The following is a 228,585-nucleotide window of genomic DNA, read 5'->3' as shown; positions in this document are numbered from 1 at the left end:
CTGATCCAGGACGAACTCAAGGACCTGCTTACCGCGGGCTGAGAAGTCAGCGCAAGTACTTAAGGAAGTACGACGGCGGGCGGTCACCTTTAGAACAAAAGGTGACCGCCCGCCGTCGTAAGGTGGTTGAGCGTTCCGGTGGTTAGACCTTCGCGAGCCCTGTGCGGGCCATGGCGTCGGTGTAGACGACGCGCATTTCCTCGAGGTACTGTTCCTGCCGCGCGGGAGTCCCGGCGAAGGCGCGGCCGCTGAGGGAGCGGACCTTGTAGGTCTTCAGCCCGCGGCGCCAGAGCAGCGGAACTTCGGTCTTCAGCAGCAGGTTGGCCAGGCGGTTGGCTTCGGTGCCGTGGGCCACGATCACCGAGGCGCGGGGGACCACGGCGAGGAACTTCAGCAGCGGCTTGAGGCCGGCGGAAATCTGGTCCGGCGTGAACTTGCCGTTGACCTCGCCGGGGGTGTGCCACGGGTGCACGTTCCACGGCATCACGAACTCCGGGCGCAGGCCCAGCTTCCACTGGATGCCGAGCATGCGGGTGGCGGCGTCTTCGTCGCCGGCGGTGATGAAGCCGGACGGGTCAGCCTCGCCGATGTTGGAGTAGAGGCTGATGATGCGGCACTCGTCCACGTCGTGCATGGGGTCGACGTAGGGGACTTCGGTGTGGGGCTTGACGCTCTGCAGGGAATCGCACAGCTCGTTGACGGCGGCAACGTTGGGCTCGTAGCGGCGGCTCAGGAGCTGTTCACGGAGGGATTCGGGGGCCAGGGCTGTCATATAGTGCAATGTCTCCTGCGGGGCTCGGCGATGCTGCCAATCCGGAAAATGGGCGCGTGATGGGCGCGCCCGTCCGGCGTGGTTTGAAATGTGGTGTGGACCGATTCCTGGTCGATCTCTATCAGTTTAGCAAGCCCCGCGAAATGCGGGGCCCGGCCCTAACCTCCCGTGATGGACGGCACAGGGCGATCAGTCTTTGTCAAGTTAATTGACAGCTTTCGTTTAGCTTGATTGGCTTCTGTGACAGCCCGCAATAAGGACGTTGCGGCTTGTCGCACCCTCCATGCAGTCGAAAGAGGTAACGTACCGTGAACAAAACCCTGGCAACCTTAAGGACCGCGGCCGTATCCGGAGCCCTGGTTCTGGCGGCACTCGCCGCGCCGGCACCGTTGGCCCATGATGCTCCTATAGGCGTCAAATTGAACATTGCTGTTTGATTCAGGGATGGTGTAACGGATTGGACCAAGACCACCATAAGTAGATCGGTCGTTTCGCAGATCGGCATTGATAGGGGCACCCGGTAGAGGTGGATGAGTCACGGACGCCGTTGGCCTCGTCGGCGATGTGGGCTCCGGAGGGAGTTCAACTGTCGAGCTACGGAGGGGGCGGCGGCGGGTCCGCAGACCTCTCGGCGCGCCATGGCGTGCGCCACTCGGCAGCATCCCAGCCATCCATGATGTAGATACGCTCGTGCGCAACCCGGTCGCCCCGGAACTCCAGCAAGCTGACGGTGTACATCCATGGCGCGCCGTCGTAACTGATCAGGTTCTCCACAACGACCAGGTCTTCACGATTAGTGATTCGTCGAGTGTGGAACTTGAGCCTCGCTGGATACTGCCGCCGCCATTCGCGGAAGTTCTCCACGCCTTCGAACCGTTCGCCAGACTGAGGGAACTCAAGCACCGCGTCGTCGTGGTAAATCTCGTGGGAGATGTCCTCGTCCTTGCCAGAGTACTCCCAGTGACGCCGCAGAGCCTGCAGGAGGTCTGTATCGTTGAGCATCGCTCACCTCCTTGGGCCGGAACTAAACGCTAACTTCAGGCTTCGAGCATGTCAATGGGTTGGGGGCCGGACTCTAAGTGACTTCGTTCCGATACTCCTATATGCGTCAAATTGAACGATGTCGTTTGATTCAGGGGCTGACCTGTTGGGAGTAAGCCCCCGTCCGCGCTCCCGGGTCGTGACGCTTTTGTGGCTGGCCTGGCGCAACTCAGGGTGACTTTTAGCTGTCCACGGCTGGGGTCAATTCGGGTTATCCACGGCTGATTTTTTTGGGAGCCATGGCGGAGCTCCCTCGGCAGCGGTAGCGGTGGATAACCCATGTGAATTGTCCCCGGTTGTGGACAGCGGAGAACAAGCAGCTACTGAGAGCGTCGAGCACGTCATTCTTGGAGCTATTTCACATGCTTGGGGAGAGTTTCTGTTGGGTGAGCCATTGCCGGTACTTTTGGGCGACATGGTCGTTTCTGGCGATCCCTCGTTCTATGCGGGACAGGTTGGAGGGCCACTGGCTGAGTTGTTCGGCAGCTTGCTGCAACGTGACGCCGAGCTGCTGTCTGAGGGGCCGGAGGTCAGCGATGTCAGGAGCTGCAATAGGGGTAAATATCTGACGAAAGATTTCACGGGCGACGTAGCGTTTGAGGCAGCGCATGGTTTCTCGTTTGCTCTTGCCGTCGGCGGTACGTTTGGCGACGTAGTCCTTGGTTCGGTGGTCCGATTGCATGCGGGAGAGTACGACGTGGTGGAGGGCGCTGTTGGCCTGGCGGTCACCGCCTCTGCTGAGTCTGTGACGGTTGGTCTTGCCTGATGATGCGGGCACGGGAGCGGTGCCGGTGAGGGCTGCGAACTGCGCTTCATTGTTGATCCGTTCGGGGTTGTCCCCGACTGTGACAAGGAGTTGGCTGGCGACTTCAACGCCAACGCCTGCCAGTTCGGTCAGCAATGGCGCGTACGAATCAAGGATTTCCTGCAGGAGCGCATCAGTCGAAGCGATTTCGGATCGGAGAGATTGATATCGGACGGCCAGCGTTTTCAACGTCAACGCCGTGATGTACTCCGTGTCCGCGGGGTGCCCTGAGGGCCTCGAACGGACAAGAGTCGTGATCATCGCCGATGTGTGGAGGCCGCGGTATTTGGATCGGATCGTTTCTGGTGCGGAAACAAGCAGGCTCCGGATTTGGTTGATGGCGATTGTGCGCGCCTTGATCGCCGAAGCCCGCGCTGTCCGGAGGACGCGAAGGCATTCCACGGGTCCATCTTTGGTTTTGGGGGTCGAGATGCCTCTTTCGGCGAGTACCGATTGGGCTGCCTGGTAGGCGTCCAGGGGATCCGACTTTCCCCGGATCCTGCGGTGTTGACGATTTGGCCGGTTAACCTCAAAGACCTTAAGTTCTTCTTTGGCTAACACCCGGGACAGTTCGGCTCCGTAGGAGCCTGTCCCTTCCACTCCCACCGCGGTCACGATGCCGTGGCTGGTGATGAAATCAAGCATTTCGCTGTAGCCGGCAGCTGTTGCTGCGAACTTCTGATCAGCGATGGGTTTGCCGTATTCCGTGACAACAGCGACGTGGTGAGTGTCGGCGTGGGTATCAACGCCGACAATGACTTGGGGTAGTTCCTTGGTCAATATGGCGACAGCCCTGCTCTTCCTGGTCATAGTGTGTTGCACGTTGGCCAGGCCGGCAGACAGCACGGCAACGGGACTGTGGTGATTCAGGCTCCTATTAGGTCATGTCCGCCTGGCTCAACGAGCTTGGTGCTGGTCCTGAACTGGTGGACGAATCATGGGAAAGACAGCGTTCACACGCGTCAGGTGGGCGACGGGTCACGCCAGTTCAGGACCTTTACCATCATTACCGTGGGCGAAGGCCCCAACTATGACGGCAACGGCCAGATCACCACCTCGAAACTGGCAACCTATGACGAGTTGGTCTCCTTCCTGAAGGATCAGGACACCCGCCAGCCAGCCATGGATCTGGAGGTGATCGGCCAGACTGTCAAGGGCCGGGACATCCACCTGGTGAAGTACATTTCGGACCCGGCCAAGCCCACCATCCTGTACCTGACCCAGCAGCACGGAAATGAGCAGCTGACCACCGAGGGTGCCATGGCATTCGTGAAACACCTGGGAACCGGGAAATCGGGGGACATTCTGGACGGAGTGAACATCCTCATCGTTCCCATGCTCAACGCCGACGGCGCGATGGGAGATGTGAACTTCCCGCTGGATGACTACCTGGCCAAGGGCGACCGCCACATGACGCGGTACAACGCCGAGGAGGTGGACCTGAACCGCGACCACGTCGCCAAAATCCAGCCCGAAACCCAGGCGCTCCACACCAACGTCATGCGCAAGTACAGCATTGACTACATGATCGACCTGCACCACCAGGGCACCCGGAGCGAACGCGATGGAAAGCTGGTCTCCGGGTCCATCCTGTACCCCACCACGCCCAATGCCGATCCGGCTGTTGTGGAAATGTCCAAGCAGTTGGGCGCCGTGGTCTTCAACAACGTCGACTCCACCGGTTGGGGCCACTTGGGCAAGTATGTGGGCGGCAGCGCCGAGACCATCAGCCGCAACGGCATCACAGTGGAGTACGGGATTGCTACGCTGCTCTTCGAAATGCGTGGCATGTCTGATCACTATCTGGACGGCTACGCCCTCGGGCTCCGCAGCAACGGTTACCTGATCCAGCAAACAGTGACCACACTGACGGCCACTGCGGCGGCCATCGCTGACGGTTCGATTGCCGACGCCGACACGTCCTTCTGGGACAGCCTGGACACCCAGACGTCCCGTCCCGGCGAGGAAGCTGACGACGAGTAGTAGACCGCGGGAAGTCTGCCCGTGGTTCTTTGCCGCGCGCGAAGGGCCACGGGCACCCTATTGAGTGGACAAAGTCCGTGATCGGCTAAACTTGGGTGGTAAGAGCCCCGGACTCTTGTGTGGTTGGCCGCCGTAGCGGTCCGGCCAGGCTATGGCCTTCGGGGCATTCTCATGAACGGCGCTACGCAGGCCTGCCATTTCGGTGGATGGACCTGTGCGGCCCGAACGAATGGGGGAGGATCCCATGCCAGCAATCGTGATCGTAGGAGCCCAGTGGGGCGACGAAGGAAAAGGCAAGGCCACCGATCTTCTGGGCGGCCGCGTTGACTACGTCGTAAAGCCCAACGGCGGCAACAATGCCGGGCACACCGTCGTCGTAGGCGGTGAGAAGTATGAGCTCAAACTCCTTCCGGCCGGCATTTTGAGCCCCAACGCGATTCCGATCATCGGCAACGGCTGCGTGGTGAACCTCGAGGCCCTGTTCCAGGAGATCGAAGGCCTGCAAGCCCGTGGCGCGGACACGTCCAAGCTGCGCATCTCCGCCAACGCGCACCTCGTGGCGCCCTACCACCAGGTCCTGGACAAGGTCACCGAGCGTTTCCTCGGCAGCCGCGCCATCGGCACCACCGGCCGCGGCATCGGCCCCGCCTACATGGACAAGGTGGCCCGCCTGGGCATCCGCGTCCAGGACGTCTTCGACGAGTCCATCCTCCGCCAGAAGGTGGAAGGATCCCTGCGCCAGAAGAACGAACTCCTGGTCAAGGTCTACAACCGCCGCGACATTGTGGTGGACGAGATCGTGGACTACTTCCTGGCCTTCGCCGAGCGCCTGCGCCCGCTGGTCATCGACAGCACCCTGGTCCTCAACAACGCCCTGGACGAGGGCAAGGTTGTGCTGATGGAAGGCGGCCAGGCCACGTTCCTGGACGTGGACCATGGCACCTACCCGTTCGTGACCTCCTCCAACCCGACCGCCGGCGGCGCGTCCGTTGGCTCGGGCATCGGCCCCACCCGGATCTCCCGCTCCATCGGCATCATCAAGGCCTACACCACCCGTGTTGGCGCCGGACCGTTCCCCACCGAACTGTTCGACGAGATGGGCATGTACCTGCAGAAGACCGGTGGCGAGTTCGGCGTAAACACGGGCCGCCCGCGCCGCTGCGGCTGGTACGACGCCGTCCTGGCCCGCCACGCTTCCCGCGTGAACGGCTTCACGGACTACTTCGTCACCAAGCTGGACGTCCTCACGGGCATCGAGCAGATCCCGGTCTGCGTTGCCTACGACGTTGACGGTGTACGGCACGACGAAATGCCCATGACACAGACCGAGTTCCACCACGCAGTGCCCATCTTTGAGTACTTCGAGGGCTGGACCGAGGACATCACCGGCGCCCGCACGCTGGAGGACCTCCCGGAGAACGCCCGCAACTACGTGCTGGCCCTCGAAAAGCTCTCCGGCACGCGCTTCTCCGCGATCGGCGTCGGCCCGGACCGCGACCAGACCATCGTGGTTCACGATCTGATCAACGACTGACAGCCCGTAAGGCACGACGGCGGCGGGTCACCCTGGTGGGTGGCCCGCCTTTGTCGTCTGCTGGCCCAAGTCAATCGCAGTTACCGTTCTCAAAAGCGGTTTTCGCGACGTTAACTGCCAGTCACTTGGGAATTTACGCAGGGTTTACGCGGCCGGTCTTGTGAGGCTATACGCGAGCCGGACAGACTCTTAAGCACACCCTGAACTGATCAGCAGATCATTCCACCAGACCCGTAGGTACCGGACGCAGCGATGCTTCCCGGACCGCCCGTGGCGAAGATGCCGCCCGGACGGGACCCGCAGACCGGAAGGATTTACCATGGCCGGGAAGTTTGAAGTTTTTTTGGACTCGGATTCACGGTTCAGGTTCCGCCTCAAGGCGCCGGATGGCACTGTGGTGGCCGTGTCCGGGGCCTTCGAGGATAAGTCCGCAGTGGCTGCAGGGATCGCCGCCGTCCGTGAGTGCGCCGGGACAGGGTTGGTCACCGACCTCTGCCCCGCCGCCAAGGCTGCAGCGCCGGCCCCAGCGCCCGCTGTGGTGGTCGCCGCCCAACTCCAGCCGGACTGTGGGGACCAGCGCGTTCCCGCCGCCAGGGCTCACACGTTTGTTATTGCCAAGACACCGCGCGGGAGGGTGACCGCGCAGAGCTGGGCGTGAGCCGCGCCGGACGTAGGCGGCGCAAGAATCCCCCGACGTCACGGTCCCGGAAAGTTTTTTGTCCGACCGAGTAACCCCTGCGGTGCCTGGAGCGATTACCCCTGTGAAGCGCCGGTCTGGAACTTGTCCCCCATCATGTTCCAGGCCGGCTCTTTTGTTACCGGAGGGTAAAGTTAGCTGGCGAGGGCATTCCGCGGATGACGTGCGGGCCCTACGCGAGCAAGCCCAGTCCCCTCCACCGAAGGCCCTGTGTCCGTGACCGATGCACTGACAGACGACGTTCTGCGTGCGCGCGCCCGCGATCCGGAGCTCTTCAGCATCGTGTACCGAACCTACGCGTCACAGGTCCTGGGCTACCTCACAGCCCGCGGGGTAGAAGATCCGGAGGCGGTTATGCAGGAAGTCTTCATCGCCGTCCTGCCACGGCTGCAGAAGGTTACCGGCGGCGTGGCCGGGCTGCGCACGTTTGTCTTCTCCGTGGCGCACGCCAGGATGGTGGACGATCACCGGAGACAGCAGCGCACCCCCAGTAAACTCCCGTTCGAACCGGACCTTGACGGACGCGAGGAGTCCTCGGCCGAGGCTGAAGTGCTGCAGCGGATTTCCCCGCAGGAGGTCGCGGATCTCCTCAACGAATTGCCGGACGAACAGCGGGAAGTGCTGTCGTTACGCCTAGTCGCGGGCCTCAGTGTGGACCAGGTGGCCGCTGTGATGGGCAAGAGTGCCGGCGCCGTCAAACAGCTCCAGCGCCGTGCATTGATCCGGCTGCGCGAGCAGTCCGCAGTGACGGAGTACGTGGCGCCATGACCTCCAATGCCAGCTCCCTGATCCGGACCATTGATGAAATGCTCCTTGACGCCGGTGTGGACGATGCCGCCGGCCTCCGCGAAACCCTTCTCGCGGTGGGCTCCCTAGGCTCCCTGCCTGCACCCGAGCCCGGCCATGAACTGGCGGCACTCCTGTCTGGCCAGACCCACCAGCTCGCCCGGCACCGGCTCCTCCGGAAGCACCGGACCACTGTTGTGGGCCTTGCCGTCATCGCGGGGATGGGGCTGGGCGTCACCGGGGTGGCCGCCACCGGCACCGCGCCGGACGCGGAGGCCAGCAGGTCCATCCAGCAGTTGTTGCAGGACTGGGCTCCTGGCTGGTCCATCGCAGGGACTCCCGCCGCCAGCGGGACAGCCGCAAATCCGGCGGAGGCGCAGTTGCCCGCGGAGCCGGCAACCCGCGACGACGCAGCGCCGGCACAGCCCCAAACTGTTGAACGGGAAACTGCCCCGCCGGCGAACGGTCCGGAAAACGCAGGCCAGAACCGGGGCGCGGAGCCGGCCGGCCGCGGAAACGGTACGCCGTCCGGCAAGTCAAGGACGGACGACGGCGGCGCGCCGGGGAACGCTGCGGGCGTCACCCGTGACGCCGCTGCCGAACTCGACAAGGCCGGAAAGCTGGTTGCCGGTACCCTGGCCGAAGCCGCCGCGGCGGGGGAGTCCCTGACGTCAGCCATCGTCCCTCCGGCACTGACAGAAAAAACCGGGGCCGGCAATGCCGGACCCGGTTCAATCTGGCTGAAGAAGTTCACCCGCTAATCAGGTTTGCTTCAGGAAGCACCTTCCGTCAGGAAAGCAGCTGCCGCCTGGAGGAGATCACGCCGGTGTCGAAGCCGGCCAGGTGCAGCCCGCCGTGAAACCGGGCATGCTCGATCTTCACGCAGCGGTCCATCACCACGTTGAGCCCGGCGGCTTCCGCGTCCGTGGCCACGTCCTCATGCCAGGAGCCGAGCTGCAGCCAGAGGGTTTTGGCGCCGGCCGCGATGGCTTCGTCCAGGACACCCGGGAGGTCATCGTGCTTGCGGAACACATCCACGATGTCCGGGCTTTCGGGAAGATCGGCCAGTGAGGCGTAGGTCGGTTCACCAAGGATCTCCTTGACCACGGGGTTCACGAAGTACACCTTGTACCGCGTGGACGACTGCAGGTACGTCGCCACAAAATAGCTGGCCCGGGACGGCTTGTCCGAGGCGCCCACGATCGCAATCGAGGTGGCTGCGCGCAGCAGGTTCAGGCGCTCCGGAGCGGAAGGTCCGGTCCAGGTACGTCCGCTGGTGCTCATACGTTCGCTCCAACCGTGCAGGAATCCGCTTCGGTGGTTGAGCTCGCCTCGGTGGTTGAGCCCGTCGAAACCGAGGCCGCGTCCAGAGCCTGGTCCAGGTCCCACAGGATGTCCTCGATGTCCTCCAGGCCCACGGAAATGCGGACCAGGTCCTCGGGAACGCCCGCCGACTCCAGCTGGACCGGGCTCAGCTGCTGGTGCGTGGTGGAACCCGGGTGTATCACCAGGGTGCGGGAATCGCCAACATTGGCCAGGTGCGAGGCCAGCTGCAGGGATTCGATGAACTTCTGCCCGGCCGTGCGGCCGCCCTTCACCCCGAAGGAGAACACAGAGCCGGGGCCCAGCGGCAGATACTTCTTCGCGCGCTCAAAATGCGGGTGCGAGGGAAGCCCGGAGAAGTTGACGTAGGCCACGCGGGGATCGGCCTCGAGCCATTCGGCCACGGCCTGGGCGTTTTTCAGGTGCTCGTCCAGGCGCTGCGGCAGGGTTTCCACGCCCTGTAACAGCTGGAACGCCGAGAGCGGGGAAAGTGCCGGGCCGATGTCCCGCAGCTGTTCGCAGCGCAGCTTGGTGAGGAAGCCGTACTCGCCGAAGTTGCCCCACCAGGAGACATTTCCGTAGGACGCCACCGGCTCGGTCATGGTGGGGAACTTGCCGTTGCCCCAATCAAACCGGCCGCTTTCCACAATCACGCCACCCAGGGTGGTGCCGTGCCCGCCCAGGAACTTGGTGGCGGAGTGGATGACGATGTCGGCGCCGTGTTCGATCGGGCGCACCAGGTACGGCGTGCTCAAGGTGGCGTCGACCACGAGGGGGACGCCGGCGTCGTGCGCTACCTTCGCGAGGGCCGCCAGGTCCTGGACTTCCGACGACGGGTTGGCCACCACCTCGACAAAGATCGCCTTGGTGTTTTCCTGGACCGCCGCGGCATAGTCCGCGGGGTCGGTGCCGGGGACGAACGTGGTGTCCACGCCGAAGCGGCGGAGAGTCACGTCCAGCTGGGTGACGGTGCCGCCGTAGAGCTGGGAGGCCGCCACGATGTGGTCGCCGGACTGCGTCAGTGCGGCGAAGGTGATGAACTCCGCGGCCATGCCCGACGACGTCGCCACCGCACCGATGCCGCCTTCCAGCGAGGCGATGCGCTCTTCGAACGCTGCCACGGTGGGGTTGCCAATGCGGGAGTAGATGTTGCCGTACTTCTGCAGCGCGAAGAGGTTGGCGGCATCCTGGGTGTCCTTGAACACGAAGGACGTGGTCTGGTAGATGGGCACAGCGCGGGCGCCGTGCTCGGCGTCGGGCGTGCCGCCGGCGTGCAGCGCGCGGGTGCGGAAACCGAATTTGCGGTCAGCCATCAGACAGCCACCGACTCGGCGACTGGCGTTCCTGACAAGTCCAGTTCGGTGCCGTTTTTGCGGGCCAGGTCGGCTTCGAGTTCGCGGACGATCGGCAGGATGTCCTGGCCGAAGGCGGCCACTTCCTCCTGGAAGTGCAGGTAGCCGGTGAGGAAGAGGTTCACGCCGATCTTCTTGTAAGCCACGATCCGTTCGGCGATCTGCTCCGGCGTGCCGATCAGCTGGGTCTTGAAGCCGTCGTTGTACTGGACCAGATCCTCGAAGCTGGAGTCGGCCCACATGCCCTTGCCGTCCTTGGTGGACGCGCCGGCTTCCTGCACGGCGTCGCGGAAGCCCTGGACTGCCGGCTTGTGTGCCTTCTCAACGATTTCGCGCAGCGTATCGCGGGCTTCCTTCTCGGAATCACGGGCGATCACAAAGCCGTTGAGGCCGAACCGGGGAGCGGCCAGGGCGCCGTCGGTGCCTCGGCCGGTTTCGCCGGACGCTGCCACCACGCCGGAGATGTTCTCCTTGAAGCCTTCCAGGTCCTTGCCGTTGGAGAAGTACCAGTCGGCCACGCGGCCGGCGGTGGCCTGGGCCGCCGTCGAGTTGCCGCCGAAGAAGACCTCGGGGTGGGCGCGGCCGGGAACGTCCACGGGGGCCGGGTTCAGGGTGAAATCGGTGATGTTGTAGTACTTGCCGGCCTGGCTGTACTCCTGCTCGGTCCACAGCCCGCGCAGCACCCGGATGAACTCCTCGGTGCGGACGTAGCGTTCGTCGTGCTCCAGCCAGTCAAGACCGAAGTTCGTGAACTCGTTCTTGAGCCACCCGGAGACGATGTTGACCGCGGCGCGGCCGTTGGAGATGTGGTCCGCGGTGATGATGAATTTGGCCAGTACGCCGGGGTGCCACATGCCCGGGTGGACGGCGGCGATGACTTTGAGGCGCTCGGTGGCGGCAAGCAGGGCCAGGCTGAAGGACGTGGCCTCGTGCTGCTTGTCGGCACCGTAGGAGGCGGCGTACCGGGTCTGCGTTAGGGCGTATTCGAAGCCGGAGTTCTCGGCGATCTGCGCGAGCTTCTTGTTGTAGTCAAAGTCCCAGCCGGTGCGCTGTTCGATGGTGGAGACCACCAGGCCGCCGGAGACGTTCGGCACCCAGTACGCAAACTTGAGCGGCTCTGAAAGGCGGGCAACGTTGCTGATGTCTGTCATGAGTTTTCCTTTACTAGGGCCCGCTCGCGCAGGACGTCCTGGATTCCGGCGATCGCCGGTTCGTTTTGGAGTGAGGTGGTGTCGCCCAGGGCGGTCCCCTCGAATAATTGGGTGAGCAGCCGGCGCATGATCTTGCCGCTGCGGGTCTTCGGTACGTCAGGAACGACGACGACGTCGCGCGGCTTCGCGATCGGGCCGATCGCCTTCGCGACGTGGTTGCGCAGCTCGGTGGCAACTTCTCGGGAAACGCCGCGCTTTAGTACAACAAACGCGACGATCGCGTGCCCGGTCGTCGGGTCAGCCACCGGACATACGCCGGCCTCCACCACATCGGCGTGGGATACGAGAGCGGACTCGATCTCGATAGTGGACAGCAGGTGGCCGGAGACGTTGAGGGTGTCGTCCACCCGGCCCAGGATCCAGATGTCGCCGTCGGCGTCGTACTTGGCGCCGTCGCCGGCCAGGAACCAGCCCTGCTCCACGTACTTGCTCCAGTAGGCGTCGTAGTAGCGGCGGGGGTTGCCCCAGACGGTGCGCGCAATGGCGGGCCCGGGGGTGTCCACCACAATGAAACCCTGGACGCCCGGCGGCACTGTATTGCCGGCGTCGTCCACGATCCTGGTACTGACGCCCGGCAGCGGGCGGGCGGCGCAGCCCGGCTTGAACTCGGTATCCGTGGGGGCGGGGGAGAGGATGGTGGCGCCGGTTTCGGACTGCCACCACGTGTCCACCACGGGTGCGGTGCCGGCGCCGACGTTCTGGCGCAGCCAGCGCCAGGCCTCGGGGTTCACGGCTTCGCCCACGGTGCCGAGCAGCCGGATGGAGGAGAGGTCGTAGCTGTCCGGCACGCCGTCCGGGAACCAGCCCATGAGGGAGCGGACCAGGGTGGGCGCGGTGTAGTACTGCGTGACGCCGTAGCGTTCGATGATTTCGAAGTGGCGGCCCGGGTGCGGGGTGTTGGGCGTGCCCTCGAAGATCACCTGGGTGGCGCCGTTGGAGAGCGGGCCGTAGATCTCGTAGGTGTGCGCCGTGACCCAGGCGAGGTCCGCCGTGCACCAGTGCACGTCCTGGTCACGGAGTGCGGGATCGGGGTTGCTGAAGAGGTGCTCGAAGCTCCAGGATGCCTGGGTCAGGTACCCGCCGGAGGTGTGGACCAGGCCCTTGGGCTTACCGGTGGTCCCGGAGGTGTACATGATGAACAGGGGCGTTTCGGCGTCGAACGCCTCCGGTTCGTGGACGTCCGCGGCGCTCCCGACGGCGTCATGCCACCACACGTCGCGGCCTTCAGTCATGGGGACGGCGGCCAGGTCCTCCGGCGCCGTGGTGCGGTTGACGACGAGCACGTGCTCGATCGCGTTGTCCCCGGCGACGGCAGCGTCCGCGTTGTCCTTGACGGGCACGGCGACACCGCGGCGGAACTGGCCGTCCGTGGTCACCAGGAGTTTGGCCCCCGTGTCCTCGACGCGGAACTTCAGGGCGTCAGCGGAGAAGCCACCGAAAACGAGCGAGTGGATGGCGCCGATGCGGGCCACGGCGAGGGTGATGATGACGGTTTCGGGGATGACCGGCAGGTAGATGACCACGCGGTCGCCCTTGGTGATGCCCAGGGCCAGCAGGGCGTTGGCCGCCTTGGAGACTTCGCGCTGCAGCTCCGCGTACGTGACGGTGCGGCGGTCGCCGGGCTCGCCTTCGAAGTGGAAGGCCACGTTGTCGCCGCGGCCATTGGCGACGTGGCGGTCCACACAGTTGTAGGCGACATTGAGCTTGCCGCCCTCAAACCAGGTGATTTCCGGGCCTTTTCCGGCCGCGGCGTCGGCCGGGACCCGGCGGTGGGCCGTGTGCCACGGCTTGCCGCCGGAGATTCCTGCGGGCTGGGCCCAGTCCAGGCGGAGGGCCTGCTGTTCCCAAAATGCCACATTGTCCGGCTGGGCTGCTTCGTGCTCCGCCGTGTGCTGCGCGGCGGTGGTGCTGCTGGTTGTGCTGCCGTGACGGGCCGGCCCGCCGGACGGTGCGCCGTGCACGGCGACGTCCTGCAGCCCGGTCGAGGACCATCCCGATGGGCTGTTGGTGGGGCCGGCCGCGTCACGCAGCCCTGCTTCGATCGCCGTCGCGTTCGAAGTGGATTGGAGAGAGTCCGTTGTGGCGGCCGCTGCTGCGGCGCTGACGGGACTCAGGGTGGATAAAGGCGTGGCAGAGGATAAATCTGATGTCATAGATGTGCTCCATCGATCCTGGCGGTAGCACCCTTCGCTGTGTGCCGAGGATGGTCGCCTCAACGCGTACAGCGTTTGGTCAGGGATGCTGCGGCTTCATCGATCCAGGTCTCTCGGCCGCTCGGGATGGTCATTACCACTACAGCCGAACCGCACGCCATGCGCCAAACCAGGGTCCGTGGAACGTAATATTCGTTCACGCCTGGCATTGGTGCCCACCCGTCAGTCAAATATTCGATCAGGGGCCACTCCGGGGACGATGTACGCTTGCATCATGGGCCACGTCAACGATCCTGCCGTTATTGAGCGCCTGATGCGAAACAAAGGGCGGTGGGCCATCGTGGGCCTGACCACCAACGAGTGGCGCGCAGCCTACGACACCTCGCTGTTTATCCGCGACCGGCTCGGGATGGAGATCATCCCCGTCAACCTTCCCGGCGACCCCGTCCACGGCGAAACCGGGTACCGTACCCTGGGTGAAATTCCCTCTGAAAAGCAACCCCTCGACGTCGTCGACTGCTTTGTGAACTCGCAGAAGGTCGGGGCGGTGGTGGACCAGGCAATTGCGGTGGGCGCCAAAGCCGTGTGGCTGCAGCTGGGCGTTATCGACGAAGAGGCAGTGGACCGTGCCAAGGCCGCCGGCCTGGACGTGGTGATGAACGTTTGCCCCGCGCAGCAGGCGTGGAAGTACAACCTCTGATTAGCGCTGCATCAGCTCCGGGTAGTGGCGTTCGGTCACATCGGGGTGCGCGCGCATGCGGCCCTTGAGCATGTTCAGGCCAAAGGACGCGAGCATGGGGTTGGACGGATCGTCGGAGATGCCACGGGCTTGGGCTTTGAGCTCGGGAGGCAGGGGCACCGGATCGATGACGGCATCCAGCCGCGGGGACCAGAAGAACGGGACTGAGTAGCGGTCCACGCCGGGTGGCGGCGCCTTGACCCGGTGGATCGTGGCGGCAAGGAAGCCTTCCGTGGCCACCTCCAGCATTTCGCCCAGGTTCACCACGAGTGCCCCGGGAACAGGCTCAACCGGCGCCCATTCAGTTGTCCCGGGCGGTAGCACTTCGAGGCCGCCCACCTCGTCCTGGAGGAGCAGGGTGACAAAACCGTAGTCGGCGTGGGAGCCCACGCCCTGGTTGCCGGCTGCCTCCACCACACCGCCGACGTAGTGCACCAGCTTGCCCATCCAGGCCGGTTCGTTGCCGAAGGGCTCGTCGAAGTGGTCCTCCGGCAGTTCCAGGGAAACCGAGATGCCTCGCAGCAGCTCCATGCCCACACTGGACATCACCTCGGCCCAGGCCATGGCCGCGGGCTTGAGCTCCGGCAATGCCTCGTCGGGCCACATGTTGTGCCCCTGGAGCAGCCAGTACGGCTGATCGGCCGGATAGTTGTGGACGGGCTCGCGTTCCGGGGAGTAGTCGATCTGCTCGCGGGCGTCGGCCCGTCCCTGCGTGACTTCGGTGCCCATCCGGGTGTAGCCGCGGAAGTGCGGGGAAATCCTGTTGTCCAGCTTCATCCGCTCCTCGAGGGGCAGATCGAAGAAGCGTTTGATGAGGGCCAGCAGCTCCTCGGCCTGGCCGGGGGCGGCGCCGTAACCGGTGATTTGGAAGAAACCCACGTTGTGGGCGGCGTCCCGCAGCTGGTCAATGAATTCGGGGCTGAAGGAGCCGTACGGCTGGCGTGCAGCGCTCATGTCCAGAACGGGGATCGTGGCCTGATCAGGTGACATCTTCGCAGACTAGCACCGCCGGGTAGGGCTTTGTAGGCTCGGTCCATGGACGCAGCGCAACTCAAGGCAATCTGCCTGTCATTTCCCGGTTCCTTCGAGGATTTTCCCTTCGGTCCCGAGACCTCCGTTTTCAAGGTCAGGGCTGCGGTGGCGGGTGGCGCGCGGCATGAAGCCAAGATGTTTGCCGCGTCCGCCATGAACCCCGACGACTGGTCCGTGAGCCTGAAATGTGAACCCGCCCTGGCTGAACAGCTGCGGGCCGCCCACCCGGAAATCAACGGCGCGTGGCACATGAACAAGACCCATTGGAACGGCGTGCGGCTGGACGGAAACCTGCCCGATGCCATGGTCCGGGACATGGTGGAGGATTCCTACGATCTGGTGGTGGCCTCCCTGAGCCGCAAGCAACAGGAGCAGCTGGGGTGGGCGCGGCTGTCCGGTTCTTCTGGCGGGCCCCGTTGACCGGGAAGCGACTGGCTGCCGGCGGCCTCAACTACGCGGGCATCGGCCTCACCGAACACGGCCGGGCGCCGGAAGGCTACCACTGCCTCGAATCGCGGGAGCACCTCGGTGAGGGTTTGGCGCTGTACCGCCGGGTGGCGCACGGAATCCTTACGTGGGAACTGCAGCGGCGGTCGGGCCTGCGCGTCCGGACCGAGTCCGACGTCGTGATCCCCGGCGCGCGGGTGGTGAGCGGGTTCGGCGTCGGGCCTTTCCGTATTAATGCCCCGTGCGAGGTGGTCTGGGTGCGGCGGCTGGTGCCGGGAGACGGCCCCCAGTCAGCCGGCTTCGGCTACGGCACGCTGCCCGGCCATCCTGAACGCGGTGAGGAAGCCTTCGAAGTCGAGATCGGCGCTGACGGGCGGGTGTTCCTGAAGATCACCGCCTTCAGCAGGCACGCGAACTGGTTCTACCAGGCAGGTGGCCTGCTGGCGCGGGCGGCGCAACGGCACATCACTTCGCGATACGTTGGAGGGGCACGCCAACTCGCCGCAGGTGAAAGCTGATCAGGAGAAGGTACATGCTGGACCAATCGACCCTTGACCGCCTATGGAATTTTGGGGATCCCGAGCTGTCCGAACAGCGCTTCCGGGACGCCCTTGCTGACCCGACCTACGACACCTACGAAAAGGCCGAACTCGCCACGCAGCTTGGCCGGGCCATTGGGCTGCAGGGCCGCTACGAGGAGGCGGATGCCTTGCTGGACTCCGTGGACGGCGAGGAAGAACCCACCGTCGGAGTGCGCATCCTGCTGGAACGCGGACGCGTCCTGAACTCCAGCGGCCATGCCGCCATGGCCGTACCCCTGTTCGAACAGGCAGCCGAGCTCGGCGACCACCTCGGCGAGGAGTTCCTCGCCGCCGACGCGCTGCACATGCTGGCCCTGGCAGACTCCGCCCATGCTGAGCTGTGGACCCGGAGCGCCCTCGAATACGCGTCTACCGCCCACGATCCGCACACACGGCGCTGGATGGTGGCGTTGCACAACAACCTCGGCTGGACCTTCCACGGCGCCGGCCAGTTCGCCGAAGCGCTGGTGGAGTTCCAACTGGCCGAACAGTGGGCGGAACGGGCAGGAACCCCGGCGCAGCAGCAGGCTGCACGTGAGGCCATCCAGGCCTGTGACCCTGCCCTGGCCGCAGGCTGATCAACCCACACCCCTGCAACGGAAGGAAACCGCATGATCTTCATCGTCGTGAAATTCAAGGTCAAACCCGATTGGTCCGAGCGCTGGCTCGGCCTCGTTGACGCGTTTACCCAAGCCACACGCGCGGAGCCCGGCAACCTGTGGTTCGACTGGTCCCGCAGTGTGGATGACCCCAACGAGTTTGTCCTGGTGGAAGCCTTCAAGGACGACGCCGCCGGGGACCACGTCAACAGCACACACTTCAAGCAGGCCATGGCGGACATGCCGCAGGCGCTGGCCGAGACGCCGCGCATCATCAGCCGCCAGCTCGACGGCGACGGCTGGGACCGGATGGGCGAACTGACCATCTGACCCCGTCGGAGCAGTCGATACGATTACTGCATGTGGATCGGCTGGATTGAATTCGACATCCTCCTGGGCGATGTCCAGAGCCTGAAGGAGAAGCGCTCCGTTATCAGGCCGCTGCTGGCCGAGCTCAAGCGCCGCTTCGATGTGTCCGTCGCGGAGGTGGGGGACCACGACCAGTACCGGCGCTCGCAGGTGGGCGCCGGCCTGGTGGCAGCAGACCGGGCGCACCTCGTGGAGGTGCTCACCGCCGTCGAACGCTTTGTGGCCGCCCGGCCGGAGATTGACCTGCTCAGCTCAAGGCAGCGGGAGCTCCGCAGCGACGATTAAACCAACGCGGGGTCACTTCTCGCCCATCCCAAGGGGATTATTGGGCGGAAAGTGACCCCGCGTTGCATTTAGGAAAGACTAGCCGAAGTACTTCGGCAGGGTCGCCTCGTGGGCTGCGCGGAGGGCGGCCAGGGACATGGTGTCCACGCCGTTGATCTCCAGGTTGCCGCTGGCTGCGTCCACCACGCCGATGCGGGTGTGGGCAAAGCCGCGGGCCGTGCACATGTCCTTGAACCGGACCTCTTCCGAGCGGGGCACGCCGACAACCGCGCGGCCCTGGGACTCCGAGAACAGCGCCGTGAACAGGTCCACGCCGTCGCGGTCCAGAACGTCCTGCAGGGCGATCCGGGCACCCACGCCGTAGCGCAGTGCGGACTCCACCAGGGCTGCCGCGAGGCCGCCTTCGGAGAGGTCGTGCGCGGAGTCCACCATGCCGTCGCGGGATGCGTTGATCAGGATTTCGCCCAGCTCGCGTTCGGCGGCGAGGTCAACCTTGGGCGGCAGTCCACCGAGGTGACCGCGCATGTTGGCCCATTCGGAACCGTCCAGTTCTGCCGCCGTCGTACCCAGCAGGTAGATGGCCTGACCGTCCTCGCGCCAGCCCGACGGCGTGCGGCGGGCGACGTCGTCGAGCTTGCCCAGCACTGCCACCACGGGGGAGGGGTGGATGGGTGTGGTGCCCGTCTGGTTGTAGAGCGAGACGTTGCCGCCGGTGACAGGGATGCCCAGCACCATGCAGGCGTCGGACAGGCCGCGGATGGCCTCCGCGAGCTGCCACATGACGTCCGGGTCCTCGGGGGAACCGAAGTTCAGGCAGTCGCTGACGGCCATGGGCACGGCGCCGGAGGTGGCCACGTTGCGGTAGGCCTCGGCCAGCGCCAGCTGTGCGCCGTGGTACGGATCGAGGTAGGTGTAGCGGCCGTTGGCGTCGGTGGCCAGGGCAACGCCCAGGCCGGTTTCCTCGTCCACCCGGACCACGCCGGCGTCGTCCGGGAACGCCAGGGCGGTGTTGCCGCCCACGTACCGGTCGTACTGGTTGGTGATCCAGTCCTTGCTGCACATGTTCGGCGAGGCCACGAGCTCGGTGACGGCGGCAGCCAGTTCCGCGGGGGCGGAGGGGCGGCCGGTGTCCTGCACTGAGCCGGTGAAGGAATCGGCCTGTACGGAATCCTGCCATGAGGGGCGGGCGTACGGGCGGTCATACACGGGGCCGTCGTGGGCCACGGTGCGCGGGTCGACGTCCACGATGACCACGCCGTCCCAGGTGATGATCAGGCGGCCGGTGTCGGTGACCTCGCCGAGCCAGGAGTACTCCACGGCCCACTTGTCCATGACAGCTTCGAAGGCAGCGATGTTCTCCGGGGTGACCACGGCCATCATGCGTTCCTGCGACTCGGACATCAGGATTTCGCCCGGGGTCAGCGTGGGGTCGCGCAGCAGGACGGAGGTCAGCTCAACTTCCATGCCTCCGTCGCCGTTGGAGGCGAGCTCGGACGTGGCGCAGGAGATGCCAGCGGCGCCGAGGTCCTGGATACCTTCAACCAGCGAGCCCTTGAAGAGCTCCAGGCAGCACTCGATCAGGACCTTCTCGGCGAAGGGGTCGCCCACCTGGACGGCGGGGCGCTTGGACGGCTTGGTGTCGTCGAAGGACTCCGAGGCCAGCACCGAGGCGCCGCCGATGCCGTCGCCGCCGGTGCGTGCACCGAACAGGACCACCTTGTTGCCCTTGCCGGACGCGTTGGCCAGGCGGATGTCCTCGTGGCGCATCACGCCAACAGCCAGCGCGTTAACGAGCGGGTTGCCCTGGTAAACAGAATCGAAGACCATTTCGCCGCCGATGTTCGGCAGGCCCAGCGAGTTGCCGTAGCCGCCGATGCCGGCAACGGCACCGTGCATGACGCGGGCTGTGTCCGGGTGGTCGATGGCGCCGAAGCGCAGCGGATCCATCACGGCCACCGGGCGGGCGCCCATGGAGATGATGTCGCGGACAATGCCGCCGATGCCGGTGGCAGCACCCTGGTAGGGCTCCACGAACGACGGCGAGTTGTGGGACTCGATCTTGAACGTCACGGCCCAGCCGTCGCCCAGGTTGGTGACGCCGGCGTTCTCGCCGATGCCCACCAGCATGTCCTTCTTCATCTCGTCGGTCACCTTTTCGCCGAACTGGCGCAGGTGGTTCTTCGAGGACTTGTAGGAGCAGTGCTCGCTCCACATCACGGAGTACATGGCCAGCTCGGCGCCGGTGGGGCGGCGGCCCAGGACCTTGACTACCTCATCGAACTCGTTCTGCTTCAGGCCCAGTTCGGCCCACGGCAGTTCGGTGTCCGGCGTTTTGGCAGCGTTCTCGACGGTGTCGATATTGAACTTCTTGGTCTCGACAGGCTCGACCACCGAATTGATCTCGGTCATTTGTTGCCTCCCACAATCTTGTTCAGTACGGAGGTGAAGAAACCCAGGCCGTCGGTGTCGGAGCCGCCGATCCCGTCCAGGGATTCGGGGCCGAAGCCGACCTCCACCGCGTGCTCCGGGTGCGGCATGAGTCCCACCACGTTGCCAGCGGCGTTGGAGATGCCGGCGATGTCGCGGCGGGAGCCGTTGGGGTTGAAGCCCACGTAGCGGAACACCACGCGGCCTTCAGCCTCGAGCGCGTCCAGGACCTTTTCGTCGGCGATGTACTGGCCGTCCTGGTTCTTCAGCGGAACCGTGATTTCCTGGCCGGCCTCGTAGTCCAGCGTCCAGGCGGTGTTGCTGTTTTCCACCCGCAGGACCTGGTCGCGGCACATGAACTTCAGGTGGTCGTTCTTGATCATGGAGCCGGGCAGCAGGTGCGATTCGGTCAGGATCTGGAAGCCGTTGCAGATGCCCAGCACGGGCAGCTTGGCATCGGAGTTGGCGGCGTCGATGATTTTGGACATCAGCGGCGCGAAGCGGGCAATTGCGCCGGCGCGGAGGTAGTCGCCGTACGAGAAACCGCCGGGGATTACGACGGCGTCCACGTCACCCAGGGTGGTGTCCGCGTGCCAGAGCGGCACTGCGGTGCCGCCGGCGAGCCGGACTGCACGGGCGGCGTCGCGGTCGTCAAGGGTGCCTGGGAAAGTAACAACGCCGATCCGGGCACCGGCGAGCCGGGGCTCGGCGGCGACGGCAATTGCCTCGCCGATCAAGGGAAGTTCAGTCATCTCAGGCCTCGACGACCTCGACGTTGACGACGTCTTCGATCACGGGGTTGGACAGCAGGGTCTCGGCGGCTTCGCGGGCCTGGGCCAGGATTGCGTCGGTCACCTCGCCCTCAACCGTCAGTTCGAAGCGCTTGCCCTGGCGGACAGAGCTAAAGCTGGTGAAGCCCAGACGGGGGAGTGCACCCACGATGGCCTTCCCCTGCGGGTCCAGAATCTCGGGCTTGGGCATGACGTCAACAACGATCCGGGGCATCCGGCAACTCCTGTGCGTGAGCATTGGGTAAGGGCGCAGCGGAGTCACGCCGTCTTACGCCGTTCCGGGATGCTGGGGACGTTCTTTTTCGAACAGTGTGGACGGGCGCTCCGCGAGCTTGCTAGGCCATTCTACCGGGCCGAGCGCCGCACCCTGTATTCGGTGGGATCGGCCACAGTCATCGCGGCGGGGCGGGCTTTCGGGAGGTGGAGGACGACGGCGGCTATGGCCTCGCGGAGCAAGCGTCACTAGGATTGCGGCATGGCTGAAAAATCGAAATCTCTGCTGTTGCCGATGATGGCCGTGGCCGTTTTTGCCGGGTTGGGCCGGATGGTTGTGCAGAAGATCAAGGCGGACCGGGCTGCCCGGGAAACGCGCGTGGCCGGCCCCGTGGACGAAAAGACCCGCCAGTGGATCAGCGACGTGGTTCGGACGCCCAGGCAGTAGGAGCCCACTCCTTATCCAGGCCTCAAGTCTTTGCCCAAACCTCAACCGGGCGTCCCTGAACGGGGGCGCCCGTTTTTGTGCCCCGCTCCACGCCTCTCCCAAACAACGTCCGGAAAGTCCTAGCCATGTGACGTTCTAAACACTAGGGTCGTAGGACGTCGTATGTGGCAGGTGGTATCCCCTTGGGTGCCAAGACCGCCCCTCACGGCCGAATTCTCCCGATCCGCCGCCCCGCGGCGCCTTGAAAGGATATGGATTTGCGAATTTCTACTAAGCGGAACAGGCACCGAAGTATTGGCCGGACCGCAGGAGCCGGGCTGGTAGCGCTGGCGCTGCTCGCCGGATCCGGGATCGCCGCGCAGGCGGCACCGATCCCCCCGAACAACCTCACCGCTCCTCCCGGCTCATTCGCGGAGGCCAATAACGGCGCCGACCGGACTGCGGCGAACTTCTTCTACCGGATCCCGGCCCTGACCTACCTGGGCAACAACGTGGTGCTCGCCTCGTGGGACGGCCGCCCCGGCAGCGCTGCAGACGCTCCGAACCCCAACTCGATCGTGCAGCGCCGCAGCACCGACGGCGGCCAGACCTGGGGCCCCGTGCAGGTCATCGCCGCCGGCCACGTGGGCGACGCCACGGGCCCCAAATACGGCTACAGTGATCCGTCCTACATCTACGACGCCGAGGCCGGGAAGGTCTTCGCGCTGTTCGTGTACTCCAAGGACCAGGGCTTCTTCGGCAGCCAGTTCGGCAACGACGACGCCGACCGCAGCGTGATCTCCTCCGCCGTGATCGAATCCTCCGACGGCGGCGTCACGTGGACGCAGCCAAGGCTCATCACCAACGTCACCAAGCCGGGCACCAGCAAGACCAGTCCGGTGGCCGGCGATATCCGCTCCAACTTCGCGTCCTCCGGCGAAGGCATCCAGCTCAAGTACGGCCAATACAAGGGCCGCCTGGTCCAGCAGTACGCCGGCGATGTGCGCCAGGCCGACGGCACCAACAAGATCCAGGCCTACAGCGTCTACTCGGACGATCACGGCGTGACCTGGCACAAGGGCGCCAACGTGGGCGACCGCATGGACGAGAACAAAACCGTGGAACTTTCCGACGGCCGCGTAATGCTGAACTCGCGCGACAACGCCAACCAGGGCTACCGCAAGGTGGCCATCTCCACTGACGGCGGCGCCACCTATGGTCCGGTCACCCAGGACACCGAACTGCCGGACCCGGCAAACAACGGTTCCATCGCCCGGATGTTCCCGGCCGCGGCCCAGGGCTCAGCGGACGCCAAGAAGCTCATCTTCACCAACTCCAATTCCAAGACCGGCCGCGAGAATGTCTCTGCCCGTATCTCCTGCGACGACGGCGCCACCTGGCCTGGTGTGCGCACCGTCCGCTCCGGTTTCTCCGCCTACTCCACCGTGTCCCGGCTCGGGGACGGCAAGTTCGGTGTCCTGTATGAAGGCAACTACACGGACAACATCCAGTTCGCGAAGTTCGACGACGCCTGGCTGAACTACGCCTGCGCCCCGCTGTCCGTACCGGCACTCACCACCACCGCCGGCGCCACCAAGCAGGTAGCGGTCACCGTGACCAACCAGGAGGCCACCACACTTTCCGGCGCCAACGCCACGGTCTACACTCCCACCGGCTGGACCGCCACCACGGTGCCCGTGCCCGACGTCGCGCCCGGCGCCTCGGCCACCGTCAATGTTGACCTGACCGCACCAGCGAACGCCAGCGGTCCGCAGAACCTGAACGCTGCCTTTACGACGGCGGATGGCCGGGTTTCGCAGTTCACCTTCACCGCCACCGTCCCGGCAGCTCCGCAAGTGGGCCTCACCATCACCGGAACGGCTCCGGCCCGCGACGTCATCGCCAGCCCCTACCAGGCGGGTGACGTCCTGGGCTACACGTTCAACGTCAAGAGCACCGCCAACGTCACGGCGAATTCAGAGCCCACATCCGGCAACTTTGAGACAGGCTTCCTGCCGCCGGCCCCCGGCGCACCCAGTGTTCCGAACTGCCGGTTCAACAGCCTGGCCGCGGGTGCAAACTACAACTGCACCACGGCCAAGCACACGCTGACGGCCGAGGACATCGCCCGCGGCTACTTCGTCCCCGAGGCGAGTTTCACGGTCACGGCCAGCGCGACGCCGTCGCTCACCAAGACGGTTCCGTTCACCGGCGCCGCGGTGGCACTGCGTGACGGTCTGGTTTCCGCCAGCATCACCGGTGCCCGGGGCGACGAGGGGCGCGATCTTGCCACTCAGCCGTACGCTACCGGCGATGCCTTCCCGTACACGTTCAGTGTGAGCAACACGAGCCCGCTCGTGGAAAAAGTGGTCCCCACCGCCGGTAACTTCAGCCCGTTCGTTCCCGAAGGCCCGGGCAACTGCCGCTACGGCGTGCTGCCGGCCGGCCAGGGCTACACCTGCGCCACGCCGCGCCACACCGTGACCGGTGCCGAGGCGGAGCAGGGCTACTTCGTTCCGAAGACCACGTGGGAAGTCAGTTCCGCAGGCCAGAGCAGCAAGGTCTACACGGTCGACGGTGGCGAACTGGACCTGAAGGTCCGCGACGCCAAACTGGAAGGCACCGTTTCGGCTGAGTGGAGCGACGCCGACGGTGACCGTTTCGCCAGCGAAGGCGATACCGTCTCATACGCCTACACCGTAGGCAACGCCGGCAACGTCGCCCTGACCGGGCTCAGTGCCCCGGACGCCTCCATCAGCCAGGACGCCCTGGCCGTTGGCGGGACCGTGACGGCAACGCGCGAGCACGTCCTGACCGCAGCCGACATCGCGGCAGGCCGGCTCGACGCGGTCTCGTTCGCGGCAACTGCCACCAACGGCGCCAAGGAAGTCACCGCCACGGTGACCGGCGGCGCGCTGGTGCTGGCTCTCCTGCCGTCGCAGCCCGAGACGGTCCCCGTCCTCGCCGTCCAGGACCTTGAGGAACAGACGGCTCCGTTCGACCTCGGCACGCAGGACAAGTACCGCAACGGCCAGAAGGTGACCCTGAAGGGTCTCGACTACGGCCAGTGGTACTACGTGTACCTGAACAAGAAGAGCTACCGGATCGGCTGGATTTTCCCCACCACCGACAACACCGTGGAGTTCATCCTGCCCTCAGGTGTGCAGAGCGGCCGCGACGACGTGGTGGTGCTGGACAAGGACGGCAAGCAGGTCTCCTTCGACCGGCTGCAGGTGACGCCCAAGGGCTGAGCCGTCGTCTTTTCCTAACACCAACGAAGACCTCCGCGCCGAGCTGGACTACCCAAAGTCCGGCCCGCGTGGGGGTCTTTCTTTTGTGCCTTCCCGGCCCCGCATTGTAGCTGCATGATTGACGTATACGCCCGATGTGTCCTATGTCATATTCAGCTCTCAGTCTGTACTGTTTGTAACGGCTGGTCACAGTATTACAAAACCTGTAATACCGTGTGCCGTTCCCAGCTGCTCCAGACCGGCAACGTGGCCGGCCGTTCCTCGTGAAAGGTGTAGTCGCTCGTGAAATCAACTGGAAAAAGCCTCATTCGGGGCGGAGGACTCCGGAAGGCGGCGGCATTGGCTGTGGGCTTGCCGTTGCTCCTGTCTTCGATAGCGATGAGCCCCGCTACCGCGGCGCCCGCTGAAGCCAACACGGCAGTGGCAGCAAAGAAGATCAACCCCGGCGACTACCCCGCCGGCCGTTACATTGTGGTGCTTGCAGAGAAGCCGGCGGCCACCTACGACGGCGGGTCTCCCGGACTCGCGGCGACGAAGCCCCAGAACGGCCGAAAGCTTGACGCCGACCGGCCCGAAGTCCAGCAGTACCAGGCGCACCTTGAGGGCAGGCAGAACGCTGTGGCCGGGTCCGAAAGCGTCCGGATCAAGCGCCAGTACACCGCTGCGATCAACGGGTTCTCGGCCGATCTGACCGCCGACCAGGCCGTTAAGCTCGCCAAGGACCCGGCCGTCCTGGTGGTGGCACCGGACACGGAGAACGCGCCGGATTACTCCAGCACGGATTTCCTTGGGCTTAGCGGAGAAAACGGCCTCTGGAAGACTGCCTTCGGCGGGCAGGAAAATGCCGGCAAAGGCGTCGTAGTGGGCGTTATCGACTCCGGCTACACGCCCTCCAACCCGTTCTTCGCCGGGGACGACGTGCAACCCCTCGCCGGCCAGGCCCAGGTGGGCGCCCCGTACCGCACCGCGGACGGCAACATCGCCATGCTCAAGTCCGACGGCGATACGTTCGTCGGTGAGTGCCAGAAGGGCCAGGGGACCGGGGCTTCGTTTGACGGCAGCGCCTGCAACTCCAAAGTCCTGAGTGCCCGCTACTTCGCTGACGACTACTTGGCGTACGTGGCGCCGGAGAACCGTGCGCCCGAAGAGCTGATTTCGCCTGTGGATGTGGGAAGCCACGGGACGCACACTGCCAGCACAGCCGCAGGCAACGCGAACGTCCGGGCCAACCTTGGTGCAACCGATATGGGCATCACCGGCGGTGTGGCACCGGCGGCAAAGATCTCCGTCTACAAGGTCTGCTGGGAGGACGACAACCCGGCCACGGGCGGCTGCTACAGCTCCGCGTCCGTGGCCGCGATCAATCAAGCCATCCTGGACGGTGTGGATGTGCTGAACTACTCCATCTCCGGCAGCACCTCAACCACCACGGACCCGGTTTCCCTGGCTTTCCTTTCCGCGGCGTCCGCCGGAATCTTTGTTGCCGCATCCGCCGGAAACTCGGGACCCACGGCAAGCACCGTGAACCACGGCGCTCCGTGGCTGACCACAGTGGCCGCAAGCTCCTTCTCCACGGAGTTGCAGGGAACCGTCGAATTTGAGGACGGCAGCAAGTACCGCGGCGCCAGTCTTATGTCCGCTCCCGTTCCTGCGAGCAACGTTGTGCTGGCGGCAAGTGCCGCAGCCGCCGGCGCAGCAAACCCGGAACTGTGCGCACCCAATGCGCTGGATCCCGCCAAGGTGACAGGGAAGATTGTTGTCTGCGACCGCGGGGTGGTGGACCGGGTAGCCAAGAGCGCCGAGGTGCAGCGCGCCGGCGGCATCGGCATGATTCTGGTCAACGTAACCACCTCCTCCGAGGACCTTGACCGCCACGCAGTCCCCACAGTGCACGTGAACCCGCCGGCCACGCAGCAGATCAAGGACAAGATCATCGCCAACCCCGGCATCAAGGTCTCCCTGGTGAACACGGACACCACCGGCCTTCCGGCCGCGCCGCAGCCGCAGATCGCCGGCTTCTCTTCCCGGGGCCCGCTGCTCGCTACCGGCTCGGATCTGCTCAAGCCTGACGTGGCGGCCCCGGGTGTGGCAGTGCTGGCAGGTGTGTCGCCCATCGGTTCCGGCGGCGACCAGTTCGGCATGATGTCCGGGACGTCGATGGCCGCGCCGCACGTGGCCGGATTTGGCGCCTTGATTCTGGCCAAGAACCCCACATGGTCTCCGGCCACCGTCAAGTCAGCCATGATGACCACGGCAGCTGATATCAAGAACGCAGACGGCAGCCGGAACGGTGACGTGTTCGCCACCGGCGCTGGCCAGGTGGACATTGCGCGGGTCCTGGATCCCGGCCTGGTCTACGACAATTCCGAGGACGACTACCTGAAGTTCATTCAGGGAACGGGCCTGGACCTGGGAATCCCGGATCTCGGAACAACCGCACCGCGGGATATGAATGTTGCCTCGTTCGCGCTGGGGGCACTCACCGGCAAGACAGAGGTCACGCGGACTGTCACCGCGCTGACCCCGGGCGTTTACCGGGCCAAGGCCAGCGTTCCTGGCGTCAAGGTGACGGTCACGCCGTCGATCCTTAGCTTCAATGCTGCCGGCGAGAAGCGCACCTTCAAGGTCAAGTTCGAGAACACCAGCGCTGCCCTGGGGCAGTTTGCCATGGGCAACCTCATCTGGCAGGGTGCCGGCAAGAATGTGGCATCGCCGGTGGCCATCCGTCCGCAGTCGGTGGTGGCACCGGCAAACCTGGCGTTTACCTCGGAAGGAGGCCAGGGGCAGGGCGACATTCCGGTGGTTTCGGGCACCAACGCGCCCGTGAACATCACCTTGGACGGCCTGTCCAAGGCTGACTCCTCGGCCATCGAACTGGTGCCAGGGCCGCTGGCCCTGGATACGGACGCGTCCAACTTCGCCAAGGAGGTCACCGTTCCGGCAGGATCGCCGCTGGCAAAGTTCTCCGTCTTTTCCTCGGACGAGGCCGCCGACTTCGACCTGGTGGTCTTCAACCCGGCGGGACAGGCCCTGCTGGCCCAGACGGCCTCTGCCAGTGAATCAATTTCGGTTCCGAACCCGGCTCCGGGCGTGTACACGATTTTTGTGAACCTCTACGCAAGCCCCAATGGGCAGCCCACGAAGGCGTCCGTGGACGCTGCGGTGCTGGGAGCGAACGTGGGAAATGCCACGGTGACCCCCAATCCGCTGCGGCTCGGGAACGGCCAGTCGGGGATTCTGAAGCTCCAGTGGAAGGATCTCGCTGAAGGCTCGTATATCGGCCGGGTGACGTTCGCCGGTTCGAGCGCGCCCACCTTCGTCTCTGTGGTTGTCACACCAGGCAGTGCTTTGGTGGTCCCTGCTGATGAAACTGCCGGTGACCCTGCCAACGACAAGAAGGACAAGGTCAAAAAGGAAAAGAAGAAGCAGGAGGTTCCGGAGTTCTCCGGAAACCGCAACATGGATCTCTAGCCCTTCAGCAATGGCATGGGAACGCCGCCGGACCGCTTGGTTCCGGCGGCGTTCCCGTTTTGCGGTGACTGCCGCCGATGGTCAGATTTCGCCGCGGGAACCAGTTGTCCCGCCGAACAGGGGAGCCATGGCGCGCCAGCGGGAGATTTCACAGCCATCGGTTCGCCGGAAAGTCACACTGACGGGACGGCCGTTGATGGAGCCGGTCACAACGGCCACCTGCGGCCCGCCGTATTGCTGCGTGCAGAGTTTCGGGGGGCCCGGTTTGGGAAAGAAGATGTCCTCACCGAAGCGTTCCATCGCTGACAACGCTGCTGCGGGATCGGGCACGGTGCAACCGTCGGCAGGGCGGCCATCGCGGACTATCAGCCGGAACTCGTACTCGGGGGAGTCGGGGTCTTCCGTGACCCTTATGGTCAGCTCGAGGTCCCTCATACCGTCCCCGCAGTTCTAAGCGGTGCCAAGGCCTGCGCCAGGCGCCCTCGGAGCGCAGCAGCCTCACCGGCGAAGGCGCGCTGATGCTCAACGTAGGCCGCTTTGCCTTCCGCGGTTTCGATTCGAATGGGCGGGTAACCCCACTCCGCGAGGTCGTAGGGGGAGGCCTGCATGTCCATGGCCCGGATCCGCCAGGACAGTTCGAAGCAATCCATGACCAGTTCGCTGGGCAGCGCGGGCAGCAGTTTGTACGCCCACTTGTAGAGGTCCATGTTGGCGTGCAGGCAGCCCGGCTGTTCCATGTGCCGCTGGTTTTCGCGGCTGGGCGCCAGTTCGTTCAGTGCAATCGCGTCGGGCGTGTAAAAGCGGAAGGCGTCGAAGTGTGAGCACCGGATCCGGTTGTCCTCCACCACTTTGTCCGTGCCGGCCGAACCCAGCCTCAGCTGCAGGTATTCATGGCGCAGGTCGAATTTGTCCTGGCGGTAGACCATGGCCCATTCGTGCAGCCCGAAGCAGCCGAACTGCGCGGGCCGGGCAGCGGTGCCGCGAAGAATGATGTCCGCGAAGGCCACAGCCTCGTGCCGGTCGGCCAGGAACCGGGCGCGGTCAAAGGTCACGGCAGGGGTTCCTGGCGGCAGCCCAAGGGAGGCGAGTTCGCCGTCGTCGAGCGTTTTGTAGTGCTTCCAGCCCATGCGGGCGGACGCCGCTTCAGCGGTCAGTACGACGCCGGTTCCCGGATGCCAGCGCAGCAGCTGGCCAGGCTTCTGGGTGTAGTAAGTGAAAAGAAAGTCCTCCACCGGGTGCTTCCGACCTGCCGAGCGGCGGGCAAGGTAGGGATCCGAGTAACGGCGGACGCGTTGGGCGTGCGCTTCTTCGCGGGCACGCCAGGCATCGGCCGTCAGCAGGCTAAACTGCTCCACCGCTGGCACCCAGGACGTCCTGGGCTGCGTCCCAGGCGCCGATTTCGCAGCCGTTGGTGCGCGCGAACGCGGCATCCACCGGAGTGTCGTCCACAATCCCGGTGACCGTGGCGGTCTGCGGGCCGCCGTATTGTTCGGTGCAGGCCACGTCTTTGCTTCTGGGAGCCGGGCTGAGGAGGGCCGCGTTGTTCTTGAGGGCAGCGCAGGCAGCCTCCGGCCTGGGGTGTTTGCTCTCAGCGGTGGGGAGGCCGTCGCGGCAGACCAGCGTGTAGTTCACCGCGGTTTCGGTGGGAGAGGGCTTGACCATAATGGCAAGTTCGGCGTTGCCGGCGCCGGGGCCCGCCGTCGGGGCCGGGGGTGCGGAAGGGGACGGCGCAGGGACGGTGGTCTCGGTGTCCGGAGCGGGGGACCCGGAGGTGCCCGGGCTGGCGGAGGAGCTGGTTGTGGGGCTGGCTGTGGGGCTGGCGGATGAAGTCCCGTTCCCGTCAGGCGTGCCCGTACAGGCAGCGAGCCCGGCAATGGCGAGGACCGCCAGCAATGGCCGTACTGTTCGCAAACGCATGGACCCTCCTAGGTTGCTGCCATTTTACGCCTTGCCGCATTTACTCCCCGACGGGTTGCCCGCTGGATCCGGCGGTGGCGGCGATGAGCCCCATCATGGATTTGTGCAGCGCGCCCACCTGCTCACGGGTCAGCCCCAGGCGTTCCATCATGGTGCCCGGGACGGAAATGGCCTGCTGACGCAGCGCGGCGCCGGCCGAGGTCAGGCCCACGGCAAGAGTCCGTTCGTTTCCGTCCACCCGTTGGCGGGTGACAAAGCCGGCCTCCTCCAGCCGCCGAAGAAGAGGTGAGATGGTGGCCGGGGCCTGCGCCAGGGCTTCACTGATGCTGCGCAGGGTGCGGGGTGCTGATTCCCACAGGCACAGCATCACAAGGTACTGCGGGTGGGTGAGTCCGAGCTTTTCGAGGACGGGCTTGTAGGCGCCCACCACGCTTCTGGATGCCACGGTGAGGGCAAAACAGAGCTGTTGCTCCAAGAGGAGGTCATCGTCCTGCTGCCGCGCAGCGCCGGCCCGTACCGTCATAACATTCCTCCAATAGTTAGTGCACTAATTGTTAGCGTACACTGGAGCGGGTAATCGGGTTCTATCGAAGGGGTCACTTTCATGGGCAAAGGCAAGTCAGCCGACAAGGGCAACGCATCCCAGCGGTTCATGCGCGCAACCGGCAAGCTCAGGGCGATTTTCGGCCCGGCCAACCGCAGTTCCCTGGTGCATGACATGACCGAAGAGAACCGGGCACTCCTGGTTCAGCGCGAGCGGGAAACCCAGCAATGGGAAACGGTCACCCGCCCGGACGGCAGCACCTATGTTGTGCCCAGGAACCCGGACGACCAGTCCCTCCGCTGACCCTCCCCGGCCTCCCCACCATGCCCAACCTCACCAGACCCTTTTTCGGGAGGCGGGCGTAAAATAGGGGCACTGACTCCACAAGGAGGTAGCGGCTCTTTCGCCCGCAACGCGGGAAGGGGGTGGAAACAATGGGACATGCGCTCACCGGTTTTATGCACGCGACTGACAGGCTCCGTTTTGTCTTCGGGCCGGCAACGCGCCTGGACGCGGATTCGCCCGTGCTCCACAAGCATGATCAGTTCGAGCAGGCCTCTGATGAGGACCTTTCCCACTTCGTAGTGGAAACCGATTCCGAAGGTCATCACTACGCCGTGCGCCGCGAAGAATTGGACAAACAGGGCTGAAACAAAAGCAACGCGTTGCTTTTTTAGAGGGTGACTTGGGCTAGCGCCCGGTGCCGCCGTAGACGGTTGCCTCGTCCTCGCTGTCCAGGTCGAAGGCCTTGTGGATGGCACGGACGGCGTCATCGAGGAGATCGGCGTGTGTCACCACGGAGATCCGGATTTCCGAGGTGGAGATCATGTTGATGTTGATCCCGGCATCGGACAAGGCCTTGAAGAACGTCGCGGAGACGCCCGGGTGTGACCGCATGCCGGCCCCGATCAGGGACAGTTTGCCGATCTGTTCGTTGTATTCGATGTTCTCGAACCCGATGTCCGGCTGCGCGGCCTTGAGCGCTTCCAGGGCCTCCGCGCCTTCGACGATGGGGAGCGTGAAGGAAATATCCGTCCGGCCCGTGCCGTGCGTGGAAACGTTCTGCACGATCATGTCGATGTTCGAGTGGGCGTCGGCAATGACCTGGAAGATCGCGGCCGCCTTGCCGGGAATGTCCGGTACACCCACCACAGTGACCTTGGCTTCGGAACGGTCGTGTGCAACGCCGGAGATGATTGGCTGCTCCAAGGCAACTCCCTCTTGAGTGGTGATCTTGTCTTCGGCGCTGGGGATGACCCAGGTGCCTTCGTTCTGGCTGAATGAGGACCGGACATGCAACGGCACACCGAACCGGCGCGCATATTCAACGCAGCGCAGGTGCAGGATCTTCGCACCGGACGCCGCGAGTTCCAGCATTTCCTCGCTGGAGATGGTGTCGATTTTCTGGGCGGAAGGCACCACCCGGGGGTCCGCGGTATAGATGCCGTCAACGTCTGTGTAGATCTCGCAGACATCGGCGTCGAGTGCGGCCGCTAGCGCGACGGCGGTGGTGTCCGAGCCGCCGCGGCCCAGGGTGGTGATCTCGTTGGTGCTACGGCTCATGCCCTGGAAGCCGGCGACGATCGCGATGTGCCCCTTGTCCAGGGCCGTGCGGATGCGGTGCGGATCGACGTCGATAATGCGCGCCTTGCCATGGATGCCGTCCGTGATCATGCCGGCCTGGGAGCCGGTGAAGGACTGTGCTGAGGCGCCGAACTTGTTGATGGCCATGGCCAGCAGGGCCATGGAGATGCGCTCACCGGCGGAGAGGAGCATGTCCATCTCGCGGGCGGGGGCGGAGTCGGTCACCTGGGCGGCGAGGTCCAGCAGTTCGTCGGTGGTGTCGCCCATGGCCGAAACGACCACCACCACTTCGTTGCCGGCCCGCTGCGCGTCGACCACGCGCTTGGCGACGCGCTTGACGCCCTCGGCATCCGACACGGAGGAGCCGCCGAACTTCTGCACAATCAGCTGTTTGGTCACGGCAGTGCCTTCGGGCAGCTCCTGTGGCTGCGTTGCTGTGTGCACTTCGGAAGTGGGCGTACTCATGCGCGTACCTTCACTGGATCAATCGGAGTTCTGGAGGTCAGGCACGGCCTTGCGGCTGGACGGCGTGACGTGTCAGCCCAGTTTATCGCCGCCTGTGGCCGGACGCGGAATTGTGTCCAAATCTCAGCCTTCCGACGGATACTGCGCCCGTCGGCTCAGGCGTAGGCTCATATAGTCAGTATGCATGAACGGCTTTGGGGGACAGGTGCTCGGGAAATGACAGAAAACTGGGACAGAATCGGCATTCCGGCCCAGCCGGAAAGCCCGCGCCAGGACGGCATCAGCGCCACCGCGGTGAGCCGCAGCTTCGGGCAGGTGCACGCCGTCGAGCACATGGATTTCCATGCTCCGTCGGGAAAAGTCACCGCGCTGATCGGCCCCAACGGTGCCGGTAAAACCACGCTGTTGCTCATGCTGGCTTCACTGCTGGCGCCGGATTCCGGCACTGTCACGGTGGATGGGCTGGATCCGCAGCACCACCGCGCGGAAGTGCGGAAAAGGATTGGCTGGATGCCGGACACCCTGGGCGTGTGGGAGTCCCTGACCGCCCGTGAGATCCTCACCCAGATAGCCCGTTTCTACCGGCTGCCCAAGGCCGGCATCCCGCAGCGCGTCACCGAGATGCTGGACCGCGTCCGCCTGAGCGACCTTGCAGACCAGCCGGCCCGTGTCCTGTCCCGGGGTCAGCAGCAGCGCCTCAGCCTGGCCCGCGCACTGATCCACGATCCGTCCGTGCTGCTGCTCGATGAGCCGGCGTCAGGCCTGGACCCGGGATCGCGGGTGGAGCTGCGGGTGATGCTGCGGCAGCTTGCGGCGGAGGGGAAGTCCATTGTGGTCTCCTCCCACGTGCTCAGCGAGCTGGACGAAATTGCCGACGCAGCGGTGTTCGTCAACCGAGGGAAGACGGTCCGGCACCAGACCACGGACGCAGCTGCCGCCTCCGGAAGGCGCTACGCCATCTCGGCAACGGACGGCGCAGCGCTCGCCGCCAAACTCACGGACTTGGGCCTGGCGTTCCGGGTTGAGGACGGCCGCCGGCCGGCCGTCAGCCTGGTGTTGCTGAACGACGACGACGCCGCCCGCCTCCTGCGCGACCTGGTGCTGGCCGGCGTCGGGGTCAGCTCCTTTGCCCCGGCCTCGGGTGCCCTGGAAGAGACTTACATGAACCTTGAGGGGGAGCGGCGATGAGCCAGCAGACAGAACCAACGCAGCGCCCGCCGGCTTCCGGCTTTGGTGCCGGCTACCTTGCCGGCATCCGGGATGTGGTGGTCCTGGAACTCAAGCAGCGGCTCCGGTCCCGCGGCTGGTACATCATGCTGGCCATCTGGTTCATCCTGACGGGCCTGGTGACCTGGCTGACGTGGGCCAGCTGGAACGCCCAGCGCGAAGCCCAGCGCGCCTACTCCAACTTCATGCCGCCCGACCAGGGACCGGGGTCCATGATCTTCGAAGTGGTCCTGGCCTTTGTCCTCCTCTTCGCATTGCTGGTGGCGCCCGCACTGTCTGCCAATGCCGTCAACGGCGACCGCGCCGGCGGGACCCTGGCCATCCTTCAGGTGACCCTGCTCCGTCCCGGACAGATCCTGTGGGGCAAGTTCTTCGCGGCGTGGGCCGCCGCCCTTGCCTTCCTGGTTGCCAGCACGCCGTTCCTGGTCATCGGAGTGTCCCTCGGCGGCATGACGCCCGGCCATGTCATCGTGGCCCTGCTGATGCTCGCGGTTGAGGTGGGTGTGGTCTGTGCCATCGGCGTCGGAATTTCCGCGCTGGCGGGGCGCCCGCTGTTCTCGATTGTCGTCACGTACCTTGCCGTGGCCGGGCTGGTTTTCGGTTCCCTGATTGCCTTCGGCCTGGGCACCGGGCTCTCGCAGGGCACCATCATGGCCAACCAAGCGCAGTACCGCAACTACGAACCGCTGCAGCCGGTACCCGACGAAACAGCGCCGCAGGAACCGCAGTACACCTGCTCCGGACCGCTGCGCGCCCAGCCAGCAGTTCGCACCGAAAGGGTGGCGTGGATGCTGGCCATGAACCCTTACGTGGTCGTGGCCGATGCCATCCCCTACACGGTCCGCGTCAACAGTGGCCTCGGAATGTCGTCACCGGTGGGGGCCATCGAATCCATCAGCCAGGGTGCACGCTACGCCATGGCCGGTCCGGAGGGCACCTACCCCTGCGCCAACGGGGAGGCCAAGCCGCAGTACCTGGCACAGTCCACTCCCTTGTGGCCGCTGGGGCTCGGCCTGCAGCTGCTGCTTGCCGGGCTGCTGATGTGGCTGGGCTGGCGCTCGCTGCGCACCCCGGCACACAGGCTGGCACGCGGAACCCGCATCGCCTAAGCCGGTGTGCCTCCACGGGCAGTCCTCGCAGCGACTGCAGGGGCTCTGGACAGGCCCGCTTCAGCGGATCACGATTGGATTAGCCGGCCGAAATGGCCGGTGACTGTCGGGGCTGGGCCTGTCCACAGGGATGGAGGCGGCACGTGGCTGATCAGAAGGTGGCTGATCAGAACGTGGCGGATGAGGGCCATGGCTGACGAGAAGGACCCGACCGCCGATGAACCCGTGTACGAACCCATTGGCGCCGGAAAAATCCAGGACGACGATGAAAACGACGCCGGGGACACCTCTTCCACGGGCGGCGACCAGGTTCGGTTGCTCGTCCGTAGTGCGCTGGCAACAGCGCTTCAGACTGTCCGCGCTGCCCGCTTCTGGTGGGAGAGCGCCGCCATTCTCGGTGTCTGCTGGGGCACCGGCACGCTGTTGGTGATCGCCTTGGTCACGGGCGGTGACCTGCCGCCGGAATCCCACGCCTGGGTGTACATGCTCACGGCCGCAATGCTGGTGCTGGTGAGCTGTGTGCTCGCTGTCCGGTGGGGGGACGCGCGGCGCGGAGCTGGGCTGGATCCCGCGGATGGTGGTGTGGACGGCCCGCTGCTGGACTGGGCGCGCTCCACTGCCAAAGGATTGATCTTCGCCACTGTGTCTGTCGTTTTCCTGCTGCTGCTCGCGTTCTGGTCGGATTCCTCGCCAGCAGTTGCCGGGGTGTCCTTTGTCATGATGATCCTTGAAATCATCGTCTTTGGCGGCATCGGCGCGGGTGCTGCGCGGTGGTTCGAGGGTCAGGGAGGAAGGGTTCTGGCCTGGGGCGTCGCAGCTTTGCTTCTGGTCGGCAACGTCGTGGCGGTGATAGCGCTGCTGCCCAGCGTCAGGGCGTATGAGCCGGTGTTGGTGGCCATCAACATTCAACGGGACGAGTTGGGCAGGGTTGTCTCCTATCGGTGTTCGCCGGAGTTCCGTGGAATCGCCGAGATTTACCACACCGAGCGGATCTTCTGGATGGCGACGAGCAACCCGATGGTGATCCTGGCGCTGATTGCCGGTGAGGCCGAACCCAAGGAGAACGCCTTGGATTGGCTCCCCGGGCAGCTGCAGAACGCAGCGGAAGGCACTCAGGTTCCTTGTGTGGAGGGGCAGGAACAGGAGAAGACAGGCGCCGAGATGCCACTGGCACTGATTGGCGTTGGCACGCAGTCCGGGGCGGCAGGCATTCTGTTGGCCGGCGGTCACCGGGCTGCCCGGCGACGGCTCAACCCTCACGCCTGAACATCAGCCTGAGCACCGTCAGTCAGATCAGGTCAGGGCGTTGCGGCGGCCTTCGAATGCACGGCCGAGGGTGACTTCGTCTGCGTACTCAAGATCGCCGCCCACCGGCAGGCCGGAGGCCAGCCGGGTCACCACGATGCCGATTGTCTTCAGCATCCTCGCCAGGTACGTGGCCGTTGCTTCGCCTTCGAGGTTGGGGTCGGTGGCGATAATGACTTCCTGGATGGCGCCGTCGTTCAGCCGGGTCAGGAGTTCCCGGATCCGCAGCTGTTCGGGACCGACGCCGGCAATGGGATTGATGGCTCCGCCCAGCACGTGATAGCGGCCGCGGAAGGATCGGGTGCGCTCCACCGCGAGGACGTCCTTGGACTCCTCCACCACACAAATGACTGACGGGTCCCGGCGCGGATCGCGGCAGATGTTGCATAATTCCTGCTCGGTGACGTTGCCGCATACGGTGCAGAACTTCACGCGTTCCTTCACCATGGTGATGGCTTCCACGAGTCGCTTCATGTCCTGGGGGTCCGCTTCGAGGATGTGGAAGGCAAGCCGCTGGGCGGATTTGGGACCGACACCGGGAAGCCGTCCGAGCTCGTCAATCAGCTCCTGGACTGCACCTTCGTACACGTTTTCCTCTTTTGGTTTGGCTTGGCTGGTGAATGGTGTTGCGGGAGCACATGCTGCAGTCGTCTAGAACCTTGAAACGATGGGGCTTCCGTCCGGGGATCGCTCCTCGATCAGCTTTCCGCCCAGAATACGCTCGACGGCGGCGCGTCCAAAGACGCCGGATTCCTCGATGGTTTCATCGTCCGCGCTCGGAATGTCCTGGACATAGGTGGCGGCGGCAGCCCTGGCCGGAGCCTTGGCACGTCCGGCTTCGGCCTCGGGGCTGTTGGACAGGCGCTGGTAAAGACTTTGACGGGCGGCAGCAGCGGACTCGGAGGTTGCCGGTGCCGGCTGCAGGGGTGCGGCAGCCGGAGCAGTCGATGCCATGGCGTACTCGCGGACCTCAGCACGTTCGGGAACCACTGCTTCCACCGGCGGGACTGCCGGGGATCCTGGGGTTTGGCTAGCTGGGGCTTGGCCGGCTGGTGCCTGACTGACTGGCGCGGCGCTCTGGGGCACCGCAGGTTCTGATGCGTCGCTTTCTGGAGCGTGGCTTGGCGGTGCGGCTGGATGTTGTGCGGCGACGTCCGAGGTTGCGGCAGAAGCTACGGGAGGCAAGCCCCAACTGGCGTCGGCTTCAGACTGGCTAACGACAGACGACGCCTGGGGGACCTGGGCAGTAGCCGGCTCGTAGGTGGGCGCAGGAGCCGTCTCCTTGGCTTCCTCCGGGACGGACGTGCTCGGGTTTTTGCCAACATTGGGCTCGGTGCCAACAACCCATACGCCAGGGGCCTGCTCGACGGCCCTGCCCCACGGATCCAGTGCTGTGTCTGCCTGTGACGGAGCGGCCGATGCAGAAGCGGAGGACCTGCTTGCTGGGGAGGCCTTTGCTGCAGCAGCCTTTGGAGCACCTCGAGCGGGCCGCTTGGCGGGTGCGGCCGCTGAAGGCTCAGGCTGTGAAGGCGATAGGCGTGGGGTAGCCGCCGAGGGATCCCAGTCCATGGGGGGTTCCTCGTCCAGAGGCGGTGCATCTTCGTCGCGGGGAGGACCCCAATCGTCATCGGAGTAGGCGTACGAACCGGCAGTGTCATCAGGCTCAGCTGGTACCGACTGTCCCCGGGCGGCTGGTACCCGGGCGGCCTCAATGGCTGGCGACGCGCTGACGTCGCCGGTGTGCTGGACTGTTTCTTCAGGAGCTGCCGCGCCTGCAGTCGGTGCAGGTGCAGCAGTGGCAGGAGGCACGGCCGGTTCGGGAGCACTCGTCGCGGGGGAGGGGGCTGGCGAAGGTGCCGGCGCGGTGGCCAGGACCTCATGCGTGGAAACGGCGCTGGCAGGGGCCAGGCCCCACGCGACATCGGCTGAACTGGCCGGAGCTTCCGGGCTGGCTTCCGGACTAGCGGGAGCTTTTGGGTTTGGCTCAGCGCTCGCTGCCCTGTTGGCGCCACCGGCGACTGCGGTGATCTGGCAGTCGATGCCCACCGTTTTGTGGATCGCCTGCCGCAGGTTTTCAGCGTGATCAGCCCGGCCGAAAGCGCCAGCCAACCCGGCAGTGCTGAACGACAGTGTCAGGACCTGGCCGTCAAATGCACCCACCTGGGCGTTCGGCTCAACCAGGGCCCACGTGCTGCGTTTGATCTTGGAGAGTGTCTGCAGAACTTCCGGCCAGGCGCGGCGCAGGACTTCGACGTCGCCTGTCCCGGCGGCCCCGGTGCTTGCCGGCGGGGTGGCCGGGGAAACTGCGCGGGGGGCGTCTGCCCCGGTCTCCCGGGTGGGCTGACCGGATGCCTGCGGTGTGGGAGCGGGCCGCCTGCCTGTGGACTCGTCAACCGGCCAGTCGTTGGTGCTGACCCGGGGCGGCGTCAGCGACGGCCTGGTCTGTTCGGCTCCGGATACCGGTGGCCGGGCCGACCCGGGACCGGCAGCCGCTGGCCCTGAAGGCTGCTGCGCAGCAACCGGCGCCGGAGGCTGCTGCGCAGCAACCGGCGCCGCAGCAACTTGCGGTGCCGCGGCCGGAACCGCAGCAACCGGAAGTGCCGCAGCGGGCGCCTCAGAAACGGCTGCCGCAGAAACTGGTTGTACGGAAACGGGTGCAGCAGGAGCCGGCGTTGCCGCTGTCGGCACCGCGGAAACCGCAGCGGGTCCAGCCGAAACCGCAGCACCAGCCGGAGCGGGAGCGCCGACGTCGTTCCCGGCGTAATTCAGGCGCCGCTCCACGCGGTCGATCCGCGCAGCGATGCCGCGTTCCGTCTGTTCCGAACTGGGGAGCAGGATGCGGGCGCAGAGAAGCTCAAGGTGCAGGCGCGGAGACGTGGCGCCGGTCATCTCGGTCAGCGCAGTGTTGGTGACATCGGCGGCGCGGGAGAGTTCGGAAGCCCCGAGGTTGTGCGCCTGGTTCTGGAGCCGGGCGATCTGGTCCGCAGGCATGCCGCGGAGGATGACCTGGGCGCTTTCGGGCATGGCCTGGACGATGATGAGGTCGCGGAAGCGCTCCAGCAGGTCCTCGACGAAGCGGCGGGGATCGTGGCCGGTCTGCACCACGCGGTCCACAGCCCGGAAAACAGTGGCGGCATCTGAGGCGGCCACAGCTTCCACCACGTCATCCAGCAACGATGCGTGGGTGTAGCCGAGGAGGGCTACGGCAAGTTCGTAGTCGAGGCCGTTGGGTCCGGCTCCGGCCATCAGCTGGTCCAGCACGGACAGGGAATCGCGGACGGAGCCGCCGCCGGCCCGGACCACCAGCGACAGAACGCCGGGAGCCACGGGAACGTTTTCCTGGTTGCAGAGCAGCTCCAGGTACGCCATCAGCGGCTCCGGCGGGACAAGCCGGAAAGGGTAGTGGTGCGTGCGGGAGCGGATGGTGCCGATGACCTTGTCCGGCTCCGTGGTGGCGAAGATGAACTTGATGTGCTCCGGCGGCTCTTCAACGATCTTCAGCAGGGCGTTGAACCCGGCCGAGGTGACCATGTGGGCCTCATCGATGATGAAGATCTTGTAGCGGTCGCGGACCGGAGCGTACGTTGCGCGCTCGCGGAGGTCGCGGGCGTCATCGACGCCGCCATGGCTGGCGGCGTCGATCTCGATGACGTCCAGGGAGCCTGAACCGCCGCGGGCCAGTTCAATGCAGCTAGGGCACGTACCGCAGGGAGTATCTGTGGGGCCTTGGGCGCAGTTGAGGCAGCGGGCCAGGATGCGGGCGGAGGTGGTCTTTCCGCAACCGCGTGGGCCGGAGAAGAGATAGGCGTGGTTGACACGGTTTTTCCGCAGTGCCGTCATCAGCGGCTCGGTGACATGTTCCTGCCCGATAACGTCAGCGAAGGAGTCCGGGCGGTATCTGCGGTAAAGGGCGGTGGTAGTAACAGTCACGAGAAAACCCTACCAATCCGGGCAGACAATCAGGATCCCTCGCGGACGGCCGCCCTGTGGGGGAATAGTAAAGACCCCCCATGCACCCGCCAGAGCCCGTTTACCCTTGCTACCTTCCGGTCCTGGGGGAGTTCAACAGGATGACGCCACATGAGGGGCCGCAGACAAGTTTACCCGAAGATTCAGGAAGGTCCGGACGGCCCGTTCCGGGGCCTGCCGTGGCCCGGCCGGGTGCCCTCGCGTGGCCCGGAATTTCCTGTTGAGCTGCCCGGACCCGCTTGAGCGGTGCTGGCCCGCACCGCTCAAGCGGGTCACGGCCGCGAAAGCTGGCGCAAATGCCCAGGCGCCAGCTCAGCGTCGCCAGCCATCCACCGGCCAGCTCATAAAGGCGGGCTCCTCGTAAGGGTGCGCCGCGCGCAGGGCCAGCACAACGGCGTCGAGCATCTCTTCCTCCACAACGCACTCCACCCGGGTTTCCGGCACGCGTTCGACCGCCCCCAGGGCCCCGATGAACGGCTCGGAACCAGGCAACGGAGTGAAGCGCCCGGTGCCGGGGGAGGTGAATGTGCAGTGCGAATAGTTCCCGATCCTGCCCGCTCCGGCGTCCCCGATTGCCGCGAGCAGCGGCTCCGTGTGTGTCTCCGGAACGTAAACCACCAGGGCGTGCAGCTGTGTCATGGCCTCATCCTGCCAAGAAGGCAGGGTAATGGGCAGCGATTTTCATTGCTTATCCGGCGGGTAGGGCCGATCATGGATATGTACACCGATTGGGGCAATCTCAAGGTTGTGAGCTGCGGGGCCTGGCTGGAGGGCCGGACCCGGCAGCTCAACGGTGTATCGAAGGAATGGACGCATTGGGGGCGTCCATTTTTACGTTAACGGGCCAGCTCGAGCCCGGATTGCCGCGTGCGGTAACAGTCCGCCGGCCCAATTGGGCGATGCCGGAATGTTCAGGTAGTCTAGTATCTGCTTTTGATTCGAAAGCAGCTGGAGAATTCGCCTAGCGGCCTATGGCGCACGCCTGGAACGCGTGTTGGGTTAACGCCCTCGGGGGTTCAAATCCCCCATTCTCCGCCAGCCAAAAACCCGGTTCTGACCTCGTCAGGGCCGGGTTTTGCTGTCCTCCAGCCAAGCGTTGACCCATGGCTGGAGCCCAGCTGCCCACCCCAACTGCCCAGGTCACGTGCCCGCGTAGCCCAAGCGGTGGAGGCGCTCCCGAGCCGCTTGTTCGCTGGGTCCAGGCCCACGTCCAAGGGCAAGATGTACGACGCCGAGAGTCACCTTCGTTGCCAGCCTCACGGGGAGCGGGAACGGCCCCAGCCGAGGGATCTGGAGCCCCAGCATGCGGCGGTACTTCGGCTCAAGGCTATAGACGGCGCCGGCGAAGATGATCCGGTAGCCGGGGCGCAGCAGCGGATGCAGTGGCGGGTTGCGGATGAACTCAACGGTCTCGGCAACCCTGCCGTCCGCCACCAGCTCACCGTTGTTATACCAGCGGTCCAGTTGCTCCCGCATTTCGGCCTCGCTCAGGGGCGGATCCTCTACGCCCATCAGCCGTCCGGCCTGGGCCCACTCGCGGACATAGGCGTCGGGGCCGCCAGGGATCCCGGCACCCCAGATTTTGTGGGCCGAGAGGAAGGCGTCCACGAACGCGATGTGGACCCAGCGGGCGAGTTCCGGATTGTTGGCCGAGTAGCTCCGCTCGCCGCCTTGCCCGTCACCGTACGTACCCTGTACAGGCTCGTGCAGCCGACGGACTCGGGCGGAAGCCTCGTCGGCGGCGGCCTGTGGGCCATAGGTGACGGTGAAGATCCAGCGGATGGTCCGGGCCAGCCGGCTGAGCGGATCTGCGCGGAAGTCGGAGTGCTCGTGGATTCCCGCCAGCGCCCCGGGGTGCAAGGCCTGCATCAGGAGCGCGCGGACCCCAGCCACAATGGTGGTCATGGAGCCGTGCACCGCCCAGACGGCCGAGCCGGGAAGGTGATAGCCGGCGTCGTCCCCTTCGGCCAGCCGCGGAACCCAAGCGGGTTGACCGTCAGTGCTACCGGTGAATACCCGTTTGATTTCGCCCTGCCATTCCCTGAGGAAATTTCGCATGGCACTATTCTCGCCCAGAAGCCGCGGGCACGGTTCTGAGGGCTGATCCACATAATGTCCGCAGCGGTACCGGCGCGGGGGTTCACAGGCCCGGGTCTTTGTGGTCCCATGAGATGGTAAGTCCGTCTGGATCCGGGGTCTGGCGGGCCAACCCGGGAGTAACGAGTGGGCAATCATTGGGGATCCGGCCGGGAGAAGGAGCCCGCGGGCGGCTGTGCCATAGCTGTGCGCGTGCTCGCCGCCAGCGCCGTTGTTGCCGCGTCACTCTTCGCCGTCGGCCTCCCTGGATCGTCCCCCATTGAACCCCGCCCGGCAGCTTCGCCGGCGGGTGCCGGACATGTTGGCCTGCCTGGGCTGGCCGGTGCTTTCCTGACGGACAGCCGGGCCTTGGTTCCGTTTAACCGCACAGTGGTCAGGACGATCGCCAAGGGCGGGAGCGCTCCGCTCAACGTTGCCGCCACCGGGCTCACCCGCCCCCCGGAGGGGTCCCTCATGGCGCCCCTTGAGCTCCTCACTTCAAGCTCTCCATTCGGGTACAGGGTCAGCCCGATCACCGGTGCGGGCGGCGATTTCCACCTCGGCCAGGACTTCGCTGCAGGCTGCGGCACCAGGGTTTATTCGGCCGACGCAGGCGTGGTCCGGGCCGCCGGGTGGCACCCCTGGGGCGGCGGCAACCGCGTGGAACTAGACCACGGCAACGGGCTGATCACCACGTACAACCACTTGGAGGCTGTGGCGGTCCGGACGGGGGACTCTGTGCAGGTGGGCCAGGTCATTGCCCGTGTGGGCACCACGGGATGGTCCACCGGATGCCATCTGCATTTCGAAACCATCCTTAACGGCAAGCACACCAGCCCGCTGAACTGGACACTTCTGCGTATTCGTCAGTTGGACGAGCTCGAGGACATAGCCATGGTCAGCTATCAGGCCAAACCCGTGGACGTCGGCGCGCAACGCTGGGCCATCCCGGTCGCCGAGGACAACAGCCACACGGTTCTGGGCGGCGAAGAGGAACTGTCCGAACCGCCGCCGGTGGAGGGATCAGCGTCGGAACCGCCGGACGAGGCACCCACGGACAAGCCGTCGTCGGACGCTACCTCGCCTGAATCCGCATCGCCGGACCCGACTGCTACAGAAACGGCGACAGAATCTGCGACAGGGACGGCGACGGAAACAGCCACTTCGACGGCATCGCCCTCCCCAACGCCTTCCACGCCCCGGGCAACGCGGACGCCGACGGGAACCTCAAGCGCCACGCCGACGACGACGTCACCCACCCCCACGGGCACCTCACCTGCCCCCACGGACACTTCGCCTGCGCCGACGACGAGCGCGTCGCCGTCTCCGACGCCCACTGTCTCCAGGTCGTGGCCGTTCAGGCCTACCTCGCGCCTGACGCCGACGCCGGCGCCAACGGTGGAGCCAACAGCAACAACGAGTAGCGGGTCCTCAGCCGAAACAGCGTCGCCTTCGCCTTCGTCTTCTACGACAGCTACAACCACCGCCACGCCTACCGACACCGCAACATGGTCCGAGTCGGCGGGACCTTGACAGCGAACTCCCAGACTGCGCCCGTACCCTTGATGGTTGGCAACGAATCACCTGCATGACCAACCTTTCAAGGACGGCGCTGTGACAGACCTGTACACCATTCCCCTCACTCTCAACGACGGCACCGAAACCGACTTTGGCCGGTTCAAGGGCAACGTGGTGGTGGTGGTGAACGTGGCGTCAAAGTGCGGTTTCACTCCGCAGTACGCGGGCCTGGAGACGCTATACGAGAAGTTCCGCGACCGCGGCTTCGATGTGCTCGGAGTTCCGTGCAACCAGTTCGCCGGCCAGGAGCCAGGCAACGACAGTGAGATCGCCGAGTTCTGCGAGCGGAATTTCGGTGTCACTTTCCCGCTGACGGCCAAGGCCAACGTGCGTGGCAAGGACCAGCATCCGCTCTATGCCGAGCTGACCAGGTTCAAAACCAGTGTGCTGCCAGGCCTGGTGAAATGGAACTTCGAGAAGTTCCTGGTCAACCGCGAGGGCGAGGTGGTGGCACGCTTCGCGCCCACCGTCGAACCGGACTCCGCCGAGGTCATCGACGCAATTGAAATGGCACTGGCAGAATTTGACGGACCGGCGGCCACAATCGAACTTTCCAAGGCTTAATTCTTTAGTTTTTTCCAACTTGGCCGCAACAATTTACCCACAGTTTGCCAATTGTCTGATTGGATAATAGTTACTGAAGGGTAGAAGGGAAACGCCGTTTCCCACCAACCACAGAGGCAGCAATGAAGCACATCGAGGCCGAACACCCCCGGCCACGCCACTTCCTTCTCCACCTGAGCGACCCCCACCTGTTGGGGGGTCCGGATCCCCTTTACGGCGCAGTTGACAGCGAAGCCAAGCTCATTCAGCTTTTCGACGAGGTCAGGGCTTCCGGCGCCCGGCCCGAGGCCGTGATCTTCACGGGTGACCTCGCCGACCAAGGCGACCCTCAAGCCTACGCAAAGCTCCGGGCAATTGTTGATCCCGCCTGCGAAGACATGGGCGCCCAAGTCATCTGGGCCATGGGCAACCACGACAACCGCGCCAACTTCCGGACCGGGCTGCTGGACGAGCCTGCCAGTGACGCACCGGTGGACCGCAGCTACTTCATCAACGGCCTGCGCATCATCACCATGGACACGTCGGTCCCGGGTTACCACCACGGCGAGCTAAGCCCGGCCCAGCTGGGGTGGCTTACCCGCCAACTGGATACCCCGGCCCCCGACGGCACCATCCTGGCGCTCCACCATCCGCCGGTCCCGTCGGTCCTGGACCTTGCCGTGCTCGTGGAACTGCGGGACCAGGCGAGCCTGGCCTCCGTGGTCCGCAACTCCGACGTCCGGACCATTCTGGCTGGGCATCTGCACTACTCGACCACCGCCACCTTTGCGGGGATTCCTGTCTCCGTCGCCTCGGCCACGTGCTACACCCAGGACCTCAACGTCGCCGTCGGCGGTACCCGCGGCCGGGACGGCGGGCAGGCCTTCAACCTGGTGCATGTCTACGAGCACACCATTGTCCACTCCGTGGTTCCGCTGGGGAACGCGGCCACCGTAGGGGAGCATGTCACCTCGGAAATGACTGCCGAGCGACTGGCCGCCGCGGGCGTCAGCATCCCTGACAACGCCAAAACAGGAGGCGTCAGGAAGGTAGCCCTTCCGAACTACGCTATCTAGCCGCGCAAAGCCCGGAGGGTCGGAAGCCCTGACGTGGGCGTGACCAGCGTCAGGGCTGCGAGCGTCAGAGCTCCCAGGGCGCCTTGATGGGGTAGTACTTCTCCAGGAAGTCGGTCACGATCTCGGCGCGCTCGTCCGCGGGGACTTCGGGGAAACTGCCGTCGTTGAGGCAGAAGAAGTCCATGTTCCGCTTGGCCAGCAGCTTGGGCAGGGAGTTCAGCCCGGCGCGGGCGGTGGTGTCCACGTAACGCACCTTGGCTGCGGTCTGCGTGACCGCACGGCCTGTCAGCAGCGCGTAGTAGTGGTAGAAGGAATTGGTGACCGAGATGTTGTCCGCGGCGCGGAACCTGCTCGCCGCCGTCTTCTGGAACTCCTCCGGGAACTCACGCTCCATCCTGGCCACAACGCTGCGTCGCAGCGGGGCGGCGGTGTGCTCCAGGTGCCGCGTGGTGATCCGACCGAACCGGTTCCAGAGCAGCTTGCGGTTCACACGGGCGGCGTTCTCGAAGCCACTGCGCTCGGCATCGTTGTCGCCCAGCCCGATCCGGGTCTCGGCCTCGATGAACTTCGTGACGCCACCCGGTGTGAAGAACATGTCCGGGCCCACCGAGCGGCCGAAGAACATGTCGTCATTCGAGTAGAGGAAGTGCTCGGAGAGGCCCTCGATGTGGTGGAGCTGGCATTCCACTGCCTGCGAGTTGTGCGTGGGCAGCACTGCGGGATCGGCGAAAAACTCATCGCTGCGGACAATGGTCACCGACGGGTGCTCCGCGAGCCACTTCGGGGCGGGGGAGTCTGTGGCGATAAAGATGCGGCGGATCCAGGGCGCGAACATGTAGACGGAGCGCAGGGCGTATTTGAGTTCGTCGATCTGCCGGAAGCGGGCTTCGTGGTCGTCGCCTTCGCCGAGAACCACACCCTGCTGCTGGGCACGGCGGGCCGCGATGTATTCGGGAGAGCTGCCGTCAACCCACGAAAACACCAGGTCGATGTCGAAGCTGATGTCGCTGGCATGGTCGGCGAACATGTTCTCGATGGTGGGCCAGGTGTGGCCGTACCGTTCAACCGTCCCGCGGACAGCGTCCTGGGACTGCATGGTGCGGCGGGTCAGGGAGTTTTCGATCGGGAGGATCAGCTGGTCGCCCTCAAAGCTCCAGAGCTCAATCTGGACGCCAGCGGAGGAACCGAACTCGAAACCGCCGTCGGGTTCAACCCGCGGTCGGTAGAGGCGGAAGATGCGGGCCTGACGGTTGGGGGAGAGATCTCCGTCGGCAACCAGCACGGAGGACTTCTTTTTCGCGTCCACGGTCATGGAGTACACAGGCTCGTTGCGGCAGGCCTCCACCAAGGCCGCCCGCAGCTTCTTGCGGTCGTTCCAGTCCAGGGCGATGACCGGACGGTCGTTGTTGCCGCGCACCAAAAGGTAGTCCAGCCCGGCCTCCGCGAGCACATTGCGCAGGAACAGCAGATCCTCAACCATGGCCTGGTACGGCGTTCGGTTGTGGTTGATCAGGGCATACCGGCCCTTGTGCCGGACGACGTCCGGCCGGTGTTTGAGTCGAGCTTCGGCAGCCGGAGACGTCACCTCCGTGTGGGTGCGCGGTTCTACGGACGCCTGGCCGCCGTAGTAGATCTCGTCCTGGACAGGTGCTTCTGTAATGGTTGTCTCCGTCGCGTGTAAATGGTAAGCGTTCTTATCTGAATAATAGCGCGACGCCCAAAATGGCAGGCCTCAAACAGGTGACTGCCGGCCGGGACGGGCTCAGCCGACCATGGCCTCCCGCCAGCTGCGCAGGTAAGCTCCGCCGGCGTCGTCGTGAATGACATCTTCCCCAAGCCCCAGATCGGTGGCGGTCAACACGTCATAGGGCTTGACCGGAACGCCGTCCGCCGGACGGACATCAACGTGTTTTACGGGGTGGTCATTGTGGTGGAGCCAGTCCGCCATGGCGTAGTCCGTGCGGGAATCACCTACCGTCCGCCACGCCAGCGGCGTGATGCCCTGTGCCGCCAGCAACTCCACGGCGCGGCTGGCGCCGAGGTCTTTGCCGAGCCGCACTGACTCAATATCGGTGGAAATAATGGTGGGATCGACGCGGTAGTCCACCTCGTCGTCGGAATTCGGTGCGTGGTGCTCCAGGCGAACCACGCCCATGCCGTGGCGGGTCATGAGGTCCATGGCGTCGGAGTCGAAAAGCTTCTGTTCGGCCAGGTAGTCGGCCGAGGGCACCTCGATGTGCTGCTCAACGGACACCATGGCACGTTTCGTCTCGTCAAAAAACATGTGCCTGGAGTAGTCCTCGGCCACGAGCCGGCGCACGTCATCGCCGTAGGCCTTGGGCACGGCCAGTTCGTGATCAACGTGGATGGGGCCGGGCCCGGCGGCGGTGTAGCTGAACCACACGGCGCCCTTCTCGCAAATGGCGTGGATGACTGTCCCGGCGGGAATGCCGGCGGCGATCATCGGCTCCATGACCTGCTCCCGGATGAAGGCATCGGAGCGGCCGGTATTGAAAACGACCGGAATTCCGGCAGTCGCCAGCGCCACCAGATCGGCAATGATGCCGGGTTTCACGTCACGGGTCACGGGGCTGGCCACGGGTCCGTCAACGTCGAGCAGGAGGGCGAGGGGCGGCGTGGACGGCAGGCGGACGCCGGGCGTGGTGCTGGCAGGGAATTCGGGTGCAGTCATGGCTCCATTGTGTCAGCCACGGGCCTCTGATCCTGCGCCGGCGGCGCGATGTCCACGGCATGTGACAGATGGTCACTGTTTGGCTACAACCTTAGGATGCTGCGGGCCGGACACTTCTCTTGGGCCCCCAAGCTGCCTAGGGTGGCATAGTGATCTTCAAAGCTGTGGGCGAGGGACGCCCGTATCCCGACCATGGTTTCAACACGCCCAAACAGTGGGCGTCGCTGCCGCCGCGCCCTGTCCGCCTGGACGAACTGGTGACCACCAAACGGACGCTCGACCTTGAAGCGCTCCTGGCCGAAGACTCCACCTTTTTCGGAGACCTCTTCCCCCACGTGGTGCAGTACCAGGGAACCCTGTACCTGGAGGACGGGCTGCACCGCGCCGTCCGGACAGCGCTGCACCAGCGGACCGCCATCCACGCCCGCGTGCTGGTCATAGATGGCTAGGAAACCCAAGGACGCCAGCGTCCTGCATGGCCACCGCGTTGTCACCGGCCCCGAACTGCGGGCGACGTTTGAGGCTGCCGGCGACCCCGACAACCCGGTGCGGGTGCGCCGCCGCGTGGTGCATGGAGTGGTCCTGGTATTGCTGCTGGGCCTCATTGCCGGCGCCATCATCGTTGCGTTGGCCATCATGAGCGGACAACTGAAGCTTCCGACGACGGCGGGCAGCGATGAGCCCCGGACCACCTGTCCCGGGGCCACCTTTGACTACACCCCCAACGACAAAATCAACCTCAACGTCTACAACTCCACCAGCCGCCCCGGTCTGGCCCGCTCCGTGGCGGATGAGTTGCTGGTCCGGAAGTTTGTGGTGGGTGCGGTGGCCAACACGGAGGCCGGCTACCGCGGCGTGGCCGCGGTAGTTTCCGGGGCTGCCGGGCAGTCTGCGGCCTTCAGCGTCCAACGGAACCTGCCCGGCTCCGACTACTTCCAGGACGGCCGGACGGACGCCAGCGTTGATGTGATTCTTTCCAACGATTACAAAGAGCTGGCCGCCGCGGACCGTGTGGACCAGACGCCAGGGACGCTCAGCTGCCCGCGTGAAAGCCGGCGGATCGCTGACGATGCCAAGTGGCCGGTGATTCCGACGGCCGGCGCCACACCCTAGGCCCGGCACCCCAGGCCCTAGGCACCCACGCCCCTAGCTGACGCGCAGGGCTGCGCCGTCGTCGTCGAACCTTGCTCCGGCGCCGAGCTGGATGAACCGCACGGTCCGGGCGATCCGGGCCTCAAGTTCGGCGGGCTCGTTGCTGCCGCGTGCGGCGCTGGAGGAGAGCGTGCCATGGATGAGCTGCGCCTGCTGGCCAATGTCCGCGTGCGGTAGGTATCCCTGTGCCATGCCGTCCCGGAGTATGCCCTGCAGCAGGACGCTGAGTTCACCCACGTGGTCGGCCAGTTTCGCAAAGGACGACGGCGACAGCACCGCCGCCATCGCCGGTCCGGGCGGGAGGTGGCGTCGGCTGAGGTCCTCCACCTGCGTGCGCACGTACAGGGCCAGCCGTTCGACGGGGTTATCGAGCGCGCTCAGTGAGTCCCGGAGTTCGGCGAGGAAGCGCTCGGTCTCATCCAGGGCGTAGGAGATCAGCAGTTCTTCGATGTCGGCGTAGTAGTTGTACACCGCGGTCCGCCCCACCCCGGCATGCCGGGCGACGTCAGTCATGGTCAGTCCAGGCAGGCCGTGGGTGAACAGGAGCTCCCCGAACGCTGTCAGGACCCGGCGTTGCGTCTCGGCGCGTTGCGCGGCGTTGTTGGCCGCCGAAATCCTGGGCATGCAGACACTTTACCGCGATGTGTCAGTAAAGTTGTTCCCCGCCACGGCGCGAACGGTCACTTGAGGGCCCCGCAGAGCCCCGGCGGCGTCAGACCGCGCAGTCGGGTCAGACTGGACAGCCGTCGGGGCCGCAGGCCTCGCCGTCGGCCGTGTTGACCAGAACCAGGGGGTTGGTCTCCTGCCAGGCCTGGTTGAGCGCCGCCGTGAACGTTTCGGCAGGCTGGGCACCGGAGAGCCCGAACTTCCGGTCGATCACGAAGAACGGGACGCCGCTGATGCCCAGGGCGCGGGCTTCCTCGAAATCGAAGCGGACGTCGTCGGCGTATTTGTCCGTGGTGAAGAGCTCGGCGACTTCTTCAGCGTTGAGGCCCAAGTCGTGGCCCAGCGCTGTGAGGTACTCGGCGCTGCCAATGTCCTTGCCGTGCTCGAAATGGTCGCTCAGCAGGCGTTCCTTCGCGGCATCCTGCTGTCCGTGCTGGGCCGCGAGATGGATCAGGCGGTGGGCGGTGAAGCTGTTGGCCACCACCACCTGGTCGAACCGGTAGTCCAGGCCCTCGCCCTTGGCCTGCTCGGTGACGTGGTCAAACATCTGCGAGACCTGTGCCGGGGCCATACCCTTGCGCGTGCTCAGATACTCCAGCTCGGTGCCGTCATAGTGCTCGGGAAGGGTGGGGTCCAGCTGGTAGCTGCGCCACTTCACCTCCACAGCGTCGCGGTGTGGGAACTCGGCCAGGGCAGCCTCGAACCGGCGCTTGCCGATGTAGCACCACGGACACGCGACGTCTGACCAGATCTCAATCTTCATGCTTGCCACAACCCCGACTGCCCCGGGGCCATTCCGCGGCGGGGTGTCAGATTGGTCACCATTTAGCGCGAACGGTCACTTGAGGCCCTAAGCCGCGGGGCCCAAGTGTCCCTTCGCGCTGGGTGTGGGCGGTGGGTGTGTCGCGTTGGGTGGGGTCAGACGGCGCGTTCGAGGACGAAGTCGTGCTCCACAGTGGTTCCCAGCCGGAAGGATTTGCTGCCCACCTTGCGGAAACCGGACTTTTCGTAGAACCGGAGGGCCCGCGCGTTCTGGCTGTTGACACCAAGCCACAACCCGGCCGCGCCCGCTTCTGCGGCAGCCTGGAGGCTGGCGTGCATCAGTTCGCCGGCCGCGCCCAGGCCGTGGTGTTCGGGGTGGACGTAGCATTTGCTGAGCTCCATGGAGGGCAGGACTTTCAGCGCCGACGCGACATCCGGATCCTCTGCTGGCCGGTTCACGAGCAGGCTGTAGCCGCGGAGGGCCCCGTCCGCGTCAATGACCAGGATGGTGACATCAAGATCCGCCAGGTACTCCCGGAAGTGCCGTTCGCTGAGCGTGTTGGCCACGTGCGCGGCAATGTCCTCCGGTGACGACGACGGCGGGCACGCCAGCGGGAAGGTGACGGCCGCCAGTTCGGCGAGCGGGCCGGCGTCGTCCGTTGTTGCCTTTCGAATCGTGTGGGTCATGCAGGGATTCTACGTGCGCTTCCTTAGGGCTTCGTGCTGAAAGCGGCGTCGAAGCTGGTCTGGGAGGCGGGGAAGTCGAACTTCTTCAGCGCTGCCAGGGCTTCGGGCGCGCCGTGGAGCCGGTCCATGCCGGCGTCTTCCCATTCGACCGAGATGGGCCCGGTGTAGCCGATCGCTGTAAGGGCGCGGAAGGACGATTCCCAGGGGACGTCGCCGCGGCCGGCGGAGACGAAGTCCCAGCCCCGCCGCGGGTCACCCCACGGCAGGTGCGAACCCATCACAGTGTTCCGGCCGGTGGGGCGGAGCTTCGTGTCCTTGCAGTCCACGTGGTAGATCCGGTCCTTGAAGTCCCAGATGAACGAGACGGGATCGATGCCCTGCCACATAAAGTGCGAGGGGTCCCAGTTCAGGCCGAACGCTTTCCGGTGGCCGATCGCTTCGAGGGTGCGGACGGTGGTCCAGTAGTCGTAGGCGATCTCGGAGGGGTGGACCTCGTGGGCGAACCGGACACCGCATTCGTCGAAGACGTCCAGGATGGGGTTCCAGCGGTCCGCGAAGTCCTGGTAGCCGGCCTCGATCACGGCGGCGGGGACGGGCGGGAACATGGCCACGTACTGCCAGATGGAGGAGCCGGTGAATCCGACGACGGTGTCCACGCCGAGGGCTTTGGCCAGGCGGGCGGTGTGCTTCATTTCCTCTGCGGCGCGTTGGCGGACGCCTTCGGGATCCCCGTCGCCCCAGACCTTCGCGCCCACGATCGCTTCGTGGCGGAAGTCGATGGGGTCATCGCACACGGCCTGGCCCTTCAGGTGGTTGGAGATGGCCCAGACCTTCAGGTTGTACTTCTCCAGCACGGCGAGTTTGGACTCGACGTACCCGGGTTCGTCCCAGCGCCAGGCGTCCAGATGGTCGCCGGAGACGGCGATTTCCAGGCCGTCGTAGCCCCAGCCGGAGGCCAGGCGTGCGACTTCCTCGAACGGGAGGTCGGCCCACTGGCCGGTGAACAGGGTATAGGGGCGGGGCATGTCAGGCTCCTTCAGAAGCGGTGGTGCGGGCCAGCGGGATGGTGGAGCTTTTCGCTGCGGCGGACTCTTCGATGGCGTTCAGGATCCGCTGCACCTCGAGGCCGTCCTCGAACGACGGCGACGGCGGGGTTCCGGTGCCGATGGCGGTGAGGAGGTCGCGGATTTCGTGGGTAAAGGTGTGTTCCCAGCCGATGATGTGCCCTTGCGGCCACCAGGCTTTAAGATACGGGTGCCCGGGCTCGCCGACCAGGATCCGGCGGAACCCCTGCTCGCGGGCGGGTGCGGTGGCATCGAGGAAGTGAAGTTCGTTGAGGTTTTCCAAGTCGAACCGGATGGCGCCCTTATCCCCATAGATCTCCAGCTTCAGCGAGTTCTTCTGGCCGGTAGCGACCCGCGAAACGTCAACTGAGGCGACTGCTCCGGAGGCGAGGGACAGCGTGGCCCAGGCGGCGTCGTCGACCGTTACGTCCTCCAAGCCGTCCACGCCGGGGCGGCGCTCCACGAAGGTGTGCAGGCGGCCGGAAACCTCGGTGACCCGGTCCCCGAGCAGGAACAGGACCTGGTCGATGGCGTGGGAGGCGATATCCCCGAGTGCCCCGGAACCGGCGGTTTCCTTGTTCAGCCGCCAGCTCATGGGCGCCGTTTCGTCCGCCAGCCAGTCCTGCAAATAGGCGGCCCGGACCTGCCGGACAGTGCCCACCCGGCCCTCGGCGATGAGCTCCTTCGCCAGGGCCAACGCCGGCACGCGCCGGTAATTGAAGCCGATCATCGACTGCACGCCCTTGGCCCGGGCTGCCTGCGCGGCCGCCGTCATGGCCTCGGCCTCGGCAAGCGTATTGGCGAGCGGCTTCTCCACCAGGACATGTTTGCCTGCCGCGAGCGCGGCGATCGCGATCTCGGCGTGCATCCAGCCCGGGGCGCAGATGTCCACGATGTCGATGTCGTCGCGGTCCAGGACGGCCCGCCAGTCCGTCGCGGTCTCGGCCCAGCCGTATTTCGCGGCGGCTTCCTTCACCCCGGCGGGGTCCCGGCCCACCAGGACCGTCTGTTCAAAGGCCGGGACATCGAAGAAGCTGGCCACATTGCGCCAGGCGTTGGAATGGGCCTTGCCCATAAACGCGTAGCCGATCATGGCGACGCCGAGCGGACGCTTCGTGGTTGATGCAGGTGAGGTCATCATCGTCGTTCCTAGAGCGTTGCGGTTTCCGGGGCCCAGTCCTCCGGCAGGGCCGGCGAGACTGGCGCGGAGCTTTCAACGTCAACGAACGTACCGGTTTCCATGGATTCGGTGATGGAGACCATGGTGTCCAGGACGTGGTACGCCAGGTTGCCGGTGGCGCGGTGGGGAACCCCTGCACGCAGCGAGCGTGCCATGTCCAGGACGCCCATGCCGCGGCCGCTGGCGGGGCCGGTTGCCGGGACCGTGGTCCAGTCCTCGTCCCCGGCGCGCCAGAGCCGGATGTCGCCGTCGAAATTATTGGGGTCCGGCAGGGAGAGGGTGGCCTCGGTGCCGGTGATTTCCACGAATCCCATGTGAACGCGCGGGGACTCAAAGGAGAAAACGCTGTGCGAGGATGCTCCGCTTTCGAACTGGGCCATGGCGCTCACGTGCGTGGGCACCTCGACGGTGAACTCCTCGCCGGCCTTGGGCCCGGAGCCGATGACGCGGAGGTCCCTGGACCTGGATCCGACGGCGGCGACCTTGCGGACGGAGCCGAACGTCTGGACCAACAGGGTGAGGTAATACGGGCCCATGTCGAAGAGCGGCCCGGCCCCGGTCTGGAACAGGAACGCCGGGTTGGGGTGCCAGGATTCCGGGCCGGGGGTCTGGAAGGTGGTCATGGCCGTCAGCGGGGTGCCGATGTCGCCGCGTTCGATCAGCCGGCGTGCGGTCTGCAGGCCGGCGCCGAGGAAGGTGTCGGGGGCGCAGCCGAGGCGGATGCCGGCGGCGTCGGCGGTTTTGAGCAGGCCGAGCCCGGAGGCGCGGTCCAGGGAAAAGGGCTTCTCGGTCCAGACATGCTTGCCGGCATTGACGGCGGCGGTGGCCACCTCAACGTGCGCCGCGGGGATGGTCAGGTTCACGATGATTTCGACGTCGGGATGGTTCAGCGCCGCATCCACGCCGCCCCACTCCGCGATGCCGTATTCCTTGGCCCGAGCCTCGGCGGCCTCTTCAAAGAGGTCGGCGATGACGAGGACTTTCAGGTCCGGGAAGACGGTGAGGTTGTCCAGGTATTCCTTGGAAATGTTGCCGGCGCCGATGACGGCAACTCCCACGGGGCCGCGGCGGGTCGATGCTGCGTGGCTCATGCGCGTGCTCCGGCGGTGCCCTGTGCGGCGTTGAGGTAGCCGAGGCTCTCGGCGATGCCTACGAAGATGTCTCCGGCGTAGTCATCGAATTCCACCACGCCCACCTCGAGGGACCTGGCGGCGGCGATGACGTCCAGCACGGCGACCTTGCCTTGGCCTGCGGGGAGCTGCTCCTTGGTGTCGGTGTTCAGCGGTCCGTCCTTGATGTGGATGAATTTGACCTGGTCGCCGAGCCGCTCCAGCACCGCCACGGGATCCTGGCCTCCCACGGCAACCCAGTACGTGTCCACTTCGAGGACAACTTCGGGATCGAGGAGGTCCGCGAAGTACTCCAGCGCCGTGCGTCCTTCGATGGTGGACTCCAGCTCCCACTGGTGGTTGTGGTAGCCCACGCGGATGCCGTATTCGGCGCCCTTCCTGGCGGCGGCGTTGAGGCTCGCGGCGGTTGCCTGGATGTCCTTGGCGGACTGCCAGCGGTCAGCGGCGATGAACGGATCGATCACCGTGGTGATCCCCAGTTCCTTGGCGGCCGCGAAAATTTCGTCCTGGTCCTGGCTCAGCAGCGGTGCGTGCCCGGACGGAGCCGTCAGGCCGTTCTCCCTCAGTGCAGCCCCGAGCTCTTTGGCTGTGGCGACAAAGTTGTACGGCTCAACCTTCGTGAAGCCGATCTCCGCGACCTTGCGGATGGTGCCGGGAAGGTCCGCCTGGATCTGGTCCCGGAGTGTGTAGAGCTGGATCGAGTAGTTCATTAGTTCTCCTGAGGAGCAGACGAATCCACGGTGACTGGTTGCAAAGGTGGCCTTCACTAAACCTAGAGCTACTTTTGTCGATCGTCAAGCAAAAGTTGCTAACGGGACGTAACGAAGGGGCGCTTGATCTGTGGTTTGATGCTTTCATGACGAATAAAGAGCTGGTAGTACTCCTGGACGCTGACGGCCAGCCCTGTGGGACAGCGCCGAAGCTGGAAATTCATGATCATGAAACTCCGCTGCACCTGGCCTTTTCCTGCTACGTATTCGATCGATTGGGACGAGTGCTCGTAACCAGGCGTGCTCTCAGCAAAGCCACCTGGCCCGGAGCGTGGACGAATTCCTTCTGCGGACATCCCGCTCCGGGTGAAGACATGTTGGATGCCATCCGACGGAGAGGTCAGTGGGAACTCGGAATCGAGGTTTCCAGCCTGGAGAAGTGCCTGCCCAAATTCAGGTACAGGGCTGTAGATATGAATGGCATTGTCGAAAACGAGTTATGCCCTGTTTTTACCGCTGTAACGATCGATGACGTAATACCCAGGCAATCAGAAGTGTGCGAGTACCGCTGGGTCTCCCTGCCAAGCCTGTTCACCGCAGCAGAGTCGGCACCATGGGCTTTCAGCCCGTGGCTCGTACTGCAACTTAAAGAGCTGGGCCCTGGCTGGTCGATAGGCGATTCCCCGCGTCTCGAGAACCCGCCGTCGTCCACCTCGGCGCAAAAAGGCGAGGCGGACGTTAGCGACATCCCGTCGGACTAATAGGTCGACAGAGCACAATAGAACTCGCGCAGCACGGCCGCCTGGTGTGCGTCGGCTTCCGGGAGTTGGACACACTGCTGAGGGTCCGCCGCTTCGGCCGAGCGCGACGGCGGAATCCCGCCCTCCGGCCAGCAACTCCAAATCGGCCTTGACGGCTTCCCTGACTGTATCGCGTTGCACTGGCCGGGCGGGGTGGGCATCTTGATCCTTTCTCAGGCGCTGGCCGGAACGGCCGGGACTAGACCGTTTGAGTCCAGATGCTGTCGGCTTCCGCACTGCGCTCCACACCGTGGAGGACCTTCTGCACCTGCAGGCCGTCGGCGAAGGACGGTTCCGGCTGGCGGCCCTCGGCGATGGCCTCGACGAAGTCCTTTGCCTGATGAGTGAACCCGTGCTCGTAGCCAAGGGCGTGGCCCGCAGGCCACCAGGCGGACAAATAGGGGTGCGCGGGTTCGGTGACCATGATGTTGGTGAATCCCTGGCGGGTCCCGGGCAAAGTCGCATCATAAAAGCCAAGGGAATTCATGTTCTCCAGGTCGAATGAGATGGCGCCGGTAGACCCCGCCACCTCGATGCGCAATGCGTTTTTCCGGCCGGTGGACATCCGGGTGGCTTCGAACGAACCGACTGCCCCGCCGTCGAAACGGCCGCTGAACAGGGCCAGGTCATCAACGGTGACGTTGCCGCGCTCCACTGCGACGGTGCCCGCCTGCCCTGATGCTCTGTCCAGCAATGGGCGCTCGTGAACGAAAGTGTTCAGGATTCCGGTGACGCCGGTGATCCTCTGGCCCGTGATGAACTGGGCGAGGTCGACCGCGTGTGCGCCGAGGTCTCCGAGTGCTCCGGATCCGGCGTGCTCCTTCTGCAAACGCCACGTCAGCGGGGCCTCAGCGTCAACCAGCCAGTCCTGGAGATACGCGGATCGTACCTGGCGAACCTCGCCGATCGCACCGGACTGGACCAGGTCCCTTGCGAAGGCTGCGGCGGGCACGCGGCGGTAGGTGAATCCGACCATGGCGAAAACGCCCTTGCCGGCGCGGTCCGCGGCGGCGGCCATTGCTTCTGCTTCTTCAAGGGTGTTTGCGAGCGGCTTCTCGCACAGCACGTGCTTACCCGCTTGCAGCGCCGCAATTGCGATCTCGGCATGGGAATCACCGGGAGTAACGATGTCTATCACGTCAATGTCGTCACGCTCGACGGCAGCCCGCCAGTCGGTAGCAGTCTGTTCCCAACCCCATTTCCTCGCTGACGCCTCCACGCCGCTTGCGTTGCGACCCACTAGCAGGGTCATTTCCGGCCGGGCCGGCAGGTCATGGAACCGGGGTGCAACACGCCAACCCTGCGAATGGGCAGCCCCCATGAATCCGTGTCCGATCAGGGCAACCCTCAGGGGCGGTACGTCGTTCAGCATGTTTCCTCTTGTCCGGCGGCAGTTGTATAACAGGTGGATCGAAAGGGGGCGCCCTGTCAGCGACAGGACGCCCCCAGCATTCGGTCCTACGATTCGAAGGCCGTCGGCAGGTACTGCGCAACGTTTCCGCTGTTGACAACCGGTGCGTTCAAAACGATGCGCTTCGGGACTTCAACTTCCACGAGGTCACTCATGGCCTTGTTCTGGGAGATCAGGCGCGCGAGGCGGATCCCGTCTGCGGCCTGGGTCGCGGGGTAGATGACGGTAGCTTTGAGGACGCTATCGCCGGACTGGATCTCGCGCATGGCGTTAGCCGAGCCGGCGCCGCCGACCATGAAGAAGTCCTTGCGGCCTGCGTTGTCGATCGCTGCCAGGACGCCGATGCCCTGATCGTCGTCGTGGTTCCAGAGGGCATCGATCTTGGGCGCTGCCGACAGGAGCTGTGACGTTGCAGCCTCGCCGCCCTGGACGGTGAAGTCGGCTGCAACGCGGTTGTCCACGTTGAGGCCGCAGGCCTCCAGCGAGTCCTTGAAGCCCTTGCTGCGGTCCTGTGTCAGGGGCAACGAGTCGATGCCTGCGATCTCGGCGACGACTGCGTCTTTTTTATCCTTGAGCTGCTCGCAGATGTAGGTGCCGGCGCTGACGCCCATGCCGTAGTTGTCGCCCAGGATGGTGGCGCGTGCTGCGAAGGAGCTCGAGAATTCACGGTCAACGTTGATGACGGGGATGCCGGCTTCCATTGCCTGGGTGGCAACGGGAGTCAGTGCGGCGCCGTCGGTAGGCAGGAGGACGATGGCATCGACGCGGTCGTTGATGAACTGCTCAACCTGGCTGATCTGCAGGTTCGCGTCGTTAGTTCCTTCGGCAACCCGCAGGTCGATGTCCCCGTACTTCTTCGCCTCCGCAAGAGCTGCGGAGTTGATAGCGCCGAGCCAGCCGTGGTCTGCCGCGGGGCCGGAGAAGCCGATGACTACTCTGTCACCCTGGGCCTGGTTGCCTTCAACCGATGCGTTGGTCGGCTGCGTGTTGGTCGCGCCCCCGCCTGATGTACACCCGGTGACAAGGGCGCCGACAGCAAGGAAGGCAGCGGTGGTGACGAGCAACTTCCGGCCCGTACGAACTGCAAGCATGTGTATCTCCTCAATGAGTTAAGTGCGTCTTCGCCTGGTGCAGCATGCTCTTTGATGCCCGCTACTTTGCGTGACTGCAATCACAATAACAGAAGAATGTAAGAAATCGACGACCTTGTACCGATTGCCGACATAATGTGTTAGGTTCGTCGCATGTTCGAAGAAGATCAGCCACGGCCGTTGCTCGAAGTTCGGGGACTTACCAAGCGTTTTGCTGGCGTCCAGGCGTTGAAAGGCGTCGATCTGCAGGTACTTCCGGGAGAAGTCCACTGCGTCATGGGTCAGAACGGAGCGGGCAAATCCACTCTCATCAAGACACTCTCGGGCGTTCACCAGCCTGATGGCGGAGAAATCCGCTGGGAGGGCAAGCAGATTACCCTCCCTCGTCCCACTGCGGCGCTCGATCTGGGCATCGCCACCATGTACCAGGAGCTCGACGTCGTCGATGGGCTTTCCGTAGCCGAGAACATCTTTCTCGGACACGAGCGTTCCACCGGAGGCGTTCTCCACGTAAAGAAGACCAACGCGATTGCGCGTACGCTCCTGAAGCGGCTCGGGCACGGCAGTCTTTCGCCGTCAACGGAGGTGGGTACGCTTTCCGCCGCCAACAAGCAGATCGTCAGCATGGCGAGAGCCCTGTCGCGTGATACCAAGCTGATCATCATGGATGAGCCCAGTGCCATCCTCGACTCCGGTGAGGTTTCCAACCTGTTCCGGGTGGTTCGTGAACTCACCGCCCAGGGCATTGCCGTCGTGTACATCTCGCACCGTCTCGAAGAGATCCGGCAGATCGGTGATCGCATCTCGGTGATCAAGGACGGGCGCAGCACGGCAAACGGCCTCAGCGTTACTGACACGCAAAAGTCAGAGCTGATTCGCCTGATGACGGGCAGGGACGTCGCTAATGTGTTCCCGGAGAGGAAGCCCGTCCCGGCTGATGCTCCCGTGGTGCTGGACGTGGACAACCTGGAGCTTTACGGACACTTCGAGAAGGTAAGCCTCACTGTGCGGGCCGGGGAGATTCTGGGTTTCGCCGGATTGGTGGGATCGAAACGCTCTGAGATCCTCGAGACCATTTACGGCGCACGCAAGGCTTCGTCGGGCCGGGTCTCCGTGAACGGCAAGGCCCTACGGCCGGGATCGGTCACCTCGGCCGTCAACGCCGGAATTGGTCTCTCACCGGAGGAACGCAAGAGCCAGGGGCTCATCCTGGACGAACCGCTGTTCAAGAATGTCACGCTCTCAACATTCGAGCGTTTCGCCCGCATGGGGTACTTGAACGAAGCGGCTGAGCGGAACGCAGCACGTGAGCAGATCGCCGCGCTGGAGTTGCGTCCGGCCGATCCGGACCGGCCCGCCCGGACGCTTTCCGGTGGAAATCAGCAAAAGATTCTCCTCGCCCGTTGGCTTGTGCACGGTACGTCTGTGCTGCTGCTGGACGAGCCCACACGCGGCGTCGACGTCGGTGCGCGCTCCGAGATTTACGATCTGATCCGCAAACTCGCGGAAGCCGGGACGGCCATCATCGTCGTTTCGAGCGAAATCGAGGAAGTTCTGGGCCTCGCCGACAACGTACTTGTTATCGACGACGGCAAGGTCCTCACCCAAACCAAAGCAAGCGATATAGACGAGCACGGTGTGCTCGACCTCGTTATGAAGGGAAGTGCCGCGTGAGCGAGCAGAAGACCAAGGTGGCCGAACCGCGTAACGACGCGCCGGCCGACCACAGCCACCCCCAGGCAAACCCTCTACAGAACTTTCTGAAGGGATCAGCGGGCCGCAGCCTCGGGCTGGTCATTGCTCTCGCGCTGCTCTTCGTGGTGGGCGGGGTAACCAGTGGGGACCGGTTCCTCAACTTCGAGAACCTGCTCACCATCTTCCGGTACGCCTCAATTATCGGTGTGATCAGCATTGGCGTCACTTTCGTGATCACCGCGGGCGGCATCGACCTCTCTGTCGGTTCGGTCATGGGGCTGACCACCGTGGTTGCCAGCCTGGCCAGCGTCCAACTGGCGGCCACCCAGTCGTCGTGGGTCCTCATTGTCCTCGTGGCGCTGGCGGTTGGTGTCGGTGCCGGCCTGATCAACGGCCTGGTGATCGCGTACGGCAACGTCGTCGCCTTCATTGCCACGCTGGCGATGCTGGTAGCTGCCAGGGGTCTTGCCGAGCTGATCTCCGGCCGCAGCACCCAGATTGTCAGCAACCGGGACTTCCTGAAGGTCATGCGCGCCGAAGTGCTGGGCATTCCCATTCTGATTTGGATCTTCGCCATCGTGGCTGTGGCGGGTTGGTTCCTCCTGAACCGCACCACCTTCGGCCGCCGGACCATCGCAATCGGCGGAAACCTCGAAGCATCCCGCCTGGCCGGCATCAAGGTGAAGCGCCACCTCGTCTACCTCTATGTCCTGGCCGGGCTCGCAGCGGGCATCGCGGGCATCATGATGCTCGGCCGCACCACTGCGGGAACCTCCACGCACGGGCTTCTCTACGAACTCGACGCGATTGCCGCCGTCGTTGTCGGCGGGACGCTGCTCATCGGTGGGCGCGGCACCATCATGGGCACAGTTCTCGGCGTGTTGATCTTCAGCACCCTGACCAACGTCTTCACCCAGAACAACCTGGACACCTCCGTCCAGGCGCTCGCCAAGGGCCTGATCATCGTCGTCGCAGTCCTTCTGCAGCAGCGCTTTGCGGCCCGCGGGCCGCGCAGGGGAAAAACAAAGCCCGCCGGAAGCCCGGTATAGACGGCTCCGGGCAGACCCGGGGAGCCAGGACGACGAAGCGAAGGGCGGCGCAGTGAAGTTCCTGAATGTGGATCGCCGGCTGAACGGCAACGCGGACCTCGAGTTGGTTGAAGATTCGCTCCAGCGATTCTTCGCTGACGCGAAGCTGCGCGCTGTCGCCGTGAACGCGACCTATCTTGGCCTCTGGGAAGCACTTGAAAGAGCAACCGCGGGCGGCAAACGCTCCCGCCCGCGGTTGGTCATGCTGGCCTACCGGCAGTTGGGCGGCACTGATTTCTCCAGCGCTGCGGAGCTTGCCGCCTCGTACGAACTGCTGCACAGCGCGCTCCTCATTCACGACGACGTCATTGACCGTGATTTTGTGCGTCGCGGCATCCCCAACGTCTCCGGTCATTACAGAAGCCGAGCCCTGCGTGCGGGGGAGCCCCCGGCGGCCGCGGACCATGCCGGGGTCTCGGCCGGGGTTCTCGCCGGGGATCTGGCCCTGTCCAGCGCCTACCGCCTGCTGAGGTCCATTGAAGCGCCGGCCTCCGTGCGCCAGCGGCTGAACGATATCCTCGATGACGCAATTTTTTCCTCCGTCGGCGGGGAGGTCCTTGACATCGAGTTCAGCCGGACACCGGACATGCCCTCACTCGAAGACATCACCAGGACGGCCCACCAGAAGACGTCTGTCTACTCGTTCGAGGCGCCGCTTCAGGCAGGTGCCATACTGGCCGCGGCGCCGGAACCGGTGGTGACCGCGCTGACTGCCTTTGGACGTTACGCCGGAATCGCATATCAGATCGCCGATGACGTGCTGGGCGTATTCGGGAATGAAAGCCGCACCGGGAAGACCAGCTGGGGGGACCTCAGGGAAGGCAAACGGACGGCTCTGCTCTCCTATGCAGCCACGCGGCCGGAATGGACCAGGATCGCTACACTCGTCGGGTCCCAGGACATGACTGCCGCGGACGCCGAGTACGTTCGATCCGTGCTGGTGTCCTGCGGCGCAAAGAACTACGCCATTACGCTGGCCACAGAGAATGCCCTCCTCGCAGTGATGCACCTGGAGTCAGACGGAGTGCCGGATGCCCTGCGCAGGACCCTTGAACGCATGCTGTTCTCTGTCATCTCCGACCTCAGCTCACGCTGACCGCACCTTGGCGATTCCCTGCTCGTAGATACTGCCCGTTCTGCCGCTATCATGAAAGAACAAATCCGGCACCGAGGCGATCTGCCAGGAAGGACCTGAAACCGCCGTTGCACGATGAACGCATTCGGCGCAGTGTCGCCGGTACGAACCTGGGAAACAACCGCGATTCCACCCGGCAGCATAATCTTTCGACCGTGCTGGGTTTGGTGCACTCCATGGACGGCGTCTCCCGCGCACAACTGACCCGGGCCACCGGACTTAACCGATCGACGATCGCCGCTCTCGTCGGTGAACTCGCCCAGCTGGGCCTTGTCCTGGAGAGCGACCTCGACCAGGCCCAACAGCATGGTCGCCCCAGCATCATGATTGAGCCGAGTCCGGGCGCGCTGGCACTGTCGGTTAACCCGGATATCGACGTCGTCAGCGTTGCGCTTGTGTCTCTGGGCGGTCACATCGTGAACCCCGTCCGCTTCCACACCGTCCGGCCGCCGTCGGTAGCGGAAGTCGTGAACATTGTGACAGCCATCTACACGGGCATGCGCACGTCGCTACCTGCCCGGCACCGGATTATGGGCGTGGGGCTCGCCGTACCAGGGCTGGTGGATCCCGTGGATGGCACCGTCATCGAAGCGCCCCATCTTGGCTGGCGTGACCAGCCGCTCGCAGCGCTCCTCAGCGACGCCCTGAAACTTCCGGTCATCGCCGCAAATGACGCCGTCGTGGGGGCGCGTGCACAGGCGACCTTCGGTGCGGGCCGCGACGTTTCGGACCTCGTTTACCTCTACGGAGGGGCGAGCGGCATCGGCGGAGGCGTCGTCAGCGGAGGCCGCCTCATTCGCGGTGCCACCGGTTTCGCCGGGCAGTTGGGGCACACACACGTGCGCTCGGGCGGCGCGCAATGCACGTGCGGGTCCACTGGCTGCCTCGAAGCCGAGGTCACTCGTGAAGAACTGATCGCGGCCATCGGACTCCCGGCCGGTGAAACGGAAAATCTCGAAGAGGCCGTCTTGGAGAAACTGCAGGACGAGTCAGCGTCCCAGGAGGTGGGCGCAATCATCGAACGGCAGATCCAGTTGCTGGCCATCGGGCTGAAAAGCATCGTCAATCTGCTGAATCCCTCCCTAATTGTGTTGGGCGGCTTCCTGCGCATCCTCGTTCGCGCCTCACCTGGCACCCTCAGCGAGGCGCTGCGCACCCCCGGAAGACGCGGTCCCTGGGAGAACGTGGCGATTGAACTGGCCCCCCTTGGTGAAGATCCCATTCTGGTTGGTGCAGCAGAGCTCGCATTCGAACCCCTGATCCGGGATCCCGCCGGTTTCCTGCGTCCCCAGGACGACGACGCCGGCGCGCCGAGTCAGCCAATGTAACTTCGTCTGCGGCTACTTCGGGACGAAAAGCGGACCCTGTTCCAGCCTTTGGCTGGAACAGGGTCCGCTTCGTTGTCAGGTCAGTGGCCCTTGCAGTGCAGTCACACTGTTACTCCGCGGAGCATCAGTTGGCTACCGCAAGTACCACCTCAGCGGTCCGGGTCAGCGGAGCTGACACGGCGTCACCGGCGTCGGTGTAACTCGCGCTGAAGACGGCTGAGAGGTCGTCTACGGCTGGGTCATGGCCCTCCGGGACGGTGGTGGTGATGGTGCCGGTGCAGCCCGAGGTGGTGGTCTGCGGGTGACCGTGCGTGTGGTGGCCGAGGATGTAGGTCACCTGAACCAGCGAGCAGTCAACAGGCTGGTCATCGGTGACCCGAACCTCATAGCTGACGGTGTCACCGAAGTGGAATTCCTGGCCTGCAACCGGGCTGATGAACTCAATGACCGGCGCCTGGTTGCCTACCTCGATTGCCACCTCGGCAGAGGAGTGGCGCCCACGGTGCTTGCCGCCCTGATCTGTGACCTTCAGGCTCGCGGTGTAGGTTCCGATTTCCTCATAGGTCCAGGTGGGGTTTGCTTCCCCGGAGTCAACGACGCCGTCGGAGTTGAAGTCCCACTCGTAGCGGATCTTGTCGCCGTCGGCGTCGGCTGTGCCTTCGCTCGAGAACTGCACGGTCAGCGGTGATGCTCCCGCAGTCGGAGTGCCGGAGGCTACAGCAACAGGGCTGTGGTTGCCGCCCGCGCCGATGAAGTCGATCCGGGAAAGCTGCGCGTCAGGGTTCTCGCCGAAGTAGCCGTCACCGTATTCAAGGACGTAGAGGGCACCATTGGGTCCGAATTCCATGTCGATGGGGTTATCGACCACGAGGGAGTCGACGACGTTCTCGATTGAGGCGAGTTCACCGTTCTCCACAGTCATGCCCTTGATGTAGTCGCGGGTCCATTCGTAGAAGAAGGACTTGCCGTCGAAGTAGGACGGCCAGGCAACCGGTGCATCGCCCTTGGTTGCCTTCTCGTTGAAGTCGTAGGCAGGGCCGGCCATGGGGCCGATTCCGCCGGTTTCCAGCTCGGGGAATTCGGGAGAGGCGCCGTAGGAGTACCAGACCTCGGGCTGGGCAACAGGGGGCAGCTCACGGAGGCCGGTATTGTTCGGCGAATCGTTCACGGGAGCTGCACAGTTGAATGTTTCACCGGAGGTGCCGGTAGCGAAGTCGTAGTCGACGTACGGCAGTTCAGCGGTGGCGCAGTAGGGCCAGCCGTAGTTGGAAGGCTCGGTGACGGTTGCCCACTTGCCCGTACCCGAGGGGCCGCGGAGAGGGTTGGCGGTACGGGCGTCGGGCGAGTAGTCGGCGATGAAGAGATCACCGGTGGTCCGGCTGAGTTCAATACGGAAGGGGTTCCGCAAGCCCATCACGTAGATCTCAGGCCGGGTCTGGGGAGTTCCAGGCTGGAACAGGTTGCCTGCCGGGATGGTGTAGCCGCCGCCCGCCTTGGGCGTGATGCGCAGGACCTTTCCGCGCAGGTCATTGGTGTTCGCAGAGGTCCGCTGCGCATCGAGCGCGGGGTTGCTGGTGGGGCGTTCGTCGATGGGGGTGAAGCCGCCTGACTGGAACGGGTTAGTGTCGTCACCGGTGGAGAGGTACAGGTTGCCCTCGGCATCGAAGACAATGTCGCCGCCGACGTGGCAGCAGATGCCGCGGTCAACGGGGACTTCGATGATCTCCTGCTCACTGGCGAGGTCGATGGAGGAACCGTTGAACTGGAAACGCGAAAGCTTAAGGGAGCCCTTGAACTTCTCGAAGTCCACCGCCGTGCCGCTGAAGGGCGCGTCCCCCTCGTTGACGCCGGTGGTAGCGGGATCATCCACAGGAGTGTTCTGCGGCGGTGAGTAGTACAGGTAAATCCAGTTGTTGCCCCCGGTCCCGAACTTGGGGTCAAGAGCGATGCTCTGCAGGCCCTCTTCGTCATGCTGGTAGACATCCAGTGTTGCGGCCAAGGTGTTGAGGCCGGTGTCTGCGTCATTGAGCCAGACTTCGCCGCCGCGTGTGGTGTGCAGGACGTCGTTGTTGGGCAGCACCGCGAGGTCCACGGGCTCGCCCGGGCCGTCGTTGAGCGTTACCTTCTGAAAGCTGGTGTCGGGCGGAGCTACCCCGGGACCGGTGCCGTCCTGCTGGGCCTGCGCCGGGCCGACGGCGAAGGAGGTAGCGATCAGCGCAGCCATAGCCAGGACCGCGCCCGCTCGAGCTGAGCGCTTCTTTGTAAAACCGGTGGCATCGATACGATGCCCGGGAGCTTCCGCTATCCCGTGTCGATTAACAGTCATCGTTCACTTTCTTCTCGTCATTGAGGACCCGGACCAGCCGGACTCAGGTCACTTAGAACGCTAGTTGAAGGGAACCCAAATACATAGTGGTTTCAGAAAACAAAATTGAGCAAATCTTGAGCTTTGCCTGTTCTGCGGGCAGAACAATGCGAGGCCATGCGGACAAATTGTCCGAACTGCCTTTGTTGTTTAAAACGCTAATATTTAGCTGTGGATGCCTTGGGTCTGAAGCACGAGCTCCTTAACCGCAGCGGCGGGGACCTGCCGGCCACTGTTCAGGAAGCCCTCCACCGAAGAGGGAATCCGGGCCTCCGAGCCAATAATCAGGGGCGTGCCGTCGGGAGAATCAGGAAGCCGTCCATGGGTGCCCCGCACATGCGTCGGATCAAGGGGCACGGTGCTCATGGCGTACCGCAGGCCCAGCTTCTTTTTGACCAGGTTGAGTCCTGCTTTGGCCTTCGCCAGCTTGTCCGCTGGGTTGAAGAAGAGTTCGGCGGGGTCGTAGCCAGGTTTCCGATGGATATCGACGCCGCGGGCGTACTCGGGTGCCCGCTCGTCGTCGAGCCAGAAATAGTAGGTGAACCAGGCACCCGGCTCCGCTATGACAACGAGCTCCCCGGACCTTTCGTGATCGAGGCCGTAGCGGCCCTGCGCTTCCCGGTCGAGGACCTCATCCACTCCGTCAGTCCCGCGAAGAAGTGCTGCCACCCGCTCAACGTCCGACGGGTTTGAGACGTACACATGTGCAACCTGGTGGTCAGCTACGGCAAACGCCCGGGAGGTCCATGGATCGAGCTGCTCGCTGCCGTCCTGCACGTAGACCTCGAGCAGGCCTTCCCGGCGCAGTACGCGGTTGATGTCGACAGGTGTGCGTGCTTCTTCGATCCCGTACTCGGCTACTGCAATTACGGCATAACCGCGTGCCTCGGCCTCATCCAGCAGCGGCGCAAGGGTACGGTCGAGCTCGGCAGCCGCGCGGGCAGCCTGCGGCGAGTCGGGTCCAAACCGCTGGAGGTCATAGTCCAGGTGCGGCAGATAGGCCATCAGCAGGTTCGGTGACTGGTTCCGCATGATGTGCCTGGTGGAATTGACGATCCACTCGCTCGATCGGATCGTTGCCGTCGGGCCCCAGTACTGGAAGAGCGGGAAGTCCCCGAAGTTGGAGACAAGTTCATCGTGCAGTTCCGCCGGTCGTACGTACGCATCGGGTGATTTGCGACCGTCTGCATGATAAACCGGCCGGGGTGTCACTGTGAGGTCCGTGGACATCCCCATGGCGTACCACCAGCAGACATTGCCTGCGCTGTACCCGGGATGCTGACGGCGGGCTGCCTCCCAGATATTCTCGCCGCTGACAAGCTTGTTGTGCTGGCGCCACAGGAAAACATCGCCGAGCTCCCGGAAGTACCAGCCATTCCCCACGATCCCGTGTTGTGCTGGCGCCAAGCCCGTCAGCATAGTGGACTGCACTGTGCACGTCACCGCGGGCAGCACTGTAGCCAGTTCCGAGGACCACCCCTGTGCCGCAAGCCGCGACAAGCGAGGCATCTGGCTCAGGGCCTTGGCGGTCAGACCAACGACGTTTAGCAGCAGTACGGGTTTCACGGATCTTCCTTGCTTCGGGTTGTGAGTGACGTGCGAAATACGCGTTCTCAGGGCGTGGGTGCGGCAGCGAACAGGTTCGACTGCGCCCACGCGATCTCTGCCGCAATCCCCTCGGTGATGCCCACCGACGCGCCAGGCAGCACGCTCCAGGTATAGGTCTCGATGTCAAGGTGGACCTCAGGCGCATAGGGCAACTGACCAACTTCGGCGACGGTCCGCCGCAGCACGTCCACGGTGGTCTCCAAAGGGGCTGAGGGCACATGATGAAGTGGGATGTGGAAGTGAACCCGCCACGCGCTTTCCCCCGGCAGCTCAGCGAGGGCTTCGGCGAGATCGTCGGCAGCAATAATCCCGCCCGGCTGCGCCTCCCTTACCTGGTGGAGATATCGCGGTTCAACGAACGCCGCCAGGGCCGCCCGGGCTGCCGGGTCGGTCGGATCCGTTACGTGCAGGGCTGCCGACGCCTGTACCTTTACTATCCGCAGGCCTGCTGCATCAATTTCGTTGACTGCGCCGGCCGGGTCCGCAAATGAAACGGCCAGGTGGCAGGTGTCCACGCACAGGCCGACGAATTCGGGATCGACGCCGCGTTCGATTCGTGTTCCCAGCCAGCCGACGACGTCGGTGACGGTATCGAGCACGCAGCCCGGCTCGGGTTCGACGGCCACGCGGACGGTCTTGCCCGTACGCTCCCGCAGGTCACTCAAGCGGGAGCTCAGTTCGGCGAACGCGGTAGTGGCGGCGTCGTCGTCGTTCTGTGTCCATGACTCGCGCCAGGCAAGGGGCAGGGTCGAAATTGAGCCGGCTGTGTCCTCGGGCAGAAGTGCTGCCAGCACCTCCGCACAGTTCAGCGTGTACTCCAGCCGCTCACGGTCGGCCCACGTCGGCTTGTAGACGTCGAGCTTAACGACTTCATTGTGGAAGCCGCCATAAGGGAAGGCATTGATGGTGTGCAGCTGCAGCCCTTCAGCGTCGAGGACGTCGCGGAGGGCGGCGCGGTCCTCCTCACTGTGAGCCAGTTGACGGGCCAGCCCGGCGGGCAGCCACAGTCCCACGCCGAGGATCGCCAGGCCCACGGTGCGGCGGATCGGACCGGCGTACTCGCGGAGCTGCCGGATCACGCCGTCGAGATCTTCAGCCGGGTGGACGTTGGTGCAGTATGAAAGGAGCATCAGACCCGGGCCCCCCGCAGGACTGAGTTACCTTCGAAACCCGCTGCTGCATCCGGCAGTTCAGCCGCGTCGAAGCCGGGGATCGGATCAAGAATCAGCTGGCCACTCTGGCCGTAGAACTCGACAGGATTGCGCCAGAGCACCTTGTCGACGTCGTCGGCCGTGAAGCCCGCCGCGAGCATTGCGTTGGCCGTGCTGACGGTTTTAAGTGGGTCCGACCGGCCCCAGTCAGCCGCGGAGTTGACCAGCACCCTTTCAGTTCCGTACCTGCCGAGGATCGCGACCATGCGCCGCTCATCCATTTTGGTGTCCGGGTAGATCGAGAACCCCATCCATGCTCCGGCGTCCTTCACCATCTCCACGTTTGTCTCATTAAGGTGATCAACAACCACCATGCCGGGTGTAACGCCTGACTCGCGGACGACGTCCAGCGTCCTCTGTGTGCCGGCAAGCTTCTCCCTGTGCGGGGTGTGCACCATCACCGGCAGTGAATACTCACGTGCGAGCTGCAACTGGCGGCTGAATGCCTCGTCCTCGGCGGGCGTCATCGAGTCGTAGCCGATCTCGCCGATGGCCACCACGCCCTCCTTCACCAGGTAGCGGGGGATCTCATCCAGGACGGGAACGCACCGGGGATCGTTCGCCTCCTTGGGGTTGAGGGCGATCGTGGCGTGATGCCGGATGCCGAATTGGGCGGCGCGGAACCGCTCCCAGCCCAGCAGGGAGTCGAAGTAGTCGATGAAGGAGCCGACGTTGGTGCGGGGCTGGCCCATCCAGAACGCGGGTTCCACGAGGGCGCGCACTCCGTTGGCGTAAAGGGCCTCGTAATCATTGGTGGTCCGGCTTGTCATGTGAATGTGCGGATCGAAAATGCGCATAGCTGGCTTTCCTTAAGAAGAGGTGGAAAAGCTGGATGAGGACTGCATGAGCAGATGGACGTCCTCCGGGATCGGACGCCCTGCGGCGGTGCGTTCCGCGGCGAAGTCGCGTGCCATCCGGGCGAGCTCGTCATCAGCCCGCTTCTGGAGATCAGTGACGGCGCTGAGGCTGATGCCCATGAACACCAGCTTCAGTACGGCATGACGCCAGCTGTGTTGGTCCAGGTAGGCTGCCGCGAACGGACCGGCAGCGGCCGCGACAATGCCGCTTTCGCTGGTCCGCAGGGCGTCCGCCGTCAGGCGCAGTCCCGCGGTGACGACGACGTCCGGCAGCTTGGGTAAGCCTGTGGCCAACGCTCCCAATCCCCTGAGCAAGCCCCGGCGTTCTGCCGAATCGCCGCCGTCGTAGAGAGCCAGCAAGGCTTCGGCCAGTTCATCGGGCGAAAGGAACTCCCCAAGCCGGCCCATCAGCTGGCCCCGCGCATGGTCGCTTGTGGTGCCGAACAGAACACCGGTGGGATCGGCGTCCGGATGAAGAGGGCTGCGGCCCAGGCGGCGACCGGCCCTGGCGAAGATGTTGTTAAGGGTGCCAGGGTTGGCGGCGATCGCCGTTGTGCTCTCCTGCAGCCAGCGTTCGGATTCCCTTATGGTTCCTGCTTCGTGCCAGCCGGCGCGGAGGGCATCCATGCTGCGCACCGCCAGTCCCGGAGCGTCATGGGAGTGTCGCGGCAGCTCGACGGCGGCAACACCGTGGTAGCCCAGTTCGGCCAGGGTCGCGAGTGCGAGCGGGAGATCGACGGTGCCTTCGCCAAACGGCAGGTGCTCGTGGGCATGCGGGCGCATGTCGTCCAGTTGGACGTTGGCCAGCAGCGGACCGGCTTCCAGGAGGGCCCCCCGCACACCGGCCGGCTCGACCACTACACAGTGGCCGATATCCACGGTCACCCGCAGATTGTCCGGATCGCCCAGTTCTGCCCGAAGGCGCAGCACGTCGGAAACCGTCTCGACCAGCATTCCCGGTTCAGGTTCGACGGCGAGAAGCACGCCCTTGCCGCGAGCATACTCAACGATGTCGGCGACCCGGGCGATGAGCCGCTGCCATCCCGTTTCCGGGGTGGTGTCTTCTGGAAGTACGCCCGAGAAGAAGGAGACGCATTCTGCCTCCAAAGCCGCGGCGATGTCGACAGCCCGGCGCAGGAAGGCGAGCCGGACTGCGGCATCTTCATCCACCAGGGCGGGCCGGTGCTTGCGTCGCGGGTCCAGCAGGAAGCGGGTGCCAGTTTCAATGACTACGCGGAGCCCCAGCTCGTCGAGCCGGCTTCGCAGTGACTGCAGTTGCGCGTCCAGGTCATCAGCAAACGGGTCCAGGTGCGGGTGGCCCAACGTCAGTGCTACAGCGTCGTAGCCCTGCTCAGCGAGGAGTTCGAGCGCTATGGGAAGGGGGTGGTCGGCGAAACCGTTGGTCCCGTATCCCAGGCTGAAGGGCATCGTGGATTCTGATGCGAATGTGGTTCCTGTCATGACTCGCTGATCCTCGAACTCCGGGGACGGGAACGCAGGATCATGCCTAGCAGATCCACCGACGCAAGCACTCCGGCGGCGGCCAGGTTTCCGTGGCGAAGCGTGAGTGCTGCCTGCAGGGGGATCATCGCCCGGATGCCTGCCTTGGTGGCTTCAAGTGCGCTTTTCGCCACCGGGTTGCGGGCAGCCCGCACCTGGGCCGGAGCGCATCGGGCAGCATACGCAGCACTGGCGGCAAACACAGCAAGGACCTGGTTGCGGGGCCCGGCAGAGCCGGCTACCACGGCAGCGGCAAGCAGGCCGGTGCCGGCGGCGACTCCCGAAGCGGTCGCCGTCGTCGTTCCCTCCACTTCACCGCGCGATAGGAGGGTGACAGCCACCGTGTGTCCGCCCATGATGCCCGCAGCGGGAAGCGCGGCCCGAAGGTGCCCGGAGCCGGCGCCCATGAGAACGTCGAGGGCGCGGCAGGAACCCATGGCGAGGGCACCTGATACCGCGTGGTTCTTGGCCAGCAGGTCGTAGGTCCAGATTGCGGTGGCGAGCGGAAGTCCAACTGCGAACGCCCGCCTGCCACCACCTGCGGCGCTGAGGCCTAGCCCCGCCAGCGTGAGGACCGTTGCGGCAGTGAGGGCGTTGCGGGCACTGATTCTCCCGGAGGGAATGGGCCGTTCCGGCCGTTCGCGTGCATCGGTCCCGCGGTCGGCGTAGTCATTCAGTGCCATGCCGCCTGCGTAGAGGCAGGCGCTGGCGAGGGGGAGAACGATCCGGCGGCCGCTGAGTGCGTGCCCTGCGGCGGACCCACCTGCGAGCGTATCGCCGAGGACGGTAAGGACGGCCGGCGCACGGACCAATTCGAGGTAGTCGTTAACGCGGTTCACTGCTGATCGAGGCTCCCGGTGCCGGTACCCAGCGTAGCGCTCGCGTTCTTGGCCCACTCCAGGAGGTTGTGTGTCTGGTTGGCGAACGAGTGCTCATCGCTGCCCCACGGATCCTTGAAGAAGAATCCAAGTGCTCCGACGTGGCCTTCTTCGCCGGCAGCGTGGGCCAGAGCCATCAGGCGCGAGAGGTCAAGCACCATGGGTGCAGCCAGCATGGAGTCGTAAGCGCTCCAAGTGGTCTGCAGCGTCAGCCGGGAACCGAGGAAACCTTCAACGTTGACGTGGTCCCAGGCGACCTTCGTCTCGCCGAGATCCTGAACGTTGTCAATGTGAAGCGGCGTAACAGCACCTCCGGTCAGTTCCTGAAGCCCGCGATTCTTGGACTGCAGTTTCCCCGAAACGGCCTGCGGGTCAGCGAGCGTCGCGCCGTCACCCCCGCCGAGCAGGTTGGTTCCGGCCCATGACAGGACACGCAGCCCGCGGGCGGCAAATGCCGGTGCCAGCACGGACCGGAGCCAGGTTTGGCCCGTCTTACCGTCCTGGCCAGCCGTTGGAACGTGGTGCCGGGCAGCCAGTTCACGCAGCGCGGGCACGTTGAAGGCGGTGGAGGGGGTGAAGCATACGTACGGGGAACCAGCCAGGGCGGCGGCGTAGGCGCTGACGGAACTGGGCGGCAGCACTGACCGTGCGGGGTCCTCCAGCGCAGTCAGCAGCAGGTGCGCGTCAGTGAATTCAGCGATCGGTTGAACTGGGGCTTCGGTCGAGGCGACGTCAAGAACAATGACGCGTTCCAGGCGGTTGGAGTCCTTGAAATCCAAGATGTCCTTCGCAAGCCTGCGCGCCACCTCGGCCTGTGACTCTGATTTCTGCGCAGGATTGTAGCCGGGCCGTACACGCTGGTCGGCTTCCACGAGTTGGGGTCGGACGGATTCGACCAGGTGAAGCGGCAGCATCCCCGATTCAACGAGTGCCTCGGCACGCTTGGCCATGCAAACGTCGCTGATGTCATGGCCGCCCACCACAAAGTCTGCGAAGTTGGGAAGCGCGACCCCGCCGAAGTGTTCCTGCTCTGTGACGCACCCGGTGGCCTCGGCAAGGCCGGCGGAGATGGCGGCCAGGCCCACCGTGGCTGTGGTTGCCACTGACCCTCGCGCGCCGATGAGCCAGATGCCCGTCTTGCCATAGGCATGTGGGCTCGTGGTCACGCCCGGAGTCCCTTCAGCTGATGTACCCAATGTGATGTCCTTTCAGAGTGCGGTGGTGCAAGCCCTCAACGGGCGTAGCCCGTCGGCGAGCTCAGCGTCAGTAGGAGTAGCAGGTGAGGATGGTGAAGCTGTGCGCAAGCTGCGGAGTTGGCGTTAGTGGAGGCAGTGGCCGCGGCAGCCGGGCTGGTCAGTGCTGCGGTTGCTGCAATGGCCAGCTAGGTAGCTGCTGCCATCTTGCGCAGCGCCCGCCGCTGTGTGCGCGGACCACTGCGAGGGATGTCCCCCATCAAAGCTTCCTCCTTGAAGTGATGCTGCATCTGGCCGAGCCGGTCGTTCACGTACCGTCACGTGTAGGTGAGCTGGAGACGTCGATCACAAAGAACGTAACACGACTAATGGCGACAAACAACGAATGTCCAGTGTGGGTCGATATATTCACGCTCCTAACATTCGTATTTAGATCGAATATGAGCGTAGTTACGCGTATTACGTGCCCTCCCCGCCCCCTCATAGCTCCTCCCTGTCGGTAGTCCGATTCCCCAGGATTAGAGTCCGCCCTTAAAGCAGAGAGGTTCAATTTCAGCCATTTGTTTTGTCGAAAGGTGTGCTGTAATTAGTCGATGAGTGACATAAGTAGCTTTAATGGCCTAGGTACGTCCGGTGCGAGCGAGCTGTTCCAGATCCTGCGGGACGGACGACCGCGTACCCGCACTGAGCTGGCGGAGCAGATGGGGCTGGCGCGTTCCACCATCACGCTGCGTATCGAGGCGCTCATGGAACTTGGGCTGGTCGGCTTCGTGGACGATGCCGTCTCGACCGGGGGCCGCCCCTCCTCGCGCATCGCGTTGAAGGCCGGTAGTAAAGTTGTCCTTGGTGTGGACATCGGAGCATCCCACCTGCGTGTGGCCGTAACGGATCTCACCGGTCACCGCTTGCGCGAGACTGCACGCACCATCGAAGTATCCCAGGGTCCTGACGTGGTTCTCGAGGCCGTCGTTGAACTGGGCAGCGAACTGCTCCACGACTCCGGACGGGCGATCAGGGACCTCCTGGCCATCGGCATTGGCCTGCCCGGTCCTGTGGAGCACAGGACGGGCAGGCCCATCAATCCTCCGATCATGCCTGGCTGGAATGGCTTCGACGTTCCGGGCCACTTGCAGGCCCACTTCCACGTACCGGTCCTCGTCGACAACGATGTGAATATCATGGCGCTGGGGGAACGCAATGTTGCATGGCCGAACGTAGACAATCTCATCTTCGTCAAAGTGGCCACCGGTATTGGCGCCGGCATTGTCTCCAGCGGCATGCTGCAGCGGGGTGCGGACGGGGTCGCCGGGGATATTGGGCATATCAGGGTGCACGACGGCACGGGTGTTCCCTGCCACTGCGGGAATAAGGATTGCCTCGAAGCTGTCGCATCGGGGCCAGCCGTCGCGTCGAAGTTGCGTGCGCTCGGCATGGAGGCCAGCACCAGTGAAGACGTCGTGCGGCTGGTCGGCGCTGGCAGTACGGAAGCCGTGCATGCGGTGCGTCAGGCGGGCAGGGACGTAGGCGAGGTTCTCTCGGCCTGTGTCAGTCTGATCAACCCGTCGGTCATCATTATTGGCGGATCCATGGCCCTGACGGGTGAGCATTTCATTGCGGGCATCCGCGAGGTGGTCTACTCACGCACAATTCCCTTGGCGACCCAACACCTGCAGATCGTCCAGTCCAGTTCGGGGCTCGACGCGGGTGTGCTGGGCGCCAGCATGCTGGCCATTCACCATGCCATGTCACCTCAGCGAATCGATGCCATGGTTTTGGGCTTGTCCGGAGCCGCGGCCGGGTAGGTCGACGAAGTTATCCCAAGATCCGACGACTTTTGCTTGACAGACAACAAAACCCCGGATTAGTGTCAATGCCAAAGCCCGGTCGCGGCGACTCTACTTCGAGTTCGAGGCGCCGATGACCGGCCAGACTGAAAGCCAACAACACTTTCTGGCTGGGTTTCAGGCGTGACTAAAAGCGCGTGAAATCAGGGAACTCACCTCGGCGACAGCGGTCATCACATCTCTAGCTATGAGTTCCTGTCCCCATCGCGTCTGATCCTTACGACGGCAACGGTGGAGCGCGAAGCGTACGGCGAGGACGCTGTGGGTGAAGCAACCAACCGTGGGCGGCGCTGCCGCTTGGCCGTGGTCAGTCCCTGCCGCGAGCCCCGTAATCAACCTGCTGCGTTGCAGCTTCGCATGCTTCCCCTCACCAAGGCCGGTGAAGGAACGCATTCACTGCCAGGAAAGGCAAACATATGTGCTTCGGATTTAATGCCCCAGGCGCCCTTCGTCGTTCATTGGAAGAGAAGGGCGTCGATCGGCGCGGCTTCCTGAGGGGAGCAGTGGCAGCAGGCGTGGGTGTGGGCCTCGCCGGTATGGGCGGGGCCGCTGCAGTGGCCGCTCCGGCCACCCAGGCGGGCCGGCCGGTTCCCCCCGGACTCATCAGCATCCAGCTGTACACGCTCCGTTCGATCATGCGGGGCGACGGTGTGGACGCCACGCTTGCGAGCCTCGCCAACTACGGCTTCACCAAGGTTGAGCTCGCCGGTCTTTACGGCCGCACCGCCGAGGCGATGCGCTCCACCCTTGATTCACTGGGCATCAAACCCTCTTCGAGCCATGACGGAATCAGCGCCACTCCGGCCGCGCTGGAGACCAAGATCGCCAACGCGGTGACTCTCGGCCAGACCCACATCAATGTTCCTTACCTGGTTTCGAGCTCCAAAAGTGACTGGGAGCGCTGGGCTGACCAGATGAACGCAGAGGCATCAGTTGCCCGCGAGTCCGGCCTGAAGTACGGCTACCACAACCACGCGCACGAGTTCACCACCGACCTCGGCGGCGGCCTGACACCCTGGGAAATCTTCACCAGCCGCCTCGATCCGAAACTGGTCCACCTCGAGGTAGACCTCTACTGGGCGGTGGCCGGAGGCATTGGCGTGGGTGCGGCGGATCCCGTCGGGTTCGCTATCGACACCATCCTCCAGGCTCCGCAGAAGGTTCTGCAGTACCACGTGAAGGACCGGGCCGTGGCGGGGGATTTTGCTGACCTCGGAACCGGAACAATCAACTTCGCACGCATCTTCCGGGCACACACCCCGAAGGAATACATCGTCGAGAACGACCAGCCGGACGTCACGCCGCTGCAGACGGCCGAGGTGGGCTACAACTACCTGCGGACGCTCCGCTTCTAGCAGGCCCCGCTCATATTCGAAGCGAAAGCCGGGCCTGCCAGCAATCGGGGAGGCCCGGCTTTCACCATCCACGCGTGTTGTCGTGCGGCAATCGAGTCCACCATCCAGCGGCCGGCTAGCTGCCAGGCCGCGATCACTCTGCCGTGATCACGCGGACCGGCGTTCCCTCCAGCCAGGCCTTGACGTCCTCGAACGCGCCACCGTAGAACTGCCGGTAGCTCTCGGCCGTCACGTAGCCGAGGTGCGGGGACAGCACAGTGTTGGGGGCGCTGAGCAGCGGGTGGCCCGCGGGAAGTGGTTCCTGGTCAAAAACGTCCAGGGCCGCGCCCCGGATCCAGCCCTCGTTCAAGGCCCGCACCAGGGCATCCTGGTTCACCAGCGGACCCCGCGAGGTGTTCACCAGGATGCCTTCCGGCCCCAGGAGCCGCAGTTCCTGCTCACCCACGATGTCCTCGGAACGGGGAGACAGCCGCAGGTGGAGGGACACGACGTCGGAATTCTCGAAAAGGTCCTCCTTGCTGACCTTCTGAACGCCTGCCTCGGCGGCGGCCTCATCGGTGAGATTCTGGCTCCAGGCGAGCACTTCCATGCCGAAAGCCTGCCCGTACGCCGCGATCCGCCGCCCGATCTTGCCCAGGCCCACGACGCCCAGGGTCTTGCCGGAAAGCTCCATCCCCACTGAGGTCTGCCACGTGCCGGCACGCAGCGAGTTCTCCTCGGACGGAAGGTTGCGGGCGATCGCGAGCAGCAACGCCCAGGTCAGCTCGGGCGCGGCCGTGGGGGACCCGGGCGTGCCGCACACGGTGATGCCGAGTTCCGTTGCCGCGGCCACATCGATGGCGGCGTTGGCCATGCCGGTGGTCACCAGCAGCTTCAGCCCAGGGAGACGTTCCAGCACGGTGCGGGGGAACGGGGTCCGCTCACGCATCGCTATGACGATCTGGTAGTTGGCGAGGGCTGCTGCCAGGGCGTCCTCGGACTGGAAGGGCTCGCGGAAGACGGACGCTGTAACGCCGGCCTGTTCCAGGGCGGCCCAGTCGGCGAAACCGTGCGCCACGTCCTGGTAGTCGTCGAGGATGGCAAGCCGTTGTTGCATGTCTGTTCCTTCGTCCGAGGTGAGCGGCTTTTGTACCCGCACGTTGGGGCCCGCCGGTGTGAGCTTCATCGTATGCCAGGGCGCCATGACGTTGCCTGTGGCGTCCGGGGCAATACGCCGTGATAGCAATGGAAGTGATGAAATCCTATTTAGTCACCGCCGAATCCTCATGAGCGGACAGTTCCTGGCCAAAGTTCCCAAGGGCTGGATCCTCCTGGCCTGTATCGGACTGCTGGCGCTGAACCTGCGTGGGCCCTTCGTTGCCGTTGCCCCGGTGGTTGACCTGATGCAGGCCGACCTCGGATTTACCCCCGTGCTGTTGGGCCTGCTGACGAGCATCCCGGTGCTGTGCTTCGCGCTCGCCGCGGCCCTGGCGTCACTGACCACGAGGAAACTCGGCGCGGAGTTCGCTGTTTCCCTCACCATCCTTGGCGTCCTGGCAGGCGTGATTGTGCGCTCGGCCGGCGGCCCGGGACCGGTGGTGGTGGGCACGGTGATGATCGGCCTGGCCATCACGGTGGGCAATATCGCAGTGCCGTTGATTATCCGCCGCGACTTCTCCCCAATGCGCCAAGGGACCGCCATGGGTGTGTACACGGCGGCTCTGAACATCGGATCATTCCTGACATCGATGGTCACGGCGCCGCTGGCCGAGCTGGCCGGTTGGCGGGTGGCCCTGGCCGCCGTGGGCATTCTGGCTGTGATTGCCATCGTTTTCTGGACCCTCGCCGTGGGCGCCCGCACCGCGTTTGTGCCCTCCCGCACCGTGGTGGCCGGCGGGCAGGGACATCCGGCCGTCAAGGGTTCCGGCTGGATTACCGCCGGGCTCACCGCAGGCTTCGCCGGGCAGGCGTTTTCCTACTACGCGGTGACGGCGTGGCTGCCGAGCTACCTCAACGACGAACTTGGCATGTCCGCCTCGGCAGCCGGGGCAGGCTCATCGCTGTTCCAGATCTTCGCCATCGTTGGCGGCTTGGGAGTGCCGTTCGCGGCCAAATATTTCAGTACGACGACGACGGCAGTCACCGTGGGGTTGTTGTGGACGGCCGTCCCGGGCGGGCTGCTGCTGGCGCCGGAACTGTGGTGGCTGTGGTCCACGTTCGGCGGCATCGCGCAGGGCGGCGGGATCACGCTGATCTTCATCGCCATCATCAAGCTGGCCCGGGACCAGGTGTCCGCGGGCCGGATGTCCGCCACGGTCCAGGGGCTCGGTTACTGCTTCGGGGCGGTGGCACCGCCGCTGGTGGGCTTCGTGCACGACGCCTCGGGTTCGTGGACCCCGGCGCTGCTGGTGATCCTGGGCTCGGTGCTGATGTTCTTCGTCTGCACAACCCTGGCCGTGCGGCTGGTGCCGAAAGGACGCTGACGCGTCCCGCCGTCGTACGTTCTCTTCCGTCCTTCGCGCCCGCGCGCCAGGCACCTACCCCACTCCCAATAGCAGCGCGAACGGACACTTACGCCTCCACGACCGCGCGAACGGACACTTGAGGCCCAAATCCGAAGATTCCAGGGCCTCAAGTGTCCGTTCGCGCTGTGTGAAGGTGTTCCGTCGCCGGGCCGGCGCCCCGGATCTCGGGGGTGCCTGTTGCGAAGGGCGTGCCTGCCCGGCGGACGGAAATCTATTCAGTGAGCCTGCTGCAGCCTAGGCCGCGGCGAGCTCCTCTTTGGTTGCCTTTTCGCGGGCCTCGGTGAGGTAGCGGGCGTAGGCGGGGAGGGTCAGGAAGGACGGGAAGTCCTGGCTGAGCGTGACTTCCTCGAAGATGTCGCGGGAGTCTTCGAAGCGGTCGCCGTCGAAGCGTTCCAGGCGCGCGAACTCTTCGTCGAGCAGTTCCTCGATCCACTGGTGGGTGATGATTTCGCCGCGGTCGGTGATGGCGGACGCGAACATCCACTGCCAAATCTGGGAGCGGGAGATTTCCGCGGTGGCGGCGTCTTCCATGAGGTTGTGGATGGCGACGGCGCCGTTCCCGCGGAGCCAGGACTCGATGTAGCGGATGCCTACCTCGATGTTGTTCCGGATGCCCTGCTCGGTGATGGTGCCTGCCGTGGCGGCCACGTTGATGAGGGCGCGGTCATCGGGGATGACGTCCTCACGGGTGCGGTCCAGCTGGTTGGGACGCTCGCCGAGGGTGGCGTCGAACACTTCGCGGCAGACCGGAACCAGGTCCGGGTGGGCCACCCAGGAGCCATCGAAGCCGTCGCTGGCCTCGCGGGTCTTGTCGGCACGGACCTTCTCGAACGCGTTGGTGTTGGCAGCCTCGTCCTTGCGGTTGGGGACGGCGGCGGCCATACCGCCGATGGCCATGGCGCCGCGCTTGTGGCAGGCACGGACCAGCTGTTCGGTGTAGGCGCGCATGAACGGCTGGGTCATGGTCACCTGGGCGCGGTCCGGCAGGACGAACCGGGGGCCGCGGGTGCGGAAGTTCTTGATCAGGGAGAAGATATAGTCCCAGCGGCCGGCGTTCAGGCCTGAGGCGTGATCACGCAGTTCGTAGAGGATCTCCTCCATTTCGAACGCCGCGGTGATGGTCTCGATCAGCACGGTGGCGCGGATGGTGCCCTGCGGGATGCCCAGCAGGTCCTGGGCGAGGATGAAGATGTCATTCCACAGGCGTGCCTCGAGGTGGTTCTCGATCTTGGGCAGGTAGAAGTACGGTCCCTTGCCCTGGGCCAGGAGGCGCCGGGCGTTGTGGAAGAAGAACAGGCCGAAGTCCACGATGCCGCCGGCCACGGGAGCGCCGTCGATGATCATGTGCTTCTCGGGCAGGTGCCAGCCGCGGGGGCGGACCACGATGGTGGGCAGCTCGCCGGCCGGGCGGAGCTTGTATTCCTTGCCCTCGGGGGAGGTGAAGTCGATCCGGCGTTCCAGCGCGTCGGTGAGGTTCAGCTGGCCCTTGATGACGTTCCGCCACGTGGGGGTGGAGGAGTCCTCCATGTCAGCCAGCCACACCTTCGCGCCGGAGTTCAGCGCGTTGATGGTCATTTTCTTGTCCACCGGTCCGGTGATCTCCACCCGGCGGTCCTCCAGGCCCGGAGCCGGGGGAGCGACGCGCCACGACGGGTCGTTGCGGATGTCCTCTGTTTCGCGGAGGAACCTGGGGTCCTGGCCGCCGGCGATGTCCGCCCGGCGGGTCCGGCGTGCCTGCAGCAGTTCCTGCCGGCGCTCGGCCGTGGCCCGGTGCAGCTTGGCGACAAACTCCAGTGCATCCGGAGTGAGAACCTCGTTCTGCCGGCAGATGGGCTGCGCGGTCAAAGTGATCCCGTTGATGGTGAAGCTGTCAGTGAAGGTGTTCATTTCGGTCTCCTGGTGCTGTGCCCAAACTGGGTAGCAGTAAGTGTCGTTTTGAGCCTCCAAAACGACACTTACTGCTACTTACTTGGGGAGGGGGCCACGGCCGCCGGGTTCCCTCGCGAGCTTGCGAGTGGAGGGGGCGGCTGGGGATTAGTGGAACTGGCCTTCTTCGGTGGATCCCACCAGTGCCAGGGTTGATGCGTTCGGGTTGAGCGCAGTTGCAATGTCGTCGAAGTAGCCGGTGCCGACTTCGCGCTGGTGCTTGGTCGCGGTGTAGCCGCGGGACTCGGAGGCGAATTCCTTTTCCTGCAGCTCGACGTAGGCGCTCATGCCTTCACGGGCGTAACCGTGGGCGAGATCGAACATCGAGTAGTTCAGGGCGTGGAAGCCGGCCAGGGTGATGAACTGGAACGTGAAGCCCATGGCGCCGAGTTCACGCTGGAACTTCGCAATGGTGGCGTCGTCCAGGTGCTTGCGCCAGTTGAACGACGGCGAGCAGTTGTAGGAGAGCATCTGGTCCGGGAAGTCGGCCTTGACGGCCTCGGCGAACTTGCGGGCCAGCTCCAGGTCCGGGGTGCCCGTCTCCATCCAGATGAGGTCAGAGTACGGGGCGTAGGCCTTGGCGCGGGCGATGCAGGGTTCGATGCCGTTGCGGACCTTGTAGAAGCCTTCCGGGGTGCGTTCGCCGGTGACGAATTCCTGGTCGCGGGGATCGACGTCGGAGGTGATCAGGGTGGCTGCCTCGGCGTCGGTGCGGGCGATGACCACAGAGGGGGTGCCGGCGACGTCGGCGGCCAGGCGTGCGGCGTTCAGCGTGCGGACGTGCTGCTGGGTGGGGATGAGCACCTTGCCGCCGAGGTGGCCGCACTTCTTTTCCGAGGCGAGCTGGTCTTCCCAGTGCACGCCTGACGCGCCGGCCTGGATCATGGATTTCATGAGCTCGTAGGCGTTCAGCGGGCCACCGAAGCCGGCCTCGGCGTCGGCAACGATCGGGACCATCCAGTCCTCAACTGTCTGGATGCCTTCGGAGAATTCGATCTGGTCTGCGCGGAGGAGGGCGTTGTTGATGCGGCGGACAACCGTCGGAACCGAGTTGGCGGGGTACAGGGACTGGTCCGGGTAGGTGTGGCCGGAGTTGTTGGCGTCCGCGGCAACCTGCCAGCCCGAGAGGTAGATGGCACGGAGGCCGGCCTTGACCTGCTGCACGGCCTGGTTGCCGGTCAGGGCGCCCAGGGCATTGGTGTACCCGCCGGTCTTGTGCTCTTCGGTGAGCTGCTTCCAGAGCTTCTCGGATCCGCGGCGGGCCAGCGTGTGCTCTTCGGAGACACGGCCGCGGAGCTTGACGACGTCCGAGGCCTTGTAGTCACGGGTCACACCTTCCCAGCGGGGATTGGCGGCCCACTCAAGCTCCAGGGCGGCGGCCTGCTCTTCGGGCGTCTGCTGGGTGGGCTCAAATGCTGCAGTCATCGTTGTCTCCTTGATTGAGCTCCGGGTGCTTAATCCGCCGGCCGGAGCTGCTTCCTTGCAACTCCGGCCGGCTACCCCGGTGCGGTGTTTCTTTCCGTGATTACTACTTTTCAGCACTTCACAACACTTCTCTAGGGGAAAACTGTGGAAAGAAATGCACTTCTTCGCGTATCCTCAAGAAATGACGCCTGGAAGCTGGAACCGCGAAGTCGCCCTACCGCCGTCGTCCGCCGCCTCCGCGGAACTGGACGTCATCAGCCTGGGCCGCCGCGTGCGGCATCTGCGCAAGCAGGCCGGGTACACACTCGATGACCTGGGCGCCGCCGTCGGGACCGCCCCCAGCCAGTTGAGCCTGATCGAAAACGGCAAGCGGGAGCCCAAGCTTTCCCTGCTGCAGGGGCTGGCCGCGGCCCTGAACGTGAGCATCGACCAGTTGCTTGGCTCCGAGCCGCCGAGCCGCCGTGCGGCCCTGGAAATTGAGCTGGAACGCTACCAGCGCGGGCCCCTGTACGAGTCCCTTAATCTGCCCAAAATCCGCATCAGCTCGCGGCTTCCGGTCGATGTGCTGGAGGCGCAGGTGGGGCTGCTGCACGAGCTCGAACGCAAGCTTAACGAGCAGGTGGCGACTCCGGAGGAAGCCCGCCGCGCGAACGGTGAGCTGCGTGCCATGATGCGTGAGCGCGGCAACTACTTCCCGGAGTATGAGGCCGAGGCCCAGAAGGTCCTGGGACTGGTGGGTTACACGGCCGGGCCGCTGAGCCAGCACGTCATCGCCGACATCGCCGAGAAGCTCGGATTCACCCTCCATCACGTGAGCGACCTGCCGCATTCCACCCGTTCAGTGACGGATTTGAAGAATCACAGAATTTACCTGACGCAGAGCCAGCGGCAGGACCACGATCCCCGCTCGGTGCTGTTGCAGGCGCTGGGGCACTATGTCCTGGGGCACGAGACGCCGAAAAACTACGGCGACTTCCTCGGCCAGCGGGTGGCCACCAACTACTTCGCGGCCGCGCTCCTGCTGCCCGAGCAGGCCACCGTGGATTTCCTGCAGAAGGCCAAGGCTGCCAAGGAAATCGCGGTTGAGGACATCCGTGACGCCTTTGCCGTCTCCTACGAGACCGCCGCGCACCGCTTCACCAACCTGGCCACGAAGCACCTGGGCATCACCACCCACTTCCAGAAGACCCACAAGAGCGGCATCATCTACAAGGCCTACGAGAACGACGGCGTGACCTTCCCGATGGACCACACCGGCGCCATTGAGGGCCAGCCGTCGTGCAAGGCCTGGACCTCGCGGGCGGTGTTTGATGTGCCGGACAAGTTCAGCGCGTACAGCCAGTACACGGATACTCCGTCCGGCACGTATTGGTGCACGGCCCGGACGGAGCGATCGGCCAGCGGCGAGTTCTCCCTGAGCATCGGGGTGCCGTACCAGCACGTGAAATGGTTCCGCGGCCGGGAAACCACGGCGCGCGAAAAGTCCACGTGTCCCGACCCGAACTGCTGCAAGCGGCCCCCGGCAGCACTGGCCTCCGAGTGGGCCGGAAACGCCTGGCCGGCGGCTCGCGCCAACACGCACCTGCTGGCCGCGATGCCGCCCGGCGCGTTCCCCGGCGTGGACGAGACCGAGGTCTACTCGTTCCTGGCGGCGCACTCGGGGAGCTGACCCCAGGACGCTCTCTCACTAGTCCGAAAATGGAGGGGACGTGACCGCGGTCGGTGCGCACTGTGGTGCACTCCGTCGTGGTCTGGCGGGTGTTGGTGTTGGTATGAAGACGGGGTAGGGTCAGGCTGCGGGTGCGAGGGTGACGGTGTAGCCGAGGGCTTCGAGCTGGCGGATGTGGCCTCGTTTTCTGCTCTCGGGGTCGGTGCGGCGGCTGAAGTAGTCGGGGCCGAGGTCGTTGAACCGGGCGTCCGGGTCTTGGAGCAGGTGCCAGATGATCACGAGGATGGAACGTCCGGTGGCGACGATAGCGCGTTTCTTGCCCCGCCGCCGCGCGATCCTCTGGTGGCGTTCGCCCAGAAAGGTGTGAGTTTTGCTGGCCCCGACGGCGGCCTCGCCCAGGACCCGGGCGAGATAGCGGTTGCCGTGTCCGGTCGAGCCGTTTCCCTTGGTCTTCCCCGCGGAGGAGTTGATGCCCGGGGAGAACTTCGCCCAGGAACACAGGTGCCCCGCGGTCGGGAACCGGGTCATGTCTACCCCGATTTCGGCGATAATAGCGGCAGCAGCGACGGGGCCGATGCCCGGGATCTCATCCAGGCGTTCCGCTGCCGCCGCGAAAGGGGCCAACTGCCCCTCGATCTGTTCATCGACCGCGGCGATATCGGCATCGATGCCGTCGATCCTTGCCAGCATCCGGGCCAGCAGGAAGGCGTGGTGGTCATCAAATTGGCCGGTGAAGGCCTCCTCAAGTTCGCTGATCTTCCCCCGCATCCGGGTCCGGGCCAGCTGCGCGAGCCTACTCGGGTTCCGTTCGCCGGCGATGAGCGCCGCCATCATTTCCCGCCCGGACACCCCGAAAATATCCGAAGCGACGACGGAGAGCTTGATGCACGCGTCCTCGAGGAGTTTTTCGACCCGGTTCTTCTCCGCGGTCCGGGTTCCGACCAGATCAGCGCGGTACCGGGTCAGGTCCCGCAGCCGGCGGATCGGGGCAGGCGGGACGAAACTGGGCCGCAGCATCTGCCGCTCGGCGACCTTGCACAGCCACACGGAATCGAGCACGTCCGTCTTCGGCCGGCCCGGCAGATGCTTCACGTCGCGGGCGTTGACCAGCCACGGCTCGAGCCCGTGCGCCTCCAGGAGGTAAAACACCGGCTTCCAATAGTCCGAAGTCGCCTCCATCACGACCCGCTCGATCCGGAGGTCCACGAGATGGTTGGCCAGCTCCATCAACGACCGCGTCATCGTGGAGTGCGTGGACACCTCCTGCAACCGTTTCCTCCGGTCCCCTTCCGCGGGGACCCGGACACAACACACGAGTTCGGCCTTGCCAATGTCGATCGCGGCGACTCTGGCAATGATCTGATCCTCATCCTGGGTTTCAGCCAGCATGGCTACTGCTCATCTCCTCACAGAGCGGAACTTCTGATTATCGAAGCGGCCGCCCGCGGGGATCACCGGGAAAAATCGGAATCTAGTCCTCGTTCTCGGTAAAAGGAAACAGTGAAGGGCCCACGGCGTGATCCCCGGCGCCCGGCTTAATGACGGACTGAAAGAACCATAGTGACTACGGCGTCGGCAGGCGACCACAGGCACATTTTCAGCCCGGAACGGGCGCCCCGCAAGGGGCATACAGGCTTAATGCGGGTTTTTCCCTGACGTTCGCTCACTTTCTTGGAGAAAGTGAGAGAGCGTTCCCGTATTTTCTGCAGCAAGTGAAAGAGCGTTTCCTTACCCGTGGAGTTCCCGGTACGCGGCAGCGGCGCCGGGGTGCAGGGGCAAACCGGCGGTGTTGATCAAGGATTCGGGGCTCAGGAACTGGACCCCCAGGCTGGAACGCGGAATCAGTTCCTCGGCGTGGCCCACCAGCAGTTCGACGGTCCGCTTAACCGTTCGGTCATCAAGATCGCTCCGGCACAGCAGCAGGTTCGCCACTCCCACGGTCCACACGGACGGAATGCCCGCGTAGGCGCCCGCCGGGATCAGCACCCGGTCGTAGAAGACGCCGTATTTGGCCCGCAGTGCCGGCAGCAGCGGCGACAGATCCAGGAAACCCAGCCCGACGTCGTCGTTCGCGGCGGCAATGGCGGCGGTAGGCACGCCACCTGACCAAAACAGCGCGTCCACCGTTCCGTCCCGCAGTGCCGCGAGGCCCTCGTTGAGGCCGAGGCTCAGCACCGTGACGCCGCCGGCGGTGCCCGCAGTGCTGCTCAGTCCGGCAGCCTCAAGCAGCCGCGGAGTGGTCAGCGACGTCCCCGAGCCGGGCTCGCCGACAGCCACGGTGCGGCCGGCAAGCCCGCTAATGTCCCGGATTTCGCTGTTGTGCCGGATGACGCAGTGGACGTAGTTCTCGTACACCTTTCCGACGGCGGAGAGTCCGACGGCGGGCGGCTCACCCGCCGCTGTGCTTTGGGCAGCCGAATCCGCGAGCGCGACGGCGAACGTGGCTTTGCCGGTCAGCAGATGTTCGAGGTTGTCCAGGCTGCCGCCGGTAGTCAGGGCCGTGGCTTGGCCGGCAACGCCGTGACGCTGGAGGGACGCCGCCAGCAGCTCGGCGAACTCGAGGTAGAAGCCTCCGGGCTCGCCGCCGGCCACAGTGACGGTGCCCGGGCGGTCAGTGGGCGTGCACGCGCTGAGGGCCGGCAGGAGCAGTCCGGACAACCCGGCCGCGACGCCGGCCTTGAGGACGGTCCGCCGCGGGGGACAAGGGAGCACCTCAGGCCGCGGGGGCAGGGCCCGCGCTCCGGTCAGGCGCCCCCCGGTCAGGTCACCCACGCGGTGCCGCCTGCTCCGGCCCGGCCTGCTCCGGCCCGGCCTGCTCCGGCCCGGCAAAAAGCCCAGGCACATCCGCGGCGCGAGGAAACTCGATGCGCGCGATCAGGCCATGCGGCGAGGCCTCTGCAAGCACGAGCTGGCCACCGTTGGCGGCTGCCAGCTTGTCCACGATGGTCATGCCCAGCCCGGTGCCGGGGATCTTCCGGTGCGCCGGGGACCGCCAGAAGCGGCTGGTGGCCGCTGTCCGTTCGTCGGCGGAAAGCCCGGGGCCGTCGTCGGACACTTCGATGGAAACCGTTCCTTGGCGCTCGCGGGCGGCAACCGAGATGTGGGCGTCGGGAGCGTATTTGATGGCGTTGTTCAGAAGTTCGCCGACCATCTGGGCCAGCTCTGCGGCGCTGCACGCGATGTGCACGGCGGGGGCCGGCGGATCTGCCAGCAGGATCGATGCTCCGCCGCGCTGGGCGGCGGGGCCCGCCCGTTCGGTTTCTTCCTGCAGGACCGGGTAGGGATCAAGCGGAGCTTGAACGTCACGCGACGGGGTTCTCAGCGGGCCCCGGGCGGAGTCCTCGGACGCCCGGTGCTCGGCGGCCGCCAGCCGAAGCACCCCGTCGAGGATCTCCTCGACACGTTCGAGCTCGGCCAGCACCCCTGCCGCGGCGTCGTGTTCCCGGGCGGTCTTCAGTTCCAGCTGCAGCAGATCGATCCTGAGCCGCAGGGCGCCCACGGGATTGCGCAGTTCGTGCGACGTGTCAGCTATCAGTTGCCGCTGGGAGTCGAGGCTGTGGCTAACGGTCTGCGCCATGGTGGTGAATGAACGGCTCAGTTCCCGAAGTTCCGGGGGCCCGGCCTCGGGAAGCTGACCGGTCCGGCCTGTTGCCTCAAGCTCCGTGACGGCGGCGTTCAGCCGATGTACGGGGCGCAGCACCCACTCGGTCACGCGGGCCGCACCCAGCAGAAGCACCGCAGCCAGCGCCGCCCCCGCCAATGCGACGATGAGCCACCGCCCCCGCAGTTTCTGCCGGGCGGCGTCCAGGTTGACCTCGAGGACGGCCTCACCCAGGACCTGGCTCGCGCTGCCGAAGGAGCGGGAGATCACCTCAGAGGAAGGCCCGAACGGCTGCAGCGGGCTGAGCGTGGTGTCGCTGAGGTTCAGGTTCGCCCTGGCCACGGCGTCCCGGACGTCGGGCCGGTCCTCGCTCAGGCCGCCGGATCGCAGGGTGCCCTGCTGGAGGCGGATCAGGACTCCTTCGCCGTAGAGCTCGGAATACCGGTCCATCTCCGTCTGCAATTGAGCGGTCTCGCCGACGGAAGCTGCGTCGAACGCCACCTGTGCCAGGCGGTTGAGCGACGCGGCACGGTTGATCTGGAGTTCCTGGGTTAGTTCGCGGCTGGCCGAGGTCAGGATGGCGTTGGACGTGATGATGACGATAAGTACCGCCAGGACACTCAGGATGCCCAAGACGCGCAGTTTCACGCCGGGTCCGCCTCCACCCGGTAGCCGACGCCGCGGACGTTGATGATGAAGCCCGGCAACTGGAGCTTGGCCCGCAGCCCCGTCAGGTGCACGTCAAGGGACCGGGACGAGGCCACGAAGGCGTCGCCCCACAGCGCGTCCAGGATCTGTTCACGGGTGACCACCGAACCGGCGTGGCTGGCCAACAGTGCCAGCAGGTCAAATTCGGTGGCCGTCAGCGGGAGCACCTCGGAACGGAGGGCCGCCACGCGCCGCTCGAGGTCGATCTCAAGATCACCCAGCACCACACTCTGCTGCCGCGTGCCGCGATAGCGCCCGGCACGCCGGGTGACGGCTTCGATGCGGGCAAGAAGTTCCACGAGCTTCACTGGCTTGACGAGGTAGTCGTCCGCTCCGGACCGCAGGCCGAGCACCACGCTGCGTTCGTCGTCGCGCGCGGTCAGAATCAGGATGGGCACCGGCGTGACCTGGCGCAGATTCCGCAGCACCTCCAGGCCGTCCATATCGGGAAGGCCGAGGTCCAGCAGGATCACTTCGAACTTCCGGTGGACCAGCAGGGCGTCGGCTCCGCGGGCAACCCGGGTGGGGTTGTGCCCCGCGGTCGCGACGGCGGCGGCGAGGGCGGACGCCATGGCGTCGTCGTCCTCGACGATGAGCAACTCCATGGCCTGGTTCCCTTATTCGCTGAGCGGGCAAGGTCAATCTGCCCGCTTTGGAGATTACCCCTTCTCCCGGCGAAACCTAAGGAAGTGTTAGGAAATGCCCTCCCACGTTGGATGTGCCTTGCATCACGCATAACTTGGATGAGGCCCTCGGCGTTTGAGGGGGACCGTCAACGTCGAGGAGGAACCATGGGCAACGTAGCCATGGACAGCACGAAACAACGCCATGAATTTCTGGCGCCGCAGCCAAGGAAGGTTCAGCGATGAGCACCCAGCAGGCCGAAGTCCAGAGCGAAGCAGCACAGACCCGCCGGGCCGTGAGCAACATTCTCAAAGGCTCTGCCGGCAACCTCGTGGAGTGGTACGACCTCTACGTTTACACAGTTTTCGCGGCCTATTTCCAGTCGCACTTCTTCAATTCCCAGGACGACCTGCAGGCCGGACTCGAGGCGATGGCCGTCTTCTCGACGTCGTTCCTGATGCGCCCGGTCGGCGCCTGGTTCTTCGGCCGCTATGCGGACCGCAAGGGGCGCAAGGCCGCGCTGACGCTCAGCGTGACGATCATGTCCGCCGGTTCCTTCGCCATCGCCATCCTGCCGACGACGCAGCAGATCGGTGTCTGGGCGCTGATTCTGCTGATCCTTGTGCGGCTGGTCCAGGGCTTCTCCGTGGGCGGCGAATACGGCACCAGCGCCACGTACATGTCCGAGGCCGCCACGTCCAAACGACGCGGGTTCTTCTCCAGCTTCCAGTACGTCACCCTGATCGGGGGCCAGATGCTGGCCCTGCTGGTTCTCGTCATCCTGCAGAACACCATGGACAAGGGCGCCCTGACCGAGTGGGGCTGGCGTATCCCGTTCGCGATCGGTGGCGTGGCCGCGCTCGTGGTCCTGTGGCTGCGGCGCTCGATGGAAGAAACCGTGTCCGCCGAGCAGGTCGAGGCCGCCAAGGTTCCGGCCGTGGCCGGCGTTGCGCAGCCCGGCACCATGAAGCTGCTGTTCACCCAGCACTGGAAGCCGCTGCTGATCTGCATCGGCGTCACCCTCGGCGGCACCGTGGCGTTCTACACCTACACCAACTTCATCCTGAAGTTCATGAACGATACCTCCGGGATCGCCAAGACCGACACCTCCGTGATCAACTTCTGGGCGCTGTTCATCTTCATGCTTCTCCAGCCGGTCTACGGGATCATCTCGGACAAGGTCGGGCGCAGGCCGCTACTGCTCTGGTTCGGCATCACGGGTGTGTTGTTCACCTGGCCGCTGCTGTCCACCCTGGCCGGCACCAAGGATCCGTTCACCGCGTTCCTGCTGATGCTGGGCGGCCTGCTCATTGTCGGCGGCTACACCTCCATCAACGCCCTCGTGAAGGCCGAACTGTTCCCCGCCTCCATCCGTGCCCTCGGTGTGGGCCTTGGTTACGCGATCGCCAACTCGCTCTTCGGCGGCACGGTCCCGCTGCTTGGTGCGGCCTTCCAGAAGGCCGAGCGCGTGGACCTGTTCTTCACCTACGTCACCGTGGCCATTGCCATCTCGCTGGTGGTCTACATCTTCGCCCTGAAGAACAAGAAGGCCACCCACCTGGACCGCGAACAGGGCGATGCCTGGAACCGCCCGGCCAAGGACGACGACAAGGACAAGGACCTCATCAACGCCTAGCGCTGTGGGCAGCTCCAGTGAGCGGACGACGGCGGGTGGCCACCCGCCGTCGTACGCCCACCACCCGCATCGCCCCCGCACCCCGGACGCTCTCTCAGATAATGCGGCAAATCCCGGGGCGCTCTCTCACTTTCTTGAGGAAGGTGAGAGAGCGTCCCGGGTTTTCTTGCGTTAAGTGAGAGAGCGTTTGGATGAGACCAAAATGAGTGCAAAGCGTGACCGTTCAGGCATCGTCTCGCGCCGCCGTCGCTGGTTCACTGGGAGCAGGCGGATTCCCGCCCTTGTGTGCCGGGGGAGGCGACAGTGGTGTTTCGTTTTCAGCGGGCGGTGGCCTTGGGTGCGGTGCTGGGACTGGCGGCATGTGCGGCCCCGGCCCCCGCACCGCCGGAGTTGGTCAAGGCCGACGGCGTGGAGCGGGTTTCGGTGGACCGCGCGGCTTATTCCGCTGAACTGCGCTCCTTCCGGGCTTCCGCCCTGGGCCTCGGCGAGGCTCTGCTGGCGGACGGCGGCGACGGCGCCAACGGGAACGTCGTGTCCTCGCCCGGGAGCCTGCTGATTGCCCTCGCGATGCTTCGCTCCGGCGCGTCGGGCGAGACCGCGGCGGAGATGGACAGCGTCCTGGGACTCCCCGCAGAGAATCGCGACGAGGCAATGAACGCGGTCCTCAGTTCGCTGGAGAAGTTCGACGGCGACCCAGGCGCAGTGGATGAGGACAACCCGCCGCGGAAACCGGTCATGCACGCCGCCAACGGGTTGTTCGTGGACAAGGGTGTGCCCACCGGCGAGTCCTTCCTGGACACTCTGGCCCGGCACTACGGAACCGGTGTGTATCCCGTGGACTTTAGCGATGAGGGTGCAACGAAGCCCGCCATCGATGCCTGGGTCAACAGGAACACGGGTGGCCGGATCAAGGAAGCCCCGGCAGAGTACGATCCCAGGAACACCTTCAGCCTCCTCAATTCCCTGTATTTTGCCTCCGCCTGGAGCGCGCCGTTTGACCCGAATGCCACCTCGGACCTGCCGTTCACCACAGCCGCCGGTGAGGAAATCGACGCGCCTGCCATGCACAACGAGCTCAAGATGAAGTACGCGGAAGGCGCAGGTTGGCAGGGCGTGGACCTGCCCTACGCCGACGGTTTTGTTATGCGGTTGGTCCTGCCGGCGGCCGGAGCCGACGCGGACGCCGCCGCCGGGTCCCGTCCCGCCTCCGCGGCCTTCGGTGCGAAAAAGCTCAGGGAAGTCGCGGACGCCTTTGATGCTGCAACGCTGGAGACGGTGCAGATCCAGCTGCCCCGCTGGGACCACAAGTCCAGTTTCGACCTGCGGAAGGTGTTTGCGTCATTGGGGCTCCAGAAGACGCTCGACACCACCGAGGACTTCAACAACATCCAGTCCGGGATGATGATCACCCAGGCCGCACAGGCCGCCAACATCACGGTGGCCGAAAAGGGCACGATTGCCGCCGCGGTGACCCAGATCAACGGAGCTGTCACCAGCGCTCCGCCGCCGCCCGAGCGGGTCATTAGCTTCGACCGGCCGTTCCACTACCAGATCGTGCATGTGGAAACGGGCCTGCCGCTGTTTATGGGGAAGGTCGCCGACCCGCGCTCGTGACCGTGGGTTCCCCGGACTGAGACTAACTACCGGGTCTTGCGGGAATTGCGGCGGCGCAGCAGGGCGCCGTAGCCGGCAAAAAGCCGCGGCAGGACGACGTAGACGGCAACCGGAACCACCACGAGTGTCAGGACCAGGGCACGGAGCACCAGGTGCCAGCCCTCGGTCAGGGGTGCCACCACCATCATGCCCACGGTCACCAGCGGAAAGATGGCCAGCCACGTGATGACGGCGCGGACGTGGATGGACGGCACGGGCGGCACCGGTCCGTGAGAAGTGACCGGAGCCTGAGTAGGGGCGGCTGGCACGGAAGCAGTTGTTGTGGGGCTGAGGGTGCTATTCATGGCTAACTCCAACTAGTTAGTTGCTTTTGATAAAAGCGAGACTAGTACGGGGTCCACAAAAGTGCAACTACCTAGTTGGAAACGGGTAGAATGGCGACATGGCCTGGAATACTGAGCGCACGAAAGCACTGCTGCTGACTGCCGCCACCGAGGAGTTCAGTGAGAAGGGCCTTGCGGGGGCCCGGGTGGACCGCATTGCGGCCGCAGCGGGTGTGAACAAGGAACGCATCTACCAGTACTTCGGCAAGAAGGATGATCTGTTCGACGCCGTCCTGGCCGCTGAACTGGTGCGTGTGATGTCCGAGGTCCCCATCGAGGGGCATGGCGCGGCGTCCATCGGAGAGTACGCCGGCAGGCTTTTTGACCGTCACACAAAAGGCGGTGCCCTGGCCCGGCTGCTGTTCTGGGAAGGCCTGGAGCGCGGGAGAAACACCGTGGACCGGGCAACACGTGCTGACCACTGCGCTGCAAAAGTGGACCAGATCCAGAAGGTTCTGCCCGGAATCGACCGCACGGATGCCGCCGACCTGGTCCTCACCATCGTGACCCTGTGCGACGGCTGGACGGTGCTGCCCCAGATCGACGCACTTTTGGCGGGCTCCGCTCCGGACCGCGCCGACCGCCGTCGGGCCTTCATTGTGCGGACGGCGACTCTGGTAGCCGACGACTTGCTTGCAGAGGCCCGGCTGGAAAAGGCGCCGCTGGAAGACTCAAGAAGCTAGCGCGGGCCACCCTGCCAGAGGGCGTCGAACGGCGCGCCGGAGGCCACGCGGTTGCGGATGCCCGCGGTGACAAAGTCCTTGGCGGCCCGGGCAGCCTCCAGTGGCGTGGCGCCCTTGGCCAGCTCGGCCGTCACCGCCGCGGCGAGGGAGCAGCCGGCACCGGACACGGCCACCTCGCCCACCTTGGGAGAGCTGAGGACTTCGAGGGTCTCGCCGTCGTAGTAAACGTCGATGGCGTCCGGGCCTGCCAGCCGCACGCCGCCCTTGGCCAGCACCGCGGCGCCGCTGAGCTCGTGGATGCGGACTGCTGCGGCTTTCAGGGATTCGACGTCGGTGATCGCCAGGCCGGACAGCGACTCCGCCTCGAAGTGGTTGGGCGTGACGAATGTGGCCAGCGGCAGGATCTGCGCCTTCAGGGCCTGGTCCGTGTCCAGTGCGTGGCCCGGCTCCTGGCCCTTGCAGATCAGCACCGGATCCAGCACGACGTTGCGGAACCGGCCCGTTTCCAGCGCCGCGGCGACCGTGCTGATGGTGGCCGGGCTGCCCAGCATGCCGATTTTCACGGTGTCCAGGACCGGCCGGCCTGGAGCCGAAGGCTCGCCCGAAGCACTCTCGGAGGCGGTGACCCCTGACGCCGGACCGTAGGCCGCCGTCGTGGCTTCCAACTGGTCCGCAATGACCTGCTGGTCCACGGGCACAAAGCGGTGCTTCCAGTTGTCGCTCGGATCGAAGGACACGATGCAGGTCAGGTTGGCAATGCCAAACACGCCCAGTTCCTGGAAGGTCTTCAGGTCGGCCTGGGCCCCGGCGCCACCTGTGGCTTCGGATCCCGCGATGGTCAGGACGACGGCGGGAGCGGACACGGGGGACTGGAGGGCAGCTGAAGCTAAAGTCATGGCACTATCCTGCCATCCGGCGTCGGGCCCTATTGTTCAGTGGGAGAATGTCGTGACAGTGCTAATACAGCCGGCGTCCAGCGCAACTTTGATTGCGGGATCGGTACGCCGAGCGAACCACTACGAATGGAATCTCCCATGCCTTCCCCCTCAGGCCCTGACGCCCTGCCCGTCGCCAATTCCGCCCGGACGGCGCCGAAATTCGCATCAATCGGCTCGCCGTACTTCGGCATCATGCTGGCGTTTATGGCCGTGGTGCTGATCCTGTCCAACATCGGGGCGTCCAAGGGCGTCGCGATCGGACCGATCATCACCGACGGCGGCTTTTTCCTCTTCCCGCTCGCCTACATCCTGGGCGATGTGATCAGCGAGGTCTACGGTTTCAAGGTGGCGCGCAAAGCCATTGTCACCACCTTCGCCTTGTCCGTCTTCGCCTCTGTTTGCTACTGGGTGATCATCGCCCTGCCCGGCTTTGATGACGAGTTCGGCACGTCAAAGCAGGCCGCCCTTGAGGGGGCCCTTGGTCCGGTGCCGCAGATTGTGCTGGCCTCGCTGTTGGCATTCCTGGCCGGCCAGACCATCAACTCGTGGATCCTGGTGAAGATGAAGGCCCGCTCCGGGGAGAAGTCACTCTGGGCGCGGCTGATGGGTTCCTCAGGCGCGGGCGAGTTCGTGGACACCCTGATTTTCTGCAGCATCGCCGCCTCTGTCATCGGCATCACGGACTTCGGCATGTTCCTGAACTACGTGGTGGTGGGCTTTGTTTACAAGACACTCGTGGAGTTCCTGTTTGTGCCGGTGACGTCCCTGGTGATCGGCTGGATCAAGAAGCGCGAAACAAGCTACGGGGTCTAGGCGGCCTCCCCCGGGCCGGCGCTTAGCGGTAGTACTGCGCCAGAGTCTCGGCCTTGAACTCGAAAAAGGTCCCGGCTTCGATGGCCAGCCGGGCATCGTCCACCATCTTCACTACGAAGCGCTCGTTGTGGATGGAGATCAGGGTGGCGGAGAGCATTTCCTTGGCCTTGAACAGGTGGTGGATGTAGGCCCGCGAGTAGTTGGCGCAGGCGTAGCAGTCGCAGCCGTCCTGGAGCGGGCCGAAGTCGCGCTTGTACTTGGCGCCGGAGAGGTTGAAGCGGCCGGCTGGCGTGTAGAACGCGGAGTTGCGGGCCACACGGGTGGGGGACACACAGTCGAAGGTGTCCGCGCCGTTCTCGATGGCTGTGAAGATATCGTCCGGCTCGGAGATGCCCAGCAGGTGCCGCGGCTTGTCCTCGGGCAGCTCCTCGTTGCACCAGCGCACAATCGTGCCCAGGTTCTCCTTCTCCAGCGCCCCGCCGATGCCGTAGCCGTCGAAGTCCATGGCGCCAAGGTCCCGGCAGGCCTTCCGGCGCAGGTCCTCATACTGGGCACCCTGGATCACGCCAAAGAGGGCCTGGTACGGCTTCCCCACCCGCTCGGCGGTCAGCCGGAAATGCTCCTCGAGGCAGCGCAGGGCCCACAGCCGCGTGCGCTCCAGTGATTCCTCCTGGTAGCCGCGGGAGTTCTGCAGCGTGGTCAGCTCGTCGAAGGCGAATATGATGTCCGCGCCGATCTGGTGCTGGACCTGCATGGAAATTTCGGGGGAGAAACGGTGGCGGTCGCCGTTGAGATGCGATTTAAACCAGACACCGTCGTCGTCAATATGTGCCAGGCGTTCCTTGCCCGGAGCCACGGCGTCGTCCGGCCCGGAAGTGTCCACCGACTTCATGTCGATGACCTTCTTGAACCCGGACCCCAGGCTCATCACCTGGAACCCGCCGGAGTCCGTGAACGTGGGCCCGGACCAGTTCATAAACGCGCCCAGCCCGCCAGCCTCGTCCAGGATGTCCGCCCCGGGCTGGAGGTACAGGTGGTAGGCGTTGGCCAGGAGCGCCTGCGCACCGAGGTCCGCCATGGATTCCGGCAGGACGGACTTCACCGTGGCCTTGGTCCCGACGGCGATGAACGCCGGGGTGCGGATCTTGCCATGCGGAGTGGTGATGGTCCCCGTGCGGCCCAGGAATTCGCCGCCGCTGGCAGATACCTGAGCAGAAGACGGCGCACAGCTGTCAGCAAGGCGGGTGCCAACGGCGAAGGAGAACTGCGACTGGTCGGCTGCAGCGGCGGAGCCGGCCGCCGCTGCTACGGGATCAGCTGAGGCGGCCGAAACGGAGACAAATGGAGCGGAGGCGGGGTTGGCTGGCACGGTTCCAGTGTGCCAGCAAACGCCGCTGATCCTTCAGTGGGCCGCTTCCGATGTGGGGTAGTTCTCAGCCCGCCAGCTGTCCCAGAGCGAATGGATGGACTCCATTTTGTGGGCACCCAGATCGAACGTCGAGGCGATCACCATGGCGCCGCCGTGGGGCCTCACACCTTCAATGACGGGCTGGTCCGCCACGATCAGCAGGCCGTCGCCGTGCTCTGCATAGCTGTGGACGGTAAGCCCCACCTGGTGGTTGCTGCGGAACCAGACCTTCCCGGTGATCTCCTCCCCTGTGGACAGCTTCAGCCCGTATGTCTCGCCCGGCACAGGCACGTCCGACAAGCCCAGCTTTTCGATGGCGGAAGCCGGCTCGCCGGGAAATTCGAAGAACATCGTATGCCGCTTGCCGTGCGGGTGGTGTTCCAGCGCGAAGCGGAGTTGCTGCAGGAACGTCAGCCAGCCTTGCGTGATGTCCTCATCCCAGGCCGCCCACTCAGAGTTGTGGTCCAGGGCTGCCCGCGTGACACTGACCAGCGTCCCGGCGGACACCGGTTTCAGGTCGAAAACGTCGCCGCCATTGGTGGTTAGGCTGGTGTGGTCCGGGGCTTCAACCACGCTGCTGCTGAAGTAGATCCCGTCAATCTCACCTGCCAGTTCATCGGCCTCCCAGCCGTGCCACTGTGCAACTTTGGCCGGTTCACGCAGCATGGTCCAGACCTGCGGCGCATCAGCATTTATCACCACGCTCAGATTGTTCGTCATAGCCCGAATCTACAACGCGGGCGCAGCCCCGGGTAGGGGGCAATTCCCCCACCCCGACGGCTTAGGCCCGGACGGCCTCGAGTTCGTTGCTGATCCGGCGCTGGAGTTCGCCGACGCCGATCGTCTCGGACCCGCCGTGTGCGCGCAGGAACAGCAGGGATTCGAGGCGAAGCAGCCGCCACTCCCGCTCGGCCTCGTGGTTGGAGTTGTCGATCGAGCGGAAGATCTCTTTGTCGTACAGGTTGGGTTCGTTCAGCGAACGCTGGCGCACTTTGGCGTTCATCCGCGCCTTAAAGGGGTCCGTTTCCTGGTTTTCCGGCAAACGCAGCAGCTTTTCATAGACTTCGGCGCGCTCCTCCTGCCGGTCCTGGCGGCAGATGAAGCTGGACACCGCCAGCGACGCCTCCACGGACGCCCAGCGGCCCGGGTTGCCGTCGAACGGGAGGACGTTGAGCAGGTCCGCCACGGTGAGCGCCCCGTCCGGATCCTTGAGCGTGATGAACAGTTCGTGGGCCAGGTCGCTGAGGTCCTTGAGGCAGCTGCCGGACTTGAAGTTGATGCCCTTGGCCAGCTTGTCCGCCAGCAGCAGCACCCCAACGGCGTCCGGGTGGGCTTCCGCGGCAGCCTCCACCACCGCTTCGGGCGTGCCCTGCGGCGCCGGAATCCGTGCCAGTTCTTCCGCGGACGGGCCGCTCATCGCGGGCGGGATGGCCGGCAGGGGAGGTACGACGACGGCGGGAGCCGCCGGGGCTATCTCCGCTTCGCCGGTGTGCTGGGGTTGTTCGGCAGGGAGTTGCGCCGCGACCGTAAGCTGCGTGACGGCGTCGGGCGTTGTGTCCTGAACGGGGATGTCCTGAACTGTGGTGTCCGGAACCGTGATGACCCGGGCTGTTGTGTCCAGGATCTTTACGGTGGAGCCGGCTGCGATGCGGAGGGTGCCGCCGCCGGTGAGGTTTGCCAGGACTACCGCAGGGGTCCCGAAATCATCCGGTTCAAACTCCACGTGCTGGATTTCGGCGGTGCGTTCACCGTCGGGGAGGAGGAGCTGATCGCCGGTGGTCAGAGATCCAGCCTGCTGTTCGCTGTAGTGCCTGGCGGCTGGGTTTTCGGTCATGGGAGTCCTTAAGTTCTCTTGCGGTCCGCCCTACAGTCTACAAAGCGGGGCGCCGGAAGTCGGGGACGCCGGGGAACCCGCGGGCGTCAGTGACCCACGCCCGCGAAGGCCAGCGCCTGGCGGACCAGGGCGCCGCGGCCGCCGCTGAATTCGAGCTGGACGTCGGCGCTGAGCACTTCCGCCGGGGTCATCCAGGTCAGTTCCAGGGCGTCCTGGCGGGGTTCGCATTCGCCGGTCACGGGGATGACATACGCCAAGGAGACGGCGTGTTGGCGGTCGTCGGTGAAGCCGGTCTGGGACGGGGCCGGGAAGTATTCGGCCACCGTGAAGGGGACCGGGCTGATGGGGAGCTGCGGAAACGCGAGCGGCCCCAGGTCCTTTTCCATATGGCGCAGGAGTGCGGCGCGGATGGTCTCGCGGTAGATCACGCGGCCCGATACCAGCGACCGGATCATGTTCCCGTCCTCGTCGGCCTGGAGCAGCGTGCCAACCTCGTTCACAAAACCCAGCGGATCCAGCCTTACCGGCACGGCCTCCACATAGATCATGGGGAGCCTCCCGCGGGCCTCAAAGAGGTCTTCTTCGGAGAGCCAGCCGGGATTGGGGTCAGGAGTGCGAACGTTCATGGTTAAGTTCTACCCCATCGGACGGCCGCGGACCGCTGAGGGGTGAGCTATCAGCGTAAAGCGTCGCCCAAAGCGCCGGAATCTCACCCGCCGGCCGGCCGAACCCCGGTTCAGTCCATGGCCGAACAGGGCTCACCCCAGGAGCGGATCACTCTGCGGCGAGGCGCTGCGAGATCCAGAGAGTGGGCGGGACATGCGGGGCCGTTGTGGCTGCGGCTGTGTCGGCGATGCCTGCGCTGTCTGCGGCGTCGGGGTTGGCCACGTGCAGGGTCCGGCCGAAGGCTTCCTCGGTTTCGCTGACGTCCAGCCCGGCGGCGGTGAGCCGGTCCCGCAAGGCGCCCAGATCGCCGGCGTACTCAAATCCCAGGCCGGACCGCGGCGGCCCGGATGCCGGCCGCACCATCAGGACCCCGCCGTTCTTGGCGGTAAAGTCGGCGGTTTCGTCGGCGTCCGGGACGGGGCGGAACCTGGCGCCGATGTCCTGCAGGGTCACGGCGGCGGCGCCGGGATCCTCCGTAAACCAGACCCCGACGACGGCCAGGGCCGGATCAGCGTCAGCCGCGTTCGCCTCCCGTGCGCCTTTGTCCGCCAGGAAGCTGAAGCCGTCCCGGCCGGTGATGCGGCAGGACTCGCCGTGGTCGGCGGCGATGAGCTCGGCGACGGTGTTCCCCGATTCCTCCGCGGCCAGGGCGGTGCGCCGGGCGAATTCCGCCAGATCGCCCACCTCCACGCCCAAGGCAGTGGTGCCGTCGTCCGTGGCGCCGGCGTCGGCCACATGCAGGGCCAGCCGGCCGGAACCGGCGTCGAACTCCCGCCACGGGCCGTCATCAACGGTCTTGGCCAGGCCCAGGGCAGCCAGGAGCTGTTCCCAACTGTCTGGCTGGGAGGTGAAATGGACGGGTCTGACACGCAGCATGGGTTCCTCCTCGAAACCAGGACAGGTCGGCTACCGCCATCATGCCACTTCCTGCAGAAGGCGGGCAGAATAGGGCCATGGCCATTGAACTCGAGGAACTGCTGGTAGCGGACGCGGCGGAGTGGCGGCTGTGGCTGGAACAGCACCATGCCACCAGCCCTGGCGTGTGGCTGGTGCTGCACAAGAAGGGCGGCAACACCACTGAACTGGACTACGAAGCGGCGTTGCAGGAGGCGCTGTGCTTTGGGTGGATCGACGGTCAGGGCAAAAGGCGCGACGACGACAGCTCCTTCCAGCGGATGACCCGCCGCGGCCCGAAGAGCGTCTGGTCCGCGCGGAATGTCGACCGCATCGGGAAGCTCGAGGCTGCCGGCCGGATGACTGCGGCCGGCCGCGCGGCGGTCGACGCCGCCAAAGCTGACGGGCGCTGGGAAGCAGCCTATGTGGGGCAGGCGACGGCGGAAGTTCCGCCGGATCTGGCCGCCGCCATCGCTGCCGTCCCCGCGGCCCAGGCCATGTTCGACGTCCTCACCTCCGTGAACCGGTATGCCCTGATTTACCGGACGAATTCCGTGAAACAGGCGTCCACGCGGGAACGGAAAATCGCCGGCTTTGTGGAGATGCTCGCCCGGGGCGAGGCCCCGTATCCGCAGAAGAAGAAGCCCGCCGGAGATTAGTAGCGGCGGATTTCGACGGGCTCAATCACCGGTGACACCGGATTTCGACAGGCTCAATCACAGGCGGAGTCCAGGGGGAAGGCGACGGCTTCGCCCACTACGCGCAGGCAGAGTTCCATTCCCGGCCGGGCAATGGAGGCGTTCCAGTGCCGGATGGTGATGACTTCGCCGCCGCCGGGGTAGCGGTGGTCGGTGCGGTCGGCCAGTTCGGGTGGCACAGAGAGTTTGAGGCGCACGGTGGTTTCCGGGCCGAAGTAGTCGGTGTCCACCACCACGCCGCGGATGGGTCCATCCTCGGCAATGCGGATCTGCTCAGGACGCAGCATCAGCTGCACCCGGCCCTGGGCTGGCGGGCGGCGAACAGGAATTCCGCCCAGCGAGCACGTGGCCAGCGAGCCTTCCATCCAGGCGTCCAGGATGACGGCGTCGCCCAGGAATTCCGCGGTGGCGCGGTCGGCGGGGCGGGTGTAAACCACAAACGGGTTGCCGATCTGGGCCAGCTTGCCGCCCCGCATCACGGCCACCTGGTCCGCGAAGGACAGCGCCTCGGCCTGGTCGTGGGTGACCAGGATGGTGGTGACGCCGGCCTTGTTGAGGACCTTGGCCACGGCCCGCCGGGTTGCCACGCGCAGGCCGGCGTCGAGGGCCGAAAAGGGCTCGTCCAGCAACATCAGTTCGGGTTCGCGGGCCAGGGCGCGGGCCAGGGCCACACGCTGCTGCTGCCCACCGGAGAGCTGGTGCGGCCGCCGCTTGGCCATGGAGGCATCCAGGGAGACCATGTCCAGCAGCTCGCTGATCCGGCCCGCTACCGCCCGGCGGCCGCCCGTGAGCATGGCCGTGTCGAGGCCGAACGCGATGTTCTGGCCCACCGTCAGGTGCGGGAAAAGCGCCCCGTCCTGGGCCACGTACCCCACGTGGCGTTTGTGCGCGGGCAGCCACACGCCGTCGCCCGCCACCTTGGTGCCGTTGAGCGAGATGCTGCCGGTGGCGGGGTGTTCAAAGCCGGCGATCAGCCGCAGGAGAGTGGTCTTGCCTGAGCCGGAGGGCCCCACGATGGCGGTGGTGCCGCCCTTGGCCACGGACAGGTTGACGCCTTTGAGGACAGCCTGGGACGCAAAATTCTTCGTGATGTCGGTGATCTGCAGGTGGCTGTTGGTGGAGGGCGCCACGGACGGCGCGATCCGCGGTTCCGGAAGCCTGGAGGGGGATTGTTCGGTCACTGTCCGGCCACTTTCTTGGACTGCTGGAAGAGAAGGTAGGTCATGGGCGCCGAGAGCAGGATCATCAGCAGGGCATACGGGGCGGCGCCGGCGTAATCGATCTCGCTGCTCTTGCTCCAGAACGCGCTGGCCAGGGTTCTTGTCCCGTTGGGGGAGAGCAGCAGCGTAGCGGTCAGTTCGGTTACGACTGCGAGGAACACCAGCGCTGCGCCGCCGGCGGCGGCGGGAGCCGTGAGGCGCAACGTGATCTTCAGGAAGGCATTGAACGGAGACCGGCCCAGGGCGCGGGCCGCTTCGTCCAGCTCCTTGGGGGCCTGTGCCAGCCCGGCGCGGATGTTCACCAACGCGCGCGGAATGAACAGCAGCACGTACGCGGCCACCAGCAGCCCGGTGGTCTGGTAGATGTCCGGGGCAACGTTGATGGCCACGGTGACGAAAGCCAGACCCACCACAATGCCGGGCATGGAACTGGTGATGTAGTTGGAGAGCTCCAGGGACTTGCTGAACCACCCCGGATGCCGGACGGCCAGGTAAGCCATGGGGAAGGCGACGACGGTCGCGGCCACTGCGCCGGCAAGGCCCAGTCCCAGCGTCTGCAGCAGCGCGGGGACAAACTCCTCCACGTCCCAGATCTCGGCGCCGCCGGCCACGATCCAGCGGATCACAAACCACAGGGGCAAGCCGAACGCCAGACCAGTGAGCGCCAGCAGTCCCAGCTGGGCAGGAATCTGGTAGCGGTGCAGGGGTAGCCGCAGGGGCTTGGACTGGGCGCCGGAGCCGATCCGTGCATAGCGGGCCGTGCCGCGGCTCCGGACCTCCAGTACCAGGAGGATCAGGCAGAAGAGCACGAGGACGCTCGCCAGCATGTTTCCGGCCGTGCCGTTGAACGTGGAAGCGTACTGCTGCATGATCGCCGTCGTAAACGTCTCAAACCGGATCATCGCGAAGGCGCCGTACTCGGCCAACAGGTGCAGGCCCACCAGCAGGCCGCCGCCGGTGACGGCGATGCGCAACTGGGGCAGCACCACGCGGAAGAAGACGTGCCACGGGCCCAGACCCAGGGACGCAGCCGACTGCTCGATCGCCGGATCCAGCCGGCTAAGCGTGGCCGCGGTCGGAATGTAGACCAGCGGGAAGTAGGACAGCGTGGCGATCAGCGCGCCGGACCAGACGCCTTCCAGGGAGGGAATGGCGGACACCCAGGCGTAGCTGTTCACAAACGCGGGAATGGCCAGCGGCGCCGCCAGGAGCACGGCCCACCACTTGTGGCCCCGCAGCTTGGTGCGTTCCACCAGCCACGCGCCGCCCACGCCCACCACCAGGGTTGCGGGCACGACGATGAGCATCAGCAGGAGGGTGTTGACCAGCAACTCGCCCACCCGGGGGCGGAAGATCAGCTCAATGCTGGCATCCCAGCCAGTGACCGCCGTCATGTAGATGACATAGCCCAGTGGGATGAGGGCGAACAGAGCCAGCAGCGTGGCCAGGAGCGCAACCACCAATGGCGGGCGAGGGCTATTGCCCTTGCCCGCCATCGTTGTAGCCACCTTGGCGGTTAATTCTGGGTTTGAAACCAAAGGTTAGAGCAGACCGGCCTTGGTCATCAGCTCCGTGACCTTCTTGGAGTTCAGCTTGGAGGAGTCAACTGTCGGTGCCTGCAGTTCGGCCAGCGGAACCAACTTGTCGTTGGATGCTACGCCGGCGCCGACGGTGTACTCGAAGTCCTTGCCCGTCTGCAGCTGCTCCTGGCCCTTCTTGCCCGTGATGAAGGCGAGGAACGCGTCGGCAGCGGCCTTGTTCTTGGAGGACTTCAGCACGCCACCGCCGGATACGGAGACAAACGCGCCCGGATCCTGGTTCTTGAAGTAGTGGCTGGCCACGTTGTTGGAGTTCTCGCCGGTCTTGGCCTGGTCACCGAAGTAGTAGTAGTGGTAAATTACGCCACCTTCGATTTCACCGGCGTTGACGGCCTTCAGGACCGCACCGTTGCCCTGGTAGCCCTTAGCGTTTTCCTTCATGGCCGTGAGCCACTTCTCGGTTTCGGCCTCGCCCTTGAGTTCAAGGTAGGCGGAAACGATCGCCTGGAAGTCGGCGCCGGACGGCGATGCGCCCCAGCGGCTCTTCCACTCGGGACCGGCCAGGTCAGAGAGGGACTTGGGCAGTTTGTCTTCGGTGAGCTTTTCCTTGTTGTACACAAACACGGTGGAGCGGGCTGCGACGCCGGTCCACTTGTTGGTGGACGGGCGGTACTCGGCCGGGACGTTGTTCTTGACCTCGTCAGTGAGATCAGCGAACAGGCCAGCGTTTTCCACCTGGGTCATAGCGGGGGAGTTTTCGGTGATGAAGACGTCAGCCGGGGACTTGTCGCCCTCCTGGATGATCTGGTTGGACATCTCGGTGTCCTTCCCCTGGCGCAGGGTCACCTTGACGCCGGTCTCCTTGCTGAACTCTTCAACCCAGGCTTTGGTCATGGATTCGTGCTGGGCGTTGTAGACCGTGATCTCGCCGGAAACCTTAGCGTCCGCGGACGGGGAGACGGTGGCTGCCGGGGTGGTGCTGCCGCCGCAGGCGGTCAGTCCGAGGGCTGCGGTGGCGGCGAGTGCGATGCCGGCCAGAGCGCTGTTGCGGATCTTCATTGAGTGCTACTTTCTGGGGAAAAAGTCTGGCGGACCGTCGGTCCTGGCGAGCCTGGAGTTAGGGTTGGCTCACTCGTGAAACTGTAGGTTAGCCATACCTAAGACACCAAGCGGCACGGCCCAGAAGTGATTAGGATCACATGCATTACGTAACTGTTGCGTGCCCTAATTGGTCTGCGGTTTTTGCTGGATGGCCGCGGCGGCTTCCAGCACCATCCAGGCCTGCAGCTGGGTGGAAAGTTCGACGGCGGCACCTGGCGGGTAGGTGGTGTCCGCCGGTTGCGCCGCGTGGATGGAGAACAAGACGTACCCTGCGGCCGCTGATGTCGCCCCGCGGCCGGTCGGCCGGCGGCCCGCCCAGAAGGCTTCGGCGGTAGCTGTCACGAGCTCCTTCGCGGCGTTCCGGGCGGACTCCGGGAGCCGGGCATCGACGGCCGCGAGTGCCAGGTACCGGCAGAGAATCCCGGTGAAGAGTCCGCCGTCGCCCGTTCCATCGCAGCGGAGGATGCGCTGCCCCGGTACGGTGAGCTGGTTGGCGACCGCGTCCACCAGTGCCGCGGCCCTGGCGAGGTTGGCGTCGCCGCCGAGCTCCAGCAAGGCTCCCAGTACGGGGCCTTGGTTGTAGGTGTAGATGGCGTTCTCCACCACCACTTCGCCGGCCGCGTTGAGCCGTGCCCCGTCAATGTAGAGCCCCCGGGCCTCGTCAAACAGCACGGCATTGAGCCAGTCCACCAGCCGCTGCGCCTTGGCCTGCTGGCCTGTCCGGGCATAGTAGAGCGCCACAGGGGCCGTGGCCGGGGTGTTCTTGAAATCGCGCTTTTTGCTCCAGAAGGTCCCGCCGCCCAGGTCGTCGGTGGAGGCGGAATCGAACTGCAGAGTCAGGGTCTTGTGGACCCTGGCGTTGCGGCGGCGTCCGGGTTTACGCGTCTCCTCAGCAAGGCGCTGCAGGCGGTGCGTTGCCAGTGCCAGCCAGGCCATGTCGTCGTAGTAGTTGTTGACGAGGGTGTTGGCGTTGCGCAGCCGGATGCCCGTGACCAGCCTGGACGCGAGCTTGCCGGCGCTTGGGTGGCGTGGGCCGTTGAACCTGGCCGCAGGGGTGGCTCCGTTGCCCAGTTCGCGGCGCCCTGCATCCACCAGACAGTCCACATAGTGCGCCTGCCACCAGTAGTGCCACGGGCGGAACAGATTCTTGAGGTGTTTCGACGGCCATTGCACGGCGGCGAGGTGGGTTCCGGGCAGGAACAGCAGGCGCTGGCCGAAGAGTTCGGTGACGGAGCGGGCCGCTGCGTTGGCCCTGGCCTGCCAGTCGACGGGTTCGGCATCCGGCATGGTCATGTATTTAGCCTAGTGGGTGCGGTCCGTAGGAATTTCAGTTAACATTCACTAACTAATGTTCCGCGCCGGTCTCATGGTGTTGGGGCCGCATCAAGGAGGATGTATGGACGTCTTGGGTACTGTCGCGCTGATTACCGGTGGGGCCTCCGGGCTGGGGGCTGCCACAGCGAAGCGCCTGTTCGACGCCGGCGCCTCGGTGGTGCTGATCGACCTGCCGTCCTCTGCCGGGCCGGCCTACGCCGCCGAGCTCAACGCCTCAGCGCTGAACGCCGCCGGCGGTTCGGGGGCACGAGCTGTCTTTGCCCCCGCGGACGTCACCAACGAGGCTGAGGTGCAGGCTGCCGTCGACACTGCTGTAGCCCTGGGGCCGCTCCGGATTGTTGTGAACTGCGCCGGCGTCGCCACCCCGGGCAAGATGCTGGGCCGGGATGGCGTCCTCCCGCTGGACACGTTCAACCGCGTCGTCCAGGTCAACCTCGTCGGGACTTTCAACGTGCTGCGCCTTGCGGCCGCATCCATGGTTTCAACGGAACCGGTCAGTACTGACCTGGGCGGGGCCGAGCGAGGCGTCATGATCAACACCGCATCCGTGGCTGCCTTCGACGGGCAAATCGGCCAGCCGGCCTACGCCGCTTCCAAGGGTGCCGTCGCCGCCATGACACTGCCGCTGGCCCGGGAGCTGGCCCGCTCCCTGGTGCGGGTGGTGACCATCGCCCCGGGCATCTTCGAAACACCCATGATGGCAACGCTGTCCGACGAAGCCCAGGCTTCCCTGGGCCAGCAGGTCCCGCACCCGTCCCGCCTGGGCAGGCCCGCCGAATACGCCAATCTGGTGGCCCATATTGTGGAGAATGCGATGATCAACGGCGAAACCATCCGGCTCGACGGCGCCATCCGAATGGGGCCGAAATGAGCCTGCCGGGCACGTCCGGACCGCCCAGCTCTGAACCGGCGATCGACGAGTTGCCCACCGCCGATTTTTTCGCGTTCGAGTCCCTCCTCAGCTCGAAGGAGCGGGCCAAACTGGCCGAGCTGCGGGAGTTTCTGGCCACGGAGATCGCCCCCTACGCGTCGGACTGGTGGAACAAGGCGGAGTTCCCGGCGCACATCCTGCCCAAGCTCGCCGCGCTGGAGCTGAGCACGCCGGCGCAGCGCGGCTACAGCAACCTTTTCGCCGGACTGGTCATCGCAGAGATGACGCGTGTGGATACTTCGATCGCAACATTTTTCCTGGTCCACCACGACCTTTTTGTGGAGTCGCTCTACGGTTTCGGTTCGGCCGGCCAGAAAGAGCGGCTGCTTGCGGACGCCTCAAGCCTGCGCATCACGGGCGCATTCGCGCTCACCGAACCCGGCCACGGTTCCGACGTTGCCGGCGGGATGGAAACGAGTGCCCGGCGCATCTCCAGCGCAACGGGAGAGCCCGACGACGACGGCGACGCGTGGGTGCTCAACGGCGCCAAGCGCTGGATCGGGAACGGGACGTTCTGCGACTACATGCTCGTGTGGGCCAAGGACGAGGCCGTGGCTGCCAACGGGCAGGGCGCGGTCCGAGGGTTCATCGTTGATGCTTCCTTGCCGGGCGTGAGCCGGAGCAGGATCGAGAACAAGATTGCGCTCCGGACCGTGCAGAACGCGGACATTGTGCTTAAGGATGTCCAGGTCGCCGAGGCCGACCGATTCGCCGGCATCAGCAGTTTCGAGGACACCAACCAGCTCCTGCGCGGCTCGCGGATCATGGTGGGGTGGCAGGCGGTGGGGCAGCAGCTGGCGGCGTTCGACGTCGCCCGGCAGTACGCCGTCGAACGCCACCAGTTCGGCCGGCCGCTGGCGAAATTCCAGCTCATCCAGCAGCAGCTCGTCACCATGCTGGGCAACGCCGTAGCCAGCATGGCCATGATGGCGCGTATTGCCCAGCTGCAGGACGACGGCGTGGCGGACATGCCGCAGGTGGCCCTCGCCAAGTCCTACACCAGCGCCCGGATGCGCGAGACAGTGGCGCTGGGCCGGTCCCTCCTGGGCGGCAACGGCATCGTGACCGACTACCGGATGGCCAAAATCTTCGCCGACGCCGAGGCCATCTACACCTACGAGGGCTCGTTCGAAATCAACACGCTCATTGTGGGCCGGGCGGTCACCGGCGTCTCAGCGATCGTCTGACCCCCACGACTTAGCGCGAAAGGACATTTGAGGCCCCGGTCCGCTGGGCTTAAGTGTCCTTTCGCGCTCAATCAGCGAGGAGAGGTTGCTTTTCGCCGGCTTCGATTTTCGCGTCGAGGCTGTTGCCTTTCACGGGCATGGGGCAGGTGCCGTACGGGGTGAAGGCGCTGGGATAGTTGATGGCCCGGTTGAAGTCCAGGACCACCGAAGCCTTCCCGGCCGCATCAACCCGCGGCCTGGGGGTGGAGACCTTCCGCCACTCATCTGTTGATTCGCCGTTGGTTTCGTCATGGAACGTGATGGTCAGCGCGCCCAGTTTTTCCTCCTCGGCGTGCAGCCGGTACTCATGGTCGATCCCCGGCAGCCGGAAAACGACTTCGCCCACTGAATAATGCACGCCGTCCACCAGCGGATTGGCCGTTCCGATCGGGATGGCCACCGGTTCGGGGTACGCCTCGTAGGCCGCCTCAATCACGAGGTCCGCGTTGTAGTCGAACGTGGGAACGCCGTCGAACTCCGTCAGCACCGGCGAGCCGGAATCGCGGGTCCGGATGGCGTACCGGTCCGCGCGCATGGCGAGTTCCACCACTACCTGCTGCCCGTCCGCGCCGCCGAACTGCACCCACATCAGGGATTCCTCGTTGGCGAGGGAGGCAGTAATGGTCCCGTCCACGGGCTCGCCGGTTTCCACGAGCGTCAGGCCGTCCTGCGCCGCAGCGGTGAGTGTCGCCGTCGTGCCGTCCGTTGACCAGAGGCCGGGGGCGAGTTCGACGCCGGCGGGCCGGGATTCCAGCCACTGGAAGGAGGTGAGCGTCAGCCAGCCGTGGCGGGTGGCGAGGGCCTTGCTCCGGTTCGTGCGGAAACGCTGCCAGCGTTCCACCTGCGCGGTTGCGGTGGTGTCCATGGTTCCATTCCACCACGGACCTCGCGCCGTGTTGCTGCCGCAGCCCTTGTCTTGCCGGCGGCGGAGAGTAACGTCGAAAGCGGCGGAGCATCGTTCCGGACTCCCACGGCTGACCTTGGAGGAACCATGAAAATCGCGGTCCTGGGCACGGGTTTCGCAGGCCGGACCCTCGCGGGCGCGCTGTCCGCGCTGGGACACGACGTGGTGGTGGGCACCCGCGACCCGGGAGAGACTCTCGCCCGCAGCGCCCCGGACGCCATGGGCACGCCGCCCTTCAGCGAATGGCACGCAGCGAACCAGCACATAGCCGTGGAAACGTTCGCGGAGGCCGCAGCCGCGGCGGAACTGATAGTCAATGCAACGAACGGAGCGGGCGCACTGAGTGCCCTCAGTGCCGCGCGTTCGGCCAACCTGTCGGGGAAGGTGGTGGTGGACGTTTCCAACCCGCTCGACTTCTCCCAGGGCATGCCGCCGGTGCTGAACCCGGTCAACACCGACAGTAACGCCGAACGGATCCAGCACGCGTTTCCGGAGGCGCGGGTGGTCAAAACCCTGAACACCATGAACGCAGGGCTGATGGTTGACCCCGGACGGCTGGGCGGCGGGGACCACTCGGTGTTTGTCTCCGGCGATGACGCCGGTGCCAAGAACACCGTGACGGCGCTTCTCCGGGAGCTGGGCCACCGCGATATTATTGACCTCGGAGACATCACCACCGCCCGGGGAGCGGAGATGATGCTCCCGCTGTGGCTGCGCCTGTGGTCGGCGTTGGGGACTGCGGATTTCAATTTCAAGATCGTCCGCTGACGTCCGGCGCGGCAGGGGCGGGGACCGGCGCAATATCTGAGACGGATTCCGCCTTCGCCATCCCGTGCAGGTAGCATCGATAGCTAGTAACGTGGCTCACAGTATCCAGCGCAGTGTACGAGCCAAGTCCGAACCCTCGAAAGACAGTTTCCATGGCTAACACTGCAATGAATTCCTCAACCGACCTTGCCTCTGAACTGAGGGCCGACGTCCGGCGCGTCTCCACGCTGCTGGGTGAGTCCCTGGTCCGGCAGCACGGCCCCGAACTCCTTGCTCTGGTGGAGCAGGTCCGCCTCCTTACCAAGGAGTCCAAGGAAGCCGCCCGCGGCGGTGCCGATGCCACCGGCCCATGGAGCGCGCACGACGTCGTCGAGCAGGTCCGCGAACTGCTCGGCTCCCTGCCGATCGAGCAGGCCACCGACTTGGTGCGTGCGTTCGCGTTCTACTTCCACCTTGCCAACGCGGCCGAGCAGGTCCATCGGGTCCGCGGCCTGCGGACCCGGCAGGAGAAGGACGGGTGGCTGGCCAAGGCCGTCACCGAAATCGTCGCTCAGGCTGGTCCGGGCGTGCTCCAGGAAGTGGTCAACGGGCTGGACGTCCGCCCCATCTTCACCGCCCACCCCACCGAAGCCTCGCGCCGTTCCGTGCTTGACAAGATCCGCAAGCTCTCTGATGTCCTGGCCGAGCCCACGAAAGAAGGCACCACCGCGCGCCGCCGCCAGGACCGCCAGCTTTCGGAGGTCATCGACCAGATGTGGCAGACCGACGAACTGCGCCAGGTCCGCCCCACCCCGGTGGACGAGGCCCGCAACGCGATCTACTACCTCGGCGGCATCCTGACGGACGCCATGCCTGAGATGCTCTCGGATTTCTCGGAACTGCTCGGTGAACACGGCGTCAGCCTCTCCTCCCAGGACGCACCCATCCGGTTTGGTTCCTGGATCGGCGGCGACCGGGACGGCAATCCCAACGTCACGGCTGCGGTCACCCGGGAAATCCTGCAGATCCAGAACCAGCACGCCGTCCGCATCAGCATCGCGATGATGGATGAGCTGATCTCCATCCTGTCCAACTCCACCGCCTTGTCCGGCGCGGACCAGACCCTGCTGGACTCCATCGACGCGGACCTGAAGAAGCTGCCGGGCCTGGACCGGCGTGTCCTGGAGCTCAACGCCCAGGAGCCGTACCGCCTGAAGCTCACGTGCATCAAGGCCAAGCTCATCAACACGGGCAAGCGGGTTGCCGCGGACTCCACCCATGAGCACGGCCGTGACTACCGCTCCACCGAGGAACTCCTCAACGACATCGAACTGCTGGAGCTGTCCCTCCGCAACCACTCGGCGTCGCTCGCTGCCGATGGCGCGCTGGCCCGCGTCCGCCGCGCCGTAGCATCCTTCGGCCTGCACCTGGCCACGCTGGACATCCGCGAGCACGCCGACCACCATCATGACGCCGTTGGCCAGCTGATGGACCGGCTGGGCGGCCCCGGCATCCGCTACGCGGAACTGAGCCGTGAGGAACGCTTCGAGGTGCTGGGCTTGGAGCTCGCCTCACGCCGGCCGTTGTCCGGCCACCCGATTAAGCTCGACGGCGTCGCTGACGGCACGTACGACGTCTTCCGTGAGATCCGCCGCGCCCTGCGCACGTACGGTCCGGACGTCATCGAGACCTACATCATTTCGATGACCCGGGGAGCGGACGACGTCCTGGCCGCGGCCGTCCTGGCCCGCGAGGCAGGCCTGATCAACCTGTTCGGCGAAGCCCCCTACGCCAAGATCGGGTTCGCGCCGCTGCTGGAGACCGTGGAGGAACTGCGTGCCTCGGCGGAGATCGTGGACCAGCTGCTGTCCGTTCCGTCCTACCGCGACCTGGTCCGGTTGCGCGGCGACGTCCAGGAAATCATGCTGGGCTACTCGGACTCCAACAAGGAATCCGGTGTCATGACCAGCCAGTGGGAGATCCACAAAACACAGCGCAACCTGCGCGACGTTGCGGCCAAGCATGGCGTCCGTGTCCGGTTGTTCCACGGCCGCGGCGGTTCCGTGGGCCGCGGCGGCGGACCCACCTACGACGCCATCATGGCCCAGCCCAACGGCGTGCTGGAAGGCGAGATCAAGTTCACTGAACAGGGCGAGGTCATCTCGGACAAGTACTCGCTGCCGGAGCTGGCCCGGGAAAACCTGGAACTGTCCCTCGCTGCGGTGCTCCAGGGCTCGGCCCTGCACCGGGATCCGCGCACGTCGGACGACCAGCGCGAACGGTACGGGCACGTTATGGAAATCATCTCCGACGGCGCCTTCGACCGGTACCGGAACCTGATCGACCATCCTGACCTGCCCGCGTACTTCCTGGCCTCCACTCCGGTGGAGCAGCTGGGCTCGCTGAACATCGGCTCCCGCCCGTCCAAACGCCCGGATTCCGGGGCGGGGCTTGGCGGCCTGCGTGCCATCCCCTGGGTGTTCGGCTGGACCCAGTCCCGGCAGATCGTCCCGGGCTGGTTCGGTGTGGGCTCGGGCCTGAAGGCTGCCCGCGAGGCCGGAAACTCCGCGCAGCTGGTGGAGATGATGGAGAACTGGCACTTCTTCCGGTCGGTTGTCTCCAACGTGGAGATGACGCTGGCCAAGACGGACATGGACATCGCCGGGTACTACGTGGCCACCCTGGTTCCCGAGGATTTGCACCACATTTTCCGGGCCATCCGTGAAGAGTACGAACTCACGGTCACCGAGATCCAGAACCTGACGGGCGAGAACGTGCTCCTGGACGCCCAGCCGACGCTCAAGCGGTCGCTGGAGATCCGGGACCAGTACCTGGACCCCATTAGCTACCTGCAGGTGGAGTTGCTTCGCCGCGTGCGGGCTGCCCAGAACGCCGAAGGCGGGAGCATCAGCGGCGCCGAGATCGACGAACGGCTCCAGCGGGCCATGCTGATAACGGTCAACGGCGTAGCGGCCGGCCTGCGCAACACCGGGTAGAGCCGCGGTCCGGCTCGTGCGGTGGGCACTTGCTCGCCGGTAGGGTTGAAAGCATGCCTTCGTTCCAGACCCGCCTGAAAATCACCGGACTGAAGCCTGGCAACCCGCCGGAAGCCGTGATGGCCGCCGCGGTCGAGGCGTTGGAGACCCGTCACCATGTGGAATCAAACCAGATCGAACTTGCCGCGGGCGTCCCCCAACTGAACCTCCGCTTCCTCGTGGAGGCGACCGAATACAGCGGTGAGAACCAGCAGGCGCGCGAATCGGCAGCGATGATGCGCGACGCCGTCGAACGCGTTGCGCTCACCGGCTCACTGACGGTGCTCCGCCGCAACCGCGGCCGCTGGGCGCCCGTTTAGCTCAGTCGTCCTAGCTCACTCGCCGGGGGCGGGCTCGTCCACGGGTGAGCGCGTGCCGCGCCGGCGGGTGACAATGACGCCGACGGCGGCCCCGATCACCAGGCCCAGCACCACGCCGATCAGCGAACTCGCCCAGAACGGCAGGTTGGTTGCCGATCCCGTGAAGTAGCCCAGGCCCACCAGCCAGCTGGCCCAGAGGACTGCGCCGAGGCCGGCGCACAGGCTGAAACCCCGTGCCGAAACGTCGGCGATGCCCGAAGCCGCCGACGTCGCCAGCCGCCCGCCGGGGATGAAGCGGGCGCCGATGATGGTTCCGTAGGTGGAGGAGCGGCCGGCCTTGGCGATGGCCGCATGGATGCCCGTATGGACCTTGCGGCCCCAGCGCCAGCGGTCCAGGACATGGCTCAGCCGGCGTTTGAAGAGCTGGAACACCACCATGTCGCCGACCCAGGACGCCACTGCGGACAGTGCCCCCACAAGGAAGACGTTGGCCCGGCCGTCGGCCGAGAGGGCGCCGCCCGTAATCACCACCATCTCTGAAGGGATGGGCGGGAAGATGGCATCGCCGAGGACCACGGGGATGATCCAGAAGTAGATCGCCGCCCCCCAGCTGTCGGCGTTGCCAAAGTCCATGGCCACAAAGTACCGCACTTTTGCGCAGCAGCACGGCCTGAGCCGGCCGGCGGCACGGACTTGCCGGGCGTTGGGTTCAGCAAGTGCTTCAGTACCCGGTGCCGATGTTTCGACGGCGTGGACCTGGGGCTCCGCCGGGAACTTCCCTGGGGACGTGGCTGAGGTGCCGGGCCGCGAGGAAATACCAGTACGGCCAGGCAACCCACGCTGTGGCGCCAAAGGCTATTCCCGCCCCGCCGATGCCCCAGCGGATCCAGGCCGGCGCCTGTTCCACCGCAGTCAGCGCCGCCAGGGGCAACGCCACCACCAAGGCGCCGCCAATGAACTGTCCCAGCCTCGCGAGATCCCGGGGATAGCTGCCCCTCTTGAGCAGTGCCCGGTGGGCCAGCAGGAACCAGCCGGCCTGGACCACCATTGCCCCCACCGAGATGCCAGTGGACACCGTGAAATCGAGCTTCTTCGCGACCAGGAGGAACGAGCTTGCTGATCCTGCGCCGCTGGCCGCGATCACCAGCCATTTGGCGGCCTCGGAGCCGGGTGTGCGGCGCAGGCGCCGGTGAACCTGGACGATCACCGGGATGATCACCAACTGGAAGACGCCGCCGGTGGCATCGTTGATGGTGCCGAAGACGTAGGGTCCGTTCTTTGGCACCTCAATGGCGTACATGGCTCCCAGGGTTGCCACGCCTACTACGCCCAGGCCGGCGGCCGCGTAGGCGAACTTGGCCGCCGTGCGGTCTCCGGGGATTTCGATGAGGGTATCCATGATGATTCCTCGCTCAGTGCGGATGCTCGATCAGTGCGGATGGAACGCAGACACAAGCTCGCTCAACTGGGTTGAGGGCAGGACGCCGAGTTCGCCCTCCAGCCGGCTGGCAAACATCGTGTAGGCGCGGACCGCGGCGGCCCGGTTCCCGGCGGCCAGATGGGCCTGGACCAGCAGCAGATGGGCCGATTCCCTCAGCGGTTCGATGCTTGCCGCGGACAACGCCGCAATGACAGCTCCGCCGGGTTCGCCGGCCGCCAGATGCTGCCGGGCCATGAGTTCCAGCGCGCTGAGGCGCAACTGCCGCAGCCGCTCCTGTTCGAAGACCACCCAGTCGTCGTACCAGCCGGGAAGCAGGTCAGCGCGGCTCAAGTCGTCCAGATAGCTGTCAGGAATCCGGGCTTCAGGCTGCGACTGCAGCGTGGCGACGTGGTGCTGCAATGCCGCGACATCGACCCTGACCCCCTCGTGAAGCTCCAGCGTGTCCGCGCCGGTCAGGAGAAGGTGCGGGAAGGCGTGGGAGATGCACCAGACGGTGGTGCGCAGGTTCCCGGCAGCCTGCGTTTCGCTGCTTTTGGGCCACAGCAGGCCGGCCAGGAAACTCCGGTGCCTGCAGCCCAGGAGTCCTACACACGCGATGAGCCGCTGTTCCCGGCTGGCCACCGTCACGGTATTGCTGCCGCGGCGCAGCCGCCAGGCCCCCAGCAGGCTTAAATGCCAATCCTGTGCGAGAGCCACCGTCATGCCTATCCCCTTCAAATGACCGGACAACACGCGATACCCCAGATAACCATCGTGGCACTGGGGCGCATCATGTCAAGGCAATTTAGAAAGAGGGGGTTTTTGGGGTTATATACCGGGAATTGGTCCACATGCCCGTCAATCCACATGGCGCCGGTTGTCATTCAGGAAGGGTTTGCTGGAATCAGCCCAGCCGATAAGGGAACTTCGGGTTATGCGCTGGCAGTGCTTTCTGAGGCTTTCAGCACATCGAGCCAACGTTGCACAGCCAGAATAATTTCTTCTGCATCGCCGGCTGTCTCCACAATTTCCTGGTCCTGGCCAGGATGACTGGAGATCAGGCGCGCCCGTACGCGGTGGTTCTGGGCAGGCTCCGCCCACGCGCGGATGACCATGGTGCCTTCAATGTCCGCCATGAATCGGCGCCTGCTTTCCTTGTCTGCAATTTCCGTCGTCCAGGAACATTACTGTCCAGTATGACCATCCTAGGCAAAGATTATTCGGCGCCCAAGTCAAAACTGTCACCACATTAGTTTTATGTGACAACGGAAAAATAACAGCCCAGTAACGAAGCCGCAACGGGGCGACGCGTTGACTGAACGCGGGACGTCGAAAGGGGGTGATTGACATGATGAAGGAACTTACCGTTCACGAACTGGAAAGCCAGAAGGTGGAGCTGTTGCCTTCGCGGGAGACCCTGTTTCTGGACACGAATTGGGCAGGTGTTTACGCAAGCAACTCGTCTGTGGCTCTGAACGCTGCCTCGTTCTTTGCGGTAGCACACAGCACTGCGCTTCAGAACATCGCCGTAGTCCAGGGTTAAGTCCGTCTATCATCCGATATCTGGACCCTGGGATTGCCCGGGGGAGAGAGGTGAGGTGCTATGACGGCATCAACCGCGCTATTACCGGTGGATCTCGACGCCGAGGTTGCAGAACTGCTTCCAATGAGGGAAACGCTGTTCTTCAACATCAACGTTGCTCCCGTGATCGCCGTGAACCTTTCGATCGCCATCAATGCGGCCTCGATCGGTTCAATCGCGAACTCGGCCGCCTGGCAGGAAGTGATTGTCCTGCAGCAGTAGGTCCGCAGGATCAACAGGAAACCCGGAGGGCATGCTTCAGCGTCGGAGCATGCCCGCCGTTCTTAGTGGCTCAACCTAGGTGGGGACCGTGACCACAGCACCCGAAGCTGACTTTGTCCGGCATTGGTCGCCGTCACCGGGGCTTGTTTTCCTGGGACCGGTTGAGGGGTCTGGTCTCAAGGACAGCAGCTACCTGCTGCAGCGCGGAGACGGGCAGATTGTCCAGCTGTCGGAGCTTCTCCAGCTGGTCATGGCCACCGTCTCGCCGGAGAAATCCGCTGATGAGCTGGCGCGCGATGTCAGCGACGCCTACGGCCGCGAACTCAGTGTGGGCGGACTCCTTCACCTCATCGACACCAGGCTGGCGCCGATGGGCCTCGTTCACGACGCCGATACGGACGCCGCTGATGCAGTGACCCCGCCAAGGGCGAACCCGTTACTGGCCCTGCGGCTGCGGGGAACGCTGCTGCCGGAAAAGGCCGTCAACACGTTGGCCCTGATCCTGGCCCCGCTGTATTGGAGTCCGGTGGTGGCCGCCGTCCTGGTCGGGCTGGCCGCCGTCGACATCCTGGTGCTGGCCAGGGGCGACTTCCTGGCTTCCCTGGAGCAGGTCCTTCTCACGCCGGCGCTGCTCCTTGGCATCTTCGCGATGCTGACGGCGGGAGCCGTGATCCACGAACTGGGGCATGCCACTGCGTGCCGGTACGGCGGCGCCAGGCCGGGAGTGATCGGCGTCGGCGTTTATCTTGTCTTCCCGGCATTTTTCACAAACGTCACCGACTCCTACCGATTGGGCCGGACGGGCAGGATCCGTACGGACCTTGGCGGGCTGTACTTCAACTGCCTGTGCCTGATCGGCCTGGGCGGCGCCTACCTGCTGACAGGGCAGGGCTTTTTCCTGCTGGCGGCGGCATTGATGCATTTCGAGATGATCCAGCAGCTGGTGCCGACGCTGCGCTTCGACGGCTACTTCGTCCTGGCCGACATCGCCGGTGTCCCCGACTTGTTCAACCGCATCCGCCCGGTTCTGCTCAGCCTCATTCCCGGGCGCGCGGTGGATCCGCGGGTTGCCGAGCTCCGGACGTTCGCGCGCCGCATCGTCACCATCTGGGTGGTCACGGTGGTGCCGCTCCTGTGCCTGGCGCTTGGCTGGATGTTGCTGAACCTCCCCATGATCATCGAGCAGACCGCTAACGCCATCCGGCAGCACGCGGGGCTCGCCAGCGAGGCCATCGCCGCCGGCGACCCGGCGGCCGCTGCGCTCTCCATCCTGTCCATCCTGATGCTGTCCCTGCCGGTGATCGGCCTGGCCATTCTGCTGTACCGGTTGCTGTCGGTCCTCCTCGACCTGCTTGGCCGCCTCGGCAGGCGCCTGTGGCGAATGACGGCGGTGCCGGAGGCCGTGGTGCCACGGCACCTCCGGGCAGCGAGGCCACAGGCGGGGCGGCCACTACAGATGGGGCAGCCGTTACAGATGGGGAAGCCACTACAGAAAGGAAGGCCCGCCATGGCTATCGCAATCCCTCCCGCGGCCATGCCCGACGAGGTCCCAGCCGCGCCATTGCGTGCTCCGTCGCATTTTCAAGCCCGCGCGGCCCTCCCGGCTGGAGCCATTCCCGACGACGTTCCCACCCTCCAGGACTTCCTCGCCGACAGGCCCACCCAGCCCGCCCCGCTCGCCGAATTGGGCTGGCAGGGCGCTGTCCGGCGGCTCAGCCGCAATGCCCTGAGCCTCGGTCCCGGCAGGCGGGAACTCGCCCACCTGGACGCCGTCGAAGAGGTTCAGCGGCGTCTGGACGGTCCCCGGACCGTCGTCGTGGTTAACCCCAAGGGCGGCGCGCACAAGACCACGGCGACGCTGCTCCTGGCCGCGACGCTGGGCATCCAGCGCGGCGGGTACACACTCGCCTGGGACAACAATGAAACACGCGGAACCATGGGGTGGCGGGCGCCGCTGGCCGGGCACGCCGGCACTGCCGTAGACCTGATGCAGGAAGTGGACCGTTTCGAAGACCCTGTCCTTGGCCGGATCGGGGACCTGGACCGCTATGTGCGCTACCAGGGGTCGGCGCAGTTTGACGTGCTGGCCTCGGACGAGGACGCGGCCGGTGCCGCCACCATCGGCAGCCGCGAATTCGACCGGCTGCACACGGCGCTGCGCCGCTTCTACCGGATCATCATGGTGGACACCGGCAACAATATGCGGTCCTCGAACTGGGAAGCCGCTGTGACGGCGGCGGACGAGCTGGTCATCGTTTCCACGGTCCGCGAAGACACGGTGGCCAGTGCGGTCTGGCTCGTGGACGGGCTGCGTGAACGCGGCTACCAGGACAAAGTCAGCAACGCCGTAACCCTGCTGGCCGCGCCGTCACTGCACACCGATCTGCAGCTTCATGACCGGACCCGGACCCACTTCGAGACGCTGACAAGGGAAGTCCTCGACGTTCCCTATGATAAGTCCCTCGTCTCCGGCGGGCCGCTCAACTACCAGGCGCTGATGCCGGCCACCCGCGAGGCCTGGTTGCGTGCCTCGGCTGCGGTGATGCGGGGCCTATGAGCCGCACCCCGTAAGTGGGAAACTGGCGGCATGCGGATCACCATCCTCCAAGGCGACATCACCACCCGCACGGTTGACGCGATCGTGAACGCGGCCAACTCCTCGCTTCTGGGCGGCGGGGGCGTTGACGGGGCCATCCACAGGGCCGCCGGGCCGGAACTGCTGGCCGCCTGCCGCGAACTGCGCGAAACGGACCTGCCGCACGGGCTGGCGCCCGGAGCCGCCGTCGCCACTCCTGGATTCCGGCTGCCGGCACGCTGGGTCATCCATACCGTTGGGCCCAACCGGCACGTGGGGCAGACCAACCCGGCGCTGCTGGTCTCCTGCTTCAACGAAAGCCTGCGGCTGGCGGACTCGCTGGGCGCGGCTTCCATCGCGTTCCCGGCGGTGGGCGGGGGAGTCTACGGCTGGCACGGGAGCCAGGTGGCGGAGGCCGCGTACGACGCCGTCACAGGGTTTGGTGCCTCACATCCGGCCAGCGCGCTCGAGTTGGCGGAGTTTGTGCTGTTCAGCCCCGAGATGGAGCAGGCCTTCAAGACGGTGTTCGATCAGCGCAAAGTTTGAGCAGCCTCGCTGAGGTGGAGCCCGCTGCGGTATTCCACGGGCTTCTTGCTGATGGGGTCCACAAAACGGATGCCGCGGGCCAGGAGCTGGAGCGGTTTGGAGTAGTCGTCCGGGGCCTTGTCCAGGAGGTCGGGGTAAAACGCGTCATTCACGATGCCCAGGCCCAGCGAGGCCATGTGGACCCGGAGCTGGTGCGTTTTTCCGGAGTGCGGCTCCAGCCGGTACCGCGCCAGGCGGGCTGGGTGGGTTTCGGCTGCGGTGCCAGCGGCGGGGGTGCCAGGCGCGCGGGTGCCGGCGGCACCTGCTGAAGTGCCGCCGTCGAACGTTTCCAGCCGTTCGATCCGGGTCTCCGCGTTCGGCTCGCCCTCGATCACTTCGGCCAGCAGGTAGCTGCGCGACTTGGTCATCCGGTTCCGGACCACCACGGGGAAGTCGACGGCGGGGTGTCCGGCGGCGGGCTCCGCAGCGGAGACGCACTCGTATTCCTTCTGCACCTGCCGCTTCTCGAAGAGCACCTGGTAATTTCCGCGGGTTTCCGGGTTGGTGGACAGCAGCAGCACACCGGCGGTCATCCGGTCCAGGCGGTGCATGGGGATCAGGTCCGGCAGGCTGAGCTGGTTCCGGAGCCGGACCAGGGCCGATTCCTGGATGTAGGTGCCGCCGGGGGTAGTGGGCAGGAAGTGCGGCTTGTCCACCACGAGGAGGTGGTCGTCCTGGTGCAGGATGCTGATTTCCACCGGGATACGGGTCTCGGGCGGCAATGAGCGGTAGTACCAGATGAAGGTGTGGTCATCGAGCCTCGTGGCCCGGTCCAGGGGGATGCCGCCTTCGCCCACGATCTCGCCGGCGTCGAACCTGTCTTCGATGCCCTGCGGATCGATGTGGCCCCAGCGGTGCATCATGTAGTCCATCGCGGTGGTCCACGGCCCCTCGTCCGGGAGGCGCAGGCGGGTGGCGTTGACGCCGTCGCGCACGGGGAGGGGGGATTGCATCACCGGTCCATTCTACTTTGCCGGCTCCCTTGGCCCCGCCCCGAGCCCGTCCCCACCCGCCCCCGCCCGCGCCCGCCCCCCAGCCCGCACCCGGTTAGACGGTTCCCCGCGCAGACGATGGTTCGAATCATCGATCGGGCAGGGAACCATCGAATCGGAGCACAGATCCGGCATTCTCGGCACCGACGGAAAAAAAGTTCTTGACAATAAAAGTTGTCGGTTGGCATGATGGAAGCATGTTGGACATCGAAGTGATCGAGGATCCGGCCGCGGCGGAAGCGTCGTTGGACCCGATCCGGACGCGCATCCTCCGGGAGCTCGCGGAGCCGGGGTCGGCCACGCAGCTTGCCGCCAAGGTGGGCCTGCCGCGGCAGAAGGTCAACTACCACCTCAAAGCCCTCGAGCGGCACGGGCTGGTGGAGCTGGTGGAGGAGCGGCGCAAGGGGAACGTCACCGAGCGCGTCCTCCAGGCGACGGCGGCTTCGTATCTGATTTCGCCCGTGGCCCTCGCATCGGTGGCACCGGATCCGCACCGGTTCACCGACCGGTTCTCGGCCTTCTGGCTGCTGGCGCTCGCGGGCCGGATGGTCCAGGAAGTGGGCAAGCTGATTGCCGGTGCGGCCGCGGCCAGGCAGAAACTGGCAACGTTCGCGATCGACGGCGAGATCACCTTCCGGACGGCCGCGGACCGGGCCGCGTTTGCCGAGGAACTCGGCGTCGCCGTGACCCGCCTGGTGGACAAATATCACGACGGCGGCGCGGTCGCCGGCCCGGGCATCACGCCTCCGGCAGACACCCCGGCAGGCGGCTCGCCCCCAAGTGGCACTTCGGCGGGGGGCGGACGGAAGCACCGGCTCGTCGTCGCTCTTCACCCCGTTCTCAAAACCCCCATCAAACCCCTTTCAGCGAAGGAGCAGGACAATGACTGACAACCGCGAATTTGAGATCGTGTACGACACCGAACTGCCCGGCACGCCCGAGCGTGTCTGGGAAGCCGTGACAAGTGGAACGCCGGCGTGGATGTTCCCCACGGACCAGTGGCCGGACGTCAAGACCGTGCGCGAGCATCCCACGCATCTCGTCTCCCGGATGGACGGCCCGGATGGCTGGTTCAACCAGCTGGAGCACATCCTGGAACCGCTCGACGGCGGCCGCGCCCGGCTGCACTATGTCCACAGCGGGATTTTCGCCGACAACTGGGACGAACAGTACGACGGCGCCAGCAAGCACACGGCGTTCTACCTGCACACGCTGGGCCAGTACCTGCAGCACTTTGACGGCAAGCCGGTGCTGTTTACGGACATCCAGTCTCCGGCGGCGTCGCAGACCCCGGACGGTTTCGACCGCCTGAAGAAAGCTATGGGCGTGGATTCTGCGGCGCAGGGTTCCGCTGTTGAGCTGGAGCTCGACGGCGTGGGGCGGCTGTCCGGGGAAGTGGACTTCTCCAACGAGCACTTCGTGGGCCTGCGGACCTCGGATGCGATGTACCGGTTCTTCGGCCGCAACGCATTCGGCGCGCCGGTGGGTATGACTGTGCACGACTTCAGCGGCAGCGGTGACTCTTCAACGACCGCCGAGGCCTGGGGCGGCTTCCTCGAAAAGGTCTACGCGTAAGGGCTCCTGAGCCCGGCACCCGAATATCGACTCGCACATTATCTGGCGCACCGGGAAATCCACCTGCGTCAGATAATTTGCGCGTCGCGGGCGGATCGGCGCGTCGGGAAAGTCCGCACGGGCGCGAGCATGCAGCGGCGTCAGGTCGCGTCAGGCGGCCCAGCCGCGGGCGACGGCGTCGAGGGCTGCGTTGTATGCGGCAGCCCAGTCTGCGTCCGGCGGCCCCACCTGGGCCAGTTCCAGGCTCACGAGGCCGTGGACCTGGCCCCAGATTGCGACGGCGACCATTTCCACGGGTGCCTGCAGCACGGTGCCGGCAGACTGGGCGGAGGCCACTGCTTCCATTAGGGGCTCCATGGCATCGGTGGCAGCATCGGGGCTTGGCTGGCAATCGACGTAGGCTGCCAGCGCGCCACCGAACATCAGCCGGTAGAGCGCCCGATGCTCCAGCGCCCAGGTCCGGTAGGCCGCGCCGAGTCCCCGAAGCCCGCCCGGGGCCGCAGCCACCTGTGAGTCGCGGAACGACCGAAACCCATCGTCCACGACGGCCGTCAGGAGCTGGGATTTTCCGCCGAACAGCGAGTAGACGGCCGTGGTGGACGTGCCGGCGGCCGCTGCCACATCCCGCAGATTCACGCGTGCGGGGCCGTCGCGGTCCACCAGGTCAGCGGTGACGGCCAGCAGGTCTTGCCTGAGGGAATCGTTATGCACTACGGGTCTTGCCATGGAGTCCATTGTTTCATAACCTTGTTTCGTAACCGTGTTATGAAACAAGGTTATGAAACCGCGAACCGAAGGAGTTCCCATGGCGCAGAAGGTATTTCCGGGCCGGTACACCGCTGACCCGGGCCGCGAATCGGTGACGGTCTTCCTGATCGGCATGCGGGCGAACCGATGGTGGAAGGTCGGGACCGTCGGCAAGGTGGCTGCCGCAATGCCGCGGATGCTCCAGCACCTGGCCGCCGACCCCGCGGCAGGAATGCTCGGCTGTGAGCAGTGGTTCGGCCGCACCACCATCCTGCTCAGCTACTGGGAGAGCCCGGAGCACCTGCGGAAGTTCGCCGCGGACCGGGAGTCCCCGCACCTGGAACCGTGGCGACGATTCATGAAGGAACTCTCCGGGACCGGCGACGTCGGCGTCTGGCATGAGACGTACCAGGTGCCGGCCGGCGGGATCGACGTTGTTTACAACGGGATGCCGGAGTTTGGGCTGGCCAAGGCGACGGCTCATGTCCCGGTCGGGGCCGGGACCAATACGGCCAAGCAGCGGATGGGCCGGCCCGCAGGCCGCGGTGCCAGCGGCACCTGATCCCGAAAGCCCACGCGCGTCACGCGATAGCCAGGGCCGGCGCGTTCTTCAGGGTCCGGCGGAGCTGCGGGGCGGCGTCGAGCCGGTCCTGGGCTGAGCGCAGGGCCAGGACGGCGGTCTCCAGCTGGTCCGGCGGCAGGGAGAAAGGCACCCGGAGGTAGCGTTCGAACGCGCCGCCGATGCCAAACCGCGGCCCGGCGGCCAGCCGGATGCCAAAATCCGGAGCGATGACCGTCAGTGCAGTGCTGACCGGTGCGGGCAGCCTGCACCAGACGGACAGTCCGCCGGCCGGGCGTGCCGTTTCCCAGTCCGGCAGGTGTCCGGCAAGGAGCTCCAGAAGTGCGGTGCGGTTGTCCCGGAGAGCGCTAAGCCGTGCGGGAAGCGGCTCGTCGAGTGCGCGGACCAGGTGGGCGGCCGCCAACTGTTCCATAAGCGGTCCGCCCAGATCCAGGGACGTCCGTGCCGCCGCAAAGCGCTGGATCATGGCTTCGGAGGCGCGGATCCAGCCTGTCCGAAGTCCGGCCCAGTGGGATTTGCTGAGCGAGCCGATGGTGACCACTGCGGGACTGAAGGCTGCCACGGGACTGGTTTCGACGCCGTCGAGGTTCAGCGCGCGGAGGGTCTCGTCCACCACCAGGACCGTCCCCGCAACCGCGGCCGCCCGGACCAGTTGGCGGCGCTGGACATCGGGCATCAGCTGCCCGGTTGGGTTGTGGAAGTCCGGCACGACGTACGCCATCCTGGGACGCTGCTGTGTCATGGCGGCCTGCAGGGCGTGCATGTCCCACGCCAGGGCGGGACCGCCGTCGGCCCTGTCAGTGCCGGCGCCGTGGGCTGCGGTGAACGCCACCGGAATGGCCCGGCACCCGGCCGCGCGGATCGCATCCAGGGCATTTGGGTAGCTGGGGTGTTCCACCAGCACCCTGTCCTGCCGGCCCGCCAAGGCGCGGATGATGATGTTCAGGGCGTGCTGCGCGCCCGATGTCACCAGGATCTGTTCGGCGGTGGTCGGCACGCCGGCCGCCGTATAACGCGCCGCCACCGTCTCGCGCAGGGGGAGCAGACCCATGGCGTCGTAGCCGAATCCCGGCAGCAGGGCGGGAAGTTCGGTGAGGGCTGCGGCGAACGCGCGATGCACCACCTCGCCGCAGGCGGGCAGCGACGCGTAGGCGAGGTCGATCAGACCCTCCGGTGCCGCGAGTCCGGGAGACGTTGTGCCGGGCGTCCGCCCCGCGGTTGTAAGGCCCGGGTCCGTGAGCACCGTGGTACCCAACGCCGTCAGGCGCGGAATCCGGGTCCGGCCCCTGCTGCCCTGCCCGCTGCTGAGGAAACCCTGCTCGCGGAGGTGGCCGTAGGCGGCTGTCACGGTGGTGCGGCTGACGCCCAGGGCCTCAGACAGTGCCCGCTCGCTGGGCATGGCCGTGTCCAGGGCCACCCGGCCGTCCAGGACCAGGAGGCGGACGACGTCGGCCAGCTCGCGGTACGCGGGCGCGACGCCGAGGTTCCACTCGCCCAGGAGACGGGCCAGCGCAGGCGGGTTCAGCGAAGGGGACATGATGCCAGTATCTCAGACTGGCTATGTAATTCAATGCCAGTTATCTGTCAGAGTGGTCGTTATGTTGACTCGCAGACTACTCCAGCTTTTTACCGGCCTCGCCATGTACGGCATCTCCCTGGCCATGTTCATCCGTGCCGGACTTGGACTGGACCCGTGGGATGTCTTCCATCAGGGAGTTTCCGGCAGGACGGGACTGAGCATCGGGGTGGTGGTCATCATTGTGAGTTTCCTGGTGCTGCTCCTCTGGATCCCGCTTCGGCAGTGGCCAGGGTTCGGCACGCTCTGCAACGCCGTGCTGGTGGGCGTCTTCGCGGACATCGGCCTGGCCTTGATCCCCGCGTTCTCGCATCTGGGCGGCCAGATCGGCATGCTTGTCGGTGCCGTGCTGCTGAACGGCATCGCGTCCGCGTGCTACATCGGCGCACGGTTCGGTCCGGGTGCCAGGGACGGGCTGATGACCGGGCTGGCTCGGCGCACAGGCTGGTCCGTGCGGGTCTCGCGCACGCTGATCGAAGTGGTCGTGTTGGGAGTGGGCTGGCTGCTGGGCGGTTCCGTGGGCGTGGGCACGGTGGTCTACGCCCTCGCCATCGGGCCGCTGGTGCAGCTGTTGATGCCGTGGTTCATGGTGCCCACAGCGCTTCCATCCGAAGCCGCGGTCCCCGGAGCGGACGCGGGCGAATTGGACACTGGCCAAGTGGACACTGCCGGGCCGGTCACGGGCGAGCCGGTCGCCGTCGAACGCGTGGCCAGGACTTCCTAGGAACGCCTATGACACGACGCTCACGGCACCATTGGCTGGCACTGCGGGCAGAAGTAGATGTCCCGTTCTTCCTCGCCGTTGGGTTTGCCCAGCACGCCGCGGAGGATGGGGGTCCGGCATTTCAGGCATGGCTGGTGTTCGCGCCGGTAAACCCAGTAGCCCGGACGGCCGGCCATGCGCCCGACGGGCATGCCTCGCGGGTTGAGGACGGTCACCCGGCGTCCCGGGCCCAGGTTGGCTTCGAGCAACTGCTTGGCATCGGTCATCAGGGTCCTGAGGTCGTGGACAGTCGAAACCGGAGTCGCCGGATGCACACCGGACAGGAAGCACGCCTCGCAGCGATAGATGTTGCCGATGCCCGCCAGATTGCGCTGGTCCAGCAGGGCGACGCCGATGGGCACGTCGGGTGCCGCTCGGATCCGCGCCTCCGCTTCGGCCACGTCCCAGTCCGGACCGAGGAGGTCCGGCCCCAGATGGCCCACGATGGTGTCCTCGTCCGCGGTGCGGACCACTTCCACGATGCCCAAGGAAAATCCGACGGCGTCGGCCACCGCTGTGCGCAGGACGCACCGGGCGGTGAATCCCGGCTTCCGCCAGCGCCCTCCGGGCGGATAGACCTGCCAGGTGCCTTCCATCTTCAGGTGCGAGTGGATGGTGAGTTTCCGCTCGTCCGGTCTATTCCCGTCCGGTCCCACCACGCGCATCAGGAGGTGCTTGCCGCGTGGGATCACCTCCGCCACGGTCCAGCCGGCCAGGTTGAGCGTGGCGAACCTTGGCACGCGGAAGTCCGACGCAACGAGCGTCTGCCCCGCCAAGGCCTTGTGCAGTTCGGCGGCGGCCCGCCAGACGGAATCACCTTCAGGCACGGATTCTCAGACCTTTGGGCGTGGAGTATGCCCCGGCGGCGGCGAGTGCGGCTGCCACCGGGGTGTCCAGGATGCCGTGACCGTTGACCTTTTCCATGATGAGCTTGTCCACGGCTCCCCGGGTGACCACACCTACTAAAGCCGCGCCGGCGGCGGACAGCACGGCTGCGTCCTCGCTGAAGGCCAGCAGCGTTTTGCCGCCGCGCTCCACATAGAGGACCAGGGCGCCGTCCACCATGACCACCAGCGCACCGGCTTTCCGCCCAGGCCGGTGACCTGTCCCGGCTTCCACGTTGAGGGCCGGCCACGGTAGTGCCGCACCATACGGGTTGGCGGGATCCGTTGCAGCAAGGGCCAGTGCCATGGGCTCGGGCTTGGCCAGCTGAGTGTCCTCGGAATAGGAGCGAAGCCGGTCCACGGTTGCGGGGACAGCGAACTGCGCGGCCCCAAGGTGCTCGATGAAGTACCCGCGGCGGCAGCGTCCGGCCTCCTCCAGCCGGGCCAGCACCTTGTACATCAGGCCGAACCCGCCCAGGATCTGCTCCGCCATGACCGATCCCCGGGTCACCACGCCATACCGGTCCAGCAACAGTTCAGCCGTGGCGCGGGCGTGGATGGTGGCGTCCAGCTCGGGCGAGGGCAGGGCAGACCAACGCCCCGCGGCCAGCGGGGGTGTTGCCGCAGTGCCCGACAATGAGCCGTACCGTCCGCCGCCCAGCGCAGGGGAGCCCAGTCCAGAGGAGCCCAGCCCGGGCGATCCCAGGAGGCCGGTGCCGTGCGAGCGGCCGAGCCTGCTCAGCCTGGGGGCACGGGCGCGGGGCGAGCGGGCCACTTGGCGGTGCGCCGTGTGGCCGCCGGCGATGAGGGCGCGGACCGGGGCGAAGGTGTCGCCGGTGATGCGGCCCGCCCACGCCAGATCCCACAGTGCGGACACCACTTCCTGGTCGCTGAGCACCGAGTCCATGCCACCGGCCACGTCCTTCAGTTGGCGGAAGAAGTAACCGCCGCCGTTGTTCCTCAGGTGGTCAAGCAGGCGTTGCTGCGCGTCACCGGGTTCGAATTCGACGGCGGGATTCAGCGTCAGTTCGGCGGAATCGGCCAGGTGGAGGCTGACCCAGCCGTCGTTTCCAGGCAGCGCTCCCGCCCCGGACCAGAGGACCTCGCCGGCGGCCATGAGCTCGTCGAGCATGGCGGGCTGGTAGTTCGAAACCCTGCTGGCCAGGACCAGCGGCTCCCACGCCGAAGCCGGTACCGGCACGCCGGAGAGCTGGTCGATCGCGGTGACAATACCGTCCAGCCCCCGCAGGGACGGCTGCCCGCGCCCGGCGCCCGGCGTGCGGACATGCTGCCAGGCTGGGAGGAAGCGCCCATAGGCGGCGGCGTCCACCGGTTCCACTTCGGCGCGCAGTGCTGCGAGCGAACGACGCCGGAGCTTGCGGAGCACTTCGGCGTCGCACCATTCGCTGGTGGTGGGGGCGGGAAGATGCGTCTGCGGGGGCTCTGTCGGGAGCGGCTGACCCGTTTGGACATCCTCAACCGGTGTTTCGTCCGATGGCCCATAGCTGGCCGCCTGTTCCGCTGGAGCGGCGTGCGGCCGGAACTCGCCTTCCACCACGCGGCCGTCCGCGGCGAGTCGTTTCAGTGCGGTGCCGACCACGGCGACGCCGAGCCCCAACCGGGCCGCCGCTTCCGCCGACGTGAAGGGTCCGTGCGTGCGCGCGTACCGGGAAACCAAGTCGCCCAAGGGGTCTGCCACCGGTTCGATGAAGGCAAGGGGAACGCCCATGGGCAGCGGAACGCCGATGGCATCACGAAGCCGGGCGGCATCCTCGACGGCGGCGTAGCGCTCGGCCCCGCCGATGTTGACTTTGATGGCCCGGTTGGCCCGCAGCAGCGCGGTCAGGTGTGAGGTGGCCAAAGGAGTGTCGGCATGCGGGGTTTCGACAGGCTCAACCGCGGCAGGCTCAACCACCGGCGATGGCTCAACCACGGCCGGCTCAACCATCGGGGCAGCCTCCAGACGGGCGGCGACTTCTTCCGGGGTCAGCGGACCCAGCAACCTGAGAAGATCGGCAACGCCTTCCATGCCCCGGGCACGGCGGTCCGGGGCAAGGCGTTGGAGTTCAAGCTCGGTGGCCTCGATGACCTTCGCGTCGAGCAGTTCGCGGAGCTCAACGCGGCCGAGCAGCTCGTTCAAGAGCGTCGAGTCCAGGGCCAGGGCCGCGGCCCGGCGCTCGGCCAGGGGCGAGTCGCCTTCATACAGGAACTGGGCCACGTACCCGAACAGCAGGGACTTGGCGAACGGTGAGGGCTGCTGTGTGGTGGTCTGCACGATCCTGAGTTCGCGTCGTTCCACCGAGGCCGCAATGTCCTTCAGGGCCGGAAGGTCGTACACGTCCTGCAGGCATTCGCGAACGGTCTCCAGCACGATGGGGAATGTGGGGTATTTCCGCGCGACATCAAGCAGTTGGGCGGACCGCTGGCGCTGCTGCCAGAGCGGCTGCCGCTTGCCGGGGGTTTGCCGGGGGAGCAGCAGGGCGCGCGCGGCACATTCCCGGAAACGAGAGGCGAAGAGCGCACTGCCGCCTACCTCGGCGGTGACAATCTGCTCCAGCTCGTCGGGATCAAACAGGAACAGCTCGGCGCCGGGCGGTTCGTCCTCCATCATGGGGACCCGCAACACGATGCCGTCGTCCGCCGCCATGGCAGACCCGTCCAGGCCGTACCGTTGGTGCAGACGCTGTCCGACGGCGAGTGCCCAGGGAGCGTGCACCGGCATCCCGAACGGGCTGTGCAGGATCACCCGCCAGTCGCCCAGTTCGTCGTGGAAGCACTCCACCACCAGCGTTGTGTCGCAGGGGACCACCTCGGTGGCGAGCTTCTGTTCACTGAGGTACTGGATCAGGTTGTTCGCGGCGAATTCATCCAGCCCGCTGGCCTTGCAGCGTTCGGTGGCAGGGCCGACGTCGGACGCGGACAGTTCACGCACGAAGGCGCCCAGCGCACGGCCCAGGTCAACGGGCCGCCCCAGTGAGTCCCCCTTCCAGAAGGGGAGTTTGCCCGGCTGGCCGAAGGCGGGGGAGACCAGGACGCGGTCGTGGGTGATGTCTTCGATTTTCCAGCTAGTGGCGCCCAGCGCAAAAATGTCACCCACCCGGGACTCGTAGACCATTTCCTCGTCCAGCTCGCCCACGCGGCGGCCGCCTTTTGCCGGTGACGCGGCGGGTTTGCCGTCCGCTCCCGGCGCACCGGAGCCTTCCACCTCCGTGCCGATGATGTAGACACCGAAAAGGCCGCGGTCCGGGATGGTGCCGCCGGACGTCACGGCAAGCCGTTGGGCCCCGGGCCTGCCTTCGATGGTGCCGGCGTTCCGGTCCCAGATGATCCGGGGCCGCAGTTCCGCGAATTCATCGGACGGATACCGGCCGGCCAGCAGGTCAAGGGTTGCCTCGTAGGCGGACCGGGGGAGTGACGCGAACGGGGCGGACCGCCGGACGGTGGCGAACCACTCCTCCACATCGATGCTGCCCAGGGCGGTGGCCGCGACGGTCTGCTGGGCCAGGATGTCCAAGGGGTTGGCCGGGACAAAGAGCCGCTCGATCTTCCCCTCGAGCATCCGCTCCACGGTGATGGCCGTGTGCACGAGATCTGCGCGGTGCTTGGGAAATAGCACTCCCTGCGAAATTTCCCCCACCTGGTGCCCGGCACGGCCCACACGTTGGAGTCCACTGGCCACCGACGGCGGTGATTCCACCTGCACCACGAGGTCCACAGCGCCCATGTCGATGCCGAGTTCCAGGGACGAAGTGGCCACGACGCAGCGCAGCCGGCCGGACTTCAGGTCGTCCTCTATGAGCGCCCGTTGGTCCTTGGAAACGGAGCCGTGGTGGGCACGGGCCAGCAGCGGATCGGCTCCCGCCGTGCTGCCGGCCTGCGCCATCATGTGGGCCGGCGTCGCCGTGGAGGCAGGACTGAATGCAGGACTGAACGCAGCGGCTCCGGACGGAAACCCTGGGTCCGCGGCACCAGCGTCAGGCGCGTCCCAGCCACCGCCGACCGTGATCAGTTGCCGTTCGGCGTAGATCTCGTTGAGCCGCGCCGTGAGCCGTTCAGCCAGGCGACGGGAGTTCGCGAAGACGATGGTGGACTGGTTGGCCAGCACCAGGTCAACGATCTTTTCCTCCACATGGGGCCAGATCGAGGCCTGAGGCTGCAGGCCTGATGCCGGACCGGAGTCAAAGGCGCCCGCGGCGCCCGGGAGGTCGGACATGTCCTCCACGGGGACGGAAACGGTAAGGTCCCAGTTCTTCCGCGACGGCGGGGCCACGATTTCCACCGGCGCAGCACCCGCCAGGAACTGGGCCACCAACTCGCGCGGCTCCACCGTGGCGGAGAGTCCGATCCGCTGGGCGGGCTTGGGCAGCAGAGCATCCAGCCGTTCCAGGGAGACCGCAAGGTGCGCGCCACGCTTGGTTCCAGCGACGGCATGGACCTCGTCAACGATGATGGTGTCCACCTCGGTGAGGGTCTCGCGCGCCCTGGACGTGAGCATCAGGAACAGCGATTCCGGCGTGGTGATGAGGATGTCCGGCGGGTTGCTGAGCAGCGCGCGACGGTCCGCCGTCGTAGTGTCACCGGACCGGACCCCCACGGTGATCAGGGGCGCCGGCAGCCCCAGCCGCTTGGCAGTCTGGGTGATTCCGATTAGCGGCGAGCGGAGGTTGCGTTCCACATCCACACCAAGGGCCTTCAGCGGCGAGATGTACAGGACGCGGGTCTTGCGTTTGGGCGGGCGGGGGCGTCGTCCTTTGGCCTGCCCTTTCACCGGCACAGCATCCACGCCCGGCAATACAGGGTCACCCAGTTCCGGACCAGGGAAGGGAGCCTCAACAAGCAAACGATCCAAAGCCCAGAGGAACGCCGCGAGCGTCTTGCCGGACCCGGTGGGTGCCACCACCAGCGCGTGCGAGCCGGACGAGATGGCGTTCCAGGCGCCGGTCTGGGCAGGGGTGGGCTCCGCAAAGGCGCCCAGGAACCAGTCACGCGTGGGCCGGCTGAAACGGCCCATGGGAGTGCCGGGAAGGGCGTCCGGCTCCGCTCCCGGCGGTTGCTGCTCCTGCATTCCTCCATCATGCCCTACCCCACCGACAGTATTGCTGGCCCGGCTGGAGGCGTGGATCAACCTTGCTCGAACCTCGGAAGATCCCTGGTGGCGGGTCCTTCAAGGAGCTTGCCGTCGGGGCTGAAGCGCGAGCCGTGGAGCGGGCAGTCCCAGGTCAGTTCGCTGTCGTTCCAGTGGACAATCCCGCCCAGATGCGTGCAGACGGCGGAGAGCCGGCACATGGTGCCGTCGACTGTGGAGACCGCCGCCGGCCGGGCGCCGTCGCGGTAAACCGTCGCCTCGTCGTCGGGCGGTACGGGACCTCCGGTGGTTGAGCCCGCCGAAGCCCCGGTTTCGGCAGGCTCAGCCACCGGCCTGCCACTCACCGACTTGCCAGCCGCCACCTTTCCCCAGTCGGTGGCCAGCCTCGCAGCCACGCCCGCGTTGACGGCGACGGCGGTCAGCGCCCCGCCAGCAGACGTCACGCGGTGATGGATCGTGTTGGCCCAACGGAGGCTGCCGCCGAGGATGTCCGCGGAAATGCCCAGGGCAGCGGCCACCGCGTTGGTCATGCCCCACTTGTTGTAGCCGGTGCCGAAGAAGATGTGGCCCCGGCCCCGGGGCAGTTTGCCAAAGAAGGGCATGAGGTTGGTGGCCTGGTAGTCCTGGGCCGACCACGTGTGAGTGGTTACCGCACCCGGAAATGCCCCGTAGCCCAGTCCAAGAGGCCCGACAGATGGGATTTCTCCGATCCGGTCCGCCCCACCTGATGCCCATGCCCGCCCACCAACAGGAACTGACGGCCGTCAGTCTCATAGTCCCGCAAGGAGTGGGTGGGTTCCTCCGCCGATAGGTACATTCCGGGCGGCGCAGTGACTCCGGCGGGCAGTTCCAGGGCCGCGGCATAGGAGCGTAAGGGCTTGAGTTTGGTGAAGTAGAGCCCGCGGTCCAGGACAGGGATCCCAGTGGCCAGCACAACGTTGTTGGCGGTGACCGTGCCCTGGTCCGTGTGGACGGTCAGCGGTCCGCTCCCGGAGACATTCCGCAGCCGGGTCCCGCCCACCACGCTTCCGCCGCGGGCCCGGACGTCCTCCAGCAGTGTGTCGAGGACGTCCACCGGATTGATCTGGGCCTGACCGGTCAGAAGGAGGGCACCTTGGATGGCGAAGGGGAGGCGCGCATCGCGCACGTACTCCACGTCCAGGCCAGCGGTGGTCGCTGCGCCAAGTTCCTCAAGCAGCCGCTCGGTCCCTTGGGCAGTGGTGGCGTACGTGTAAGCATCCCGGCGCTGATACGGCACGCGTTGTTCGTCGAGGTAGCGAAGCAGCCACGACTGCCCCTCCCGGTTGGCCTCAACGTAGGCCCCAACCTGCTTCTGCGCATACTGCCTGGCCAGGCCGGACAGGACGGTCCCCTGCAGCAGACTGACTTTCGCCGTTGTGTTTCCTGTGGTCACGGCCCCGGGAAACCTGGCCTCCAGGACCAGGACTCGCTGCCCCGAGCGTGCCAGCAACAGCGCGGTGACCAGCCCCGTCAGCCCAGCCCCCGCCACCACGGTGTCATAACTGCGGCCTGCCTCGAACGTGTCAGTGCTGAAGGATTGCCGGCGGTCCAACCAGAGCGACATCATGGAAGCTAAGTGTACTTATTATGGCCCGCCAGGCCCAGAGCCTTGGGGATGCGGGCGCCCTGTTGACGTCGGATGTGATGCGCGATACAGTTTTACGAAGTTATACGAATAACCAACGAAAGCAACTGGCCCGAGGAGGTGCCCATTATGGCTGGATCACGGCCAAAGTCAGGACCGACAATGCACGACGTCGCTGCTGCTGCCGGTGTTTCACAGGCCACCGTGTCATTGGTGCTGAATTCGGCCTCCGGGTCGCGCTTCTCCGAGGATACCCGTAAGCGCGTTCGGGACGCCGTGAACCGGCTCGGCTACCGCACTAACGCCCACGCCAAAGTCCTTCGCGAGGGCGTGGCCGGCATGATCGGTTTCATCGGCGATTCCGTGGCCACCACTCCTTTTGCGGGCGCCATCATCGAAGGCGCGCAGCAGCGGGCGTGGGAGGACGGGCTCCTCCTGCTCTCGGTGAACACCGGTGGAGATAGGCAGCTCGAGGCCGCTTCGTTGGACACCATGCTCTCCTATAAGGTTGCCGGCGTGGTCTACGCCGCCATGTATCACCGGCGGCTGGAAGTTCCGGAGGCCCTGGCGGGCGTCAGGTCCGTGGTGCTGAATTCGCAGGACCGGGCCGGTCGGGTCCCGAGTGTCGCCCCGGACGAGGTCAAGGGCGGGTACGCGGCCACCATCCGACTGCTCGAGGCAGGCCACGCCAGGGTGGGGATGATCAATATCGAAACTCTTGAAAGCGGGCTTCCTGCCGCCGTCGGCCGCTACGAGGGCTACTGCGCGGCACTTGAGGAAGCGGGGCTGGACGTTGATCCGTCGCTGGTCCGTTTCGGTCAAGGCGGTGAGGAACATGGCTACAAGTACGCGATGGAGCTGCTGACCTCCAGCAACCCGCCGACCGCGATTTTCTGCGCGAACGATCGCGGCGCCTGGGGTGCCTATCAGGCCGTCTCGGACCTGCACCTCTCAATCCCTGGGGACATCTCGATCGTGGGGTTCGATAATCAGGCGACTCTGGCGCCGTTTCTTCGTCCGGGATTGACCACTTTTGAATTGCCGTTCGTCGCCATGGGCCGGCGCGCGGTTGAGCTGATCCTCCAGGATGCGGAACCCGATGGCCGGGTCGAGCTGATGGACTGCCCTCTGATTGAACGGAATTCAGTGACTCATCCTAAGGAGATGCCATGAGCCGCACCATCCCGGCCCGACGCGGGCGTCCTGCTGCGGCGCCGTTGCCGCAGCGGAAAACTTCTCTTTCGCTCCGCTTGAAGAGGATTTCCCGCGCCTGGCAGTTATACGTATTACTAGCCCCGGCGATCATCTACGTTCTGGTCTTCAAGTACTGGCCGATGTACGGCGTTCAGATCGCTTTCAAGAACTACAACCCGGTGGACGGGTTTACGGACAGCCCCTGGGTGGGCCTGACCCACTTCATCAGGTTTGTGAACTCTTACCAGTTCGGCCAGGTGGTCGGTAACACCTTGTGGATCGCCGTCCTAGGCCTGCTGCTGGCCTTCCCCATTCCGATCATCCTGGCGTTGCTGGTCAACCAGCTCCAGAGCGAGAGGTTCAAGAAGTTCACGCAGACGGTGCTGTATTCGCCCGCATTCATCTCCACCGTGGTGGTGGTGGGCATCATGTTCGTAGTTCTGTCCCCGAGGTCGGGGCTGGTGAACAACGCCATCCAGCTGGGCGGCGGTGAGCCGATCTTCTTCATGGGTTCGGCGGATTGGTTCCGTCCTATCTATGTGATCTCGGATGTCTGGCAGAACGCCGGCTTCTCGATGATCGTGTACCTGGCGGCCCTGGCGGCCATCGACCCGGCGCTCCACGATGCGGCCAAGGTCGACGGTGCCTCGAAGCTGCAGCGCATCCGGCACATTGACCTGCCGGGCATCATGCCGGTGGTGACCATCCTGTTCATCCTGGCTATCGGCAACCTGCTCAACGTCGGTTTCGAGAAGGCGCTGCTGATGCAGACGCCGCTGAACCTCTCAAGCTCGGAGATCATCCAGACCTACGTCTACCACGCGGGCCTGCAGCAGGCGCAGTTCAGCTACTCGGCCGCCATCGGCCTGTTCAACTCCCTCCTCAACCTGGCACTGCTGCTCGTCTTCAACACGATTGCGCGCCGGGCCAACCAAGCGACCCTGTGGTGATGCCGAAATGTCCCTGACAACCAACCCCCGCACAACCGTGAACCCGAACCGGCCCCTCAGCCAGGTCCGCCCCAAGCCGTCGCTGCGCGACAAATACGGCGACCGTGCCTTCAACATCGCCGCCACCACTGTCCTGTTGCTGTCCATCCTGGCCGTTGTCTATCCGCTGTACTTCATCGTCATCGCTTCCATCAGCGACCCGAATGCCGTGTACGAAGGTAAGGTCTGGCTGTTTCCTTCCGGGGTGACTACAGAGGGTTACGAACGGATCTTCGCCGACAGCCGCATCTGGAATGGCCTGGGCAACACCGTCATCTACACCGTGCTCGGCACCGCCGTGAGCGTCAGCACCATCCTGTGCGGCGCCTACGCACTGTCCCGCAAGGACATGCCCGGCCGGAAGATCCTGATGCTCCTGTTCGTGATCACCATGTTCTTCGACGGCGGACTCATCACCAAGTACCTGGTGGTCCGCGACCTGGGCATGCTGGACACCGTCTGGGCAGTGGTCCTTCCCGGCGCGGTGGGCGTGTGGAACCTGATCATCGCCAGGTCCTTCTTTGAACACACCATCCCCAACGAGCTGCGCGAAGCCGCGCAGATGGACGGGGCAACCGACTTCAAATTCTTCTTCAAAATGGTGCTCCCACTGTCCAAACCGCTGATCATGCTCATGATCATGGTCCACGTCGTGGCTCAGTGGAACTCGTTCTTTGACGCACTGATCTTCCTCAACGACGACTCCAAATACCCGCTGCAGCTCGTCCTGCGCAACATCCTCATCCAGTCAGACGTCTCCTCCACCGGAACCACCGGCGGAGACATCGAATCCTATGCCGCCGCGCAAAGGATCGCAGAGCTCACCAAGTACGCCATGATCGTCGTCTCGAGCCTGCCCCTCATGATTGCCCTGCCATTCATGCAGAAGCACTTCACCAAGGGCGCCATGATCGGCGCCGTCAAATAGCTCCTTCCCTTTGGAGACCGCCCGGGCAATCGCCGTCGGACGGCACCATCCCACCTCAGAAACCCCCCTCAGAATAGGAATGACCATGGCATTCAGCCGCAAATTCACCGCCCTCGGCGCCGTCCTGGCCGGAACATTGATGTTCACCGCCTGCTCCGGCGGCGGCTCAGGCACCACGGAGATCAAAGACGCCTCCGCGGACTTCGGCTTCCAGGAAACAGGCTTCCCGATCGTCAGCAAGCAGCTCGACCTGACCTTCTCTGGCACCAAGGCGGCTCTCGCACCGGACTTCAACACCATGACCGTGGTCAAGGAATGGGAAAAAGCCACCAACGTCCACATCAACTGGGAGAACCTGCCCGAAACGGTCTTCCAGGAAAAGAAGAACCTCATCCTGGCCAGCGGTGACCTGCCCGACGCGTTCTTCAACACCGGCCTGACCGACGCCGAGATCGCCACCTACTCCGCCAGTGGCACGCTCATCCCGCTCGAGGGTCTGATCGAGAAGAACGCCCCGAACCTCTCCAAGATGCTCTCGGAACGACCTGACATCAAGGCAGCCATCACCTCGTCGGACGGGCACATCTACTCCCTGCCGTCGGTGGAGGAGCTCGGCCTGGTCCAGTTCCCCAACGAACTGGCCATCAACACTTCCTGGCTGAAGAAGCTCAACATCCCGATGCCGAAAACCATCGATGAGTTCCACGATGCACTGCTGGCCTTCAAGACCCAGGACGCCTCCGGGACCGGCAAAACTATCCCGCTGAGCTTCATGCCCGGCTCTTGGTGCGGGGACATCGTTGACCTGATTGCCGCCCTCGGCGGAGTGCCGGACAACATGGACCACCGCATCGTCCAGGACGACAAAGTCATCTTCACCCCCACCCAGGACGGCTACAAAAAAGCCATCCAGACCCTGCACGAGTGGTACCAGGAAGGCCTGATCGACCCCGAATCCTTCTCCCAGGATGACAAGGCGTACCTGGCCAAGGGCAAAGCCGCCACGGAAAACCTCGGCTCATTCGTCTGGTGGGAAGTCCCCGAAATGGTCGGCGCTGACCGCGCCAACAACTACTCCCTCGTCCCCGTCCTCGAAGGCGTGAACGGCAAACGGATCGCCAGCCAGTCCAACAACCAGGAAATCTCCCGCGGCGCCTTCGCCATCACCCGGGCCAACAAATACCCGGCCGCGACCATGCGCTGGGCCGACAACCTCTATGACCCCATCCAGTCCGCCCAGGCCAACTGGGGACCCATCGGTGAAACCCTGCAAAAGGACGCCAGCGGCCTGCTGACGCAGATCCCCGCCCCGGCCGGGACCAGCGAAGGCGAACGCCGCCAAAAGGTCGCCCCGGGCGGCCCGAAGGCCAACACCGCCGAGAACTTCACCACCGTCGTCGCGCCAGAACCACGCGCCGCCGAACGCCAGAAGACCGTCAACGAACTCTACAAGCCCTTCGCCGGCAACGACGGCTACCCGCCGGTCGCCCTCTCCAACGAAGAACTGCAGCAGATCAGCACCATCCAGACGGACATCACCTCCCTGGTGAAGCAGAACATGGCCAAGTGGATCGTCTCCGGCGGCATCGAGCAGGAATGGGACGGCTACGTCTCCCAGCTCAAAAATGTCGGCGTCGACAAAATGATTGAGGTCTACCAGCAGGCCTACGACCGCTACAAGAGCAACTCCTAGCTCCGACAAACCGGGTGGGCCGGCGCAAACCGGCCCACCCGCCCACGAAACCCTTTACAGGGGCTCCCCAGACTTGCAAAGAAACGAGACCTGACCTTCATGACTGCCGCGACCGCCACGACAGCCGACACCTTCCGGCCGGCCCTGCATTACACGGCCCGGAACACCTGGCTCAATGACCCCAACGGCCTGATTTTTCATGAAGGCGTCTACCACCTCTATTACCAGAACAACCCGCTGGACAACGTGTGGGGAAACATGTCCTGGGGACACGCCACCTCCCCGGACCTGGTCACCTGGACCGAACACCCCGTCGCCATCTCCTGTGATGAGGAAGAAGACATCTTCTCCGGCAGTATCGTCTTCGACAGGGACAACACCAGCGGATTCGGCACCGACTCGGCTCCACCGTTGGTCGCGGTCTACACCAGCGCCTTCAAACCCGGCTCCGCACATGAGGGCGTCCAGGCCCAGTCCCTCGCCTACAGCCGCGACGGCGGCTACACCTGGACCAAACACGCCGCTAACCCCGTCCTGAACCGCGGCTCGGCGGAGTTCCGCGACCCCAAGGTCATAAAGTACGACGGCGGTGCCGGCAGCTACTGGGTCATGGTCGCCGTTGAAGCCACGGACTTCCAGGTGGTGCTCTACAAGTCTGAGGACCTGAAGAGCTGGGAGCTGCTGAGCAGCTTCGGCCCGGCCAACGCCACCGGCGGCGTCTGGGAATGCCCCGACCTATTCCAACTGCCTGTCGACGGCGACCCGGAGAACCTTCAGTGGGTCCTCACCGTCAACCTCAACCCCGGCGGACCCAACAACGGGTCCGCCGGACAATACTTCGTCGGAGACTTCGACGGGACCACCTTCACCTCTGCCACCACCGTCACCGAAGGGCTTCAGGATCCAGCCCGGCTGGGCGAATACCAATGGCTCGACTGGGGCCGTGACTACTACGCAGCAGTCTCCTTCGCCGACGCCCCGGACAACCGCCGCCTCATGATCGGCTGGATGAACAACTGGGAATACGCCAACCAAATCCCCACCTCGCCCTGGCGCAGCCCCATGACCCTCGCCCGCGAAATTTCCCTCCACACCCGCGAGGGAAACCTACGCCTGATGCAGCGGCCTGTGGGTGACTGGGCAGCACTGGCTGACCCCTCCAAGTCCTTCCGCCTTTCCGAAACCACCATTGAGGACAGCACACACATCCTCGATGGTGCTGCCGGCACCGTCCAGCGCATCGACGCCACCTTCACCGCCGGAACCGCCGACGAATTCGGACTCATCCTCCGCGCAAACGGCACCCACGGAACCCGTATTGGCATCCGGCCGGCACAAGGCACGCTCCATGTCGACCGTCGGACATCAGGTCACACGGACTTCCACGAATCCTTCCCGTCCATCGACACCGCCCCCATCCATCCGACCGGCGGCGCCTACACCCTCACCATCTTCGTGGACCGTTGCTCCCTTGAAATCTTCGCCCAGGACGGCCAAGTCGCCATGACCGAACTGATCTTCCCTGCACCCACCAGCACCGACGTCGCCATTTACTCGCTCGGCGGCACAGCCGCCATCAACAGCCTGGACATCACCCAGTTCGTCGCCTGACTGAAGAATTCGCCGTCACGGCACACCAGGCGAAGAAAGACAGCAGATGCACTACCCCGACGCGCCCGGCCCGGCCGAACTTGCCTGGACGTCATCGTCGTCGGCGAGGCGCTCACCGACGTCGTCACCTCGCCCCAGGGCACAAGTGACCGAACCCTTCCCACATTTTCAGGCGGGTTGGAAAGCTCCGACGCTCAGGAGCGTGATGTTCGCGTTGCTGCACGCGCTGGTGGGCTGCGGCAGGAACAACGACGCCGTGTCTTCGGGCGGGTAGATGCGGTAACCGGCCGCATCCGTCAGCGTGCAGTCGCTGTAATTCGCGGCCTGGGTGTAGCGGAGCGCGGCGGTTCCGGTCTGGCCCGGCGCGAGCAGGACGTCCGCTACGGGGGTGGATTCGTCGCGGGTCGCGGCCGCGCCGATCGGTGCCCCGTCGGCGTTGGCGGTCAGCGATACCCCCGGGTAGCCCTTGAGCAGGCAGGGCGCCGTGCCCGTATTCGTGAGGTTCAGCTTCATGTAGACGCTGCCCGCCGCGCCCCCGCCGGACGCATCGGTAGCCGCCGACAGTGTGGCCGCTTTGCAGAGCGCGGGACCGGCCTGGGTGGTGCCGGGCGACGACGGCGACTGGGACGCGCCCGGAGACGCCGGCGTGGTGGACGGGCTGGCGGAGTTGGTCCCCGGCGTCGTCGTCCCCTGCGTCTGCGGCTGGCTCGGTCCGCAGGCGGTGAGCATCAGCACCGCCGCCGCGACCGCCGTCGTAATAACAAACCCTTGTGAAATGCGCTGAGACGTCATGGCATAACCTTTGTTGCTGCTGTGACGGGAGTCAACGATGCCACGGGCCCGCGGGAGGATTTGATGCCCGGATTGTGATCATCCGGGCATCAAATCCCGCGATGTTACGTGGCGGATTCCTGCCGGCGCTTCGAGCCGCTGCGCGCGAAGGCCACCCCGCCCAGGGCGAGTCCGCCGAGGCCGGTGGCAAGCCCCGCCCAGCTGCGGGCGTCCGCGCCGCTGTCAGTCACGGCGGCTGCCTGCTCGGTGGCCGGGGTTTCGGTGTGCGCCGCGGAAGCAGCAGCGCCGTGGCCGTCCGCGCTGGCCGGCCCGGTGATGGTGATGGACGGCGCCGGCGCCTTCAGGGAGTGCGGGTCCTGGCCGTCCTTGGCGATCTCCGACCAGTCAGTCTGCCCCGTTTCGCACGTCTGCAGCGTGGGGAAGTAGAGCGTGGAGCCGGCCGCGTCGGGCAGCTTCACGGACAGCACCAGGGCATCGCGCAGGTCGTGGGCCAGCGGAGATTTCGCCATGTACACAATCTGGCTGGTGCGTTTGGTGATGGAGGTGCCGTCGGCCAGTTTCTTGGGCTCGGCGAGCTGCTCGGTCACCCTTTCCACGCTCCAGTTGGGGTTCACTGTGGGCTGGGCGTCGTTGAGTTCGGCCGGCAGGGTGATGGCCACCTTGGTGGTGCCGGACTCCTCGCAGCCGTGCGGGATGCCGAAGGTCAGCAGGGCGTAGGAGTTGGCGTCAGTCTTGTCCGGCTTGACGCCGACGTGGGCCGACGCACCTGCTGCTGCGGTCAGGATCAGGACGGCTGCGCCGCCGGTGGCTGCCGCTGCGATGAGGGTGCGGCGAAGGAATGTGGTGGTCATGGGGTTGCCTTTCGGACGCACGCCGGATGGGGGCGTGCGGAAGTACGGGATGAGGCCCGCGGCCTGCGGAAGTGCGGTGCGGGCGGAGTCAGGAAAGCACGACGGCGGAAGGCGGGCCGCGTCGGCTGTGTTGCCTGAGGTTCCGCCAGGGGCAGAGGGGGAGAACCGCCGGTGGGCCGGGCACCGCCGGCGGTGTGCCGGCGTCGGGCGTTACTGCTTCGGGGAGCCGGACGAGGGGCCTCAGCCACGCGGCCAGAGCCCACAGCGCAGCTTCACCCTTGGTAAGCAGGAGGGCGCACGCGCCGGTGGCGAGTGCGTGGGTCAGGAACATCAGGATGCCCGCGGATCCGGAATCGTGGACGTGTCCGGTGGCAGCGATGACGGGCGCGGCGGCGCCGGCGAGGTGGGCGTTATGGAGCCCGGAGGCGGCAGCGCCTACAGCGGTACCCGACGAACTGAAGACCGTGAAGGCTTCGTGCAGGATGAACTGTCCCGCGCCGAGGACAGTGAGCATGGCTGGAAAATTGAGTCGCAGCCTCGTGGCCGTGGTGGCTGCCAGGACTGTCAGTGCGAGCACGGCCAGCAGGATGCCTGGGGCGGGAAGGTCGCCGCCGCCGGCCACGTGGGCGCCTGCGGCAAGTGTCAGGATTCCCGTGGACAGGGAGGCGGCGCGAAGGAAATGGAAGGGTGGCCGGGCGTGGTTGGTGCGCACGGATCCTCCTTATTTCGGTCACCGGTGACGGGCTTCAGTCGCGTTCTTCCAGTGTTCTGCAACGTTCAGATTCTACCGGCCTTTGGGCGGGCCACCGGTGTGTGACGGGCGGTGCAGCGCGATCACGTTGGACGGGGATTCTGTGGCGTCGGATGGCTCGTCTGCCAACTTCAAGAAACCCATTGCCAGCTCGAGGCACTGGATGGCCACCGGGGGAACTCGGTAATCGGTCGTCGCCTCCACTAATCCCAGTTCGGCGAGCAGGGACAGCTTCCGCTGTGCCTGGAGGGCCGCGAACGACGCGTAGATCTCTTCGAGGTCCGTTTCTTCGAGTTCCGTGTCTTCAAGGTCTACGTCCTGAAGCAAGGCGCCTTCAAGGTCCGGCGACGCCATCCGTTCGAGTTCCGCCACGGGCATTGGTTCATCGGTGGTGCCATATGTGAGGACGGCCAGCAGTGTCCCGGCTACCGCTTCCTGGTCCCACCCCTGGTCCTCGTCGGTGAGCACTCCGACCAAAAGGACCACCGACAGCATCCGGCGGATGTCCAGCCGTTCCTCGGTATTCGTGCTGTTCCAGGCGGCCACTTCCGGGCCGGGAACGGCTTTGGTGGATCCGAGCCTGATGAGGTTTGCCCCCACCAGGGCTGACCAGATCTCGCGGAGCACCGGTACGTCGTGCATGGTTCCGACTTCCAGCAACGTTTTGGGCCGGCTCTCGGCAGTTTCCAGATCGAAAAGTGGGAGGGTCCGACTCGCGGCCCGCTTTCCACGGGCATGTACTCCTACGGCTGCGGCTGCCGGCTCGATGTCCTTAAGCCGCAGGGCACCCGTGCTGGTGATTTCCTTGCCGGTTCCGATCCAGTCCAGCAGGGAGGTGGCATGCTGGATCAGCGGCATGGCATTGAACGCAGCCTCCTGGTGGTCGTCGCTGAGGTCAGGTACCTGGATAACCGGCAATTGCGGGACAGCCGCGGCGATACCGTTTCCCAGCGCAGCATGGAGTTCCTCGTAGGCGGCGTCCGAGCCGCTCCAGCGGCCGGTCGCTTTCAGGAAATGGATGTACGAGTGAAGGGCGAAGAAGATGTCGTCCAAGGCCTCGTCCATGTCGTCGGGGTCCAACGACGCCGCAATTGCACCGGCCGCCTGCACCACGCCGTCACTGTCGATAGCGGTGGCTGAACTCGAACCATTGATGGCGTGTTGCGCAGTGAGAAAGAGTTTGACCAGCTCGAGGCACTCGAAGGCATCGGCCGGGTCCGGGGCTTCAGCCGCGTTCCATTGAAGAAACTCGACAGCCATCGAGTCAATTGCCCGATGGTTCAGGACCAGCTGCAGCGGCATCTTGGGGGCCGAGGGAACAGCCTTGAGGTGCCGCCGGTCCTTGTCCTTGCTCTTGGATTTGCCGGTCTTTTTGGTCAAGGATTGCCTCCGGTGTCAACAGGCGATCGTCCCACATTCGATGGCTGGGGTAACCGCGGATGTATCGAGCTTACAAAGCCGGACTGCCGGCGAGCAGTTCCGCCAGGACATCAGCGGCGGAGTCATGCCGGATCAGCGGTGTGGCCTGCCCCGCCCAAAGCGACATAAGCTCCGTGTTTCCCTGGGCGGCTGCCTCCGGGCGGAAGCGGCCGGTGAGCCAGTTCTGGACGGGGAACGGGGCTATGGCGCGCTCTGACAGTTCGGCGATGATGCGGTTGGGGATGCCGCGGGCAAGCCGTCCGCTGAGGGCTCTTGTCAGCACTGTTTCCCGCGCGGCCGGACTGTGGAGGATGGCCCGGTATGCAGGGACGGCCGCGGATTCGCGGGTGGCCAGGAACGCCGAGCCCACCTGGACCGCTTCGGCGCCGAGGGCTCGTGCAGCAGTGTAGCCGCGGCGGTCTGCAATGCCGCCGGCGGCGATTACCGGAATCCCGACGGCGTCAACCACCTGCGGAACCAGTGCAAAAGTTCCGATCAGGGACTCCTCCGCGGGCTTCAGGAACGAGACGCGGTGGCCGCCGGATTCCATGCCGCTGGCAACCACGGCATCCACGCCGCCTGCTTCCAGGGCAACGGCTTCCGCGACCGTGGTGGCGGTTCCCACCACGACAATTCCACGCCGGTGCGCCGCTTCAACCAGTTCCGGCGCGGGCACACCGAACACAAAGCTGACGACGGCGGGACCCGCCTCCAGGGTTGCCTCCACCTGCTCGTCGTAGTCGGGCAGGTAGCGGTCCGGCATGAGCGGAAGCGGCAGGCCCAGTTCGTCAAAGTACGGCTTCAGGGTCCCGACGTAGTGGTCGAAATCCGGCTGGGGGAGCGAGGTGGCTTCGTCGCCGGTGGGAATCCAGAGGTTGAGGGCGAACGGCTTCGCCGTTGCCTTCTTGAGCTCGGCAGCTGTGTTCCGAATGGCGTCGGCACCGTAACCGTAGAGGCCGTAGGAACCCAGCCCGCCGCCGTCGCTCACGGCTGCTGTCAGCTCCACCGAAGAGACGCCACCGAAGGGGCCCAGCACCACCGGAACGTCCGTGCCGAACAATTCGGTGATGCGGTTTGGGCTGGCTGAGGTGCTGTTCTCGAGAGTCATGCGGTGGCTCCTGGCAGATCGACGTCGGCTTCAGGACTCAGTCTCGCAGGGCTGGTGGGCGCTGCCCAACCGGTGGCTGGGTTCAGTCCGTTTCCGGGCCTGAGCAGTAATGGCAGTCGTCGGGGCAGGTATCGGTCACGGCTGGCTCCAGGTGAGTTCGAAGCCGTCGCTGACATGGAAGAGCCTGCGGCCGCCCACCGGCGTCCTGACCCAGACGGTCTCGCCGTCCGTTGTCCTGTTGTCCACGGCGCCGGCGTACTCGGTGTGGCCGTTCCGGGTCAGCAGAACGGTGTCGCCCACCTGGACGTCGTCCCATTGGCCGGGGGCATTAACGCGATTCGTCATCGAAGTCACGGTTCTTCCTTTAAGGATCGGGTGCCGGGCAGGTGTGCCGGGTCCACTTCATACAACCCGAAGGGCTCTGGTCTGCTCAATGGAGGATATGACCACTCTTGCTACGGTCGTTTGTGCAGGCATCCAGTAGGGCCATGTACCGCGGCATGGGGCGGGGCTAGACTGCTGGCGTAAGTGGCCAACTACCTCAGGGAGCACGTGATGAACTACTCAGGGACTGGCAACGAGAAAGCGATTCCGGCCAGTGAACTTAACAGGACCCACGTGGGTCAGACCGTCAGTTTTGAGCCAGACGAATTCACGCTGGTGTTCGGAAAAATCGCGGCCATTGCGCGCAAGGAAGGCGGCGTGACCATCGCCCTGCAGGGCGTCGAAGGAAGCGGCGGCCTGCAGTCCAGTTACAGCCTCCCGGGCAGTCAACACGTCTACCTTCAGCCGGACATGCTGACGAATACCGAATCCACCATCAAGGATCTCTTCGGCAAGGTCCAGGAAAACCTGCGCGGCGGGCACAAGGGAGATGACAGGACGGACAAGCTCTGACGGAGGAGCTGTCCGCCGGGTACAGCCAAGGCCCTTGCCTTCGAAGACGGGGAGGGCCCGAATTGGGCTGGGCGTAGGGTGGAATTTAGACGGAAGGAGCACTTCATGAAGAAAATCCTCATGGTACTGACCAGCGTTTCCGAGATCGGTGATACCGGAGAGAAGACCGGGTACAACGTCGCCGAGGCCGCACATCCCTGGAAGGTCTTCAAGGATTCCGGGCATTTCGTCGACTTCGCGTCCATCCAGGGCGGCCAGCCCCCGCGCGACGAGGTGGACTCAAAAGATCCCATCCAGGTCGCCTTCACGGAGGACGAGACCACACGCGCCGGTCTCTACAACACTGCCCGCGTTGACGTCGTTGATCCCGAGCAGTACGACGCCGTCTTCCTCGTGGGAGGCCACGGCACCATGTGGGACTTCCCGGACAGCGAAGGCCTGCAGAACCTCGTAGCCAGCGTCTACAACGCCGGCGGCGTGGTGGGCGCTGTCTGTCACGGGCCGGCCGGACTGCTTAAGGTCGAGTTGGCCAACGGCTTTCGGCTGGTCGAGGGCAGGAAGGTCGCTGCCTTCACCAACGACGAGGAGGTTGCCGCAGGGAAGGACAAGGTCATCCCGTTCTTTTTGGCAGACCGGCTTGAGGAACAGGGCGCTACCCATGTCTCCGCTGGTATCTTTGAGGAAATGGTCGTGGTCGACGACCGGCTGGTGACCGGCCAGAACCCGGCCTCGGCCGCCGGCGTGGCCAAGGAGATGGAGAAGCTCCTGGCAGAGGTCATCCACCAGGAAAAAGCCGAGGAGCAGCACGTGGCGGAGGCGCTGCGCGCCGAAAAGGACGCCGAGAAGAGCGCCAGGAAGGCTGCTGCGGCAGGTACCGAGCACTAACGCCCGCAGCGCACTGACACTGGCGGCCGCCTCGACGACGGGGCGGCCGCCAGTCGGCGTATTGGCGCCGGCAACAACACTGTCCAACGCATCGCCGACCTGCTTCAGGTTTTCGCGCTCCACGATCTACGGCAACGTCAGCAAATCAAGGGGCTAAGTTTGGGGCAAAACAAAACCCCCACTTCCCTTTGTTATAAGGGAAGCAGGGGCCTTGCCAATTGGCGGTGACGGTGGGATTTGAACCCACGTTGGCTTTGACACCAAACAACATTTCGAGTGTTGCACCTTCGGCCGCTCGGACACGTCACCAACCTGAATAGGTTACCGGAGCATACCGCCCATCCACAAAACGGCAGGCGTTCAGCCCCCGGATGGTGCGAAGGGATCCTTAAGCCCACTCCAGCGCCCGAGCGACACTTGAGGCTCTCAACTGCAGTGTCGCGGCTGGCGGTTCGGGTGGCAACCTTGAGGTCGGGTGATCAGGGTTATGCACATAGCCCTTCAGCCTCGCCGTTATTGTCACACCCTCCGGGGATGATTTGGGTATGGATAGCAGAGCAGCTGTAGAGACGGCGGAGGCGCTTTCTGTGTCCTTCGCTGAGCTTGCGTTTGTGATCCGTGAGGGTGTCGAGGCCTCGGGATCCGGTGGTGCTGATCCGCTGCATCGGAGGTCCGAGCTCGCCCTGCAGACGCTGGCTGCCGTGGCCCGCGGGGAGGCGAAGATGGCGGCCCTGAAAGTCCAGGCGGTCGCCGACTATGACGACGCTGCCCAAGCGCTGACGGGTCCGGCCACGTCACCTGAGGACAACACCGGACAGGAGATGGCCGTGGTCGCGGAGGTCGCGTGCGTGCTCACGGTGAGCGAACGGTCCGCTGGGGCGCTGTTGGCCGAGGCCCACCAACTCACCACCAGGCTGCCCCTGACCTTGTCCGCGCTGCAGGCAGGGCAGATTTCCTGGCAGCATGCCCGGATCATGGTCGACGAAACCACCAACCTTGACCGGCCGGCCGCTGCGGCGTTGGAGGCGCATTTCCTGGACGCCGCCGCCGTGAATCCTGCCCGGGGTTGCCTGGCCGGTGGGCTCGTCCCCGGGCGGTTCCGGCACAAGGCCCGGACCTGGCGGGAACGCCACCATCCGGTCAGCATCGAAAAGCGCCACACCCGGAGTGCAGCCGACCGGCGCCTGGAGTATGCCCCGGACCGTGATGGCATGGCCTGGCTCAGCGCGTATCTGCCCGCCGATCAGGCCGCGGGGATCTGGGACCGCACCACTACAGCCGCCAGGGCCCTGCAAGGCCCGGACGAAGGGCGGACCCTCAGCCAGATCCGCGCCGACACCGCCGCCACCTGGCTCCTCGGCGGCACCGGTGACCAGGCAGATATCGACGGCGGCGGAGTGGTTGCTGGTGTCCCGTCGCCGCGGGCTCAGGTACTTGTTACGGTCCCTGTGTTGTCACTGTTAGGTGTCACTGATGAGCCGGCCATGCTGGACGGGTACGGCCCGATCCCGCCGTCCATGGCCCGCCGTCTCGTAGCGAACGGTGCGGAGTCCTTCCACCGGGTCCTGATCGACCCGCGGGACGGTGCCCCGCTGGAGATCGGGCGGACCAGCTACCGGGTCACGAAAGCCCAGCGCCAATGGCTCAGACTTCGCGACGGGAAGTGCCCGTTCCCCGGCTGCAGCAACCAGTCCCTCGACAACGAAGCGGACCATCTCCTCGCCTGGGCCAAAGGAGGCAGCACCGGGATCAGCAATCTCGGCCAGCCATGCCACAAACACCACCGGCTCAGACACACCACGGCCTGGAAACCTACCACCGCAACCAAGAACGAACCACCCGGCTGGAAATCACCGACCGGACGTCACTACGCCAGCGAACACCCCGACTGGGAACCACCCCAGTGGCCAAAACTCCGGCCACAACAACAGCCGGGCCAAAAGTCAGAGCTGGTTCTCCATGCTGATCCGCGTGGACTCAGATATCCAGGTGCACCCGTAGTCGAAACTCCCGGCGGCACCTTGGAGGACGACCCATCTCCAGAGCGGCACGGCGTCAATATTCACGGCATCGACTTTGACCGGGCTGGCCCAAATGAGCCCGGCGATGAACTGTCCGACTATGCGCTGTTCCCGGACGACACGCCGCCCGACGGACCCATGCCCGAAGACCCCTACCCGAACTGGGACTTCACTGCCCACAGCACTGTCTGACCGCCAGCCCCAAGCGGCGGCAGGGCCGCATTTGGTCTGAGGCAGAGTCGGGGCGGGCAGAACAGGGCTGCCTCCCATCAACCGTGCGAACCATCAACAGCGCGAACGGACAGTTATGGCCCCGATTCCAAGGGCTCCAAGTGTCCGTTCGCGCCGGGTGGGTGTCGCGGAGAGCGCTCGCGGACTAGATTCATAAGCAAGATGACCAAGTCACGAAAAGAAGCGCAGGCGACCGCATACTGGACCACGGGCCCGGAACACGGCGAGCTCCGCAACGAGGCCCTGCCCGCTCCCGGGCCCGGCGAAGCTTTGGTCCGTACGCTGTATTCAGGCATCAGCAAGGGCACGGAAATTGTTGTGCACAAAGGCTCCGTCCCGCCCCGCGTGGCTGCGGAAATGCGCGCCCCGCACCAGGAGGGTACCTTCCCGTCGCCCGTGAAGTTCGGATATCTCTCGGTGGGCGTCGTGGAGGAGGGGCCCGAAGGATGGGCAGGCCAGAAAGTCTTCTGCCTCAATCCGCATCAGGACCGCTACGTCATTTCCACCGACGCCCTCACCAGGATTCCCGACGGCGTCCCCGCCCGCCGCGCCGTCCTCACCGGCACCGTGGAAACCGCCGTCAACGCCCTCTGGGAAGCCGGACCGAGGCTGGGGGACCGGATCGCCGTCGTCGGCGCGGGTCTGGTGGGTGGAATGGTGGCGACCCTGCTGCGGACTTTCCCGCTGGCCCGCCTGCAACTCGTGGACGTGGACTCGGAACGCAAGCAGTTGGCGGACAGGCTCGGCGTGGAGTTCACCCGCCCGGATGATGCCAAACCCGACTGCGACATCGTGTTCCACTGCTCCGCTTCCCAGGAAGGCCTCGAACGCAGCCTGCAGCTGGCCGGCGATGAGGGGGAGATCATCGAGATGTCCTGGTATGCCAACCGCAAGATCACGCTGCCGCTGGGTGAAGACTTTCACGCACGCAGGCTATCCATCCGGGCCAGCCAGGTGGGCGTGGTTGCCCGGGCACGGCGGCACCGCCGGACCACGGCCGAGCGCCTGGAATTGGCTGTTGAGCTCCTCAAGGACCCGGTCTTCGATGTATTCCTCACCGGTGCCTCTCCGTTCACGGACCTGCCGGCAGTAGTGCAGAACCTAGCCGACGGCACGCTCGAAGCCCTGTGCCATGTGATCGAATACCCCAACGCAGACAGTCCCGCAGAATCCGACGCCAAAGACAGGAAATAGCCCGTGTTCAGCCTGACCGTCCGACGCCACTTTATGATCGCCCACAGCCTCCCGCGGGAGGTATTTGGCCCGGCCCAGGCCCTCCACGGGGCGACGTTCGTGGCGGAGGTGACGTTCCGCCGTCGTGCGCTGAACCAGGACTCGATCGTCCTGGACATCGGAGCCGCCGGCGGCATCATCGAGAACGTGCTGTCCGGCCTCAACTACAAAAACCTGGACGAACACCCGGACTTCGAAGGGAAGCTCAGCACCACCGAGGCGCTCGCGGAATACATCGCCCACGCCGTCGCAGCGAAGCTCACGGATGACGGCGACGGCGACGGCCGCGAGCTCGCGGGGATCGACGTCACCCTGCGCGAAAATCCGGACGCGTGGGCCACCTACACCCTCGACCTGTCCGCCTGATCCCATGTTGGTCAGGTTCCTGGTCCCCGCCAATATCCGCCACAACTCCGGCGGCAATGTCTACAACGCGCGGCTCACCCTAGGCCTGAGATCGTTGGGGGTTGCCGTGGAGATGCTGGCGGTGGAAGGTTCGTGGCCTGACGCCAGCGCTGGAGACCGACGGCGGCTGGGCGGCCTGCTGGGCGCCTGGGACCCAAGGTCGGACCCCCCGCAGGCGGACATCACCCCGGAAACGGTCACCCTCGTGGACGGGCTGATTGCGTGCGGTGCGCCTGGCGAACTGGAGTACGCCGCGGCCGCCGGACAACACACCTGGGTCCTGCAGCATATGCCGTCGCCCAGCCACCCCGACGGCGAGGGGCGGGCACTGCGGGCGGCCGCCGGAGTGATCTGCACCAGTTCGTCCGCAGCGGCCTCGGCGGCAGAAAAGCACGGGCTCCGCGCCAGCCGGGTTGTCTTGCCCGGGACGGACGCGGCACCGGTGGCGTCAGGTTCGGCCCCGCCCCACATCATTGCGGTGGCCGCGCTGCTGCCCAACAAGGACCAGTTGCTGACCGTGGCCGCGCTGGGCCGGCTCCAGGACCTCGCCTGGACAGCCTCCCTGGTAGGAACGTACGACGCCGATCCCGCCTATGCGGCACAGGTCCGGGCAGCCATTGCCTCCTCTGGAATGGAGGACAGGGTGCGCGTGACCGGCCAGCTCACCGGGACCGAACTGGCGAACGAATGGAACCGGACAGACCTGAGCCTTCTTGTGTCGCGGGCCGAAGCCTTTGGGCTTGTGGTGACGGAATCGCTGGCCCACGGCATTCCCGTCATCGTGAGGGAGGGAACCGGCGCCGTGGACGCGCTGGGCCTCGCCGGGAGACTCGCCGGGAGACTTGCCGGCAGGCTCGCGGGAAGACCGGACGGCGAGCGTGGTGGTGAACGTGATGGCGGGACATCTGCGGTGCCAGGTGCCGCCGTCGGACTCGCCGGACCCGAAGGCGACGCACCTCGTGGCAACGGACCTGAAGACCACCACGCGGACGTGCTCGCTGCCGTGATCCGGCAGTGGCTGGTGGACGAATCCCTCCGCGCCGGCTGGCGTTCCGTTGCCCTGGCGGCACGGGAACGGCTGCCCGGCTGGGACTCCACCGCCCGGAACATCCTGGAAATCCTCGGCACGCCTGCTAAAACGCCTCATGCCAAATCGCCCACTGAAGAAATCTCCGCCGAGGGGATGCCTACCGCTGCGCGTACGGCCGGTGGACAATAAGCCATGACCACGCTGCCGACCTCCGCCGCCGTATTGACCCCCCAAGCTGTGATCCCCCAAGCCGTGACCCCACAATCCTTCAGCCAAGATGCCCCGAGCCAAGATGCCCCGGATCCTCAGGTGCTCACTCCGGAGCTCCTCAGGGCATGGGCCTGGCACAAGCAGGGCCTCGACGGCACATTCCAGGGCGCGGATGCCGCCGACGTGTTTAGCAGAGCGGGCTGGGCCCGTTCCGTCGGCGGCGCCAACCCGTACCTCACGCTCTTTGCCCGCGCCGGCACTAGCCGTGAGCGGGCGGATGCCGACGTCCTGTCGCTGAACATCCATGAGCTGCCCACCGCCCGCGGCTGCACCTATGTGCTGGGACAGGAGGACTTCGCGTGGGGCCTCCAGATTGGCCGGGACGCTGCCGTGGCGCCGTTCCGTGTGCTGGCAAGAATGGGCGTCGAGCGCGGCGAGATCACGCTGCTGGAGGAGGAGATCCTCCACGCCCTCGCCGAGGCCGGCCACCCGCTGGACCCCAAACAGCTCAAGGATCTCCTGGGCGATTCGGTCCGGAACCTCGGCGAGGAGGGCAAAAAGAAGGGCGCGGCCACCACGTTGCCCACGGCCTTGGGCCTCCTCCAGGCGGACGGCCGGATCCGGCGCGTGCCCGCCAACGGCCGGCTGGATCAGCAGCGCTACGCCTACACACTGTGGGGTTTGCCGCCCACCGCCATGGACGACGAAGCCGCCCGCAGCCTCCTGCTGCAGCGCTATCTCGGCTGGACTGGCGGCGCCACGGTCAAGCAGTCGCAATGGTTCACCGGGTTCACCCTGGCCCACACGAAGGCAGCGTTGGCCGCCACTGGGGCGGTGGAGGTTCCCACCGCCAACGGTGAGGTGCTGTGGATGATGCCCGACGACGTCGGGCGGCTTGCGTCGTTCGAGGCGCCGGCGGAGGAACAGATTCAGCTGCTGGCCGGCACGGATTCGTTGGTCCTGCTCCGCAGGAACTCGGGGGATCTGTTTGCCGAGCAGGACAAGGGTAAGCAGGTCCTGGGGTCCACGTTGGCGTTGCAGGCTGACCTGCCGGATCATCCCATCTTCGACCGCGGCCGGATCATCGGGCTGTGGCAATACGATCCCGGGAAATCACGGATTGCCTATTGGCTCTTTGACGGGGCCACACCCGCAGTATCCCGGCGCATCGCCGAGGTAGAGGCCTGGATCCGGGACGAGCTGGGGGACTTCCGCTCGTTCAGCCTGGACTCGCCGGCCTCGCGCCAGGACAGGATCGACGCCCTGGATGCCGCAGGCTGAGAGTCGTGCAGGCAGGTGAGAGCGCTACAGCAGGCCCGAGACGAATTGCAGCCCCCTACGACCCGTCACAGCACGACCCGTCACAGCTGGCTGCGGTGCACTGCGAAGAAGTCCCTGAGGATCGCTCCGCACTCCTCTTCCCTGACCCCGCCGTACACCTCAACCCAGTGGTTGAGCCGGCGCTCGCGGAGGATATCGAATACCGAGCCCGCCGCTCCGGCTTTCTCATCCCAGGCACCGAAGACCACGCGGGGAATCCTGGCCAGGACCACCGCGCCGGCGCACATGGCGCACGGCTCCAGAGTCACCACGAGCGTGCAGTCGGCCAGCCGCCAGCCGTCCCCGGTGCCGCCGTCGAGCTTGGACAAGGCACGCAACCGGTCAGCCGCCTGCCGGATGGCCACCACCTCCGCGTGGGCAGTCGGGTCTCCCAGCTCTTCCCGCTGGTTCCGTCCGGAACCCAGCACGGCGCCGTCGGGCCCAATTACTACCGCGCCGATGGGCACGTCCTCGGTGGCCAGCGCGCGCCGGGCTTCGTCCAGGGCAAGACCCATCCATTCGAGGTGGTTCTTTTCTGCGGCGACCATGGCTCAATGATAGTTTCGAAGGATATCCAGCCTACAAAGCATTGACGCCGGGGAGGCATCGTGGACAGATTCATGGACCGTCTGGGCCAATGGTTCAAACCATATGCCGCGCTGTGGATCACGATGCTGGTGGGGGGAGCACTGGTGATGACCATGGCACTGCTGGGCGCCGAGGTTTATAACAACGTGGTGGACGAAGAGGGACTGGCCGCCCTGGACCTGCCCGCGCTGGAACTGTCCCAGGAATTGCGTAGCCCCGCGCTGTCCGCCGGAGTAACGGCATTTACCAACATCGGCGGGGGCATCGGCATGCCCATTCTGGCGAGCATCCTGACGGCCTGGCTCACGTTCCTGAGCCGGACTTGGCGGCCCATCATCCTGGTGGGCGGCGCAGCGGCCGTCTCCACACTGGCAACGACGGTGGGCAAGCGGCTGGTGGGCCGCACCCGCCCGGACCATTCCGAAGCGGTCCCGCCGTACGAGACTTCGCCGTCCTTCCCCAGCGGCCACACCCTGAACACGACGGTGGTGATCGGTGTCCTGGTGTACGTGATGTGCCTTCAGTTCGAGATGCTGTGGGCGCGCATCACGGCCATCACCGCCGGGGTGATCTTCTTCATCGCGATGGGCCTGAGCAGGGTGTTCCTGGGCCACCACTGGCTGACGGATGTGATGGCCGGCTGGTTCCTTGGCCTTGCCTGGGTGGGAATGGTGATCCTGGCGCACCGGCTGTTCCACGTGCTGCGGAAACGGGAGCACGCGGGCCCGGCCCCCACGTTCGAACACCCCGCCCTGCGGGACGATCCGTCGAGCTGATTCCCGGCCGGACGCTGCCCGCGCGGGTGATAGTTTTGACGCATGCGCACTCTCGTTGTGGACCACCCGCTGGTCGCCCATAAGCTCACCGTCCTGCGGGACAAGAACACTCCGTCACCGGTCTTCCGGCAGCTGACGGAAGAGCTGGTGACCCTACTGGCCTACGAAGCCACCCGTGAGGTCCGCACCCAGCCGGTCACCATCGAGACGCCGGTCAGCACCACAGTGGGCACCGCTTTCACCAAGCCCACGCCTCTGGTGGTTCCCATCCTGCGCGCCGGGCTCGGCATGCTCGAGGGCATGACCAAGCTGGTCCCCACCGCTGAGGTGGGCTTCCTGGGCATGGCCCGCGATGAGGAAACCCTGGACATCATCACCTACGCGGAGCGGCTCCCGGAGAACCTGACGGACCGGCAGATCTTTGTGCTGGATCCGATGCTTGCCACCGGCGGAACCCTGCGCGAAGCCATCAAGTTCCTGTTCAAGCGCGGAGCCTCCGACGTCACGTGCATTTGCCTCCTGGCCGCGCCGGAAGGCCTGGCCAAGCTCGAAGAGGAACTGGCCGAGGCCAACGTCACCATCGTGCTGGCCTCCATTGACGAACGGCTCGACGAGAAGTCCTACATCGTTCCCGGGCTGGGCGACGCCGGAGACCGCCTGTACGGCATCGCCGGCTAGGACGGGGCTGCTCAAGGATTCAAGTCTTCCGCTTTCCTGCCGCCGCCGTTAGCCTGTGGCGCATGGACTGGAAACTTGAACTCGTTTTTGTGCCCGTATCCGACGTTGACCGCGCCAAGGATTTCTACGTCAACAAAGTTGGATTCAACCCGGATTTCGACGAGCGGCCCATGGATGGCATCCGCTTCGTCCAGCTGACCCCGCCGGGATCCGCCTGCTCCATCTGTATTGGCGAGGGCCTCAATGACGCCCCTCCGGGTACGGCCCCAAGCCTGCAGATGGTGGTCAGCGACATCCAGGCTGCCCACGACCACCTCAAGGGCAACGGTGTGGAGGTCAGCGACATAGACATCCAGGCCTGGGGGCACTTCGTCTATTTCGCGGATCCCGACGGAAACAAGTGGGCGGTGCAGTACATCCCGGGCCGTGACGCCTAAGGGCGCGGCGCCTGGGGTCGCGACGGCTAAGGCAAAATAGGCAGCATGAACATCCCCACACCTGCCGCCACACGAGCACCTGCCGCCACACGAACACTGACCTGCCGGGCCGTTCTTTTCGATATGGACGGCACACTGGTGGACTCCACGGCAGTAGTGGAGGAGGTCTGGGGAGAATTCGCGGCCCGGTACGGCCTGGACATCGCCGAAATCCTGCGCACTTCGCACGGCGTCCAGGCTGCCGATACCGTACGCCGGTTCGCGCCGGAGGGAGCCGACGTCGTAGCGCTCACTGCGGAACTGGGCGCCATGGAACGGGTGCGGACAGCCGGTATCATCGCGTTGCCGGGGGCTGCCGACCTGCTTCGCAGCCTCCCGGCCCAGGCAGTGGCGCTGGTGACTTCAGCGGACAGGACCCTGGCGGACATCCGCATGGACGCTGCCGGGCTGGACATGCCGGCCACGGCCGTGACGGCGGACCTGGTCACACGGGGCAAGCCGCACCCGGAAGGCTATCTGATGGCCGCCGGTCTGCTGGGCGTCAATCCGGAGGACGCCGTGGTGTTCGAGGATGCGCCCGCCGGAATCGCGGCAGGCGTTGCCGCCGGTATCCGGACGGTGGCCGTGGGTCCCAATGCGGGCGAGCTGCCGGCAGGCGTGCTGCATATCGCGGATTACCGTGCCGTGACCGCCTCCGTGGAAACGGACGCCGCGGGACGGCAGCTCATTTCTTTCCGGCTTTGACGCCGGCGGATCGCTTTCGTGATCCGCCGGCGCAGCTCAGCGACGCCAGCCGCCGGCGCCGCTCAGTCGGCCTAGTACCAGTTGTGCGACAAGTGGAAGTTCAGCGCGCCGCACGGTGACTGGTAGCGCTCCTGGATGTAGTTCAGGCCCCAGTTGATCTGCGTGCGGTAGTTGGTGACGTAGTCCGCGCCGGCGCTCGCCATCTTCTCAGCGGGCAATGACTGGACGATGCCGTACGCGCCGCTGCTGGCGTTGGTGGCCGTGGTGGTCCAGTCGGATTCCTTGGTCCACAGCGTCTGCAGGCACTGCATCTGGTCAGCGGACCAGCCGTAGGTTGCCAGCTGCCCCGCCGCGTACGCCTGGGCTCCTGCGGGATCGTTGACGGCCACAACAGGGGCAGGCTCGGGGGCCGGAGCAGGAGCGGCAGCGGGTTCCGGTGCCGGGGCAGGTGCCGGATCGGCGGCCTGGGGCGCGACGTTGATTTCAGCCGGAGCCGCTTCCGGAGTGGCCGGGGCCTGGATCTCAGCCGCTTCGAAGCTGAGCTTCGACTGGGCGTTCTCTTCTTCGGCGGCCTGGTTGGCGCTGGCCGCAAGCGAGGCCGACTCGGAAGCGTGTGCTGCGGCGCTTACACCGACCAACAGGGCGCACGCGGTGGCGAACACCGCGACGCGCTTGCCCACGGAGGGAATCCGGGCGGCCTTGGAAAGTGGGGACATAGCTGCGCCGAAGCGGGTCTGCTTGCGGTGGCTATCGGACTTGTTGTCGCCCTGCGGGCGCGGTTCTACCTTGAATTCAGACATGATGGATCGCCTCTCACACCTGCGGAGTTAGCTGTCGGGTTCGGATGAGGGCATCCGGCCACACGGCACAATCACGTGTTGGCTTAACCCCAAAGGGCACTTGGTGCCCGGGACGGTGGGTCCCCCGCCTCTGCCTCTGAAAACGGAATCCGGGAAGCGGCAGAGCTTGGCGTCATCCGGATATGCGGCCCAAACGGGAACCACACCTCATCGACGCTACAGGAGCTGGAAGCTTAAGTCACATTTTGGTAACAGGAATCACGACGACGGTGTGTCGCCTTGCTGGGCTCGGGTGTCAGTGGGTCGCGCCAGCGCGCCGGCAGGGAAGAGTAACGCGAACTCCGTCCGTCCGGCCCGCGATGTCACTTCCACGCTCCCGCCGTGGGCCTCCATGATCGACTGGACAATGGACAGGCCCAAGCCGCTAGTGCCTTCGGACGCCCCGGCGCCCGAGGCCGGCGCCGTACCCTTGCGCGCCGCGTCTGCGCGGGCAAACCGGGAGAAAACGTGGTCAACGAATTCCGCAGGGATGCCCCCGCCGTCGTCCGTTACCGTCACCGCTGCGCCGCCATTGGCAGACTTCGTGACAGCGGTGACCACCGTGGTCCCCGGTGGCGTGTGCTTGCGCGCATTGGAGAGCAGGTTGACAAGCACCTGACGCAGTTGGGACCCATCACCCGTGACGGCGAGCGGCTCGTCAGGCAGTTCAAGGCGCCAGTGGTGGTCCGGGGCGATGACCTTCTCGTCACTGACGGTTTCGATCACGAGTTGTGTGAGGTCTACTTCGCTGAGCTTCAGGGGCTGGCCCTCATCGAGCCGGGCAAGCAGGAGCAGATCCTCCACCAGGGTGGTCATGCGTTCGGACTGGCTTTGGACCCGGGCCAGGGATTTCCGGCCGTCCGGCGTGAAGTCCTCGGTCATCCGCATCAGCTCCGTGTACCCGCGGATGGCGGTCAGCGGGGTGCGCAGCTCATGGGAAGCGTCGGCAACAAACTGCCGCACCTTGGTCTCGCTCCGCTGCCGCGCCTCGAGTGCGTTGGCGACGTTGTCCAGCATCAGATTGAGGGCGTGCCCTACGCTGCCCACTTCGGTTCCGGGATTGGAGTTCGACGGCGGGACGCGCACCGCGAGTGCCACCTCGCCCGCGTCCAGAGGGAGCCGGGCCACCCGGGTTGCAACCTCGGAAAGCTGCTCCAGAGGCTTCATGGTGCGCCGGATCAGCACGGTTCCCGCCAGTCCGATCAGCGCCAGGCCGCCCAAGGAGACAAACACAAAGGTCCACACAAGCGATGCCAGCGTGCTCTCCTTCGCGGCGAGCGGAAGGCCCGTGACAAGGACATCGCCGTAGCCGGTTTGCACGGCCACAATCCGGTAATCCCCGTTGGACAGCGAGCGGTTCACGGGAAGGCCGTACTGCGTCAGCGCCAGCAGGGTCTGCTTGTCCTCGGCGTCGAGGGCCAGGCGCGTGGTGTCCGAGTCCAGGAAACCGCCACTGGGGATCTGGCCGTCCAGGATCCGCGCATTCAGCGTTCCGACACTCTGCCCGCGGGAGTCAAGCGGGTCCGGCCTGCCGTTGAATCCGCCCAGGGGCGGGCGGCCCGGATCGTTCGAGCGTTTGGCGGCCTGGCTCAGCTGTTGATCCAGTTGCCCGGTGAGAAAGGAATCCATGGACGCGTAACTGAACAGCCCCACGGCGCCGCAGATGGCCACCAGCAGGGCCATGGCCAACAGGATCAGGCGCGTGCGCAGATGCCAGGTGTCCGGTTTCAGCCAGCTCCGGGCTGGTGCTGGGGTTGCTCGCGGCGAGGACATGGAGCTGCTACTCAGCCGGCTTGATGACGTAGCCGGCGCCCCGCACGGTATGGATCATGGGCGGGTGCACTGCATCCACTTTCTTGCGCAGGTAGGAGATGTAGAGCTCCACAATGTTGGCCTGGCCGCCGAAGTCATAGTTCCAGACGCGGTCCAGGATCTGGGCTTTGCTGATGACGCGTTTGGGGTTCTCCATGAGGTACCGGAGCAGCTCGAACTGGGTGGCGGTGAGCTGGAGGGCGTCGCCCGCACGGGTCACTTCGCGGGTGTCGATGTTGAGGATAAGATCGCCCACCACAAGTTCGGCAGTGTCCATCGCGGCAACGCCGGAGCGCTGGACCAGGCGGTGCAGCCGCAGCAGGACCTCTTCCATGCTGAACGGCTTGGTCACGTAGTCGTCCCCGCCGGCCGCCAGGCCCACGATCCTGTCCTGGACAGCGTCCTTGGCAGTCAGGAAAAGCGCAGGTACCTCGGGCGCGAAGGCGCGGATCCTGCCCAGCAGCTCAACGCCGTCGAACCCTGGCAGCATCACGTCCAGTACCAGGACGTCCGGGCGGAACTCCTTGGCAAGCTTGACGGCCTCCGGGCCGTCCGAAGCCACGGCAACAGACCAGCCGGCCATGCGCAGCCCCATGCTCATGAGCTCGGAAAGGCTGGGTTCGTCGTCAACCACCAGGGCGCGGATGGGGGAGCCGTCCGGGTGGGTCAGTTGGGGAAGGTTGTTGGTCATGGAGTGCGAAGTGGCCATGGGACAACTCTCCGATCATTCGGTTAGCCCGCGCTATGGGGTTCCTGTGCGCACGCTGTGAATCCCAGCCTAGCGAGCTGGATGGGCGATCTGGGCGGCCGGGCGGGACGCCGATAATCCTCAGGCGGCCGCCTTCTCCGCTGGACAGGCGGCAAAACCCAGCAGGGAATCTTGGCAAGTAATTGGCCGGTGAATTTGAAGGTCTTGGTATGGCGAAAGGGCGAACATTGTTCGCCGGAGAGGGCCATTTACGCACCCTTGGCGGACAACAACTCCTATTTTGCCGCCAAATCAGAATGGTGATCTGTAACACAAATCCGCATTTTGTCTCAGTATGCGGAACGTTGCACCCATTGTTACTTGCAAGTTTTCATTGTTACGTTGCACACTTTCAATTGTGAACAAGAACTCAACAGCACCTGCAGCCGCAGAATATTGGCCCAGCACATCCGCTGCTGCCGACATGCGCTGTTGTCGAATGCACGCCTGATCTTCAGACCCCACGAAGTTCTTAGGCATTCGCCCCCAGCCCAGCGTAGGGCGCCATCCCCAGATTTCATTGCGGGGACAACCAGCATTCGAGCCGCGATGACGGCCATTCACATTGAGGTAAGCATTCATGTCAGTTGCATCCGGATACGTCCACATCTCCGTCCGTAACGCAGGCAAGGCCGGCCAGGCTTCCGGCCTCCGCCAGGGGTTCGGTGCCCGACCGGCGTTCGCCCCGGCTGCCCCCGGAGCCAGCTTTCCTGCCCCCGGCTACGCACCCCAGGGCTACAACCCCAGTTCCTACGGCCAGCTCCGCGCCGTCCAGCCTGCCGAAGCCGCGCCGCTGACCGCGCCCACTCCGGTGATCGCGGGACCCAGCAGTGTTCGCCCGGTCGCCAATGACACCGTGGCCCGCGGATTTGTCCTCTACATGGGCATCGACGAGGAGACCGCGGCGGCTGCCGGAACCTCCATTGCCAAACTTGCCCAGGAAATCCGCGCATACGCGCAGTCACTCGTGACCGGTGCTGAAAGCTACGCGGCCGTGGCCGTGGCCCCGGCCGGCACCCCCGGTTCCGCGCTCGACGTCGTCCGCTCCACCTTTGGTGACCCCACCGTGAACGCGCAGAAGCGCGCCGAGACTGCCCGGCTGCAGCAGCCCCAGGACCCGCGCCCGTCCGGCGTCCTGATCGACCTCGCCCGCCGCGAAGTCCACCTGGACGGCGAATCCCTGAACCTGACCTTCAAGGAATTCGAACTCCTGAACTACCTGGTGGAAAACGGCACCCGCACGGTTGGCCGCGATGAACTGCTTGAGGGCCTGTGGCGCAACGCCGAGGAAGTCCCCAACGAGCGCACCATCGACGTCCACATCCGCCGTCTCCGCTCCAAGCTGGGCCGCCTCGCCAACACCGTCCGTACCGTCCGCGGCCAGGGCTACCGCTTCTACGAGCACCCCGAAGTGATTGTCTGGGCCGCTCCGGAATACTCGATCTAGTCCTTCAGCGACGCACCAAAGCGGCATTTCGCCGTGCCTTAGACACCTCCTTCGTTCCTCAGTCGGCGATGCGGCACTACGCGAAATGCCGCTTTTGTGCGTTCGGGACCAGCGGGTGTTGGCCTCCGCAGCTGATTCGACGGCGGTGTGGCCCGGGTTTGTCACGGGGAGCATGCTTTTGGCTTACGTTGCCGAGGTCGGGCCCGGCATTCCGCGGGCCAGGACTCTCTGTCCCGCCAAAAGCGTGCTGGGCGTGACGGGCGGCGCCGTGGGTCTTGCGGGTCTAGGCTTGGGGGATGAGCGACCACCACATCAAACGCCTGGTGATCATGCGGCACGCCAAGTCCGACTGGCCCGGCGGTGTGGCGGATCATGAGCGGCCGCTGGAGGAACGGGGGCACCGCGAGGCGCCCCTGGCCGGCAAGTGGCTGGTCAAACACGGCATCCTCCCGGATTTCATCCTGTGTTCCAGTGCGCTGCGCACCCGGCAGACCTGCACCTGGGTGTGCTCTGAACTGGGGGATAAGGCCCCGACGCCGAAACTTGAGGACGGACTCTACGCCGCCTCTGCGCTGCGGATGCTCGCCGTGGTCAATCACGTGCCTGATACCGTCACCACGCTGATGCTCATCTCGCATATGCCTGGCGTCCAGGACCTCGCCATGCACCTGGCCTCCCGCGACTCAAACCACGACGCCTACATGGACGCCGCCACCCGCTACCCCACCAGCGCCCTCACGGTGCTGGAAACGGAAAAATCCTGGGCCGAGCTGGATGGGCAGGACGCCCGGCTGACCAAGTTCAAGGTCCCGCGGGCGCACTGACGCCATAGGGCTCAAGGTCCCGCGAGCCCACTAACGCCACGGGATCCACTGACCCCATGGGACCTACCGACCTCACGGGATCCACTGACCCCATGGGACCCGGCGACCCCACGGGACCCGGCGACCTCCCGGAGCAGTCCGGCGACGTGCTGGATGCCCGGGCTGGCCGCCATGGTGCGGCGGTACACGATGCCCACCTGCCTGACCTGCGTGGGGTTGACCAGGGGCAGGCCGACGACGTCCGCAGGCAGCACGGGCCGGCCGAGGCGGGGGACCAGCGCCACAACGGCTCCCTGCTCCACCAGTGCGATGTGGGTTGCGAAGTCTGGATCGTAGACCCTGATGTCCGGCACCCGGCCAAGGTCGGCGAAGATCCTCAGTAGGGCCTCGTTGCAGATGGCTCCGTGCGGCGTGCTGATCCAGCGCTCGTCCACCAGATCCGCCGGTTCCACCTGGCCGCGTCCTGCCAAGGGATGGTCGCGGTGCACCAGGACGTCCGCTACGTCCTCGCACAGCCACTCGAGTTTCATGTGCTCCGGTATCACCAGCGGGACGGAGTTCCAGTTGTGGACCACACCCAGGTCCGCCTCCCCGTTGGCCACCCGCGCCACGGCTTCCCGCGGGTCCTCGGCCAGCACGCTGAGGTCCAGGTCCGCTCCGGATGCAGCCAGCCTGCCCAGCAGCGGCCCCACGAGGCCCCTGCAGGCCGTGGAAAAGGCAACAACCTTGAGGTGCCCGGTCGGTTTGGCCGGATCCGCCAACAGGGTGGATTCCAGTTCCTCGAGCTCCGACAGGATGCGCCGGCCGTACGCTGCCAGCGTGAGCCCCCGCTCGGTCAGCAGCACGCCGCGGCCGCGGCGTTCCAGGACGGGGAATCCGGTCTGTTTCTCCAGCTTCTTGATCTGCTGGGAGACTGCCGACGGACTGAAGCCAATTACCTCCGACGCCGCTATGACCGAACCGTGCTGTTCAATCGCCGCCAAGGCCCGCAGTGAGCCGATCTCAATCATGAAGCAAACGTACATGATTCGACGCAGAATTCAACGCTGGTGCTTCATCTGACGGTCTGCAAGAGTGGGACCGTGAATCTCCGACACTCCCTCCTTGCCGCCCTGGTCGCCGTTCTCTGGGGCCTGAACTTCGTGGCCATCGACTTCGGCCTGCATGCGAACGGCCGTGAGGTTCCCCCGCTGCTGTTTGTGGCAATGCGGTTCCTCCTGGTGGTCTTCCCCTGGATCTTCTTTATCAGGAAGCCTGACGTCAGCTGGAAGGCGATCATCGGCGTCGGCGTCTTTATGAGCGCGGGCCAGTTCGGCCTCCTCTACCTGGCCATGGCGCTGGGCATGCCGGCAGGCCTCGCCTCCCTTGTCCTCCAGGCGCAGGTGCTGCTCACTGTCCTCCTGGCCGCCGGGTTCCTGCGCGAGCGCCCCAGCCGGAGCCAACTGGCCGGCGTCGTTCTTGGCGTTGCGGGGCTGGCCGTGGTGGCCGTCGGCCGCAGTGCCGTGGCACCGGTGCTCCCGCTCATCATCGTCCTGGGAGCCGCGCTGTCCTGGGCGGCCGGAAACGTCATTGCGCGGAAGGCCAAGGCCGCCTCCGGGCTGGGGCTGGTGGTCTGGTCCGGCGCAGTGGTGCCCGTGCCCCTCGCCGGACTGTCGCTGCTGGTGGACGGGCCGGACGCGGTGTTCGGCACGCTGGCAGACCTCCAGCCGGCCACGATCCTGAGTGCGCTGTACACAGCCATTTTCGCGTCGCTCGTGGGGTATGGGATCTGGAACCGGCTCCTGGCCAGCTATCCGTCGTCGGCCGTGGTGCCCTTTACGCTGCTGGTTCCCGTGGTGGGCATGAGCGCGGCCTGGCTGGCGTTGGGGGAGGTGCCGACGCCGGCGGAACTGGCTGGCGGGTTGCTCCTCCTGGGCGGGGTGGCGACTGCCGTGCTCACCGGACGCGGCCGGCAGGTGCTGCGGCTGGGTCAGCGGCGCGGCGCCGGTTTGGCGCCCGTCCTGGTGCCCGGTTTGGGTGCCGGTTTGCGGACCGGGGAGGCGGACGACGACGGCCGCTTGGCTGCTGAGGGTGGCATCCGGGCGGGCGCACGGGAGCCTGACGCGCGCTGACCGCTGGCGGCACCCCGGGGTGCCGCGCCCCGGGCCGCGGTGGCTCCGGTTGCCGGGCGCCGCGCAGCAGGGCGGCCAGTGCCGGAAGCGGGCCGCCGCTTGGCTGGCGAGGGCCTCCGTTTGGCAGTCCCCAACCGCCTGCCCGCCGGCCAGACTGCGCCAAGGAACAGGACCGCTAGCGTGGCCACCGCTGAGGCCCCACCCCAGTAGAAGTAGTTGTCCGGATCCCCGGTGGGGAGCGGTGTGCCGAAGATCGACGATTGCTCGGCGAAGGCCAGCTCCCAGGTGCTGACGAAGGCAAGGGAGAAGGCAATGGTGAGGCTGGATCCCACAGCGGTGGCCACCAATACAAAGTGGCGCCCCCGGGCCAGGACCTCCGCCACGGCCGCAACATAGGCCAGCGCAACCAGGCCCAGGAACGTGACCATCACGGCCTCTTCGAGGGTGATGGCGGTGAGCACCAGCATGCCCAAGGCGGCGACGGCCGCGATCACGGCGAACTTCCCGCTGTTACCCATGTGGCGCATGTGTCCAATCATCCCTGCTACTTCACGACATAGCCGCGCATGATTGCCATGATTGCTGCAACGCTTTGGTCACGGGTGCGTTCTGGGTTGTAGGTCTGCCGGTCAAGCCCCACCACAAAGCAGGCGCCAAAGATCGCCGTTTCGAGGCTGCCCCGCGAGACCGTTTCGTCCACCGGATAGACGGCAGCCACGTTCTCTATGGCAGCGCCGATGACCGCCAGGAGTTCAGACCGGAGCACCGCGAACGTGTCCCGCCATTCGCTGGGAGTCCGCCAGTTTTCGCTCACCCACAAACGGGCGAAGGACGGGTAATCGTCCATAAAATCCATGGCCTGGCCGATCATTGCCTCCATGGCCACCAGTGGATCGGCCCCGGGCTGCCCCGCCTCGGTAAGCAGGCGTGTCTTCAGGATGTCTACGCCGTGCCGCAGCAGCTGCGCGATCAGGTCCGACTTGCTGCCGAAGTTGTAGTAGACCGTGCCCTTGGAGACGCCCGCCGCCGCGGCAATCTCGTCCACAGTGACACCCGCTGCGCCACGCTGGCCGATCAGCTCCATGGACGCGTCGAAGAGCTTCTGCCGGGTGGCATTGGTCCGGGCCGGGCGGAGTTTCTTCTCGGCGGGACCGTGCATGGCGGGATCGTGCCCCACGGGATCATGCACCCCAGGATCATGCACGCCAGGCTCAGGCACCCCAGATCCCGGCGCGGGCGGGCTCATACCGCGATCTCCGGCTTGAGCGTTTTGAGGGTCCAGTACTTGTGCTTCCGGACCGCAAACGTGGACATCGCCGCGCCCAGCAACGTGTAGCCGAGCAGCCCCAGGACAGTGGGCACGATCCCGGACAGGTCCGCGCCGTAGATGAGGTGCCGCATGCCTGTGACCACGTAGCCCATGGGCAGGATTTCGTGGACAACATGAAGTGGCTGCGGGGTGGTCTGCCAGGGGAACGTGCCGCCCGAGGACACCAGCTGGAGCACCAGCAGGATCAGCACCACCAGCTTGCCGGGTGACCCCAGCAGCGCCACGATGCCTTGGATAATGGCGCTGAACGCCATGGCCGCGGCCAGCATAAACAGCCACATCAGCACCGGATGCGCGGGGTTGAGGCCCAACGCCAGGTTCACCACGAGGGTCAGCAGGCTCGCCTGCACCACCGAAACGGCCAGGAACGGAAGCCAGCCGCCGACGGCGATTTTCCAGGCCGGGGCGTTCGACGCCAGGGCCCGCTGGGTGATGGGCCGCATCGCCTGGACCAGCATGAAGATGCCGATCCACAAGGCGAGCGTCAGGAAGAACGGTGCCAGCCCCGCGCCGTAGGAATCGGCTTTCGCCTGGGAGACGTTGCTGACCGCAACAGGATCGGCAATCACTTCGGAGAGGCTGCTCTTCTGCGAATCGTCCGGGTTGGGCACCTGCCCGGCGCCCTTGGCAATTTCGTCGGCCAGCGTCCGTGAGCCGTCAGCGGCGGTGCCGGCCCCCGCTTCCAGCTGCCCCGCACCGGCGTCGAGCGTTTGCGCCCCTTCCGCGAGGCGTCCGGTGCCGTCGAGCGCAGTCTGCTCGCCGGTGGCCAGCGTGGCCGCCCCGGTGTGGAGCTGGTCAGCGCCACCGGAAGCCTGAACAATGGCCTCCTTCAGCGCGGGGGTGGCCGTGGCCAGCTGGGCTGCGCCGACGCTCACGGCTTCGGAGCCGTCCGCGAGCTGCTGGATCTGGGTGGCGTCGGTCTGGATCCGGGTTTTCGCCGCGGCCACGGGGCTGGAGGCTGCCACCGTATCGAAGTCGGCCAGGATTTTGTCTGCCTGCACCTGGGTGATCACTTCGGAGGCGACCAGGCGGGCATTCGATTCGATCACACGCGTCCGGAGCCCCTGGTCCGCGGCATCAAGCTGCGTGACAACGTCCTGGACCTTGGTGTTCAGCTGCGCGTTCCCCGCGGCCACCTGGGCCGCGCCGTTGGCCAGCGTCCGGGTGTCGGTGGGCAGCGTGGCGGTGCTGTCCTTAAGGACGGAGAGCCCGCTGCTGAGCTGCCCGGCGCCGTCGGTCAGCTGATTGGCCCCGTCCCGCAGTTTCAGCTGCCCGTTGTACAGCTCGCCGGCTCCTGCGCTGAGCTCGCTGGTGCCCGTATGCAGCGTGACAGTCCCGTCGCGGAGGGTGGCCACGCCGTCCGTCAGCTGCCCGGCGCCGTCGGCGGCCTTGAGCATCTGGGCGTGGATGGTGCCGAACCCGGTGAGCAGCTGGTTCGCCGTCTCTTCGCCCACTTCCTTGGCCACCGTTGTGTGCACCGCGGTGGTCAGCTTGTCCACGATGGTGCTCAGCAGGTAGTTGTTGGCATCGTTGGTGGTGACATTCAGCATCGCCTGGCTGGCCGAATCGAAGCTGCCGGGTGAGACCAGGTTCGTGGAGAACTCTGCCGGGATTTTCAGTGCAAACGCGTACTTGCCGCTGCTGACCCCTGCGTCGGCCTCGGCCGCCGACGGGACCGCCTGCCAGTTGAAGACGTTCCCCTCCACCAGGCCGTCCGCCACCTTCTTGCCCGCCTGGAGCTCGGTCCCGTCGCTGGACGTGGCGCCGGTGTCTTCAACCACCAGGGCGGCCTCGATCTGGTTCAGGTTCCCGTAGGGATTCCAGTTGGCGTACAGATACACGGCCCCGTACAGGAGCGGCACCATGATCAGGGCCAGGATGGTCAGCTTCGGCAGCAACCCACCGGTCATCCGCTTGAGTTCGGAACGGGCCAGCCGCAGCACGGTCACTTGGCATCCTCGGTTTCGAGTAAGAGGGATTCGGTTTCTTCGTCCGTGAGAGCCGGCGCATCGGGCGCTTCGTCCACGTCCGGGACGGCGTTGCCGATCACTGTGGCCGGTCCCGTCCACCCTGCCGGGAGGGCAGTAACGGTGACGACGACGGCGAGCGGCCGGCCGGCGTCGTACGCCAGCTCCTCAAGCCGCGGGAGCCAGTCCGCAGCGTGGGCACCGTGCCTGTCGGGGGAGTCCACCACCAAAAGGTCCGTGTGCGGGTTGGCGAGGGCAAGGGCCGTCAGCAGTTCAATGCGCCGGTCCGGCGCCAGCTGCTCCGTCCACAGGTCCGCGATGTCCTCGAAACTGTTGACTTTGAGCCAGGGCTTGCTCAGCAGCGCGCCCCGGTAGCGGCGGGGGATCAGGGCGAGGTCCTCGGTGACAAGGTCCCGGACACTGAGGTGCTGCTCGGGCTCATTCACGTTGGGGGAATCCACCAGGGCGCTCGCGAGGCGGAGGGATTTGGTGCGTTCGTTGGCGTCCCAGGACATCCGGCCGCCAGTGGGTTTCATACGCCCGCTGATGGTCAGGGCAAGGGCTGTCCGCTGGTCCTGGCGTTCGGCGGTGACGAGGAGGAGCTCACCCCGGCCGACCCGCAGAGAGGTGGGCGGAAGCAAATCGTCGCGCCGGCCCTTCACAAGGAGCTGCTGTACGGAGAGCAAAAATGGCCTTTCGACGGTGTATGTCCACCTCCAGCCTAACTGAACTGACTGGTCAGTTCAAATAGCGCACGGGAGTAGGGCGGCGGGAGTAGCCCAGCGCTAACGGACACTTGGGCCCCTCCTACAAGCCGTACTTCTCCAGGAGCCGCAGCCACACCTCGCTGACCGTGGGAAACGATGGCACCGCATGCCACAGCCGCTCCAGCGGGACCTCGCCCACCACTGCGATGGTGGCCGCGTGCAGCAGTTCGCCCACCTCCGGGCCCGCGAAGGTGGCGCCGAGCAGGACCCGCCGGTCCTCGTCCACCACCAGTTGCGCCCAGCCTTCGTAGTGTTCCGAATGCAGGGACGAACCCGACACTTGGATTGGCAGCTCCACGGACGACACGTTGTAGCCGTCCCGTTTTGCCTGCTCCACCGAGCGCCCCACGGCCGCCAGTTCGGGATCGGTGAACACCACGTTCGGGACAGCATGCTGGTTGGCGGTCTGGGCGTACCGGCTCCAGGCCTCGGGGGCGCCGCTGAGCTCGCCCTTGGCTCGGGCCGCGATCGCGTCGCCGGTGGCCCTGGCCTCGTACTTGCCCTGGTGGGTGAAGAAATTTCTGCCTGCGGCGTCGCCAACAGCGTAGAGCCAGGGGTTCTCACCATCCTCGCCCGGGGTGCCCGGGGTGCCCGGGACGTCCGGGAGGCCCTGGACTAGTCCAGTGGAGTCGGTGGTGAGTTTCAGCGGCTGCCCGTCCTGCGCCTCGAAACCCAGGCTTTCCAGGCCGAGGCCTTCGAGGGCGGGATGCCGGCCTGTTGAAACGAGGACCTTGTCCGCAATGACGGTGGTGCGGCCGTCCGGCGTCTGGTCCTGAAGTGTGAGGGTGAACGTGCCGTCGTCGTTTTCCCGGACACTTTCGGTGGACGTGTAGAGGCGGACCGCCACGCCGTCCGCGCGCAGCCCCGCGACCACAAGTTTGCTGGCCTCTGCGGGGAACGTGCCCAGCAGGCCGCTCCTGGCCACCAGCGTCACGTCCGAGCCCAGGCGTGCGAATGCCTGCGCCAGTTCGCTGCCCGCTACGCCTCCGCCGATCACGGCCAGGCGCTCCGGCACCTCCTTGGCCGAGGTGGCTTCGCGTGTGCCCCAGACCTGCAGATCCGCCAACCCGTCGATGGGAGGGGTAGTGGGTGTGGAGCCGGTGGCGAGTACGACGGCGTGACGCGCCTTGAGTTCGTAAGTGTTGCCGTCCAGCCCGACTACTTCAACGGTGCGCGGCTCGGTGATCCAGCCGTGGCCACGGATCAGTTCAATCCCGGTATCTTCCAACCACTTCACCTGGCTGTCGTCCTGCCAGTTTGCGGTGAAATAGTCCCGGCGCTTCAGGACTGCCACTGCATCCAGTGTCAGGGTGACGGCTTCCGCTGCGCCGGGTACCGTCTGTGCGCCGTGCAGGGCGGTGCCGGGGCGGAGCAGGGCTTTGGACGGCATGCAGGCCCAATACGAGCATTCGCCGCCCACTAGTTCGGCTTCAACAAGGACAGCCGTCAGGCCGCCCTGGACCACCCGGTCGGCGACGTTTTCCCCCACGGCACCAGCGCCGATCACAATGACATCGAATTCACGTTGCAGCGTTTCAGGCGTCATTCGTCCAGCCTACGCCCGCCTCGCGGGAGGCGGGGAGCGCCGTCGTCGTCAATCAGCTGACTGCACACCTGCGTAACTTTTGACCGCAGCGGGCCGGGTCACCCGCGGGAATCCAGGGGCGGTGCCGGGGTTTGCTACCAAAAGTGACGCATTTCCGCTGGGAAGGCGCGCGTGGCCGTGCCGTTCCTGGGGCGGAGGCCGGTGGCAGGAAAGGGGCGCTACGCTTAACGACAAAAGGCCCGTATCGGCGAACCGATACGGGCCTTTCTCTGTGCGCCCAGAGGGATTCGAACCCCCGGCCTTCTGTTCCGTAGACAGACGCTCTATCCAGCTGAGCTATGGGCGCATTTTGTGTTTCGCGGCGTTTCTTGCTCCCCGAACCTCGAATTACTTTACGCGAGGGTGGCCCGGAGTTCCAAATCGAGAGGCATGTAATCTAGCCGACTAGACCGGTCTAGGTGACCTTCGTCACTTAAATTCAGCCGTTTGTGCGCGGTTTTCCTTGAATTTGCGCGGTTTTCGGCTCCAACGATCACGAACGTGCACCGCTGGCCTCGCATGACGCCCTTGGGTGGCCAATAGCATTTAGGACACACCGATGAACCCGAGGAAGGGAACCGCAATGGGCGATCTGGCGCAGAAGCCGCTGCTTGAGAAAGCACCCACCACGCATGCAGCACTGCTGGCATGGGTCGAAGAGGTTGCTGAGCTTACGCAGCCCGACCGGATCCACTGGGTTGACGGGTCCGAACAGGAAAACACGCGTCTCACGGACGAGCTCGTCGCAGCAGGAACGCTGACGCGCCTGAACCAGGAGCTCTTCCCCAACTCGTTCGCTGCATTCTCTGATCCCGCGGACGTAGCCCGTGTGGAAGAGCAGACCTTCATCTGCTCCGAGAAGGAGCACGACGCCGGCTTCACCAATAACTGGATGGCCCCGGTCGAGATGAAGGAAAAGCTGCGTGGGCTGTTTGCCGGCTCCATGCGCGGACGCACAATGTACGTCATCCCGTTCGTGATGGGGCACCTCGACGCCGAGGATCCCAAGTTCGGCGTGGAGATCACCGACAGTGCCTACGTTGTTGCCTCGATGCGCATCATGGCCCGCATCGGCACCGACGTGCTGAACCGCATCACCGAGACCAACGCATTCTTCGTGCCGGCCCTGCACTCCCTGGGTGCGCCGCTCGAAGCAGGTCAGGCGGACGTGCCGTGGCCGTGCAATACGGACAAGTGGATCGTGCACTTCCCCGAGGAGCGCTCCATCTGGTCCTTCGGCTCCGGCTACGGCGGAAACGCGCTGCTGGGCAAGAAGTGCTACGCGCTGCGTATCGCCTCCGTCATGGCCCGCGACGAAGGCTGGCTGGCCGAGCACATGCTCATCCTGAAGCTGACGTCCCCGGAGCAGAAGACGTACTACGTCTCGGCTGCCTTCCCCTCCGCCTGCGGCAAGACCAACCTTGCGCTGCTCGATCCCACCATCGAAGGCTGGAAGGTGGAGACGCTGGGTGACGACATCACCTGGATGCGCTTCGGCAAGGAAGGCGAGCTCCGCGCCGTCAACCCCGAGGCCGGTCTCTTCGGCGTGGCTCCGGGCACCGGCTGGGGCACCAACCCCAACGCGATGCGCGCTATCGCCAAGGGCAACAGCATCTTCACCAATGTCGCACTGACCGACGACGGCGGCGTGTGGTGGGAGGGCATGACTGAGGAAGTGCCCGCTCATCTGACCGACTGGCAGGGTAACTCCTGGACCTCGGATTCGGACAAGCCCGCAGCTCACCCGAACTCGCGCTTCTGCACGCCGATCGACCAGATCGACATGCTGGCCGAGGAGTACAACAAACCCGACGGCGTGGAGCTTTCCGCGATCCTGTTCGGCGGCCGCCGCAAGACCACCATCCCCCTGGTGACCGAGGCCCGCAGCTGGTCAAACGGCATCTTCATGGGTTCCACACTGTCCTCCGAGACCACTGCCGCGGCAGCCGGGGCGGTGGGCGTGGTCCGCCGCGACCCCATGGCCATGCTGCCGTTCATGGGCTACGACGCCGGCGACTACCTGAACCACTGGGTCAACCTGTCCGCAAAGGCCAACCCGGAGCGCCTGCCCAAGATCTTCCTGGTCAACTGGTTCCGCCGCACGGCCGAGGGCGGCTTCGCCTGGCCTGGCTTCGGCGACAACGCCCGTGTCCTCAAGTGGGCCATCGAGCGCCTGGAAGGCAAGGCAGACGCCGTCGAGACGCCGATCGGCTTTGTTCCCACCGGCGAATCCATCGACCTCAAGGGCCTGGACATGACGCCCGCCCAGGTCGAGGAAGCTGTCCGCGTTGACCCGGCCGAGTGGGCCACCGAGCTCGCCTCCATCGAGGAATGGTACGCCAACTTCGGCGATTCCCTCCCCGAGGCGCTGCAGTCCGAGCTTGCCGGCCTGAAGGCCCGCCTGGGCTGACGTTCCAGAAAGTACGACGGCGGCCCCGCACCTTTGCAAGAAAGGTGCGGGGCCGCCGTCGTGCTCGGCGCGAACGGACACTTCTGGCCCCTCGGGATGCGCGAAAGGACACTTAAGCACCGGGGCTTAAGTGTCCTTTCGCGCTTCTGTCGCTAGGAAGCATCCGCCGTCAGGAAGCGAGCCAGATGTCCGGTCCGAAGACCTCGTAGTGGATGCGAGTGGCCGGGATGCCGGCGCTGATGGCCTCGTTGCGGATGTGCTTCATGAACGGTAGCGGTCCACAGAGGTACAGCGACGCGTTGGCCGGCAGGTCCACTTCGCGCAGGGACATAAAGCCTTCGTTGGCCCCGGCGCGTGGCTCTTCGAGCCACAGCTGGAGGTCGGCATCCGCCAGGCGTTCGACGTCGTCCGTCATCTGACCGCGCAGCGCCCAGCTGTCCAGGGTGCTTTCCGCGTGCAGCACCAGCACCTGCCGGTCGGAGCCCGACTCGGCGAGGGAGCGCAGGATCGACGCCGTCGGTGTACAGCCGATGCCGGCCGATGCCAGGACCACCGGACCGTCGCCGTCCTTGAGGGTGATCTCGCCGTAGGGGTTGGAGATCTCCAGAATGTCGCCAACCTCGACGGTGTTGTGCAGTACGGGGGAGACCTCGCCGCCGTCGTCGAGCTTGGTGGTGAAGCTGCGGCTGGTGCCTGCATCGCCCGAAAGTGAGTACTGCCGGACCTGGCGCAGGCCGTCCGGCAGTTGGACCTTGACGCTGACGTACTGACCCGGCAGGGCAGCCGTGACTGGAGTGTCGTCAGCGGGTTCGAGAGTGAAGGTCATGGAGCCGATGCCGGCAGGGATCTTGGCGGCGACCTTCCACGGGGTCCACATCTTGCCGTTGGCCTGTGCTGCGTAGAGGCCCTTTTCGAGCTTGATCAGGGCGTCCGCCATCAGCCAATAAACCTCGGTCCAGGCCTCGGCGATCTCCGGGGTGATGACCTCGGCCAGGTCCTCCGCGATGGCCGCGAAGAGGTGCTCGTAGACCACCTGGTACTGGGGCTCAGTGATGCCGAGCGACGCGTGCCGGTGGGCGATGCGGGAAAGCACAGTTTCGGGGAGGGTGCCCGGGTTGTTGACCAGGTGCGTGGCGAAAGCGGCGATGCTTCCGGCCAGCGCCTGCTGCTGGTTGCCCGAGCGCTGGTTGGAGCGGCTGAACAGGCCATCCAACAGTTCCGGGTGGGCGGCGAACAGCCGTGCATAGAACTTGGGAGTGATGGCGCCGATCCGGGAACCGACGAGCGGCAGCGTGGCCTCAATGACGGGGCGGGATTTGTCCGAGAGCATGTGTACTCCTGCGATAGGGGACCGGGCTTTCGTCCGGTCAATGTGAATACTTACATTTGAAATGCGTATATTCGTACCTCAAGTTCTACACCCCGTAGAAGTTGAGATCAAATCGGTGGAGATGCGGGCGCGGCGCGGGGCTATAGGCCGGGGCGCAGGCCGATCAGCTGGAAGACGGGTGCCATCTGCCGCGAGCCGGGAAGTTCGGCCACAACCACTCCATCAAGTTCCCGGTAAAACGCCTCACGGGCGCGGGCCAGCGCGACGCGAAGCCTGCATTCATGGATCAGCGGGCATTCGCCGCCCGGCGCGACGCAATCGGCGGCGTCCGTCCGGGTGTCCAGGTCCCGCAGGACCTGGCCCACCGTTGCCCGGCGGCCAACGGAGCTGAGCCGGGATCCGCCCGACCTGCCGCGCTCTACCTCGATCAGGCCCAGGCTGCGCAGCCTGGCCATCGCCTTGCTGACGTGGTTGTACGGAGTTCCCACGGCATCGGCGATGTTCTGCGTGGTCAGGAGGGTGGCCCCGGGCGCGGCGGCCAGAACCATCAGCGCCCGGAGGCTGACGTCTGCAAAGGCGTTGATTTTCATGGCAACCGGGGTGCGGTCTAGTCCACCCAGACCGTGGGTTCGCTGGTGTCAGCGGCGAGCTGGCCAAACTCCCATTCGTGGGTCCCGGTGTTGGCGGCGTAGGGGAGGACCGCGGCGAAAACGGATCCGTCGCGGTGTTCAGCAGCTACATGGATGGCATCTTTTTCTTCCTCGACCAAGAGGATGTCGCAGACAATTGCGGCCGCCCGGAAATCAACACGGTTCTGCCGGAGCAGTTCGGTGAGGTCGCTGATCATCGTGTCGGCGTCGAAGTCACCGTCAGAGCCGTCCTGGGCGTCAGCCGGCGTAACAGCCACCAGCCGGACCTCGCCGTCGTTCTCCACCACCAGTGCGAACGGCAGGAAGCCGCCGTTTCGCTCGAGCTGTTCCTGGGCTGCGCCGACGCCTGTGCCCAGCAGGTTTTCCAGGTCCGTGGCAGAAGCCTCCGGCACGGAATCCCGCCACGAAACCACCGCAGCCGGGCCGTCCGTGGCTTCGTGGGCCACTTCCGGCTTAGCGCCGGACATTGGACAGTACGCGGTCGCGGACGCTTTCCATCAGGGCCCGGTCCGTTGCTTCCACGTTCAGGCGGAGGAAGGGCTCCGTGTTGGACGGGCGCAGGTTGAACCAGAAGCTGCCGTCATTTGCCGTGAAGGTGCTGCCGTCCATGGTGTCCACGGTGATGTCCTCGGCGGCAAAGTCGGTGCGGACGCGCTCAACGGCTCCCGCCTTGTCCTCGATTTCCGAGTTGATCTCACCGGAAGAGACATAGGGCTCGTACTCGCGGCCGAGCTCGGACAGCGGACCGTCCTGCTCGCCGAGGGCTGCCAGCACGTGCATCGCCGCGAGCATCCCGGTGTCTGCATTCCAGAAGTCGCGGAAGTAGAAGTGGGCAGAGTGCTCGCCGCCGAACACAGCACCTTCCTCAGCCATGACTGCCTTGATGAAGGAGTGGCCCACACGCGTGCGGACGGCGCGGCCGCCGTCGTGCTCTACCAGTTCCGGCACCGCACGGGAGGTGAGCAGATTGTGGATGACGGTGGGCGTCGCCTCGCCCTGCGCCTGGGCGCGGGCGATTTCGCGGCGTGCCACCATACCGGTGATGGCCGACGGCGACACGGGCTCGCCCTTTTCGTCGATGACGAAGCAGCGGTCGGCGTCGCCGTCGAAGGCCAGGCCGATATCGGCGCCGTGCTCAATGACTGCAGCCTGGAGGTCGCGGAGGTTTTCCGGCTCGAGGGGGTTGGCGGGGTGGTTCGGGAAGGAACCGTCCAGCTCGAAATAAAGGGGAATGATGTCGAAGGGCAGCTTGGGCAGCAGGGCGTCGCCCAGCACCGCCGGGGTGGTGAGGCCGGCCATGCCGTTGCCTGCGTCCACAACCACCTTGAGCGGCCGGGAACCGGAGAGGTCCACCAGCTGGCGGAGGTACTCGGAGTAGTCCTTCAGGACGTCGTGGACGCCGATCAGGCCGCGGACGGGGGCTGCCGGGATGGAGCCTTCGTTGAGGTACTTCTCGGCCAGGGCCTGGATCTCTTTGAGGCCAGACTCGGAGGAGATGGGCTGCGCGCCTGGTTTGGACATCTTGATGCCGTTGTATTCGGCCGGGTTGTGGCTGGCGGTGAACGTGGCGCCGGCAGCGTTGAGGGAGCCGCAGGCGAAGTAGAGCTCATCGGTGGAGATCAAATCAAGGAGCTTGACGTCCGCGCCGCGGGTGGCTGCGCCGTCGGCGAAAGCCTTGGCGAACTCGGGTGAGGAGGGGCGCATGTCGCCGCCGACGAGGACCGTCTGGCCTTCCAGTTCCAGGACATCAACGAACGCGGCACCCACGGCTTCGACGATTTCAGCGGTGATGGATTCACCCACGATTCCCCGGACGTCGTAGGCCTTGAAGGATGCCGAGAGGTCAAAAGTCTTTGTCTGTTCGCTAGTCACGGGTTTTATCTTACGTGGAGCCGCGGACGTTACGGTTGTCCACATACGGCGGTCCCGGCTTTATGGGTGTCGGTGGGGGCTGGGATACTGAATCAATGGTCGATACCCAGAACGCCGCCCTCCTTTCCGTTTCCCCTGACTTGCCGTCCGACACAAAAAGCCAGGCACTGGAGGTTCTCCGCGAACTCGTGGGGCATCCGGCGGCGGATTTCCATGACGGACAGTTTGAGGCGATTGAAGCACTGGTCGACGGCGGCCGGCGGGCTTTGGTGGTCCAGCGCACCGGTTGGGGAAAATCGGCCGTGTACTTTGTGGCGTCCCTGCTGCTCCGGCGGCGCGGCGCCGGACCCACCCTGATCGTTTCGCCGCTGCTCGCCCTGATGCGGGACCAGGTGGCTGCCGCCGCCCGCGCCGGAGTGCGCGCCGTGGCCATCAACTCGGCGAACCAGCTGGAGTGGGACACTGTCCGGGAACAGCTCGCTGCCGATGAAGTCGACGTGCTGCTCGTTTCGCCGGAACGGCTCACCAACCCGTCCTTCCGCGAGCACCAGCTGCCGGAGCTCATCCGGCGGACAGGCCTGCTGGTGATTGACGAGGCACACTGTATTTCAGACTGGGGCCACGACTTCCGGCCGGACTACCGCCGGATCGCTGACCTGATCACCCAGCTGCCGGAGTCCGTGCCTGTCCTGGCCACCACCGCCACAGCCAACTCGCGCGTGGTCCACGACATCGAGGAACAGCTGGGCGCCGGCGTCCTCACCATCCGCGGAACCCTTGGCCGGGATTCCCTGCGCCTGGGTGTTCTGACCCTCCCGAATTCCCGCGAACGGCTGGGCTGGCTCCTGACGCACCTTGCCGATCTGCCCGGCAGCGGCATCATCTACACGCTGACAGTCTCCGCCGCCGAGGATACTGCCCGGCTTCTCGCCGAAGCCGGGCACACAGTTAAGGCATACACCGGTAGGACCGATCCCGCGGACCGGGAGCGCGCAGAGCAGATGCTCAAGGACAACCAGGTCAAGGCTCTGGTGGCCACCTCGGCGCTCGGCATGGGCTTCGACAAACCGGACCTTGGCTTCGTCGTCCACCTCGGGGCACCGTCCTCCCCCGTGGCGTACTACCAGCAGGTGGGCCGCGCGGGCCGTGGCGCGGCGAACGCAGATGTGCTGTTGCTGCCGGGTTCTGAAGACCGGGATATCTGGCAGTACTTCGCCACCGCCTCCATGCCGTCCGAGGAGAAAGCCACAGCGGTGCTGACAGCGTTGGCTGAAGCCGGAACTGCCGTGTCAACGGTGGCGTTGGAGGCCCGTGTCGATCTCCGCCGCACCCCGCTGGAGCTCCTGCTGAAGGTGCTGGCCGTGGATGGCGCCGTGGAACGTGTCGGCGGGGGGTGGCGTTCGACCGGCCAGCCGTGGATCTACGACGCCGAGCGCTACCGCCGGATCGCCGAGGCCAGGGTGGACGAGCAGGACTCCATGGTGATCTACCAGGACACCGCGGGTTGCCGGATGGAATACATCACCTCGGTCCTCGATGACGAGACGGCGCACGCCTGCGGGAAGTGCGATAACTGCGCGGGCCGCTGGTTCCGGGCCGACATCGCCGAGGACGCGACGGCAGAGGCGGGTCAGACCCTCACCCGCGCCGGCGGTGTCTTGGAGGCACGGCTGCAGTGGCCCAGCGGCATGGACCGCCTGGGCGTTCCGGTCAAGGGCAAGATCAAGCCTGACGAAGGACTGGCGGACGGCCGCGTGCTGGCCAGGCTTACCGATCTCGGCTGGGGCGGGGCGCTGCGGGAACTCTTTGCGGCCGGCGCCGCAGATCGTCCGGTGGATCCTGCCATGCTCCAGGCCTGTGTCCAGGTCCTGCGGGAATGGGCAACCGGTGACGGCCGGAACCCGGGCTGGAGCGGTGCAGGACGGCCGGCCGCGATCGTCAGCATGCCTTCCCGGAGCAAGCCTGAACTGGTCCGCTCCCTTGCCCAGGGAATTTCGGAAATCGGCAGGATCCCTTACCTCGGCGAGCTGGACCTGGGCCACGGCGGACCCACTGGAAGCCGTGGCGGCAACAGCGCGTACCGGTTGGCCGGTGTTTGGGACCGCGTGATGGTGGGCCCGGAGTTGGAGGCCGCCATGGCAACACTTCGCGGGCAGGGCGTGATGCTGATCGACGACCTCGTGGACAGCCGGTGGACCGTTACCGTGGCTGGACGTGCCCTGCGCCAGGCGGGGGCGGGGGCTGTTCTTCCGCTCGTGCTTGCCCAGGCCGGCTGACCTCTGCGCCGGCCTGCCGGTGCAGAGACAGGCTGTCCGCCGTACTGAAGAGCATCAGGACGGCCATAGTGAGGAAGGCTCCGCGGAAGGGGCCAGCCTGATCCGTGGGGAAGGCCGCCACGCCGTCGAAAATCCGGATCAGCAGGGCGCCAACGGCGATGCCGGCGCCCGCGGCGAGCTGCACCAGGGTCGCCGACACGGAATTGGCCGACGTCAGCTGGGAGGGTGCAATGTCCGCGTACTGCACCGACGCGTAAGCGGAAAAGCCAATGGAGCGGAAGGCCCCGCTGCACACCAGCAGGGCGAAGATCAGTGCCTGCGGCGTGTCCGGCGTGAGCAGGGCGCACAGGGCGAAGGTCACCGCCGATGCCAGGGAGCCGAAGACCAGCATGGCCCGGAAACCGAAACGTCGGATCAGCGGCGTGGTGGCCGGTTTGATGCCGATGTTGCCGATGAACACGGCCGCCACCATGATTCCGGCGTGCAGTGGTGACCAGCCGAAACCGGTCTGGAACATCAGGGGCAGGAGGAAAGGCACCGAGCTGATGGTCAAGCGGTAGACGAACCCGCCCGTGGCCATGGCCCGGAAGGTGCGGGTCGAAAAAACACCGAGATCAAACAGAGGGTTGTTGGCCCGCTTCATCCACAGCACGGCGGCCGCGAGGGCGCATACCCCTGCAGCCGCGCTGATAGCTGCCCAGGGCCCGTCCGGGTGCGCCGTGGCCAGTTCCAGGCCCACCACCAAGGCGCCCACACCGGTGGTGGTAAGGAGCAGGCCCAGCCAGTCGAGCCGTCGAGTGCTGTCTCCGGCGCCGGCTGGTACCAGGCTGAGCGCGGCGATGAAGGCGGCCGCGCCCAACGGCAGGTTGATGAGGAAGATCCAGTGCCACGACAGGTAGGTGGTCAAGGCGCCGCCCACAAGCGGTGCCAGTACGGGCGCCAGCAGCGCCGGCCACACCAGGAAGGCCGTCGCCCGCAGAAGCTCCGATTTGGGTGTGCCGCGCAGGACCAGGAGGGTGCCGACCGGAACCATCATGGCCCCACCGGCGCCCTGCAGGATCCGGCTCAGCGTCAGCACAGTCAGGTCGGGGCTGACGGCGCAGGCCAATGAAGCCAGTGTGAAGAGGGCAATCGCGAAGCAGAATACCTTGCGTGCCCCCACACGTTCAGCAAGCCAGCCGCTGAGCGGGATACCCATGGCCACGGTCATGAGGTAGGCCGTCATGGTGATGTTTACGTCGGCGGCCGGAACACCAAAGTCGCTGGCGATGTTGGGGATGGCCGTGGTGAGGATGGTGCCGTCCAGGAACTCCATAAAGAATGTGGCAGCCACCAGTAGCGCCAGGCGTGGATTCCACGCCTGGCTTGTGCTGGTTTCCTCGCCCCGGGAATTGCTTACTGCCATTCCACCATCCTGCCACCGCAGCCCTTTGTGGAGCCTCCGGCGTCCGCACCCCGGACCGCCAGCCCAGCCCACCCCACACCGCCCGGCTCCCGCCCATGTAGGTAGCAGTATCTGTCGTTATGAGCGCTCATAACGACAGTTACTGCTACCTAGTTTGGGTTTGGTTACCACCTAGTTTGGGTTTGGTGGCATAAAAGCAATTCCCCAGGGAACGCAAAAGGCCCCGGTCCAGGACCGGGGCCAAACGCGGAGACGGGGGGATTTGAACCCCCGGTGGAGTTGTGCCCCACACTTCATTAGCAGTGAAGCCCATTCGGCCGCTCTGGCACGTCTCCAATGGCTATTACTAGCCCACCAAGGATACGCAGAACGGGGCACGCAGTGCAAAACGGCCCGTGAGCGCTTGTCTCAGGGCCCGCACACAAGCCCCGCGACGCCGTGCGCCCCGCGAAAACCCCGGCTCACCCACCGGCCCAAACACTTGCGCAAGAGAGCAGATCAACGGGAGCGGATCAACCTGATTTCGCGGAGGTCTTCCCAGTCGGGTACCCGGTCCTCGGCCCCGTCCGGAACGAAACCGAGCCGTTCGTAGAATCCGATGGCCCGGGCATTGCCTGCGGCCACCCAGAGACTGGCCGCGTTATTGCCCAAGGCGGCTTCGAGAAGCCGGCGCCCCAGGCCCAGCCCCTGATACGATGCCAACAAATACAATCCCCAGAGCTCCAGGTCACCGGACGACGGCGGCGGGTGGCCCGCCGGGGAACCGGGAGCGGGCAGTCGGCGGGCGCCGGCGAATCCCACCACAGTGCCATCGTCGCACGCTGCCCACACCTCGGCGGGGTTCGGCCGGTCCAGCAGCTGGTGCCACAATGCCAGCCGGCCTGCCGGATCCACGCCTGCCAGGAAAGCGTCGGACAGCATGCCACGGTACGTTTCCTGCCAGCAGCGGACATGGATTGCGGCAAGCCGTTCCACGTCAGCAGAGACTGCCCGCCGCACCGACAACACAGACATCAACCGCCTGCCAGCGACCGCCATAGGAAGTGCTGGCTGCGGGCCTGCAGCGCGGCGGCCTGCCGGTTGTCCGAAGCTCCGGCGTGGCCGCCTTCCAGCGCTTCGTGGAACCAGACATTCGGGATGCCCATCGCCTGCATCCGGGCGGCCATCTTGCGGGCCTGGACCGGTCCCACCCTGTCATCCGACGTGGCCGTCCAGATGAATGTTTCGGGGTACTCCACGCCGTCCTTGAGCAGGTGGTACGGGGAGAAGGTCTTGATGTACTCCCATTCCGCCGCCACGTCCGGGTCGCCGTATTCGGCGATCCAGGAGTGCCCGGCGGAGAGCTTGGTGTAGCGCCTCATGTCCAGCAGCGGAACGCCGCAGGAGATAGCCCCGAAAAGTTCCGGGTAGGTCGTGAGCATGTTGCCCACCAGCAGCCCGCCGTTGGACCCGCCCACGCAGCCAAGCCGCTCCCGGGAGGTGACGCCACGGTGGACGAGGTGCTGCGCCACGGCGGCAAAGTCCTCGAAGGCGCGGTGCCGGTTTTCCTTGAGTGCGGCCCGGTGCCAGGATGGCCCGTATTCGCCGCCGCCGCGGATGTTGGCCACAACGTAGACGCCGCCGCGGGAGTGCGCTGCCTCGCCGGGCCCGCCGGAGGTGGCGGTCCTGCGTTCCAGCCAAGCCCTGCCGACGGTTCCGCTGTACGCAGGGGTTCGGGAGACTTCGAAGCCGCCGTAGCCGGAGAGTTGCGTGGGGTTCTGCCCGTCCAGGACAAGGTCCCGCGAGGCCACCTGGAAGTAGGGGACGCGGGTGCCGTCCGCGGACACGGCGAAGTGCTGCTGCACCTCGTACTTGTCGTCATTAAAGAACGACGGCGACGCCTTGACAGCCGCATGGCTGCTCACCACGCCAGCCGTCCCGGCAACGCCCCCGCCGGAGCCAGCGGTCCCGGCAGGATTCCGCGTGAGGCTTCCGCGCATCAGTGTGCTGGGGGTGGTGAATCCGGTGGCGACCAGCCAGAAGTCGTCGCCCGCACCGCCGTCGGCCGGTCCTTCATCTTCGTCGTCCACGGCGTAGGCGTTGACGTCGTGCAGCGGCGGGCAGGCATCCAGCAGCGACGAAGCCCAGGCGCCGCCGTCGGCCGCACGCCCATCGGACGCAGCCCCGTCGGCCGCAACGCCGGGAACAGAGGGATCCAGCACCCGGATCTCGGACGAGACGTCCCGCAGCAGGTTCAGCAGCAGGAAATTCCGCGTCCAGCTCCACGACTGCAGCGAAGTGTGCGCATCCGGCGCAAACAGCACCAAGAGATCCCGTGCCCCCGCAAGGTAGTCCTCGAACTTCGCGGCCAACAAGGACCCGGCGGGGTAAGTGTTGCCCTCATGGGACCAGTCCTGCTGCGGCCGGAACAGGAGCCATTCGCGGTGCGCACTGAGGTTAACATCTGTCGGCGCATCGATCTCGAGCCAGGCGTCGTCCCAACGGATGAACGTGCTGCGGTTGTAGAAATCGATGTAGTCCACGGCGAACGTGCGCTCAAAACCGGGAGTGGAATCGTGCGCCACCACGGCCATCATGTGGTCCTCCGGCACCTCAAAAAGCCGGGCAGCCGCGGAAAGGGCGTCGCCGCGTCGCAGGGTAACAGCCGTCCGGGCATATGAGGATGCGGTCCGCGGCAGGTCCCCGGCCGTGGAGGCAACCAGCAGCGTGTCCGCGTCCAGCCACGAGACGTTCCCCTTCGCCGTCGGCAGGTCAAAACCGCCGTCTGCCGGGTCAACAAAGGTGCGGGTCGCGACGTCGAACTCGCGGTAGCGGTTGGCGTCGCCGCCGTCGGGGGAGAGCGCCAGCAGCGCGAGGCGGTACGGGTCGCCGGCGGCGGGGCGCAGGAACGTGGCACCGTGGAAGACCCACTCCTCACCTTCGGCGGCGGCGAGGGCATCCACATCCAGCAGCACGTCCCAGACGGGGGAGTCCGTCAGGTAGCTTTCCCAGCTGGTGCGGCGCCACAGCCCCTTCGGGTTCGCCTGATCCTTCCAGAAGTTGTAGTACCACTCGCCGCGCTTGCCCACCATGGCGATCCGGTCCGTGGAGTCCAGCACCTCCAGGATGCTTCCTTCCAGGCCTACGTAATCCGCGTCCTCCAAAAGGTCCTCGGTGCGGGCGTTCTGCTCCCGGACCCAGGCAAGCGGTGCCTCGCCGTAGATCTCCTCCAGCCAGACGTTCTCATCAGTGGGTTCGGGGGCGGATGAACCGGGCGCTTGATCAGCTGCAGTGGTGGTCATGCGCCCCATCCAAACAACATTTTCGCGCCGCAAGCAAGTCAAGTGCCTGCGGCGCATGCCGATACTCTGGATGCCGTGGGTAAATCGAAGAGCATCCGGACAGCCATCATCGGTGCCGGACCGCGGGGAACCAGTGTGCTGGAGCGCCTGCTCGCACACGCCGCCGCCCACGCTGCCGCCCACTCCGGCCCCGCATCCCTCCATATCGACGTCATCGACCCCTATCCGGCGGGTCCGGGGCACGTGTGGCAGCCCGGCCAGTCCCGGCTGTACCTCATGAACACCCAGTCCTTCTATCCCACGGTCATCCCGGAAGACGCCCGGCTGGCGCCGCCCGTCGCGGGCACCACGTTCGACCGCTGGCGTGCCCGGCAGCAGCGTGAGCCGATGCCGGCCCTGACGCTGGACGAGCGGTCCGAACTGGCTGCCTTGGGATCGCGGGACTTCCCCAGCCGGGCGCTGTACGGCCGCTACCTGCGCTGCACGCTGGACGAACTGACGGCAAAACTGCCCGACGGCGTCACCGTCAGTTTCCACGAAACGACGGCCGTATCGGTACGCCCGTCGCGCGACGGAACACCGGGGACGCCAGGGGACGGCGCCCCGTGGGACGGCTCTCAAGGGGACGGCACCCCAGGCGGGACAACCCCAAGTACCGGAACGTTCGACGTTGGACTCGCCGGCGGCGCTTCCCTCACGGTCGATTCCGTGGTCCTCGCCTTGGGGCACCTGGCGTCCCGGCTGAACCCGGAGCAGCGGGAACTCCAGGCATCGGCCGCTCAGCTGGGCCTGAGCTACTTCCCGCCGGCCGTCCCTGCGGACGTCGACTGGGCCGCGATTCCGGCCGGCGAACCGGTCCTCGTCCGGGGCATGGGGCTGAACTTCTTCGACGCGATGGGCCAGCTCACGGAGGGCCGCGGCGGAAAATTCATCGACGCCGGAACCCGGCTCGAGTATCAGCCTTCCGGCCAGGAGCCCCTGATCATTGCAGCATCCCGCCGCGGTACCCCGTACCGGGCCAAGGCAGCGCTGGCCGGCTACTACCCGGCGTCGGTCACCCTGCGGTACCTGACCGAGGCCGCGCTGGAACGGTTCGCGGCCACCGGAATCCGGCCGGGTTTCGACCACGATCTCTGGCCCTTGCTGCACCGCGACACCCTCTGGGCCTACTACTCCACCCTGGTGCGCTCGCAGCCGGCGGCCGTCCCCGATGCGTCCGACTTCCTGGCCGCGTTGGAGGAGGCGCTGCGGCCGCATGCCCACAGCGCCGCCAACTGGGAGGCCGCGGTGGAGAGCGTCCTGGCCGTGCACGTCGGGCCGCGGCACCGGCTCGATCTGCCGGGCCTCGCGTCTCCCCTGGCGGGCAGGTCCTTCGGATCGCGCGCTGAACTGGATGCCGCCGTCGTCGAGTACCTGCTCGATGACGCCCGCCGGTCCGCATTGGGCGAGGAGGATCCGGTGAAGATGGCCATCGGAGCCCTGCATCACGGGCGAGCGGTGCTGAAAACGGCAGTGGCCGACGGCGGCATCACCGATGAGTCCTGGGTGGCCGGCCTGCGTGGCTGGTTTGAGTCGTTTGTGGAGGGCCTGGCCAGCGGGCCGCCCGCGCTGCGCGCTGAACAGCTGGCCGCCCTGGCGCGTGCCGGCGTGGTTAGCTTTGCGGGGCCCGACCCCCGGTTCAGCGTGGACCGCCGGACAGGCCGCTTTACCGCCGTCTCACCCTGGGTGAACGGTCCGCCGGTGGCGGCGAAGACCATGGTGGAGGCCCTCGCGCCCGCCAACCGCGTGTCCGCGAACGACTCACCGCTCATGGAACAGCTCCTTGCGGACGGGATGGTGCGGCCCCGGCTGATGATGACGGCGGAAGGTGCGCCGGTGCAGGCCACCGGGCTGGACGTGGCGCCGCACCCGTACCGGCCGGTGGCGGCCAACGGCTCGGTCACCGATGGTCTCTATGTGTTGGGCCTGCAGCTTTCGGCAACCCAGTGGGGCACGGCCATCGCCGCGGAAGCGCTCCAGCCGGGCGGCGCCACGTATGCCAGCGGGCAGCGGACGCTCCGCGACGCCGACGAAATCGCACAGGCGATCCTCGGACACTGAGGATCCCCGCCGCAGCGAAAATATTCGTCCTCGCGTCCCCTGAGTTTTTGTCCAGATAACGTCCCCTGAGCGTTCGGCAACGCCGATTATGTGGACAAAAACTCGGAGAATGTTGAGCCGCCGTGTCCTGGCGTTGCGGTTGATGACTTCGCGCAGCCTCGGTCCCCGACGATCCCTGACGCATTGTTGCGCCCTGTTGTGGTGGATGACGCGGCGTGGCCTCCTGCGTCCGGATTGCCCCGTGCTACGCCCCATGGACCGCCGTGACGTGCGGTTTCGCGCTGTGAACCCCGCCCTTTTGCCGCACCTCCTTCTCTGTTCTAGTGGTTGCCACAAGCCAGCCGGCCCGGACCCGCATCACCGGTTCCACAACTCCAGCGCAGAAAGATTCACCCATGAAATTCCGAAAGCCATCCGCACGAACCGCCCCCGCTGCAGGCAGGGCTGCAGTGCCTGCTGTAAGGAAGGCAGCAGACACTGCGGCCGCGGTCGCCGCAGCCCTGGCGCTCTCGCTGGTGCTGACGGGTTGTGGCGGCGCAGCGACAGCCCAGTCCGGAGGCAGCGGCGCCGAAGTGAAAACCGTCCGCTACCAGGGTTCGCCCAACACCGTGGCTTTGGTGGAAGTGGCGGAGGATCTCGGTTACCTGGGCGACGTCAAGCTCGAGTGGGTCAGCAACACCACCAGCGGGCCGCAGAGCATCCAGTCCGTGGCCACCGACCAGACAGACATCGGGGGAGCGTTCACTGGTGCCGTCATCAAGCTCATCGAGGCGGGCGCTCCTGTCCAGGCCGTCATCAACTACTACGGCGAGGACAAGGAAACGTTCACCGGCTACTACGTGGAAGAGGGCAGCCCCATCAAGACAGCCCGGGACCTGATCGGCAAAAAAGTCGCCGTGAACACCCTGGGCGCCCACCACGAAGCGATCATCAACACCCACCTGAAAAACAGCGGGCTGACGCCGGAGGAGATCAAACAGGTCCAGCTGGTGGTGGTGCCGCCGAATGAAACCGAAGTGGCCCTCCGCAAGAAACAGGTCGACGTCGGCACGCTCGGCGGGGTGCTCCAGGACCGGGCGCTCGCCGAAGGAGGCGTACGGGCCCTGTTTACCGACGTCGGGGTGATCGGCGGCCCGTTCGACGCCGGCCAGTACGTCCTCCGCAAGGACTTCCTGGCCAAGAACCCGGAAACCAGCCGCACGGTGGTTACCGGAATCGCCAAGGCCATCGAGTGGGAGCGCACCACACCGCGGGAGCAGGTCATCGCCAAATTCGAGGAAATCATCGCCAAGCGCGGCCGCAACGAGAGCACGGAAACGCTGAAGTACTGGAAGAGCGTGGGAGTGGCATCGCCGGGCGGCCGGCTCCAGGACCAGGACTTCACCCGCTGGGCCGATTACCTGAAGTCCGCGGGAATCATCACCGGCGACCTGGACACCAAGAAGCTCTACACCAATGACTTCAACCTGCTGGAAACCCCGGCACCGGCAGCAACGTCGAAAAGATAGAAGATGACACCCAAGATCAGTCTCCGAAACGTCACCAAGGAATTCACTGTCCGGCCGGGCAAAGGGGCGGGCAAGAACACCGGGACGGAAGCTTCCGTCCTCACCGCCTTGGATGACCTCAGCCTGGACGTGGCCGCCGGTGAGTTCCTCACCCTGGTGGGCCCCAGCGGCTCCGGCAAGACCACCCTCCTGGATCTGCTGGCGGGTCTTTCCCGCCCCACCTCGGGGAAGGTCCTGGTGGACGGCAAGGAAGTGACGGGACCCGGCCAGGACAGGGCGGTTGTCTTCCAGCAGTACGCGCTGTTCCCCTGGCGCACGGCGTCGGCCAACGTCTCCATCGGCCTCGAGAACACGGGTCTGTCCAGGAAGGAAAGGGCGGCGAAGGCCAGCGAGTTCCTCGATTTGGTGGGCCTTGCCGGGTTCGAGGACCGCTATCCGCATGAACTGTCCGGCGGTATGAAGCAGCGCGTGGCCATCGCCAGAAGCCTCGCCTATGAGCCGGACGTTCTGCTGATGGACGAGCCCTTCGCCGCCCTGGACGCCCAGACCCGCGAACAGCTCCAGGACGAGCTCCTGCGGATCTGGAAAGCCACGGGCAAAACCATCGTCTTCATCACCCACGGGATCGACGAGGCGGTCTACCTCGGCCAGCGCGTGGCGGTGCTCAGCGCCCGCCCCGGCAGGCTCAAGGAAATCGTGGACATCAACATCCCCGACCGCGACGGCGACGCGGACATCCGCTCGCATCCGGCCTTTGTGGAACACCGGCACCAGGTCTGGTCCCTGCTGCACGACGAAGTCCGCCTGGCCCAGAACTCCGGCCACCGGAAGATCCTCCCGGACGGCACCGCCCCCGATGAACAACCCCTCGAAAGGAGTGCCGCCTGATGAGCACTGTGTTGACCCGACCGCAAGAGGCGGCTGCCGCCGTCGACCCTTCACTGCAGTCCGGAGCGCCGCAGCCCGGACCCTCCGGACCGTCCGGTTCAGGGCGTGGACAACGCCCGACGCCGGCAGCCCGGCTGGGTGCCGCTGCCCGCCACGCGGGGCGGGCTGGCTGGAAATCGCTCGCCGTTGTCCTGTTCCTGGCACTGTGGGAAGTGGGTCCGCTGTACCTGGCCAGCCCGGCCACCCGGGTGTTCCTGCCACCGCTGCACGAGGTGCTGGCAGCAGGAGCCAAGCTCCTGGAGAACGGGCAGCTGCAGAGCCATCTGCAGGCCAGCCTGACCCGCTCGGTGTCCGGTTTCGGCATCGCCGTGGTGTCCGCCGTTGTCCTGGGGCTCCTGATCGCCTGGTACGGCTGGCTGAATTCGTTCCTCAACCCGCTGCTGGAGCTTTTCCGCAACACGGCAACCTTGGCCCTGCTGCCGGTGTTCACCCTGCTGCTGGGCATCGGGGAGGAATCGAAGATCACCATCGTGGCCTACGCCGCATTCTTCCCGGTCCTGCTGAACACCATCGCCGGCGTCAGGACCGTGGACCCGCTGCTGATCCGGGCCGCGAAATCCCTGGGACTGAACAGCTTCCGGCTCTTCCAGAAGGTGATCCTGCCGTCGGCCGTGCCCACGATCTTCACCGGCATCAGGATGGCCGGAACCTCCTCCATCCTGGTGCTCATCGCGGCCGAGATGGTGGGCGCCAAAGCCGGCCTGGGCTACCTGATCGTCAACGCACAGAGCAGCTTCCTGATCCCCGACATGTACGCCGGCATCCTCACAGTCTCCGTCGTGGGCCTGCTGGTCAACACGGTACTCGTGGCACTGGAACGGCACTTCTCCCGCTGGCGCACCGCCGTCGGCTCCGACACCTGAGCGCCCAGCCGCCACCCCTGAACCAACAAACACAAAACTGCCCCTTCTGAACTGCAAAGGAAACACCATGACCGTCATCACCGAAACCAAGCTCCAGTTCACCAAGCTCAGCTCCCGCATCGGCGCCGAAATCCGCGGCCTGGACCTCAGCGCAGACCTGTCCCCGGACACCGTGGCGCAGCTCCGGGACGCCTTGAACACGCACAAGGCCCTGGTCTTCCGGGAAGCGAACATCCGCACCGACGAGGACCAAGTGCGTTTCGCCAGCCGCTTCGGCCCGCTCACCAAGGCCCACCCCACGGTGGCCTCCGTGGACGGAAAGCCAGCGGTCCTGCCCGTGGACAGCGAAAACGGCAGCGCCAACAACTGGCACACCGACGTCACCTTCGTGGTGAACCCGCCGCAGGCCTCCACGCTGCGCAGCATCACCCTGCCGGGCTACGGCGGGGAAACCCTGATCGCGTCCTCGGCCGGGGCCTACCAGGACCTGCCGGAGGAGCTGCGGAACTTCGCCGACACCCTCTGGGCCATCCACACCAACGACTACGACTACTCCGTGCCCAAGAACCTGGAACATGCCAACGCCGACGAACGGCGCAAGGAGTTCACCAGGATCCACTTCGAATCCGCCCACCCCGTGGTGCGGGTCCACCCGCTGACCGGCGAGCGCGGATTGTTCATTGGGGGCTTCGCGCAGCGGCTGCGGATTGTTGGCCTGTCCAATACGGAGTCCAAGGACATCCTGCGGCTCCTGCAGGCCTACATCACTCGCCCGGAGAACGTCGTGCGCGTGAACTGGGAGCCGGACCAGCTGGTGCTGTTCGACAACCGCATCACCCAGCACTACGCCCCGGACAACTATGACGGCCAGCCCCGCCAGCTCAACCGCGTGACCATCGCCGGCGACCTGCCCCGCGGCGTGGACGGACGCAGCAGCACCTCCATCAAGGGCGACTCGTCCGCCTACTCCGAGACCGTCGTCGTTCCTGAAGCAGTTGCCCGCGAAGCAGCCGGGGTTCGCGCGTGAGTGCCACGGTTGGCGGCTCCAGGCAACTGCACCTGAACGCCTTCCTGATGAGCACCGGCCACCACGAGGCGTCGTGGCGGCTGCCGGAGAGCAACAGCTTCGCCGGCACGGACGTTGCCCACTTCCAGCGGCTGGCCCAGACGGCAGAGCGCGGCAAGCTCGACTCGATCTTTTTCGCCGACTCCCCGGTGCTGCACGGAAACGTGGCCCAGCGGCCCTACGGGAGCCTCGAACCTACCGTGTTGCTCGCCGCCATCGCGGCCGTCACGGAGCGGATCGGGCTGATCGCCACCGCCTCGACGACGTACAACGAGCCGTACAACCTGGCGCGGCGCTTCGCCTCCGTGGACCACATCAGCGGCGGCAGGACGGGCTGGAATGTGGTGACCACAGCGGGCGACGCGGCCGCCAGGAACTTCTCCCTGGCCGGCCAGCCCGCCCACTCGCAGCGGTACGAGCGGGCAGCGGAATTCCTGGACGTCGCCAAGAAGCTTTGGGACAGCTGGGAGGATGACGCCGTGGTGGCGGACAAGGACGCCGGTGTTTGGGCGGACAGCTCGCGGGTGCATCCGGTGAACCACCAGGGCCGGCATTTCCAGGTGGAGGGCGGTCTGGATGTGCCCAGATCCGTCCAGGGGCATCCGGTGATTGTCCAGGCCGGTTCCTCGGAGAACGGAAAGGACTTTGCGGCGCGGTACGCGGAGGCGGTCTTCACGGCGCACCAGACCCTGGCGGCTGCCCAGGACTTCTACGCCGACCTGAAAAGGCGGACGACGGCGGCGGGCCGGGACCCGCAGTCCATCAAGATCCTGCCGGGGATCGTTCCGGTCATCGCGGCCACGGAGGCCGAGGCGCTGAGGCTGGAACGGGAACTGGATGAGCTGATCCTGCCGGAACACGCGGTGCGGCAGCTGGCCAACCTGCTGCGAGTCCCGCCGGAGTCCCTGAAACTGGAGGCCCAGCTGCCCGTAGACCTCCCGCCGGAGGACGAGATTGAGGGTGCCAAGAGCCGTTACACGCTGGTGGTGAACCTCGCCCGCAACGAACAACTGACCGTCCGGCAGCTCATCGGCCGGCTCGGCGGAGGCCGCGGGCACCGCACTTTCGCGGGAACGCCGGACCAGGTGGCCGACGCCATCCAGCACTGGTTCCAGTCCGGCGCCGCGGACGGGTTCAACATCATGCCGCCCGTGCTGCCCTCCGGCCTGGATATCTTTGTGGACCAGGTGGTCCCCATCCTCCAGGACCGCGGGCTGTTCCGGCGCGAATACACCGGGCGCACGCTCCGCGAGCACTTTGGCCTGGCCGTCCCGGCCAACTCCTTTGAACGGGTGCCGCAGCCCGCCTGACATCCGGCCCGCTTAAACCAACGCGGGGTCACTTCACGCCTGATATTCCCTTCGGAATGGGCGCGAAGTGACCCCGCGTTGGTTTTAGCCCGCGTTGGTTTTAGTGCGAAGCGGCTAGCCGCGCAGGCACTGCTGGTACTGGATCCAGGCAATGCCGTAACGGATCCAGCCCAGGATGTCGTACCACTTGGTGGGTGCCACCGGTGCCACGCATTCCGGCGGAACGGGTCCGCTGCCAGCGACCTGGACAGCAGCCTTCACCACGGTGCCGGACTCGGCGGCCGTGAGCGTCAGGGTTCCGGTCCCCGCAGCAGCGCCGGCAGGAACGGCGAGATTCACGGCGGCAGCGCCGGCCGCAACCGGGACGGTGCCAAGATCCGTTACAGTTCCGGCGCTGTCAGTGAACACCGCAGCCAGCGAGGTATTGACCGGGCTGCCCAGCGAGGTGAGGTCCAGTTTGGAGACCGCCAGCGTGATGGCATCCCCGGCCTTGACCTCGGCTGCAGTGGTGTTCACCACGGCCACGGTCCGCCGGGCGAAGTCCGGCGACACGGGCTTGTGACCCTGCAGGTACTGGATCCAGGCGTCCCGGTCCACCAGCCCTGAATCCTTGGTGCCGGTTCCGTCCTTGAAGACGCGGAAGTTGTCGCCGCCGGTGGCCAGGAAGCTGAACGTTCCGATCCGGTAGGACTTCGCCGGATCGATCAGCGCACCGGCCACGCGGATGGAGGTGATCCGGTCACCGGCGGCGCGGGTTGCGTCGTAGGTGTAGTTGACGTTCCTGGACAGGCCCAGTTGCTGGTAGGCGCGGCTGGGGACCGTGCCGTCAGCGTTGGTCTGCCACTGCTGCTCCAGGAGTGCCTTGAACTGCGTGCCCGTCAGGGACGTGGTCCACAGGTTGTTCACGAACGGCAGGACCGAGTTGGCCTCCGCGTAGGTGATGGTGCCGTCCGGGGCGTAGTACAGCTCGTTGCGGAGGCCGCCGGGATTGACGACGCCGATTTCCGCGGCGCCCAGCTCAGCCGGCTGGAGCGACTCCAACAGTGAGTCGGCCACCAGGTTGCCCAGCGTCGATTCGCTGGCCCGGTCATCACGCTTGGCGGGTCCGCCCGCGGGGTCCGCGGTGAAGGCCGTGGTGATATCCGCGGTCAGCGCACCCACGGGCTGGTTGCCGATCGTGGCTGCTTCGGCAAGAGCCTTCTGCACGATGGCATCAACCGCTGCAACCCGCGGGTAAGCGGCTACGAGGCCGGCGGCGGCATCCGTGGTCCGCCTGACGTTCCCGGCCTTCGACGCGGTGACTTCCTTGGTGGCCGTATCCACCGTGAGCTGGATCTGGCCGATGTTCTCGCCGTAATTGCCGGTCTGGACAATCGGACGGGTCTTGCCGTCGGCCCTGGGGACCGGTGCGTTCCAGGCGTATTCCTTGTGCGTGTGGCCGGTGAAGATCGCGTCCACCTCGGGGGAGGTTTCGGTGACCAGCTTCGCAAACGGGCCGCCCGCTGCCACTTCCTGCTCGAGCGTGGCGCCATCCGGTGTCCCTGACCCGGCGCCGTCGTGGTTTTCCGCGATGATCACGTCGGCGAGGTTCTCTGCCGTGATCTTGGCAGCCACGCGGTTGATGGCGTCCACGGGATCGCCGAAGTCAAGATCGGCGATGCCGGCGGGTGTCACCAGGGACGGGACTTCCTGGGTGACGGTGCCGATGACGGCAACCTTCACGCCGTCCATGTCCAGGACCGTGAATTCCGGCAGGACCGGTTCGGTGGTTCCCTTTTTGTAGACGTTCGCCCCGAGAAGCGGGAACGTGGCGTTAGTGCCGCCCGCGATGACGCGGTCGCGCAGGTCCGCCCAGCCGCCGTCGAACTCGTGGTTGCCCACGGCGGAAGCGTCCAGCTCCAGCGCGTTCAGGACATCGATGGTGGGCTGGTCCTTGGCAACAGCCGAGGCGAACAGTGATGCCCCGATGTTGTCGCCGGCCGACAGGAAGGCCGTGGCCCCGGGTGCGGCGGCGCGCAGCTTCTCGATGGTGCCGGCGAACAGCACCGTGTTGGTGTCGATGCGGCCGTGGAAATCGTTGATGCCCAGGAAGTTCAGCTCAACGCTGGCCGGCGTGACCGGGCCTGCAGGCAGGTCCAGGCCCACCACCACAGGATCGTGGTCGCTGGCGCGGTACTGGTCCGGCGCATAGTAGTTGGTCACATTGTTGTTATACCTGCTGTACTCCAGCGCCACGGACTCCACGGAGTTGATGTTCCAGATGTCCGCGCCGGTGACCACTGTATCAGCGCCCGGGGAGGCCAGGATGTGGTCCAGCGAACCCACCAGGCCGCCGAAAAGGTAGGAGTGCTTCGCGGAGCCGTCGGCGTTCTTCGCTTTGCCGTCCTGGTTGACGTAGCCGGCGTCCGTGAAGACATTCATCGGGTCTTCCTGGGCGTAGGAGTTGAAGTCGCCGATCAGGAAAACCTTGTCCGTGCCCTTTGTTGCCTGCAGCCCGGCGGCGAAGTCCAGGAGCGACCTGGCCTGGGCGGTGCGGGCGAGGTTGGACGCGCCCTGGCCTTTGTCCGTGTCGTCCGGCGTTGCTGCCGAACCCTTGGACTTGAAGTGGTTGGCGATGGCGATGAACTTTTTGTCGTCGCCGGCGCCCACCGGCTTGAACACCTGGGCCAGCGGCTTGCGGGCGTTGGCGAAGGCGACAGTGTCGTTGTGGATGATGGACTCCTCCACAGGTTCGGCCACGGCCTTCTTGAAAATGAACGCGGTGCGGATCATGTCCTCGTCGGCCAGCGGGGGAGCGTTGGCGGGTGTCCGCACGTAGTCCCAGATGCCGGGGGTCGCGATGTTGAGGGCGTCCACCAGTTTGGCCAGGGCGTCGTCGCGGTCCTTGCCGAACTGGGCGGAGTTTTCGATTTCCATGAGGGACACGACGTCGGCGCCGGTCTTGGTGATAGCGGCGACGATCTTGTTCTGCTGGCGGAGGAAGTTCTCCGCGTTTGCTGCGCCGCGGGCATCGCAGCCGCCCTGGACCGTGATGGGGTTGCCGTCGCGGTCCTTGTAGAAGGAACAGCCCGTGAGGGTGTCGCCGGTGGTGGGGAAGTAGTTCAGCACGTTGAAGGAGGCGATCTTCAGGTTGCCGCCCACGCTGGTTGGAGCCTGGGTCCGCGTGGCGCCGAAGCTGGCTGGCTGGACCGTGCCCTTGTTGGCCTCGGTGAGGTGGGTCAGCGGCTGGAACTTCCAGGCGTTGTTGGCGTAGCCGAGCACCACGTTGGTAGCGAACGTCACCGGCGAGCCCACCCGGACCGGGTCCGTGGCCGTCAGGTACGGCAGCACCTGGGCTTTGGTGGTGGCGTCCTTGAGGAAGTTGGTGGTGGCGCCGTCGTCGAGCTTGATGCCTCGGGCAGCGTTGTCCGCCACGGCTGCCTGGTATTCGGCAGAGCCGTAACGCGCGACGGCGGTGGGCTGCACCAGCGTGGTGGTCCCGCCCGAGAGGCCGATTTCCCCGTACTGGTTCAGCGAGTAGTTGTCGGTGACGGTGACCGGCCCTTGCGGTGCCAGCAGCATGCCCTCGAGCGCCTCGCGGAAGGATTCGGCCGCCGGGAGCGTGAAGGCGGTGGCTTTCACCTCGGGGGCGGCGTCGGTCAGCTTGGTCAGCCCCGCGGCGTCCGCCACGCTGACCTGGGTCATGCCGAAGAACTCGGAAACCGTGCCGGTGACTTCCACGAAGTCGCCGATCTGCACGGAGCCTGCGGTGGCCGGGGAGTAGACAAAAACAGCGTCCGACGCCGCGTGGCCGCCCGGGGTGAGGTCGCCGCCGGTGCCGGGGGTCTGGACGTAGTAGCCGGCGAAACCGCCGGTGGGGAAGGCCGCGGTGACTTTGCCGCGCGTGGTGACGGCAGTGCCGGCCAGCGGGCTGGCGGTGCCGGTGCCCTGGATTTCGGCGATTGTTTTGGTGCCGGGCACCGGTGCCGGTGTTGGGTCGGGGTCCGGCGTTGGATCCGGGACGGGGTCCACGGTGCCGCCCGCCGCCGTCGGCGTGACGGCGGTGTTCAGCGTGAAGTCTGCCCGGTTGCTGTTGCTGTCCGTCCCGGCGCTGCGGTTCAGGCTCTTGACGTCGGTGTTGCTGGCGGGCGCAACGGCGGCCTGCGTTTCAAACGTGTTGGAGGAACCGTAGCCGAGGAGGTCTGCCACGCCGGCGGGTTCAACAACCGATCCGGTGGCGAGCGGGGCGGCGGTGGCCTGCTTCGCCAGGATGATGGTTCCGGCGGAGCCGCTGAAGTTCAGGGAGGTTGCCACAAAATCCGGAGTCGGCAGGTCCGCACCTTCAACCCCGCCGTTGTTGGCGCCGCCCTTGATGAGGTAGTGGCCCTTGGCAGGGATGGAACCGGTGAGGGCAGCCACGCTGGTGGGCGCCGCAGTTCCCGCGCCTGAACGGTACTGGACGGACCAGCCGTCCAGGGAGACCGCGGCGTCGGAGGTGTTGTAGAGCTCAACGAACTTGCTCTTGTACGCTGCGCCGGCGCTGCCGCCGCTCAGGTAGGCCTCATTGATGACAACGGGTGAAGTGCCGGCTGGTGCTGCGTCGACGGCGAAGGCGGGGACCGCTGCCAACGGAGCTGCGATGAGCCCCGCAGACACCGCTGTTCCCAGCGCTAATTTCCAAGGTGAATGGTGCATCCGCTCTACTTTCATAGGGGCGTCCCGGTAGGGACCCGATGGAGTGTGTCCGGGTTGTACCTACGGACAGTGTCCGGACTCCACGTTTGATCAGGTGGTGTCGGCACAGCAAAGCAGCGCCGCATGAACGCAAGGTTGATGGTGAGTGCACTTGGCGAAACGTCCGTGGGGCAAAACAATACCGGCCGGTAGCTTTAATGAAAGCTGCCGGCCGGTATTTCGTCGAAGGAATTTACTTATGCGATGATCTTGAACATTGCACCGGTGGGGTCGGCCAGCGAGGCGAGCCGGCCGAACGGAGAGTCCTCCGGCCCGTCAATGACGGTGGCTCCGAGCGAAACGGCCTTCTCAATCGAAGCGTCCGCATCTTCGACGTTGAAGTAGACCTGCCAATTGGACGGAACGTCAGCCGGCAGATACCCGGAGGCGTCCATGATGCCGGCCTTGGCGGAATCCCCGGCACCCAGGGTGGTGTACCGGAAGTCCGGTGTATCGCTCATAACATCCGTATCCCAGCCGAACACCTCCTCGTAGAACTTCACGGCGGCGTCGTAGTCCTTGGTGTGGAGCTCGTGCCACGCGGCAGCGCCGGGCTCGGCGACGAGTTCATACCCCTTCATCTCGCGCGGCTGCCACACGCCGATAGCCGCACCGGCGGCGTCGCCGAAGATGGCCATGTGGCCCTGTTCCGGAACATCCATGGGCGGCATGTGGACCTGGCCGCCGTTGGCCGCGACGGCAAACGCGGTGGCCTCGGCGTCGTCCGAGCGGAGGTATGTGGACCATACGTCAGGCATGCCTGCCTGGTCCGCATCCTTCTGCATCAGCCCGGCCACGGTCTTGCCGTTCTTCCGTGCGGTGGTGTAGCCGCCGTACTTCTCCTCGTCGCCGGTCTCGTACTCCCAGCCGAAGAGTTCGCCGTAGAACTCGCGGGCTTTGGTGATGTCTGAGGTCATGAGGTCGATCCAGCAGGGTGCGCCGGGGGTGATCTCGGGTGCAGGCATGATGAGCTCTTTCTGTCGATGGGTGGCAACAGGAACGACCCTATGTCCGGGCTCCGACAGTTTCAATGGTTCCGCTCTGGCGGCCATGGGCCGTTAAACGAAGAATCCCCGGTTCGCCATCTTGTGGCGGACCGGGGTTCCATTCGCGGAAGGTAAGAGATTCGAACTCTTGGTACGGGGTTACCGCACACTAGTTTTCAAGACTAGCTCCTTCGGCCGCTCGGACAACCTTCCCTAACGAGTAGTGTTTCATAGGCAGTTGGCTGCAACAAAACAGAGTCTGCCGTGCGTCCGGTGCACACTGGTTCTGGGGCACGAATCAGCTAGAAAACGGGAGTTCTCCATGAAAGCCGTCTACATTGCAGAACCCGGTGGTCCGGAGGTTCTGGAAGTCCGCGAAGTGGACGCGCCGGTGCCCGGCCAGGGCGAGGTGTTGATCGACGTTGTCGCCGCCGGCCTGAACCGGGCGGACGTGCAGCAGCGCCGGGGCTTCTACCCGCCCCCGCCCGGCGCGTCCGAGATCCCGGGGCTGGAAGTCTCCGGGCGGATCGCCGGCTTCGGTCCCGGTGTCACCAAGGCATTCTCCGTCGGTGACAAAGTGGTGGCGCTGCTGGCCGGCGGAGGCTATGCGGAGCAGGTAGCGGTGCCGGCGGAGCAGGTCCTGCGGATTCCCGACGGCGTTGATGTGGTCACCGCTGCGTCGCTGCCGGAAGTCGCAGCCACGGTCTACTCCAACCTGATCATGACGGCGCAGCTGCAGGCCGGTGAAACTGTCCTGATCCACGGCGCCACCGGCGGGATCGGCACCATGGCCATCCAGCTGGCCAAGGCCTTCGGCGCCAAGGTGGCCACCACCGCGGGAAGCGCGGAAAAGGTGGGGACCGCGAAGGCTTTCCTGGGCGCGGACATCGCAATCAACTACACCGAAGAGGACTTCCCCGAAAGCCTCCGGCGGCAGAACGGCGGCAAGGGTGCCGACGTGATCCTCGACGTTGTGGGTGCCAAGTACCTGGCGCAGAACGTTGATGCGCTCGCGGACTACGGCCGGCTCGTTGTCATCGGCCTGCAGGGCGGGGCCAAGGGTGAGCTGGATCTTGGCCAGCTCCTGCGGAAGCGCGCGGCAGTGGTTGCCACGGCACTGAGGCCGCGCCCGGTGGCGGAAAAAGGCGCCATCATGAACGCCGTGCGCGAATCCGTGTGGCCCCTCATCACGGACGGCCGGATCCGCCCGCTCGTGGCCAGGACCTTCCCGCTGGACCAGGTTGCGGCCGCCCACCGGTACTTCGACAGCGGCGACCATGTGGGCAAGATCCTGCTGGTTATGTAGCCAGGGTAGATACTGAGTATTGCTTTGCGCGGCGGACTGGGTTAGCCTCACTCTATACGCGGTATGCACGGGTCTTGGGGGTCCGTGCATACCGACGCTGACGCCACCGCTAGGAGCATCATGTCCATCCGCCACAGCCTCCTCGCCCTGCTGCAGGACCAGCCGCGTTACGGCTACCAGCTCAGGGTTGAGTTCGAGAACCGCACCGCGTCCACCTGGCCCCTGAACATCGGGCAGGTGTACACCACACTGGACAGGCTGGAACGCGACGGCCTGGTCAGCAATGACGGCAGTGACGGCGAAGGCCACGTGGTCTACAGCATCACCGCCGCCGGCACGGCGGAGGTGCAGAACTGGTTTGCCGCCCCCGTGGAGCGCAACAACCCGCCGCGGAACGAGCTGGCCATCAAACTGGCGCTCGCGGTCACGCTGCCGGGCGTGGATGTGCAGGCCATCATCCAGGCCCAGCGGGTGGCATCCATCCGGGCGCTGCAGGACTACACCAAGGCCCGCCGCGACACGGCCGCCAACCAGCGGGCTGCGGATACCGCCTGGCTCCTGGTGCTGGATTCGCTGATCTTCCAGACGGAAGCGGAGGTCCGCTGGCTGGACCTCTGCGAGGCGCGGATGCTGCAGCAGGCGCAGACCGCGGGCCAGGCCACACCACGCAAATCGTCCAACGGGGTCACTGTGGAAGAGGCTGCCCCGCTCATCGCGGATAGCCGCCGGTGAGCGTCCAGGGGCCGCAGCAGGTCCTGGAACTCGCCAAGGTCAGCAGGACGTTCGGTGAAGGCGCGACGGCGGTCGCCGCGCTGCGCGAGGTCGACCTCAGTATCAGAGCCGGCGAGTTCGTCGCCGTGATGGGTCCGTCAGGCTCCGGGAAATCCTCCCTCCTGGCGCTGGCCGGGGGACTTGACCGGCCGACGTCGGGCGGTGTCTTTGTGGAATCAACACCACTGGGCGGGCTGGGACTGAACGAACTCGCCCGGTTGCGCCGCCGCGCCGTCGGCTATGTCTTCCAGGACTTCAACCTTGTCCCCACCCTGACGGCGGCCGAGAACGTGGCGCTGCCGCTGGAACTGGACGGGACGGGCACCCGGAAGGCGCAACGCCAGGCGCTGGATGCGCTGCGGCAGGTGGGCATCCCGGAACTCGCCGACCGCTTTATGGACCAGATGTCCGGCGGACAGCAACAGCGCGTGGCCATCGCACGGGCCATCGTGGGCGACCGCCGGCTGATCCTGGCCGACGAACCCACCGGGGCCCTGGATTCCACCACCGGCCATGGCGTCATGGAGGTGCTGCGGAGCCGTGCCGATGCCGGTGCGGCCGTGATGCTGGTGACTCATGAGGCCCGGCATGCCGCGTGGGCTGACCGGGTGGTGTTCCTCCGGGACGGCCGGATCGTGGACCAGGCAGCGGCCATGCACGATCCCGCCATGCTCCTCACGCAGGCCGGCTACTGACGTGGCACTCACCCTCGCACCGGCGCCCGGCGGGCGCCGGCAGGCTTTCCGTGTCGCCGTGCGGATGGCGCGGCGCGATATCCGCCGCCACAAAGGGCGTTCCCTCCTGATCATCCTGCTGATCATGCTCCCCGTGGCCGCCATGACGGGGGCGGTCACCCTGGTCCAGAGCACCCAGGAAACCGCCGCCGAGCGCGTGCAGTACGAGCTCGGCACCACCCAGGCGCGGTTCCGGCCCATGCCCATGGCCAACGGCGTTATGGTCCAGCACCCGGTCGAAGAGCTGCAGATCACCACCAGCGACTGGGACAGGAACCCTGACTTCACGCCGACCGATCCGCAGGACGCGATTCCGGCCGGCTACGACGTCCTCACGGAATCCACCCTCGACCTCACCGCCGAATCGGGTGCGGCGCACGTGCGTGTGGTGGGCCGCGCGGTGGACGCCACGGCCCCGGCATTTGCCGGAAAATACACCTTGCTGGATGGCAGGGCCCCCGGGACCGATGCCGAGATGCTCGTATCGCGGGGGCTGCTGGAGCGATTCGGGCTGGAACTGGGGGAGGAACTGGCGACGTCGGCGGGGACGTTTGTCGCGGTCGGAACCCTCCGCGATGCGGGCTATTCGGACAGCAACTCCATCGTCTACCTCAAACCCGGCCAGGGCAGTGTTGGCGCCCCGGCGCCAGCCTCCACCGGTCCGGTGCCAGCCGCGTCGGCCATCAAGTCCACCATGTATTACCTGGTGGGTTCCGAGCCCGTGACCTGGAGCCAGGTGCTGGCGGCCAACGCCGTGGGTGTCACCGTGCTGTCCAGGTCCGTGGTGCTGAATCCGCCGTCCCAGGAGGAGCGCGGGCCGGAGGGCGCAGGGACCTCGTCCAGTGCGTCGCTCCCGCTCACCACGTACGCGGCCGGGGCGCTCCTCGGCGCCCTCGCATTGCTGGAGGTGGGCCTGCTGGCGGGAGCCGCTTTTGCCGTGGGCGCCAAGGGGCAGGTCCGGGAGCTGGCCCTGCTCGCCGCGACCGGGGCCGAAATTCCTACTATCCGTTCGGTGGTGATGGCGGCTGGCCTGTGGCTCGGCGGCCTCGGCGTGGCGGCCGGCGCCGCGGTGGGACTGGTAGCCGCCGCCGGGGTGGTGATGGTGGCACGCCTGAACGGATCGGTCCGTTTCCCGGGCTTCCATCCGGACGCTTTGTTGACGGTCCTGGTGATGGTCATGGGCTACGTGGCGTGCTTGCTGGCTGCCTTGGCCCCGGCGCGGCAGGTGGCGCGCCAGGCTGTTCTGGGCGCGCTCAAATCGGGGCGGGCCCCGGCGCCGGCGGGCAAGAAGTCCGCGGTGGTGGGTGCTGTCCTGCTGGGCGTGGCTGCCGCGTCACTTGCGGCCGGCACGTGGCTCGCCGTCAGCAGCGAAGACCCTGATGTGTTCAGCTCAAGGACGCCGGTGATTGTCTGGTTCCTGCTGGGCGGCGCGGTACTGGGCGTTACGTCGCTGGTCCTGCTGACCGGCAAGATGGTGGCACTTCTTGCCAAGCCTGCCGGAGGCCTTCCCCTGGCTGCGCGCATGGCCGCCCGGGACTCTTCCCGGAACCGCAGCCGGACGGTTCCGGCGGTTGCTGCCGTCCTTGCCGCTGCAACCCTGGCCAGTGCCGGCATGGTGCTGGCCGCCAGCCAGCAGGCGAACGAGCAGCAAAACCACAATTGGTCCGCGTTGCAGAACCAGGCGGTCCTGCCGTTGTCCGTATGGCAGCCCCTGCTGGCTGACGGCACTATGCCGGACCCGTTACGGATTGACCCCGCAGCAGTGGTGTCCGCCCTGGACGGGGCCGTGGACACCGTTGAATGGACCGGTGTGCTACGCACAGCCGCCATCCGGAACTGCGAAATGCAGCCGGACCTGGTTGACGCCTCACCCGCCCAGACACCGACGTCGAGCTGCCTGCAGTATTCGTTGGCCACACCGGAAGGCAACGCGTGTCCCGTAACGGCGGGCGGGCGAGTCCTCGACCCGGAGGACTGGCGCTGCCAGGGGCCAATGCGTCCCTATGAGTCCCAGGGAAGGGCCGACTCGATAGTGGTCGGGACTGCCGATGATATCGAGAGGCTGTTCGGAACTGCCCCGACGGGGGAAGCCCGCGATGTGCTGGCCGCCGGCGGAATGGTAGTCACAAACCCTGTGTTCGTCCGGGACGGGCAGGCATCGCTGGTGGCGCGGGACGTGCGCAAGCCCGCGCGCGCCGACCCCGCCACAGGTGCCTTCCAGGGCTACGAGGAGACGGCGCGGAAGACGGACGTGGCTGCGGCCGTGCTGGAGCCGGCCGTCAATGTGCCGTACTACGGGGTGGTATCCCCGGAAGCTGCCGCGGCGGCCGGCATGCGAGTGGATGACAGCGCCCTGCTGGTCCAGTTCAGCGCCTACCCTGATGCCGCCCAGGCGGACAAAATTTCCGAAGCGCTCGCCAGCATCTACAAGGACCGATACGGGACCCCGTACGTGGAGCGCGGACCGGCGCAGGACGACTCGCTGATCCTCTGGTCTATCGTGGGCCTGGGTGCGCTCATCACGCTCAGCGCGGCAGGCATCACCACGGGCCTGTCCATGGCGGACTCGCGGAAAGACCACGTGACGCTTGCCGGCGTGGGTGCGGCCCCGCGCTTGCGGAAGGCGCTCGCGGGTTCGCAGGCGCTGATGACGGCGGGGCTCGGAACTGTGTTGGGAAGTGTTGCCGGGATAGTGCCGGCCGTGCTGCTGGTGACCGCAACCGGGATGGCGCGGACCGCCGTCGTGCCCTGGCTCCAGCTCGTGGCGCTGCTGATAGCGGTGCCGCTCACCGGTGCGGCCCTGGCGTGGCTGTTTACCCGGGCGAGGCTTCCGGTGTCCCGCCGGGAGGTGGGGACCTGACCCCGGTCTGCCGAGGCAGCTGAGCGGGGGAGCACCGGAATTAGGTCACACAGTTGGGTCTTTTTGATTGGGCCCAACAGGCCTACGGTGGGACCCAGGACGCTGTCCGTCCCGGACGGCCGAAGTACGGAGGAACCTCCTATGACAACACATGTTGCCGATTGCAGTGTTACCCGTTGCTCGTTTAATGACCACGAAGGCTGTACGGCCCACGCCATCACGGTTGGCGGAAGCAAAGACCACGCCAGCTGCGCCACGTTCATCGACACCGGCACACACGGCGGGCTGCCCAAGGTCCTGGCGGATGTCGGAGCCTGCCAGCGCTCCGAGTGCGTCCACAACGACCACCTGATGTGCAACGCCTCCGAAGTCCATGTGGGCCCCGGCGCTGACAACGCGGACTGCCTCACTTACGCACACGCGTAGCCACGGCTCCCGCCCGGGATTAGTCACGAAGGCCTCCGTCCAGGAAACCCTGAACGGGGGCTTTTGTGCGCTCGGCGCCTCCCGCCCGCCGTTCACCGCAATGACACACGGCGCGGGCAGAATGCCGCCTCCTCGTTGGTGCGGCGTTGGTAGGGTGCCTTTGAGCAACTCACTGAAGCACCAATTCTCAAGGAGGAGACATGGCCAGCAGGCCTGACGAACCGGTACGTGCAGCGAAAGGAAGCGGCCCATTGACCGCCGATCCGAAGCTTCCGCCAACGGCAGTGGATGAGGCCGTCCGCGAGGCTGAGGATAAGAAATGGACTCCGGCCAAGATCGCCCTGTGGGCAGCCATCGCACTGCTCGGCGGCGTCGCCTGGTTCATGCTGGCCATCGTCCGGGGCGAAACCGTCAATGCGATCTGGTTCGTTTTTGCCTCGGTCTGTACTTACCTGATCGGTTACCGCTTCTACTCCAAGGTGATCGAACGCCTCATCACCAAGCCGGATGACCGCCGCGCCACGCCGGCGGAATACAAGGCTGACGGCAAGGACTATGTCCGCACGGACCGCAACGTGCTGTTCGGCCACCACTTCGCCGCCATCGCGGGTGCCGGCCCGCTGGTCGGACCCATCATCGCGGCCCAGATGGGCTACCTCCCCGGCACCATCTGGATCATCATCGGCGTTGTGCTTGCAGGTGCCGTCCAGGACTACCTGGTGATGTTCTTCTCCATGCGCCGCGGCGGCCGTTCCCTCGGCCAGATGGCCCGCGAAGAACTGGGCGTCATCGGCGGCACGGCAGCACTGATCGCCACGCTGCTCATCATGGTGATCATCGTGGCGATCCTCGCGCTCGTCGTCGTCAACGCCCTGGGCGAAAGCCCGTGGGGCGTGTTCTCGGTGGGTATGACCATCCCGATTGCGCTGTTTATGGGCGTCTACCTGCGCTACATCCGGCCGGGCAAGATCATGGAAGTCTCCCTGATCGGCTTTGTGCTCCTGATGGCCGCGATCATCGGCGGCGGCCTGGTGGCGGAGACCGAATGGGGCTCCGCGTTCTTCACCCTGGACAAGGTGACCATCGCCTGGGGCCTCATTGTCTATGGCTTCATTGCCGCCATCCTTCCGGTCTGGCTGCTCTTGGCCCCCCGCGATTACCTCTCCACGTTTATGAAGATCGGCGTGATCGTGATGCTGGCACTGGCCATCATCGTGGTCCGTCCGGAGATCACTGTCCCGGCCTTCAGCGAGTTCGCCAGCAGGGACAACGGGCCGGTCTTCCCCGGTGCCCTGTTCCCGTTCCTGTTTGTCACCATTGCCTGCGGGGCGCTGTCCGGCTTCCACGCCCTGATCTCCTCGGGCACTACCCCGAAACTGATCGAGAAGGAACGCCAGACCCGCTTCATCGGCTACGGCGGCATGCTGATGGAGTCGTTTGTGGCCATCATGGCGCTGGTCGCGGCCATCTCCATTGACCGCGGGCTGTACTTTGCCATGAACGCGCCGGCCGCCCTGACCGGCGGCACGGTGGAAACCGCGGCCGCCTGGGTCAACAGCCTTGGCCTCGCCGGAGTCAACGTCAACCCGGCCATGCTCGCGGAAACGGCAGCCAACGTCGGGGAGCAAAGCATTGTGTCCCGGACCGGCGGCGCGCCCACACTTGCCGTGGGACTCGCCCACATCATGCAGCAGTTCATCGGCGGCACGGCCCTGATGGCGTTCTGGTACCACTTCGCCATCATGTTCGAGGCGCTGTTTATCCTCACCGCAGTGGACGCCGGTACACGCGTTGCGCGCTTTATGCTGCAGGACTCCATCGGCAACTTCATCCCGAAGTTCAAGGAGCACTCGTGGCGTCCGGGAGCCTGGCTGTGCACCGCCGTTATGGTGGCCGCCTGGGGTGCCGTGCTGCTCATGGGCGTGACCGATCCGCTGGGTGGCATCAACACGCTGTTCCCGCTGTTCGGCATCGCCAACCAGCTGCTGGCCGCGATCGCGCTGTCCGTGTGCCTGGCCATCGTCGCCAAGCGGGGGAGCTTCAAATACCTCTGGATCGTGGCCGTACCGCTGGCGTTCGCGGCGGTGGTGACCATCACCGCGAGTTACCAGAAGATCTTCTCCTCAACGCCCGCCGTCGGCTACTTCGCCAACAACGCAGCCTTCAGCAAGGCACTCGCGGACGGCAAGACCGAGTTCGGCACAGCCAAGAGCGTCGCCGCCATGGAAGCCGTGGTGCGCAACACCGCGATCCAGGGCTGGCTGTCCGTCATCTTTGTGGTGCTCAGCATTATCGTCATCGCCATGGCACTCGTGGCCACCATCAAGGCCTTCCGCAACCATTCCGCTGGGTTGCCGAACGTTGACAACGAGGACGAGGCCCGGCCCTCGAAGGTCTTCGCGCCCGCCGGGCTGATCCCCACACCCGCGGAACGTGAGCTGGAGGCCGAGTGGAACAAGCTGCCGGCCGATTTGCGCTTCGAAAGGGCAGGTCACCACAAATGAGCCCCGGTCTGTCCGTGGTGGCAACAGGGTTCCGGGGTTTCGCCCGGTACCTCGGCGGCGTGCTCGGTGCGGATGCGTACGCCAAGTACCTGGACCACCACCACACGGCCGGACATGGGGAGCCACCGCTGACGGAACGCGAGTTCTGGCGGGACCGGACGGACCGCCAGGACTCCAACCCGCAGGGCCGGTGCTGCTGACGCTGACGGCCGGCCAGCCTTCATCGGCTGGCCGGCCTCATCTACTGGACTGCTTCCTCAACCAGGCTGCTTCATCAACTGGACTGCCCGTCCTCGGCTCGTGAGAGTATGAACGCATGAGCGATCCGACAGACACTCAGCCTGATGATGTCCCCGTTGAGGGCAGGACCCTCGACAACGGCGAACCGGCCATGCCGGCTGCAACCAGCCCGGCTGGAGCCGGCGCCGGCCCCGGCGCTGCTGGCCGGGTCACAACCGGCCCGGCGGCGTCGAGCACGTCACTCGGGGGCAAGGCCAAGGGCAGCAACCTGCAGGACCTTGTGGACGAGCCTGCGAAAGTCATGCGGATCGGCACCATGATCCGGCAGCTCCTGGCGGAGGTTAAGTCGGCTCCCCTGGACGACGCCGCGCGCGAACGCCTGGCCGAGATCCACGAACGTTCCATCAAGGAGCTGGAGGACGGGCTGGCACCGGAACTCGTTGAAGAACTGGAACGGATCAGCCTGCCCTTCCCGGAGAACACCACACCGTCCGACGCCGAGCTTCGGATCGCCCAGGCGCAACTGGTGGGGTGGCTGGAAGGCCTCTTCCACGGCATCCAGACGGCCATCGCCGCCCAGCACGCCGCACGGGAGCAGACCGCCGCGCAGCTGCACCTGAAGCAGCTTCCGCCGGGCACCATGATCGCCCCTGGTGTGGTTATCGGGGAAAACGGTGAGCCGCAGAGGGCCGCCGCCGGCCAGCATTCCGGTCCGGTGCCGTCAGGCCGGCCGGAGGACCCGGACCACGGTCCTGGCCAGTACCTCTAGGTTCCTGCGTGGGATTCTTTACTGCCGCCCGCCAAGGGCGCAAGGACGATGCTGAGCTGGGCAAGGGCCTTTGGCGCCGCGCCCACGATCGTTTCCACCGTGGCCTGGACCGCTATCACCAGGTCCTCGAAGGTGTCGAAGACGAGCAGCTTTATGCGGAACTGGTGGAAGTCGCGAACGAGCTGGCGGGGCTCCTGGAACGTGTCCGTGTTGTTTGCGTCGAGGCCCAGCGACGTTCGCCCAGCGAGGGGCTGGACATTCCTGGAGACCTGGCCGGTGTGCACCGGTCGCTGTCGAAGGCAGGCAATTCACTGGCCACCACTGCCGAGGCTGCCGCCATGCTGCGGCTCGCCGTCGGTCCCGTCCCGGTGGGGGCGGCCTCGGTACGCCGCCGCGCGGAATCAGTGTTTGAGCAGGTGGCCGACGCCGAACGCCGGCTCGCCGAGGATGCCGCCGCCGGCGGCCAGCCCGAAAGCCGTTCCGGCTGAGCGGTATTTCCGGCCGAGCCTCAGGCGGCGATCCTGGCCTGCCCCACGGCAACAGCGTCAATAACGGCCCACGATTCCTCGGTGCCGCAGTTCCGGCTGGCGAAACGCTCGGCTTCCCTCAGTGAGTCGAAGATTTCACTGCGGATCCGGCCGCAATCGGCGTCGAAGTACGTGACGTGAAATTCCTGTGCAAGTTGGTTTTCCATAAATCCAGTCTGCAACCGGGGTCTGACATTAACCGTTCATCAGTCCCGCGTGTTGCCCAGGCGTAGCACCCGCTCCTGCGCGAGCATGGCCGAACGCTTGGCCTTATCTGCTGCCCGGGCCGCCTGCTTGGCCTCGGCGGCAGCCGTGCCCAGGTTTTTCCTGGCGCTGTCCAGCTGCTCCTCCGCGGCTTTGAGCCGGTCGCGGAGCTCGCGTGTTTCGCGGGTCAGGTCCGCGACTTCGGCCTCCGTGTCCGCCAGCTGCCTTTGCCGGTCCGCGGCCAGCCGGGCGGACTCCTCCTCTGCTGCCTTGGCCTCGCCCAAGGCAGCGCTGGCCTTTTCCAGCGCCGAGGGGGACGCCGGCCGCGGAGTCTCCCGGACAGCCTTGAGGCGCGGCTGGTCCGCGTGTTTGCGGGTGCCGTGCTCCGCCGTCGTCCGTTCTTCTTCCGGTGCGGTAGCCGCCGGTGGCTGTTTGGTAGTGCGCTGCGTAGTGGTGGACAGCGGCGTGGCGCGCGGCGCCGGCACGGCCCCGGGCACCGCTACGGCCCCATCGAGATCAACCGTGTCCACGCCGTCGGCGGACAGCGCCTGGACCAGCAGTCCGCTTTGGACGGCGGCAGTGGCACCTTCGTCGGCGGTCATCGCCTGCAGGGTCCGCTCGACGTCGGCGGCGATGGTGGCGCTGATGCTGCGCCCCTGGCGTTCTGCAACGGCGCGGGCGGTGTCGACGGCGGTCCCCAGCAGGGTGCGGCGCTCCCGCGCCAGTTCCCGGAGGGCGGCGGCGTCGAGGGATGCCTGGGCCGACCGCATCCGTTGGCCGAGCTCGGAAAGCTGCGCGAGCACTCCTGGCTCATGGATGGCCAGCATGTTGACGGCCCAGGCCGCCGCTGACGGTTTTGGCAACGCCTTGACGGCAGCCGGGAGATCCTTCCCGGAACCGGCGGCTGCCTTGGCTGCGGCGGTCCGGGCAGCTACAAATTCCTCGAAAGGCAGGGCATACAGTTCGAACGCGATAGCCGTCAGCGCCTTGTCATCCATGCTCGCCATCATAGGGGGCGGGCTCCGGAGCCGAAGGGTATGTGTGCCGCCTAGACTGGCCGCATGAGAAGAGTGTGGGGGCTCCTTGTCCGGCCGGCCGTTCTGATGTTGGCAGTCTGCATCCCGGTTGCCGGCTGCTCGAACGTCTGTCCGGCCATCGGGTGGGTCAACTCCATCACGGTTGAACTGGCGGGTGATCTCTCGCGTGTGGATACCGTCCAGCTGTGCGCCGATGGCGCTTGTTCGGAGTTGCGACCGGAGCCTGGGACAGCAGCACCCCGCATTATCGTGACAACACCGCTGGATGCCAGGGCTCCGCACACCCCGGAAGCCCAGCCCACCATGGCCCCGTTCTACGCTGAAAGGATCGACGCCGATACCTGGCGGTTCACCGTCAGCATGAGCTCTCCTGACCACGTGACCGCTAAAGCACTGTCTGCCACGGGCGAGGTCCTCGCCGAGAAGGAAGCCGACCTGGACTGGAAGCGGGTGGGCGGCTCGGCCCAGTGCGGCGGTCCCGTGGAAGCTTCGCCGGTCGAACTCACGGTTCCGAATGGCTGAGCTCGGGCGTTTGGCCACCCAGACGGTCTTCGGCCGGTAGCCCGTCTCCGGTCAGTTCTTGACCGGAGACACGCTGGACGATGTTTCCCCTCTTGCGGCCGGGGCTCTAGTCTCCGTTCAGATCGAAGTCCAGGTCCAGGTCCTCCGGAGACACGAGCGTCCGCCACGTCGACTTCACCCGGGCGGTGGGTAGTTCTGCGGCGATGGGCATCCGGTCAACGGCCACGAGCTGGTCCAGATCCAGGCCGGTGACGGCGGCGATATCGCGGACGGGGACCTGAAAAGTCCGGAACGGGCCCAGGGGCGGAGCCTCGTCCACGGCGCCCGGGTGGGGCATGTCGGGCAGGTCGGCCAGTTGTGGTGTCTGGTCCACGATGTAGCCGGTGGCCGCAAGCTCCCCGTCTTGGAGGAATGCGGCGACCTTGAAGAACAGCAGCGGAATCTCCACGCCGCGGTACACCGGGTCATTGTCCCCGAAAATGGGTCCGGTGAACACGATCAGCCGCCGGCCGTGGTCGGCGGCATGCTCCAGCAGGTAGGACTCCAACCCCAGCCACAGGTCCAGGCTCTGGTTGAACTTCGCAGCCTGGGGCACGGCGTTCGTGTAGTGGAACGTGTCCTCATTCGCTCGGGCGGCCTCCTGTCGCGTATCACCCCAGACGGCTGAGGCGCGCCGGACCAGGTGTCCCCTATCAAGGTCGTTCCGGGCGTAGAGCTGCTCACCGGTCTGCTGGTCCTCGGCCAACCTTGGATCCAGCTGCCATTGGATCCCGGATCGGTCCAGATCCATCAGCTTCTCCCCGTCGATGCCGAGGGCCGTGACGGCGGCCAGGCGCTTGTCCAGCCGCATGAGCACCGAGAAATGGGTGTAGGGCAGCAGGATCGTTTTCGTGTCGGCCAGAATCGGCATAGGAACCTGTACACCCAGGAAGGCGACGTCGTACCCCGACCGGTTCGACAGATCACGTGCAGCGGCAGAACCCGGTACCAGCAATAGTTCATCCATGGCCGGACATTAGCAGTGGAAGATGACGGCGGGATGAATTTCGGTGGACCACAGGGAAACTGCCGTCGGCGGCCCAGCTCAATGCGGCGGGCTGCCGGAGGGCTTAACCAGCGAAAAACCCCGTATCATCGTCGAAATCAACGACAATACGGGGTTTGTCCCGAGCTTCCTATCAGAATCGAACTGATGACCTTTTCATTACGAGTGAAACGCTCTACCGACTGAGCTAAGGAAGCACCGCACAATTCGCCCGGCGTAACCGGGCGGTTCATGCAAGAGTCAACTGTAATAGAGTCCCTGCGCCCGGGTCAAAATGGGCGCCCCAAACACCTCAGCAGAAGTCCTCAGCAGACGGTGTTGTCGGAGGGAACCGTTCCGTCCACAAGGTATTTGTCCACGGCGTCTTCGAGGCAGCTGTTGGCCCGGCCGTAGGCGGTGTGGCCCTCTCCCTGCCAGGTCAGCAGGGAGGCGTTGCCCAGCTGTTTGCGCAGGGATGCGGCCCATTCCACGGGGGTGGCAGGGTCGCCGGTGGTTCCGACAACCACGATGGGAGCGTCGCCGGTGTATTCCACCGGGGCGGGGGTCCGCAGGGTCTCGTACGGCCAGTCCACACAGTTGGTGCCGCCGTAGGCGAAGAAGTAGCCCAGGGTAGGGGAGGCCTGCATGAGCTGTTGCTGTTCCGCGCGCATGGCGGCAGTATCGGACACCATGGGGTAGTCCAGGCAGTTGATGGCGCCGAAGGCGAAGGTGGAGTTGGACGTGTACTTCCCGTCGGCGCCGCGGTCAGCGCCGAGGTCCGCCAGACGGAGCATCAGGCTGGCGTCACCGTTCAGTGCAGCTTCGAGGGCCTGGCTCAGGGCGGGCCAGCTCTGGTCGTTATACAGCGGAGTGATGAGGCCGCTGACGAACATCGTGGCGTTCACTAGGCGGCCGTCCTTGGCCTGCCAAGGTGTGTTCTGGACGGCGGTGATGAGGTCGCGGATCTGCTGGACTCCGCTGTCCACGTTCCCGCTGAGCGGGCACGAGGATTCCTGCTGGCAACTGGCCACGTAGGCCCTGATGGCTTTTTCGAACGCCACGGCCTGGCCGCTGGTCAGCTCCTCGTTGCTGATGGACGGATCCAGGGCGCCATCCAGGACCATACGGCCCACGTTGTCCGGGAACAGCGAGGCGTAGGTTGAACCAAGGAACGTTCCGTAGGAGTACCCCAGGTAATTGAGCTTCGAGTCATTGACCACGGCCCGCAGGATGTCCAGGTCCTTGGCCGCGCTGACCGTGTCGACGTGGCCCAGTACCGGACCCGTCTTGGCGGCGCACTGCGCGGCGATGGCCTTGTTGTCGGCCAACGCGGCGGCAAGCCCTGCATCGGTATCCAGTGCGTAGACCTTTGCCCGGGACGCGTCCCGTTCGGCATCCGTCAGGCACGTAACAGGGGCGGACCGTTTGACGCCCCGCGGATCAAAGCCCACCAGGTCATAGTTGGCCCGGACAGACTGCGAGAAGTGCGTCGCGGCCGCATCCTTGACGAAGTCGTAGCCGGACCCGCCCGGACCGCCCGGGTTGACCAGCAGGCTGCCGGTTTTCTTGCCCGTGCTGGGAGCCTTCAGCGCAGCTATCTGGATCGTGTCGCCGTCCGGCTTCGCGTAGTCCATCGGCACGGTGACCTTGGCGCACTGGAAGCCGTTTTCGCAGGGCTCCCACACAACCTCCTGGGCGTAGAAGGAGTCCAAGCCGGCGGGCGCGGACGCCACGATAGCAGGGTCTGCCTTCGCCGTAGCGGGGGCCGCGTCCGGGGTGTCCCCGCCAAAGAGGCCGCACGAGGCCAGCGTCAGGGCCAGGATCAGGGCGCCGGCAGCCCGCAGCCCAATCACCAGGGATCGGGAGCGTGCGGGCAGGGGGCGTGCAGTCATCGAGCGGTCTCCTAGTAGGTGCTAGATCAGGCTGGCTGCCATGGACTCAATGGTCAACAGCGGTGCAACGTTGGTGGTGGTGATGCGTTGGCGGGCTTTGTTGATGGCGTCCATGCGGGCGAGGGTGGTCTCCGGGGCAGACCGGGCGGCGAATTCCTCCAGCTCACCCCTGAGCTCAACGTTTACCAGCTCCACGGCGTTCCCGAGCTGGATGATCAGCACATCCCGGTAGAACGACAGGAGGTCCGTCAGCGTCCGGTCCAGCGAGTCCGTGATGGATCGCTTGGCCCGTCGTTTCTGGTCGTCTTCAAGCTGCCTGACCTGGCTGCGCATGGTCGGCGGGAGCGTCCCTGACTCCGGGGCACCCAGGGTGGCCAGCAGCGCAGCCTTCTCGGCGGCGTCGCGTTCTTCATTGGAACTGTTGGCTTCGGCGGTGGCGATCTTCACCAGCTTGTCCGCCATCATCACCGCTGCGGTCACGCCGCGCAGAGCCAGGGGGAACCTCACCGTTTCCAGCCGGCGTTCCCTCGCCTCGGGGTCCCGCGCCAGCCGGCGGGCGATCCCCACATGGCTTTGCGCCGCGCGGGCAGCGCGTTCGGCCAGTACCGGGTCCACGCGGTCGCGCTTAACGAGCAAAGCGGCGACGTCGGCGGCCGGCGGCAGCCGCAGGGCCACGGCCCTGCAGCGCGAACGGATGGTCACCAGGACGTCAGCGGGCGACGGTGCGCACAGCATCCAGATGGTCCGCGGCGTGGGTTCCTCGATGGCCTTCAGCAGCACATTGGTGGTCCGCTCGGCCATGCGGTCGGCGTCTTCCACCACAATGATCCGCCAGCGCCCGGACGACGGCCGGTTGCCGGCCTTGGATACCAGGTCGCGGGCTTCATCGATGGTGATGGTGACCTTCTCGGTCCTGACGTACGTCACGTCCGAATGGGTCTCGCCGAGGATGGTCAGGCAGGCGGGACACTCCCCGCAGCCGCGCCTGGCCACGTCGTCCTGATCGCAGTTGAGGGCGGCCGCGAAGGCCTTCGCGGCGTTGGAACGCCCGGATCCGGGCGGGCCCGTGAACAGCCAGGCATGGGTCAGTCCTTCGCCCCGCGAGGCAAGGCGGAGCTGTTCGACGACGGCGGGCTGGCCCTGAAGGTCGTCCCAGACAGTCATGCGGCGCCCCGGCCTGCAGACGCGAGCAAGGCATCAACGCGGGTGAGGATCCGCGCGGCCAGTTCGTTGACGGGCAGATCCGCCGGCAGGACCAGATACGTATCCGGCCGGCTGGAGGCCAGTTCGAGGAACGCCCCGCGGATTGTTGAATGGAACTCATCGGCCTCTGACTCAAGGCGGTCTTCGGCGGCGTCGCCGGCTGTGCGGCGGCGGCGGCCGTCAGCGGGGTCCACGTCCAGCAACACCGTGAGGTTGGGCTGCAGCCCGGACGTCGCCCATTCGTTGAGGGTACGCACGGCGTCGGCACCCAGATCGCGGCCGGCCCCCTGGTACGCCACGGACGAATCAATGTAGCGGTCCGTCAGGACAACCTCGCCGCGTTCCAGTGCCGGGCGGATCACCTGGCTGGCATGGGCCGCGCGGGAGGCAGCAAAGATGAGTGCCTCGGTGTGGGCGTCGATGTGGCCATGGCCGTGGTCCAGGACCAGGGAACGCAGTTTTTCGCCAATGGGCGTCCCGCCGGGTTCGCGGGTCCGCAGGACCGTCAGGCCACGTGTTTCCAGAGCCTCGGCAAGACGGGCCGCCTGGGTGGACTTGCCGGCGCCGTCGCCGCCCTCGAAGGCGATGAAAAGTCCAGGGCTGTTGGTGGTCACTGGTCTAGACTACCGACTTCGGGAGCCGCCGCACGTCCAAGTACGCTTTCTCCATGAGTCTCTCGGAACAGTATGCAGCGTCCCTGTCGGCCGAAACCGTAGTGGTTGCCGCCGGCCGGCCGGCGCGTGAGCGGGACGAGCCCGTCAACCCGCCCATCGTGCTGTCCTCGACGTACTTCGGCACGGGAGCGCTGGGCGACGGGGACCGGGGCTACGGCCGCTATTCCAACCCCACCTGGGATCCCTTTGAGGAGGCCCTGGGCCAGCTTGAAGGATCTGAACTGCCCGGCCTGCTCTACGCGTCCGGACTCGCGGCCGTCAGTTCGGCACTGTCCCTGCTGCCCGCCGGCGGCGTCCTGGTGATGCCGTCGCACAGTTATGCGGGTTCGCTCGTGATGGCCACGGAGTTGGCGCAGAAGGGCTTCCTGGAACTGCGGACTGTGGACATCACGGACACTGACGCAGTCAAAGCACAGCTCGCGCCGCAGGGACCGGACGCGAAAGCGGCCAGGATGCTGTGGCTTGAGAGCCCCACCAACCCGATGCTGGGCATCGCCGATATCCGCGAACTCACCGCGGCGGCCCACCGGGTGGGCGCCATTGTGGTGACGGACAATACGTTCTCCACGCCGTTGGTCCAGCAGCCACTGAGCTTGGGTTCCGACGTCGTTCTTCACTCGGTGACCAAATACCTGGCCGGACATTCCGACGTCGTCCTCGGCGCCTTGGTGACGTCCAACCCGGACATCCGGGCAGCGCTGCTGCACCACCGCATCATTCATGGCGGTATTGCCGGGCCGTTCGAGGCATGGCTGGCGCTGCGCGGGCTCCGGACCCTAGCGCTGCGTGTGGAACGGTCTCAGGCTTCTGCCGCGGTCCTGGCGGAACGCCTGAGCAAGCACCCCCTGATCGATAGCATCCGGTTCCCCGGCCTCCCCACGGATCCCGGCCACGAACGGGCCAAGACCCAGATGTCGGGCTTCGGTTCGATTGTGTGCGTGCAGATCGCGCCGGTTGCCGGCCTGAGCGGAGCAGACGCCGCGGACAAACTGGTCCGCGCGCTGCAGCTGTGGCTGCCAGCCACCTCCCTGGGCGGGGTGGAATCGCTGATCGAACGGCGCCGCCGGCACGCCGCTGAGCCGCTGAGTGTCCCGGACAACCTGGTGCGGCTGAGCGTCGGCATTGAAAATATTGAGGACCTCTGGGCCGATTTGAAGCAGGCACTCGACTCGCTGGGCGGCTAGGCTTGGACGGTGGACGGTGAACTGATAATTCGGCCTGTAGAGCTGGCAGTGTTTTTTATCCTTGCCCTGGTGGCATTCGGACTTGAAGTGTGGGCTCTGCTTGACTGCGTCAGGCACAAGTCCGCAGCCTTTGAAGCGACCGGAAAACGAACCAAGACCTTCTGGCTGGCACTGACCGGCGGCGCCACCCTGATCGGCGCCATCTCGCTCTTCAGCAGCGGCGGAATCTTCGGCACGCTTGGCCTCTTTGGGCTCGCCGCCGTGGTGGCAGCGTCCATTTACCTCGCAGACGTCCGGCCAGCCGTCAAGGACGCGGGCCGCGGCGGTAGCCGTAATACGGGGCCCTACGGCGGCTGGTAATCCCCACCGGCACCCTCAGCTCGCAAGCTCGCTCAGGGAACCTGACGGCGTGGGCCCACACTAGACCGACGGCGCCACAGCTTCCCATGCCACCGTTAACTCGCCCAGGCGCCACCGCGCCGGGCCGTCCTGAACCGGCCACCCGCCGTCGGACAGTGCCCTGCACATGGCGTGCCAGCGCTGCCTGTTGCCGAATGACGCCAGCGGCGCCGACTCCAGCCAGGCCCGGTCCATGGCCTGCATCAGCCGGTGGACAGGCTCTCCCGGAACGTTGCGGTGGATCAGCGCCTTCGGCAGCCGCTCGGCAATTTCCGATGGCAGCTCAAAGCTGCCGAACCGCACGGACATGCTCAGTGACAACGGCCGCTCGGCGTCGAGGGCAACCCACGTCACCCGCCGCCCGATCTCATCGCAGGTACCGTCGATAAAGAGCCCGCCGGGGGCGAGCCGGCCCTGGACCAGCCGCCAGATCCCCGCCACATCGGCCTCTTCGTACTGCCGCAGGACGTTGAAGGCGCGGACCAGCACGGGGCGCCCGGACAGCGGCAATTCGAAACCGCCCACCTGAAAGCTCAGCCCCGGCCTCTCTAGCGCCTTGGCGATCCGGACGCGCTCCGGCTCGATTTCGATTCCGCACACGCGGACGTCCGGCCGGACTGCGCGGAGACGATCAAAGAGTTCGACGGCGGTGGCCGGCGTTGCGCCGTAGCCCAGGTCAACCACGAGGGGGTCTTCGGCAGCGCGCAGGCGCCAGGCCTGGGGACCGGTGAGCCAGCGGTCCACCCGCCGCATCCGGTTGGGATTGGTGGTGCCCCGCGTGATGTTTCCGACCGGCCTGCCGCTCCGGCCATGGGGAGCGCTCACGCGTTCAGCTTTTTGCACCACGGCCCAACCCTATCCTTGTAACGCAGGGCCCTTGTAACGCAAGGCGGGCGGCGCCGTGCCTCGGCTAGGATAAAAATCATGACTTACAAGCTGATTCTGCTGCGCCACGGCCACAGCGAATGGAACGCCAAGAACCTGTTCACCGGCTGGGTGGACGTTGACCTCAACGACCAGGGCCGCGAGGAAGCAGCACGCGGCGGCGAGCTCCTGGTTGAGAACGATCTTCTCCCGGATATCCTCTACACCTCGCTCCTGAAGCGGGCCATCAACACGGCCAACATTTCCCTGGACAAGGCCGACCGCGGCTGGATCCCCGTCAAGCGGGACTGGCGCCTGAACGAACGCCACTACGGCGCCCTGCAGGGCAAGGACAAGGCGCAGACCCTGGCCGAATACGGCGAGGAACAGTTCATGGAATGGCGCCGGTCCTACGACACCCCGCCGCCGCCCCTGGCCGACGACTCCGAGTTCTCCCAGGCCCGCGACCCGCGTTACGCGGACCTCGGCGACGCACTGCCCCGCACCGAGTGCCTCAAGGATGTCCTGGTCCGCCTGCTTCCTTATTGGGAATCGGACATCAAGGAAGACCTCAAAACCGGCAAGACCGTCCTGGTCACCGCCCACGGCAACTCGCTGCGCGCCCTGGTCAAGCACCTGGACGGCATCAGCGACGACGCCATCGCCAGCCTGAACATCCCCACGGGCATCCCGCTGGTCTACGACCTGGACGAGGACTTCCAGCCGATCAAGCCGGGCGGCACCTACCTGGACCCGGACGCCGCTGCGGAAGCCATCCTGGCAGTGGCGAACCAGGGCAAGAAATAAAGCAGTAGTTAACGTACGACGGCGGGCCGGTCACCTGAGGTGACCGGCCCGCCGTCGTATGTGGTTGAGGGAGCGGCTAGAAGCCCTGCCCCTGCCATTCGCCGGTGACGAGGTAGGTGACCTTGCGGGCCACCGACACGCCGTGGTCAGCGAACCGTTCGAAGTAGCGGCTGGCCAGGGCCACGTCCACGGTGGTGGCGGGGGACTCGGCCCAGTCCGGGGCGGCGATCGCCTTGAACACGCTCAGGTGGAGATCGTCGATGGTGTTGTTGGCCTTGTGGATGTCGCGGGCCACTTCGAGGTCTCGGGATTCCAGCAGGACAATAAGCTTGTCCGCGATCAGTTGGTCCTGCTCGGCCATTCTGTTGAACGTTTCCGTCATGGATGCAGGGATCACGGTGGACGGGAAACGCAGCCGGGCCAGCTGGGCAATGTGGCGGGCGAGGTCCCCCATCCGCTCCAGGGAAGCGCTCATGCGCAGGGAGCCCACGATCATCCGCAGATCGCTGGCTACCGGCCCCTGCAGGGCGAGGATGTCGATAGCGCGCTCATCCAGGCTGGTCTGCAAAAAGTCGATACGGGCGTCCGCGGCGATGACGTCCTCTGCCAGATCAACGTCGGCAACCCGGAAGGACGTCGAGGCTTTCGCCAATGCCTCGCTGACCAACTGCGAAATCTCCACCAGCTGCTCACCCACCTGGGTCAGCTCTTCCTGAAAAACCTTACGCACGTGGGCGTCCTTTCTTTGGAACTCCGCCCCTCGGGTGGCAGACGGAACTCATGTCGCCATTCGGCACTCCAACATATAACTTTGTCAGCGTGCGGTAAACGATTAGTCGGTTGTAGATGAACGTTAGCTGAACCGTCCCCGTAATGGGCCATGACGCACCGTCTCGACAGGAACCACGGCCTAAGCTGGATGTGTGGATCCTATGCTCATCGGTGTCATCGCCGGCCTGGTCGGCCTGTCGCTCGGCACTTTTGGCGTGCTCGCCTTCAGGATCAGCGAAAAGCAGCGCAAGCTTGTTGATGTCGACGTGGACGAACTCGCTTTGCCGGCCGGCGCCGCGGAAGTGCTGGCCGTCGTCGGACGGGCTTTTGTGGTGGTTGACGCCGTGGACGGTGTGGTGCGCGCCAGCCCGGCAGCATATGCGTACGGACTGGTTCGCGGCCACACGGTGGTCCACAAGGAATTGCTGGACATGACGGCCGGCGTGCGGCGCGACGGCGTGATCCTGGAAAAACGGCTGGAGCTCCAGCGCGGTCCGCTGGGCCACGGAACCATCATCGTGCAGGTCCGGGCGGCCATGCTCGGCGAGGAATATATCGTGCTGCTGGCCGACGACCGCACCGAAATTACCCGCACGGAAGAGATCCGCAACGACTTCGTGGCCAACGTGTCCCACGAGCTGAAGACCCCGGTGGGCGCAATTTCCCTGCTGGCCGAGGCCCTGGAGTCCTCGGCCGACGACGAACAAGCCGTTCGCCGGTTCGCCAAGCGCATGCACAAGGAGTCAAGCCGGCTGGCCGCCCTGGTCCAGGACATCATCGAGCTGTCTCGCCTCCAAGGTGCCAGCGTGTCCCAAGAGGGCAAGGCCGTGGACATCAACGCGGTCATCACTGAAGCGGTGGACCGTTCCCAGCTCCCTGCTGAAAGCAAGAACATCCGGATCGTGGTGGGGGAGCGGGTTGAGGCCACCGTTTTTGGTGACCGGGACCTGCTGGTTACCGCCCTGCGTAACCTGATCGACAACGCCATCCGCTACTCCCCGGAGAACACCAGGGTGGGCGTGGGCGTCCGGTCAAAGGACGGGCTGATCGCAGTGTCGGTCACGGATCAGGGCGAGGGGCTGACCCCGGAGGACCAGGAGCGCGTGTTTGAGCGCTTCTACCGGGTGGATGCGGCGCGTTCGCGCCACACGGGCGGAACGGGCCTGGGCCTTAGCATCGTCAAACACGTTGCCTCCAACCACGGCGGTGAAGTGACATTGTGGTCACGGCCCGGCCAGGGTTCCACTTTCACCCTCCGGCTGCCTGAGATGGAAAGCCAGGACGCACCGGATACCGCAGGTGTCAAAGAACCAGCCGTACACGTGCGCAGAAAAGAACGCGGCGTACATGAGCAAGGAGCTAGCGCTTGAGCAGGATTTTGATTGTCGAAGACGAAGAATCGTTCAGTGATCCGTTGTCCTATCTACTGGGCAAGGAGGGGTTCGAGGTAGAAGTGGTTGACAACGGCCTCGACGCCATCACCGAATTCGACCGGAACGGGGCGGATCTGGTGCTGCTGGACCTGCAGCTCCCCGGCCTGTCGGGCACTGAGGTCTGCCGCCAGCTGCGGCAGCGCTCCAGCGTTCCGGTCATCATGCTGACGGCCAAGGACTCCGAGATTGACAAGGTGGTTGGCCTGGAGCTTGGCGCTGATGACTACGTCACCAAGCCCTACTCCTCCCGCGAGCTGGTGGCCCGCGTCCGAGCCGTACTCCGCCGGCAAGGTGAACCTGAGGAACTGATCTCGGCCACAGTCCAGGCCGGCCCTGTCCGGATGGACATCGAACGGCATGTGGTCAGCGTGGATGGCCAGCAGGTCCTCTTGCCGCTGAAGGAGTTCGAGTTGCTGGAAATGCTGCTGCGCAACTCTGGCCGCGTACTCACCCGCGGCCAGCTGATCGACCGGGTCTGGGGTTCGGACTACGTGGGGGACACCAAAACCCTGGACGTGCATGTCAAGCGGCTGCGCGGCAAGATCGAGCCCGACCCGTCCATACCGCGTTTCCTGGTAACCGTCCGCGGCCTGGGCTACAAGTTCGAGCCGTAGGCCTCTCCGCCGTATGGCACGCCGGGCATCAGGCGCACCAGAGTTCAAGTGCACAAAAAGGAGGGGCTCCCCGCGGGGAGCCCCTCCTTTTGTGCTTTGCTGCTGCTTAGTGGGCCGCACCAGTGCCGGTGGCCGACGGCGACGGACTGGGTGTGGCGGATCCGGTCGGTTCGCTGCCGGCCGGCAGGTACTCCTTGTACTCCGCGAGGGAACCATCCAGGACAGGCACGCGGACAGTCTTGCTCACGTTGGTGCCGTCTTCGGTGATCTTCACATCGACGAGGGAGCCGGCGATGCCGCCGCTCGTGCTGAGGATGGCTTCATCCGTGGAGTCGTTGAGCAGGGTGTAGGAGTTGGCTTTCACCGGCACCTGCGTCTGTGAACCCTCAGCCCCGTTGAGGGTGAGCTTGACGTCCTGCGAAGAGGAGTTGTAAACGGCGCCGAGCAGGCGGCCGGGCTTGTCTGCGCCGGCGGAGACAATCAGCATGTTGCGCAGCTGCAGCGGACCCAGGTCGGCGCGGATACCGTCCGACGCCGCGTACTGGTGAGAAGTCTGCTGGGGGTTGATGTAGCCACAGCCGGTCATCGTCGCCAGGGCGAGGGCCAGGGAACCTGCCGCCAGTGCCAGTTTGCCGCCCTGGGCCCGGTTCATCGCAGTGAAACGCACGTCACGTACTCCTCGAGAGTCTTGAAACATTATTCAGCCATAGCCTAGCGGCAAACCGGCCCAAACGAGGATTCCGCACGGTCATATTGCCCTTGGCAGCAGGCCGCGCATGCACTATTATCTGCATTCGTCAAGGGGGCGAAGGGGGTCTATTCTGCCCATTTTCCGCGTATTTCCGGGGTTCCGGGGCCGGTTCGAGGCCAGTCATATGCCTGAATCGTGATAAACTGGTCTGCGGGAAAGGGGAATGTCCACATGGTATTTGAGGTCGGCGAGACAGTAGTTTACCCTCACCACGGTGCTGCAAAAATTGAAGAAATCAAGATGCGCACTGTCAAGGGCGAAGAGAAAATGTATCTCAAGCTCAAGGTGGCTCAGGGTGATCTGACCATTGAAGTTCCAGCAGAGAACGTTGACCTTGTTGGGGTCCGTGACGTAGTGGGCAAGGAAGGTCTGGAGCACGTATTTGATGTTCTCCGGGCTGAGTTCACTGAAGAACCCACCAACTGGTCGCGCAGATACAAGGCAAATCTGGAGAAGCTTGCTTCCGGTGACGTCATCAAGGTAGCAGAGGTTGTTCGCGACCTCTGGCGCCGTGATCACGATCGGGGCCTTTCCGCAGGTGAGAAGCGCATGCTGGCCAAGGCCCGTCAGATTCTGATTTCAGAACTTGCACTGGCTGAAAAGACTGATGAAGAGAAGGCTGCAAGCGTTCTCGACGAGGTCCTGGCTTCCTAAGAATTGAGCCCCGGGGGTACGCAAGTGCCTCCGGGGTTTCTTTTTGCCCTTTTTCGGTTCAGTCCGCAGCGGCAGGCGCGTCGCGCGGGTGGGGTTCGGCACGCCGGGCAGGCAGGCACGTAGGCTGGACCGCATGAATAACGGACTTCCCCGCCCCGTCACCGCCGTCGTCATTGTGGCCGCAGGTTCCGGTGAGCGGCTGGGTTACGGCATGCCCAAGGCGCGCGTGCCGCTGGGGAGTGACGCCATCCTCACCCATGCCCTCCGGGGCGTCGCTGCCGCCGGAGTCGCACGCCAGATCTGTGTGGCCCTGCCGCCTGGCGATACGGTCCTGCAGGAATTGTGCGCGGCCTTCGCCGAGGAACTCCGGGCGGGGCACGATGACAACCAGGAGAACCCGCTTCCCGTGCTGACAACGGTCGACGGCGGTGCCACCCGTGCCGCTTCCGTGCGGTCAGCGTTGGCGGCCTTGCTGGACGGCACCGAAGCTGTGCTGGTCCACGACGCCGCCAGGGCGCTGACGCCCGAGTATGTTTTCCACCGTGTCGTCGATTCCCTGGCTGCCGGCGCCGTTGCAGTGATTCCTGCCGTACCGGTGGTGGATACGGTGAAGATGGTTACCCCCACGACCGGTGACGACAGCAGCATCGCCCCGGAACTCGTGACCGGGACCGCGCCGCGGGAGGAGCTCCGTTCGGTCCAGACGCCCCAAGGGTTCCGCCTGTCCACACTGATCCAGGCCCATCAGGCAGCGGCGGACTTTGACGAGAAACAGGCTGCCGCGGTCACCGACGACGCCATGCTGGTGGAACTCCTGGGAGTTCCCGTGCACGCCGTCCATGGCTCTACACAGTCATTAAAAATCACCACGCCACTGGACCTGATCATTGCCGAGGGGCTGCTGGAAGGCCCGCTGGGCATCCGCTGGGTGGAGGGTTAGGCATGAGTGAAGCCAAGATGATCCTGCCGCGCACGGGTATCGGCCTGGATGTCCATGCCTACGCGTCCCCTGACCTTCCCCGTCCGCTCTGGCTGGGCGGGCTGTTCTGGGAAGGCGAGCGTGGACTGGCCGGGCATTCGGACGGGGACCCGGTGGCCCACGCAGCCGCCGACGCCCTGTTCTCGGCCGCCGGCATCGGGGACCTCGGCACGCATTTCGGCACCGACCGTCCGGAGTTCGCCGGAGCCTCCGGCGTCACGCTCCTGACCGAGGCGGCAAGGCTTGTCCGTGCCGCCGGCTTTGAGATCGGCAACGTGGCAGTGCAGTTCGTGGCTACCCGGCCCAAATTCGGCCCGCGGCGGGAAGAGTCCCAACGCGTGCTGAGCGAGGCGGCAGGGGCGCCGGTCAGTGTCACGGCCACCACCAGCGACGGACTCGGTTTCACCGGCAGGGGCGAGGGCATTTCCGCCGTCGCCACCGCTTTGGTCTATCCCCGGTGATTCAACGCAGCGCTGTTCAGGCCGGATAAGGCGCGGGGGCCGGCACACAGGCCTTTTCCGCTAATCTGGAGCGGTGACTCTCCGCTTCTATGACACCGCGTCCGCCGAAGTCCGTGACTTCGTTCCTCTCGTCCCGGGAAAAGCGAGCCTGTACTACTGCGGAGCCACTGTGCAGGGCATGCCCCACGTAGGTCACATCCGCTCGGCGATCGCCTTTGACCAGCTCACCCGCTGGCTCGAGTACCGGGGGCTCCGGGTCACTGCGGTCCGCAATGTCACGGACATCGATGACAAGATCCTCGTCAAGTCTGCCGAGTCATTCAGCCCGGACTTCGAAGCCGGACCGGATACCGTCCGCGAGGAGGAATGGTGGGCCCTGGCCTACCGCTACGAGCAGGCGTTCCTGCAGGCCTACGACACGCTCGGCGTTTCCCGCCCCACTTATGAGCCACGGGCAACCGGCCATATCCCCGAAATGCATGCGCTGATCCTGCAGCTGATCGACCGCGGCCACGCCTACCCGGCGCTGGACGATTCCGGCGACGTCTACTTCGACGTGCGGTCCTGGGACAAGTACGGGTCACTGACGCGCCAGAACATTGACGACATGCAGGGTGCCCCGGACGCGGATCCCCGGGGCAAGAAGGACCCCCGCGACTTTGCGCTGTGGAAGGGCTCCAAAGAAGGAGAGCCGACGACGGCGAGCTGGGCCTCGCCCTGGGGCGCCGGACGTCCGGGCTGGCACCTGGAATGCTCCGCCATGGTCACCAAGTACCTCGGCACCGAATTTGATATCCACGGCGGCGGACTGGACCTGCGCTTCCCGCACCACGAAAACGAAATGGCGCAGTCCCAGGCCGCAGGGCATGGTTTCGCCAACTTCTGGATGCACAACGGTATGGTCACGTACCAGGGCGAGAAAATGTCCAAGTCCATCGGCAACACCATCAGCCCTTCGGAGATGCTGGACATCGCGTCGCCGCGGGTGGTCCGCTACTACCTTGGGCAGGCCCACTACCGCTCAGTGCTGGACTACCGCCCCACATCGCTCGACGAGGCCGCCGCCGCCGTCGAACGCATTGACGGCTTCATCAGCCGCGCCGTTCGGGCCCTCGCCGCCGGTGGGAACTACACCTTCGCCACCTATGGCAAGGTTCCCGAGGCGTTCGAGAGCGCCATGGATGACGATCTCAACGTGCCGCAGGCCCTCGCAGTGGTCCACGAAACAGTCCGTGCCGGCAACACTGCCTTGACGGAGGGGAAGCTGGAGGACGCACAGCAGGCGCTGCACAGCGTGCATGACATGCTGCGGGTCCTGGGCCTGAATGCGGTGGCGTCCGGCCCGGCGTCGGACGCCCGGGAATCGGCCGCCCTCGACGTCCTGGTGGAAGCCCAGCTCGCTGCCCGCACTCAGGCCCGGGCCACCAAGGACTGGGCTGCCTCCGACGCCATCCGCGACACGCTGAAGGCGGCCGGCGTCGTCGTCGAAGATGGCCCAAATGGCGCTACCTGGAGCCTGCAACGGGACTGAACCGGCGATTTTACTTGATTCAGTAGACTGGTAAGCAGACTCAGTCAAACAATCAAGGGTGGAAAAATCATGGCCAACAACGGTCGCCGGTCGGTCAAAGCAAAGAAGGGGCCAACCATCGGAACCGGTGGTCATGGCCGTAAGGCCCTGGAAGGCAAGGGTCCCACGCCCAAGGCGGAGGACCGCCCGTACCACAAGGCGCACAAGAGCAAGCAGCTTGCCGAACGTTCGGCCGCCAAGCGCGGCACGGGTGCCCGCAGCGCCGGAGCCTCCCGCACGGGTCCCAAGGGCCGCGCCACCGAGGAAGTCGTCACCGGCCGTAACTCCGTGGTGGAAGCCCTCCGCGCCGGGATCCCCGCGAAGGCCCTGCACATCGCCATCCGGATTGAAATGGATGACCGTGTCAAGGAGTCGCTGAAGATCGCCGCCGAACGCGGTATCCCGCTGCTTGAGACCGGCAAGCCCGAACTTGACCGCATGACGGACGACGCTATCCACCAGGGCCTGGTCCTGCAGATCCCGCCGTACGAGTACCAGGACGCTTATGACCTGGCCGAGGAAACCGTGGACCGCTGGAAGAAGGGCCACGTATCCAACGCCCCGCTGTTCGTTGCCCTGGACGGCATCACGGACCCGCGCAACCTTGGTGCCATCATCCGCTCCGTCTCGGCCTTCAGCGGCCACGGCGTCATCGTCCCGGAACGCCGCTCCGTGGGCGTCACAGCCTCGGCCTGGAAGACCAGCGCCGGCGCTGCCGTGCGTGTTCCGGTGGCACGTGCCGCCAACCTGAACAGTGCCCTGAAGCAGTTCAAGAACATGGGCATCTTTGTCTTAGGGCTCGACGGCGACGGCGACGTTTCGCTGCCTGACCTCACCCTGGCCGCCGAGCCCGTCTGCATTGTGGTCGGTTCCGAAGGCAAGGGCCTGAGCCGCCTGGTCCGCGAAAACTGCGACCAGATCGTCTCCATCCCGATCAACTCCGCCATGGAATCGCTCAACGCCTCCATGGCCGTTGGCATCTCCCTGTACGAAATCTCGAGGCAGCGCGACGTCAAGTAGTCCTCGGTGCGGCGGAGGCCGGACTTTTGCCGGCTGCTGCGCTCGTTCCTCACGCAACAACGCAGCCTACGCAAAAGCCCGGCCTCCGCCGCGACTGCCCCTCGGTGGTCGAGCCTGTCGAGACCCTTCATGCCACATCACGGCACGAGGGGTCTCGCTCTCGGGTTAGAACTCCCGGCGGTTTGCCCGGACCCTTGGATGTCGTCATAAAAGCACCGGTGCAGTTCAACAACCGCTGGCCGCTACCATGGACGTGATGGTCATGCCGCTTTTCGATACCGCTTCCACCAGGGATGCCTCTTCGGCATATCCGCTCGGTGTCAGCGTCCCGCGCCCGGGATCGGGAGCGGATTACGGCGTGCAGTCCAGCGCCAACGTGGCCGTGTACGCCCCGGCTGTGGAGAACCTTGAGATTGCCTACAAGGCCCCGGGCAGCGAGTGGCATCTGCAGACCCTGCCCAATGTCACGCACGGCGTGCACCATGGAATTGTTGAGGATTTCCCGTACGGATCGCTGTACGGTTTCCGTGCCACGTCCAAGGCGGACCCGTTGCCGCTGGCGGTCCCCATCGTGGACCTGGACGACGACGGCGGGCAGCCTCTTTTGCTCGATCCTTACGGCCGGGCGGTGGACCAGCGGGAGGGTTTCCTGACGAGCGTCCGGATGGCCGGCGATTTTGACTGGGGCACCGACGAACTTCCCCGGACGCAGTGGCGGAACACCATCATCTACGAGGCCCATGTCCGCGGCCAGAGCATGCTGCATCCCGATGTCCCCGAGGAGCTGCGCGGAACCTACGCCGGAATGGCCCATCCGGCCATCATCGAGCATTTCAAGAGCCTGGGCATTACCGCTGTCCAGCTGCTCCCGGTGCACTTCCACCTCGATGAGCTGCACCTGCAGAACCTCGGCCTGACCAACTACTGGGGCTACAACACGGCCGCTTTTTTCGCACCGCACGCAGCCTATGCGACGCAGGCGGCGCGGGATGCCGGACCGCACGCCGTCCAGGACGAGTTCAAGGGAATGGTCAAGCTGCTCCACGCGGCAGGGCTGGAAGTGATTCTCGACGTCGTCTACAACCACACTGCCGAGGGCGGCCCGGACGGCCAGGCCATCAGCTTCCGCGGACTCGGTGAGGACACGTACTACCGAACGGATGGCCACGGGAAGTACATCGACACTACGGGCTGCGGCAACAGCCTGAATTTCGGCCAGCCCAGGGTGGTCCAGTTGGTGCTGGATTCCCTCCGGTATTGGGTGGACGAATTCCACATCGACGGCTTCCGTTTCGACCTGGCCGTGACGCTCTGCCGGAACGCGGACAACGAGTTTGATCCCCGGCACCCGTTCCTGGTGGCTGTGGCCGCCGATCCCGTGCTGTCTGACGTAAAACTGATCGCCGAGCCCTGGGACGTCGGCTACGGCGGCTGGCAGACGGGACGGTTCCCGGGCGGCTGGGTTGACTGGAACGACCACTTCCGGGACGGCGTCCGCTCCTTCTGGCTTGCCGACCGGGCGGCCATCGAAGCCGGCGGGCAGGGCGGGTCCGTGGCGCGGCTGGCTGATGCCCTATCCGGGTCTGCCGGGCTCTTTGAAGCGTCGGGCCGTTCCAGGCTGGCGTCGGTCAACCTCATCACGGCACACGACGGCTTCACGCTCAACGACCTTGTGTCCTACGACCGTAAACACAACGAGGCCAACGGCGAGCAGAACCGGGACGGGCACGGGGACAACCGCAGCTACAACCACGGTTTCGAAGGCCGGAGCGAGGACGAGAGCATCCTGGCGCAGCGGTCGCAGTCCCGGCGGAACCTCATGGCGTCCCTGATGATTTCGCTCGGTGTGCCCATGATCACCGCCGGCGACGAGCTGGCACGCACGCAGCAGGGAAACAACAACGCCTACTGCCAGGACAACCCACTGGCATGGCTCGACTGGACGCGTACGCCGGAATCCGCAGAGATGCTCCGCAGCACAAAGCGCTACGTCCGGCTGCGCAAGGAGTTCCTGGCAAGCCAACCCCATGATTTTCCGGCTCGGGATGAGCAGTCCTATATCTACTGGTTTGATCACGCCGGACAGCCCATGTCCATGGATCAGTGGAATGATCCCCGGCACCGGGTCATGCAGCTCCTGCTTGGCTCGGACGACGGCACGCTGGCGGGCCTCGTAGTGGTCAACGGCAGCGGCTCCGACGTGAATATCACCCTTCCGGAACTCAAGAATGACGACGGAACGCCGCGCAGGATGTTCGAACTCCGGCTGACAACGTCGCCGCTTCACGAGCTTCGACAGGGCAGCCGCGTGGCGTCCGGCGAGATGGACAGCATCGAGGCGAACTCGATTAACATCTACCGCACGTAACTGCGGAGGGGACCAAAATTGCGCAACCGCTCCATTGCCTTGCTGCTGACCGGGCTGCTGGCCATAGCGGTGTTCGCTTTCGGCGGCCCTGGGCTCCTTGAGACTCTAGCGGGAAGTACGACGCCGGCAGCCAGTTCCAGCGCGGCCCCGGTCCCGGGTGCTCCCGTCCCGGGTCCTGCGGAGGTTCCGGCCCCGGCGGTAGTTCCCGCCAACCCGTCCGGGTTGCCCGCGATCAAGGAATCCCAGCTGCCGGCCGAAGCTCGGACTACCCTTGCCGCCATCCGTGCCGGAGGCCCCTACCGCTACAGCCAGGACAACAAGACGTTCGGCAACTTCGAGCGCATTCTCCCGCGGCAGGGCTCAGGCTATTACCGCGAGTACACCGTGCCCACGCCGGGTGAATCCGACCGGGGAGCCCGCCGCATCGTCACCGGCTCCGAGGGCGAGAAGTACTACACGCAGGACCACTACGACTCGTTCAAATTCATCGCAGAAGGCAGCTGAACACCCTCATGAAAATTTACTCCGCCGACACCTGGACCATCGAAGAACTCAAGGAACAGGTCGCCGACGCCGGCCGCCGCAGCCTGGTGGTCCCCGCCGCCGACAGCAAGAAGGCTGTCCTGGAAACCTTCGGCGAAGTGCTCGCCTTCCCTGAGCACTACGGCGTGAACATGGACGCCCTCAACGATTCGCTGCACGATTTCGCGGACAGCATCGGCGAGAACGGTAGCGCCCCGGTCACGGTCCTTTGGCAGGTGGCCGCAGCGTTCCGGGGGGACAGGTCCTTTGGGATCATCTGCGAGGTCCTCCAGGATGCCGAAAGCTACGCCGGCCGTGACCTCGCGGTCACGGCCGTGCTGCTCTAGTTAAACCGATTGGCCCCCGCTGTCCGGAAGACGGCGGGGGCCAACAAATGCGGCGGATCAGGCGTTGACGATCAGCCCCAGCTCGGCCTTGGAAGCCAATGCCTCGTGCCGTGGCAGGACGCGGACGGTGTAGCCAAAGGGACCGGAGCGGTCTATGACGAGCGAGCCGCTGAACAGGTGGCGCCCCTCGCCCAGGTCCTCTTTCGAGTTCAACTCCATCAGGGTGACGTCCGCCAGGGTGTCGCTTTCCTCGGCACGGCCATAAGCCACCTCCACGGACACGTCCTCCGGTGAGAGGGTGTGCAGCGCGATGTAGGCATTCACCTGCAGGGTGTCTCCGATCTGCGGGTCCTCGGAAACGCCCACGGAGTCCACATGTTCAACGTGCAGCAGAGGCCACGCCGAACGTACCTTGGCAGTCCATGCCGCCAGCACACGGGCCTGGGCGTAGGAGTCGGCAACGGCCCTGCGTCCGGCCTCAGCGGCGGGCCGGTAGAGCACGTTGACGTAGTCGTGCAGCATGCGCTCCGCGGAAACGGCCGGGCCCAGAT

General features: G+C 65.6%; 203 protein-coding genes, 6 tRNA genes, 1 other RNA gene, 2 pseudogenes and 1 riboswitch (2 of these 213 only partly in view). Of the genes and pseudogenes, 103 read left to right on the top strand and 109 right to left on the bottom strand.

Annotation, left to right across the window (positions count from 1 at the left end; genetic code table 11):
* Positions 1-42, top strand: partial view of an ABC transporter substrate-binding protein gene (locus AU252_RS07575; protein WP_083510564.1) — the 3' end only. It extends 921 nt beyond the left edge of the window; 42 of the gene's 963 nt are visible here — the last part of the coding sequence; the start codon falls outside the window, past its left edge; it ends in the stop codon at positions 40-42.
* A gap of 100 nt (positions 43-142) precedes the next feature.
* Here AU252_RS07575 and AU252_RS07570 read toward each other — a convergent pair whose 3' ends face one another.
* The 3 genes from AU252_RS07570 to AU252_RS07560 all read right to left on the bottom strand — a co-directional run bounded on the left by AU252_RS07570 (position 143) and on the right by AU252_RS07560 (position 3,428).
* Positions 143-772, bottom strand: a complete 630-nt coding sequence (locus tag AU252_RS07570) for a uracil-DNA glycosylase (protein WP_056348638.1) — start codon at positions 770-772, stop codon at positions 143-145.
* A 594-nt stretch (positions 773-1,366) separates the two neighbouring features.
* On the bottom strand, positions 1,367-1,774 hold the full coding sequence (locus AU252_RS07565) for a nuclear transport factor 2 family protein (RefSeq protein ID WP_099093375.1): 408 nt from the start codon (positions 1,772-1,774) through the stop codon (positions 1,367-1,369).
* Positions 1,775-2,171: 397 nt separating this feature from the next.
* Positions 2,172-3,428 carry an IS110 family transposase gene (locus tag AU252_RS07560; protein WP_083510563.1) on the bottom strand — a complete coding sequence of 419 codons (1,257 nt, stop codon included), beginning with the start codon at positions 3,426-3,428 and terminating at the stop codon, positions 2,172-2,174.
* 156 nt (positions 3,429-3,584) lie between these two features.
* On the opposite strand from AU252_RS07560, the gene AU252_RS07555 reads away from it, so the two are divergent.
* The 5 genes from AU252_RS07555 (at position 3,585) to AU252_RS07535 (ending at position 8,379) form a co-directional block, all read left to right on the top strand.
* Entirely contained in the window at positions 3,585-4,601 is a 1,017-nt protein-coding gene (locus AU252_RS07555) for a M14 family zinc carboxypeptidase (protein WP_058930187.1), read from the top strand.
* 244 nt (positions 4,602-4,845) lie between these two features.
* On the top strand, positions 4,846-6,135 hold the full coding sequence (locus AU252_RS07550; RefSeq protein WP_058932815.1) for an adenylosuccinate synthase: 1,290 nt from the start codon (positions 4,846-4,848) through the stop codon (positions 6,133-6,135).
* A gap of 319 nt (positions 6,136-6,454) precedes the next feature.
* Positions 6,455-6,793, top strand: coding sequence for a YegP family protein (locus AU252_RS07545; RefSeq protein WP_058930186.1), 339 nt, complete (start codon positions 6,455-6,457; stop codon positions 6,791-6,793).
* A gap of 255 nt (positions 6,794-7,048) precedes the next feature.
* Positions 7,049-7,600, top strand: a complete 552-nt coding sequence (locus tag AU252_RS07540) for an RNA polymerase sigma factor (RefSeq protein ID WP_058932814.1) — start codon at positions 7,049-7,051, stop codon at positions 7,598-7,600.
* Entirely contained in the window at positions 7,597-8,379 is a 783-nt protein-coding gene (locus AU252_RS07535; RefSeq protein WP_058930185.1) for a hypothetical protein, read from the top strand. The genes AU252_RS07540 and AU252_RS07535 overlap by 4 nt, the downstream gene beginning before the upstream one ends.
* A gap of 28 nt (positions 8,380-8,407) precedes the next feature.
* Here the strand turns inward: AU252_RS07535 and AU252_RS07530 are convergent, their stop codons facing one another.
* Genes AU252_RS07530 through acs form a run of 4 tightly spaced genes read right to left on the bottom strand, consistent with a single transcriptional unit; the run spans position 8,408 to position 13,657 of the window.
* Complete coding sequence (locus AU252_RS07530) at positions 8,408-8,902, bottom strand: CoA-binding protein (RefSeq protein WP_058930184.1); 495 nt, start codon at positions 8,900-8,902, stop codon at positions 8,408-8,410.
* Positions 8,899-10,254, bottom strand: coding sequence for an O-acetylhomoserine aminocarboxypropyltransferase/cysteine synthase family protein (locus tag AU252_RS07525; protein ID WP_058930183.1), 1,356 nt, complete (start codon positions 10,252-10,254; stop codon positions 8,899-8,901). The genes AU252_RS07530 and AU252_RS07525 overlap by 4 nt, the downstream gene beginning before the upstream one ends.
* Positions 10,254-11,444 (bottom strand): dimethylsulfone monooxygenase SfnG, encoded by a 1,191-nt coding sequence (gene sfnG, locus AU252_RS07520; RefSeq protein WP_058930182.1) that lies wholly within the window; start codon positions 11,442-11,444, stop codon positions 10,254-10,256. Before sfnG ends, AU252_RS07525 begins: the two co-directional genes overlap by 1 nt.
* A complete protein-coding gene (gene acs / locus AU252_RS07515) occupies positions 11,441-13,657 on the bottom strand; it encodes an acetate--CoA ligase (RefSeq protein ID WP_058930181.1) in 2,217 nt (738 codons plus the stop codon). The genes sfnG and acs overlap by 4 nt, the downstream gene beginning before the upstream one ends.
* 274 nt (positions 13,658-13,931) lie before the next feature.
* Here acs and AU252_RS07510 point away from each other — a divergent pair, with 274 nt between their 5' ends.
* Entirely contained in the window at positions 13,932-14,357 is a 426-nt protein-coding gene (locus AU252_RS07510; RefSeq protein ID WP_058932813.1) for a CoA-binding protein, read from the top strand.
* On the opposite strand, the gene AU252_RS07505 is transcribed toward AU252_RS07510, so the two are convergent.
* A complete protein-coding gene (locus AU252_RS07505) occupies positions 14,358-15,386 on the bottom strand; it encodes an isopenicillin N synthase family dioxygenase (RefSeq protein WP_058930180.1) in 1,029 nt (342 codons plus the stop codon).
* Between the two features lie 45 nt (positions 15,387-15,431).
* Between AU252_RS07505 and AU252_RS07500 the strand changes: the two genes are divergently transcribed.
* From AU252_RS07500 to AU252_RS07480, 5 genes are read left to right on the top strand one after another with little or no spacing between them, the layout of a single operon-like run.
* Positions 15,432-15,848 (top strand): MmcQ/YjbR family DNA-binding protein, encoded by a 417-nt coding sequence (locus AU252_RS07500; RefSeq protein ID WP_058930179.1) that lies wholly within the window; start codon positions 15,432-15,434, stop codon positions 15,846-15,848.
* The gene (locus tag AU252_RS07495) at positions 15,809-16,393 is read left to right on the top strand and encodes a DUF1990 family protein (RefSeq protein WP_240484343.1); all 585 of its coding nucleotides are present in this window, start codon (positions 15,809-15,811) and stop codon (positions 16,391-16,393) included. Before AU252_RS07500 ends, AU252_RS07495 begins: the two co-directional genes overlap by 40 nt.
* A 14-nt stretch (positions 16,394-16,407) precedes the next feature.
* Complete coding sequence (locus AU252_RS07490; RefSeq protein ID WP_058930178.1) at positions 16,408-17,034, top strand: hypothetical protein; 627 nt, start codon at positions 16,408-16,410, stop codon at positions 17,032-17,034.
* A 33-nt stretch (positions 17,035-17,067) separates the two neighbouring features.
* Positions 17,068-17,385, top strand: coding sequence for a putative quinol monooxygenase (locus tag AU252_RS07485; protein ID WP_058930177.1), 318 nt, complete (start codon positions 17,068-17,070; stop codon positions 17,383-17,385).
* Positions 17,386-17,415: 30 nt separating this feature from the next.
* Complete coding sequence (locus AU252_RS07480; RefSeq protein WP_058930176.1) at positions 17,416-17,709, top strand: DUF503 domain-containing protein; 294 nt, start codon at positions 17,416-17,418, stop codon at positions 17,707-17,709.
* Positions 17,710-17,787: 78 nt separating this feature from the next.
* Here AU252_RS07480 and purL read toward each other — a convergent pair whose 3' ends face one another.
* The 3 genes from purL to purS are packed head-to-tail and all read right to left on the bottom strand — an operon-like array spanning position 17,788 to position 21,141.
* Complete coding sequence (gene purL, locus AU252_RS07475) at positions 17,788-20,118, bottom strand: phosphoribosylformylglycinamidine synthase subunit PurL (protein WP_058930175.1); 2,331 nt, start codon at positions 20,116-20,118, stop codon at positions 17,788-17,790.
* Entirely contained in the window at positions 20,115-20,888 is a 774-nt protein-coding gene (gene purQ / locus AU252_RS07470) for a phosphoribosylformylglycinamidine synthase subunit PurQ (protein ID WP_058930174.1), read from the bottom strand. The genes purL and purQ overlap by 4 nt, the downstream gene beginning before the upstream one ends.
* Position 20,889: 1 nt before the next feature.
* A complete protein-coding gene (purS, locus tag AU252_RS07465; protein WP_056348600.1) occupies positions 20,890-21,141 on the bottom strand; it encodes a phosphoribosylformylglycinamidine synthase subunit PurS in 252 nt (83 codons plus the stop codon).
* Between the two features lie 261 nt (positions 21,142-21,402).
* On the opposite strand from purS, the gene AU252_RS07455 reads away from it, so the two are divergent.
* The 3 genes from AU252_RS07455 (at position 21,403) to AU252_RS07445 (ending at position 28,289) form a co-directional block, all read left to right on the top strand.
* Complete coding sequence (locus AU252_RS07455) at positions 21,403-21,588, top strand: hypothetical protein (RefSeq protein WP_058930172.1); 186 nt, start codon at positions 21,403-21,405, stop codon at positions 21,586-21,588.
* Positions 21,589-21,845: 257 nt separating this feature from the next.
* Positions 21,846-24,818: an exo-alpha-sialidase gene (locus tag AU252_RS07450; RefSeq protein ID WP_240484342.1), complete on the top strand. Its 2,973-nt coding sequence runs from the start codon at positions 21,846-21,848 to the stop codon at positions 24,816-24,818.
* A gap of 306 nt (positions 24,819-25,124) precedes the next feature.
* Positions 25,125-28,289, top strand: a complete 3,165-nt coding sequence (locus tag AU252_RS07445) for a S8 family peptidase (protein WP_430929482.1) — start codon at positions 25,125-25,127, stop codon at positions 28,287-28,289.
* 81 nt (positions 28,290-28,370) lie between these two features.
* On the opposite strand, the gene AU252_RS07440 is transcribed toward AU252_RS07445, so the two are convergent.
* The 4 genes from AU252_RS07440 to AU252_RS07425 are packed head-to-tail and all read right to left on the bottom strand — an operon-like array spanning position 28,371 to position 30,729.
* On the bottom strand, positions 28,371-28,724 hold the full coding sequence (locus tag AU252_RS07440) for a hypothetical protein (RefSeq protein ID WP_058930169.1): 354 nt from the start codon (positions 28,722-28,724) through the stop codon (positions 28,371-28,373).
* Positions 28,721-29,653 carry a 3-methyladenine DNA glycosylase gene (locus tag AU252_RS07435; protein WP_205630654.1) on the bottom strand — a complete coding sequence of 311 codons (933 nt, stop codon included), beginning with the start codon at positions 29,651-29,653 and terminating at the stop codon, positions 28,721-28,723. The genes AU252_RS07440 and AU252_RS07435 overlap by 4 nt, the downstream gene beginning before the upstream one ends.
* Positions 29,631-30,206, bottom strand: coding sequence for an SSI family serine proteinase inhibitor (locus tag AU252_RS07430; RefSeq protein ID WP_058930167.1), 576 nt, complete (start codon positions 30,204-30,206; stop codon positions 29,631-29,633). Before AU252_RS07430 ends, AU252_RS07435 begins: the two co-directional genes overlap by 23 nt.
* Positions 30,207-30,246: 40 nt before the next feature.
* The gene (locus tag AU252_RS07425) at positions 30,247-30,729 is read right to left on the bottom strand and encodes a MarR family winged helix-turn-helix transcriptional regulator (protein ID WP_058930166.1); all 483 of its coding nucleotides are present in this window, start codon (positions 30,727-30,729) and stop codon (positions 30,247-30,249) included.
* Positions 30,730-30,810: 81 nt separating this feature from the next.
* On the opposite strand from AU252_RS07425, the gene AU252_RS07420 reads away from it, so the two are divergent.
* Positions 30,811-31,053: a hypothetical protein gene (locus tag AU252_RS07420; RefSeq protein ID WP_058930165.1), complete on the top strand. Its 243-nt coding sequence runs from the start codon at positions 30,811-30,813 to the stop codon at positions 31,051-31,053.
* A 131-nt stretch (positions 31,054-31,184) separates the two neighbouring features.
* Positions 31,185-31,400, top strand: a complete 216-nt coding sequence (locus tag AU252_RS07415; RefSeq protein WP_058930164.1) for a hypothetical protein — start codon at positions 31,185-31,187, stop codon at positions 31,398-31,400.
* Between the two features lie 40 nt (positions 31,401-31,440).
* On the opposite strand, the gene AU252_RS07410 is transcribed toward AU252_RS07415, so the two are convergent.
* Positions 31,441-32,799 (bottom strand): aspartate kinase, encoded by a 1,359-nt coding sequence (locus AU252_RS07410; protein ID WP_058930163.1) that lies wholly within the window; start codon positions 32,797-32,799, stop codon positions 31,441-31,443.
* 216 nt (positions 32,800-33,015) lie between these two features.
* Here AU252_RS07410 and AU252_RS07405 point away from each other — a divergent pair, with 216 nt between their 5' ends.
* The 3 genes from AU252_RS07405 (at position 33,016) to AU252_RS07395 (ending at position 36,401) form a co-directional block, all read left to right on the top strand.
* Positions 33,016-33,987 (top strand): ABC transporter ATP-binding protein, encoded by a 972-nt coding sequence (locus AU252_RS07405; RefSeq protein ID WP_058930162.1) that lies wholly within the window; start codon positions 33,016-33,018, stop codon positions 33,985-33,987.
* Complete coding sequence (locus AU252_RS07400; RefSeq protein WP_058930161.1) at positions 33,984-35,135, top strand: ABC transporter permease; 1,152 nt, start codon at positions 33,984-33,986, stop codon at positions 35,133-35,135. Before AU252_RS07405 ends, AU252_RS07400 begins: the two co-directional genes overlap by 4 nt.
* A gap of 189 nt (positions 35,136-35,324) precedes the next feature.
* A complete protein-coding gene (locus tag AU252_RS07395) occupies positions 35,325-36,401 on the top strand; it encodes a hypothetical protein (RefSeq protein WP_058930160.1) in 1,077 nt (358 codons plus the stop codon).
* A gap of 27 nt (positions 36,402-36,428) precedes the next feature.
* On the opposite strand, the gene recR is transcribed toward AU252_RS07395, so the two are convergent.
* From recR to AU252_RS07380, 4 genes are all read right to left on the bottom strand, one after another.
* On the bottom strand, positions 36,429-37,028 hold the full coding sequence (gene recR, locus AU252_RS07390; RefSeq protein WP_056348564.1) for a recombination mediator RecR: 600 nt from the start codon (positions 37,026-37,028) through the stop codon (positions 36,429-36,431).
* 63 nt (positions 37,029-37,091) lie between these two features.
* Complete coding sequence (locus AU252_RS07385; protein WP_083510307.1) at positions 37,092-40,370, bottom strand: DNA polymerase III subunit gamma and tau; 3,279 nt, start codon at positions 40,368-40,370, stop codon at positions 37,092-37,094.
* Positions 40,371-40,436: 66 nt separating this feature from the next.
* Positions 40,437-40,533, bottom strand: an RNA gene (gene ffs, locus AU252_RS23115) — signal recognition particle sRNA small type.
* A 188-nt stretch (positions 40,534-40,721) separates the two neighbouring features.
* Positions 40,722-41,048, bottom strand: a complete 327-nt coding sequence (locus AU252_RS07380; protein ID WP_058930159.1) for a hypothetical protein — start codon at positions 41,046-41,048, stop codon at positions 40,722-40,724.
* Between the two features lie 311 nt (positions 41,049-41,359).
* On the opposite strand from AU252_RS07380, the gene AU252_RS07375 reads away from it, so the two are divergent.
* A tRNA-Ser gene (locus AU252_RS07375) sits at positions 41,360-41,447 on the top strand.
* Positions 41,448-41,549: 102 nt separating this feature from the next.
* Here the strand turns inward: AU252_RS07375 and AU252_RS07370 are convergent.
* Positions 41,550-42,467, bottom strand: a complete 918-nt coding sequence (locus AU252_RS07370; protein WP_058930158.1) for an oxygenase MpaB family protein — start codon at positions 42,465-42,467, stop codon at positions 41,550-41,552.
* Positions 42,468-42,959: 492 nt separating this feature from the next.
* Here AU252_RS07370 and AU252_RS24480 point away from each other — a divergent pair.
* Positions 42,960-43,265 (top strand): annotated as a pseudogene (locus AU252_RS24480) (M23 family metallopeptidase); the annotation flags it as partial.
* Between the two features lie 125 nt (positions 43,266-43,390).
* Here AU252_RS24480 and AU252_RS24475 read toward each other — a convergent pair.
* Positions 43,391-43,987: a hypothetical protein gene (locus tag AU252_RS24475; RefSeq protein WP_240484433.1), complete on the bottom strand. Its 597-nt coding sequence runs from the start codon at positions 43,985-43,987 to the stop codon at positions 43,391-43,393.
* Between the two features lie 112 nt (positions 43,988-44,099).
* Between AU252_RS24475 and AU252_RS07360 the strand changes: the two genes are divergently transcribed.
* Both AU252_RS07360 and AU252_RS07355 read left to right on the top strand, forming a co-directional pair.
* The gene (locus AU252_RS07360) at positions 44,100-44,627 is read left to right on the top strand and encodes a glutathione peroxidase (RefSeq protein ID WP_058930156.1); all 528 of its coding nucleotides are present in this window, start codon (positions 44,100-44,102) and stop codon (positions 44,625-44,627) included.
* 122 nt (positions 44,628-44,749) lie between these two features.
* The gene (locus tag AU252_RS07355) at positions 44,750-45,682 is read left to right on the top strand and encodes a phosphodiesterase (RefSeq protein ID WP_056348544.1); all 933 of its coding nucleotides are present in this window, start codon (positions 44,750-44,752) and stop codon (positions 45,680-45,682) included.
* Positions 45,683-45,746: 64 nt separating this feature from the next.
* Here AU252_RS07355 and AU252_RS07350 read toward each other — a convergent pair whose 3' ends face one another.
* Together AU252_RS07350 and AU252_RS07345 are read right to left on the bottom strand one after the other, a co-directional pair.
* Positions 45,747-47,162: a stealth family protein gene (locus AU252_RS07350; protein ID WP_058932810.1), complete on the bottom strand. Its 1,416-nt coding sequence runs from the start codon at positions 47,160-47,162 to the stop codon at positions 45,747-45,749.
* 282 nt (positions 47,163-47,444) lie between these two features.
* Positions 47,445-48,374, bottom strand: coding sequence for a hypothetical protein (locus AU252_RS07345; protein WP_058930155.1), 930 nt, complete (start codon positions 48,372-48,374; stop codon positions 47,445-47,447).
* Positions 48,375-48,523: 149 nt separating this feature from the next.
* Between AU252_RS07345 and AU252_RS07340 the strand changes: the two genes are divergently transcribed.
* A complete protein-coding gene (locus tag AU252_RS07340; protein WP_058930154.1) occupies positions 48,524-48,823 on the top strand; it encodes a type II toxin-antitoxin system VapB family antitoxin in 300 nt (99 codons plus the stop codon).
* Positions 48,816-49,487, top strand: coding sequence for a LytR C-terminal domain-containing protein (locus tag AU252_RS07335; RefSeq protein WP_058930153.1), 672 nt, complete (start codon positions 48,816-48,818; stop codon positions 49,485-49,487). Before AU252_RS07340 ends, AU252_RS07335 begins: the two co-directional genes overlap by 8 nt.
* Positions 49,488-49,520: 33 nt before the next feature.
* Here the strand turns inward: AU252_RS07335 and AU252_RS07330 are convergent, their stop codons facing one another.
* From AU252_RS07330 to AU252_RS07300, 7 genes are all read right to left on the bottom strand, one after another.
* Positions 49,521-50,150 (bottom strand): TetR/AcrR family transcriptional regulator, encoded by a 630-nt coding sequence (locus AU252_RS07330; RefSeq protein ID WP_058930152.1) that lies wholly within the window; start codon positions 50,148-50,150, stop codon positions 49,521-49,523.
* A 106-nt stretch (positions 50,151-50,256) separates the two neighbouring features.
* Positions 50,257-50,955, bottom strand: coding sequence for a DsbA family oxidoreductase (locus tag AU252_RS07325; RefSeq protein WP_058930151.1), 699 nt, complete (start codon positions 50,953-50,955; stop codon positions 50,257-50,259).
* Between the two features lie 155 nt (positions 50,956-51,110).
* Positions 51,111-51,641, bottom strand: a complete 531-nt coding sequence (locus AU252_RS07320) for a GNAT family N-acetyltransferase (protein WP_058930150.1) — start codon at positions 51,639-51,641, stop codon at positions 51,111-51,113.
* 23 nt (positions 51,642-51,664) lie between these two features.
* Positions 51,665-52,666, bottom strand: coding sequence for a sugar phosphate isomerase/epimerase family protein (locus AU252_RS07315; protein WP_058930149.1), 1,002 nt, complete (start codon positions 52,664-52,666; stop codon positions 51,665-51,667).
* A 1-nt stretch (position 52,667) separates the two neighbouring features.
* Positions 52,668-53,843, bottom strand: a complete 1,176-nt coding sequence (locus AU252_RS07310; RefSeq protein ID WP_058932809.1) for a Gfo/Idh/MocA family protein — start codon at positions 53,841-53,843, stop codon at positions 52,668-52,670.
* An 11-nt stretch (positions 53,844-53,854) separates the two neighbouring features.
* Positions 53,855-54,976, bottom strand: coding sequence for a Gfo/Idh/MocA family protein (locus tag AU252_RS07305; RefSeq protein WP_058930148.1), 1,122 nt, complete (start codon positions 54,974-54,976; stop codon positions 53,855-53,857).
* Positions 54,973-55,725, bottom strand: coding sequence for a sugar phosphate isomerase/epimerase family protein (locus AU252_RS07300; protein ID WP_058930147.1), 753 nt, complete (start codon positions 55,723-55,725; stop codon positions 54,973-54,975). Before AU252_RS07300 ends, AU252_RS07305 begins: the two co-directional genes overlap by 4 nt.
* A 146-nt stretch (positions 55,726-55,871) precedes the next feature.
* On the opposite strand from AU252_RS07300, the gene idi reads away from it, so the two are divergent.
* On the top strand, positions 55,872-56,486 hold the full coding sequence (idi, locus tag AU252_RS07295) for an isopentenyl-diphosphate Delta-isomerase (protein ID WP_083510561.1): 615 nt from the start codon (positions 55,872-55,874) through the stop codon (positions 56,484-56,486).
* A 238-nt stretch (positions 56,487-56,724) separates the two neighbouring features.
* Here idi and AU252_RS07290 read toward each other — a convergent pair whose 3' ends face one another.
* Together AU252_RS07290 and AU252_RS07285 are read right to left on the bottom strand one after the other, a co-directional pair.
* Positions 56,725-57,897: a Gfo/Idh/MocA family protein gene (locus AU252_RS07290; protein WP_205630653.1), complete on the bottom strand. Its 1,173-nt coding sequence runs from the start codon at positions 57,895-57,897 to the stop codon at positions 56,725-56,727.
* An 86-nt stretch (positions 57,898-57,983) separates the two neighbouring features.
* Positions 57,984-59,027 (bottom strand): substrate-binding domain-containing protein, encoded by a 1,044-nt coding sequence (locus AU252_RS07285; RefSeq protein ID WP_058930146.1) that lies wholly within the window; start codon positions 59,025-59,027, stop codon positions 57,984-57,986.
* 153 nt (positions 59,028-59,180) lie between these two features.
* Between AU252_RS07285 and AU252_RS07280 the strand changes: the two genes are divergently transcribed.
* The 4 genes from AU252_RS07280 to AU252_RS07265 all read left to right on the top strand — a co-directional run bounded on the left by AU252_RS07280 (position 59,181) and on the right by AU252_RS07265 (position 64,273).
* Positions 59,181-60,701, top strand: coding sequence for a sugar ABC transporter ATP-binding protein (locus AU252_RS07280; protein WP_058930145.1), 1,521 nt, complete (start codon positions 59,181-59,183; stop codon positions 60,699-60,701).
* Positions 60,698-61,771, top strand: a complete 1,074-nt coding sequence (locus tag AU252_RS07275; protein ID WP_058930144.1) for an ABC transporter permease — start codon at positions 60,698-60,700, stop codon at positions 61,769-61,771. The genes AU252_RS07280 and AU252_RS07275 overlap by 4 nt, the downstream gene beginning before the upstream one ends.
* Positions 61,772-61,823: 52 nt before the next feature.
* Complete coding sequence (locus AU252_RS07270) at positions 61,824-62,906, top strand: polyprenyl synthetase family protein (protein ID WP_240484341.1); 1,083 nt, start codon at positions 61,824-61,826, stop codon at positions 62,904-62,906.
* Positions 62,907-63,100: 194 nt separating this feature from the next.
* The gene (locus AU252_RS07265; RefSeq protein WP_157768952.1) at positions 63,101-64,273 is read left to right on the top strand and encodes an ROK family protein; all 1,173 of its coding nucleotides are present in this window, start codon (positions 63,101-63,103) and stop codon (positions 64,271-64,273) included.
* A 124-nt stretch (positions 64,274-64,397) separates the two neighbouring features.
* Here AU252_RS07265 and AU252_RS07260 read toward each other — a convergent pair whose 3' ends face one another.
* From AU252_RS07260 to AU252_RS07230, 7 genes are all read right to left on the bottom strand, one after another.
* A complete protein-coding gene (locus AU252_RS07260; RefSeq protein WP_205630652.1) occupies positions 64,398-66,599 on the bottom strand; it encodes a PQQ-dependent sugar dehydrogenase in 2,202 nt (733 codons plus the stop codon).
* Positions 66,600-66,803: 204 nt separating this feature from the next.
* The gene (locus AU252_RS07255) at positions 66,804-68,204 is read right to left on the bottom strand and encodes an alkaline phosphatase family protein (RefSeq protein ID WP_058930141.1); all 1,401 of its coding nucleotides are present in this window, start codon (positions 68,202-68,204) and stop codon (positions 66,804-66,806) included.
* A 47-nt stretch (positions 68,205-68,251) separates the two neighbouring features.
* Positions 68,252-69,376: a metabolite traffic protein EboE gene (gene eboE / locus AU252_RS07250; RefSeq protein WP_058930140.1), complete on the bottom strand. Its 1,125-nt coding sequence runs from the start codon at positions 69,374-69,376 to the stop codon at positions 68,252-68,254.
* The gene (locus tag AU252_RS07245; protein WP_058930139.1) at positions 69,376-70,254 is read right to left on the bottom strand and encodes a TatD family hydrolase; all 879 of its coding nucleotides are present in this window, start codon (positions 70,252-70,254) and stop codon (positions 69,376-69,378) included. Before AU252_RS07245 ends, eboE begins: the two co-directional genes overlap by 1 nt.
* Positions 70,255-70,266: 12 nt before the next feature.
* Positions 70,267-71,775 carry an EboA domain-containing protein gene (locus AU252_RS07240; RefSeq protein WP_205630651.1) on the bottom strand — a complete coding sequence of 503 codons (1,509 nt, stop codon included), beginning with the start codon at positions 71,773-71,775 and terminating at the stop codon, positions 70,267-70,269.
* Complete coding sequence (locus tag AU252_RS07235; RefSeq protein WP_058930138.1) at positions 71,772-72,653, bottom strand: SCO3242 family prenyltransferase; 882 nt, start codon at positions 72,651-72,653, stop codon at positions 71,772-71,774. The genes AU252_RS07240 and AU252_RS07235 overlap by 4 nt, the downstream gene beginning before the upstream one ends.
* Positions 72,650-73,858, bottom strand: a complete 1,209-nt coding sequence (locus AU252_RS07230; RefSeq protein WP_058930137.1) for an inositol-3-phosphate synthase — start codon at positions 73,856-73,858, stop codon at positions 72,650-72,652. The genes AU252_RS07235 and AU252_RS07230 overlap by 4 nt, the downstream gene beginning before the upstream one ends.
* Before the next feature lie 620 nt (positions 73,859-74,478).
* Between AU252_RS07230 and AU252_RS07225 the strand changes: the two genes are divergently transcribed.
* Positions 74,479-75,687: an ROK family transcriptional regulator gene (locus tag AU252_RS07225; protein WP_058930136.1), complete on the top strand. Its 1,209-nt coding sequence runs from the start codon at positions 74,479-74,481 to the stop codon at positions 75,685-75,687.
* A gap of 545 nt (positions 75,688-76,232) precedes the next feature.
* A complete protein-coding gene (locus AU252_RS07220; RefSeq protein WP_205630650.1) occupies positions 76,233-77,084 on the top strand; it encodes a sugar phosphate isomerase/epimerase family protein in 852 nt (283 codons plus the stop codon).
* 133 nt (positions 77,085-77,217) lie between these two features.
* Here AU252_RS07220 and AU252_RS07215 read toward each other — a convergent pair whose 3' ends face one another.
* Positions 77,218-78,180 carry a D-2-hydroxyacid dehydrogenase family protein gene (locus AU252_RS07215; RefSeq protein ID WP_058932805.1) on the bottom strand — a complete coding sequence of 321 codons (963 nt, stop codon included), beginning with the start codon at positions 78,178-78,180 and terminating at the stop codon, positions 77,218-77,220.
* Between the two features lie 169 nt (positions 78,181-78,349).
* Between AU252_RS07215 and AU252_RS07210 the strand changes: the two genes are divergently transcribed.
* Positions 78,350-79,546, top strand: a complete 1,197-nt coding sequence (locus AU252_RS07210; RefSeq protein WP_058930134.1) for a CynX/NimT family MFS transporter — start codon at positions 78,350-78,352, stop codon at positions 79,544-79,546.
* Between the two features lie 276 nt (positions 79,547-79,822).
* Here AU252_RS07210 and aceB read toward each other — a convergent pair whose 3' ends face one another.
* Positions 79,823-81,475 (bottom strand): malate synthase A, encoded by a 1,653-nt coding sequence (gene aceB / locus AU252_RS07205; RefSeq protein ID WP_058930133.1) that lies wholly within the window; start codon positions 81,473-81,475, stop codon positions 79,823-79,825.
* A gap of 147 nt (positions 81,476-81,622) precedes the next feature.
* A complete protein-coding gene (gene aceA, locus AU252_RS07200) occupies positions 81,623-82,939 on the bottom strand; it encodes an isocitrate lyase (RefSeq protein WP_058930132.1) in 1,317 nt (438 codons plus the stop codon).
* Positions 82,940-83,093: 154 nt separating this feature from the next.
* On the opposite strand from aceA, the gene AU252_RS07195 reads away from it, so the two are divergent.
* Positions 83,094-84,608, top strand: a complete 1,515-nt coding sequence (locus AU252_RS07195; protein WP_058930131.1) for an XRE family transcriptional regulator — start codon at positions 83,094-83,096, stop codon at positions 84,606-84,608.
* A 120-nt stretch (positions 84,609-84,728) separates the two neighbouring features.
* Here the strand turns inward: AU252_RS07195 and AU252_RS07190 are convergent, their stop codons facing one another.
* The 4 genes from AU252_RS07190 to AU252_RS07175 all read right to left on the bottom strand — a co-directional run bounded on the left by AU252_RS07190 (position 84,729) and on the right by AU252_RS07175 (position 89,522).
* Positions 84,729-85,997 carry an IS110 family transposase gene (locus AU252_RS07190; RefSeq protein ID WP_058930130.1) on the bottom strand — a complete coding sequence of 423 codons (1,269 nt, stop codon included), beginning with the start codon at positions 85,995-85,997 and terminating at the stop codon, positions 84,729-84,731.
* A gap of 339 nt (positions 85,998-86,336) precedes the next feature.
* Positions 86,337-87,338, bottom strand: coding sequence for a TAXI family TRAP transporter solute-binding subunit (locus AU252_RS07185; protein WP_058932804.1), 1,002 nt, complete (start codon positions 87,336-87,338; stop codon positions 86,337-86,339).
* Positions 87,339-87,372: 34 nt separating this feature from the next.
* On the bottom strand, positions 87,373-88,857 hold the full coding sequence (locus AU252_RS07180) for a sensor histidine kinase (RefSeq protein WP_083510304.1): 1,485 nt from the start codon (positions 88,855-88,857) through the stop codon (positions 87,373-87,375).
* The gene (locus AU252_RS07175) at positions 88,854-89,522 is read right to left on the bottom strand and encodes a response regulator transcription factor (protein WP_058930129.1); all 669 of its coding nucleotides are present in this window, start codon (positions 89,520-89,522) and stop codon (positions 88,854-88,856) included. The genes AU252_RS07180 and AU252_RS07175 overlap by 4 nt, the downstream gene beginning before the upstream one ends.
* Before the next feature lie 260 nt (positions 89,523-89,782).
* On the opposite strand from AU252_RS07175, the gene AU252_RS07170 reads away from it, so the two are divergent.
* Complete coding sequence (locus AU252_RS07170; RefSeq protein WP_058930128.1) at positions 89,783-91,177, top strand: MFS transporter; 1,395 nt, start codon at positions 89,783-89,785, stop codon at positions 91,175-91,177.
* Between the two features lie 303 nt (positions 91,178-91,480).
* On the top strand, positions 91,481-92,791 hold the full coding sequence (locus AU252_RS07165; RefSeq protein WP_240484340.1) for a serpin family protein: 1,311 nt from the start codon (positions 91,481-91,483) through the stop codon (positions 92,789-92,791).
* Between the two features lie 26 nt (positions 92,792-92,817).
* Here the strand turns inward: AU252_RS07165 and AU252_RS07160 are convergent, their stop codons facing one another.
* Complete coding sequence (locus AU252_RS07160) at positions 92,818-93,135, bottom strand: hypothetical protein (protein WP_058930127.1); 318 nt, start codon at positions 93,133-93,135, stop codon at positions 92,818-92,820.
* Between the two features lie 98 nt (positions 93,136-93,233).
* Here AU252_RS07160 and AU252_RS07155 point away from each other — a divergent pair, with 98 nt between their 5' ends.
* Entirely contained in the window at positions 93,234-93,857 is a 624-nt protein-coding gene (locus tag AU252_RS07155; protein WP_058930126.1) for a TetR/AcrR family transcriptional regulator, read from the top strand.
* Here AU252_RS07155 and AU252_RS07150 read toward each other — a convergent pair.
* Complete coding sequence (locus AU252_RS07150; RefSeq protein ID WP_058930125.1) at positions 93,854-94,753, bottom strand: hydroxymethylpyrimidine/phosphomethylpyrimidine kinase; 900 nt, start codon at positions 94,751-94,753, stop codon at positions 93,854-93,856. The two genes, AU252_RS07155 and AU252_RS07150, sit on opposite strands and share 4 nt — an antisense overlap.
* Positions 94,754-94,891: 138 nt before the next feature.
* Here AU252_RS07150 and AU252_RS07145 point away from each other — a divergent pair, with 138 nt between their 5' ends.
* Positions 94,892-95,608 carry a queuosine precursor transporter gene (locus AU252_RS07145; protein WP_058930124.1) on the top strand — a complete coding sequence of 239 codons (717 nt, stop codon included), beginning with the start codon at positions 94,892-94,894 and terminating at the stop codon, positions 95,606-95,608.
* A gap of 22 nt (positions 95,609-95,630) precedes the next feature.
* On the opposite strand, the gene tgt is transcribed toward AU252_RS07145, so the two are convergent.
* The 5 genes from tgt to AU252_RS07120 form a co-directional block, all read right to left on the bottom strand.
* Positions 95,631-96,977 (bottom strand): tRNA guanosine(34) transglycosylase Tgt, encoded by a 1,347-nt coding sequence (gene tgt, locus AU252_RS07140; RefSeq protein WP_058930123.1) that lies wholly within the window; start codon positions 96,975-96,977, stop codon positions 95,631-95,633.
* 33 nt (positions 96,978-97,010) lie between these two features.
* A complete protein-coding gene (locus tag AU252_RS07135; protein WP_058930122.1) occupies positions 97,011-97,736 on the bottom strand; it encodes a hypothetical protein in 726 nt (241 codons plus the stop codon).
* 61 nt (positions 97,737-97,797) lie between these two features.
* Entirely contained in the window at positions 97,798-98,850 is a 1,053-nt protein-coding gene (locus AU252_RS07130) for a DUF6707 family protein (RefSeq protein WP_058930121.1), read from the bottom strand.
* An 86-nt stretch (positions 98,851-98,936) separates the two neighbouring features.
* A complete protein-coding gene (locus AU252_RS07125) occupies positions 98,937-99,476 on the bottom strand; it encodes an NUDIX hydrolase family protein (RefSeq protein WP_058930120.1) in 540 nt (179 codons plus the stop codon).
* A gap of 148 nt (positions 99,477-99,624) precedes the next feature.
* Entirely contained in the window at positions 99,625-100,392 is a 768-nt protein-coding gene (locus AU252_RS07120) for a hypothetical protein (protein ID WP_058930119.1), read from the bottom strand.
* A gap of 77 nt (positions 100,393-100,469) precedes the next feature.
* On the opposite strand from AU252_RS07120, the gene AU252_RS07115 reads away from it, so the two are divergent.
* Entirely contained in the window at positions 100,470-101,069 is a 600-nt protein-coding gene (locus tag AU252_RS07115) for a YdeI/OmpD-associated family protein (RefSeq protein WP_058930118.1), read from the top strand.
* Between the two features lie 53 nt (positions 101,070-101,122).
* Here the strand turns inward: AU252_RS07115 and AU252_RS07110 are convergent, their stop codons facing one another.
* The 4 genes from AU252_RS07110 to AU252_RS07095 all read right to left on the bottom strand — a co-directional run bounded on the left by AU252_RS07110 (position 101,123) and on the right by AU252_RS07095 (position 106,260).
* Positions 101,123-102,289 (bottom strand): ABC transporter ATP-binding protein, encoded by a 1,167-nt coding sequence (locus AU252_RS07110; RefSeq protein ID WP_205630649.1) that lies wholly within the window; start codon positions 102,287-102,289, stop codon positions 101,123-101,125.
* Positions 102,286-103,824: an ABC transporter permease gene (locus tag AU252_RS07105; protein ID WP_058930117.1), complete on the bottom strand. Its 1,539-nt coding sequence runs from the start codon at positions 103,822-103,824 to the stop codon at positions 102,286-102,288. The genes AU252_RS07110 and AU252_RS07105 overlap by 4 nt, the downstream gene beginning before the upstream one ends.
* Positions 103,825-103,869: 45 nt before the next feature.
* Positions 103,870-104,925: an iron ABC transporter substrate-binding protein gene (locus tag AU252_RS07100; protein ID WP_058930116.1), complete on the bottom strand. Its 1,056-nt coding sequence runs from the start codon at positions 104,923-104,925 to the stop codon at positions 103,870-103,872.
* Between the two features lie 165 nt (positions 104,926-105,090).
* On the bottom strand, positions 105,091-106,260 hold the full coding sequence (locus AU252_RS07095) for a glycoside hydrolase family 76 protein (RefSeq protein ID WP_058930115.1): 1,170 nt from the start codon (positions 106,258-106,260) through the stop codon (positions 105,091-105,093).
* A 103-nt stretch (positions 106,261-106,363) separates the two neighbouring features.
* Here AU252_RS07095 and AU252_RS07090 point away from each other — a divergent pair, with 103 nt between their 5' ends.
* Together AU252_RS07090 and AU252_RS07085 are read left to right on the top strand one after the other, a co-directional pair.
* Positions 106,364-107,173: an SDR family NAD(P)-dependent oxidoreductase gene (locus tag AU252_RS07090; protein WP_058930114.1), complete on the top strand. Its 810-nt coding sequence runs from the start codon at positions 106,364-106,366 to the stop codon at positions 107,171-107,173.
* Positions 107,170-108,420, top strand: coding sequence for an acyl-CoA dehydrogenase family protein (locus AU252_RS07085; RefSeq protein WP_058930113.1), 1,251 nt, complete (start codon positions 107,170-107,172; stop codon positions 108,418-108,420). The genes AU252_RS07090 and AU252_RS07085 overlap by 4 nt, the downstream gene beginning before the upstream one ends.
* A gap of 67 nt (positions 108,421-108,487) precedes the next feature.
* Here the strand turns inward: AU252_RS07085 and AU252_RS07080 are convergent, their stop codons facing one another.
* A complete protein-coding gene (locus AU252_RS07080) occupies positions 108,488-109,324 on the bottom strand; it encodes a DUF1684 domain-containing protein (RefSeq protein WP_058930112.1) in 837 nt (278 codons plus the stop codon).
* A 126-nt stretch (positions 109,325-109,450) separates the two neighbouring features.
* On the opposite strand from AU252_RS07080, the gene AU252_RS07075 reads away from it, so the two are divergent.
* From AU252_RS07075 to AU252_RS07065, 3 genes are all read left to right on the top strand, one after another.
* Positions 109,451-110,131, top strand: coding sequence for an NADPH-dependent F420 reductase (locus AU252_RS07075; protein WP_058930111.1), 681 nt, complete (start codon positions 109,451-109,453; stop codon positions 110,129-110,131).
* Between the two features lie 152 nt (positions 110,132-110,283).
* Positions 110,284-113,106: a phosphoenolpyruvate carboxylase gene (ppc, locus tag AU252_RS07070; RefSeq protein ID WP_058930110.1), complete on the top strand. Its 2,823-nt coding sequence runs from the start codon at positions 110,284-110,286 to the stop codon at positions 113,104-113,106.
* Between the two features lie 53 nt (positions 113,107-113,159).
* Positions 113,160-113,465, top strand: coding sequence for a hypothetical protein (locus AU252_RS07065; RefSeq protein WP_058930109.1), 306 nt, complete (start codon positions 113,160-113,162; stop codon positions 113,463-113,465).
* Between the two features lie 15 nt (positions 113,466-113,480).
* On the opposite strand, the gene AU252_RS07060 is transcribed toward AU252_RS07065, so the two are convergent.
* The 4 genes from AU252_RS07060 to AU252_RS07045 form a co-directional block, all read right to left on the bottom strand.
* The gene (locus AU252_RS07060; protein ID WP_058932801.1) at positions 113,481-114,098 is read right to left on the bottom strand and encodes a DedA family protein; all 618 of its coding nucleotides are present in this window, start codon (positions 114,096-114,098) and stop codon (positions 113,481-113,483) included.
* Between the two features lie 88 nt (positions 114,099-114,186).
* Entirely contained in the window at positions 114,187-114,864 is a 678-nt protein-coding gene (locus AU252_RS07055) for a hypothetical protein (RefSeq protein WP_058930108.1), read from the bottom strand.
* A 30-nt stretch (positions 114,865-114,894) separates the two neighbouring features.
* The gene (locus tag AU252_RS07050; RefSeq protein ID WP_058930107.1) at positions 114,895-115,608 is read right to left on the bottom strand and encodes an AfsR/SARP family transcriptional regulator; all 714 of its coding nucleotides are present in this window, start codon (positions 115,606-115,608) and stop codon (positions 114,895-114,897) included.
* Positions 115,609-115,817: 209 nt separating this feature from the next.
* Complete coding sequence (locus tag AU252_RS07045) at positions 115,818-116,021, bottom strand: hypothetical protein (protein ID WP_058930106.1); 204 nt, start codon at positions 116,019-116,021, stop codon at positions 115,818-115,820.
* 212 nt (positions 116,022-116,233) lie between these two features.
* On the opposite strand from AU252_RS07045, the gene AU252_RS07040 reads away from it, so the two are divergent.
* The 4 genes from AU252_RS07040 (at position 116,234) to AU252_RS07030 (ending at position 119,810) form a co-directional block, all read left to right on the top strand.
* Positions 116,234-116,428 carry a hypothetical protein gene (locus AU252_RS07040; protein WP_205630648.1) on the top strand — a complete coding sequence of 65 codons (195 nt, stop codon included), beginning with the start codon at positions 116,234-116,236 and terminating at the stop codon, positions 116,426-116,428.
* 60 nt (positions 116,429-116,488) lie between these two features.
* A complete protein-coding gene (locus AU252_RS23810) occupies positions 116,489-116,689 on the top strand; it encodes a hypothetical protein (RefSeq protein WP_157768951.1) in 201 nt (66 codons plus the stop codon).
* Positions 116,690-116,777: 88 nt separating this feature from the next.
* Positions 116,778-119,246 carry a MinD/ParA family ATP-binding protein gene (locus AU252_RS07035; protein ID WP_157768950.1) on the top strand — a complete coding sequence of 823 codons (2,469 nt, stop codon included), beginning with the start codon at positions 116,778-116,780 and terminating at the stop codon, positions 119,244-119,246.
* 30 nt (positions 119,247-119,276) lie between these two features.
* Positions 119,277-119,810: an O-acetyl-ADP-ribose deacetylase gene (locus AU252_RS07030; protein ID WP_058930103.1), complete on the top strand. Its 534-nt coding sequence runs from the start codon at positions 119,277-119,279 to the stop codon at positions 119,808-119,810.
* On the opposite strand, the gene AU252_RS07025 is transcribed toward AU252_RS07030, so the two are convergent.
* On the bottom strand, positions 119,795-120,802 hold the full coding sequence (locus AU252_RS07025; protein WP_058930102.1) for an RluA family pseudouridine synthase: 1,008 nt from the start codon (positions 120,800-120,802) through the stop codon (positions 119,795-119,797). The two genes, AU252_RS07030 and AU252_RS07025, sit on opposite strands and share 16 nt — an antisense overlap.
* 236 nt (positions 120,803-121,038) lie before the next feature.
* Here AU252_RS07025 and AU252_RS07020 point away from each other — a divergent pair, with 236 nt between their 5' ends.
* Together AU252_RS07020 and AU252_RS07015 are read left to right on the top strand one after the other, a co-directional pair.
* Positions 121,039-121,731: a winged helix-turn-helix domain-containing protein gene (locus tag AU252_RS07020; protein WP_058930101.1), complete on the top strand. Its 693-nt coding sequence runs from the start codon at positions 121,039-121,041 to the stop codon at positions 121,729-121,731.
* Complete coding sequence (locus tag AU252_RS07015; protein ID WP_058930100.1) at positions 121,724-122,416, top strand: SRPBCC family protein; 693 nt, start codon at positions 121,724-121,726, stop codon at positions 122,414-122,416. The genes AU252_RS07020 and AU252_RS07015 overlap by 8 nt, the downstream gene beginning before the upstream one ends.
* A 150-nt stretch (positions 122,417-122,566) precedes the next feature.
* Here AU252_RS07015 and AU252_RS07010 read toward each other — a convergent pair whose 3' ends face one another.
* On the bottom strand, positions 122,567-123,142 hold the full coding sequence (locus tag AU252_RS07010; RefSeq protein ID WP_240484339.1) for a TetR-like C-terminal domain-containing protein: 576 nt from the start codon (positions 123,140-123,142) through the stop codon (positions 122,567-122,569).
* 79 nt (positions 123,143-123,221) lie between these two features.
* Here AU252_RS07010 and AU252_RS07005 point away from each other — a divergent pair, with 79 nt between their 5' ends.
* Positions 123,222-123,725 carry a DUF4188 domain-containing protein gene (locus tag AU252_RS07005; RefSeq protein ID WP_058930098.1) on the top strand — a complete coding sequence of 168 codons (504 nt, stop codon included), beginning with the start codon at positions 123,222-123,224 and terminating at the stop codon, positions 123,723-123,725.
* Between the two features lie 19 nt (positions 123,726-123,744).
* On the opposite strand, the gene AU252_RS07000 is transcribed toward AU252_RS07005, so the two are convergent.
* Positions 123,745-125,280: a PLP-dependent aminotransferase family protein gene (locus AU252_RS07000; protein WP_058930097.1), complete on the bottom strand. Its 1,536-nt coding sequence runs from the start codon at positions 125,278-125,280 to the stop codon at positions 123,745-123,747.
* Between the two features lie 61 nt (positions 125,281-125,341).
* Between AU252_RS07000 and AU252_RS06995 the strand changes: the two genes are divergently transcribed.
* Positions 125,342-126,043, top strand: a complete 702-nt coding sequence (locus AU252_RS06995; RefSeq protein WP_083510302.1) for a YczE/YyaS/YitT family protein — start codon at positions 125,342-125,344, stop codon at positions 126,041-126,043.
* A gap of 20 nt (positions 126,044-126,063) precedes the next feature.
* Here AU252_RS06995 and AU252_RS06990 read toward each other — a convergent pair whose 3' ends face one another.
* The 3 genes and pseudogenes from AU252_RS06990 to AU252_RS06980 all read right to left on the bottom strand — a co-directional run bounded on the left by AU252_RS06990 (position 126,064) and on the right by AU252_RS06980 (position 133,640).
* Positions 126,064-126,909, bottom strand: coding sequence for a DNA-formamidopyrimidine glycosylase family protein (locus AU252_RS06990; RefSeq protein WP_058930096.1), 846 nt, complete (start codon positions 126,907-126,909; stop codon positions 126,064-126,066).
* Positions 126,902-132,031, bottom strand: a complete 5,130-nt coding sequence (locus AU252_RS06985; protein ID WP_058930095.1) for a DNA glycosylase AlkZ-like family protein — start codon at positions 132,029-132,031, stop codon at positions 126,902-126,904. Before AU252_RS06985 ends, AU252_RS06990 begins: the two co-directional genes overlap by 8 nt.
* A 56-nt stretch (positions 132,032-132,087) precedes the next feature.
* Positions 132,088-133,640 (bottom strand): annotated as a pseudogene (locus tag AU252_RS06980) (FAD-dependent oxidoreductase).
* A gap of 180 nt (positions 133,641-133,820) precedes the next feature.
* Between AU252_RS06980 and AU252_RS06975 the strand changes: the two are divergent.
* The 5 genes from AU252_RS06975 (at position 133,821) to AU252_RS06955 (ending at position 140,073) form a co-directional block, all read left to right on the top strand.
* Positions 133,821-134,831 (top strand): LacI family DNA-binding transcriptional regulator, encoded by a 1,011-nt coding sequence (locus AU252_RS06975; protein WP_058930094.1) that lies wholly within the window; start codon positions 133,821-133,823, stop codon positions 134,829-134,831.
* Entirely contained in the window at positions 134,828-135,802 is a 975-nt protein-coding gene (locus tag AU252_RS06970; protein WP_058930093.1) for an ABC transporter permease, read from the top strand. Before AU252_RS06975 ends, AU252_RS06970 begins: the two co-directional genes overlap by 4 nt.
* A 7-nt stretch (positions 135,803-135,809) precedes the next feature.
* Positions 135,810-136,769 carry a carbohydrate ABC transporter permease gene (locus tag AU252_RS06965; protein WP_058930092.1) on the top strand — a complete coding sequence of 320 codons (960 nt, stop codon included), beginning with the start codon at positions 135,810-135,812 and terminating at the stop codon, positions 136,767-136,769.
* Positions 136,770-136,854: 85 nt separating this feature from the next.
* Positions 136,855-138,462, top strand: coding sequence for an ABC transporter substrate-binding protein (locus tag AU252_RS06960; protein WP_058930091.1), 1,608 nt, complete (start codon positions 136,855-136,857; stop codon positions 138,460-138,462).
* Positions 138,463-138,561: 99 nt separating this feature from the next.
* Positions 138,562-140,073, top strand: coding sequence for a glycoside hydrolase family 32 protein (locus AU252_RS06955; protein ID WP_058930090.1), 1,512 nt, complete (start codon positions 138,562-138,564; stop codon positions 140,071-140,073).
* Between the two features lie 168 nt (positions 140,074-140,241).
* Here AU252_RS06955 and AU252_RS23105 read toward each other — a convergent pair whose 3' ends face one another.
* The 6 genes from AU252_RS23105 to AU252_RS06925 all read right to left on the bottom strand — a co-directional run bounded on the left by AU252_RS23105 (position 140,242) and on the right by AU252_RS06925 (position 145,339).
* Positions 140,242-140,865, bottom strand: coding sequence for a DUF4232 domain-containing protein (locus tag AU252_RS23105; RefSeq protein WP_083510301.1), 624 nt, complete (start codon positions 140,863-140,865; stop codon positions 140,242-140,244).
* 104 nt (positions 140,866-140,969) lie between these two features.
* Positions 140,970-141,716 carry a YcnI family copper-binding membrane protein gene (locus AU252_RS06945; RefSeq protein ID WP_058930089.1) on the bottom strand — a complete coding sequence of 249 codons (747 nt, stop codon included), beginning with the start codon at positions 141,714-141,716 and terminating at the stop codon, positions 140,970-140,972.
* An 88-nt stretch (positions 141,717-141,804) separates the two neighbouring features.
* Positions 141,805-142,428, bottom strand: coding sequence for a hypothetical protein (locus AU252_RS06940; protein ID WP_058930088.1), 624 nt, complete (start codon positions 142,426-142,428; stop codon positions 141,805-141,807).
* Positions 142,429-142,500: 72 nt separating this feature from the next.
* Entirely contained in the window at positions 142,501-143,847 is a 1,347-nt protein-coding gene (locus AU252_RS06935; RefSeq protein WP_058930087.1) for a hypothetical protein, read from the bottom strand.
* A 70-nt stretch (positions 143,848-143,917) separates the two neighbouring features.
* Entirely contained in the window at positions 143,918-144,994 is a 1,077-nt protein-coding gene (locus AU252_RS06930) for an NAD(P)H-dependent flavin oxidoreductase (RefSeq protein ID WP_083510300.1), read from the bottom strand.
* 135 nt (positions 144,995-145,129) lie between these two features.
* Positions 145,130-145,339, bottom strand: a complete 210-nt coding sequence (locus AU252_RS06925) for a hypothetical protein (protein ID WP_058930086.1) — start codon at positions 145,337-145,339, stop codon at positions 145,130-145,132.
* Between the two features lie 210 nt (positions 145,340-145,549).
* Here AU252_RS06925 and AU252_RS06920 point away from each other — a divergent pair, with 210 nt between their 5' ends.
* Both AU252_RS06920 and AU252_RS06915 read left to right on the top strand, forming a co-directional pair.
* Entirely contained in the window at positions 145,550-145,891 is a 342-nt protein-coding gene (locus AU252_RS06920; protein ID WP_058932798.1) for a hypothetical protein, read from the top strand.
* Between the two features lie 105 nt (positions 145,892-145,996).
* Positions 145,997-146,776 carry a type 1 glutamine amidotransferase domain-containing protein gene (locus AU252_RS06915; protein ID WP_058930085.1) on the top strand — a complete coding sequence of 260 codons (780 nt, stop codon included), beginning with the start codon at positions 145,997-145,999 and terminating at the stop codon, positions 146,774-146,776.
* 219 nt (positions 146,777-146,995) lie between these two features.
* On the opposite strand, the gene AU252_RS06910 is transcribed toward AU252_RS06915, so the two are convergent.
* A tRNA-Ser gene (locus tag AU252_RS06910) sits at positions 146,996-147,085 on the bottom strand.
* A gap of 236 nt (positions 147,086-147,321) precedes the next feature.
* Between AU252_RS06910 and AU252_RS06905 the strand changes: the two genes are divergently transcribed.
* The 5 genes from AU252_RS06905 (at position 147,322) to AU252_RS06885 (ending at position 153,187) form a co-directional block, all read left to right on the top strand.
* On the top strand, positions 147,322-148,989 hold the full coding sequence (locus tag AU252_RS06905; protein WP_083510299.1) for an HNH endonuclease signature motif containing protein: 1,668 nt from the start codon (positions 147,322-147,324) through the stop codon (positions 148,987-148,989).
* A 201-nt stretch (positions 148,990-149,190) separates the two neighbouring features.
* Entirely contained in the window at positions 149,191-150,222 is a 1,032-nt protein-coding gene (locus AU252_RS06900) for a zinc-dependent alcohol dehydrogenase (RefSeq protein WP_058930083.1), read from the top strand.
* 3 nt (positions 150,223-150,225) lie between these two features.
* Positions 150,226-150,627 (top strand): 6-pyruvoyl trahydropterin synthase family protein, encoded by a 402-nt coding sequence (locus tag AU252_RS06895; RefSeq protein ID WP_058930082.1) that lies wholly within the window; start codon positions 150,226-150,228, stop codon positions 150,625-150,627.
* A gap of 4 nt (positions 150,628-150,631) precedes the next feature.
* Positions 150,632-151,885 (top strand): glycosyltransferase, encoded by a 1,254-nt coding sequence (locus tag AU252_RS06890; RefSeq protein ID WP_083510298.1) that lies wholly within the window; start codon positions 150,632-150,634, stop codon positions 151,883-151,885.
* A 3-nt stretch (positions 151,886-151,888) separates the two neighbouring features.
* Positions 151,889-153,187 (top strand): DNA glycosylase AlkZ-like family protein, encoded by a 1,299-nt coding sequence (locus tag AU252_RS06885; protein WP_083510297.1) that lies wholly within the window; start codon positions 151,889-151,891, stop codon positions 153,185-153,187.
* Between the two features lie 80 nt (positions 153,188-153,267).
* Here the strand turns inward: AU252_RS06885 and tadA are convergent, their stop codons facing one another.
* Positions 153,268-153,774: a tRNA adenosine(34) deaminase TadA gene (gene tadA / locus AU252_RS06880; protein WP_058930081.1), complete on the bottom strand. Its 507-nt coding sequence runs from the start codon at positions 153,772-153,774 to the stop codon at positions 153,268-153,270.
* Between the two features lie 72 nt (positions 153,775-153,846).
* Between tadA and AU252_RS06875 the strand changes: the two genes are divergently transcribed.
* From AU252_RS06875 to AU252_RS06860, 4 genes are all read left to right on the top strand, one after another.
* Positions 153,847-154,590: a phosphatase PAP2 family protein gene (locus AU252_RS06875; RefSeq protein ID WP_058930080.1), complete on the top strand. Its 744-nt coding sequence runs from the start codon at positions 153,847-153,849 to the stop codon at positions 154,588-154,590.
* 42 nt (positions 154,591-154,632) lie between these two features.
* On the top strand, positions 154,633-155,268 hold the full coding sequence (gene upp, locus AU252_RS06870) for a uracil phosphoribosyltransferase (RefSeq protein ID WP_058930079.1): 636 nt from the start codon (positions 154,633-154,635) through the stop codon (positions 155,266-155,268).
* Positions 155,269-155,330: 62 nt separating this feature from the next.
* Entirely contained in the window at positions 155,331-155,705 is a 375-nt protein-coding gene (locus AU252_RS06865) for a VOC family protein (RefSeq protein WP_058930078.1), read from the top strand.
* A gap of 45 nt (positions 155,706-155,750) precedes the next feature.
* On the top strand, positions 155,751-156,449 hold the full coding sequence (locus tag AU252_RS06860) for an HAD-IA family hydrolase (protein ID WP_058930077.1): 699 nt from the start codon (positions 155,751-155,753) through the stop codon (positions 156,447-156,449).
* 71 nt (positions 156,450-156,520) lie between these two features.
* Here AU252_RS06860 and AU252_RS06855 read toward each other — a convergent pair whose 3' ends face one another.
* From AU252_RS06855 to AU252_RS23805, 4 genes are all read right to left on the bottom strand, one after another.
* A complete protein-coding gene (locus tag AU252_RS06855; protein ID WP_058930076.1) occupies positions 156,521-157,249 on the bottom strand; it encodes a hypothetical protein in 729 nt (242 codons plus the stop codon).
* Positions 157,250-157,254: 5 nt separating this feature from the next.
* Positions 157,255-157,407: riboswitch (cyclic di-AMP (ydaO/yuaA leader) on the bottom strand.
* Positions 157,408-157,507: 100 nt separating this feature from the next.
* On the bottom strand, positions 157,508-159,061 hold the full coding sequence (locus AU252_RS06850) for a sensor histidine kinase (RefSeq protein WP_058930075.1): 1,554 nt from the start codon (positions 159,059-159,061) through the stop codon (positions 157,508-157,510).
* Between the two features lie 7 nt (positions 159,062-159,068).
* Entirely contained in the window at positions 159,069-159,809 is a 741-nt protein-coding gene (locus AU252_RS06845; protein WP_058930074.1) for a response regulator transcription factor, read from the bottom strand.
* A gap of 291 nt (positions 159,810-160,100) precedes the next feature.
* A complete protein-coding gene (locus tag AU252_RS23805; protein ID WP_157768949.1) occupies positions 160,101-160,430 on the bottom strand; it encodes a hypothetical protein in 330 nt (109 codons plus the stop codon).
* Between AU252_RS23805 and AU252_RS06840 the strand changes: the two genes are divergently transcribed.
* Positions 160,429-161,295, top strand: coding sequence for a winged helix-turn-helix domain-containing protein (locus AU252_RS06840; RefSeq protein WP_058930073.1), 867 nt, complete (start codon positions 160,429-160,431; stop codon positions 161,293-161,295). The genes AU252_RS23805 and AU252_RS06840 overlap by 2 nt on opposite strands.
* A 296-nt stretch (positions 161,296-161,591) precedes the next feature.
* Complete coding sequence (locus AU252_RS06835; RefSeq protein ID WP_056342603.1) at positions 161,592-162,119, top strand: SixA phosphatase family protein; 528 nt, start codon at positions 161,592-161,594, stop codon at positions 162,117-162,119.
* 11 nt (positions 162,120-162,130) lie between these two features.
* Here the strand turns inward: AU252_RS06835 and AU252_RS06830 are convergent, their stop codons facing one another.
* Entirely contained in the window at positions 162,131-163,129 is a 999-nt protein-coding gene (locus AU252_RS06830) for a LysR family transcriptional regulator (RefSeq protein WP_083510558.1), read from the bottom strand.
* 72 nt (positions 163,130-163,201) lie between these two features.
* Here AU252_RS06830 and AU252_RS06825 point away from each other — a divergent pair, with 72 nt between their 5' ends.
* Positions 163,202-164,230, top strand: coding sequence for an EamA family transporter (locus tag AU252_RS06825; protein WP_058932796.1), 1,029 nt, complete (start codon positions 163,202-163,204; stop codon positions 164,228-164,230).
* A gap of 544 nt (positions 164,231-164,774) precedes the next feature.
* Here the strand turns inward: AU252_RS06825 and AU252_RS06820 are convergent.
* The 5 genes from AU252_RS06820 to AU252_RS06800 form a co-directional block, all read right to left on the bottom strand.
* Complete coding sequence (locus AU252_RS06820; protein ID WP_058932795.1) at positions 164,775-165,389, bottom strand: TetR/AcrR family transcriptional regulator; 615 nt, start codon at positions 165,387-165,389, stop codon at positions 164,775-164,777.
* Positions 165,390-165,472: 83 nt separating this feature from the next.
* Positions 165,473-167,509: a YhgE/Pip family protein gene (locus AU252_RS06815; protein WP_058930072.1), complete on the bottom strand. Its 2,037-nt coding sequence runs from the start codon at positions 167,507-167,509 to the stop codon at positions 165,473-165,475.
* Positions 167,506-168,213, bottom strand: a complete 708-nt coding sequence (locus tag AU252_RS06810) for an ABC transporter ATP-binding protein (RefSeq protein ID WP_099093374.1) — start codon at positions 168,211-168,213, stop codon at positions 167,506-167,508. The genes AU252_RS06815 and AU252_RS06810 overlap by 4 nt, the downstream gene beginning before the upstream one ends.
* A 121-nt stretch (positions 168,214-168,334) precedes the next feature.
* Positions 168,335-169,840, bottom strand: coding sequence for a dihydrolipoyl dehydrogenase family protein (locus AU252_RS06805; RefSeq protein WP_058930071.1), 1,506 nt, complete (start codon positions 169,838-169,840; stop codon positions 168,335-168,337).
* A gap of 272 nt (positions 169,841-170,112) precedes the next feature.
* Positions 170,113-170,186: transfer RNA gene (locus tag AU252_RS06800), tRNA-Arg, on the bottom strand.
* Between the two features lie 276 nt (positions 170,187-170,462).
* Here AU252_RS06800 and AU252_RS06795 point away from each other — a divergent pair.
* A complete protein-coding gene (locus AU252_RS06795; protein WP_058930070.1) occupies positions 170,463-172,289 on the top strand; it encodes a phosphoenolpyruvate carboxykinase (GTP) in 1,827 nt (608 codons plus the stop codon).
* 169 nt (positions 172,290-172,458) lie between these two features.
* Here AU252_RS06795 and AU252_RS06790 read toward each other — a convergent pair whose 3' ends face one another.
* From AU252_RS06790 to AU252_RS06775, 4 genes are all read right to left on the bottom strand, one after another.
* The gene (locus tag AU252_RS06790; RefSeq protein ID WP_058930069.1) at positions 172,459-173,619 is read right to left on the bottom strand and encodes a globin domain-containing protein; all 1,161 of its coding nucleotides are present in this window, start codon (positions 173,617-173,619) and stop codon (positions 172,459-172,461) included.
* Positions 173,620-173,759: 140 nt separating this feature from the next.
* Positions 173,760-174,209 (bottom strand): RrF2 family transcriptional regulator, encoded by a 450-nt coding sequence (locus AU252_RS06785; protein ID WP_058930068.1) that lies wholly within the window; start codon positions 174,207-174,209, stop codon positions 173,760-173,762.
* 17 nt (positions 174,210-174,226) lie between these two features.
* Positions 174,227-174,736: a hypothetical protein gene (locus AU252_RS06780; protein ID WP_058930067.1), complete on the bottom strand. Its 510-nt coding sequence runs from the start codon at positions 174,734-174,736 to the stop codon at positions 174,227-174,229.
* Positions 174,723-176,141, bottom strand: coding sequence for a phosphomannomutase/phosphoglucomutase (locus tag AU252_RS06775; protein ID WP_058930066.1), 1,419 nt, complete (start codon positions 176,139-176,141; stop codon positions 174,723-174,725). The genes AU252_RS06780 and AU252_RS06775 overlap by 14 nt, the downstream gene beginning before the upstream one ends.
* Before the next feature lie 95 nt (positions 176,142-176,236).
* Between AU252_RS06775 and AU252_RS06770 the strand changes: the two genes are divergently transcribed.
* Positions 176,237-178,417, top strand: coding sequence for a RecQ family ATP-dependent DNA helicase (locus AU252_RS06770; RefSeq protein WP_058930065.1), 2,181 nt, complete (start codon positions 176,237-176,239; stop codon positions 178,415-178,417).
* Here AU252_RS06770 and AU252_RS06765 read toward each other — a convergent pair.
* The 4 genes from AU252_RS06765 to AU252_RS06750 all read right to left on the bottom strand — a co-directional run bounded on the left by AU252_RS06765 (position 178,341) and on the right by AU252_RS06750 (position 183,103).
* Positions 178,341-179,822, bottom strand: a complete 1,482-nt coding sequence (locus tag AU252_RS06765) for an MFS transporter (protein ID WP_058930064.1) — start codon at positions 179,820-179,822, stop codon at positions 178,341-178,343. The two genes, AU252_RS06770 and AU252_RS06765, sit on opposite strands and share 77 nt — an antisense overlap.
* Before the next feature lie 247 nt (positions 179,823-180,069).
* Positions 180,070-180,157: transfer RNA gene (locus tag AU252_RS06760), tRNA-Ser, on the bottom strand.
* Between the two features lie 163 nt (positions 180,158-180,320).
* The gene (locus AU252_RS06755; protein ID WP_240484338.1) at positions 180,321-180,836 is read right to left on the bottom strand and encodes a GNAT family N-acetyltransferase; all 516 of its coding nucleotides are present in this window, start codon (positions 180,834-180,836) and stop codon (positions 180,321-180,323) included.
* Positions 180,836-183,103 carry a prolyl oligopeptidase family serine peptidase gene (locus tag AU252_RS06750; RefSeq protein WP_058930062.1) on the bottom strand — a complete coding sequence of 756 codons (2,268 nt, stop codon included), beginning with the start codon at positions 183,101-183,103 and terminating at the stop codon, positions 180,836-180,838. The genes AU252_RS06755 and AU252_RS06750 overlap by 1 nt, the downstream gene beginning before the upstream one ends.
* Before the next feature lie 75 nt (positions 183,104-183,178).
* On the opposite strand from AU252_RS06750, the gene AU252_RS06745 reads away from it, so the two are divergent.
* The 6 genes from AU252_RS06745 to AU252_RS06720 all read left to right on the top strand — a co-directional run bounded on the left by AU252_RS06745 (position 183,179) and on the right by AU252_RS06720 (position 190,898).
* On the top strand, positions 183,179-185,203 hold the full coding sequence (locus AU252_RS06745; protein ID WP_058930061.1) for an FAD/NAD(P)-binding protein: 2,025 nt from the start codon (positions 183,179-183,181) through the stop codon (positions 185,201-185,203).
* Between the two features lie 449 nt (positions 185,204-185,652).
* Complete coding sequence (locus AU252_RS06740) at positions 185,653-186,711, top strand: ABC transporter substrate-binding protein (protein WP_058932794.1); 1,059 nt, start codon at positions 185,653-185,655, stop codon at positions 186,709-186,711.
* Positions 186,712-186,714: 3 nt separating this feature from the next.
* The gene (locus tag AU252_RS06735) at positions 186,715-187,599 is read left to right on the top strand and encodes an ABC transporter ATP-binding protein (RefSeq protein WP_058930060.1); all 885 of its coding nucleotides are present in this window, start codon (positions 186,715-186,717) and stop codon (positions 187,597-187,599) included.
* The gene (locus tag AU252_RS06730; RefSeq protein WP_058930059.1) at positions 187,599-188,522 is read left to right on the top strand and encodes an ABC transporter permease; all 924 of its coding nucleotides are present in this window, start codon (positions 187,599-187,601) and stop codon (positions 188,520-188,522) included. Before AU252_RS06735 ends, AU252_RS06730 begins: the two co-directional genes overlap by 1 nt.
* Before the next feature lie 67 nt (positions 188,523-188,589).
* Positions 188,590-189,549, top strand: coding sequence for a TauD/TfdA dioxygenase family protein (locus AU252_RS06725; protein WP_058930058.1), 960 nt, complete (start codon positions 188,590-188,592; stop codon positions 189,547-189,549).
* The gene (locus tag AU252_RS06720) at positions 189,546-190,898 is read left to right on the top strand and encodes an LLM class flavin-dependent oxidoreductase (protein WP_276203739.1); all 1,353 of its coding nucleotides are present in this window, start codon (positions 189,546-189,548) and stop codon (positions 190,896-190,898) included. Before AU252_RS06725 ends, AU252_RS06720 begins: the two co-directional genes overlap by 4 nt.
* A 114-nt stretch (positions 190,899-191,012) precedes the next feature.
* Here AU252_RS06720 and AU252_RS06715 read toward each other — a convergent pair whose 3' ends face one another.
* The 3 genes from AU252_RS06715 to AU252_RS06705 all read right to left on the bottom strand — a co-directional run bounded on the left by AU252_RS06715 (position 191,013) and on the right by AU252_RS06705 (position 196,810).
* A complete protein-coding gene (locus tag AU252_RS06715; RefSeq protein ID WP_058930057.1) occupies positions 191,013-195,572 on the bottom strand; it encodes an ExeM/NucH family extracellular endonuclease in 4,560 nt (1,519 codons plus the stop codon).
* 236 nt (positions 195,573-195,808) lie between these two features.
* Complete coding sequence (locus AU252_RS06710) at positions 195,809-196,576, bottom strand: VOC family protein (protein WP_058930056.1); 768 nt, start codon at positions 196,574-196,576, stop codon at positions 195,809-195,811.
* A 146-nt stretch (positions 196,577-196,722) separates the two neighbouring features.
* Positions 196,723-196,810, bottom strand: a tRNA-Ser gene (locus AU252_RS06705).
* Positions 196,811-196,919: 109 nt separating this feature from the next.
* On the opposite strand from AU252_RS06705, the gene AU252_RS06700 reads away from it, so the two are divergent.
* The 9 genes from AU252_RS06700 to AU252_RS06660 all read left to right on the top strand — a co-directional run bounded on the left by AU252_RS06700 (position 196,920) and on the right by AU252_RS06660 (position 206,695).
* On the top strand, positions 196,920-197,903 hold the full coding sequence (locus tag AU252_RS06700; protein ID WP_058930055.1) for an NAD(P)H-quinone oxidoreductase: 984 nt from the start codon (positions 196,920-196,922) through the stop codon (positions 197,901-197,903).
* A gap of 120 nt (positions 197,904-198,023) precedes the next feature.
* Positions 198,024-198,635 carry a PadR family transcriptional regulator gene (locus AU252_RS06695; protein WP_058930054.1) on the top strand — a complete coding sequence of 204 codons (612 nt, stop codon included), beginning with the start codon at positions 198,024-198,026 and terminating at the stop codon, positions 198,633-198,635.
* Entirely contained in the window at positions 198,632-199,369 is a 738-nt protein-coding gene (locus AU252_RS06690) for an ABC transporter ATP-binding protein (RefSeq protein WP_058930053.1), read from the top strand. The genes AU252_RS06695 and AU252_RS06690 overlap by 4 nt, the downstream gene beginning before the upstream one ends.
* Before the next feature lies 1 nt (position 199,370).
* Positions 199,371-202,268, top strand: a complete 2,898-nt coding sequence (locus AU252_RS06685; protein ID WP_058930052.1) for a hypothetical protein — start codon at positions 199,371-199,373, stop codon at positions 202,266-202,268.
* A gap of 141 nt (positions 202,269-202,409) precedes the next feature.
* Entirely contained in the window at positions 202,410-202,694 is a 285-nt protein-coding gene (locus AU252_RS06680; RefSeq protein WP_058930051.1) for a DUF1540 domain-containing protein, read from the top strand.
* Between the two features lie 200 nt (positions 202,695-202,894).
* Entirely contained in the window at positions 202,895-205,198 is a 2,304-nt protein-coding gene (locus tag AU252_RS06675; protein WP_058930050.1) for a carbon starvation CstA family protein, read from the top strand.
* Entirely contained in the window at positions 205,195-205,398 is a 204-nt protein-coding gene (locus AU252_RS06670) for a YbdD/YjiX family protein (RefSeq protein ID WP_058930049.1), read from the top strand. The genes AU252_RS06675 and AU252_RS06670 overlap by 4 nt, the downstream gene beginning before the upstream one ends.
* A 116-nt stretch (positions 205,399-205,514) precedes the next feature.
* The gene (locus AU252_RS06665) at positions 205,515-206,207 is read left to right on the top strand and encodes a bacterial proteasome activator family protein (protein ID WP_058930048.1); all 693 of its coding nucleotides are present in this window, start codon (positions 205,515-205,517) and stop codon (positions 206,205-206,207) included.
* A gap of 8 nt (positions 206,208-206,215) precedes the next feature.
* On the top strand, positions 206,216-206,695 hold the full coding sequence (locus tag AU252_RS06660) for a hypothetical protein (protein WP_058930047.1): 480 nt from the start codon (positions 206,216-206,218) through the stop codon (positions 206,693-206,695).
* A gap of 20 nt (positions 206,696-206,715) precedes the next feature.
* Here the strand turns inward: AU252_RS06660 and AU252_RS06655 are convergent, their stop codons facing one another.
* Both AU252_RS06655 and AU252_RS06650 read right to left on the bottom strand, forming a co-directional pair.
* Entirely contained in the window at positions 206,716-206,901 is a 186-nt protein-coding gene (locus tag AU252_RS06655) for a hypothetical protein (protein WP_058930046.1), read from the bottom strand.
* A gap of 39 nt (positions 206,902-206,940) precedes the next feature.
* Positions 206,941-207,936 carry a hypothetical protein gene (locus AU252_RS06650; RefSeq protein ID WP_058932792.1) on the bottom strand — a complete coding sequence of 332 codons (996 nt, stop codon included), beginning with the start codon at positions 207,934-207,936 and terminating at the stop codon, positions 206,941-206,943.
* A gap of 63 nt (positions 207,937-207,999) precedes the next feature.
* Between AU252_RS06650 and AU252_RS06645 the strand changes: the two genes are divergently transcribed.
* Positions 208,000-208,497 (top strand): hypothetical protein, encoded by a 498-nt coding sequence (locus AU252_RS06645; RefSeq protein WP_157768948.1) that lies wholly within the window; start codon positions 208,000-208,002, stop codon positions 208,495-208,497.
* A gap of 106 nt (positions 208,498-208,603) precedes the next feature.
* Here the strand turns inward: AU252_RS06645 and AU252_RS06640 are convergent, their stop codons facing one another.
* The 5 genes from AU252_RS06640 to tmk all read right to left on the bottom strand — a co-directional run bounded on the left by AU252_RS06640 (position 208,604) and on the right by tmk (position 213,230).
* Complete coding sequence (locus AU252_RS06640) at positions 208,604-209,503, bottom strand: DNA/RNA non-specific endonuclease (protein ID WP_058930044.1); 900 nt, start codon at positions 209,501-209,503, stop codon at positions 208,604-208,606.
* Positions 209,504-209,666: 163 nt separating this feature from the next.
* Positions 209,667-209,739 (bottom strand) — tRNA-Thr (locus AU252_RS06635).
* Positions 209,740-209,847: 108 nt separating this feature from the next.
* Positions 209,848-211,413, bottom strand: a complete 1,566-nt coding sequence (locus AU252_RS06630) for an alpha/beta hydrolase (protein ID WP_058930043.1) — start codon at positions 211,411-211,413, stop codon at positions 209,848-209,850.
* Between the two features lie 21 nt (positions 211,414-211,434).
* On the bottom strand, positions 211,435-212,577 hold the full coding sequence (locus AU252_RS06625) for a DNA polymerase III subunit delta' (protein WP_058930042.1): 1,143 nt from the start codon (positions 212,575-212,577) through the stop codon (positions 211,435-211,437).
* Complete coding sequence (tmk, locus tag AU252_RS06620) at positions 212,574-213,230, bottom strand: dTMP kinase (RefSeq protein ID WP_058930041.1); 657 nt, start codon at positions 213,228-213,230, stop codon at positions 212,574-212,576. The genes AU252_RS06625 and tmk overlap by 4 nt, the downstream gene beginning before the upstream one ends.
* Positions 213,231-213,283: 53 nt before the next feature.
* Between tmk and AU252_RS06615 the strand changes: the two genes are divergently transcribed.
* Together AU252_RS06615 and AU252_RS06610 are read left to right on the top strand one after the other, a co-directional pair.
* Complete coding sequence (locus AU252_RS06615; protein WP_058930040.1) at positions 213,284-214,474, top strand: trans-sulfuration enzyme family protein; 1,191 nt, start codon at positions 213,284-213,286, stop codon at positions 214,472-214,474.
* Positions 214,475-214,483: 9 nt separating this feature from the next.
* A complete protein-coding gene (locus AU252_RS06610) occupies positions 214,484-214,834 on the top strand; it encodes a DUF2516 family protein (protein WP_056342490.1) in 351 nt (116 codons plus the stop codon).
* Between the two features lie 60 nt (positions 214,835-214,894).
* Here the strand turns inward: AU252_RS06610 and AU252_RS06605 are convergent, their stop codons facing one another.
* Positions 214,895-215,719, bottom strand: a complete 825-nt coding sequence (locus AU252_RS06605) for a class I SAM-dependent methyltransferase (RefSeq protein ID WP_205630647.1) — start codon at positions 215,717-215,719, stop codon at positions 214,895-214,897.
* Between the two features lie 78 nt (positions 215,720-215,797).
* On the opposite strand from AU252_RS06605, the gene AU252_RS06600 reads away from it, so the two are divergent.
* Positions 215,798-216,544: a phosphoglyceromutase gene (locus AU252_RS06600; protein WP_058930039.1), complete on the top strand. Its 747-nt coding sequence runs from the start codon at positions 215,798-215,800 to the stop codon at positions 216,542-216,544.
* Positions 216,545-216,620: 76 nt separating this feature from the next.
* On the opposite strand, the gene phoU is transcribed toward AU252_RS06600, so the two are convergent.
* On the bottom strand, positions 216,621-217,274 hold the full coding sequence (phoU, locus tag AU252_RS06595; RefSeq protein WP_058930038.1) for a phosphate signaling complex protein PhoU: 654 nt from the start codon (positions 217,272-217,274) through the stop codon (positions 216,621-216,623).
* Between the two features lie 202 nt (positions 217,275-217,476).
* Between phoU and AU252_RS06590 the strand changes: the two genes are divergently transcribed.
* Both AU252_RS06590 and AU252_RS06585 read left to right on the top strand, forming a co-directional pair.
* Positions 217,477-218,685, top strand: a complete 1,209-nt coding sequence (locus AU252_RS06590; RefSeq protein WP_058930037.1) for a sensor histidine kinase — start codon at positions 217,477-217,479, stop codon at positions 218,683-218,685.
* Complete coding sequence (locus tag AU252_RS06585; protein ID WP_056342479.1) at positions 218,682-219,362, top strand: response regulator transcription factor; 681 nt, start codon at positions 218,682-218,684, stop codon at positions 219,360-219,362. Before AU252_RS06590 ends, AU252_RS06585 begins: the two co-directional genes overlap by 4 nt.
* Positions 219,363-219,468: 106 nt before the next feature.
* Here the strand turns inward: AU252_RS06585 and AU252_RS06580 are convergent, their stop codons facing one another.
* On the bottom strand, positions 219,469-220,014 hold the full coding sequence (locus tag AU252_RS06580; RefSeq protein WP_058930036.1) for a hypothetical protein: 546 nt from the start codon (positions 220,012-220,014) through the stop codon (positions 219,469-219,471).
* Positions 220,015-220,284: 270 nt separating this feature from the next.
* Between AU252_RS06580 and AU252_RS06575 the strand changes: the two genes are divergently transcribed.
* From AU252_RS06575 to AU252_RS06540, 8 genes are all read left to right on the top strand, one after another.
* Positions 220,285-220,767, top strand: a complete 483-nt coding sequence (locus AU252_RS06575) for a CarD family transcriptional regulator (RefSeq protein WP_026266570.1) — start codon at positions 220,285-220,287, stop codon at positions 220,765-220,767.
* A gap of 133 nt (positions 220,768-220,900) precedes the next feature.
* Positions 220,901-221,707 carry a 2-C-methyl-D-erythritol 4-phosphate cytidylyltransferase gene (gene ispD / locus AU252_RS06570; protein ID WP_058930035.1) on the top strand — a complete coding sequence of 269 codons (807 nt, stop codon included), beginning with the start codon at positions 220,901-220,903 and terminating at the stop codon, positions 221,705-221,707.
* A gap of 2 nt (positions 221,708-221,709) precedes the next feature.
* Positions 221,710-222,207, top strand: coding sequence for a 2-C-methyl-D-erythritol 2,4-cyclodiphosphate synthase (gene ispF / locus AU252_RS06565; protein ID WP_058930034.1), 498 nt, complete (start codon positions 221,710-221,712; stop codon positions 222,205-222,207).
* A gap of 73 nt (positions 222,208-222,280) precedes the next feature.
* Positions 222,281-223,738, top strand: a complete 1,458-nt coding sequence (gene cysS, locus AU252_RS06560) for a cysteine--tRNA ligase (RefSeq protein WP_058930033.1) — start codon at positions 222,281-222,283, stop codon at positions 223,736-223,738.
* A 69-nt stretch (positions 223,739-223,807) separates the two neighbouring features.
* Positions 223,808-224,797 carry a 23S rRNA (guanosine(2251)-2'-O)-methyltransferase RlmB gene (gene rlmB / locus AU252_RS06555; RefSeq protein ID WP_058930032.1) on the top strand — a complete coding sequence of 330 codons (990 nt, stop codon included), beginning with the start codon at positions 223,808-223,810 and terminating at the stop codon, positions 224,795-224,797.
* A gap of 256 nt (positions 224,798-225,053) precedes the next feature.
* Positions 225,054-227,165 (top strand): glycogen debranching protein GlgX, encoded by a 2,112-nt coding sequence (gene glgX, locus AU252_RS06550; protein WP_058932790.1) that lies wholly within the window; start codon positions 225,054-225,056, stop codon positions 227,163-227,165.
* A gap of 18 nt (positions 227,166-227,183) precedes the next feature.
* Positions 227,184-227,669, top strand: a complete 486-nt coding sequence (locus tag AU252_RS06545) for a ribonuclease domain-containing protein (RefSeq protein WP_058930031.1) — start codon at positions 227,184-227,186, stop codon at positions 227,667-227,669.
* A gap of 8 nt (positions 227,670-227,677) precedes the next feature.
* Positions 227,678-228,034 carry a barstar family protein gene (locus tag AU252_RS06540; RefSeq protein WP_058930030.1) on the top strand — a complete coding sequence of 119 codons (357 nt, stop codon included), beginning with the start codon at positions 227,678-227,680 and terminating at the stop codon, positions 228,032-228,034.
* Between the two features lie 57 nt (positions 228,035-228,091).
* On the opposite strand, the gene glgP is transcribed toward AU252_RS06540, so the two are convergent.
* Positions 228,092-228,585 carry the 3' end of an alpha-glucan family phosphorylase gene (gene glgP, locus AU252_RS06535; protein ID WP_205630646.1) on the bottom strand. It continues 2,125 nt past the right edge of the window, so 494 of the gene's 2,619 nt are visible here — the last part of the coding sequence; the start codon falls outside the window, past its right edge — the gene reads right to left on this strand; the stop codon is at positions 228,092-228,094.

The sequence above is a fragment of the Pseudarthrobacter sulfonivorans genome (genome assembly GCF_001484605.1).
Taxonomy (GTDB): Bacteria; Actinomycetota; Actinomycetes; order Actinomycetales; family Micrococcaceae; genus Arthrobacter; species Arthrobacter sulfonivorans_A.
This window is presented reverse-complemented; position numbering and strand designations above follow the sequence as displayed.

What these genes read in the sequence shown, in the direction of transcription:
- AU252_RS07040 (WP_205630648.1), top strand. Translation starts at nt 116,234, where the DNA reads ATGATGAAGGAACTTACCGTTCACGAACTGGAAAGCCAGAAGGTGGAG.
- AU252_RS06920 (WP_058932798.1), top strand. Translation starts at nt 145,550, where the DNA reads ATGAACTACTCAGGGACTGGCAACGAGAAAGCGATTCCGGCCAGTGAA.
- AU252_RS07190 (WP_058930130.1), bottom strand. Translation starts at nt 85,997, where the DNA reads ATGCTGGCTGAAACCCAGGATGAGGATCAGATCATTGCCAGAGTCGCC.
- AU252_RS06900 (WP_058930083.1), top strand. Translation starts at nt 149,191, where the DNA reads ATGACCAAGTCACGAAAAGAAGCGCAGGCGACCGCATACTGGACCACG.
- AU252_RS06970 (WP_058930093.1), top strand. Translation starts at nt 134,828, where the DNA reads ATGAGCCGCACCATCCCGGCCCGACGCGGGCGTCCTGCTGCGGCGCCG.
- AU252_RS06855 (WP_058930076.1), bottom strand. Translation starts at nt 157,249, where the DNA reads ATGTCTGAATTCAAGGTAGAACCGCGCCCGCAGGGCGACAACAAGTCC.
- AU252_RS07100 (WP_058930116.1), bottom strand. Translation starts at nt 104,925, where the DNA reads ATGAAGATCCGCAACAGCGCTCTGGCCGGCATCGCACTCGCCGCCACC.
- AU252_RS07145 (WP_058930124.1), top strand. Translation starts at nt 94,892, where the DNA reads ATGCCTTCCCCCTCAGGCCCTGACGCCCTGCCCGTCGCCAATTCCGCC.
- AU252_RS07285 (WP_058930146.1), bottom strand. Translation starts at nt 59,027, where the DNA reads ATGCTTGCAGTTCGTACGGGCCGGAAGTTGCTCGTCACCACCGCTGCC.
- aceB (WP_058930133.1), bottom strand. Translation starts at nt 81,475, where the DNA reads ATGAACACCTTCACTGACAGCTTCACCATCAACGGGATCACTTTGACC.
- AU252_RS06840 (WP_058930073.1), top strand. Translation starts at nt 160,429, where the DNA reads ATGTCAGTTGCATCCGGATACGTCCACATCTCCGTCCGTAACGCAGGC.
- AU252_RS07490 (WP_058930178.1), top strand. Translation starts at nt 16,408, where the DNA reads ATGCTGGACCAATCGACCCTTGACCGCCTATGGAATTTTGGGGATCCC.
- AU252_RS07245 (WP_058930139.1), bottom strand. Translation starts at nt 70,254, where the DNA reads ATGCGCATTTTCGATCCGCACATTCACATGACAAGCCGGACCACCAAT.
- AU252_RS06965 (WP_058930092.1), top strand. Translation starts at nt 135,810, where the DNA reads ATGTCCCTGACAACCAACCCCCGCACAACCGTGAACCCGAACCGGCCC.
- AU252_RS07565 (WP_099093375.1), bottom strand. Translation starts at nt 1,774, where the DNA reads ATGCTCAACGATACAGACCTCCTGCAGGCTCTGCGGCGTCACTGGGAG.
- AU252_RS07415 (WP_058930164.1), top strand. Translation starts at nt 31,185, where the DNA reads ATGGGACATGCGCTCACCGGTTTTATGCACGCGACTGACAGGCTCCGT.
- AU252_RS06725 (WP_058930058.1), top strand. Translation starts at nt 188,590, where the DNA reads ATGACCGTCATCACCGAAACCAAGCTCCAGTTCACCAAGCTCAGCTCC.
- AU252_RS06865 (WP_058930078.1), top strand. Translation starts at nt 155,331, where the DNA reads ATGGACTGGAAACTTGAACTCGTTTTTGTGCCCGTATCCGACGTTGAC.
- AU252_RS06835 (WP_056342603.1), top strand. Translation starts at nt 161,592, where the DNA reads ATGAGCGACCACCACATCAAACGCCTGGTGATCATGCGGCACGCCAAG.
- AU252_RS06640 (WP_058930044.1), bottom strand. Translation starts at nt 209,503, where the DNA reads ATGGATGAACTATTGCTGGTACCGGGTTCTGCCGCTGCACGTGATCTG.
- AU252_RS07510 (WP_058932813.1), top strand. Translation starts at nt 13,932, where the DNA reads ATGGGCCACGTCAACGATCCTGCCGTTATTGAGCGCCTGATGCGAAAC.
- AU252_RS07160 (WP_058930127.1), bottom strand. Translation starts at nt 93,135, where the DNA reads ATGAATAGCACCCTCAGCCCCACAACAACTGCTTCCGTGCCAGCCGCC.
- rlmB (WP_058930032.1), top strand. Translation starts at nt 223,808, where the DNA reads ATGGCCAACAACGGTCGCCGGTCGGTCAAAGCAAAGAAGGGGCCAACC.
- AU252_RS07225 (WP_058930136.1), top strand. Translation starts at nt 74,479, where the DNA reads ATGAGTGACATAAGTAGCTTTAATGGCCTAGGTACGTCCGGTGCGAGC.
- AU252_RS07015 (WP_058930100.1), top strand. Translation starts at nt 121,724, where the DNA reads ATGACTGACAACCGCGAATTTGAGATCGTGTACGACACCGAACTGCCC.
- AU252_RS07440 (WP_058930169.1), bottom strand. Translation starts at nt 28,724, where the DNA reads ATGAGGGACCTCGAGCTGACCATAAGGGTCACGGAAGACCCCGACTCC.
- AU252_RS06795 (WP_058930070.1), top strand. Translation starts at nt 170,463, where the DNA reads ATGGGCGATCTGGCGCAGAAGCCGCTGCTTGAGAAAGCACCCACCACG.
- AU252_RS06790 (WP_058930069.1), bottom strand. Translation starts at nt 173,619, where the DNA reads ATGCTCTCGGACAAATCCCGCCCCGTCATTGAGGCCACGCTGCCGCTC.
- AU252_RS07215 (WP_058932805.1), bottom strand. Translation starts at nt 78,180, where the DNA reads ATGCAACAACGGCTTGCCATCCTCGACGACTACCAGGACGTGGCGCAC.
- AU252_RS07405 (WP_058930162.1), top strand. Translation starts at nt 33,016, where the DNA reads ATGACAGAAAACTGGGACAGAATCGGCATTCCGGCCCAGCCGGAAAGC.
- AU252_RS06600 (WP_058930039.1), top strand. Translation starts at nt 215,798, where the DNA reads ATGACTTACAAGCTGATTCTGCTGCGCCACGGCCACAGCGAATGGAAC.
- AU252_RS07550 (WP_058932815.1), top strand. Translation starts at nt 4,846, where the DNA reads ATGCCAGCAATCGTGATCGTAGGAGCCCAGTGGGGCGACGAAGGAAAA.
- ppc (WP_058930110.1), top strand. Translation starts at nt 110,284, where the DNA reads ATGGCTAACACTGCAATGAATTCCTCAACCGACCTTGCCTCTGAACTG.
- AU252_RS07115 (WP_058930118.1), top strand. Translation starts at nt 100,470, where the DNA reads ATGGCCATTGAACTCGAGGAACTGCTGGTAGCGGACGCGGCGGAGTGG.
- AU252_RS07380 (WP_058930159.1), bottom strand. Translation starts at nt 41,048, where the DNA reads ATGACACAGCTGCACGCCCTGGTGGTTTACGTTCCGGAGACACACACG.
- AU252_RS06590 (WP_058930037.1), top strand. Translation starts at nt 217,477, where the DNA reads ATGCTCATCGGTGTCATCGCCGGCCTGGTCGGCCTGTCGCTCGGCACT.
- AU252_RS06850 (WP_058930075.1), bottom strand. Translation starts at nt 159,061, where the DNA reads ATGTCCTCGCCGCGAGCAACCCCAGCACCAGCCCGGAGCTGGCTGAAA.
- AU252_RS23105 (WP_083510301.1), bottom strand. Translation starts at nt 140,865, where the DNA reads ATGACGTCTCAGCGCATTTCACAAGGGTTTGTTATTACGACGGCGGTC.
- AU252_RS06540 (WP_058930030.1), top strand. Translation starts at nt 227,678, where the DNA reads ATGAAAATTTACTCCGCCGACACCTGGACCATCGAAGAACTCAAGGAA.
- AU252_RS06710 (WP_058930056.1), bottom strand. Translation starts at nt 196,576, where the DNA reads ATGCCTGCACCCGAGATCACCCCCGGCGCACCCTGCTGGATCGACCTC.
- AU252_RS06860 (WP_058930077.1), top strand. Translation starts at nt 155,751, where the DNA reads ATGAACATCCCCACACCTGCCGCCACACGAGCACCTGCCGCCACACGA.
- AU252_RS06915 (WP_058930085.1), top strand. Translation starts at nt 145,997, where the DNA reads ATGAAGAAAATCCTCATGGTACTGACCAGCGTTTCCGAGATCGGTGAT.
- AU252_RS06730 (WP_058930059.1), top strand. Translation starts at nt 187,599, where the DNA reads ATGAGCACTGTGTTGACCCGACCGCAAGAGGCGGCTGCCGCCGTCGAC.
- purS (WP_056348600.1), bottom strand. Translation starts at nt 21,141, where the DNA reads ATGCCCCGGATCGTTGTTGACGTCATGCCCAAGCCCGAGATTCTGGAC.
- sfnG (WP_058930182.1), bottom strand. Translation starts at nt 11,444, where the DNA reads ATGACAGACATCAGCAACGTTGCCCGCCTTTCAGAGCCGCTCAAGTTT.
- AU252_RS06735 (WP_058930060.1), top strand. Translation starts at nt 186,715, where the DNA reads ATGACACCCAAGATCAGTCTCCGAAACGTCACCAAGGAATTCACTGTC.
- AU252_RS06905 (WP_083510299.1), top strand. Translation starts at nt 147,322, where the DNA reads ATGGATAGCAGAGCAGCTGTAGAGACGGCGGAGGCGCTTTCTGTGTCC.
- AU252_RS07530 (WP_058930184.1), bottom strand. Translation starts at nt 8,902, where the DNA reads ATGAGCACCAGCGGACGTACCTGGACCGGACCTTCCGCTCCGGAGCGC.
- AU252_RS06755 (WP_240484338.1), bottom strand. Translation starts at nt 180,836, where the DNA reads ATGTCTGTGTTGTCGGTGCGGCGGGCAGTCTCTGCTGACGTGGAACGG.
- AU252_RS06930 (WP_083510300.1), bottom strand. Translation starts at nt 144,994, where the DNA reads ATGACTCTCGAGAACAGCACCTCAGCCAGCCCAAACCGCATCACCGAA.
- AU252_RS07335 (WP_058930153.1), top strand. Translation starts at nt 48,816, where the DNA reads ATGGCTAGGAAACCCAAGGACGCCAGCGTCCTGCATGGCCACCGCGTT.
- AU252_RS06875 (WP_058930080.1), top strand. Translation starts at nt 153,847, where the DNA reads ATGGACCGTCTGGGCCAATGGTTCAAACCATATGCCGCGCTGTGGATC.
- AU252_RS07485 (WP_058930177.1), top strand. Translation starts at nt 17,068, where the DNA reads ATGATCTTCATCGTCGTGAAATTCAAGGTCAAACCCGATTGGTCCGAG.
- AU252_RS06925 (WP_058930086.1), bottom strand. Translation starts at nt 145,339, where the DNA reads ATGACGAATCGCGTTAATGCCCCCGGCCAATGGGACGACGTCCAGGTG.
- glgX (WP_058932790.1), top strand. Translation starts at nt 225,054, where the DNA reads ATGGTCATGCCGCTTTTCGATACCGCTTCCACCAGGGATGCCTCTTCG.
- AU252_RS06655 (WP_058930046.1), bottom strand. Translation starts at nt 206,901, where the DNA reads ATGGAAAACCAACTTGCACAGGAATTTCACGTCACGTACTTCGACGCC.
- AU252_RS07455 (WP_058930172.1), top strand. Translation starts at nt 21,403, where the DNA reads ATGGCTGAAAAATCGAAATCTCTGCTGTTGCCGATGATGGCCGTGGCC.
- AU252_RS06575 (WP_026266570.1), top strand. Translation starts at nt 220,285, where the DNA reads ATGGTATTTGAGGTCGGCGAGACAGTAGTTTACCCTCACCACGGTGCT.
- AU252_RS07240 (WP_205630651.1), bottom strand. Translation starts at nt 71,775, where the DNA reads ATGACAGGAACCACATTCGCATCAGAATCCACGATGCCCTTCAGCCTG.
- AU252_RS07020 (WP_058930101.1), top strand. Translation starts at nt 121,039, where the DNA reads ATGTTGGACATCGAAGTGATCGAGGATCCGGCCGCGGCGGAAGCGTCG.
- AU252_RS06700 (WP_058930055.1), top strand. Translation starts at nt 196,920, where the DNA reads ATGAAAGCCGTCTACATTGCAGAACCCGGTGGTCCGGAGGTTCTGGAA.
- eboE (WP_058930140.1), bottom strand. Translation starts at nt 69,376, where the DNA reads ATGCTCCTTTCATACTGCACCAACGTCCACCCGGCTGAAGATCTCGAC.
- AU252_RS06645 (WP_157768948.1), top strand. Translation starts at nt 208,000, where the DNA reads ATGAGAAGAGTGTGGGGGCTCCTTGTCCGGCCGGCCGTTCTGATGTTG.
- AU252_RS07570 (WP_056348638.1), bottom strand. Translation starts at nt 772, where the DNA reads ATGACAGCCCTGGCCCCCGAATCCCTCCGTGAACAGCTCCTGAGCCGC.
- aceA (WP_058930132.1), bottom strand. Translation starts at nt 82,939, where the DNA reads ATGACTGCAGCATTTGAGCCCACCCAGCAGACGCCCGAAGAGCAGGCC.
- AU252_RS07060 (WP_058932801.1), bottom strand. Translation starts at nt 114,098, where the DNA reads ATGGACTTTGGCAACGCCGACAGCTGGGGGGCGGCGATCTACTTCTGG.
- AU252_RS07135 (WP_058930122.1), bottom strand. Translation starts at nt 97,736, where the DNA reads ATGACGAACAATCTGAGCGTGGTGATAAATGCTGATGCGCCGCAGGTC.
- AU252_RS07025 (WP_058930102.1), bottom strand. Translation starts at nt 120,802, where the DNA reads ATGCAATCCCCCCTCCCCGTGCGCGACGGCGTCAACGCCACCCGCCTG.
- AU252_RS06715 (WP_058930057.1), bottom strand. Translation starts at nt 195,572, where the DNA reads ATGCACCATTCACCTTGGAAATTAGCGCTGGGAACAGCGGTGTCTGCG.
- AU252_RS07370 (WP_058930158.1), bottom strand. Translation starts at nt 42,467, where the DNA reads ATGCGAAATTTCCTCAGGGAATGGCAGGGCGAAATCAAACGGGTATTC.
- AU252_RS06960 (WP_058930091.1), top strand. Translation starts at nt 136,855, where the DNA reads ATGGCATTCAGCCGCAAATTCACCGCCCTCGGCGCCGTCCTGGCCGGA.
- AU252_RS07395 (WP_058930160.1), top strand. Translation starts at nt 35,325, where the DNA reads ATGGCTGACGAGAAGGACCCGACCGCCGATGAACCCGTGTACGAACCC.
- AU252_RS07075 (WP_058930111.1), top strand. Translation starts at nt 109,451, where the DNA reads ATGAAAATCGCGGTCCTGGGCACGGGTTTCGCAGGCCGGACCCTCGCG.
- AU252_RS07010 (WP_240484339.1), bottom strand. Translation starts at nt 123,142, where the DNA reads ATGGCAAGACCCGTAGTGCATAACGATTCCCTCAGGCAAGACCTGCTG.
- AU252_RS07095 (WP_058930115.1), bottom strand. Translation starts at nt 106,260, where the DNA reads ATGACCATGCCGGATGCCGAACCCGTCGACTGGCAGGCCAGGGCCAAC.
- AU252_RS07560 (WP_083510563.1), bottom strand. Translation starts at nt 3,428, where the DNA reads ATGACCAGGAAGAGCAGGGCTGTCGCCATATTGACCAAGGAACTACCC.
- AU252_RS07535 (WP_058930185.1), top strand. Translation starts at nt 7,597, where the DNA reads ATGACCTCCAATGCCAGCTCCCTGATCCGGACCATTGATGAAATGCTC.
- AU252_RS07130 (WP_058930121.1), bottom strand. Translation starts at nt 98,850, where the DNA reads ATGACCGAAAACCCAGCCGCCAGGCACTACAGCGAACAGCAGGCTGGA.
- AU252_RS06580 (WP_058930036.1), bottom strand. Translation starts at nt 220,014, where the DNA reads ATGAACCGGGCCCAGGGCGGCAAACTGGCACTGGCGGCAGGTTCCCTG.
- AU252_RS06805 (WP_058930071.1), bottom strand. Translation starts at nt 169,840, where the DNA reads ATGACGCCTGAAACGCTGCAACGTGAATTCGATGTCATTGTGATCGGC.
- AU252_RS07000 (WP_058930097.1), bottom strand. Translation starts at nt 125,280, where the DNA reads ATGTCCCCTTCGCTGAACCCGCCTGCGCTGGCCCGTCTCCTGGGCGAG.
- AU252_RS07055 (WP_058930108.1), bottom strand. Translation starts at nt 114,864, where the DNA reads ATGGATACCCTCATCGAAATCCCCGGAGACCGCACGGCGGCCAAGTTC.
- AU252_RS07045 (WP_058930106.1), bottom strand. Translation starts at nt 116,021, where the DNA reads ATGGCGGACATTGAAGGCACCATGGTCATCCGCGCGTGGGCGGAGCCT.
- AU252_RS23805 (WP_157768949.1), bottom strand. Translation starts at nt 160,430, where the DNA reads ATGAATGCTTACCTCAATGTGAATGGCCGTCATCGCGGCTCGAATGCT.
- AU252_RS07430 (WP_058930167.1), bottom strand. Translation starts at nt 30,206, where the DNA reads ATGCGTTTGCGAACAGTACGGCCATTGCTGGCGGTCCTCGCCATTGCC.
- AU252_RS06675 (WP_058930050.1), top strand. Translation starts at nt 202,895, where the DNA reads ATGGCCAGCAGGCCTGACGAACCGGTACGTGCAGCGAAAGGAAGCGGC.
- AU252_RS07005 (WP_058930098.1), top strand. Translation starts at nt 123,222, where the DNA reads ATGGCGCAGAAGGTATTTCCGGGCCGGTACACCGCTGACCCGGGCCGC.
- AU252_RS07175 (WP_058930129.1), bottom strand. Translation starts at nt 89,522, where the DNA reads ATGGAGTTGCTCATCGTCGAGGACGACGACGCCATGGCGTCCGCCCTC.
- AU252_RS07400 (WP_058930161.1), top strand. Translation starts at nt 33,984, where the DNA reads ATGAGCCAGCAGACAGAACCAACGCAGCGCCCGCCGGCTTCCGGCTTT.
- tadA (WP_058930081.1), bottom strand. Translation starts at nt 153,774, where the DNA reads ATGGTCGCCGCAGAAAAGAACCACCTCGAATGGATGGGTCTTGCCCTG.
- AU252_RS07280 (WP_058930145.1), top strand. Translation starts at nt 59,181, where the DNA reads ATGTTCGAAGAAGATCAGCCACGGCCGTTGCTCGAAGTTCGGGGACTT.
- acs (WP_058930181.1), bottom strand. Translation starts at nt 13,657, where the DNA reads ATGACATCAGATTTATCCTCTGCCACGCCTTTATCCACCCTGAGTCCC.
- AU252_RS07350 (WP_058932810.1), bottom strand. Translation starts at nt 47,162, where the DNA reads ATGGTTGAGGATCTGCTGTTCCTGCGCAATGTGCTCGCGGAGGCCGGG.
- ispD (WP_058930035.1), top strand. Translation starts at nt 220,901, where the DNA reads ATGAATAACGGACTTCCCCGCCCCGTCACCGCCGTCGTCATTGTGGCC.
- AU252_RS07305 (WP_058930148.1), bottom strand. Translation starts at nt 54,976, where the DNA reads ATGAGCCACGCAGCATCGACCCGCCGCGGCCCCGTGGGAGTTGCCGTC.
- AU252_RS06650 (WP_058932792.1), bottom strand. Translation starts at nt 207,936, where the DNA reads ATGGATGACAAGGCGCTGACGGCTATCGCGTTCGAACTGTATGCCCTG.
- AU252_RS07105 (WP_058930117.1), bottom strand. Translation starts at nt 103,824, where the DNA reads ATGGCGGGCAAGGGCAATAGCCCTCGCCCGCCATTGGTGGTTGCGCTC.
- AU252_RS06945 (WP_058930089.1), bottom strand. Translation starts at nt 141,716, where the DNA reads ATGACCACCACATTCCTTCGCCGCACCCTCATCGCAGCGGCAGCCACC.
- AU252_RS07355 (WP_056348544.1), top strand. Translation starts at nt 44,750, where the DNA reads ATGAAGCACATCGAGGCCGAACACCCCCGGCCACGCCACTTCCTTCTC.
- ispF (WP_058930034.1), top strand. Translation starts at nt 221,710, where the DNA reads ATGAGTGAAGCCAAGATGATCCTGCCGCGCACGGGTATCGGCCTGGAT.
- AU252_RS06785 (WP_058930068.1), bottom strand. Translation starts at nt 174,209, where the DNA reads ATGAAAATCAACGCCTTTGCAGACGTCAGCCTCCGGGCGCTGATGGTT.
- upp (WP_058930079.1), top strand. Translation starts at nt 154,633, where the DNA reads ATGCGCACTCTCGTTGTGGACCACCCGCTGGTCGCCCATAAGCTCACC.
- AU252_RS06615 (WP_058930040.1), top strand. Translation starts at nt 213,284, where the DNA reads ATGAGTCTCTCGGAACAGTATGCAGCGTCCCTGTCGGCCGAAACCGTA.
- AU252_RS07050 (WP_058930107.1), bottom strand. Translation starts at nt 115,608, where the DNA reads ATGACGGTGGCTCTCGCACAGGATTGGCATTTAAGCCTGCTGGGGGCC.
- AU252_RS07120 (WP_058930119.1), bottom strand. Translation starts at nt 100,392, where the DNA reads ATGCTGCGTGTCAGACCCGTCCATTTCACCTCCCAGCCAGACAGTTGG.
- AU252_RS07420 (WP_058930165.1), top strand. Translation starts at nt 30,811, where the DNA reads ATGGGCAAAGGCAAGTCAGCCGACAAGGGCAACGCATCCCAGCGGTTC.
- AU252_RS07310 (WP_058932809.1), bottom strand. Translation starts at nt 53,843, where the DNA reads ATGACCTCACCTGCATCAACCACGAAGCGTCCGCTCGGCGTCGCCATG.
- AU252_RS07505 (WP_058930180.1), bottom strand. Translation starts at nt 15,386, where the DNA reads ATGTCACCTGATCAGGCCACGATCCCCGTTCTGGACATGAGCGCTGCA.
- AU252_RS06830 (WP_083510558.1), bottom strand. Translation starts at nt 163,129, where the DNA reads ATGATTGAGATCGGCTCACTGCGGGCCTTGGCGGCGATTGAACAGCAC.
- AU252_RS06625 (WP_058930042.1), bottom strand. Translation starts at nt 212,577, where the DNA reads ATGACTGTCTGGGACGACCTTCAGGGCCAGCCCGCCGTCGTCGAACAG.
- purQ (WP_058930174.1), bottom strand. Translation starts at nt 20,888, where the DNA reads ATGACTGAACTTCCCTTGATCGGCGAGGCAATTGCCGTCGCCGCCGAG.
- AU252_RS06630 (WP_058930043.1), bottom strand. Translation starts at nt 211,413, where the DNA reads ATGACTGCACGCCCCCTGCCCGCACGCTCCCGATCCCTGGTGATTGGG.
- AU252_RS07290 (WP_205630653.1), bottom strand. Translation starts at nt 57,897, where the DNA reads ATGCTGAACGACGTACCGCCCCTGAGGGTTGCCCTGATCGGACACGGA.
- AU252_RS07525 (WP_058930183.1), bottom strand. Translation starts at nt 10,254, where the DNA reads ATGGCTGACCGCAAATTCGGTTTCCGCACCCGCGCGCTGCACGCCGGC.
- AU252_RS07325 (WP_058930151.1), bottom strand. Translation starts at nt 50,955, where the DNA reads ATGAAGATTGAGATCTGGTCAGACGTCGCGTGTCCGTGGTGCTACATC.
- AU252_RS07065 (WP_058930109.1), top strand. Translation starts at nt 113,160, where the DNA reads ATGCCTTCGTTCCAGACCCGCCTGAAAATCACCGGACTGAAGCCTGGC.
- AU252_RS06750 (WP_058930062.1), bottom strand. Translation starts at nt 183,103, where the DNA reads ATGACCACCACTGCAGCTGATCAAGCGCCCGGTTCATCCGCCCCCGAA.
- AU252_RS07425 (WP_058930166.1), bottom strand. Translation starts at nt 30,729, where the DNA reads ATGACGGTACGGGCCGGCGCTGCGCGGCAGCAGGACGATGACCTCCTC.
- AU252_RS06780 (WP_058930067.1), bottom strand. Translation starts at nt 174,736, where the DNA reads ATGTCCGGCGCTAAGCCGGAAGTGGCCCACGAAGCCACGGACGGCCCG.
- AU252_RS07480 (WP_058930176.1), top strand. Translation starts at nt 17,416, where the DNA reads ATGTGGATCGGCTGGATTGAATTCGACATCCTCCTGGGCGATGTCCAG.
- AU252_RS07195 (WP_058930131.1), top strand. Translation starts at nt 83,094, where the DNA reads ATGCACTTCTTCGCGTATCCTCAAGAAATGACGCCTGGAAGCTGGAAC.
- AU252_RS07300 (WP_058930147.1), bottom strand. Translation starts at nt 55,725, where the DNA reads ATGAACTACTCGATCCAGCTCTACACACTCCGGGACCAGATCCAGGCG.
- AU252_RS06680 (WP_058930051.1), top strand. Translation starts at nt 202,410, where the DNA reads ATGACAACACATGTTGCCGATTGCAGTGTTACCCGTTGCTCGTTTAAT.
- AU252_RS06885 (WP_083510297.1), top strand. Translation starts at nt 151,889, where the DNA reads ATGACCACGCTGCCGACCTCCGCCGCCGTATTGACCCCCCAAGCTGTG.
- AU252_RS07315 (WP_058930149.1), bottom strand. Translation starts at nt 52,666, where the DNA reads ATGCCCCGCCCCTATACCCTGTTCACCGGCCAGTGGGCCGACCTCCCG.
- AU252_RS06820 (WP_058932795.1), bottom strand. Translation starts at nt 165,389, where the DNA reads ATGCACGGTCCCGCCGAGAAGAAACTCCGCCCGGCCCGGACCAATGCC.
- AU252_RS07090 (WP_058930114.1), top strand. Translation starts at nt 106,364, where the DNA reads ATGGACGTCTTGGGTACTGTCGCGCTGATTACCGGTGGGGCCTCCGGG.
- AU252_RS06670 (WP_058930049.1), top strand. Translation starts at nt 205,195, where the DNA reads ATGAGCCCCGGTCTGTCCGTGGTGGCAACAGGGTTCCGGGGTTTCGCC.
- AU252_RS06845 (WP_058930074.1), bottom strand. Translation starts at nt 159,809, where the DNA reads ATGGCCACTTCGCACTCCATGACCAACAACCTTCCCCAACTGACCCAC.
- AU252_RS07500 (WP_058930179.1), top strand. Translation starts at nt 15,432, where the DNA reads ATGGACGCAGCGCAACTCAAGGCAATCTGCCTGTCATTTCCCGGTTCC.
- AU252_RS06975 (WP_058930094.1), top strand. Translation starts at nt 133,821, where the DNA reads ATGCACGACGTCGCTGCTGCTGCCGGTGTTTCACAGGCCACCGTGTCA.
- AU252_RS07320 (WP_058930150.1), bottom strand. Translation starts at nt 51,641, where the DNA reads ATGACCCACACGATTCGAAAGGCAACAACGGACGACGCCGGCCCGCTC.
- AU252_RS06765 (WP_058930064.1), bottom strand. Translation starts at nt 179,822, where the DNA reads ATGGCAGTAAGCAATTCCCGGGGCGAGGAAACCAGCACAAGCCAGGCG.
- AU252_RS07210 (WP_058930134.1), top strand. Translation starts at nt 78,350, where the DNA reads ATGAGCGGACAGTTCCTGGCCAAAGTTCCCAAGGGCTGGATCCTCCTG.
- AU252_RS06985 (WP_058930095.1), bottom strand. Translation starts at nt 132,031, where the DNA reads ATGCAGGAGCAGCAACCGCCGGGAGCGGAGCCGGACGCCCTTCCCGGC.
- idi (WP_083510561.1), top strand. Translation starts at nt 55,872, where the DNA reads ATGACGAATAAAGAGCTGGTAGTACTCCTGGACGCTGACGGCCAGCCC.
- AU252_RS06665 (WP_058930048.1), top strand. Translation starts at nt 205,515, where the DNA reads ATGAGCGATCCGACAGACACTCAGCCTGATGATGTCCCCGTTGAGGGC.
- AU252_RS07345 (WP_058930155.1), bottom strand. Translation starts at nt 48,374, where the DNA reads ATGACTGCACCCGAATTCCCTGCCAGCACCACGCCCGGCGTCCGCCTG.
- AU252_RS07545 (WP_058930186.1), top strand. Translation starts at nt 6,455, where the DNA reads ATGGCCGGGAAGTTTGAAGTTTTTTTGGACTCGGATTCACGGTTCAGG.
- AU252_RS07170 (WP_058930128.1), top strand. Translation starts at nt 89,783, where the DNA reads ATGAGCACCCAGCAGGCCGAAGTCCAGAGCGAAGCAGCACAGACCCGC.
- AU252_RS07155 (WP_058930126.1), top strand. Translation starts at nt 93,234, where the DNA reads ATGGCCTGGAATACTGAGCGCACGAAAGCACTGCTGCTGACTGCCGCC.
- purL (WP_058930175.1), bottom strand. Translation starts at nt 20,118, where the DNA reads ATGACCGAGATCAATTCGGTGGTCGAGCCTGTCGAGACCAAGAAGTTC.
- AU252_RS07085 (WP_058930113.1), top strand. Translation starts at nt 107,170, where the DNA reads ATGAGCCTGCCGGGCACGTCCGGACCGCCCAGCTCTGAACCGGCGATC.
- AU252_RS06995 (WP_083510302.1), top strand. Translation starts at nt 125,342, where the DNA reads ATGTTGACTCGCAGACTACTCCAGCTTTTTACCGGCCTCGCCATGTAC.
- AU252_RS07410 (WP_058930163.1), bottom strand. Translation starts at nt 32,799, where the DNA reads ATGAGTACGCCCACTTCCGAAGTGCACACAGCAACGCAGCCACAGGAG.
- AU252_RS07260 (WP_205630652.1), bottom strand. Translation starts at nt 66,599, where the DNA reads ATGACTGTTAATCGACACGGGATAGCGGAAGCTCCCGGGCATCGTATC.
- AU252_RS06770 (WP_058930065.1), top strand. Translation starts at nt 176,237, where the DNA reads ATGGTCGATACCCAGAACGCCGCCCTCCTTTCCGTTTCCCCTGACTTG.
- AU252_RS07080 (WP_058930112.1), bottom strand. Translation starts at nt 109,324, where the DNA reads ATGGACACCACCGCAACCGCGCAGGTGGAACGCTGGCAGCGTTTCCGC.
- AU252_RS07150 (WP_058930125.1), bottom strand. Translation starts at nt 94,753, where the DNA reads ATGACTTTAGCTTCAGCTGCCCTCCAGTCCCCCGTGTCCGCTCCCGCC.
- AU252_RS23810 (WP_157768951.1), top strand. Translation starts at nt 116,489, where the DNA reads ATGACGGCATCAACCGCGCTATTACCGGTGGATCTCGACGCCGAGGTT.
- AU252_RS06890 (WP_083510298.1), top strand. Translation starts at nt 150,632, where the DNA reads ATGTTGGTCAGGTTCCTGGTCCCCGCCAATATCCGCCACAACTCCGGC.
- AU252_RS06955 (WP_058930090.1), top strand. Translation starts at nt 138,562, where the DNA reads ATGACTGCCGCGACCGCCACGACAGCCGACACCTTCCGGCCGGCCCTG.
- AU252_RS07030 (WP_058930103.1), top strand. Translation starts at nt 119,277, where the DNA reads ATGCGGATCACCATCCTCCAAGGCGACATCACCACCCGCACGGTTGAC.
- AU252_RS06695 (WP_058930054.1), top strand. Translation starts at nt 198,024, where the DNA reads ATGTCCATCCGCCACAGCCTCCTCGCCCTGCTGCAGGACCAGCCGCGT.
- AU252_RS07330 (WP_058930152.1), bottom strand. Translation starts at nt 50,150, where the DNA reads ATGCCCAGGATTTCGGCGGCCAACAACGCCGCGCAACGCGCCGAGACG.
- AU252_RS07125 (WP_058930120.1), bottom strand. Translation starts at nt 99,476, where the DNA reads ATGAACGTTCGCACTCCTGACCCCAATCCCGGCTGGCTCTCCGAAGAA.